The sequence below is a fragment of the Variovorax sp. PvP013 genome, assembly GCF_050435945.1.
Classification (GTDB): Bacteria; Pseudomonadota; Gammaproteobacteria; order Burkholderiales; family Burkholderiaceae_C; genus Variovorax.
In genome coordinates, this window is record NZ_JBNDLF010000002.1 from 111510 (window position 1) to 338282 (window position 226773).

The window sequence follows — 226773 nt, forward strand, 5'->3', positions numbered from 1 at the left end:
TTCTTCATCGCCGTGGGCATGAGCATCGACTTCGGCGTGCTGATGGCGCACCCGGGGCTGATGGCGCTGGTGGTCGTGGGCTTCCTGGTGCTGAAGTTCGTCGTCATCTACGCGCTGGGCAAGGCGATGGGCGTGCCCTACCAGCAGCGCCCGGTGTTCACGCTGCTGCTGGCGCAGGGCGGCGAGTTCGCCTTCGTGGTGTTCCAGGCCGCCGGGCCGGAGGTGCTGCCGCCGGCCACGGCGTCGTTCCTGATCGCGGCGGTGGCGCTGTCGATGCTGGTCTCGCCGCTGCTGCTGGTGGCGATCGACAGGTTCGTGCTGCCGCGCTACAGCCGCGGCGAAGCGACGACGATGGCCGAGATCTCCGAGCCGCAGGAGCCCAAGGTGCTGATCTGCGGCTTCGGGCGCTACGGGCAGATCGTCGGGCGGCTGCTGTTCTCGCAGAGCATCGAGGTGACGGTGCTCGACCACGACCCCGACACCGTCGAGGGCCTGCGCGAGTTCGGCTTCCGCGTGTTCTACGGCGACGCCACCCGGCTCGACCTGCTGCGCACCGCTGGCGCCGGCACCGCGACGGCGATCGTGGTGGCGGTCGACGACATCGAGCAGTCGCTGGAGATCGTCGACCTCGTGCGCGCGCATTTCCCGCAGGCGAGCATCGTGGCGCGGGCGCGCAACGTCGGCCACCTGTTCCAGCTGCAGGACCGGGGGGTCGAGCACATCGAGCGCGAGCTTTTCGAGTCGTCGCTGCGCAGCGCGCGCTCGGTGCTCGAGGTGCTGGGCTGGCCGGCCCACGAGGCACGCGAGTCGACGATGGTGTTCCGGCGCCGCAACCTGAAGCTCATGGCCGAGACCTACCCGCACTACAAGGACCGCGCCAAACTCATCGCGGTGGCCAAGGAGGGCCGCCAGCAGTTCGCGCGGCAGATGGCGCGCGAACGCGAGGAGCGCGAGCGTCTGATCCGCAGCCATTGGGACCATGAGTAGGCTTACCCCCAGGCTTGCGCACTTCGTGTCGCAGCGCCCACCCCCTTCGAGGGGGCGACACCTGCGGCCTGGCAGAGCCAGTTCCGCGGTGTCCTCGGCTCGAGGCTGTGCAGGTCGTAGTGGTTGCGGGCGCGTTCAGCGCGCCATGGGGAAGGCGTCGCCGACCAGCTTGATGCCGGTGAGCGCCATGCCGGCGTAGACGAAGCGGTAGAACCAGACGGGGTCGATGCGCCGCGCGATGCGGATGCCGACCCACACGCCGATCGGGGCGAAGGGCAGCAGCACCAGGGAGGTCGCCATGTTGCGCAGGTCGAGCAGGCCGAGCCAGGCGTAGGGGATCCACTTGCTCAGGTTGATGACGAAGAACAGGTAGGCCATGGTCGCCGTGAAGACGACCGGGCGCAGCTTCAGCGGAATCATGTAGGCGCTCACGGGCGGTCCGCCCGCGTGCGCGACGAAACTGGTGAAGCCGCCGATGGCCGCCAGCACGCCGCCCACCGCGTTCGAGGGCAGTACGGCGTCCGGACGCGGCGGGAAGAGCAGGCGCTGGGCCAGGAACAGCAGCGTGAAGCCGCCCACCAGGCCCGCGACCGTCGCCGGGTTGAGCGTGCGGAACAGCAGCGTGCCCACGACGGTGCCGACCAGGCTGCACGGGATCAGGAACTTCAACAGCCGGGCGTCAAAGTCGCGCCGGAAGGCGGCGATGCCCAGCAGGTCCATCAGCAGCAGGGCCGGCATCAGCATGGCGGCGGCTTGCGGCACGGTGACGGTCAGCGCCATCATCGGCACGGCCAGCGAGCCGAAGCCGGCGCCGAAGCCGCTCTTGCTCACGCCCAGCAGCAGCACGGCGGGAATGGCGACCGCGTAGAAGTGCCAGTCGGTGATGACGGGGAGGACCAAGGCCTTGCCGCGCTCAGTCGACGCTGGCGCCGGACTCCTTCACCACCTTGCCCCACTTGGCGGTCTCGCTGGCGATGAAGGCGGCGAACTGTTCGGGCTTCTCCGGATGCGGCTCGGCGCCCTGCTCGGCCAGCTTGGTCTTCACGTCCGGATCGGCCAAGGCCTTGGCGATGGCGGCGTTGAGCTTGGCGACGACGTCGGCCGGGGTGCCCACCGGCGCCAGCAGCCCGAACCACGACGAGGTGTCGTAGCCCGGCACGCCCGACTCCGCGATCGTCGGCACGTCGGGCAGCGCGGGCGAGCGCTTGGCGGTGGTCACGGCCAGCGCGCGCAATTTGCCGGCCTTCACGTGCGGCATGACCGAGGGCATGTTGTCGAACATGATGGCCGTCTGGCCGCCGATCAGGTCGGCCACCGCCGGCGCGCTGCCCTTGTAGGGGACGTGCTGCATGTCGATCTGCGTCATCTGCTTGAACAACTCGCCCGACAGGTGGATCGACGTGCCGCTACCCGACGAGGCGAAGTTGACCTTGCCCGGATTCGCCTTGGCGTAGGCGATGAGTTCTTTCACGTTCTTGTACGGCTGCGCGGGATTGGCGACCAGCAGGTTGGGCACCATGGCCACGCGCGAGAGCGGCGCGAAATCCTTGATCGGATCGAAGGGGAGCTTCTTGTAGAGGCCCTGGTTGATGGCGTGCGTGCCGACCGTGCCCATCAGCAGCGTGTAGCCATCGGCCGGCGCGCGCGCCACCGCCTGCGTGCCGATGTTGCCGCCCGCGCCGGCGCGGTTGTCGACGATCACCGGCTGGCCGAGCGTCTGCCCGACGTGCAGGCCCACCACGCGCGCCAGGATGTCGGTGGTGCCGCCGGCGGAGAACGGCACGATGATCGTGATCGGCTTGGTCGGATAGGCCGCCTGCGCCCGCGCGTCGGAGGGCGCGATGCCCGTCGTGGCGGCGGCCGCGAAGGCGATGGCGCCCAAGCCGAAGAGGCGGCGGTTCGGTGCGACGGAAGGAGAGCGTGACATGGGAGAAACCTTTCGAGGACGGGCGCGGAGGCGAGGAAGGCGAGACCGGTCACGGGCGTGCCGGATCGCAGCGGGTCGTCACGCATCGTACCCAGCGCACCCGGCCCTCCGGTCTCCGGTGCTACCCTCGAACGCATGTTCAATCCCACCCAGGAAGAAGTGCGGCGCTTCTTCTGCAACGTCTACGCGAAAAGCCGTGCCGGCCTGCCGATGGAAGCCCTGGAAACCATCGCCGCCGGCTGGATCGATGCCCATCCGGAGTACCACGCCGATCTCGTCGACGCTGATGCCGCCGTGGCCCGCGTCTACGACGGCCAGGGCGGCCGCGAGAACCCTTTCCTGCACCTGTCGATGCACCTGTCGATCAGCGAGCAGTGCTCCATCGACCAGCCGCGCGGCATCCGGCAGGCGGTGGAACTGCTCGCCGCGCGCCGGGGGTCGTTGCTCGACGCCCACCACGCCGCCATGGAATGCCTGGGTCGCATGATGTGGGAGAGCCAGCGCGCCGGGCGTCCGCCGGACGGCAATGCGTACGTCGACTGCGTGCAGCGGCACGCGACGAGGGATTGAACTCCTCCGCGGGGGCAACACCGGCGGCCCGGCGAAACAGGCTCCGCGGTGTTTACGAGAGGGAGGCCGACGGTTCGGGCGGCTGCGACGGACCGACCGCTCAGCGGGCGGTCGTCTTGTGGAAGCGTGACTCCGGCACCGTCTTGAGCTCGCCCGGCAGCGAGCCGATGTAGGCGGCGAGTTCCTTCAGTTCGTCGTTGGTGAACTTCTTGGCCTGGCCGCTCATCACGCCGTTGGCGCGGCCGAGCTGGGCACGGTTCTCGACCTTGTACGACTTCAGCGCCACGTAGAGGTAGTCGGGATGCTGGCCGGCCAGCTTGGCGACGGTGCCGTCGTTGGGGGTGTTGAAGTTGGCGCCGTGGCACTTGGTGCAGGCGTTGTCGCGGTCGCGAGAGATCAGGGCCTGGACGCGTTCGCTGGGTGCCTTGGCCGGTGCCGCGGGTGGCGCATCGCCCTGTTGCACGCCGAGCTGGGCGTAGTAGGCCGCGAGGTCGGCCATGTCCTGTTCGCTCAGGGTGTCGGCGATGGCGCGCATCGTCGGATGCTTGCGGTCGCCGGCCTTGTACGCGGCGAGCGCGGCGGTGATGTAGGTGGCGCTCTGGCCCGCGATCTTGGGCACCTTGTGCACCTCGGGGAAGCTCGACTGGTAGCCCACGATGCCGTGGCAGCCGATGCACATCGCCGTCTTCTTCGAACCGTTTTCGACGCTGCCGGTCACCGTCTGTGCCTGGGACGAAAGGGTCACGCAAGCGACAGCGAGGGCAAATACCGTGGTCTTCAACTTGTTCATTTTGCGCGCACAATCTCGTGGAGAAACGGTTTCGAAGCAACGTTCGATTATATGCGGCGGCCTTCCGCGGGCCAGTACCGCGAGGCTCACCGGATCTCCCGTCGCGCAGCGCCCGAGGGCGCCGGTTTCTTCCACCCCAGCACGCCGTCCTCCATGAAATTCGAAGGTTCAGACAACTACGTCGCCACCCGCGACCTGATGCTCGCGGTCAATGCCTCCATCACGCTCTCTCGGCCCCTGCTGGTCAAGGGCGAGCCCGGCACCGGCAAGACCATGCTGGCCGAGGAGGTGGCGCAGTCGCTGGGCCTGCCGCTGCTGCAATGGCACATCAAGTCGACCACCAAGGCGCAGCAGGGTCTCTACGAGTACGACGCGGTCAGCCGCCTGCGCGACTCGCAGCTCGCCGACGTCGACGGCGGCGAGCGCGTGAAGGACATCCACAATTACATCGTCAAGGGCGTGCTGTGGCAGGCCTTCACGGCCGACCGGCCCGTCGCTCTCCTGATCGACGAGATCGACAAGGCCGACATCGAATTCCCGAACGACCTGCTGCGCGAGATCGACCGCATGGAGTTCTACTGCTACGAGACGCGCGAGCTCATCCGCGCCAAGCACCGTCCGGTGGTGTTCATCACCTCCAACAACGAGAAGGAGCTGCCCGACGCCTTCCTGCGCCGCTGCTTCTTCCACTACATCAAGTTCCCGGACGCGGAAACCATGAAGCGCATCGTCGCGGTGCACTTCCCGACGCTCAAACAGGAACTGCTGGCCGCGGCGATGAAGACCTTCTACGACGTGCGCAACCTGCCGGGCCTGAAGAAGAAGCCCTCGACCTCCGAACTGCTCGACTGGCTCAAGCTGCTGGTGGCCGAGGACATGCCGCTGGAAGCCTTGCAGAGCAAGGACGAGAAGGTCGCCGTGCCGCCGCTGGTGGGCGCGCTGTTGAAGAACGAACAGGACGTGACGCTGTTCGAGAAGCTTGTCTTCATGCAGAAGAACAACCGCTAGGCGGGCGCGGCGATGGCTTTCGTCGAACCCGTGACCCTGACGTCGCGCGGCATCGCGCTGGTGCCGCTGTCGCTGGCCCACGAGGACGGGCTGCGCGACGCGGCGGCCGATGGCGAGCTCTGGAAGTTGCGCGTCACGTCGGTGCCGCAGCCGCAGGAGACGCGCGGCTACATCGAAACGGCCCTGGCGATGCGCGAGGCCGGCCATCGGTTCGCCTTCGCCGTCACCGACGAGGCCACGGGCACCGTGCTGGGCAGCACCAGCTACCACGACATCCTGCCGGCCGTGAAGCGCGTGGAGATCGGCTACACCTGGTACGCCCGGCGCTGCCAGCGCACGCACGTCAACACCACCTGCAAGCTGCTGCTGCTCGGGCACGCCTTCGACACGCTGGGCTGCCACGTCGTCGGCTGGCGCACCGACAACTTCAACTTCGCCTCGCAGCGCGCCATCGAGCGGCTGGGAGCGAGGAAGGACGGCGTGATCCGCGGTCATGCGCCGCGCCGCGACGGCACCATTCGCGACACCGTGATGTACAGCCTGCGCGCGGGCGAGTGGCCCGAGTCCCGGGCCCAGCTGCTCGACCTGCTCGCGCGCCGGGAAGCCGCCTGAGCCGCCCGAACCGCTCGCGCCGCGCCCGGGCACGTCCGACATCGAGTCTTCCCTCCCAGGAGTCCACGCCATGCTGATCGATTTCTTCTACACGCTGCGCGCGGCGAAGCTGCCGGTGTCGGTCAAGGAATTCCTGACGCTGCTGGAGGCGCTGCAGGCCGACGTCGTCGGGCCGGGCTCGGACGGCGCCTTCGGCATGGAGGACTTCTATCACCTCAGCCGCACCGCGCTGGTGAAGGACGAGAAGCACTACGACAAGTTCGACCGCGCCTTCGCCGGCTACTTCAAGGGCGTCGAGATGCTGACGGACTTCACCCGCGACGTCCCGCTCGACTGGCTGCGCAAGACGCTCGAGCGCGAGTTCTCGCCCGAGGAGAAGGCGGCGATCGAGAAGATGGGCTGGGACGAACTCATGGAGACGCTGAAGAAGCGCTTCGAGGAGCAGAAAGAACGCCACGAGGGCGGCAGCAAGTGGATCGGCACCGGCGGTACCTCGCCCTTCGGCCACGGCGGCTACAACCCGCAAGGCGTGCGCATCGGCGGCGCCGGCAAGAACCGCAGCGCCGTCAAGGTCTGGGACCAGCGCGCCTACAAGGACTACGACGACGGCCAGGAACTGGGCACGCGCAACATCAAGGTCGCGCTGCGGCGCCTGCGCAAGTTCGCCCGCGAGGGCCACGAGGACGAGCTCGACCTCGACCACACCATCCGCTCGACGGCGGCGAACGCCGGCTGGCTCGACATCAAGATGCGGCCGGAGCGCCACAACAACGTCAAGGTGCTGCTGCTGATGGACGTCGGCGGCACGATGGACGAGCACGTCCAGCGCATCGAGGAGCTGTTCTCGGCCGTCAAGACCGAGTTCAAGCACCTGGAGTTCTACTACTTCCACAACTGCGTCTACGACTTCATGTGGAAGAACAACCGGCGCCGCTTCTCGGAGAAGTTCGCCACCTGGGACATCCTGCGCAAGTACAACCGCGACTACAAGCTGATCTTCGTCGGCGACGCGACCATGAGTCCCTACGAGATCCTGCAGCCCGGCGGCAGCGTCGAATACAACAACGAGGAAGCTGGCGCCGAGTGGCTGCAGCGTCTCACCCACGCCTTCCCGAAATTCGCCTGGATCAATCCCGAGCCGCAGGGCGTCTGGGCCTACCGGCAGAGCATCGGCCTGGTCCAGCAGCTGATGTCCAACCGCATGTACCCGCTGACCCTGAGAGGTCTGGAGGACGCCATGCGGATGCTGTCGAAGTGATCCGGTCACGCGCCGTCGACGGGTCGAGCGACTGAAAGACCATCAATGTGAAAGTCATTTAAGAAAAGAATACTCACTCTTTCTTGAATTAACTTACATTTGGTACTTAAGTCGTCATTTGCGAACGTCGGTTCGTCCCACCCCTCTCCGTGGAAGTCCAGCGCCATGTCCGCCCTGCTCTCTTTTCCTTCGTCGCCTCCCACGCTGCGCGTCGTCGCCGAGCGCTCGGCGGACTTCGTGAGCATCCGCGGGGTGCGCCTGCTCATGGACCAGCTGGTGGACGCCTCCTTCCTCACGCCCGAGGCCACCGCGCGCCTGCACGAGCGCCTCATGGCCGCCACCCCCTTCCCGCACCTGGTCGTCGAGGGCCTGTTCAACCCCGCCCTGCTCGAACTCGTGCGCGAGGAGTTCGACAACCGCCCCGCCGAGGGCTGGAAGGACGTCACCAGCAGCTACGAGTCCACCCGCCGCTCCGAGCTCGGCGCCGCCCTCGGGCCGGCCTCGCAGATCTACTTCGACCTCATCAACTCCGGCTGGTTCACCCGCTGGCTCTCGGCCGTGACCGGCACGCCCTACCTGCTGGGCGACCCCCAGCGCTTCGGCGGCGGCCTCCACGAGAGCCGTGCGGGCGGCGCCTTCGCCATCCACCGCGACTTCAACTACCACCCCCACGTCGGGCTGAAGAACGAGATGGTGTGCATCACCTACCTGAACCACGGCTGGCAGGACGCCTGGGGCGGCGTGCTCGAGCTGTGGGACGCCAAGGACGGACAGTGCCAGGCGCGCGTGAGGCCGGAGTTCGGCCACACGCTGATCCTGCCGCACGGCCCGGCGAGCTTCCACGGCCACCCGGGGCCGCTGTGTCCGCCCGAGGGCGTCCAGCGCCGCTCGGTGGCCGCGTACTTCTACACCAGCCCCAAGGCCGGGCGCCAGGACCCGGAGGAGGCCGTGTCGATCTTCATGCACACGCGTCGTGCCGACCGCGCCAAGAAGGCCCTGCGCCTCATGACGCCCCCGCTGGTGTGGCGGGCGCTGAAGAAATTCAAGCGCAACTGACCTACAGCGTCTGGGGTCGCCCCGCCCGGGACGCCTTTCTGCCTGCTGGCAGAATGAATCGATGTACAGGGTGGCTCACTTCAAGACGCCGGCGTTGGTGCCGGCGTTGCTTTTTTCCAGCGCGCTTTTCCTGCAGGGCTGCAGCCTGCTGCCCAAGAAGGACGCGTCCGAAGACGAATCCGGCGCCCGGCCGGTGGCGGGCGACGGCAGCACGGCGCGCCGTGGCGACGCCTTCACGCTGGAGGTGCGCGGTCCCGACGACATCCGCGACTACCTCGCCCTGCACCTCGAGATCCAGCGCTACCGGCAGATCCCCGACCTGGGCGCGACCGAGCTCTCGCGCCTGATGGTGGCCGCCGAGGCCAACGCGCGCGAATTGCTCGGCACCCTCGGCTACTTCACGCCGACCCTCACGCTCGAACTGCGCGAGACCCCGGCGAGCGGCAAGGCTCCGCGCGAGGTGACGGTCACCGTCGAGCCCGGCGTGCAGACCCGCGTGGCCGCGTTCCAGATCGATTTCGGCGGCGCCATCGCCGACACGACCCCCGACGACCCCGTCGCCCGGGCCCAGCGCGAGGCGATCCGCTCCGCCTGGGGCCTGCGCAACGGCGAGCTCTTCACGCAGCAGGCCTGGGACAACGCCAAGGCCGCCGGCCTGCGCAACCTGACGGCCAGGCGCTACGCCACCGCCGGCATCACCCGCAGCCAGGCCGAGATCGACGCCGACCGCAGCGAAGCGCGCCTGGGCGTGACCTACGACTCCGGCCCGGCCTACCGCTTCGGCCCGCTCGACGTGCGCGGGGCCAAACGCTATTCGGCCGACGGCGCCCGCCGCATCGCCCGCGTGCCCACCGGCACCGACTACGACCAGCAGAAGCTGCTCGACGCCCAGCAACGACTGGCGAGCAGCGGCTACTACGACTCGGTCTTCCTCACGCTGGACACCGACGGCACCGACCCGGCATCGGCCCCCGTCGTCGCCCAGGTGCGGGAAGCGCCCTACCAGAAGGTGGTGGCGGGCGTGGGCTTCACCACCGACAGCGGCGCACGCCTGTCGCTCGACCACGTCCACAACGAGATGCCGTTGCTGGGCTGGCGGGCCGTCTCGCGGCTGACGCTCGACCGCGAGACGCAATCGCTGGGCACCGACTGGAACGCCATCCCCGACGACCGGGGCTGGCGCTGGTTCGGCTCGGGCCTGCTCAAGCGCGAGATCACCGGCAGCTACGACGTCAACAGCGGCCGCGTGCGCGCCGGCCGCGGCAAGACCGGCGACCGCATCGATCGCAGCTACTTCCTCCAGTACGACTACGCGACCTACACCGGCGGCACCGACGCGCCGCCCTCGGCCTCCGCCGTCAGCGCCAACTGGGGCTGGACCGGGCGCTACTTCGACAACGCCGCCTCGCCCACGCGCGGCCAGGGCCTGGCGCTGGAGGTGGGGCTGGGCCAGACGCTCATCGGCGAACGCGCGCCCTTCGTGCGGACCTACGGCCGCTGGCTGGGCTTCGTGCCGATCGGCGAGGTGCGTGCCACGTCGCAGAGCGCCGCGCGCAGCAGCCGCCTGCAGTTCCGCGCCGAGGCCGGCGCCTTCATCGCCCGCGACAACGCCCAGGCACCCGCCACCCTGCTGTTCCTGACCGGCGGCGACACCACCGTGCGCGGCTACAGCTACCGCCAGATCGGCACCGAGCGCGACGACGGCCAGATCGTGGCCGGACGCTACCTCGGCGTCGGCAGCGTCGAGTGGCAGCGTCCGATCGTGTGGAACGGCAAGCTGACCGAGTTCGAGAGCACGCTGTTCGTCGACGCCGGCGCCGTGGCCGACCAGGTCAGCGCCCTCAAGACCAAGGTCGGCGTCGGCTTCGGCACGCGCTGGCGCAGCCCGGTCGGACCGGTGCAGGCCGACCTGGCCTATGGCGTCGACGTGAAGAAGGTGCGCCTGCACCTGCGGCTCGGCTTCACTTTCTAGGACAGGCGAATCCGCACGATGCAGCCCCAGGACCCCATTTCGTCCCCGACCGCGCCCCTGCCGCCGGTTCCCTCCTCCCCGTCCAATCCGCCTCCTCCGACGCCACAGCCGCCGCGTCGCTCGCCGACCCGGCGGATGCTGCGCGCGCTGGCCTGGACCGTCGGCGTGCTGCTGGCCCTGCTGGTCGCCCTCGGCGCCGCGGCGTGGTGGTGGCTCGGCTCCGCCCAGTCGCTGGCGTTCTCGCTCGACCGGGCGGCGCGCTACGTACCGGCCGGACAGACGCTGGAGAGCCGCGATGTGACCGGCTCGCTGCGCCAGGGCGGCCGCATCGGCTTCCTGCGCTGGCAGAGCCCGACGCTCGCCGTCGAGCTGCGCGACGTCACGATCGGCTGGCAGCTCCGGCCGTTGCTCGACCGCCAGGTGCGCCTGGGCGAAGTCCATGTCGCACAGGTGCTGCTGGAGCGTCGCGGCCCGGTCGAGGAAAAGCCGTCGGAGCCGCTCGCGCCCCTGGAGCCGATCGTGCTGCCGGTGGACATCGAATTGCCCTTCCGCGTCGACAGCATCCGCTGGGCCGGGCCACCGGTGGTGGAGGCGAAGAACCTCGCCGGCAGCTATCGCTATGCGCGCGCCACGACGCAGCACGCCCTGGTGGTCGACGGCGTGGACGTGGCCGACGGCCGCTACGCCGCGCGCGTCGGCCTGCAGGGGGCGGCACCGATGGCGCTCGACGCCGCGCTCGACGGCCGCGTGCGCACACCGCTGACCGAGGGCCGCACGCTCGACGTGCTCGCTCAGGCCACCGCCCAGGGTGCCCTCGCCGGCACCGATGCCCGGCTGGCCGTGACGGCCCGGGTGCGCCCGGCCGAGCCGGCCGCCGACGCCGCCATGCAGGCCGACGTGCGCGCCACCCTGGCGCCCTGGCAGAAGCAGCCGGTGATCGACGCCGACGCCACCCTGCGCGACATCGACCTCGCCGTCCTGCTGCCGCAGGCGCCGTCGACGCTGCTGAGCGGCACCGTGCGCGCCGGCCCCGACGCCGCCAACGGCTGGCAGCTCAACGCCGACATCCGCAATGCCCGACCCGCGCCATGGGACCGCGGCGGCCTGCCGCTCGACCGCGTCGAGGCGCGCGCCCTGTTCGACGGCCGGACCTGGACCGTGCCGGCCGCGACGATCCGCACCGGCGGCGGCCGCATCGAGGCGGCGGGCGAATGGCGTCCGGCGCCGGAACCCTGGAAGGTGGACGCCACCGTCGCCGGCGTGCAGCCCGGCGCACTGCACACGCAGCTTGCCGGGGCACCGATCGGCGGTCGCGCCAGCGTCGAGCAGCGCGCCGATGCGGCCCTGCTGTTCGACGTCGCGCTGCAGGCCCAGGGCGCGGCCGGCAGCGCCGCGCTGCAGGGCGTGCGGCTCGATCGCGCGCTGGCGCAGGGACAGTGGAAGGACCAGGTCCTCGACCTGCGCACCCTGCGCATCGAAGCCGCGCAGGCGCGCGTCGAAGGCACGCTGCAGGCGCGCGTCGCCGAACGCGCGGGCAGCGGCGACCTGAAGGTCGAGCTGCCCGGCGGCAACGCACAGGTGCAGGGTCGCATCGCGCCGGCCCAGGGCGGCGGCGAGGTCAAGGCGCGGATCGACGACGCGGCGGCGATGCAGCGCTGGATCGAACGGCTGCCGGGCCTGTCAAAGGTCTTCGCCGGCGCGTCGGCCGATGGCAGCGCGCGCCTGGACGCCCGCTGGCAGGGCGGCTGGGAAGCGGTCCAGCGTCGGTTGCAGAGCGTCACCACGCCGGCGCCGCGCGGCATGGTCGAGCCCACGCTGCAGGCCACGCTGATCGCGCCGCGCCTGGACCTGCGCCTGCCGGCGGCGGCGGCTGTTTCATCGGCTTCGACCACCGCAACGTCCGCACCCGTGCCGGCACCGGCCCCGCAGTCGGTGCAGCTGCGCGACGTGCGCGCCGAAGTCGGCGGCAGCCTGGCGCAAGCCACGCTCGACCTGCGCGGCCAGGCGCGCACCGGCACGCTCGACGTGAAGCTCGACACGCGCGCCAGCGGCGCGCTCGAACGCGCCGGCCACTGGCGCGCCCGGCTGGCCAGCCTGCGGCTGCAGGCGATGGACAGCACCCGGCCCGGCCCCTGGACCGTGACGCTGGGCGCCGCGGCCTCGGCCGACGTGCGCACCACGCCGGGCGGACTCGAGATCGACACCTCGTCCGGCAGCGCCGCCGTGCAGGGCCCAGTGCCCGGCACGCTGCGCTTCGAATGGGAGCCGGTGCGCTTCCGCCAGACCGGCAGCGGCGCGCAGAGCGTCGTGCGCGTGCAGTCGAAGGGCCGCATGGTCGGCCTGCCGATGAGCTGGGCCGAAGCCTTCGACGCCAGCACCTCGCTCGCCAGCCTGGGCATCGGCGGCGACCTGATCTTCGATGGCGAATGGGACATCGACGCCGGTGACGCCCTGCGCGCCAGCGCCCGGCTCGCGCGCCGCAGCGGCGACATCCGCGTGCAGGCCGGCGAGGCCGCGCTCGTGACCCGCATCCGCAGCCACGGCAGCGGCGCGAAGAGCGAGATCGTGATGGATTCGGCCGCCGGCTCCGGCACGGCCGGACCGAGCACGCCCGCCGGGCTGCGCCAGGCCGAACTGCGCCTCGACGCGCAGGGCGAGGACGTGCGCGCCCGCCTGACCTGGGACAGCGAACGCGCCGGCCAAATCAACGCCGAGGCCTCGACCCGAGTGACGAAGCGTGACGGCGGTTGGCAATGGGCGGCCGACGCGCCGCTGGCCGGCAACGTCAAGGCACGGCTGCCGAGCCTGGGCGTCTGGTCGATGCTGGCGCCGCCGGGCTGGCGCATCGCCGGCACGCTCGACGCCGACGCCGCGCTGTCGGGCAACCGCGCCGCGCCGCGCTGGAACGGCACCCTGGGAGCCGACAGCCTCGCGCTGCGCGCGCTCGTCGAGGGCATCGACCTGCGCGACGGGCGCCTGCGCGCGACGCTCTCGGGCGACCGCGTCGACGTCACGGAATTCACGCTCAAGGGCGGTGCCGCCAGCGGCGCGCGCATCGCCGGGCAGAGCGGCAACCTGAGCACGGCGGCCGGCGAGGCGGGCCGCGACGGCGGCACGCTCTCCGGACGCGGCGAACTGCGCTGGGGGACGGCACCGGCCGGCGGCGACGCCTCGGGCATCCGCATGGCGCTGCAGACCGAGCTGCGCAGCCTGCGCCTGCTGGTGCGTTCGGACCGCCAGATCACGGTGTCGGGCGACCTGCAGACGCGCCTGGACAACGGCCAGATCACCGTGCGCGGCAAGCTCGTGACCGACCGCGCCGTGATCATCCTGCCCGACGAGACGGCGCCCAGCCTGGGCAGCGACGTGGTGGTGCGTTCGGCCGCGCGCGCGCGCGAGGCCGACGAGAAGGCGGCCAAGGCCCGCGACGCCGCCGAGCGCACCGAGGCGCGGGTCGTGCAGCCGCAGACGGCGAAACCGCCCGACATCGCCGTGAACTTCGACCTCGGCAAGGATTTCGCGGTCCAGGGACGCGGCATCACGACGCGCCTCGAGGGCAACCTCGACATCCGCAGCAACGCCCTGGGCGCGCCCCCGCGCATCACCGGCGAGGTGCGTACCGTGCGCGGCCAGTACCGCGCCTACGGCCAGCAGCTCGACGTCGAGACCGGCATCGCGCGCTTCAACGGCCCGTACGACAACCCCTCGCTCGACATCCTGGCGATCCGGCCCAACATCGCCTACCGCGCCGGCGTGCAGATCAGCGGCACGGCGCAGGCGCCGCGCGTGCGCCTGTACTCGGAGCCGCAGCTCTCGGACGTCGAGACGCTGTCGTGGGTGGTGCTCGGCCGGGCGTCGGCCACCAGCGGCGGGGAATCGGTGCTGATGCAGCAGGCGGCGCTCGCCTTGCTGGGCGGACTGGGCAAGGGCGGATCGGGCGGCAGCCTGGCGAGCCGGCTGGGCCTGGACGAGATCGGCTTCAAGGGTCCGTCCAGCGGCAGCGATCTGCGTTCGACGGCCGTGACGGTCGGCAAGCGCCTGTCGAAGGATTTCTACGTCACCTACGAGAGCAGCCTGGGCGGCGTGGTCGGCACCCTCTACGTCTTCTACGACCTGACCCAGCGCCTGACCCTGCGCGGACAGGCCGGTCAGAAGAGCGGGCTGGACCTGATCTACACCCTCAAGTACGACTAGGCCCCTCGGGCAACCGGGCCCGGCGAACTGCTAAAGTCGCCGTTCTGGTTGCCCCGCGTCTTCGTAGTTCAATGGATAGAACGGGGTCCTCCTAAGACTCAGATACAGGTTCGATTCCTGTCGAAGGCACCAGACCCCTTCTCCCCCTTGCTTCCCCAGAGCCGCCACCACGGCCGATGCACCGCCGCGTGCCCGGCGACTTCCAGGGCGCCCGCCTGCGAGGGCGTCGGCCCGATGCGGCGGTTGAGTTCCGCTTCCACCTCGTCCACCGCACGGCGCGCCTGCCGGTCGCCCAGCTTCGCCCGTTGCCGCAGCACATAGGCGGTGGCCGCGAGCGCCTCGTCGTCAAGATTCGTGGTGTCCATTGGAAGATGGTGTCCGGAATCTTTCAATGGGACATCCCCCGTTCGGGTGAGACGGCGAACCGGCGGGCGGCGGGTTCCGGAATCGACGGCAGGTCCGGTTCGTCCCATTCCAGAACGGCGTCGAGAAAGTGCGCCGAGTCGCCGAATGCCGACCGCTCTGTAGAATTCGAGCATCCACCCGAAGGCCCCGCGACCCGGGGTCTCATGCCGTTCCGATGCCCGACTCACTCTCCTCCTCCCCGACATCCGCCGCGTTCGCCAAGTTCGTGGTCACGCACCGGACGCAGGATCTGCGTGCTGCCCTGGCGACCTTGCTGAAGCTCACCGACTACCGGTTCATCGGCCTGTGGCGCTTCCAGGACGGCAAGGCCAGCGCCGTCGTGCATTACGACCGCGAAGATCCGACCGCGACCAGCACGCAGGAAGTCCCCGACACCGCCACGTACTGCTGCTTCGTGCGGGAACACAGGGCGCCCTTCAAGACCCCCAACGCGCTGATCGACGAGCGACTCTCGGCGCACACCGCCCGCGAACAGGTCGCCACCTACTGCGGCGTTCCCGTGATGGACAGCAGCGGCAACGTGCTCGCGACCCTGTGCCACTACGACGTGGTCCCGCGGGAGCCGGAACAGGTGAATCTCGAACTGATGCTGCTGGTGGCGGCCTACATCGCCAATAACGGCCACCTGCCGCCCTATCCCTCTTCCGCGTCGAACATCGCCACCGCCTGACGACCATGACCGTCCGGTGCGAGGCCTGCGGCACCGAGAACCGCGACAAGGCGATGTTCTGCCGTGGCTGTGCCGGCAAGCTGCCCGCCTTCGTCGCGAGCCGCACGACGGCTCATGGCAGACCGGACGCGGAAATCCACACCGGTCGGGGACGGGCCGCGCCGACGTCACCGGCCGCGATCCGATCCTCCTCTTCCGCGGCGTCGGGTCGGTTCCGGCTCGGTCTCACGGACGCGCGCATCCTCTGGTCGATGCTGCTGATGGTCGCGATCGGGGTCTCGATCGCATGGTTCGTGCTGACCTCGACCGATACGGAACGTCGGACTCCGGCGCCCGCATCGGATCCCACCGTCGCCGGACGGCTGCCACCCGAAGCGTCCCTGTCGACGGGCGAGACACTGGCAGACGGTCGCGCATCCGACAGTTCGGCGACGCCGCCCGATCTCCCCTCCGCATCCCCGGACGGCGCACGTCCAGCGACGACGGAGGGTGGGTCGACGCCACCCCTGGCGGAAGGCGTTCCCGGAGGAGCCGCGTCGTCCGAGACGACGACGCCCGACACCGAGCCTGCGCCATCTGCCCGCAACACCGGCCGGCGCTCGGCCGCCGTCAATGCCGGCGGTGGACGGGCACCGGATCCTCGCGTCGGCTGCGAACACCTGTTCTTCGCCTTCGCCGCACGCTGCGAGGCCAATCATTGCCAACTGCCCGCCTATGCACGTCACCCTCGGTGCGAGCTGGTCAGGGAACAGCGTCGGAGAGACGACGCACGCCGCAATTCGATGCCGACTTCCTGATCGTGCGACGTTGCTCGAACCCCGCGTCGGGCGCCAGCGTGTCGACTTTCAGGCCCGATTCGAAAGCACGCCCCTTGGAGCGCTCCTACTTGAGCTGACCCAGGACGGCGACCGTGGCTTCGACCCGCTCCGCCAGCACAGAATTGAGTCCCTGCCAGCCCCGGTAGGTCGGCACGATCGTCAGCCAGGCGACGCCGATGACGGAAAAAAGCAGGGCGAACAGGTCGGGATGCATCGGGCCTCCGGTGAAATCAGCACGTTTTGGAATTTTGAACAAAAGTATAGGTCTTGAGACACCCGCCATCGGTCCGCTCAGGTCCTGCGAACGTCGCGACGGCGCTGTTTCGTCGCCTCGGGAATCCGTGCTCTCGGAAAGCTCTGCAGCATGCGCATGCCCATCGGCGTGATGCGCGTGACGACGGCGACGGGACTGGCAGGCGTGAGCGATGGCTCGATCGCCGGAAAGATCGCCTCGATGTGTCCGCTCAGCACCAGCACGCGAACGGCTTCCACCTTCCGGATGCCGTGGACCGACACCGGCAGTTTCTTGCGAGCCAACAGATGGAGGATCTCGAGTGGCATGGAGGCGGAGTCTGGCGTCGCCGGTCCGGGACCCGCCGTGCGGGCCCGGCATCCGTCATTCGCCGTAACCTTCTTCGTGTCGGGTGCGCGGCGGCGGCGTCTTCAGCGAATCCTCGGGATCGGTCTTGCTCGCGTCCGGACCGGCGCCGGATCTTCCCCACAGATCCTTGTCGATCGCGAAGTCGGATTGGGCCTCGCGCGCATCGTCCTTTTCCAAGGCCTCCCGGAATGCAGGCGATGCCTTCTTGGCCTGTTCGCTGTTGTCGATGGTCGACGGATTGGGCCGGGCCGGATCGCCCGGCTCCGGCGGCACGTGGCGTGACTGGGTTCGATGGTCGTTCACGGGAAACTCCTGCAAAAGGGATGAAGGCTCACGATCGACCCCGAAATGCGAGGTCAACGTGCGCCGACGCGGTCTTTGGTGTAGGTGCGCACCGACCCCCTTCGCACGTTTCAGGACTGGAAACGCCCCAGCGCCGCGTCGATGCGCAGGGAAGCGCGAACCGACGCCCAGCACGTGAACCGCTGCAGGGCCAAAAGCCCGACCCGGGCCGGGTTGCGTCGTCGCCGAGCTTCCTGGACTTCGCAGCGACGCTGGACGATCGTTTCGAGAGCGTTCGCGATCCCGATCGATGCCGCGTTGTCCTGGGCCTGCAGGCGCATCGCCTGCGCGATGTCCGACAGGTCGGTATCGCTCAGTCGTGCGAAACGATGGTGATCGCCCACCATCACAGGACCGACACGAAACGCAACGCGACCGGGATCGCCACGAGAATGCCCAATCGCACGAGATTGCGTCGCCAAGCGACGGCATACTGATGCCGCAAGCCGGCCCTGACCGACGACAGGCGCATCTGGCGCTGGTTGTCGTCGAGACTGTCTTTCCACCATTCGTGTGCTTGTTGATTCGAGCGGTTCATGTAATCAATTGTGATTAATGTTCCCGAGCTTGACAAGCTAAATTCAATCATAAAGTTTGCACGCACAGAGAGCTGAGCTCATTTTGTGAATACTTTCGCTTTCTCACTTGGATCACGGTCCGTGTAGGCACCGACCCACGACGTCGACTTGCCTTTTCTTTCACTGCGCAAGCTCATCGCACGGTTAGGGTCAAGCCTCATTCACTCAACCGACGGGACCTTTCGTGAAAAGCATCATTCTTTGGCTCTGCGGGGTCCCGGTGGTCGCCATTATTGCCCTCAAGATTTTCGGCATTCTGTGACGTACCTCTCCTGATTTATTTTTGGGAATCGTCTGAACCAAAATCACAGACGACGCTCCAACAGTTTCCTCCTCGCGACGTCGCAAGACGTTGTTCCAAGCGTCCTTCGGGGCGCTTTTTTTTGGACCGCGCTCGCCGTGGTTGCCGACGGGCACGGATCCAAAGCCGGGGTACCGCGGGACCGGCTCGGCCAGTTCGCCGGTGCCGCCCCTGCCAGGATTGTTGGCGCAGCGACACGAAATGCGCGAAGACCGAGGTCGCTTCTACCTGCCGCGCATCGCGGCCGGATGGCCCTGGAGACCGAACGAGCGCCCGGTGTCGACCAACGTGTCGCCGTCGACGCGCAGGATGCTGATGTCGCGATCGATGAAGTTGCCGACGTAGAGGTACCGGCCGTCGGCGCTGAACACCGCGCCTTCGGGCAGGCCGCGCACCTCGACCTCGTTGCCGCGCGTGACCTTCTTGCCATCGATCTTCAAAGCCACGACCGAGCCGTTGCGCTGATGGAAATAGGCGTTCTTCGCCGCGTTGCTGCCGCGCAGGATGACCGCCACGGCCAGCCTGCCGGTCGGGCTGATGACCAGGCCTTCGGGGCCGTCCCCCACCACGACCTTGTCGACCACGCGCGGCGGCACGGCCTCGAGGTCGATCACGCTGACCGTGTCGACCTGCCCGTCCGAGGCGCCGGCGTTGCCGTTGTCGGCCGTGAGCGCGAGCCGGCCGTCGGGCGTCACGTCGACGTTGTAGGGCCACAGGCCGGCGGCTAGATCGACCTTGTTGTAGCTCACCTTCTCGCCGTCGACGTCGAGCAGCGCGACCTTGTGGCTCGGGAACTTGACCGCCAGCGCGCGTCTGCCGTCGGGCGTGAAGCGCACGTGCGCGACCGACTCGCCCATCGCCACGGTGTCGATCAGCGTGACCTTGCGGCCTTCGATGCGCAGCACGCCGACCGAGTTGTCGGCCCGGTGCGCCACCAGCGCCAGCGTGCCGGCGCGGTTGATGGACAGGCCCGAGGGTTGGCGGCCGACGGCGAGCGTGTCGAGCAGCACCGGCGGCGTGGCCGCGAGGTCGATCACGAAGAGGCGGTTGTCCGGCACCTGCCGGCGCACGCCGCCCTCCTCGACCACGTTGAGCGAGTTGGCGACCAGCGCCAGCGTCTCGTCGGGATGGATGGCCAGGTTGGTCGGCGGACCGGCGATGGTGTTGTCCAGCGCCAGCGAACCGACGAGCCGGGGCACGAGCGGATCGGGGCCGATGTCGAGCACCTGAACGGTGTCGCGCCCGTGCGGGCCCAGGACGACGCCGCCGGCGTCGTTCCACGACTGTTTCTCGTCGTTGGCCACGAGCATGAGCTGGCGCTTGGGCGTGGCGGCGGTCGACGGCGGCAAGCCGGCGCAACCGGCGAGCGCAGCGGCGGCGCAGAGCGCGACCACGATGGCGGTTCCCCGACGCGATGCGTGCGGATGCCGGTACGGAGGAAGGGCGCTGGGGGCGGGACGGAATAACTGCATGGCGTTCGTCTCTCTTCGTGGTCGTGATGGAAAAACCGGTTCGTTCTCGGCGGATGCGTCGTCGCGAGCGTGATCGATCTTCTCTCTCAACGCATTTCTCGACGCATCTCGCGTCGCAGCGCCTGCACGTCGGCATGCAGCGACGCGGCCCATTCGCGGCGTTCCCGGTCCGCGGCGGGCTGCGGCTCGCCGAAGCGCACGATCGCACGCAGGGGCGGCGCGCCGAGCACCCGCCAGAGCGAGGTGAGCAGGTCGTCGTCGTCGATGTAGCGCGCCGCGAGGCTCGGCGCGCCGCTGGCGTTGTCGACGAAGCGCAGCGCCATGGGCTGCACCGGCGCGTCCGCGGAGATCGCGGCCTGGAGCAGATTGGCGTGAAAGGGCAGCACGTCACGGCCGTCGCTGGTCGTGCCCTCCGGGAACACCGCGATGAGGTCGCCGGCGCGCAAGGCTTCGGCCATGTGGTGCGCCACGCGCAGCGCGTCGCGGCGCCGTTCGCGCTCGATGTAGAGCGTGCCGGCGCCATCGGCCAGCATGCCGATCACCGGCCAGCGGCGCACGTCCGACTTGGAGACGAAACGCACATGCCGTGCGGCGTGGATCGCCAGGATGTCGAGCCACGACAGGTGGTTGCACACCAGCAGCACCGGACCGCCGGCGGGTGGGGTGCCCTGCACGTCCAGGCGCACGCCCATCAAGGCCAGCATGCCACGCGCCCAGCGCTCGACCTCGCGCTCGCGCCGGTCCAGCGTCAGATCGGGAAAGCGACGGCGGATGGTCCACCAGCCGCCGAGCATGTGGGCGATGACGCGCAGCAGCCGCCAGCCGGTACGAAGCGATCCGATCACCGGCCGCGTGTCCCGGGCGTCGTCAGCCGACCCGACCCACCGCGTCGGGCGCTGACATCTGCTCGTGCACGATCCGCCCGCCCACCAGGGTGGCCCGGGCCGCGCCGCGCAGGGCGTAGCCGCTGAACGGCGTGCTCTTGCCCTGGCTGCGCAGTGCCTCGGACAGGACCTGCCATTCGAGCGTCGGGTCGATGACGCACAGGTCCGCCCAGCCGCCCTCGACGAGCCGTCCCGCGCCTGCCGCTTCCGGTGCGGTGAGGATGCGCGCGGGCGCGGCCGTGACGGCCTCCAGCGCGCGCGTCAGACCGGCACCGCTCTCCTCGCCCCACTTGAGCGCCAGCGGCAGCAGCAGTTCGAGCCCGGTGGCGCCGGGTTCGCTCTCGGCGAACGGAAGCGTCTTGGCGTCGGCGTCGACCGGGGTGTGGTCGGAGACCAGCGCGTCGATGGTGCCGTCGGCCAGCGCGGCGGAGAGGGCGTCGCGGTCGCGCTGCTGGCGCAGGGGCGGATTCAGGCGCGCGCGCGGGTCGAAGTAGCCGATGTCGGCATCGGTCAGGTGGAGCGAATTGATGCTGACGTCGCAGGTCACCGGCAGGCCCTCGGCCTTGGCCGCGCGCACCAGGGCCACGCCGGCCGCGCTGGAGAGCCGGCACAGGTGGACGCGGGCGCCGGTGCCCTTGACCAGTTCGAAGATGGTGAACAGCGCGATGGTCTCGGCCGCCACCGGCACGCCGGCCAGGCCCAGCCGCGTCGCCAGCGCACCGCTGGCCGCCACGCCCTTGCCGAGGTCGCGGTCCTGCGGCCGCAGCCAGACCGTGTAGCCGAAGGTGCTGGCGTACGACAGCGCGCGCTGCAGCACCTGGGTGCTGCCCAGCGGCACGTCGGCCTGGCTGAAGCCGACGCAGCCGGCCTCGGTGAGCGCGACCATCTCGGTGAGCACTTCGCCCGCGAGTCCGCGCGTGACCGCGCCGAGCGGGAAGAGCCGCGCGCGCCGCAGCTTGCGGGCGCGGTAGTGCAGCATCTCGACCAGGCCCGGCTCGTCGAGCACGGGATCGGTGTCGGGCGGGCAGACCAGGCTGGTCACGCCACCGGCCACCGCCGCGGCGAGTTCGCTCTCCAGCATGCCCTCGTGCTCGTGGCCGGGCTCGCGCAGCCGCGCGGCCAGGTCGACCAGGCCCGGGGCGACGATGCAGCCCGTCGCGTCGAGCCGGCGCTCGGCCTGGAAGCCGGCCGGCGCCGCGCCGATCGACACGATCTTGCCGCCCGCGATGGCGACGTCGGCGGACTGGTCGAAGCCCGAATGCGGGTCGACCACCCGACCGTTGGTGATGAGGATGTTCATGGCGATGCGTCCGTCAGCGCGACCGATGCCACGCAAGGAAGTTTTCTGGGAATGCCACCGAACCGGCTCCGCCGGGCGGCAGGCATTGCCCCCGGGAGGGGGTCGGCGGAGCGACACGAAGTGCGCGAAGACGGGGGGCGAGCCACATTCCTATGCTTCGTTACCCGCCACGATGCTCATGACGGCCATGCGGACCGCGATGCCGAAGGTGACCTGCGGCAGGATCACGCTCTGCGCGCCGTCGACCACGGCCGAGTCGATCTCGACGCCGCGGTTGATCGGTCCCGGGTGCATCACGATGCAGTCGGACTTGGCCAGTTGGAGCTTCTCCGGCGTCAGGCCGTAGGTCTTGAAGAATTCCTGGCTGGAGGGCAGCAGCGCCCCGCTCATGCGCTCGTTCTGCAGGCGCAGCATGATGATCACGTCGCAGTCGCGGATGCCCTCCTCCAGCGTGTGGCACACGCGCACGCCCATGCCGGCCATGTCGCCGGGCACCAGGGTGCGGGGGCCGACCACCCGCACCTCGGCGCAACCGAGCGTGGTGAGCGCGTGGATGTCCGAGCGCGCCACGCGCGAGTGCAGCACGTCGCCGACGATGGCCACCGTCAGGTTCGCGAAATCCTTCTTGTAGTGGCGGATCGTGAACATGTCGAGCAGCCCCTGCGTGGGGTGCGCGTGTCGGCCGTCGCCGGCATTGACCACGTGCACGTGCGGCGCGACGTGCTGCGCGATCAGATAGGGTGCGCCCGACTCGCCGTGGCGCACGACGAAGATGTCGGCCGCCATCGCCGAGAGGTTGGCGATGGTGTCGAGCAGCGACTCGCCCTTGCTCGCCGAGGAGCGCGCGATGTCGAGGTTGAAGACGTCGGCCGACAGGCGCTTGGCGGCGATCTCGAAGGTGGTGCGGGTGCGCGTCGAGTTCTCGAAGAACAGGTTGAAGACGCTCTTGCCGCGCAGCAGCGGCACCTTCTTGACCTCGCGGTCGCTCACGCTGGTGAAGTTGGCGGCGGTGTCGAGGATGTGCGTGAGGATACCCTTGGGCAGGCCCTCGATCGACAGCAGGTGGACCAGCTCGCCGTGCTTGTTGAGCTGCGGATTGCGCTTGTAAAGCATCAGGCGCTGGCCTCCACCTGCAGGCTGAACGAACCCTGGGCGTCGCGCGCCAGGGCCAGCGACTGCGTCCCGGGCAGCGCGAGCCGCGCGGCCGCGAAATCCGCCGCCACGGGCAGCTCGCGCCCGCCCCGGTCGACCAGCACGGCCAGGCGCACGCGCGCCGGCCGGCCGAAGTCGAACAGCTCGTTGAGCACGGCGCGGATGGTGCGGCCGGTGTAGAGCACGTCGTCGAGCAGCAGCACGTCGGCGCCGTTGACGTCGAAGGGCAGCGCGGTCTGGGCGCTGCTGGAGAGGCCGCGGCGCGCGAAGTCGTCGCGGTGCATGGCCGAGGAGATGACGCCGGCCGTGCCGGCCAGGCCGAGGTCGCGCTGCAGTCGCTCGACCAGCCAGACGCCGCCGGAGGCGATGCCCACCAGGCGCGTGTCGGCGCTCACCAGCGCCTGCACGCCGCGCAGCAGGTCGCCATAGAGCGCCTCGGCGTCGGGAACGGGATTCGTTGCACTCAAGAAAGGCTCCTCAAAAATTGCTCCAGGATGATGCAGGCCGAAGCGGCATCGGCATCGCGCGCGCCGGAGGCCAGGGCCTCGGTCGTGCTGTAGCGCTCGTCGACCTCGTGGACCGGCAGGCCGAAGCGCCCGCGCAGCTGGCGCGCGAAGCGACGCGCCCTGGCCGTGTTCTCGTGGCTCGCGCCGTCGGGATGAAACGGCACGCCGATCACCAGCGCGTCGGGCTGCCATTCCTTGATGCGCGCGGCGATCGGGGCGAAGCGCGCGTCGCCCTCGGCGCGGATCGTGGCCTGCGGCGTGGCGGTGCCCAGCAGGCGGTTGCCGATGGCCACGCCGGTGCGCTTCTGACCGTAGTCGAAGGCGAGGAAGGTCTGGCCGTGGACCGCGACGGGCACGGACGTGGCAGGGTCGGCGGTCGTCGTCGGAGGGCTTCCGCCCTCGGCCTCACGCATGGCCGGCATCGGGCGAGAGCGTCCAGGCCTCCAGGCCGAGCAACAGCAACGCGCGGTCGTAGCGCTCGGCGACGGGAGTGTCGAAGATCACGGCCGGATCGGCGCCGACGGTGAGCCAGCTGTTCTCGGCCAGTTCGGATTCGAGCTGGCCCTCGCCCCAGGCCGAATAACCCAGCGAGACCAGCACCCGGCGCGGACCGGCGCCGGTGGCCATGGCCTCGAGCACGTCCTTGGAGGTGGTCATCTCCAGGCCGCCGGGAATCGTCATGGTGGAGGCGTAGACCGACTCCTCGGGCCGGTCGGCGGCGGCGAAGACCGGCTCGTGCAGCACGAAGCCACGTTCGGTCTGCACCGGGCCGCCCTGGAAGACGGGCGCGGCGCCGAGTTCGGGCCGCGCGAGGTGGAGTTCGATCTTGTCGAACAGCGCCTGCAGGTTGATGTCGCTGGGCTTGTTGATCACCAGGCCGAGCGCGCCGCGCTCGCTGTGCTCGCAGAGGTAGACGACGCTGCGGCTGAAGGCCTGATCCTCCATCCCCGGCATCGCGATCAGGAAATGATGCGTGAGGTTCATGCGGGCAGAATCGGAAGCCATATGCCTCCGATTTTACCGGCCGTCGACAAGACCTATCCCAAGGGACTCCTCTGGCTGCGCCGCGACCTGCGCGTGGACGACAACGCCGCGCTCTGGATGGCCCTGCGCCATTGCCGCGAAGTGCTGTGCGTCTTCGTGTTCGATCGCGCCATCCTCGACGACTTGCCGCGCGCCGACCGGCGCGTCGAGTTCATCCGCGAATCGCTCGTCGAGCTTGAGGCCGACCTGCGCGCGCTCGGCGGCGGGCTGATCGTGCGCCACGCCGTCGCCGAGGAGGAGGTTCCGGCCCTGGCCGCCGCCCTGGGCGTGCAGGCGGTCTACGCCAACCGCGACCACGAGCCCGCCGCCATCGCGCGCGACGCCCGGGTGCTCGGCGCGCTCGCCAACGCGGGCATCGCCTTCCACACCGCCAAGGACCAGACGATCTTCGAGCGCGACGAGGTGCGGACCAAGGCCGGCCAGCCCTACGCCGTGTTCACGCCTTACAAGCGCGCCTGGCTGGCCAGGCTCGACGACTATCACCTCAAGGCCTACCCCTCGCGCGGTCATGCCGACGCGCTGGTGCCGCCATCGGAGGCTTACCGGACCCCCGTGCCGTCGCTGGCCGACCTCGGCTTCGAGCCCACCAACCTGCGGGCACTGGAGATCCCCACCGGCACCCAGGGCGGCGCGGCGCTGTTCGAGGACTTCTTCGGCCGCATCGACCACTACGACACCGCGCGCGACTTCCCGGCGGTGCGCGGGCCGAGCTATTTGAGCGTGCATCTGCGCTTCGGCACGGTGTCGATCCGCCAGCTCGCCGGCGTCGCCCACCGGCTCTCGCTGCAGGGCAACGCCGGCGCGGCGGTCTGGCTGAGCGAGCTGATCTGGCGCGACTTCTATTCCCAGGTGCTCGCGCACCATCCCCGCGTCGCCGAGGGCAAGAGCTTCAAGCCCGAGTACGACCGCATCGTCTGGCACCACGGCAAGCAGGCCGACGCCCTGTTCGCCGCCTGGTGCGAGGGCCGCACCGGCTACCCGCTGGTCGACGCGGCGATGGCCCAGATCAACCAGACCGGCTACATGCACAACCGCCTGCGCATGGTGGTGGCCTGCTTCCTGTGCAAGGACCTGGGAATCGACTGGCGGCGCGGCGAGGCGTACTTCGCCCTGCACCTCAACGACTACGAGCTAGCGTCCAACAACGGCGGCTGGCAATGGGCGAGCTCGAGCGGCTGCGACGCCCAGCCCTACTTCCGCATCTTCAATCCCGTCTCGCAGAGCAAGCGTTTCGACCCCGAGGGCAAGTTCATCCGCCGCTACCTGCCGCAGCTCGCGAAGCTCTCCAACGCCATGATCCACGCGCCCTGGGCGGCGAGCCCGGTCGAACTCGAGGCCGCCGGCCTGAAGCTGGGTCAGGACTACCCCCGGCCGGTCGTCGACCACGCCGAAGCGCGCGACCGCACGCTGCAGCGCTACGGCGCCGTGCGCGCGCCGGCCGTCGACGGTCAGGCGAAGAAGCGCTGAAGGACGCGTGGTCGGCTCTCCCGGAGCGTGTGTTAACTTAGATCGGATACCTCCGCCCGGCCGGCAACGGGGTGGGGAAGCGTTCACACGCGCCCGATGCCGCGTTTACAGCCGCGCGGCGATCGACGATGATCGTAACAACTTGTTCGGAATCGAAAGATTCTTCAACTCCTTTTCCCATCGATGGCCACTGCCGAACCTCACGCCAAGGACAGTCCGCCCGTCGCCCTCCCCGGCCTCGCGCGCGCGCTGATCTCGGCGGGCAAACTCGAAGGACGGGCCGCCGAGGACATCTACCGCCGCTCGCTGGCCAGCCGGACGAGCTTCATCGCCGAACTCACGGGCACCGGCGCCGTCTCGGCCTCCGACCTCGCGCACACGCTGTCGAGCGCCTTCGGGGCGCCGCTGCTCGACCTCGACGCCATCGATCCGCAGCGCCTGCCCAAGGACCTGCTCGACGCCAAGCTCTGCCAGGCCTACCGCATCGTCGTCCTGAGCAAGCGCAACAACCGCCTGATCGTCGCCACGGCCGATCCGTCCGACCAGCAGGCCGCGGAGAAGATCAAGTTCGCCTCGCAGATGGGTGTCGACTGGGTCATCGCCGAGTACGACAAGCTCTCCCGCCTCATCGAGGCGACGGCCGCCTCGGCCGCCGAGATGATGGAGACCATCGTCGGTTTCGAATTCGAAGCCGGCGACTTCGGCCTCGACGTGCCGATCGAGGCGCCCGAGCAGAACACCTTCGAGGTCGAGGACGCGCCGGTGGTGCGCTTCCTGCACCGCATGCTGCTCGACGCCTTCGCGATGCGGGCCTCCGACATCCATTTCGAGCCCTACGAGCACCAGTACCGGGTGCGGTTCCGCATCGACGGCGAACTGCGCGAGATCGCCAGCCCGCCCCCGGCCATCAAGGACCGGCTGGCCTCGCGCATCAAGGTCATCTCGCGGCTGGACATCTCCGAGAAGCGCGTCCCGCAGGACGGACGCATGAAGCTCAAGCTCGGCCCCGAGCGCGTGATCGACTTCCGCGTCAGCACGCTGCCCACGCTGTTCGGCGAGAAGATCGTCATCCGGATCCTGGATCCGAACAGCGCGCGCCTGGGCATCGACGCACTGGGCTACGACGCCGACGAGAAGGAGCGCCTGCTCACGGCCATCGGCCGGCCCTACGGCATGGTGCTGGTCACCGGGCCGACGGGCTCGGGTAAGACGGTGTCGCTCTACACCTGCCTGAACCTGCTCAACAAGCCGGGCGTGAACATCGCCACGGCCGAGGACCCGTCGGAAATCAACCTGCCGGGCGTCAACCAGGTCAACGTCAACGAGAAGGCCGGCCTCACCTTCGCGACCGCGCTGCGCGCCTTCCTGCGGCAGGACCCGGACATCATCATGGTCGGCGAGATCCGCGACCTGGAGACCGCCGACATCTCCATCAAGGCGGCCCAGACCGGGCACCTGGTGCTGTCGACCCTGCACACCAACGACGCGCCGACCACGCTCACGCGCATGCGCAACATGGGCATCGCGCCCTTCAACATCGCCTCCAGCGTCATCCTCATCACCGCGCAGCGGCTCGCGCGGCGGCTGTGCATGGTCTGCCGCGAGCCGGTGGACGTGCCGCGCAAGGCGCTGGTGGAGGCGGGCTTCAAGGCCGAGCAGCTCGACGGCGCGTGGAAGCCCTACCGGGCGGTCGGCTGCCCGTCGTGCAACAGCGGCTACAAGGGGCGTGTCGGCATCTACCAGGTCATGCCGATCTCCGAGGAGATCCAGGAGATCATCCTGCGCGACGGCAGCGCGCTCGACATCGCACGCCAGGCCGAGGCCGACGGCGTGCGCTCTTTGCGCCAGTCCGGCCTGCACAAGGTGATGCAGGGCCTGACGTCGCTGGAAGAAGTCCTGGCCGTGACCAACGAGTAGCGCCACCCGCCGGCCCACCCCCGGCCCGTAGCGACGCGACGAACCGAGCATCTCCCCAACGGAAGCGAACCACCCATGGCAACGGCAGCATCCAACCGCACCCCCCACAAGGAATTCATCTTCGAGTGGGAAGGCAAGGACCGCAACGGCAAGCAAGTGCGCGGCGAACTGCGCGCGGCCGGCGCCAACCAGGCCCAGGCCACGCTGCGCCGCCAGGGCGTGCTCGTCGTCAAGATCAAGAAGCGCCGCGCGCGCTCGGGCAAGGCGATCAAGCCCAAGGACATCGCCATCTTCACGCGCCAGCTCGCCACCATGATGAAGGCCGGCGTGCCGCTGCTGCAGGCCTTCGACATCGTGGGCCGCGGCAACGCCAACGCCAGCGTCGCCAAGCTGCTGGGCGACATCCGCGCCGACGTCGAGACCGGCTCCTCGCTCTCGACGGCGTTTCGCAAGTTCCCGCGCTACTTCGACACCCTCTACTGCAACCTGGTCGAGGCCGGCGAGGCCGCGGGCATCCTGGAGGAACTGCTCGACCGCCTGGCGACCTACATGGAGAAGACCGAGGCCATCAAGTCGAAGATCAAGTCGGCCCTGATGTACCCGATCTCGGTGGTCGTCGTGGCCTTCGTCGTCGTCGCGGTCATCATGATCTTCGTGATCCCGGCGTTCAAGGAGGTGTTCACCTCCTTCGGCGCCGACCTGCCCGCGCCGACGCTGATCGTGATGGGCATGAGCGAATACTTCGTCTCCTACTGGTGGCTGATCTTCGGCACGCTGGGCGGCGGCATCTACTTCTTCATGCAGGCCTGGAAGCGCAACGAGCGCTTCCAGAAGGTGATGGACCGGCTGCTGCTGCGCCTGCCGGTGTTCGGCGCGCTGATCGACAAGTCGTGCGTGGCCCGCTGGACGCGCACGCTCGCGACGATGTTCGCCGCCGGCGTGCCGCTGGTCGAGGCGCTCGACTCGGTCGGCGGCGCCTCGGGCAATTCGGTCTATGCCGACGCGACGGTGAAGATCCAGCAGGAGGTCTCCACCGGCACCAGCCTCACGGCGGCCATGACCAACGCCGACGTGTTTCCCTCGATGGTGCTGCAGATGACCGCCATCGGCGAGGAGTCGGGCTCGATCGACCACATGCTGGGCAAGGCCGCCGATTTCTACGAATCCGAGGTCGACGACATGGTGGCCGGGCTCTCCAGCCTGATGGAGCCCATCATCATCGTCTTCCTGGGCGTGCTGATCGGCGGCATCGTGGTGTCGATGTACCTGCCGATCTTCAAGCTCGGCCAGGTCGTCTGAGGCCCGCGCGCCGCGATCGACCGAAGACCCCAGACATAGGACATCGAAGAAGCGACATGGACATGGTTGGATTCGCCGGGCTGTCCCGGGGCGAGATCGCGCTGCTGGCCGGCGTGTTCGGCCTGCTGGTGGGCAGCTTTCTCAATGTGGTGATCCATCGCCTGCCGAAGATGATGGAGCGCCAGTGGGCCGCCGAGTGCGCGGGCCAGGAGGACCACCGCGAGACCGACGGCCCCGCCCCCGGTGCGGCGTCCGCCACCGTCGCGCCCTACAACCTGATGGTGCCGCGCTCGGCCTGCCCGGCCTGCGGCCACGCGATCCGCTGGTACGAGAACCTGCCGGTGGTCAGCTACCTCGCCCTGCGCGGCCGCTGCGCGGGCTGTGGCGCGCGCATCGCCCTGCGCTATCCGCTGGTCGAGATCGCCACCGCCGGGCTCTTCGCCTGGTGCGCCTGGCACGGGCACGCACCGGGCCAGGGACCGTGGGCGACGCTGGCCTGGTGCGGCTTCTCGGCCGCGCTGCTGGCGCTGGCGCTGATCGACTGGGACACCACGCTGCTGCCCGACGACATCACCCTGCCGCTGCTGTGGGCCGGCCTGCTCGCCGCGATCTTCGGCCTGACCGGCGTCGCGCTCGTCGACGCGGTGTGGGGCGCGGTGGCCGGCTACCTCTCGCTGTGGTCGGTGTACTGGCTGTTCAAGCTGGCGACCGGCAAGGAAGGCATGGGCTACGGCGACTTCAAGCTGTTCGCCGCCTTCGGCGCCTGGTTCGGCTGGCAGGCGCTGGTGCCGATCATCCTGATGGCCTCGGTCATCGGCGTGATCGTCGGCGTGGCCCTGAAGCTCAACCACAACCTGCGCGAAGGCGGCTACGTGCCCTTCGGTCCGTTCCTCGCCGGTGCCGGCTTCACCGCGATGGTGGTCGGCCCGGCGCAGATGCTGCGCGCGGTGGGCCTGTGAGCGCGCCGACGCCGAGGGCCCTGCGCATCGGGCTGACCGGCGGCATCGGCAGCGGCAAGAGCACCGTCGCGGGACTGCTGGTCGCGCGCGGCGCGGGTCTCGTCGACACCGATGCCATCGCGCGCGCGCTCACGCTGCCCGGAGGCGCCGCGATGCCGGTCATCGAGGCCGCCTTCGGGCCCTCCGTGATCACACCGGACGGCGCCCTCGACCGCGCGCGCATGCGCGACCTCGTCTTCCACGACGCGGCGGCGAAGCGTCGGCTCGAAGCCATCCTGCATCCCATGATCGGTGCCGAGTGCGAAAGCCGCGCGTGGGCCGTCGCCGGACGTCCGGCCATCGTCTTCGACGTGCCGCTGCTGGTCGAGTCGGGACGCTGGCGCGCGCGCGTCGACCGCGTCCTGGTGGTCGACGCGACCGAGGCCACGCAGCGCCGGCGCGTCGTCGCGCGTTCGGGCTGGGCGCCGGCGGCGGTGGATGCCGTCATCGCGCAGCAGGCCACGCGCGCCGCGCGCCGGCGCGCGGCCGACGCGGTCGTCTTCAACGACGGACTGACGCTCGATGCGCTCGGTCATCAGATCGAGGTCCTTTGGCAGCGCTGGGTGCCGGGCTATGATGGACCGAGAAACTGATACTAAAGCGTGATCCTGTACGAGTACCCCTTCAACGAGCGCATCCGGACCTACCTGCGACTGGAGCACCTGTTCCGCCGCCTGGGCGAATTGGTGCCGGCCGAATCGGCCCTCTCGCACCACTATGCGCTCATGACCATCTTCGAGGTCATGGACGTCGCCGCGCGGGCCGACCTGAAGGCCGACATCCTGCGCGACCTCGAACGCCACAAGAGCGTCTTCAACGCCTACCGAGGCAACCCGGCGATCTCCGAGACGGCGCTCGACCAGATCGTGAACCAGATCGAGCACAACTTCGCCGCCATCCACGCGCTCAACGGACGTGCCGGCCAGGCGCTGACCGAGAACGAATGGCTCATGGGCGTGCGCAGCCGCGCGAGCATTCCCGGTGGCACCTGCGAGTTCGACCTGCCGGCCTATCACGCTTGGCAGCACCGCCCGGCGACCGCACGACGCGCCGACCTCGAGCGCTGGCTGGGCGCGCTGACCCCGTTGATCGAATCGGTGTTCCTGCTGCTCAAGCTGATGCGCGACGCCGACGTGCCCTACAAGGTCATCGCGGCGGGCGGGCAGTTCCAGCAGAACCTGCCGCAGGGCCGTACGTTCCAGCTCCTGCGGTTGCGCATCGATCCTCGCCTGCGCGCCGTGCCCGAGATCAGCGGCAACCGCCTGATCGTGCTGGTGCGCCTGATGCGCCACGGCCCGGACGACCGGCTGCACGCCATCGACGACGACGTTCCCTTCGAACTCACCCTGTGCGCATGATCAGCGGCAAGAAGACGACCCCCGACGGCGAACGCATCGTCCGCTGTCCGGCCTGCGGGCAGGACAGCGTCTATGCGCCGAGCAATCCCTACCGACCGTTCTGCAGCGCGCGCTGCAAGGGCATCGACCTGGGCGCCTGGGCGAGCGAGGAGTTCCGCATGCCCGCGGACGCGCCGCCGGACGACGAGCCTTTCGGCGATCCGCGCCAGCGTCAGATCTGACGGGATCCCCGGCCGGAAGGGTCGGTCCGGACTCAGTCGAGCGTCGTCGACACGCCCGGGCCCAGGATCTCGGTCACGCCGCGCTCCTCGGCCAGCCAGCCCAGGACCGGCAGCGCGCCCGGCAGCACCGGCGTCACGTCCAGCGGCAACTGCTGCCAGCGCATGGCCTGGCCCTCGCGCATCTCGAAATCGCCCTGCCAGCGAGCGACCTTGCACCAGTGCAGCCGCACCAGCGCGTGCGGGTAGTCGTGCTCGGTGACGCGCCAGACCTCGGCCGCGTCGATCGTAATGCCGAGTTCTTCGTGGAGCTCGCGCCGCAGGGCCTGCTCGACCGTCTCGCCGACCTCGATCTTGCCGCCGGGAAACTCCCAGAAGCCGGCGTAGGGCTTGCCCGCCGGCCGCGTCGACAGCAGCAGCGCGTCGTCCCCGGGACGGATCAGGATGCCGACCGCGACCTCGGTGTGCTTGCGCTCCGACGGCGTCGCGGGAAGCCCGGGCGTCGCCGTCGTCATGGCGACGCGGCGTCCGTCCCGCCGGCCGCGCGCCCGGCGAAATCGCGGGCGAACTGGTAGGCCACGCGGCCGCTGCGCGAGCCCCGCTCCAACGCCCACACGAGCGCCCCGGGCCGGGCGGCCTCGATGGCTGCGGGCTCGACGCCGAAGGACGACAACCACTGCGCGACGATCGCGAGGTATTCGTTCTGGCTGAACGGATAGAAGCTGACCCAGAGTCCGAAGCGCTCGGACAGCGAGATCTTCTCCTCGACCACCTCGCCCGGATGGATCTCTCCCTCGTCGGTATGTTTGTAGGTCAGGTTGTCCTTCATGTACTCGGGCAGCAGGTGGCGCCGGTTGCTGGTCGCGTAGATCAGCACGTTGGGCGTCGACGCGGCCACCGAGCCGTCGAGGATCGACTTGAGCGCCTTGTAGCCGGGCTCGCCCTCGTCGAAGCTCAGGTCGTCGCTGAAGACGATGAACTTCTCGGGCCGGTTTGCCACCACCTCCACGATGTCGGGCAGGTCGGTGAGTTCGGCCTTGTCGACCTCGATGAGCCGCAGCCCCTGCGGCGCGTAGGCATGCAGGCAGGCGCGGATGAGCGAGGACTTGCCGGTGCCGCGCGCGCCCGTCAGCAGCACGTTGTTGGCCGGCCGGCCCTCGACGAACTGGCGCGTGTTGCGCTCGATCTTCTCCTTCTGGACGTCGATCTCCTTGAGCGCGTCCAGCGGCATCGGCCCCAGGTGCCGCACCGGTTCCAGCACGCCGTGGCCGGAGCTGCGGCGCCGGTAGCGCCAGGCGATCGCCGCGTTCCAGTCGGCCGGCGCCTGCAGCGGCTGCGGCAGGATCGACTCGATGCGCCCGATGAGCTGCTCGGCCCGTTCGATGAATCGTTCGAACTTGTCGTTCATGACCGGTAGTCGGCGTTGATGGTCACGTAGTCGTGGCTCAGGTCGCAGGTCCAGACGGTGTCGCTGGCCTCGCCGCGGCCGAGGCCGATGCGCACCTCGATCTCGCTCTGCTTCATCACGCGCTGACCGTCCTCCTCGCGGTAGGACGGATTGCGCCCGCCCTGGACGACCACGTGGACGTCGTCCAGGTGCAGGTCGATGCCGGTCTGGTCGAGGTCCTCGATACCGGCGTAGCCGACGGCGGCCAGGATGCGGCCGAGGTTGGGGTCGCTGGCGAAGAAGGCCGTCTTGACCAGCGGCGAATGCGCCACCGCGTAGGCCACCTGGCGGCACTCGGCGGCGTCGCGGCCGCCCTCGACGCGGATGGCGATGAACTTGGTCGCGCCCTCGCCGTCGCGCACGATGGCCTGGGCCAGCAGGCGCGAGACCTCCTGCATCGTTTCCAGCAGCAGGTGGCCGTCGGGCGTGTCGAACGAGTCGATGGGCGCGTGCGCGGCCTTCTGGGTGGCGATGACGACGAAGGAGTCGTTGGTCGAGGTGTCGCCGTCGATGGTCACGCGGTTGAAGGAGGCGTCGGCCAGGGTCCTGGTCAGCGGCTGCACCAGCGCCGGCGCGATGCGGGCGTCGGTGGCGATGAAGCCGAGCATGGTCGCCATGTTCGGGCGGATCATGCCGGCGCCCTTGCTGATGCCGGTGACGGTGACCGTGGCGCCGCCGATCGTCACCTGGCGGCTGAAGGCCTTGGGCACGGTGTCGGTGGTCATGATGCCCTCGGCCGCGCGCGCCCAGTGGTCGGGCGCGGCGTCGGCGATGGCGGCGGGCAGGCCGGCCTCGATGCGGTCGACGGGCAGCGGCTCCATGATCACGCCGGTGGAGAACGGCAGGATCTCCTCGGGCGCGATGTCGAGCTCGCGCGCCAGCGCGACGCAGCTCTGGTGCGTGCGCGCCAGCCCGTCCTCGCCGGTGCCGGCGTTGGCGTTGCCCGTGTTCACCAGCAGCGCCCGAATGCCGTAGTTCTTCGCCAGATGGTTGCGGCAGACCTGCACCGGCGCGGCGCAGAAGCGGTTCTGCGTGAAGACGCCGCCGACGGCCGCGCCCTCGTCGATCAGCACGACGGTCAGGTCCTTGCGGTTCGCCTTGCGCACGCCGGCTTCGGCGACGCCGATGCGCACGCCGGCCACGGGATGGAGTTCGGAGGGAACGGGGGCGGAGAGATGGACGGGCATGGGAGTGATGGAAAAAAGGATGTCGGAAGTATCAGGAACGGCGTGACCGCATCATGTCAGCGATCCATGACACTGCCCACCGCCCTCAGCCACAAAGACCGGCCCGACCGAATGCCAGGGATACCGGGGAACCGGCTCCGCCGGGCCCCTGGTATCGCCCCCTGCAAGGGGGTTGGCGAAGCGACACGCAGTGCGCGAAGACTGGGGGTTTACGTCAATTTTCCGTGGCACTGCTTGAACTTCAGGCCGCTGCCGCACGGACACGGATCGTTGCGGCCCACGCGCGCGAAGGCGCCGGTCGCGGCGGCCGACGCGGCCGCGGCGGTGGCCGTGCGGCGCTGGCTCTCGTCGTCGACGCGCACCTCGACCTCGCCGGTCTCGGTCGGCGCGGTGTAGGTGAGGTTGGCGATCGACTCGGCCTGGCTCTCCATCTGTTCGGCCGCCTGCTCCAGCTGGTCGCCGGACTGCACGCGCACCGTCATGAGCTGGCGCGTGACCTCGTTCTTGACCGAGTCGAGCAGCTGGCCGAAGAGCTCGAAGGCCTCGCGCTTGTACTCCTGCTTGGGCTGCTTCTGCGCATAGCCGCGCAGGTGGATGCCCTGGCGCAGGTAGTCGAGCGAGGCGAGATGCTCGCGCCAGTGGGTGTCGATGCTCTGCAGCAGCACCATGCGCTCGAACTGGGTGAAGTTCTCCTTGCCGATCAATGCCAGCTTGGCGTCGAACTCGGCGTGGGCGGCCTTGACGATGCGCTCCAGCAGGTCCTCGTCGGACATGGCCGTCGCGGACTCGACTTCCTGGCGCAGGGGCAGTTCCAGACCCCATTCGGCGGCCAGCGCCTTCTCCAGGCCGGCCAGGTCCCACTGCTCCTCGACCGACTCGGCCGGCACGTACTGGCGCACCAGGTCGGTGAAGCAGCCTTCGCGCAGGCCCGCGATCTGCGCCGTGAGGTCGGCGGCGTCGAGGATGTCGTTGCGCTGCTGGTAGATCACCTTGCGCTGGTCGTTGGAGACGTCGTCGTACTCGAGCAGTTGCTTGCGCACGTCGAAGTTGCGCGCCTCGACCTTGCGCTGCGCGCTCTCGATGCTGCGGGTGACGATGCCCGCCTCGATGGCCTCGCCGTCGGGCATCTTGAGCCGGTCCATGATCGCCTTGACGCGGTCGCCGGCGAAGATGCGCATCAGCGGATCGTCCAGGCTCAGGTAGAAGCGCGAGGAGCCCGGATCGCCCTGGCGGCCCGAGCGTCCGCGCAGCTGGTTGTCGATGCGCCGCGACTCGTGGCGCTCGGTGGCGATGATGCGCAGGCCGCCCAGCGCCTTGATGGCCTCGTGGTCCTTGGTCCATTCGGCGCGCACGTGCGCGATGTCGGCCTGCTTCGTGGCCTCGTCGCGGCCCTCGTCGTTCTCGATCGCCTCGATCATCTTCTCGATGTTGCCGCCCAGCACGATGTCGGTGCCGCGGCCGGCCATGTTGGTCGCGATGGTGATCATCTTGGCGCGACCGGCCTGCGCCACGATGTCGGCCTCGCGGGCGTGCTGCTTGGCGTTGAGCACCTGGTGCGGCAGGCCGGCCTTCTCGAGCAGCTGGTCGATGATCTCGGAGTTCTCGATCGACGAGGTGCCCACCAGCACCGGCTGGCCGCGCTCGTGGCACTCGCGGATGTCCTGGATGGCGGCCTCGTACTTCTCGCGCGTGGTCTTGTAGACGCGGTCGAGCTGGTCCTCGCGCTTGCTGATGCGGTTGGGCGGGATGATGACCGTCTCCAAGCCGTAGATCTCCTGGAACTCGTAGGCCTCGGTGTCGGCCGTGCCGGTCATGCCGGCGAGCTTGTTGTAGAGGCGGAAGTAGTTCTGGAAGGTGATCGAGGCGAGCGTCTGGTTCTCGGCCTGGATCTCCACGCCTTCCTTGGCCTCCACGGCCTGGTGCAGGCCGTCGCTCCAACGCCGGCCGGTCATGAGGCGGCCGGTGAACTCGTCGACGATGACGACCTCGCCCTGCTGCACCACGTAGTGCTGGTCGCGGTGGTAGAGATGGCGCGCGCGCAGGGCGGCGTTGAGGTGGTGCATCAGCGTGATGTTGGCCGGGTCGTAGAGCGACGCGCCCTCGGGCAGCAGGCCGAACTCGCCCAGAACCCGCTCGGCCTTCTCGTGGCCGTCCTCGGTCAGGAAGACCTGGTGGGTCTTCTCGTCGACCGTGAAGTCGCCCGGCGTCGTGATGCCCTCGCCGGTGCGCGGGTCGGCCTCGCCCTCCTGTTTGACCAGGAGCGGGACGACCTTGTTGATCGCCAGGTACATCTCCGTATGGTCCTCGGCCTGGCCGCTGATGATCAGCGGCGTGCGCGCCTCGTCGATCAGGATCGAGTCCACCTCGTCGACGATCGCGAAGTTCAGCTTGCGCTGCACCCGGTCGTGCGACTCGTAGACCATGTTGTCGCGCAGGTAGTCGAAGCCGTACTCGTTGTTGGTGCCGTAGGTGATGTCGCTGGCGTAGGCCTGCTGCTTCTCCTCGCGCGGCATCTGCGGCAGGTTGATGCCCACCGACAGGCCCAGGAAGTTGTAGAGCCGGCCCATCCAGCGGGCGTCGCGGTTGGCGAGGTAGTCGTTGACCGTGACGACGTGGACGCCCTGGCCCGACAGCGCGTTCAGATAGACCGGCAGCGTGGCCGTCAGCGTCTTGCCCTCGCCCGTGCGCATCTCGGAGATCTTGCCGTTGTGCAGCGCCATGCCGCCGAGCAGCTGGACGTCGAAGTGGCGCATCTTCATGACGCGCTTGGAACCCTCGCGCACCGTGGCGAAGGCCTCGGGCAGCAGGTCGTCGAGCGATTCGCCCTTGGCGGCGCGGTCCTTGAACTCCTGCGTCTTGGCGCGCAGCGCGGCGTCGTCGAGCTTCTCGAACTGCGGCTCCAGGGCGTTGATGCGTTCGATGGTCTTGCGGTACTGCTTGAGAAGCCGGTCGTTGCGACTGCCGAAGAGTTGGGTCAGGAAGTTGGTGGCCATGTGTGGAGGCTCGGCATGCGGCCGGAGGTGCCGGACGTCTGGAGCAGAATCCCTAAGATACGGTGGAAGCAGGTGGGCTCGCTTTGCCGTAAAGCAAGCGGTCCGCGCTGGTGCCGAGCGCCGGCGAACCGGGCATTTTAGCCACCCGACCCCTTCTCCCGATTTCAGTGAATCGCCGCTTCCAACCCTTCACGCTGCAGCAGGCCGCCGACGGCTCCCCCACGCTCGCCGGACTGCTCGCCCGCGCGCGCGATGTCAACGAACGCCTGCGGGCGATCGAGGAGCTGATCCCGGCCGAGATGCGTTCGGCGGTCCAGGCCGGCCCGGCCGAGGGCGACGTCTGGTGCCTGCTGGTGCAGGGCAGCGCCGCCGCCGCCAAGTTGCGCCAGCTCGCGCCGAGGCTGGTGACGCGCCTGCGGTCGAAAGGCTGGGAAGTCGCCAGCATCCGGCTGAAGGTGCAGACGCGGCGCTAGCCCGATGGCCCCGGTGCGTCGCGCCAGCTCGGGGAGAATCGCGACCCCTCCCTCTCAAGACCATCGAAGTTTCCATGACCACACGCATCGACCTGCGCCCCGCCATGTTCGGCGAGCGCGAACGCATCCTGGCGACGGCGCCGGGCTTCGAATGCTCGACCTTCCGCTTCGATTCCGGCGTGGAGGCGCTGCGCATCCGCAACGACCGCGGTCACATCGTGGTGCTGCCGTTCCGCGGCCAGCAGATCTGGCGCGCGACCTTCGACGGCCGCGAACTGGCGATGCGCTCCCTGTTCGACGAGCCGTCGAGAACCACCGACTACCTGCGCACCTACGGCGCCTTCTTCCTGCACTGCGGCGTCACCGGCATGGGCGCGCCGGGCCCGCAGGACACCCATCCGCTGCACGGCGAGCTGCCCAACGCCCCGTTCGACCAGGCCACGATCGTGATCGACGAGGCCGATGCGACGCTGTGCATCGAGAGCGTCTACCGGCACGCCGTGGCCTTCTCGACCGACTACCGCGCGACGGCCCGCACGGCGATGCGTCGCGATTCGGCGCTGCTGGACGTGTCGCTCGAGGTGCACAACCGCAAGCGCGGCGCCATGGACCTGCTCTACCTCGGGCACTCGAACTTCCGGCCGATCGACGACGCGCGGCTGGTCTACAGCGCGCCCTACACGCCGGAAGCGGTGCGCGTGCGCAAGTCCATTCCCAGCCACATCACGCCCCAGCCAGGCTATGCCGAACTGCTGGACGCGCTGGCGGCGCGACCGCAGGAACACCACCGGCTCGAGGCCGGCGTGGCCTACGACCCCGAGGTCGTCTTCGCCATCGACATGGTGGCCGATGCCGAGGGCTGGGCCCACGCGCTGCAGGTGCATCCGGACGGCCGGGCCGACTACGCGGCGCACCGGCCGGAACAGGCGCCGATCGCCTCGCGCTGGCTGTGCCGCACGCCCGAGCAGGACGCCATCGGGCTGTCGATGCCGGCGACCTCGGGCGTGGAAGGCTATCGGGTGGAAAAGGCGCTCGGCCGCGTGGTGGACCTGCCCGGCGGCGCGACCTGGCGCATCGACATGCGTCTGGGTGCGCTCACGGCACCCGAAGCGCAGCAGATGGAACGCCACATCGACCAGTGCCTGGGTCGGGCCTGAGACACGGCGCCGCGAGAAGGAGGACGAGGTGATCGCGGAATCACCTGCGGGTCCCCGGCGGCGGAGCGACGGGTGCCGGGTCGGATCAGATCTGTGAGAGGGGTGGTGCCGCTTGTCGGAATCGAACTGACGACCTTCCGCTTACAAGGCGGGTGCTCTACCAACTGAGCTAAAGCGGCACGGGGCTGGATTCTAGCGGCCAGGCGTCCGGGCCCGGCCGCACCGGCGTCACTTGACGCGCTTGAGCGACGGCTTGGCGCCGCCGGTCGACGGCGGGCGCGGCGGCTCGTCGTCGGGGCCACCGGCGGGCGCATCGGCAACGCCGTTCTCGGACGACGCGTCGGCGCCGACGAGGTGGACGACATTGTTCGCATCGCCTTCGCTGCCACGCGAGGCATCGCGCAACGGCACGCGCGACGTCGGGGCGAGAGCCGGCGATGCGCTCGTCGATGCATCGGAACCGGTGGCCGGGGTCGAGGGCATGGCGGGAAACGCCATGCCCTGACCGTTCTCGCGCGCGTAGATCGCGATGACATTGCCCACGGGCACCATGATCTCGCGTGCCGTGCCCGCGAAGCGGGCCTTGAACTCGATGAAATCGTTGCCGAGCTTGAGCGAGCTGGTCGCGTCGAAGCTGACGTTGAGCACGATCTCGCCGTTCTTGACGTACTCGCGCGGCACCTGGACGCTGTCGTCGACCTGCACGGCGACATACGGCGTGAAGCCGTTGTCGGTGCACCATTCGTACAGCGCCCGGATCAGGTACGGGCGGGTGGAGGACAGTTCGGGCGCGTTGATCATGAGCAGACGCTTACTTGCGCATGACCTTCTCGGAAGGCGTCAGCGCTTCGATGTAGGCCGGGCGCGAGAAGATACGCTCGGCGTACTTCAGGAGCGGCGCGGCGTTCTTGCTCAGGTCAATGCCGTAGTAGTCGAGACGCCAGAGCAGCGGCGCGATGGCGACGTCGAGCATCGAGAAGTTGTCGCCCAGCATGTACTTGTTCTTCAGGAACACCGGCGCGAGCTGCGTCAGGCGGTCGCGGATGTGGGCGCGGGCCTTCTCCAGCGCCTTGTCGTTGCCCTTGGCGCTGCGGTTCTCGAGCGCGGCGACGTGGACGAACAGTTCCTTCTCGAAGTTGAGCAGGAACAGGCGCACGCGGGCTCGATCGACCGGATCGCCGGGCATCAGCTGCGGATGCGGGAAGCGCTCGTCGATGTACTCGTTGATGATGTTCGACTCGTACAGGATCAGGTCGCGCTCGACCAGGATCGGCACCTGGCCGTACGGGTTCATGACGGCGATGTCTTCAGGCTTGTTGTACAGGTCGACGTCGCGGATCTCGAAGTCCATGCCTTTTTCGAACAGGACGAACCGGCAGCGGTGGGAAAAGGGGCAGGTCGTACCTGAATACAGAACCATCATGGCGAAAGACTCCTAAAAATCAAAAAGAGTGGGTCGCGTTGGCAACCCACTCTGCGGGACCGGTCGCGCAGGTGCGCGGAGCCGGTCGATGTCGAACGGCTACTTGACGTCTTTCCAGTAGGAGGCGTTGAGCCGCCAGACGAAGACCAGCGCCATCGCCAGGAACAGCAGCACCCAGACGCCGACGCGCACGCGCGTGTTCTGGGCCGGCTCGGCCATCCATTGGAGGTAGTTCACGAGATCGCCCACGGCCTGGTCGTACTGCAGCGGCGTCATCTTGCCCGGCGTGACCTGTTCCCAGCCCTTGAACACCTCGACCTCGTGGCCGTGCTGCTCGACCTTGGTGTAGACCGGACGGCGATCCCCCTGCAGTTCCCACAGCACGTGCGGCATGCCGACGCTCGGGAACACGAGGTTGTTCCAGCCGGTGGCCTTGGTGTCGTCGCGATAGTAGGTACGCAGGTAGGTGTAGAGGTAGTCGGCGCCGCTGCCGCCGTGGCCGGCGCGCGAGCGCGCGACCAGGGTCAGGTCGGGCGGGTTGGCGCCGAACCATTCCTTGGCCTGGCGCGGGTCGATGTTGGCCTTCATCGTCTCGCCGACCTTGTCGGTCGTGAACAGCAGGTTGTCCTTGACTTGTTGCTCGGAGATGCCGATGTCCTGGAGCCGGTTGTAACGCATGAAGGCCGCCGAATGGCAGTTCAGGCAGTAGTTGACGAACAGCTTGGCGCCGTTCTGCAGGGACGCCAGGTCGTTGGTCCGGTTGGGCGCCTTGTCCCAGGCGATGCCGCCTTCGGCCGCCTGCGCACCGGTGACGATGCCGAGCGCGGCGATCAGCGTGAGGATGAGTTTCTTCATTCTTGTGGGCTCCGGGCTGACGGCTCAGTGCGCGGCGAAGGTCACGCGGTCCGGCACCGGCTTGAACTCGCCCAGACGGCTCCACCACGGCATGAGCAGGAAGAAGCCGAAGTAGAACAGCGTCCCGACCTGCGACACGCGCTCGCCCAGGGGCGACGGCGGCTGCACGCCCAGGTAGGCCAGTACGATGAAGTTGACGACGAAGACGCCGTAGAGGTACTTGTTCCAGCTGGGGCGGTAGCGGATCGAGCGCACCGGGCTGTGGTCCAGCCAAGGCAGGAAGAACAGGATGATGACGGCACCGCCCATCACCACCACGCCCCAGAACTTGGCGTCGATCGACAGCATCAGCGCGCAGACCACCACGGCCGCCACCACGATGGCGCCCTTGAAGATCGACGGCAGCCGCGCCTTCCAGACGCCGAAGACGGCAGCGCCCACGACGCAGGCGATGAGCGCGTACATCATCTCGCTGGTGATGGCGCGCAGCATCGAATAGAACGGCGTGAAGTACCAGACCGGCGCGATGTGGTTGGGCGTCTTGAGCGAATCGGCCGGGATGAAGTTGTTGTATTCGAGGAAGTAGCCGCCCATCTCGGGGGCGAAGAAGATCACGGCCGAGAAGATCGTCAGGAACACCACCACGCCGAAGATGTCGTGCACGGTGTAGTACGGATGCGAGGGGATGCCGTCGACCGGATGACCATCGGGGCCGCGGTTGGCCTTGATCTCGATGCCGTCGGGATTGTTCGAGCCCACCTCGTGCAGCGCGATCAGGTGGGCCACCACCAGGCCGAGCAGCACCAATGGCACGGCGATGACGTGGAAGCTGAAGAAGCGGTTGAGCGTGGCATCGCTCACCACGTAGTCGCCGCGGATCAGCAGCGCCAGGTCGGGGCCGACGAAGGGGATGGCGGCGAACAGGTTGACGATCACCTGGGCGCCCCAGTAGCTCATCTGGCCCCAGGGCAGCAGGTAGCCCATGAAGGCCTCGGCCATGAGGCACAGGAAGATCGCGCAGCCGAAGATCCAGATCAGCTCGCGCGGCTTGCGGTAGCTGCCGTAGATGAGGCCGCGGAACATGTGCAGGTAGACGACGACGAAGAACGCCGAGGCGCCGGTCGAGTGCATGTAGCGGATCAGCCAGCCCCAGGGCACGTCGCGCATGATGTACTCGACCGAGGCGAAGGCCTGGGCCGCATCCGGCTTGTAGTGCATCACCAGGAAGATGCCGGTCACGATCTGGATCACCAGGACCAGCATCGCGAGCGAGCCGAAGATGTACCAGAAGTTGAAGTTCTTCGGCGCGTAGTAGTTGCCCCACTGCTCCTTCCAGAGCTTGGTCAGGGGGAACCGGTTGTCGACCCAGTTCAGCAGCCGCTCGCCGCCGGGGGCGTTGGGGGAGATCTCGTGATAGTCAGCCATGTCGCGGGTCTCCTCAGGCCTTCTTGTCGTCGCCGATGAGCAGGCGGGTGTCGCTCATGTACATGTGCGGCGGCACCGGCAGGTTGTCGGGCGCGGGCTTGTTCTTGAAGACGCGGCCGGCCAAGTCGAAGGTCGAGCCGTGGCAGGGGCACAGGAAGCCGCCCTCCCAGTTGTCCGGCAGGGAGGGCTGCGGGCCGGCCTGCAGGCGGTCGATGGGCGAGCAGCCCAGGTGCGTGCAGATGCCGACGACGACCAGCACCTCGGGCTTGATGGAGCGGCCGGTGTTGCGCGCGTACTCGGGCGTGAATTCGGCCGGATTGCGCTTGGACTCGGGGTCGGCGAGCTGGCCGTCGAGCTTGGGGAGTTCGGCGATCTGCGCCGCCGAGCGCTTGAGGATCCAGACGGGCTTGCCGCGCCATTCGACCGTGAGCTTTTCGCCGACCTGCATGGCGCCGATGTCGACCTCGACCGGCGCGCCGGCCGCCTTGGCCTTTTCCGACGGCTGGAAGGTGCTGACGAAGGGAACGACCGTCGCCGCCCCGCCCACGGCCCCGGCGCAGCCGGAAGCGATCAACCACGTCCTCTTGCTCTTGTCGATCTTGGGGGCGCCGACAGGGATGTCACTCATGGGGGTCCTCAATCTTCTCGCTGGGCCTGGGGTCAACCGAAGATTGTAGCGGAGCGCTACAGCGCGATTCAACGCGTCGGCACCCCGGAGAACCCCCCGGAAAGCGCGTTTTCGAAGGTGTTTCCCGCGACCTCCGATGCGCTCGGCGGATCCGTTCGCGCAGTGCGCGTCAGGCGTCGGCGTTCGCCGCGAGATCCGCCGGCACCAGCGCGCGCGCCATGCGCAACGCCTCGATCAGGCTGGCCGCGTCGGCGCGGCCGGTGCCGGCGATGTCGAACGCGGTGCCGTGGTCGGGGCTGGTGCGCACCAGCGGCAGGCCGAGCGTCACGTTGACGCCCTTGTCGACGCCGAGGTACTTCACCGGGATCAGTCCCTGGTCGTGGTACATCGCGATGACGACGTCGAACTCGCCCGCATGCCCGGGCGCCGAGCGGGCGCGCATGAACACCGTGTCGGGGGCGTGCGGGCCGTTGGCGTCGATGCCCTCGGCGCGCGCCATGGCGATGGCCGGCGCGATGACGTCGCGCTCCTCGGTCCCGAACAGCCCGCCCTCCCCCGCGTGCGGGTTGAGGCCGGCCACGCCGATGCGCGGCGCGCGGCCGAGCGCGGTGCCCAGCGCGCGGTGCGCGATCCGGATCGTCTCCAGCACGCCGCCCACGTCGACCGCGTCGATGGCCCGGCGCAGCGACATGTGGATGCTGACCAGCACGGTGCGCAGCTCGTCGTTGGCCAGCATCATGCGCACCGGCATCGCCTCCAGCGGCACGCCCCGGTGCACCGCGGCCTCGGCCTGCAGCAGCTCGGTGTGTCCAGGGTACCGGTAGCCGGCGGCGGCCAGCGCTTCCTTGTGCAGGGGCGCCGTCACGATCGCGGCGACGTCGCCCGCGAGCGCCGCGCGCGCCGCCCACTCGACGCACCCGCCCGCCGCGCGGCCGGCTTCGGCGCCGATGCGGCCGACGACGACACCCTGCGGCGGCGCGACGACCTGCAGCACCGGCACGCAGTTCGGCGGCACCCCCGCAGCCTCGTCGGGCCGATCGAGCACGGCCACCGGCAGCGCGGGACGCCCCGGCGCCGCCAGCAGCCGCGCCGCCGCGCGCAACGTCGCGACGTCGCCGGCCACGAAGCAGCCGCGCGTCAGCGCCGGCGCGTCGCGAAACGCCTTGACGATGATCTCCGGCCCGATGCCGGCCGGGTCGCCCATGGTGATGGCGATGGGTTTCATGCGGGGTTGTCGATGTCGATGAACTGGTGTTTCACGCCCAGCTGGGCCGCCACGTGGGCGGCGGCGGCAGGCGCCCCGTAGCGCTCGGTCGCATGGTGCCCCGCGGCGATGAAGGCCACGCCCGTCTCGCGCGCGTAGTGCGCCTGCGGCTCGGAGATCTCGCCGGTGACGAAGGCGTCGGCCCCGGCGGCGATGGCGGCCTCGAAATAGCCCTGCGCGCCGCCGCTGCACCAGGCGACGGTGCGGATCGGTCGGCGCCCGCCCTCGACCAGCGTCACGGACCGACCCAGCACCCGCTCCACGTGCGACGCCAGGGCGAGCGCGTCGGCGAAGCTGCCGCCGTCGTCGCGCTGGCCGATGAAGCCCAGGTCCTGCTCGCCGAAACGACCCGACGCGCCCGCGTGCGCCGCCAGCCCCAGCTTCAGGCCGAGCTGCGCGTTGTTGCCCAGGTCGGGATGAGCGTCCAGCGGCAGGTGATAGGCGAAGAGGTTGATGTCGTGGGCCAGCAGCAGGCCCAGCCGCTGGCGCATCCAGCCGGTCACGCGGCCGTCCTGGCCGCGCCAGAACAGGCCGTGGTGGACGAAGATCGCGTCGGCCTCGGCTTCGATGGCGGCCTCGATCAGCGCCCGGCTGGCCGTCACGCCCGACACGATGCGCCGCACCGTCGTGCGGCCCTCCACCTGCAGGCCGTTGGGGCCGTAGTCCTTGAAGCGCGTGGGCGCCAGCAGGAGGTCGAACGCGTGCAGGAGTTCGTGTCGGGTGGTGCTCATCGCGTCATTGTCGCGCCGCGTGCATCGGATGGCCGCGCCCGGCCATGGGCAGCAGGGCCAGCAGCAGGCCGATGACCGCCAGCGCGCTCACGTAGTGCGACGGCGCCATCGGGTCCTTCTGCAGCCAGACGGTCAGGATCACCGGCGTCAGGCCGCCGAAGATGGCGTAGGACATGTTGTAGGCGAACGAGAGCCCGGTGAAGCGCACCGGCGCCGGGAAGGCGCGCACGGCGGCGATCGGCACCGTGGCGATGGTGCCCACGAACAGGCCCACCAGGCCGTAGTGCCAGAACAGCGATTCCGGCGTGCCCGGCAGGCTGCCGTAGAAGAGCCAGGTGGTGACCAGCAGGCCGCCCCAGCCGATCAGCATCGTCGCGCGCGTGCCGATGCGGTCGGTGGCCCAACCCACCACGATGCAGCCGATCGTGAGCATCAGCGTCGCGACGGCGTTGGCCTTGAGCGCCAGCGCGGCCGGCACGTGGTGGACCTTCTGCAGGTAGGTCGGCGTGTAGAGCACGACCACCACGATGGCCGCCGACAGCACCCAGGTCAGCAACCCCACGAACAGGACCGGGCCGCGGTGCTCGCGCAGCACGGTCTTGAGCGGCAGCTCGCGCGCCACGCTGCGGCGGTCGGCCAGCTCCTGGAACACCGGCGTCTCGTGCAGGAAGCGGCGCAGGTACACCGACACCAGGCCGAAGACCCCGCCCAGGACGAACGGCACGCGCCAGGCGAAGCCGGCGACCTCGGCCGGCGTGTAGTGGGTGTTGATGAACACCGCCACCAGCGAGCCCAGCAGGATGCCGCCGGTGATGCCCGAGGTCAGGGTGCCGATGCCGAAGCCGTAGCGCCGCGCCGGCACGTGCTCGGCGACGAACACCCACGCGCCGGGCATCTCGCCGCCGATGGCCGCGCCCTGCAGCGTGCGCATCGCCAGCAGCAGCAGCGGCGCCGCCACGCCGATGCTGGCGTAGGTGGGCAGCAGGCCGATGACCAGCGTGGGCGCGGCCATCAGGAAGATCGACAGCGTGAACATGCGCTTGCGGCCCAGCAGGTCGCCGAAATGCGCGATCACGATGCCGCCGAGCGGCCGCGCCAGGTAGCCCGCCGCGAAGATGCCGAAGGTCTGCAGCTGGCGCAGCCAGTCGGGCATGTCGGCCGGAAAGAACAGCGCGCCCAGCACGGTGGCGAAGAACACGTAGATGACGAAGTCGTAGAACTCGAGCGTGCCGCCCAGCGCGGACAGCGCGAGCGTCTTGTAGTCGCGCGCGTCGAGCGTGCGCGTGGGCGAAGCCGGCGAGGCGGCGATAACGGTGGCGGTCATGGCGTGGAGACCCGGGAGGACGGGACAGCGGAAAGACATCGATCGGACGGCGGCACGGACGGCGAACCAGGGTTCGCGGCGTCGTCGGGCCGGCACTCGGATGCGGGAGCGGGCATCGCTCCGGATGGGAACGCCCCGCACCGGCGCGTCCTGTGGGAGCACCGGCTGCAAGAGGGGCGTGATTCTAGGGTTTTCCCTTGGTCGACAGGCCGGACGGGTCTTGTGGCGAAGCCGGCGAACCCCGCGCCGCGCCGGGGCCTTGAGAGACAATCACCGCCCCGCGCGGCCCGTCCCGGCCATGATCACCGTCCGACCCGGGCACGTCGCCGGCCCGCGTTCCTCCGTCCCTTCCTTCCGATCCTCCTCCATGAAGCGCACCTGGCTGCTGTTCGCCCAAACCGTCACCGTCCTGCTGGCGGCCTACTTCGTCGTCGCTACGCTCCGGCCCGAGTGGCTCAACCGGCGCACCTCGCTCGGCGGGGTGGTGCCGGTCGTCGAGGCGCCAGCCGCCGCGCCGGGCGCCATCGCCGCGGGCAGCCTGAGCGCCGCGGCCAAGAAGGCCGCGCCGGCGGTGGTCAGCATCAACACCAGCAAGGCCGCGCAGCGCAACCCGCGCAGCAACGATCCATGGTTCCGCTTCTTCTTTGGCGACCAAGGCAACGACCAGCCGCAGGTCGGCCTGGGCAGCGGCGTGATCGTCAGTGCCGACGGCTACATCCTGACCAACAACCACGTCGTCGACGGCGCCGACGAGATCGACGTCACGCTCAACGACAGCCGCCACGCGCGCGGCAAGGTGATCGGCACCGACCCCGACACCGACCTGGCGGTGCTCAAGATCGAACTCGACAAGCTGCCGGTGATCGTGCTGGGCAACTCCGACGCGCTGCAGGTGGGCGATCAGGTGCTGGCCATCGGCAACCCGTTCGGCGTCGGCCAGACCGTGACCAGCGGCATCGTCTCGGCGCTGGGACGCAACCAGCTGGGCATCAACATGTTCGAGAACTTCATCCAGACCGACGCGGCCATCAACCCGGGCAATTCGGGCGGCGCGCTGGTCGACGTCAACGGCAACCTCGAGGGCATCAACACCGCCATCTACTCGCGCTCGGGCGGCAGCATGGGCATCGGCTTCGCCATTCCCGTGTCGATGGCCAAGCAGGTGCTCAGCGACATCGTGACCGAGGGCAAGGTCACGCGCGGCTGGATCGGCGTCGAGCCGGGCGACCTGTCGCCCGAACTGGCCGAGACCTTCGGTGTGAAAGCCAACGCGGGCGTGATCATCACCGGCGTGCTGCAGAACGGCCCGGCCGCGCGCGCCGGCATCCGGCCCGGCGACGTCATCACCGGCGTGGGCGACAAGAAGGTCGACAACGTCCAGGAACTGCTGACCGCCGTGGCCGGGCTCAAGCCGGGCATCGAGGCACGCTTCGCGTTGCAGCGCGGCAGCGACCGGATGGAACTCAACGTCAATCCCGGCCTGCGCCCGAAGACGCAGGCACGGCGCAATCCGGCGGAGATCGAATAGGCGACGGACCGGCAACGAGACCGGCGACGGACGGGCCTCAGGGCCGCGTCGTCAGGTCCGTGGCGTCTTCCGGCGCCTTGCTGTGCTTGACGAAGTAGCGCGCCGCGACGATGCCGATCTCGTAGAGCAGGCACATCGGAATGGCCAGCGCGAGCTGCGACACCACGTCCGGCGGCGTCAGCACCGCCGCCACGACGAACGACAGCACGATGAAGTAGCCGCGGAAGCTGCGCAGCTTCTCGACCGTCACCATCTCGAAGCGCACCAGCAGCATCACCACGATGGGCACCTGGAAGGCGCAGCCGAAGGCGATGTAGAGCGACAGAATCGCTTCCACGTACGACGAGATGTCGGGCGTGGCGTTCACCGAGGGTGGCGTGAAGCGCTGGATGAAGCCGAACATCTTGTCCAGCACGAAGAACTGCACGAAGGCGATGCCGATGTAGGCCAGCAGGCTGCCGAAGAAGATCAGCGGCAGCGCGAAGCGCTTCTCGTGGCTGTAGAGGCCCGGCGCCACGAACATCCAGATCTGGTACATGAGCCACGGCAGGGCCACCAGCACCGCCGTCATGCCCAGCACCTTCAGCGGCACGAAGAAGGGCGAGAACACGCCGATGGCGATCAGCTTCGCGCCATCGGGCATGTGGGCGCGGATCGGCATCGCGATCAGGTCGATCAGGCCGGCCGGGCCGGGCCAGAGGGCGAGCAGCGCGGCGGCCACGGCGAGGCCGTAGACGCAATAGAGCAGGCGGTCGCGCAGTTCGACCAGGTGCTGGACGAAGGGCTGCTCCGTGCCGGCGAGCTCGTCTTCTTTGTCTTTGGGAGTGGATTCGGCCATGGGAGAGCGCTGCGGGCGGTGACACCGGCGCCGCGGGTCGCAGCGGCCGGCCCGGCCCGTGGGGTGGCTAGTTGATCTTGTGCGGCCGGAAACGCGCGACGCGCGCGGCCCCGGACAGCGCCTTGGTGCGCACGCCGTTGCGGGCCTTGTACCACTGGGGCGTGGCGCCCTGCTTCAGGCGCCAGTTCTTGCGCGGGTGCCTGTAGACCGGCATGACGGGCGCGTAGGGCACCTCGGGCTCGGCCAGGGCCGACAGGGTCTGGCCACTTTCTGAGAATTGCTTCTCGAAGTCGCTGGCGCCCGAATGGATCGACTGCTCGACGTCGCGCGCGGCCTCGTGCACCGAGTCCTTCATCTTGCGCAGCTCGTCGAGGTCCATCGAGCGATTGACCTCGGCCTTGACGTCGTTGACGTAGCGCTGGGCTTTGCCCAGCAGCATGCCGACGGTGCGCGCCACGCGCGGCAGCTTCTCGGGGCCGATGACGATGAGCGCCACGGCGCCGATCAGCGCCAGCTTGGAAATGCCGAGATCGATCACGTCGTGCGGCGGATCAGGACTTGTGGCGCGCTTCGACGTCGATGGTGGTCGACTTGTCGGCGGCCGCGTGGCCGGTCACGTGCTGCGTCGGCGTCGTCGGCGCGGGCGTGACGACGGGCGAGTCGGTGGTCGAGCCGTCCTTCATGCCGTCCTTGAAGCCCTTGACGGCACCGCCCAGGTCGGAACCCATGTTGCGCAGCTTCTTGGTGCCGAAGATCATGACGACGACGAGCAGCACGATCAGCCAGTGCCAGATAGAAAAAGAACCCATGGATGACTCCTGAAGAATGTGAAGAATTTTAGTCGGCGCCGCGATGGCACCGGGACGACGCGGGAGATCGGCCTTCGATCAGCCCTTGAGCCAGGGCCTCGGTCCGCCCATGACGTGGACGTGCAGGTGGTGGACCTCCTGCCCGCCCTCGGCGCCGGTGTTGACGACGACGCGGAAGCCGCCCTCCGGGTACGGCCGGCAGCCCTGCTCGAGCGCCAGCCGGGGGGCCAGCGTCATGATCCGGCCCATCAGCGCGGCGTCGTCGTCGGTGAGCTGGGCCATCGATGGGATGTGGCGCTTGGGCACGATCAGCAGGTGCACCGGCGCCCAGGGTGCGATGTCGTGGAAGACGAAGACGTCCTCGTCCTCGTAAACCTTCTTCGACGGGATCTGCCCGGCGACGATCTTGCAGAAGACGCAGTTCGGATCAGAGGACATTCGAGGTCTCCATGGCGCGGCCGGCGTTCATGCGGGCCATGCCCTTGACGATGCGGTAGAGGAACCACAGCGAGATCAGGCCCCAGGCGATCCAGCCCGGCAGGATGAAGACCAGCCAGAGCGGCGCGGTCAGCAGGTAGGCCACGCCGGCCCACACCACCGAGCGGATGCGCCAGCTGAAGTGTGAGGCCTGCCAGGTGCCGGTCGCCTCCGGCCGCTTGACGATGTCGATGATCAGCGCGAGCAGCAGCAGCGCGATCGACGCCTGCGCGCCGGGCAGCACGGCGCTCACGGCCACGATCAGGTGCAGGGCGTAGCTGATCCAGCCCCAGGTGCGCAGGGATTTGTGGGGTTCGACGTCGACGATGTCACGGGCCATGGTGATCCTTGTCCTTCATTGCTCGCGGGCTTCGCGGTCCTGCGCCTTGCGCAGGGCCTTCTCCTCGATGCCGCTGGTGCCTTCGCGGCGCTCCAGTTCGGCGACGACCTCGCGCGGCGCCAGGCCGTAGTGCGCGAGGGCGATCATGCTGTGGAACCACAGGTCGGCGACTTCGTTCACTATTTTTTGCCGGTCGCCGCCGTGGTCGGCGTCCTTGGCCGCCATCACGACCTCGGTCGCCTCCTCGCCGATCTTCTTGAGGAAGGCGTCGGGGCCCTTGTGCAGGAGCCGGGCGACATAGCTCGTGTCGGGGTCGCCGCCGCGTGCCGGCAGGCGGCTCTCGATGACGGCCGCCAGGCGCGCCAGGGCGTCGGTGGCGGAGTGGTCGGCGTCGGAGGGGGTCGTCGATGTCATGGGTCTTGCTTCTACTTGTAGATGGACTCGGGGTCCTTGAGAACCGGCTCGACGGCCGTCCACCGACCATTCTCGTAGCGGCTGAAGAAGCAGCTGTGGCGCCCGGTGTGACAGGCGATGCCGGGCTCGTGGCCGAGCTGCGTGACCTTGAGCAGCACGACGTCGTTGTCGCAGTCCAGGCGGATCTCGTGCACGGTCTGCACGTGGCCCGATTCCTCGCCCTTGAACCACAGCTTCGCGCGCGAGCGGCTGAAATACACCGCGCGGCCGAGTTCAGCGGTCTTCTGGAGCGCCTCGCGGTTCATCCAGGCGAACATCAGCACGTCGTTGCTGCCCTGTTCCTGCGCGATCACCGGCACCAGGCCGGCGGTGTCCCATTTCACTTCGTCGAGCCAATTGGTCATCGGACGATTGTCGCAAACCGCTGACAGGGCATCAGGTCCGCACCGGGATGCCGCGCGCGGCCATCAGCGCCTTGGCTTCGCCGACCGTGTGGTCGCCGTAGTGGAAGATGCTCGCGGCCAGCACGGCATCGGCGCCGCCGGCCTGCACGCCGTCGGCCAGGTGGTCGAGGTTGCCGACGCCGCCGGAGGCGATCACCGGCACGCCGACCGCGTCGCTCACCGCGCGCGTGAGCTCGAGGTCGAAGCCGCTCTTGGTGCCGTCGCGGTCCATGCTGGTCAGCAGGATCTCGCCGGCGCCGCGCCGCGCCATCTCGGCGGCCCAGCGCACGACGTCGAGGCCCGTGTTCTTGCGCCCGCCGTGGCTGTAGACGTCCCAGCCGGGACCGCGCTCGGCGGCGTCGGCAGCCGTGCGGCGCTTGGCGTCGATGGCCACCACGATGCATTGGGCGCCGTAGCGGTGCGAGACCTCGTCGATCACCGCCGGGTTGGCGATGGCGGCGGAATTGAAGCTGGTCTTGTCGGCGCCGGCGTTGAGCAGCCGGCGCACGTCCTCGACCGTGCGCACGCCGCCGCCCACCGTCAGCGGGATGAAGACCTGCGAGGCGACGGCCTCGATGATCGGCAGGATCAGGTCGCGACCGTCGCTGGTGGCGGTGATGTCGAGGAAGGTGAGCTCGTCGGCGCCCTGCGCGTTGTAGCGCGCGGCGATCTCGACCGGGTCGCCGGCATCGCGCAGCTCGAGAAAGTTGACGCCCTTGACGACGCGGCCGCCGGTCACGTCGAGACAGGGAATGATGCGTTTGGCGAGCATTGGGCTGGGTTTCGGAGGATCGAAGGTTCGAGGATTCGGGGTTCAGCGCGCGGCGAGCTGCTGCCAGGCCTGCCACGACTCGCCGGGGGCGAGCGCCACGGGCGCGTCGACGGCGGCGGCCTCGACGCAGAGCATGTGCCGGTAACCGTCGTCGGGCAGGTCGGCGAGCCTGGCGGCCAGCACCTCGCCGGGGTTCCAGACGACGGTCTCGGTGCAGCTGGACGACTGCGCGATCTCCAACGTGCCCGAGGGTTGCACGAGCCGCAATGGCGTGGCCGGGGCCGCGTAGACGCTGTCGAACTCGGCGTCGAAGGTCAGGGCGTCGGCGCCCTCCTCCAGGTGGCGGTCGCGCACGGCGTCCCAGCGCTTCGCACCCCGCAGGCCTTCGAGCCGCGCCTGGGCGATGTCGTCGACCCGCAGGTAGCTGTGCAGGGCGCCGGTGAACGACCAGGGCGTGTCGCCGGTGTTGCGGACGTCGAGCGCGATGCGCAGGCGGTCGGTGCCCAGCGTCGCTTCCAGCCGCAGTCCGAAGCCGTGCGGCCAGAGCGCGCGCGTGGCCGTGTCGTCGTCCAGCCGCAACGCGATGCGCGAGGGTGCCGCCGGATCGGCGTCTTCGAGCCGCCAGGCCACGTTGCGCGCGAAACCGTGCTTGGCCAGCGGGCCGCGCTGGTTGAACTGCGGCCAGCAGATCGGCACGCCGCCGCGGATGGCGGCGCGGCCGTCGAAGACGGAATCCGGGCTGAGGTAGAGCCGCTCGACGCCGTCCGGCGTGAGCCACGACAGCAGGTGGCCGCCATGCAGCGCCACGGTGCAGTTCGCCCCGTCGGGCGCGCTCAGGCGGAAGGCGGGCTGGCCGCGGAAGTCGATCGGAGAGACGGAGGGAACAGGCATGCCGGGATTCTAGGGATGGCGCAAGGCTCGCCGGGGCCGGGCCTCGTCGAGCCACACGGCGACTCGCCGCGACAGCACGTCATGCGCGATCCGGCCTCCCGGCGTCGCGATGCGAAAGGTTGCGACCGCGCCAGGAAGGCATCCGAGCCAGGCTTGGCTCAGGCGCCGGTCGCGAGCGCGTCGGCGCGGGTCTGGGCGGCGGCGAAGTCGAGGTCGCCCGAATAGATCGCCCGGCCGCAGATCACGCCCTCGACGCCTTCGGACTCGACCGCGCAGAGCTGCTCGATGTCGGCCATGTTCGACAGGCCGCCCGAGGCGATCACGGGGATCGTCAGCGCCCGGGCGAGCTTGACGGTGGCGTCGATGTTGATGCCCGAGAGCATGCCGTCGCGGCCGATGTCGGTGTAGATGATCGACTCGACGCCGTAGTCCTCGAACTTCTTGCCCAGGTCGGCGACCTCGTGGCCGGTGAGCTTGCTCCAGCCGTCGGTGGCGACCTTGCCGTCCTTGGCGTCGAGGCCGACGATGATGTGGCCGCCGAAGGCGACGCAGGCGTCCTTCAGGAAGCCCGGGTTCTTCACCGCCGCGGTGCCGATGATCACGTAGCGCAGGCCGTCGTCGATGTAGCGCTCGATGGTGTCGAGGTCGCGGATGCCGCCGCCGAGCTGCACCGGGATCTCCTCGCCGACCTCGCGCAGGATCGCCTTGATCGCCGCGTGGTTCTGCGGCTTGCCGGCGAAGGCGCCGTTGAGGTCGACCAGGTGCAGGCGGCGCGCGCCGGCCTCGACCCACTTGCGCGCCATGGCGGCGGGGTCTTCGCTGAAGATGGTGGACTGGTCCATGTCGCCCTGTTTCAGGCGAACGCAGTGACCGTCCTTGAGATCGATGGCGGGAATCAGCAGCATGGGAGAGCGGACCGCGGAGGGTCTCAGGGGTTCCAGTGGAGGAAGTTGCGATAGAGCCGCAGACCGTGGTCGGCGCTCTTCTCGGGGTGGAACTGGGTGGCGAAGAGGTTGTCGCGCGCGATCGCCGCCGCGAAGGGCGCGCCGTAGTCGGCCTCGCCCACGGCGTGGCGCGCATCGGCCGGCCGGGCGTAGAAGCTGTGCACGAAGTAGAAGTAGGCGTCGTCGGGCACGCCGTCCCACATCGCGTGGGGCCGGGCCTGGCGGACCTGGTTCCAGCCCATCTGCGGCACCTTGAAGCGGCTGCCGTCGGGCTGCAGGCGCCCGGCGAGGTCGAACTTGACGACGTCGCCCGGGATCAGCCCGAGCCCGTCGGTGGGGCCTTCCTCGCTGCGCGAGAGCAGCATCTGCATGCCCACGCAGACGCCGAACAGCGGCTTGCTCGCGGCGGCCTCGAGCACCGAGTCCCGCAGGCCCGAGTCGCGCAGCTCGCGCATGCAGTCGGGCATCGCGCCCTGCCCCGGCAGCACGACGCGGGTGGCACGGCGCACGACGTCCGGGTCGGCGGTGACGAAGACCTCGACGCCGGCCTGGTCGGCCGCGTGCCGCACGGCCTGCGACACCGAGCGCAGGTTGCCCATGCCGTAGTCGACGACGGCCACGGAATTGGTGGAGGTCGTCACGGTCAGAGCGTGCCCTTGGTCGAGGGGATGACGCCGGCCGAGCGGGGATCGAGCTCCAGCGCCGCGCGCAGCGCCCGGGCGAAGGCCTTGAACACCGTCTCGCACTGGTGGTGCGCGTTGATGCCCTTGAGGTTGTCGATGTGCAGCGTCACGCCGGCGTGGTTGGCGAAGCCCTGGAAGAACTCGTAGGCGAGCTGGGTGTCGAAGGCGCCGATCATGCCGCTGGTGAACGGGATGTGCAGGTGCAGGCCCGGGCGGCCGGAGAAGTCGATGACGACGCGGCTGAGCGCCTCGTCCAGCGGCACGTAGGCATGGCCGTAGCGGCGGATGCCCCTCTTGTCGCCCACCGCCTTGGCCACGGCCTGGCCGAGGGTGATGCCGACGTCCTCGACGGTGTGGTGGCCGTCGATGTGCAGGTCGCCCTGGCAGTCGATGTCGAGGTCGATCAGCCCGTGGCGGGCGATCTGGTCGAGCATGTGGTCGAAGAAGCCGATGCCGGTGGCGAGCTTGGCGCGGCCGGTGCCGTCGAGGTCGACGCGCACGTCGATGCGGGTCTCGGCCGTGTGGCGGGTGACCGCCGCCGTGCGCGCGCCGACCGGAACGGTGGCGGCGGCGGTGACGACCGCCCCGGGTGCCGTGGGTGTGTTCATAGGGATGCTTCGAGGGCCGCGAGCATGCGCGCGTTCTCGTCGGCCGTTCCGACGGTCAGGCGCAGGCAGTTCGCCAGCAAGGGGTGCATTTTAGAAATGTTCTTGACCAGCACGCCACGCGCCTTCATGCCGTCGAAGGTCCGGGCGGCGTCGGGGACGCGGATGAGGATCATGTTGGCGTCGCTCGGCCACTGGCGCACGCCCGGCAGGCGGTCCAGCGCCTCGACCAGCCGCTCGCGCTGCGCCCGGATGTCGGCCGCCTGGGCCTCGAAGACCGGCGCGTGTTCCAGCGCGAAGCGCGCGCACTCGCAGTTGAGCACGCTGACGTTGTAGGGCGGGCGCACCTTGTCGATCTCGGCGACCAGCGCCGCCGGCCCGATCAGGTAGCCCAGCCGCACGCCGGCCAGGCCGAACTTGCTCAGGGTGCGCATCAGCAGCACGTGGCCGTGGCGCGCGATGCGGTCGATGTAGCTGCGCGAGGCGAAGGGCTGGTAGGCCTCGTCGATGACCACCAGGCCGCCCTGCGCCCCCTGGGCCTCGACGATGCGCTCGATGACGTCGTCGTCCCACAGGTTGGCCGTCGGGTTGTTCGGGTAGGCCAGGTGGACGATGGCCGGCTGCTCGCGCGCGATGGCCGCGAGCATGGCGGGGCCGTCGAGCTCGAAGTCGGTCGTCAGCGGCACGCCGGTGAAGGCCAGGCCCTGGAGCTGCGCGCTGACACCGTACATCACGAAGCCGGGCACCGGCGCCAGCACCGAGGCGCCGGGCCGGTCGCAGGCCATGGTGACGAGCGAGATCAGCTCGTCGGAGCCGTTGCCCAGCATCAGCTCGAAGCCCTCGGGCAGGCGCGCGTGCGCGGCCAGGGCGCGCTTGAGCTCGGCGTTGCCGTGGTTGGCCGGATAGCGGTTGAGCGCCAGCGCGCCCAGGCGGCGGCCGAGTTCGGCCTGCAGGTCCGCCGGCAGCACGTGCGGGTTCTCCATGGCGTCGAGCTTGAGGACGCCGGACGCGGCGTCCTGCACGACATAGGCGTGCATGGCGCGGACGTCCTCGCGGATGCGTTCGAGGGCGCGGCCGGTGCCGGCGGCGATGTCGGTGGCGGTGGCCTCGCCGGCGAGCGTGTCGGTGGGAATGGAAGCGGTCATGGACATCCTCAGCGCGTGCAGCGATAGGTGTTGCGCAGCGCGGCGGCGAGCACGAGCTGGACCGGCATGTCGGCCTCGTAGCTGTCGGCGTTGCGGGTGAGTTCGGTCTGGTAGAGCGGCCGCGCCATCGCGGGTTCCAGGCGGCGGTTCTCGATGCAGAACGGCGGCTTCTGCCCGGCCCGGGCGGCACCCTCCGCGCCTTCGCGCAGGCCCTCGACCACGCCGACCAGGTAGTAACCGGTGTAGGCCTTGCCGTCCTTCTCGCCGGCCTCCAGAGTGCGCAGCTCGCGGATGCTCATGGCCTGCGCGGTCGACGCCGCGACGAGTCCGGCGAGCACGGCGCAGCGGCAGGCCGCGCGCGAGGCCCGGCGGTGTTTCATGGCCGGAGCCGGAGACGCGCCGCCTCGGCGTGCGCGCTCAGGCCCTCCCCCTCGGCCAGGATCACGGCGACGCGGCCGAGCGCCTGCGCCCCCGCCTCGCTCACCTCGATCAGGCTGGAACGCTTCTGGAAGTCGTAGACGCCCAGCGGGCTGGAAAAGCGCGCGGTGCCGCTGGTGGGCAGCACATGGTTCGGGCCGGCGCAGTAGTCGCCCAGGCTCTCGCTGGTGTAGGCGCCCAGGAAGATCGCGCCGGCGTGGCGCAGCAGCGGCTCCCAGCGGTGCGGCTCGCGGCTGCTGACCTCCAGGTGCTCCGGCGCGATGCGGTTGCTCAGGGCGCAGGCTTCCTCCATGTCGCGCGTCTGGATCAGCGCGCCGCGCCCGCTGAGCGAGGCGGCGATGATCTCCGCGCGCGGCATCGTCGGCAGCAGGCGGTCGATGGCGGCCTGCACCTGCGCGATGTAGGCGGCGTCGGGGCACAGCAGGATGCTCTGGGCGAGTTCGTCGTGCTCGGCCTGGCTGAACAGGTCCATCGCCACCCAGTCGGGCGGGGTGCTGCCGTCGGCCAGCACCAGGATCTCGCTCGGGCCGGCGATCATGTCGATGCCGACGGTGCCGAAGACGCGGCGCTTGGCCGCCGCCACGTAGGCGTTGCCCGGGCCGGTGATCTTGTCGACGGCGGGAATCGTCGCGGTGCCGTAGGCCAGCGCGGCGACGGCCTGCGCGCCGCCGATGGTGAAGGCGCGGCTCACGCCCGCCACGTGCGCGGCGGCCAGCACCAGCGCGTTCTTCTCGCCGCCAGGCGTGGGCACGACCATGACGATCTCGCCGACGCCGGCCACGTGCGCCGGAATGGCGTTCATCAGCACGCTCGACGGATAGGCCGCCTTGCCGCCCGGGACGTAGATGCCCACGCGGTCGAGCGGCGTCACCTTCTGGCCGAGCAGCGTGCCTTCCTCGTCGCGGTAGGTCCAGCTCTCGCCGCTGGCGCGCTTCTGCGCCTCGTGGAACTGGCGCACCCGGCGGGCGGCGAACTCGAGCGCCTCGCGCTGCTCGGCCGGCAGCGACTCGAAGGCGGCACGCAATTCGTCGGCCGTGAGTTCCAGCGCCTGCATGTCGGCGGCGTCGAGGCGGTCGAAGCGCGCGGTGTACTCGAGCACGGCGGCATCGCCGCGCCGCTGCACGTCGGCCAGGATGTCGGCCACGCGCGCCTCGATCGCCGCGTCCGCCTCGGCCGACCAGTGCAGCCGCGCCTTGAAGTCGGCTTCGAAGGTGGCCGAGGCGGTGGACAGGCGGACGGGGGCGGCTTTCGGGTTCATGGCGGGGAGGAAGGAAGGAGGAGGGCTCAGTTGGACGGGTTCGGGGGGATGGCCGACGCGAAGGCGTCGAGGATGCGGCGGATCGGCTCGCGCTTGAGCTTGAGCGCGGCCTGGTTGACCACCAGGCGCGCGCTGATGTCCATGATGCGCTCGACCTCGACCAGATGGTTGGCCCTGAGCGTGTTGCCGGTCGACACCAGGTCGACGATGGCATCGGCCAGGCCGGTCAGCGGCGCGAGTTCCATGCTGCCGTAGAGCTTGATCAGATCGACGTGCACGCCCTTGCCGGCGAAGAAGTCGCGCGCCAGGCCGACGTATTTGGTGGCCACCTTCAGGCGCGAGCCCTGCTTCACGGCCGAGGCGTAGTCGTAGTCGGCGCGCACCGCCACGCTCAGGCGGCAGGCGGCGATCCGCAGGTCGAGCGGCTGGTAGAGGCCCTGGTTGCCGTGCTCGAGCAGCACGTCCAGCCCCGTCACGCCCAGGTCGGCACCGCCGTACTGCACGTAGGTCGGCACGTCCGACGCCCGCACCAGCACCACCCGCACGTCGCTGCGCGTGGTCGCCAGGATCAGCTTGCGCGACTTCTCCGGGTCCTCCGTGACCTCGATCCCCGCCGCCGCCAGCAGCGGCATCGTCTCTTCAAAAATCCGCCCCTTGGACAACGCCAAAGTGATCATCAGCACGACTCCAAAACAAGCACGCCCGAAAGGCAAGAAACACCGCGGAACCGGCTCCGCCGGGCCGCCGGTGTCGCCCCCTGGAAGGGGGCTGGCGCAGCGACACGCAGTGCGCGAAGACTGGGGGTCATCGTTAGACCCTTTCGATGTCCGCACCCAGGCCGCGCAGCTTGGCCTCCATGCGGTCGTAGCCCCGGTCGAGGTGGTAGATGCGGTCGACCCGCGTCTCGCCCGCGGCCACCAGCGCGGCGATCACCAGGCTCGCCGAGGCGCGCAGGTCGGTCGCCATCACCGTCGCGCCCGACAGCGCCGCCCCGCCCTCGACCACGGCGACCTTGCCGTCGACGTGGATCGCGGCACCGAGCCTCACCAGCTCGTTGACGTGCATGAAGCGGTTCTCGAAGATCGTCTCGGTCACGGCCGCCGTGCCCTGCGCGACGCAGTTCAGGGCCATGAACTGGGCCTGCATGTCGGTCGGGAAGCCCGGGTATTCGGTGGTGCGGAAGGGCTGCGCCCTGAGCGTCGTGCCGCCGGCCGACGCGATGCGGATGCCGCCCTCGACGCCGCGCACGTCGCAGCCGGCCTCGCGCAGCTTGTCGATGACGGCTTCGAGGTGGTCTGAGCGCGCGTGGCGCAGGAACACCTCGCCACCGGCCGCCGCCACCGCGCACAGGAAGGTGCCGGCCTCGATGCGGTCGGCCACCACGGCATGCTCGCAGCCGTGCAAGGCCTCCACGCCCCGGATGCGGATGTGGCTGGTGCCGTGGCCTTCGATCCTCGCGCCCATGCGGATCAGCATCTCGGCCAGGTCGACGATCTCCGGCTCCTGGGCGGCGTTCTCCAGGATGGTCTCGCCCTCGGCCAGGGTCGCGGCCATGAGGAAGTTCTCGGTGCCGGTGACGGTCACCATGTCGGTCAGGATGCGGGCGCCCTTCAGGCGCGTGCGACCGGCCGGCAGGCGCGCGAGCATGTAGCCGTGTTCCACCGAGATCTCGGCGCCCATCGCCTGCAGGCCCTTGATGTGCTGGTCGACCGGGCGCGAGCCGATGGCACAGCCGCCGGGCAGCGACACCTTGGCGCGACCGAAGCGCGCCAGCAGCGGACCGAGCGCCAGCACCGACGCGCGCATCGTCTTGACCAGGTCGTAGGGCGCCTCCAGGTTGGACAGCGCGGCGGCGTCGATGCGCACGCTGCCGGTATCGTCACCGGCGACATCGTCGCGCTCGGCGCGCACGCCCATGTTGCGGATCAGCCGCAGCATGGTGGAGACGTCCTGCAGGCGCGGCACGTTGTGCAGCACGACGGGCTGCGCGGTCAGGAGCGCGGCGCAGAGTTCGGGCAGCGCGGCGTTCTTGGCGCCGGAGACGAAGACTTCGCCGCCGAGCGTGCGCCCGCCGCGAATGAGGAGTTGGTCCATCGGAAAGTCCAGCGGAAGGTGGAGGCGAATGCCGGTTGTGGCGGCGGCGGGAAACCGGGGCGCACGGCCCCGGACCGACGTCAACGCGGTGCAGCCGCCCATTCGGCCGGCGTGAAGGTCTTCATCGACAGCGCGTGCACCTCGTCGGTGTGCATTTTCGCACCCAGCGTGCGGTAGACCCGCTGGTGCCGCTGGATGGCGCGCAGCCCGTCGAATTCCGACGAGACGATGGTCGCGTACCAATGGCGCCCGTCGCCCTCCAGCGCGATGTGCTCGCAGGCCAGGTCGGCGGAAATGATGTCTCGAAGTTCGTCAGCGGTCATAGGGGAAAACGCAGGTAGCCAGGGGGCTTGTGGATCAGCAAGAAACACCGCGGAACCGGCTCCGCCGGGCCGCCGGTGTCGCCCCCGGAAGGGGGTTGGCGAAGCGACACGCAGTGCGCGAAGACTGGGGATGAGCCATGCTCCTAGCCTCGGATCTTGTAGCCGATGCGCAGCAGATGCACGGCGATGGCGCTCACCACCAGCCAGGCGCTGCCGACGATCGCCAGGCTCACCCACGGCGAGATATCGCTGACGCCGAAGAAGCCGTGGCGGAAGCCGTCGATCATGTAGAAGAACGGGTTGAGGTGGCTCACGCCCTGCCAGAACGGCGGCAGCGAGCCGATCGAATAGAACACGCCCGACAGGAAGGTCATGGGCATGATCAGGAAGTTCTGGAACACCGCCATCTGGTCGAACTTCTCGGCCCACAGGCCGGCGATGAGGCCCAGCGTGCCCAGGATGGCGGCGCCGAGGAAGGCGAACACCAGGATCCACAGCGGCGCGACGAAGTCCGGCACGGCGAAGAACAGCGTCACGACGAAGACGCCCAGGCCCACCGCCAGGCCGCGGATCACCGACGAGCCGACGTAGGCGAGGAACCAGCCCCAGTGCGACAGCGGCGTGATCAGCACGAACACCAGGCTGCCCATGATCTTGCTCTGGATGATCGACGACGAGCTGTTGGCGAACGCGTTCTGCAGCATGCTCATCATGACCAGGCCGGGGATCAGGAAGGCCGTGTAGCTGATCGAGCCGTAGACCTTGACGTGGCCCTCGAGCACGTGGCCGAACACCATCAGGTAGAGCACGGCCGTGAGCACCGGCGCGCCGACGGTCTGGAAGCCGACCTTCCAGAAGCGCAGCGTCTCCTTGTAGAGCAGCGCGTGCCAGCCGGTGGGTTGGAACTTCGTCATCGCGCGACCTCCAGGGGCGTCTGCTCGCCGGCCATCAGGTCGATGAACACGTCCTCCAGGTCGGCCTTGCGCATCTCGACGTCCTCCACGGCGACGCCGGCCTCGCGCAGCGCCACGAGCAACTGCTCGACCTCGTGCGCGTTCTGCGCCGGCAACTGCACGATGCGGCCCGTGATCCGGGCGTGCTGCGCGAGCGCCCAGGGCAGGTCGGCGTCGGTCTTGAAGCGCAGCACGTTGCTCGCGGCCGACTTCAGCAGTTCGCTGGTGCGGTCGAGCGCGATCACGCGGCCCTGCTTGAGCATGGCGATGCGGTGGCAGAGCGCCTCGGCTTCCTCGAGGTAATGGGTGGTGAGCAGCACGGTGCTGCCCTCGCGGTTGAGGCGGGCGACGAACTGCCACAGGGTCTGGCGCAGTTCGACGTCGACGCCGGCGGTGGGCTCGTCCAGCACGATGACCGGCGGCTTGTGCACCAGCGCTTGCGCGACCAGCACGCGGCGCTTCATGCCGCCCGAGAGCTGGCGCAGGTTGGCGTTGGCCTTGTCCGCCAGGCCGAGGTTGTGCAGCAGCTCGTCGATCCAGGCGTCGTTGTTCTTGATGCCGAAGTAGCCCGACTGGATGCGCAGCGACTCGCGCACGTTGAAGAACGGATCGAACACCAGTTCCTGCGGCACGATGCCCAGGTGACGACGGGCCTGGGCGTAGTCGCGCTGGACGTCGAAGCCATGCACGGCGATGGATCCGGTCGTTGGGCGCGCCAGGCCGGCGAGCATGCTGATGAGCGTCGTCTTGCCGGCACCGTTGGGGCCGAGCAGACCGAAGAATTCACCCTCCTCGATCGCGAAGTCGACCTGATCGACCGCCTTCAGGCCGGGCTGGCCCTGGGATTTCTGCTGGCGCGAGGGGGGAAAGGTCTTGGAGACCGATTGGAACGAGATCGCGGACATGGAGCGCCCGCGATTTTACGGGGAGGTGTTCTGTCGAGGGGATGCGGGGATTGGCCGCCGGGGGCGCATTGTCGCCCGAAGCGTCAGGGCGCGCTGGGCAGCAGTCCCGCCACCCCGTAGAGCGTGGCGAGTTCGCGCAGTCGCGGCGACAGGCCCTTGACGGCGAAACCGCGACCCAGCGTGGCGGCTTCGCGCCGGCATTCGAGCAGCACGGCCAGGGCCGAGGAGTCGAACTGCGCCAGCGCGGTGGCGTCGACGATCGCCACGGACTGCTTCTGCTGTGCCGCCAGGCCCTGCTGCAGCATGCGCATGCAGGCCGGCGCCTCCTCGTGGCGCAACGTGGCGGGCAGGACCAGCATGCTCACGTCAGTTGGTTCCGTTGCTCTTGTTGCGCGCGGCCAGGGCGGCGATCAGGCCGTCGATGCCCTTGCTGTTGATCTGCTGCGAGAACTGGGTGCGGTAGGTATCGACCAGCCACACGCCCAGCACGTTCAGGTTGTAGACCTTCCAGCCGCCGCCCTCGCCCGGCGTCTTCTCGAGCCGGTAGTCGAGCTGCACCGGATCGCCGCCGCCGCGGATCTCGGTGCGCACCAGGACCTCCTTGTCGTTGGGCGAGCCGCGGAACGGCCGCACGGTCACGCTCTGGTCGCTCACTTGGTCGAGCGCGCCGGCGTAGGTGCGCACCAGCAGCGTCTTGAATTCGTCCTGAAGGCGCTTCTGCTGCTCCGGCGTCGCCGTGCGCCAGGCCGGACCGACGGCCGAGGCCGTCATGCGCTGGAAATTGACGTTCGGCATGATCTTGCTGTCGACCAGCACCATGATCTTGCCGATGTCGCCGGCCTTGATGGACTTGTCGGCCTTGATGGTGGCGAGCACGTCGCCGGAGATACGCTGGACCAGCGCGTCGGGGGTCTCGTCGGCGGCGCGCGCGGGACTGACGAACACGGCGGCGGCACCGAAGAGCATGGCGCTGGCCAGGACGATGCGCCCCAGGAAACGGCGTTGCACGGTGGCGGTGGTGACGGCGGTGGTTTTCATGGGTCGGAAGCTTTCCTGGGTCGATGATTCGGGGATGACTGGCACATGGGGCGGAATCGGCGTCCTGCAATGCGGGAGGGCCGGCCCTCAAGCGCTTGGAGACGCTTTCGCCGGACCGGTTCCGGAGAACGATCCCTGTCGAGCGACGACCAGCCTATGCGGACTCGCCGCCGTCCGCCGTCAGTCCGCGCCTTTTCCGTCGTCCGGCGGATTCCCGTCGTAGACCTCGCTGCGGCGGCGCTGCAGGTAGGCGTCGCGGGTGAACGAATAGCGGTCGAGCGCCGCGTCGCCGATGAGCTGGCTGGCGCGCAGGTAGTTCGAGCGCAGGTCGACGATGCGCAGCACGTACATCGAGTTGCGTACCGGGATGTCGGAGACCTGCCGGACGAGGTCGCCCTGCACGTTCACCGGCAAGGCGGCGGTGTCGCGCACGGTCGAGGGGCCGAGGAGCGGGAGCACCACGTAGGGGCCGCTGGGAACACCCCAGCGGCCGAGCGTCTGGCCGAAGTCCTCCGGATGGCGGTCGATGCCGAGTTCGGTCGCGACGTCGATCAGGCCGCCGAGTCCGAAGAACGTGTTGACGTTGAGCCGCATGAACGTCTCGGCGCTGTTCTGCGCCTTCAGCTGAAATACGTTGTTGGCGAAATTCCAGACGTCGCCGAGGTTGCCGAAGAAGTTGTTGACCCCCGAGCGCACCGGCGAAGGCAGCACCTTGCGGTAGGCGGTGGCCGCGGGGACCAGCACGTTGTCGTCGACGACGTCGTTGAAGCGCGAGACGCCGCGGTTGAACGGCTCGAACGGATCGGCCGGATTGGGCGCCGTGGCGCGCGGACCGGTCGCGCAGCCGGTCGCGAGGACCAGCATGCCGAGGGCCGCGGCGAGGCGCAGGGGCCGGGCGCGGGCGGACGTGAAGCCGAAGGTGGGGAAGGGTCGCGGGTTCATTTCTTGGGTGCCTTTTCGGGCGTGTCGCTTCCTTCGGCGGCCTTGCTGAAGAGAAACTGGCTGATGAGGTTTTCCAGCACGACCGCCGACTGGGTGGCGGTGATCGTATCGCCGGGTTCGAGGTTCTTCGCGTCGGCCCCGGCCTCGATGCCGATGTACTGCTCGCCGAGCAGGCCGCTGGTCAGGATCTTGAGCGAGCTGTCCTTGGGGAACTGGTAGCTGCTCTGCAGCGCCAGGTCGACGCTGGCCTGGAAGGTCTTGTCGTCGAAGCGGATCGAATCGACGCGCCCAACCACCACGCCGGCGCTGCGGATCGCCGCCTTGGGCTTCAGACCGCCGATGTTGTCGAAGCGCGCCGTGACGGCGTAGGTCTTCTGGAAGTTGAGGTTGAGCAGGTTGGCCGACTGAAGCGCGAGGAACAGCAGGGCCGCTCCACCGATCAGCACGAACAGGCCGACCCAGATGTCGTTGCTGGAACGTTGCATGGGATGTGTTCTCCTAGACGCTGAACATCAGCGCGGTCAACAGGAAGTCGAGGCCGAGCACGGCCAGCGAGGCCACGACGACGGTGCGGGTCGTGGCGCGCGAGACGCCCTCGGGCGTGGGCAGCGCCTCGTAGCCCTGGTGCACCGCCACGAAGGTGACGGTGATGCCGAAGACGATGCTCTTGATCAGGCCGTTGCCGACGTCGCCCCAGACGTCGACGCCGCTCTGCATCTGGCCCCAGTAGGCGCCGGAATCGACGCCCAGCAGCACCACGCCGACGATGTAGCCGCCCAGGATGCCGACCGCGCTGAAGACCGACGCCAGCAGCGGCATGGCGATGACGCCGCCCCAGAAGCGCGGGGCCAGCACGCGCCGCACCGGGTCGACCGCCATCATCTCCATGGCGCTGAGCTGCTCGCCGGCCTTCATGAGACCGATCTCCGCCGTGAGCGCGGTGCCGGCCCGGCCGGCGAACAGGAGCGCCGCGATGACCGGTCCCAGCTCGCGCAGCAGACCGAGCGCCACCACCAGGCCGAGCGCCTCGGCCGAACCGAAGCGCTGCAGCAGGTTGTAGCCCTGCAGGCTGAGCACGAAGCCGACGAACAGGCCGGAGACGGCGATGATCGCGAGCGAATAGTTGCCGAGGAAATGGAGCTGGTCGCGCACCAGGCCGAAACGGCGCAGCGCCGCACCGCCGTGGCGCACCAGCTGCAGTAACAGGCGCGTGCCGCGGCCGATGTCGGCCAGCTTGCCGCGCACGGCGAAACCGAGGTCGGCCGGCTTCCAGAGACTCATGCCTGCTCCTTCGGAACCGCCGGAACCTGATGCACGGGACCGAAATCGTCCTCGACGCTCACGCCCGGATAGTGGAAGCGCACCGGTCCGTCGGGCAGCGCGTGGACGAACTGATGCACCAGCGGATCGGTGCTCCGGCGCACGTCGTCGGGCGTGCCCTGCGCGGCGACACCGCCGTTGGCCAGGATGACGACGTGGTCGGCGATGCGGAAGGTCTCCTCCAGGTCGTGCGAGACGACGACGCTGGTCAGCCCCAGGGTGTCGTTGAGCTGGCGGATCAGCCGCGCGGCGGTGCCCAGCGAGATCGGATCGAGGCCGGCGAAGGGTTCGTCGTACATCACCAGATCGGGGTCGAGCGCGATGGCACGCGCCAGCGCGATGCGCCGCGCCATGCCGCCGGACACCTCGCTGGGCATCAGGTCGCGCGCGCCGCGCAGGCCGACGGCATCGAGCTTCATGAGGACGATGTCGCGCACCAGGGCCTCGGGCAGCTGGGTGTGCTCGCGCAGCGGAAAAGCCACGTTGTCGAGGACGCTCATGTCGGTGAACAAGGCGCCGAACTGGAACAGCAGCCCCATGCGGCGCCGGGCCGCGTAGAGCGCCGCGGCGTCCATGCGGCCGACGTCGGCGCCGTCGAGCAGCACTTCGCCGCTGCGCGCCCGCACCTGGCCGCCGATCAGGCGCAGCACGGTCGTCTTGCCGCCGCCGGAGGCGCCCATCAACGCCGTCACCTTGCCGCGCGGGATGGCGAAGGAGACGCCGTCCAGGATGGCGCGTTCGCCGTAACCGAAGGTCACGTCGCGGAATTCGACAAGGGCGGTGGGTGGGGGGGTGCTGGCGTCCATCGAAAAGAAAAAGCCGGGTGCCCTTTTCAGGGAAATCCCGGCTTGCGGTTGGCCCCATGATAAGGGAGCCGGTGTGGTGACGCCACGACGGTCCGGTCCCGCCGGGCCGTCGGGCTATCGCGGCAGGTCGCTGTAGCCCATCAGGAACTCGTCGACCGCGCGCGCGGCCTGCCGGCCCTCGCGGATCGCCCACACCACCAGCGACTGGCCACGCCGGATGTCGCCGGCCGCGAAGACCTTGGGCACGCTGGTCGCGTAGCCGCCGGTGAACTCCACCGTCGCCTTGGCGTTGCCGCGGCCGTCCTTCTCGATGCCGAAGGCGTCGAGCACGCTCGCCACCGGGCTCACGAAGCCCATCGCCAGCAGGACGAGGTCGGCCTTGAGGACCTTCTCGCTGCCCGGCACCTCGACCATCTTGCCGTCCTTCCACTCGACGCGGACGGTCTTCAATCCGGTGATCTTCTTGCCGTCGCCGATGAATTCCTTGGTCGAGATGGCGAACTCGCGCTCGCAGCCCTCCTCGTGGCTGGAACTGGTGCGCAGCTTGTACGGCCAGTAGGGCCAGGTCATCGGCCGGTTCTCCTCTTCCGGCGGCTGGGGCATCAGCTCGAACTGCGTGACGCTGGCGGCGCCGTGGCGGTTGCTGGTGCCCACGCAGTCGCTGCCGGTGTCGCCGCCACCGATGACGATGACGTGCTTGCCCTCGGCGCGCAGCTGGTTCTTCAGCTTGTCGCCGGCGTTGACCTTGTTCTGCTGCGGCAGGAATTCCATCGCGAAATGGATGCCGTCGAGCTCGCGGCCGGGCGCGGGCAGGTCGCGCGACTGCTCGGCGCCACCGGTCAGCACCACGGCGTCGAACTCCTTGTCGAGCTGCTCGGGCGTGACGGTCTCCTTGGCCCAGTTGGTGACCTTGGAACCCTTGCCCATCGGCTCCTTGGCCGCGCCGACGACGACGCCCAGGCGGAAGGTCACGCCCTCGGCCTTCATCTGCTCGACGCGGCGGTCGATGTGCGTCTTCTCCATCTTGAAGTCGGGGATGCCGTAGCGCAGCAGACCGCCCACGCGGTCGTTCTTCTCGAACAGCGTCACGTCGTGGCCGACGCGGGCGAGCTGCTGGGCCGCGGCCATGCCGGCCGGGCCGGCGCCGATCACGGCGACCTTCTTGCCCGTCCTGTGCTTGGCCACGCGCGGCTTGACCCAGCCCTCGTCCCAGGCGCGGTCGATGATGGCGTGCTCGATCGACTTGATCCCCACCGCGTCGTCGTTCACGTTGAGCACGCAGGCCGCCTCGCAGGGCGCGGGGCAGATGCGGCCGGTGAACTCGGGGAAGTTGTTGGTCGAGTCGAGCACTGCGAAGGCGTTCTGCCAGTCGTCGCGATACACCAGATCGTTGAAGTCCGGAATGATGTTGTTGACCGGGCAGCCGCTGTTGCAGAACGGCGTGCCGCAGTCCATGCAGCGCGCGCTCTGGACCTGGGCCTGCTGGGCGTCGAGGCCGACGACGAATTCCTTGTAATGCTTGAGCCGCTCGGTCGGGGGCTTGTAGCCCTCCTCGATGCGCTCGTACTCCATGAAGCCGGTGATCTTTCCCATCGTGCTGTCCTTGGTTCTTGGTTTCTGCGGGGTCGCCGTCGTCAGACCGCGGCGCTCTTGCGGGCGGCCGTCGCGCCCGGCTGCAGGCCGGCCTGGGCGTCGTTGCCGGTCGAGGTGGCGAGCGTCTTGCGGTAGTGGATCTCGCCGAGGGCGCGCTTGTACTCGTTGGGGAACACCTTGACGAACTTGGTCCGGTTGACGGTCCAGTCGTCGAGCAGCTCGCGCGCGCGCTTGCTGCCGGTCCAGCGGTGGTGGTCCTCCAGCAGCTTCCTGAGCTGGGCCTCGTCGGTCATGCCGTTGTGCCAGATGCCGCGATCGACCGTGGCGGTCTGCTCGGCCTTGGTCAGCACCTTCTCCAGCGACACCATCGACAGGTTGCAGCGCGAGGCGAACTGGCCGTCCTCGTCGTAGACGAAGGCCACGCCGCCGCTCATGCCGGCGGCGAAGTTGCGCCCGGTCTTGCCCAGCACGGCGACCGTGCCGCCGGTCATGTACTCGCAGCCGTGGTCGCCGGTGCCCTCGACGACCGCCGTCGCGCCCGACAGCCGTACCGCGAAGCGCTCGCCGGCGACGCCGCAGAAGTAGGCCTCGCCGGTGGTGGCGCCGTACATCACGGTGTTGCCGACGATGGTGTTGCGCACCGCCTCGCCGCGGAAGTCCAGGCTCGGGCGCACCACGATGCGGCCGCCCGACAGGCCCTTGCCGGTGTAGTCGTTGGCGTCGCCGATCAGGTAGAGCGTGATGCCGCGCGCGAGGAACGCGCCGAACGACTGCCCGCCGGTGCCCTCGAGCTGGATGCGGATCGAGTCGTCCGGCAGGCCCTCGGGATGGACCCGCGTGAGCGCGCCCGACAGCTTGGCGCCGACGGTGCGGTTGACGTTGCGCACCACCTCGATGAACTGCACCTTCTCGCCCTTGTCGATGGCCGCGCGCGACTTCTCGATGAGCTTGGTGTCGAGGTTGTGCTCCAGGCCGTGGTCCTGATCCTCGACGTGGAAGCGGGGCACGTCGTCCGGCACGATGGGCAGCGCGAACAGGCGGCTGAAGTCGAGGCCGCTGGCCTTCCAGTGCGCGATGCCCTTCCTCATGTCGAGCAGGTCGGCACGGCCGATCATGTCGTCGAACTTGCGGATGCCCAGCTGCGCCATGATCTGGCGGACTTCCTCGGCGATGAAGAAGAAGTAGTTGACGACGTGCTCGGGCTTGCCGGAGAACTTCTGGCGCAGCACCGGGTCCTGCGTGGCCACGCCCACCGGGCAGGTGTTGAGGTGGCACTTGCGCATCATGATGCAGCCCTCGACGATCAGCGGCGCCGTCGCGAAGCCGAACTCGTCGGCTCCCAGCAGCGCGCCGATGGCGACGTCGCGGCCGGTCTTCATCTGGCCGTCGGCCTGCACGCGCACGCGGCCGCGCAGGCGGTTGAGCACCAGCGTCTGCTGCGTCTCGGCCAGGCCGATCTCCCACGGGCCGCCGGCGTGCTTGATCGACGACCAGGGCGAGGCGCCGGTGCCGCCGTCGTGGCCGGCGATCACGATGTGGTCGCTCTTGCACTTGGTCACGCCCGCGGCCACGGTACCCACGCCCACCTCGCTGACCAGCTTGGTGCTGATGCTGGCGTGCGGCGCGACGTTCTTCAGGTCGTGGATGAGCTGCGCCAGGTCCTCGATCGAGTAGATGTCGTGGTGCGGCGGCGGGCTGATGAGGCCCACGCCGGGCACCGAGTAGCGCTGCTTGCCGATGTACTCCGTGACCTTGCCGCCGGGCAGCTGGCCTCCCTCGCCGGGCTTGGCGCCCTGGGCCATCTTGATCTGGATCTGGTCGGACGAGCTCAGGTACTCGGCCGTGACGCCGAAGCGCCCCGAGGCCACCTGCTTGATCTTCGAGCGCAGCGAATCGCCCACCTTCAGGTCGAGGTCGACCTCGACGTTGGCCTCGCCGATCACGCTCTTGAGCGTGTCGCCGACCTTGATCGGGATGCCCTTCAACTCGTTGCGGTAGCGGTTCGGGTCCTCGCCGCCCTCGCCGGTGTTGCTCTTGCCGCCGATGCGGTTCATGGCCACGGCCAGCGTCGAATGCGCCTCGGTCGAGATCGAGCCGAGCGACATGGCGCCGGTGGCGAAGCGCTTGACGATGTCGGCGGCCGACTCGACCTCTTCCACGGGAATCGCCTTGGCCGGATCGAGCTTGAACTCGAACAGGCCCCGCAGGGTCATGTGGCGACGGCTCTGGTCGTTGATGATCTGGGCGTATTCCTTGTAGGTGCTCCAGTTGTTGGCACGCGTGCTGTGCTGCAGCTTGGCGATGGCGTCGGGGGTCCACATGTGGTCCTCGCCGCGCGTGCGCCAGGCGTATTCGCCGCCGGCGTCCAGCATGTTGGCCAGCACCGGGTCGTCGCCGAAGGCCGCGCCGTGCATGCGCAGGGCTTCCTCCGCGATCTCGAAGACGCCGATGCCCTCGACGCGGCTGGCCGTGCCGGTGAAGTACTTGTCGGTGGTGACGCTGTTCAGGCCGATGACCTCGAACAGCTGCGCGCCGCAGTAACTCATGTAGGTCGACACGCCCATCTTGGACATGATCTTCGACAGGCCCTTGCCGATCGCCTTGACGTAGTTGTAGATCGCCTTCTCGGCCGAGAGGTCGCCGCTGAGGTCGGCGTGCAGCTGGGCCAGCGTCTCCATCGCGAGGTACGGATGCACCGCCTCGGCGCCGTAGCCGGCCAGGACGCCGAAGTGATGCACCTCGCGCGCGCTGCCGGTCTCCACCACCAGGCCGGTGGTGGTGCGCAGGCCCTCGCGCACCAGGTGCTGGTGGATCGCGCTGGAAGCCAGCAGCGCGGGGATCGCGACCTGCGTGGCGCTGACGCCGCGGTCGCTCACGATCAGGATGTTGCTGCCGCCCTTGATGGCGTCGACGGCCTCGGCGCACAGCGACGCCAGCTTGGCCTCGACGCCCTCGCGGCCCCAGTCGGCCGGGTAGGTGATGTCGAGCGTGGTCGAGCGGAACTTGCCCTGCGTGTGCTGCTCGATGTTGCGCAGCTTGGCCATGTCGGCGAAGTCGAGGATCGGCTGGGCGACCTCGAGGCGCATCGGCGGATTGACTTGGTTGATGTCCAGCAGGTTGGGCTTCGGCCCGATGAAGCTGTTGAGCGACATCACGATGGCTTCGCGGATCGGGTCGATCGGCGGGTTCGTGACCTGCGCGAACATCTGGCGGAAGTAGTTGTAGAGCGGCTTGTTCTTGTTCGAGAGCACGGCCAGCGGGCTGTCGTTGCCCATCGAGCCGATGCCCTCCTCGCCGGCCTGCGCCATGGGGCTCAGCAGGAACTTGATGTCCTCCTGCGTGTAGCCGAAGGCCTGCTGGCGGTCGAGCAGCGAGACGTCGCTCTTGGGCATCCCGGCCGCCGGCGCTTCGACGCTGTCGAGCTTGATGCGCAGGTTCTCGATCCACTGCTTGTACGGCTTGGTGTTGACGACGTAGGCCTTGAGCTCGTCGTCGTCGATCATGCGGCCCTGTTCCAGGTCGATCAGGAACATCTTGCCCGGCTGCAGGCGCCACTTGCGCACGATCTTCTGCTCGGGCACCGGCAGCACGCCGGACTCCGAGGCCATGATGACCAGGTCGTCGTCGGTCACGCAATAGCGGGACGGCCGCAGGCCGTTGCGGTCGAGCGTCGCGCCGATCTGGCGACCGTCGGTGAAGACGATCGAGGCCGGGCCGTCCCACGGCTCCATCATCGCGGCGTGGTACTCGTAGAAGGCGCGGCGGCGCTCGTCCATGGTCGAGTGCTGCTCCCACGGCTCGGGGATCATCATCATCACGGCCTGGCTGATCGGGTAGCCGGCCATGGTCATGAGTTCGAGGCAGTTGTCGAAGGTGGCGGTGTCGGACTGGCCGGCGAAGCTGATCGGGTAGAGCTTCTTCAGGTCGGGGCCGAGCACCGGGGACGACATCACGCCCTCGCGCGCCTTCATCCAGTTGTAGTTGCCGCGCACCGTGTTGATCTCGCCGTTGTGGGCGACGTAGCGGTACGGGTGGGCCAGCGGCCACTTGGGGAAGGTGTTGGTCGAGAAGCGCTGGTGCACCAGGCCGATGGCCGAGACGCAGCGCTCGTCGGACAGGTCGAGGTAGTACACGCCCACCTGGTCGGCCAGCAGCAGGCCCTTGTAGACCACCGTGCGGCTCGACATGCTCGGGACGTAGTACTCCTTGCTGTGCTTGAGCGCGAGGTTCTGGATGTTGGCGCTGGCCGTCTTGCGGATGACGTAGAGCTTGCGCTCCAGGGCGTCCTGCACGATCACGTCGTTGCCGCGGCCGATGAAGACCTGGCGCAGGATCGGCTCGGTCTTCTTGACGGCCGGCGACATCGGCATGTCGCGGTTGACCGGCACGTCGCGCCAGCCGAGCAGCACCTGGCCTTCGGCCTTGATAGCGCGTTCCATCTCCTGCTCGCAGGCCATGCGCGAGGCGTGCTCCTTGGGCAGGAAGATCATGCCGACGCCGTATTCGCCGTAGGGCGGGAGTTCGACGCCCTGCGCGGCCATCTCGGCGCGATAGAGCGCGTCGGGGATCTGGATCAGGATGCCGGCGCCGTCGCCCATCAGCTTGTCGGCGCCGACGGCGCCGCGGTGGTCGATGTTCTCCAGGATCTTGAGCGCCTGCGTCACGATGTCGTGGCGCTTCTCGCCCTTGATGTGAGCCACGAAACCGAGACCGCAGGCGTCGTGTTCGTTGCTGGCGGAATACAGACCGTGCTGTTCCAGGTGTTGGATCTCGGCAGCCGTCGTCATGGGGCGCGTTCCTTCAATTTCTTCGTGGGACTGACGTCACGATTCAAGACTCGTGGGGGAGGAAAGCCTCGCGCGCGGGTCGACCCGGGTCGACGGCGGACAAAACTCTCCACGGACGAGGATAGGACGTTGCACGAACAATGCCAAGTACTTTAATGAGGGTCAGATTCCATTTAATTTCCGAACGATATGTTCAAGTATTAATTGGGGACACATTGAAAACATTCATGAAGGGCCTTTCGACTCGCATCGATCCGCCGTGCGGTCCAGGCTTTATTCGACGTTGCTCTTCGGACGTCGACCCGAGCGCATCTTCTCCACGCGCCGCGGCGTCGCTTCCTGCAACCTGGCCAGGAAGCGCGGGTCGCCCGCCGCCCAGCCCTGGAGCAGCGATTCGGTGATCACCGCCTGATCGGCCGCTCCGATGCCGGCGGCCACCCGCTCGGCATAGGCCGCCTCGCGTGCGAACGGCGTGTTGCCCAATGCCCAATATTGCGGCGGCGGCGAGATCGACCGGTCGCCGCGCACGCCGACATAGTGCGCATGGCTCGACCAGCGGTAAGCCGACGCGTCGGGCACCAGACCGGCGCGCACCGGATTGAGGTCGATCGACACCATGCACGGCAGCAGCCAGCGTTCCGCCTGGACCACCGTCGAGCGATAGCGCCCTTCCCACAGCGTGCCGGTGCGCGCGTGGCGGTCGTTGAACCACCGCACGTAGCTGCGCCCGACCGCCTGCATGAATTTCGGCAGACCGTCGGCGGCCGAGGGCGTGGCCAGCAGATGGAAGTGGTTGTCCATCAGGACGTAGGCATGCAGCGCGATGCCCCAGCGCGGCACGTTCTCCGCCAGCAATGCCAGCATGCGCTCGCGGTCGATGTCGTCGACGAAGATCGGCTGGCGGTTGTTGCCGCGCTGGAGCACGTGGTGCGGCTGGTCGGCCAGCGTGAGGCGGGGCAGTCGAGCCATGCGGCGATGCTTCTCGCTCGGGACGTCAGTCGAGGCGGAAGCGCGTCTCCAGCAGCGACGTCAGGCCGAATTCGGCCAGCAGGCCGCGCAGCCGGTCGGCCGCACCGGCCTTGGGCTGGCCGGTGCGGCGCGCGATGATGAGTTCGTTCTTCATGCTGTGCTCCCAGCCGACCAGCTCGGTCACGGTCACCTGGTAGCCACGGGCCTCCAGATACAGGCAGCGCAGCACGTTGGTCAGCTGGCTGCCGATCTCGCGCGTGTGCAGCGGATGGCGCCACAGTTCCGCAAGGGGCGTGCGCGAGAGCGACAGCGTCTTGGTCTGGCGCAGGCAGGCGGCCACCTCGGCCTGGCAGCACGGCACCAGCACCATGAAGCGCGCCTGCTTCGCCAGGCCGAAGGCGATGGCGTCGTCGGTGGCGGTGTCGCAGGCGTGCAGCGCCGTCACCATGTCGATGCGCGCCGGCAGTTCGGCCGCGTGCGTGGACTCGGCCACCGTCAGGTTCAGGAAGTCCATGCGGTCGAAGCCCAGCCGATCGGCCAGCTCGCGCGAGCGGTCGGTGAGTTCGCGCCGCGTCTCGATGCCGTAGACCCGGCCACCCTGCCCCTGCCCCGCCCCGCCCTGCGCCTTGAAGAACAGGTCGTAGACGATGAAGCCCAGGTACGACTTGCCCGCGCCGTGGTCGGCCAGCGTGGCGTGGGCGCCTTCGTCGGGCAGTTCGCGCAGCAGCTTCTCGATGAACTGGAACAGGTGGTAGACCTGCTTGAGCTTGCGGCGCGAATCCTGGTTGAGCCGGCCCTCGCGCGTGAGGATGTGCAGCTCCTTGAGCAGCTCGATCGACTGCCCGGGGCGCAGCTCCTGCAGCACGTCGGCGGCGGCCTGGTCGGCCTTGCCGAGCTTGATGGCCGGGCCGGGCCGGGCCTGTTGCGTTGTCTTGCGGGCGGTTCTGGCGGTCGGGGTGGTCATGGTCGGATCTCGTGGAGTGGCTGCCCGCGCGGGCGGCGGCGCGCTCATCGCGCCGCGCCGCCGGGGCCGACGTCCAGCGCCGCCCAGCCGTCCGCGCCCAGGGCCTCGAGCGTCTCGATGTTGCGCTCGAAGATCGCCTCGGCCTCCGGGAAGGCCTCGACGGCGCGGTCGATGCTCGCCTCGCGCAGCAGGTGCAGTGTCGGGAACGGCGCGCGGTTGGTGGCGTTGCCGATGTCGTCGGCCTCGGTGCCGGCGAACTGGAAGCGCGGGTGGAAGCTCGCCAGCTGCAGCGTGCCGTCGAATCCGGCGCGCGACAGGCGACGCTCGGCACGCGCGGTGAAGTCGTTGAAATCGAGGAAATCGGCCAGGGCGTGGGGCGCGATCAGCAAGGTGGTGTCGCGCTCGGACGCCGGCAGGGCCGCCAGCGCGTGCGCCTCGGCCAGCAGCCGGTCCATCAGGCCAGCGTCGTCCGCCTCCGCGAGGTGCACGGCATGGTGGATCTGGCCCTTCGCGTGCACCGCCTTGGCGAACGGGCACAGGTTCAGGCCGATCACGGCGCGTTCCAGCCAGCGCCGCGTATCGGCGACGGCGGTCTCGGCCGTCACGGCGATCGCCTGCCCGAGCGCGCCGGACTTGGCCGCGCCGACGCCGGCATCGGTGTCGAGGGCCATGGCGGAGGGACGGTCCGGCGTGCTCATGCCACCCACGTCCGGCCCGTGAGGCGTTCGTGCTCGCGGATGGCGAAGCGGTCGGTCATGCCGGCGATGTAGTCGGCCACGGCGCGCGGCAGGTCGGCGCGCTCGGCGAAGGACGGCGGCATCTCCCGCGGCCGTGCGCGGTAGAGATCGAACAGCTCGCGCACCACCTCCTGTGCCCGGCCGGTGGTCCGCATGACCTGCGGATGCCGGTACAGGTTGGCGAAGAGGAAGCGCTTGAGCGCGGCCGACTGCCTGCGCATCGGTTCGCCGAACAGCACCAGCGGCGGCGACCGGCGGACGGCGTCGGCATCGGCGGGGTCGAGCGCCTCGATCGCCGCGCGCGTGGCGTCGATCACGTCGTAGACCTGGGCGCTGAGCATGCGGCGGATGGTCTCGTAGAGCACGCGCCGCCCGTCCAGCCCCGGATGCTCGGCCAGCGCCTCGCGGCGATGGCGCTCGAACAGCTCGACCTCGGCCAGCTGCTCGATCGCGATCAGGCCGGAGCGCACGCCGTCGTCGATGTCGTGCGCGTTGTAGGCGATCGCATCGGCCAGGTTGCACAGCTGCGCCTCCAGGCTCGGCTGCGTACGGTCGAGGAAGCGCCGGGCGACGCCGCCGGGCTCGGCCGCCTCGATGCGCTCGGCATCGGCGCGCGAGCAGTGCTTGAGGATGCCCTCGCGCGTCTCGAAACTGAGATTGAGCCCGTCGTAGCGCGGATAGCGCTGCTCCAGCGTGTCGACCATGCGCAGGCTCTGGAGGTTGTGCTCGAAGCCGCCGTGGTCCTTCATGCAGAGGTCGAGCGTGTCCTGGCCGGCGTGGCCGAAGGGCGTGTGGCCCAGGTCGTGCGCGAGCGCGATGGCTTCCACCAGGTCCTCGTTGAGCCGCAGCGAACGCGCGATCGAGCGGCCGAGCTGCGCCACCTCGAGCGAGTGCGTCAGCCGCGTGCGGAACAGGTCGCCCTCGTGGTTGAGGAACACCTGCGTCTTGTAGACCAGCCGGCGGAAGGCGGTCGAATGCACGATGCGGTCGCGGTCGCGCTGGAAGTCGTCGCGCGTGGGCGCCGGCGGCTCCGGGTGGCGGCGGCCCCGGGACCGGTCGGCGTGGCTGGCGTAGCGCGCGAGCGTCATGGCGTGGTGGAGGTGGCGCGACCACGAGGCACGGCGCGCATCACGCGCCGCCGGATTCGGCCAGCACCTCACGCACCATGGCGTCCGGCGCGCCGCACACCCGTGCCGAGCCGGGACGATCGATCACCACGAAGCGGATCTCGCCGGCCTCGGACTTCTTGTCGACGCGCATCAGTTCCAGGTAGCGCTCGGCGCCCAGGCGCGGCGCCGTCACCGGCAGGCCGGCGCGTTCGATCAGCCGGGTCAGACGCTGCACGAAAGCGGCGTCGATGCCACCCAGGCGCTGCGACAGCCGCGCCGCCATCACCATGCCGCAGCCGACGGCCTCGCCGTGCAGCCACTCGCCATAGCCCAGGCCGGACTCGATCGCGTGTCCGAAGGTGTGCCCGAAATTGAGGATGGCGCGCAGGCCGGCCTCGCGCTCGTCCTGCCCCACCACCAGCGCCTTGATCTCGCAACTGCGCCGCACCGCATACGCCAGCGCCGCCGGGTCGCGCGCCACCAGCGCGTCGATGTTCGCCTCGATCCAGTCGAGGAACGCCATGTCGTGGATCGGTCCGTACTTGATGACTTCGGCCAGGCCGGCGCTGAGTTCGCGCGCCGGCAGGGTCGCGAGGGTGTCCAGGTCGCACAGCACCAGCCGCGGCTGGTAGAAGGCGCCGATCATGTTCTTGCCCAGCGGGTGGTTGATGGCCGTCTTGCCGCCGACCGACGAATCGACCTGCGCCAGCAATGTCGTGGGCACCTGCACGAAGGGCACGCCCCGCATGTAGCTGGCGGCGGCGAAGCCGGTCATGTCGCCCACCACGCCGCCGCCGAGGGCGAACAGCACGGTTTTGCGGTCGCTGCCGTGCGCCAGCAGGGCGTCGAAGATCAGGTTGAGCGTCGGCCAGTCCTTGTGCGCCTCGCCGTCGGGCAGTTCGATCACGCGCACGTCGCGGAAGCGCGCGGCGAGCACCTTCCGCAGCGTCGCCGCATAGAGCGGCCCGACCGTCGTGTTGGTCACGATCAACGCGCTCGCGGCCTGGGGCACGGCGTCGAAATTCGACGGATCGCCCAGTAGCCCGGCGCCGATCAGGATCAGATAGCTGCGCTCGCCCAAGTCGATGTCGATGCGCTCGACGGCCGTCGGGGCGGAAGATGAGGACACGGCAGAAGAAGGCGGGGACGTGGCGGGCGCGGACATGGCGGCGAGTTTAGGCGCAGCCCGGCCGGCATGCGCCGCATCCGCGATGCGGACTCAATGCGTGCGGGGATGTTGCGGCGACTGCGGCTGCGGTGGTGACGGCGGCTCCGCCGCGGCATCGGCCCGGTCCTGCCGCCGTGCCTCGCCCTGCGTCGCCAGCATGCCCGCGAGTTCGAGCTGCGACGCGATGACATGGACCAGCGACGCCACCGACGGCCGCCCCGTCTCGACGATCGTGTGCGCGGTTTCGCGGTACAGGGGGTCGCGCACCTCGTGCAATTCGCGCAGTCGCCCCAGCGGGTCCTGGACCTGCAGCAAGGGACGCTTCATGTCGTGGCGCAACCGCCGGTACAGGTCCTCCGGCATCGAGTGCAGGTAGATCACGTAGGCCCCGCCCCGCAAGGCCGCACGGTTGGCTTCGCGCAGCACGGCGCCGCCTCCCGTCGCCACCACCGCGCCGCGCGTGCCGGCGAGCTCGGCGATCACCGCCTGCTCGATGTCGCGGAAGCGCGTCTCGCCCTCGCGGGCGAAGTAGTCGCGGATGCTGCAGCCGATGCGCTGCTCGATGACGGTGTCGGAATCGAAGAACGGCAGATCCAGCCGTTGCGCCAAACGGCGCCCCACGCTGGATTTGCCGGAGCCAGGGAGGCCGACGAGAACGATGAGGTGGTTGGGCGGTTCGATCAATTGGGGGTTCTGCAACCTTCACCGTCCGCATCGACGCCGGGGGAAGGTTTTCCGAGGCTGCTTCCGTAGGGCGGTATTTTGAACGCACCGTTGGACGCATCTTCTTCGGCGGCTCGCAGCACGTAGGTGTAGGTCGCTTCGCCTTCGCTGCCCGCCACGCCGGCCGTCACCTTGATCTTCACGCGCAGCCATGTCGCCAGATTCTGCGGATAGCTCAGTTGCATGAGTGCGAGTCCTGACGAATCCGTCTTCGTGACGCCGCCGACGAAGCTCAACGCGACGTCGGATTTTCGGGGCGTGAGCGATCCGTCCTTGTTGGTGTCTTCCCCAGCATCGAGCACGTTGTTGCGGTTGATGTCCTCGTTGATGCACCACTTGCTCACGAGCACCGCATTCGTTCCGCTTCCCGACCAGATGTCGTTCGTCAGCATCGTCGGAGGCGCGGGTGGGGTGGAGCCTTTCCAGTAGCCATCGATGTCCACCACGGCCGACAGGGGCACGTCGGCCTTGGCGTTGCCTGCCGAGTCGACCGCCTGGATCTGGAACTGCTTGATGTACTGGATGCCGCTGGAATTCTTCGTGAGGACGTTGTCCGCGCCGATGGTGAGCGACACCGGGCTCGATGTCACCGTCAGCGTCGTCTGGACACGATTGGGGCAGGCTGTTTCGGCGAAGTCATTGAGGTCGTAGCAGGCCTGGACGACCACGCCGTTGGTGGGACTGCCGGTCGTTGCGGCGACGTAGTTCGTCTTCGCCGCGCCCGTCACGTCGCTGTAGACCACGACGTTGGAGCCGTTCGTGAGGCGCTCGTTCGGCAGCCCGGTGCCCTGGATCGAGAACCGGACACGCATGTTCTGGATGGGAACGTTGTTCGCCGCATAGAAGAGCGCCCTGATCTCCGACTGGTTGGCCGTGGAGCCGCTGGAGTTGGCGGCGACGACGACCGGCGTGGCGATCTCGCTGACGCCCGACAGCGGCCCGATCGCCGGTGCCACCGTGCCGACCGAGGAAGTCTGCACCGGCAGCGGCAACGAACTCGCGATGCCCGAGCCCTCGATGGCGATCGGATACGTGCCCGCGGCAGGCGCCACGAAAACGACGCTGACCACGCCGCTGGCGTCGGCCGTCTGTGCGGGTAGAGCGACGCCGGGAATGCCGCTGACGGCCACTCTCGCGCCCGGGATGCCGGCGCCGGCCGAGTCCTTGGCCACGATCCTCAATGTGACGCTGTCGCCGGGTAGCGGCCTCGCCGGCGTGGTCGAGGCTTCCAACACCGTGCCCGTGACGCTGACGGCACCCGTCTTGGTCAGGGAACCCGACGTCACCCGGTAGTTCACCAGCCGGTTCGACTTGTCGGCACCGATCGCGATCTTGCCCGTGTAGACGCCGTTGGTGCCCGTCGTCGTGCCCGTGCCCGGCGTGAAGGTCGCATTGCTGTCGAGCGCGACCGCGATCGGCACGGAGGCCAGGATGTTGCGCGACGCATCGACCGCAGTCACCGTCAAGGTCGACTGGTCGCTGCCGGAGTTCGTCAAAACGCTCTTGTCCAGGGAAACGATCAGGTCGCTTGCAACCGGCACCGCAGCCGTCGTGCTCGTGCCTGTGCCTGTGCCTGTGCCTGTGGTCGATGTCGCAGAACCCGCCGCCGTCGGCACGCTCGGGCTGCCACCGCCGCCGCAAGCCGCCGCGAGCAAGGTCAAGGCGAGCACGGAAACACCAACTTTCACTCCATTCGCATTCGTCATTCTTTTTCCCAATTCGATCGTCATGAACACAGGCAAGGGCTTCACCGCGCCGCATTGCGGTCGGTGATCATCCGCGGCGTGATGAACACCAGCATCTCGGTCTTGTTGAACGTGCGGCTGCGGGTGCGGAACAGGGCGCCCAGGTAGGGCACCTCGCCGAGCACCGGGATGCGCGACTCGTCGTTCTGCTCCACGAGTTCGAAGATGCCGCCGATGACGACCGTGCCGCCGTTCTCCACCAGCACGTCGGTCTTGACGTGCTTGGTGTTGATCGCGAAGCCGGCCGTCGTGGCCTGGCCGACGGTGTCCTTGTTGACGTCGAGCGCCAGGATGATGTTGCCCTCGGGCGTGATCTGCGGCGTGACCTTCAGCGCCAGGTTGGCCTTGCGGAAGGCGATCGACGTCGCGCCGCTGGAAGTCGCCACCTGGTAGGGCAGCTCGGTCCCCTGCTCGATCAGCGCCTCGGTCTGGTCGGCCGTGACCACGCGCGGGCTGGACACCACCCGGCCCTTGCCGTCGGCCTCGAGCGCCGAGATCTCCAGGTTCAGCAGGCGCGAGAAGCTCGAGTTGAAGAGCGACACCGCGAAGGTGCCCGGCACGTTGCCGTTGCCCGAGACGCCCGCCGACGGCAGGTTGACGAAGTTGGTATTCGTGAAGGTGGTCGTGGCGCTCGGCGTGTTGGCGAAGGCGCCGTTGGTCACCGCGTTGGAGCTCACGGTCGGGATCGCGCCGACCGTGCTGCCCGTGTTGATCACGCCGCCGCCCAGGCGCACGCCCAGCGACTTCCCGAAGGTGTCGGTCGCCTCGACGATGCGCGCTTCGATCATGACCTGCCGCGCGGGCACGTCGAGCTTCTGGATCATCTCGGCGACCTGGGCGAGCCGGGCCGGAATGTCGGAGACGAACAGCTGGTTCGTGCGCGGCTCGGAGATGACGCTGCCGCGCGGACTCAGGATGCGCGCGGCGCCGCCCAGCGCGCCGGCCGACGACACGCCCACGCCGTTCAGTTTCTGCTCGACCAGCGCGGCCTTGGAGTAGTTCAGCTGGAACGACTGCGTGCGCAGCGGCTCGAGGTTCTGGATCGCGGCGCGCGCCTCGTACTCCAGCTTTTCCTTGGCATTGATCTCGTCCTTGGGCGCGATCCACAGCACGCTGCCGTTCTTGCGCAGGCCGAGGTTCTTGGCCTGCATGATGATGTCGAGCGCCTGGTCCCAGGGCACGTCCTTGAGCCGAAGCGTCAATGCGCCGGTCACGGAATCCGAGGTCACGATGTTGAAGTTCGTGAAATCGGCGATGACCTGCAGCAGCGAGCGGATCTCGATGTTCTGGAAGTTCAGCGAGAGCTTCTCGCCGTTGTAGCCCGTGCCCTGCGTGAGCTTGGTCGGATCGACCTTGCGCGGGCGCACCTCGACGACGAACTGGTTCTCGCTCTGGTAGGCGCTGTGCTCCCAGTCGCCCTTGGGCTCGATGACCATGCGCACGCGGTCGCCCGCCTGCTGCGTCGTGATCGTCTGCACCGGCGTGCCGAAGTCGGTCACGTCGAGCCGGCGGCGCAGGCCCTCGGGCAGGGTCGACTTGGTGAACTCGACCACCAGGTTGCCGCCCTGCTGGCGGATGTCGACGCCGACCTGGTTGTTGGCGAGGTCGACGACCACGCGCCCGGTGTTCTCGGTGCCGAGCTTGAAGTCGACGTCGCGCAGGGGCAGCATGTCGCGGTTGCGATTCTCGGCGAAGCTGCTGGTCGTCGAGGTCACCATCGCAGCGCCCGCGGCCGGCTCCAGCGACACCAGCAGCGACTTGCCCTGGATCTCCGTGCGATAGGCCGTGGCCTGCTTGAGGTTGAGCACGAGCCGGGTGCGCTCTCCGGCCTGCACGACGTTGATGGAGCGCAGGTTGCCCTGATTGACCTCGACCGCCGAGCGGCCGATGGCATTGGTGACGCCGGGGAAGTCGAGCGCGATGCGCGCCGGCGCCTGGATCACGAAGCCGGTGGGCACGGCCGCCAGCGGCTGCGTCAGGTCGATCCGGATGACCTCCGAACCCGACTGCATGGAGCTCGTCACCGACTCGATGGCGTTCTGCGCCTGGGCGGCCAGCGCCGCGGCGAGCAGGCCCACGGTGACGCCGGCGCTGCGCAGCCAGGGCATGAAGCGTGATTTTTTCAGTTGATTCATTTCGACTTCTCTTGCAACTCCAGCGCGGCCGGACGTTCGATCCATTCGCCGGAGGCGTCCTGCACGATCTCGCGCAAGGTGAGCTGGTTTTCGCCGACGCGCAGCACGCGTCCGTAGTTCAGGCCCAGGTAGTTGCCCGCCCGCACCTGGTAGATCAGCTTGTCGACGCGCACCAGCGCCACCGGCTGGCCGCTGCCCTGGAGGCTTCCGACCATCTCCATGGCATCGAGCGGGAAGGCTTCGAGCGCCTCCTTGCGGCGCGACAGCTCCGGCGCGATCAATCCGGAGGTGCTGGGCTGGGCCGCGTCGCGCCGCAGCGCCTGGGTGAGCTTGGCGATGTTGAACGGCTCGACGCCCCCGTCCTGCGTGTAGGCCTGGGGCGTGAATTTCTTCGGCGCGACGATCGGCGTGACGGTCGGCTTGACCTGCGCGCGCTGCTCGGCCATCCAGGCCTGCAGGTCGTCCCGGTCGGACCCCGCGCAGCCCCCGAGCACGCCGAGCCCGGCCAGCGCCGCGGCCATCCAAAGGACTTTCGGAACGGCGCTCATTTCCTCGCTCCCGAGGCGGCCGCGCGCCGCTGGAGGTTCTGTTCGGCCTCGTCGAGGTAGCGATAGGTGCGCGCGGTGGCGTCCATCGTCAGGGTGCCGTCCTTCTGCGGCGCGATCGAGAGGTTGTTGAGTGTGACGATGCGCGACAGGTTGGCCACGTCGCCGACGAACGCGCCCATGTCGTGGTAGTTGCCGGTCACGCGGATGGCGATGGGCAGCTCGGCGTAGTAGTCCTTGACGTCGACCTGGCCGGGGCGGAACAGCTCGAACTGCAGGCTGCGCCCCAGGCCGGCCTGGTTGATGTCCGACAACAGGGCGTCCATCTCGGCCTTGCTCGGGAGCTGCTTCTCCAGCAGCGTCACGTACTGGCGGACCTCCTCGCGCTGCTTCTTCAGCAGGTCGAGCCGGGCGGCCTGCGCCACCTTGCTCTGGTAGTCCGTCTTGAGCGTCACCTCCCGGGCGCGCGCGGCGTCGAGCTCGTCGCTGGAATTGACCAGCCAGACGAACCACAGCGCCACCAGCACCATGAGGGTGACCGCGACGTGCAGCACGTTGCGCGGCACGGCCGGCCACATCGAGGGGTCGTTCGGATTGAGGTCGTGGAACTGGTCGCCCAGGCGCCGGGCCGCGGCGGCGAAATCGATGCGCGCCTGCGAAGGGGATGTTTTCTTCGGCATGGTCCTGGACTCCCTCAGCCCTTGGGCGCCGGCACGGCGGCGGGTGTCGCGGTCGCGGGCTTGTCGGCATCGGTCGGCCGGCGCAGGCCGATGCGCATCGTGAAGTTCGCCACGCGCCGCTGGTCGCGCGGGGTCAGGGCGACGGAACCGGCCGTGATCTCGACGAGTTCGGGCTTGGTCAGCCACGGGCTGACGGTGCCCAGGTTGCGCAGCAGCTCCGACACGCGCTCGTTCGATTGCGCCGTGCCCTGCAGCGTCACGACGCGATCGTCCTGCTTCATGCTCGAGAGGTAGACGCCGTCGGGCAGCTGGCTGACCAGCTCGTTGAGCAGGTGCACGGGCAGGTTGCGGTCGCCCTGCAGGTTCTCCACCGCCTGCTGGCGCGCCTTCAGTCCCGCGATCTCGGCCTGCAGCGTCGAGATCTCCTTGATCTCCGCTTCGAGCTTGGTGATCTCGGACTGCAGGTAGTCGTTCTTCTGCTGCTGGCCGGAGATCTGCGCGCCCAGCCACAGGTAGATGGCGCCGGACAGCAGCGCCCCCAGCAGCGCGGCCGCGGCCAGCACGGTGAAGAAATGCTCGCGCCGCCGCTTGCGCGCGGCCTCGCGGTGGGGCAGCAGGTTGATCAGGATCATTGCAGGAACCTTCGCATCGCCAGGCCGCACGAGGTGAGGTAGGACGGCGCTTCGCGCCGCATCTTCTTCTCGCGGATGGCGCCGCTGACGCCCATTCCTTCGAAGGGATTGACCAGCGAGCAGGCGAACGAGGTCTGGCGCGTCACCGCGCTGGTGAGGCCCGGCAGGGCGGCCGATCCGCCCGCGAGCAGCACGTAGTCGACGCGGTTGTGCGGCGTGCTGGTGAAGAAGAACTGCAGCGCCCGCGCGATCTCCTGCGCGATGCTCGCCACGAAGGGCTGCAGCACGGCGGCGCCGTAGTCGTCGGGCAGGTCGCCGCTGCGCTTCTTGACCTCGGCCTCCTCGTTCGAGAAGCCGTACTGGCGCACGACCAGCTGCGTGAGCTGCGCGCCGCCGAAGGCCTGATCGCGGTCGTAGAGCACTTCCTGGTTGCGCAGCACCTGCATGCTGGTGGTGAAGGCGCCGACCTCGAACAGGGCCACCACGGCGTCGGCGCCCTGCTCGGGCAGCTGCTCGATCAGGCGCGAGGTGGCCATGCGCGACGCGTAGGACTCGACGTCGAGGATGACGGCCTTCAGGCCGGCGGCCTCCGCCAGCCCCTGGCGATCCTGGACCTTCTCCTTGCGCGAGGCGGCGATCAGTACTTCCACGTCGCCGGCGGAGCTGGCGCTGTCGCCGATGACGCAGAAATCGAGGCTGACCTCCTCCAGCGAGAAAGGGATGTACTGGTTGGCTTCCGACTCGACCTGCAGTTCGAGTTCCTGCTCGCTCATGCCCCCGGGCAGCACGATCTTCTTGGTGATGACCGCCGAGGGCGGCAGCGCCATGGCCACGTTGCGCGTGCGGGTGCCGCTCTTGCGGACCACGCGGCGCACCGCTTCGGCCACCTCGTCGAACTTCTCGACGTTGCCGTCGTTGATCCAGCCACGTTCCAACGGCTCGATGGCGCAATGCTCGAGCACCAGTCGACCGCTGGCCTCTCGCCCGAGCTCGACCAGCTTGACGCTCGACGAACTGACGTCGAGCCCGATCAGGGCTCCCGGTTGCCGGCGAAGCAGGGATCCAAGGTCAATCAATTGAATTCTCGTCAGTTGTAACGATTAGCAAGATTTGCGTGAGGTTGCATGCTAGCAGCAAGCCCTCACTGCGGCCAAGCACCGAGGGGCCTGTGAATTCGTTCTCGTTGCCAAAACGGGACTCAAATGTAGCGTCGTGCAACTCCGGTGACTTTCAGGGCTTCACCGCATCTTTATGCATACCCGACAGCCGCAGGACGACCGACTTTTTATAATGCGCGGTGACTCAGTCCCGCTCATCCCCCGATTCCCCGCGTTCCGCACGGAATGCCCCGCGCCCGCCTGCGCGCCCCACCTGGCTGAAATGGCTCATGCGCCTCGCCCTGTGGAGCCTGGGTCTGGCCGCCGCCGGCGTGCTCAGCCTGCTGGCCGTGCTGGCGGTCGCCTTGGCCGTCGCCTATCCCAATCTGCCCGACATCTCCGAGCTGGCCGACTACCGGCCCAAGCTGCCGTTGCGGGTGTTCTCCTCCGAAGGCATCCTGATCGGCGAGTTCGGCGAGGAGCGGCGCAACCTGACGCCCATCGCCACCATTCCCAAGGTCATGAAGGACGCCGTGCTGGCGGCCGAGGACGCACGGTTCTACGAACACGGCGGCGTCGACTACAAGGGCATGGTGCGTGCCGGCCTGGCCAACCTGAACCGCGCGCGCAGCCAGGGCGCCTCGACCATCACGATGCAGGTCGCCCGCAACGTCTACCTCAGCTCCGAGAAGACGCTGACGCGCAAGGTCTACGAGGTCCTGCTGACCTTCAAGCTCGAACACCTCCTGAGCAAGGACCAGATCCTGGAGATCTACCTCAACCAGATCTACCTGGGCAACCGTGCCTACGGCTTCGCGGCGGCCTCGGACGCGTACTTCGGCAAACCGCTGCAGGACATCACGATCGCGCAGGCGGCGATGCTCGCCGGCCTGCCCAAGGCGCCGGGCGCCAACAACCCCGTGAACAACCCGACGCGCGCGCGCGGCCGCCAGCTCTACGTCATCGACCGCATGCGCGACGCCGGCTTCATCACCGCCGAGCAGGCGGCCGAGGCCAAGAAGGAGGAACTGCACTTGCGCGATGCCGCCGACCCGAGCCGGCTGCACGCCGAGTACGTGGCCGAGACGGTGCGCCAGCTGATGTACGCGCAGTACGGCGACAGCACCTACACGCGCGGCCTGAAGGTCTACACCTCGCTGGTGGCGGCCGACCAGGCCGCCGCGTACAAGGCCCTGCGCAAGGGCATCATGGACTACGAGCGCCGCCAGATCTACCGCGGCCCGGAGAAGTTCGTCGACCTGCCCAGCGACGCCAAGGAACTCGACGAGGCCGTCGACGACGCGCTGGCCGAGCACCCGGACAACGGCGACCTGATGGCCGCGGTCGTCCTGAAGGCGAGCGCGCGCGAGGTCGTCGCCGTGCGCGGCAACGGCGAGACGCTCCAGATCACTGGCGACGGCCTCAAGCTGCCGCAGTCGGGGCTCTCGGACAAGGCGCCGCCGAACATCAAGATCCGCCGCGGCGCCGTCATCCGCGTCATGCGCACCGGGCCGAAGAACCTGCCGGAGATCACGCAGCTGCCCGAGGTCGAGGGCGCCTTCGTGGCCGTCGATCCGCGCGACGGCGCCGTCAAGGCGATGGTGGGCGGCTTCGATTTCGGCAAGAACAAGTTCAACCACGTGACGCAGGCCTGGCGCCAGCCGGGTTCGAGCTTCAAGCCCTTCATCTACTCGGCGGCGCTGGAAAAGGGCTTCGCGCCCGCCACCGTCATCAACGACGCACCGCTGTTCTTCGACGCCGGCACCACCGGCGGCCAGCCCTGGGAGCCCAAGAACTACGACGGCACCTTCGAGGGTCCGATGTCGATGCGCCGGGCGCTCATGAAGTCGAAGAACATGGTCTCGATCCGCATCCTGCAGTCGATCGGCACGCGCTACGCGCAGGACTGGGTCACCAACTTCGGCTTCGAACGCACCAAGCATCCGGCCTACCTGCCGATGGCGCTCGGCTCGGGTTCGGTGACGCCGATGCAGATGGCGACGGCGTACGCGGTCTTCGCCAACGGCGGCTACCGCGTCAACCCCTACCTGGTCACACGCATCACCGACCATCGCGACAAGGTGCTGGTCGAGACGCAGCCGCCCCTGCTCAACGAGACCATGCGCGCCATCCCGCAGCGCAACGCCTACATCATGGACAGCCTGCTGCAGTCGGTGGCCAGCGGCGGCACGGCGGCCAAGGCGACCTCCATGCTCAAGCGCAACGACGTCTACGGCAAGACCGGCACCACCAACGATTCGCTCGACGCCTGGTTCGCCGGCTTCCAGCCGACCATGACCGCCGTCGCCTGGATGGGCTACGACACCCCGCGCAAGCTGGGCGATCGTGAGACCGGCGGCGGCTTGAGCCTGCCGATCTGGATCAGCTACATGGAGACGGCGCTCAAGGGCGTGCCGGTCGCCGACCTGGGACCGCCGCCCGCGGGCGTCATGAACATCGGCGGCGAGCTGTACTACGACGACTTCGGTCCGGGCCGCGGTGTCGCCAGCCTGGGCGTCGAGCAGGCGCCGCCGCAGCCGGTGGAAGTGATGCCGGGCATGGCGCCGGCCAGCACGCCGCCGCCGCCCGAGGAGCGCAATCGCATCCTCGACATGTTCCGCAATTGAGGCAGACCGATGCCGCCGGGTCTCTCCGGCCCGGCCCGTCGATGCCGGTGTCGCTCAGTCCGGCGTGAATTGCAGAGCGAGGCCCGACTGCCGGCTCGCCTCGCGCGAGAGGTTGGCGAAGAACTCCTCGCCGGTCTTGGTGTCGATCCAGGCGGTGCCGTCGTGGCGGTAGTGGTAGCCACCCGAGCGCGCCGCCAGCCAGATCTCCTGCAGGGGCTTCTGCAGATTGACGATCAACTGGCTGCCACCGGGAAAGCTGATGGTGATCATGCCGCCGACGCGCTGGTTGTCGATGTCGGCCTCCGTCGCGTCGTTGATGCGATCGCATCCTCTTTCGACGGCGCTGAGCACGGCTTCGGCGCGGTCCATGTAGTCGGGGTCGGTCATTACAATTTCGCGATGTTGAAAGTCCGGCAAATTCTAGTGAGCGTCTTCGGCCTCTGCGTCATCGGGGTCGCTCTCGGGGGCTGCGGCCAGAAGGGTCCGCTCTATCTGCCGACCGATCCGGCCGCGGCCAACCGCGCGACGCTGCCGACCGTGCTGAAGGCGCCCTTCTCCCGCACCGACGCATCGACCCGCACCCCGCCGGCACCGGCCTCCGATGACGGAACCCCGTCGACCCCCGTCCCCATTCCCATCCCCGAGTCGTTCACGACCCCGGCGCTGCCCCTTTCCGATTACGAGATGACCCGGTGAACGTCCCGCACTCCCTGCCCGCCACGTCCCCTTCCCTGCCCGGCCACCCGCACATCGCCCGCCACGCGGACGGCGACCTGCGCGTCGAGGCGCTTTCCCTGACCGATCTGGCCCGAGCGCACGGCACGCCGCTGTTCGTCTATTCGAAGCAGTGGATGCTCGATGCGCTGGCCGCCTACCAGCGTGGCTTCCAGGGCCGCGACGCGCTGGTCTGCTATGCGATGAAGGCCAATTCCTCGCTCGGCGTGCTGAAGGTCTTCGCGGAGGCCGGCTGCGGCTTCGACATCGTCTCGGGCGGCGAACTCGCGCGCGTGCTGGCCGCCGGCGGCGACCCGGCCCGCGTGATCTTCTCGGGCGTGGGCAAGACGCGCGACGAGATGCGCCAGGCGCTCGCCGCCGGCATCCTGTGCTTCAACGTCGAGAGCGAGGCGGAGCTCGACGTGCTCAACGCCGTGGCGCTGGAGCAGGCGGGCCGGCGCGCCCGCATCAGCATCCGCATCAATCCCAACGTCGACCCGAAGACCCACCCCTACATCTCCACCGGCCTGAAGGGCAACAAGTTCGGCGTGGCGCACGACCGCGCCGTGCAGGCGTACGAGCACGCGGCATCGCTGCCCGGACTGGAGGTGGTGGGCATCGACTGCCACATCGGCTCGCAGATCACGGAAGTCTCGCCCTACCTCGACGCGGTGGAGCGCATGCTCGACCTGGTCGAGGCCATCGAGCGTGCCGGCATCGCGCTGCACCACCTCGACTTCGGCGGCGGCCTGGGCATCGACTACAACCACGACACCCCGCCGACGGCCGATGCGTTGTGGCGGCAGTTGCTCGCGCGGCTCGACGCGCGCGGCTTCGGCGAGCGCCGCATCGTGGTCGAACCGGGGCGTTCGCTGGTGGGCAACGCCGGCGTGTGCGTGACCGAGGTGCTCTACATGAAGCCGGGCGAGGAGAAGAACTTCTGCATCGTCGACGCGGCGATGAACGACCTGCCCCGGCCGGCGATGTACGAAGCCTTCCACCGGATCGAGCCGGTGCGGAGCCCGGGCGGCGGTGCGGACGGTGCGCGTGTGGCGACGACCTGCGACGTCGTCGGCCCGGTGTGCGAGAGCGGCGACTGGATCGGCCGCGACCGGGAACTGGCCGTGCGGGCCGGCGACCTGGTGGCCGTGCTCTCGGCCGGCGCCTACTGCATGTCGATGGCCAGCAACTACAACACGCGCGGCCGTGCGGCCGAGGTGCTGGTCAGCGGCGACGAGGCCCGGCTGATCCGTCGCCGCGAAACCGCCGACGACCAGCTGCGCGCCGAACTGCAGGCGGCGTCGCTCAGCGACTGAGCGGCCGCGGCGGCACGCCGGCCCGCGCACCCGGCGCGGCACCGTTCCGTGCGTTCGCCGCCTTCACCTTGCGCTTGCGCGCGACGTCCCAGACCCGCCACGCCAGCAACGCGCCGACGATGGCGGCATAGACGAACACCTCGTTGAAGTTGTTCTTGCCCGCGCGCATCCAGAAGAAATGCAGCAGGCCCAGGCCGGCGATCACGTAGACCAGCTTGTGCAGCATCTGCCAGCGCTTGGCGCCCATGGCCTTGATGGCGCGGTTGAACGACGTGGCTGCCAATGGCGTCAGTAGCACGAAGGCCGCGAAGCCGACCAGGATGAAGGGCCGCTTGGCGATGTCGCGCGCGATCTCGCCGAGGTCGAAACCCATGTCGAACCAGCCGTAGCTCAGCAGGTGCACGACGACGTAGAAGTACATGAACAGGCCCAGCATGCGTCGAAAACGTGCGAGGCCGTTGAGCCCGAGCGTCACGCGCACCGGCGTGACGGCCAGCACGATGCACAGGAAACGCAGCGTCCAGTCGCCGGTGGAACGGATCAGATACTCGGCCGGATTCGCGCCCAGCCCGTCGGTGAAGGCGCCGTAGGTCAGCCATGCGAACGGCAGCAGGCACAGCAGGAACACGACCGGCTTGGCCGCCGGGTGGAGCAGGAACTTGTTCACGACGTCGTTCTGCGGTCCGTCAGAAGTTCTTCTTCAGGTCCATGCCGGCGTAGAGCGAAGCGACCTGGGTTTCGTAGCCGTTGTACATCTCGGTCTTCCGCCGCTTGGCGAACAGGCCGCTGCCGTCGCCGATGCGGCGCTCGGTGGCCTGGCTCCAGCGCGGGTGGTCGACGTTCGGGTTGACGTTGGAATAGAAGCCGTACTCGTTGGCGGCCGCCTTGTTCCACGCGGTGCTCGGCTCCTTCTCGACGAAGCGGATCTTGACGATCGACTTGGCCGACTTGAAGCCGTACTTCCACGGCACCACCAGGCGCACCGGCGCGCCGTTCTGGTTGGGCAGCACCTCGCCGTACATGCCGAAGGCCAGCAGCGTGAGCGGGTGCATGGCCTCGTCCATGCGCAGGCCCTCGGTGTAGGGCCAGTCCAGCACGCGGGAGCCGACGAAGGGCATGGTCTTCGGGTCGGCCAGGGTGACGAACTCGACGTACTTGGCATTGCCCTGGGGCTCGACCTTCTTGATGAGTTCGGCCAGCGAATAGCCGACCCACGGGATGACCATCGACCAGCCCTCGACGCAGCGCAGGCGGTAGATGCGCTCTTCCTGCGCGCTCAGCTTGAGCAGGTCCTCGATGTCGTACTTGCCGGGCTTCTTGACCAGGCCCTCGACCTCGACGCTCCACGGCCGCGTCCTGAGCGTGCCGGCGTTCTTGGCCGGGTCGGCCTTGTCGGTGCCGAACTCGTAGTAGTTGTTGTAGGTGGAGGCGTCCTTGTAGTCGGTCGGCTTCTCCATGCTCTGGGCGCCCGCCACGGTCGACTTGACGCTCTTGAGCGCGGCGAGCTTGCCCGACGGCACGGTCTGGGCCAACGCGTCGCGCGCGGCCCAGCCGGCGAGCGCGGTGCCGGCGGCGCCGGTGGCCATCAGGCGCAGCATGTCGCGCCGGCCTTCGTAGACGGCGCGCGGCGTGATGTCGCTGGGCACGGGGTGGATGAAGCCGTCGTCGCGTGAGGGGATCAGCATGGCGAATCTTTCTGGAAACGTCGCGGTCCGGTCGAAACGCCGGGCCTGTCGGATGAGATACGTGGAACGATCCAGTCTGGTTTCACGCCGGTTGCGAAGTTCCGTCGGACCAGACCTCCACTTGCACGGCTACAACTCGCCGTAGCTGTGCAGGCCGCTCAGGAACATGTTGACGCCGAGGAAGGCGAAGGTGGTGACCGCCAGCCCGACCAGCGCCCACCAGGCCGCGACGGTGCCGCGCAGGCCCTTGACCAGCCGCATGTGCAGCCAGGCGGCGTAGTTGAGCCAGACGATCAGCGCCCAGGTCTCCTTCGGGTCCCAGCTCCAGTAGCCGCCCCAGGCATCGGCCGCCCACAGGGCACCGAGCACGGTGGCGATGGTGAAGAAGGCGAAGCCGACGGTGATCGACTTGTACATGACGTCGTCGAGCACCTCGTTGGACGGCAGCCGCGCCGCGATGCGGCGGCGCCCCAGCAGGATGCCCGCGGCGATCAACGCCGACACCGCCGCATAGCCGATCCAGTAGCCGCCGCCGGCCTCCTGCACGCGCTGGCGGAAGGCGATCGGCACGAAGCACAGCGCCGCGCCCAGCAGCCAGATCGGCGTGAGGCGCCACCAGCGCGTCTCCTGGGCCTGTTCCTTGACCAGGTAGGCGAAGGCGACCATGGCGGCCAGCGCGAAGGTGCCGTAGCCGATGAAGTTGGCCGGCACGTGCAGTTTCATCCACCAGCTCTGCAACGCCGGCACCAGCGGCTGGATCTCGTGCGCCTCGCGCACCAGCGTGTACCAGAGCAGGAAGCCGACCGCCGCGCTGACCACCAGCATCACGAAGGCGCCCATGGCGCGCGTGGCGTAGCGTTCCTCGAAATAGAGATAGAACGCCGCCGTCAGCCAGCAGAACAGGACGAAGACCTCGTAGAGGTTGCTCACCGGGATGTGGCCGATGTCCGGGCCGAGCTGATGGCTCTCGTACCAGCGCACCATCGTGCCGACGAGCGCCATGGCGACGGCCGCCCAAGCCAGGCGCGAGCCGATGCCCTCGAGCGCATCGCCCTGGCGTCCGCCGAAGAGGCCCAGCCAGTAGAAGACGGTGCTCATGAAGAACAGCACGCTCATCCACAGGATGGCCGACTGGCTGGAGAGGAAGTACTTGAGCCAGAACACCGTCTCGGCCCGGGCCAGGTCGCCCTGGTAGGACGAGATCGCCAGCAGCGAGGCCGCCGCGACCACGATCGCCAGCACCCGCAGCGGGCGCCAGAACCAGCCCATCCAGACCATCGCCGCCAATGCCGCGAGCAGGATCGGTTTCTCGTAGGCGTCCATGCGGCCGCCGTAGCGCGCGAAGGCGAACAGGCCGCCGGCGGCCACCAGCGCCGCGAACACCCAGTCGAAGGCGTTGCGGCGGGCCAGCCAGTGGTCGTTGAGCGTGAGGGTCGTGGTATTCATGGCGCCGGTTCCTTGGGGAGGGCCTGGAGGCCGAGCAGCTTGGTCTTGAGGTTCTCGAATTCGCGGTCGCCGTCGAGGTTACGCCGGTTGGCCGACAACGCCATCGTGGCGCCGCTGCCGCCGTCGCCCTCGGGCGCCAGCCAGACCCACAGCCGGCGGTCGCGCACGTAGAGCATCGCGAAGATGCCGACGATCAGGAACAGGCATCCCAGGTAGACGACGTTCTTGCCGGGCGCGCGCGCCACCTGGAACACGCTGGCCTGCAGCTGCTGGAAGTCGGTCATCAGCATCGCGACGGGCGCCGGGTAGAAGGTGGCGTCGCTGATCGCCAGCACGGCCTGCGTCAGCCAGGCCTGGGACTTGTCGTCGCCCGGCAGGGCCGCGAGGCCGGCGTCTTCGCGGCCGAGGTTGAGCACGTCGAAGAGCACGTCGTTCAGGACGCGGACCAGCACCGCGCCCGTGCGCTGGCGCTCGGCCTCGGGCACGTTGGCCTCCATGAACTCGGCGATCGCCTGCCAGCCGCCGCGGGCCGCGCCGTCGGATTTCACTCGCTCGGCGCCGGCGAACAGCGCGAGGGCGCGCGTCGCCGAGACCCGCAGTTGCTCGGCGAGTTCGGCGCGCCCCGGCCCGGTCGCGCGCTCGACATAGCGCGCCACGGCGCGCGCGCGCAGCGACTCGTCGGCCAGCGCGGCGCGCATGCGCACGAAGCCGTCCATGGTGCCGTCGTCGTCGGCCGGCACGCGCAGGTAGCGGAACGGCTCCTCGGGCCGCTCGCGCACGCCCAGCAGGAACACCGGCGGGCCGTCGCCGGCATCCACCGGCAGCATGTAGTTCTGGTACTCGCGCGCCTGGCCGGCGGCGTCGCGCAGCTTGTAGCCGATGCTCGGGCCGATGTTGCGCAGCACCTTGGGCCGGTCGACCTTGTTGGCCGCGCCCAGGCGCGATTCGATGCCGTGCTGCAGCAGGTCGACCCGGCGCACGTCGGTGGCGCCCGACAGACCGTTGGTGGCGAAGTTCTCGACGTTGATGACGCGCAGGGCGGCGTACTCGAGCGTCAGGCGCTCGCTGCCGTTGGTGATCTCGGCGCTGGTGCCGATGCGGCCCTCGAGCTCGAACGGCCGCGCCGCCGCGCTCATCGGCACCGCCTTGAGCTTCACGCTGGAGCCGCCGTCGTCGAAGCTCGACTGGTAGATCTCCACGCCCTTGTAGCTCGCCGGGTGGTTGACCTCGATGCGCGCGGGCACCTGGGCGCCGGTCTCGCGGTCGTGCAGCACCACCTCGCTGGCGAACAGCTTGGGCATGCCGGTCGAGTAGTAGTCGACGATGAACTTCTTCAACTCGATGGAGAACGGCAGCTCCTGCAGCAGCACGCCGTCGGACTGGTTGAGGATGGCGACGCTCGCGCGGCCGCCCTCGGGCACCAGGATATTGCCGCGGAAGGTCGGGTTGGCCGGCGAGAGCCGGTGCTCGGGCGCGACGTCGGCGATCATGCCGCCGCCGGTGAACACGCTCTTGCCGTTGAACCAGGTCTGCGCGCGCACCACCAGGTCGCCGTCGAGCAGGCCGCCCAGGCAGATCAGCACGATGGCGCCGTGCGCGGCGATGTAGCCCAGCTTGTGGGCGCCGCCGGCGCGCGCGGCGACCATCCAGCCCTGCCCCTCGCGCTGCTGCAGCCGCACCTTCCAGCCGCCGCCGGCGAGCATGCCGCCGATGCGCCGCGCGGCCGCCTCGGGCGACTCGCCGAGCGAGGCCTCGGCGCGCTGGCCGAACGCCTTCAGGCTCTGGACGCGCAGGTCCTCCTTGAAGGTGCGCAGTTCGCCCAGGATGCGCGGCGTGTTGCGCGTCACGCACAGCGAGGTGCTCACCACCAGGAACAGCAGGATCAGCAGGAACCACCAGGCGCTGTAGATCGAGTCGAGCCGCGCGGCGCGGAAGACCTCGGCCCAGAACGGCCCGAACTGGTTGACGTAGTTGCCCGCCGGTTCGTGCTGCTTGAGCACCGTGCCGATGATCGAGGCGATGCAGATGACCGTCAGCAGCGCGATGGCGAAGCGCATCGACGAGAACAACTCCACCGTCGCGCGGACCGCCTGGGGACCGCGACGAACGCGAAGACCGTGGGTGGAGATGGACATCGGGTGGGCTGGAAGGGAAAAAGGCGGGCGACCCCTTCATGGATCGGCCCGCCCCTACGAGATGATTATCGGCAGTTGGTTCGTCAACTTGACCGCAAGTTCGCAAAGCACCGCGGAACCGGCTCCGCCGGGCCGCCGGTGCTGCCCCCTGCAAGGGGGTTGGCGAAGCGACACGCAGTGCGCGAAGACTGGGGGTGGAGTCAGCGGAGACCGGCGATGTAGTCGGAGACGGCCTTGATCTCGCGGTCGTTGAGCTTGGCCGCCACGCCGGTCATCTGCGGGCTGTTGGTGCGCACTCCGTCGCGGAAGGCCACCAGCTGGGCGGTGGTGTAGTCGGCATGCTGGCCGCCCAGGCGCGGGTACTGGGCCGGGATGCCGGCGCCGTTGGGGCTGTGGCAGCCGGCGCAGGCGGCGATCTGGCGCTCGCCGATGCCGCCGCGATAGATCTTCTCGCCCAGGGCGACCAGGTCCTTCTCCTTGGCGAAGCCGGTCTTCACGGGCTTGGCGCCGACGAACCACGCGATGTCGCGCATGTCCTGATCGGACAGCGCCGAGGCGTAGGGTTTCATGATCGCGCTCTTGCGCTTGCCGGACTTGAACTCCTGCAGCTGCTTGACGATGTACTCGGGGTGCTGCTGCGCCAGCTTGGGATTGGCCGCGACGGCCGAGTTGCCGTCGGCGTTGTGGCAGGACGCGCAGCTCTGGCTGTTGGCCGGCGCCGCGTTGAAGATCGTGTCGCCCCTGGCCGGATCGGGTTTGGCCGGCTTCGCGGGCGTCCCCGCCGCGGCCGGCGCCGGGGCCTCGGACGTCTGGGCGGAACCGGCACTGGAGGCGACACCCAAGAGGGCTGCGAGCAGAAGATGGGCAAACGACTTCATGGCGGCGGGGCTTGGATTTATGGGCGCAAAACCCCGCGATTCTACAATGGCCCCCCGTTCCGAAAGCCTCCCCGATGACCTCCCCCGCGCCCTCACCGGCCCCCGCGACGCCCCGTGCGGCGCCCGCCCCCGACCGGATCCGCGCCGCGCTGGGCTGGATGCACACCGCCCACTTCCTCACCAGCGCCCCGCAGCTGGAACACCTGCCGGCCTTCGACCTGCCCGAGATCGCCTTCGTCGGCCGCTCCAACGCCGGCAAGTCCACCGCCATCAACACCCTCACGCAGCAGACGCGCCTGGCCTTCGCCTCCAAGACGCCCGGGCGCACGCAGCACATCAACCTGTTCGGCCTGGGCAAGCAGAAGATCGACGACGCCGTGCTCGCCGACCTGCCCGGCTACGGCTACGCGGCCGTGCCGCGCGAGGCCAAGCTGCGCTGGCAGCGCGTGATGGGCAACTACCTCATGACGCGCGAGAACCTGCGCGGCGTGGTGCTGATGTGCGACCCGCGCCACGGCCTGACCGAGCTCGACGACATCCTGCTCGACGTCATCCGCCCGCGCGTGGAAGCCGGCCTGAAGTTCCTGGTGCTGCTGACCAAGTCCGACAAGCTCACGCGTTCCGAGGGCGCCAAGGCGCTGTCGATCGCGCGACTGCAGGCCGGTGGCGGCGAGGTCAAACTGTTCTCGGCGCTCAAGCGGCACGGCGTCGACGAGGCGGCCGAGCTGCTGTGGCGCTGGGCGCATCCCGAGGCCGACGCCCCGGCCGCCGGCGCCGCACCCGCGACGACGCCCGAGATCCCCGCGGCCGACGAGGCCGCCGACCCGCCCGCCACCCGGCCCGGGCACTGACGCCGCGATCGCGGCGGTCGCCCCGGATTCGACCCTCGAACTCCAGGAGACCCCGCATGATCGACACCTTCCAACGCACCCTGCCCGGCGGCGTCACGCTGGGCTGCCGCGCCGCCGGCACCCCTGGCCGGCCGCTGATGCTGTTCCTGCACGGCTTTCCCGAGGGCGCCTTCGTCTGGGACGAACTGATGGCGCACTTCGCGCGGCCCGAGCACGGCGGCTACCGCTGCGTGGCGCCGAACCTGCGCGGCTTCGGGCCGTCGAGCGCGCCGGCCGACGTGGCGGCCTACAAGGCCAACCTGCTGGTGCGCGACATCGAGGCGCTGGTCGACACCGAGCGCGCCGACGGCCACGTCGCCGTGCTGGTCGCGCACGACTGGGGCGGTGCCTTCGCCTGGGGCTTCGCCAACGCGTTCCCGCACCGGCTCGGGCACCTGGTCGTCCTCAACTCGCCGCACGCCGGCACCTTCGCGCGCGAGCTGCGCGACAACCCGGCGCAGCGCGCCGCCAGCGCCTACATGCACTTCCTCGCGCGGCCCGATGCCGAGGCGCTGCTGGCGGAGGACGACTACCGGCGGATGTGGGGCTTCTTCACGGCGACGGGCGCCGGCGCCGGCGTCCCCGGCTGGCTCACCGACGACGTGCGCGCCCGGTACCGCGAGGTCTGGGACGCCGGACTGACCGGTGGCTGCAACCTCTACCGCGTGACGCCGCTCAAGCCGCCGCCGGCCGATGCGGCGCCGGGCACCGCGCCCGCGCTGCCGGAGATCCCGCGCGAGCGGCTCACGGTCGACGTGCCGACGCTGGTGATCTGGGCGCTCGGCGACACGGCGCTGCTGCCCGGGCTGCTCGACGGTCTGGAGGATTACGTGCCGCGGCTCGAGGTCGTGCGGGTGCCCGACGCCACGCACTGGATCGTCCACGAGCAGCCGGCGCGCGTCGCGCGGGAGATCGGCGACTTCCTCGGCCGCCGGCCGCCGCCCGCGCCCACGGCGGCCGGGTGATCAGTAGACCGGCGGCTCGCCCTCGGGCCGCGTCTTGAAGCGGCGGTGCACCCAGTAGTACTGCGACGGCATGGCGTCGATGTAGCCCTGCAATCGCGTGTTCATGAGGGCGGTGTCGGCCATCACGTCGTCGCTCGGGAAGTCCCTCCAGGCCGACAGCACCTCGATCTCGTAGCCGTCGGCCACCAGCCGCGCCACCACCGGCACGACCTTGGCCCGGCCCAGCCGCGCGAAGCGAGAGAGCGACGGCACGGTGGAGGCCTGCACGCCGTAGAACGGCACGAACACCGTCTGGTCGCGGCCGAAGTCCATGTCGGGCAGCAGGTAGAGCAGGCCGCCCTTACGCAGGCCCGAGAGGATCGGCTTGATGCCGTCGACGCGGTTGAGCGTCTCGACGTTGCCGAAGCGCTGGCGGCCCTCGCGGATCCAGGCGTCGACCTGCGGGTCGCGCTGGGTCGTGTAGATGGTGGTCGAGGGCCGCGCCGTGTGCATCGTGAGCGCGGTGGCCGCGGCGTCGAGGCCGTAGAAGTGCGGCGCGAACAGGATCATCGGCGCGCTGCCGTGCGCGATCTCCTCGATCTCGGCCGCCGCGCCGACCACCCGCAGCCGCTTCGCCACCACCCGCTCGGGCGCGTGCCACAGCCAGCTGCGGTCGAGCCAGGACTGGGCGACGAAGACGAAGGTCTCGCGCGCGATGCGCCGGCGCTCGGTGTCTGATTTCTCCGGGAAGCACAGCGCGAGGTTGATGTCGACCACGCGGCGGCGCGGCCGCGCGACCACGTACAGCACGCGGCCGAGCACGGCGCCGAAGCCGCGCACCGCCGGCAGCGGCAGGTGCGCCAGCGCGCGCATGAAGGCGATGCCCAGGGACGAGGACAGGCTCATGCGGCGGCTTTCGTCGCGTCGTCCATGGGCGCTTCGCCCTTGGGCTGCTTGTGGCGGGCGTAGTCCCAGACGTACTGCTGCGGCAGGCGGCGGATCAGGCGCTCGATGCCCTCGTTCATGGCGGCGGCGGCGGCCTCGGGCGTGGCCTCGGGGTCGCTCATCGCGGTGCCGTCGAAGGGCTCGCAGCGGATCACGTAGCCCGCGCCGCGCGGCAGCCGCTCGCACACGCCGAGGAACACGCGCGCGCCGGTCTGCTGCGCCAGGCGCGGCAGCAGGGTCATGGTGTAGGCCGGCCGGCCGAAGAACGGCGCCCACACGCCCTGGCCGAACGGCGGCACCTGGTCGGGCAGGATGCCGGTGTAGCCGCCCGCGCGCAGTGCGCGCATCAGGCTGCGCACGCCCTTGACGCTGGTGGGCACCGTCTGCAGGCCGGCGCGCTCGCGCGAGCCCGCCATGAGCCGCGCCATCCAGGCCTTGCGTGGCGGGCGGAACAATGCCGTGAGCGGTCCGTACGTGCCGACCAGGCGTTCGGCCAGGGCCTGCCCGTACATCTCCCAGCTGCCCAGGTGCGGCGTGACGATGATCACGCCGCGCCCTTCGGCCAATGCCGCCTCGAAGGCCTCGATGCCCTCCCAGCGCACCACGCGCGGCAGCACGCTCTCGCCGCGCGGACGCGCCCACAGCCAGGGCAGCTCGGCCGCCATGGCGCCGGCCGCGCCGATGGCCGGCCGGTACTGCGCGGGCGTGAAGCCGGCGGCTTCCGCGTTGGCGACGAAGCGCTGCCGGTAGCGCGGCGAGGTCCACCACACCAGCCAGCCGAAGGCGATGCCCAGGCGCTGCATGACGGGCAGCGGCACGCGGGCGAGCAGGCGGAACAGGGCGACGAGCATCGGACGGAACGGAGCGAAGAGGACGGACGCGGAGAGAACGACGGAACGGTGGGTGACGCGCGGCAAAGACCCTTGACAGGACACCCTGCACGGCTCGAATAGAATCCAAATTGTCGCTGAGTTATGGAACTACTTGCAGGGCGACACGCACAAGCGCCGCGCGATTGTGCCCGGGCCGAAGACGCCCTTCTGCTAAAGCGTTCGCCAGGCTTCATCGCCGTCGGCAACGCGCCGACCCACCCGATTGGAGCCCCATCCCATGGCGAACGACTTTCTCTTCACTTCCGAATCCGTCTCCGAAGGCCACCCCGACAAGGTCGCCGACCAGATCTCCGACGCGATCCTCGACGCGATCTTCGAACAGGACCCGCTGTCCCGCGTCGCCGCCGAGACGCTGACCAACACCGGCCTCGTGGTGCTCGCCGGCGAGATCACCACCAACGCGCACGTCGACTACATCCAGGTCGCGCGCGACACCATCAAGCGCATCGGCTACGACAACACCGACTACGGCATCGACCACAAGGGCTGCGCGGTGATGGTCTGCTACGACAAGCAGTCCAACGACATCGCGCAAGGCGTCGACCACGCCAGCGACGATCACCTCAACACCGGCGCCGGCGACCAGGGCCTGATGTTCGGCTACGCCTGCGACGAGACCCCCGAGCTGATGCCCGCGCCGATCTACTACGCGCACCGCCTGGTCGAGCGCCAGGCGCAGCTGCGCAAGGACGGCCGCCTGCCCTTCCTGCGCCCGGACGCCAAGAGCCAGGTCACGATGCGCTACGTCGACGGCAAGCCGCACAGCATCGACACCGTGGTGCTGTCGACCCAGCACCACCCCGACCAGAGCGAGAGCCCGACGAAGATGAAGGCCAGCTTCGTCGAGGCGGTGATCGAGGAGATCATCAAGCCGGTGCTGCCCAAGGAATGGCTGCAGGAGACCCGCTACCTGATCAACCCGACCGGCCGCTTCGTCATCGGCGGCCCGCAGGGCGACTGCGGCCTGACCGGGCGCAAGATCATCGTCGACACCTACGGCGGCGCCTGCCCGCACGGCGGCGGCGCGTTCTCGGGCAAGGACCCGAGCAAGGTGGACCGCTCGGCCGCCTACGCCGCGCGCTACGTGGCCAAGAACATCGTCGCCGCCGGCATCGCGCGCCAGTGCCAGATCCAGGTCGCCTACGCGATCGGCGTGGCCCAGCCGATGAACATCACGGTCTACACCGAAGGCACCGGCCTGATCCCCGACGACCGCATCGCCGCGCTGGTGCGCGAGCATTTCGACCTGCGCCCCAAGGGCATCATCCAGATGCTCGACCTGCTGCGCCCGATCTACCGCAAGACCGCCGCCTACGGTCACTTCGGCCGCGAGGAGCCCGAGTTCACCTGGGAGTCGACCGGCCAGGCCGCCGCGCTGCGCGCCGCCGCCGGGCTCTGAGGCCCATGAGGCCCACGCGGGGCCGAATGCGGAAAAGCCGGGTTCGCCCGGCTTTTTCACGTCCGCTCAGAACCGGTACGCCGCCCCCGCTCCCACCGTCCAGGTCCGCCCCGGCGCGGGTTCGTAGAAGCGGGCGTTGCCTTCGTTGACGATCACCGAGCCGACGATGTCGCGCGCGAACAGGTTGTCGATGCGGGCGAAGGCGTTCAGTTCCCAGCGCGCGATGCGTTTCACGTACCCCGCCTGCACCGCCGCGACCGCGTAGCCCGGCGCGTTGGCGGTGTTGGCGTCGTTCGCGGCGATGCGGCCGAGCGCGCGCAGCTCGGCGCCGGCGCGCCAGCCCTCGGGCGGCGCGTAGCCGTAGGCGACGAACAGCGCCTGCTTGGCGATGCCGGGAATCCGGCTGCCGGCCGGCACGGCGTTGAAGGCGTCGTCGTAGCGCGCGTCGAGCCACGTCGCGGCGACCTGGGTGCGCCAGTGGCCGGCGGTCTCGTGCAACCAGCCGAGCTCGGCGCCCTCGCGCCGCGTGCGGCCGGCGTTGCGGAAGGTCGCGCGGCCGCCGACGTTGGTGGCGGTGACGATTTCGTCGTCGGTGCGGGTCCGGAACACCGCGCCGGTCAGCAGCCCGCCGGCGACGCGCGCCTTGGCGCCGGCCTCGACGCTGCGGTTGACCGACGGCTGGAGGGCGAAGTTCAGCCCGCCGGTGCCGTCGGGACGGTAGGAAAGCTCGTTGAGCGTCGGCGTCTCGAAGCCGCGGCCGGCCGAGACGTACACGTTGAGGTCGCGGTTCACCGCGTAGCGCAACGCGCCGGCGGGCAGCGTGCGGGCATAGCGCGCGTCGCCGCTGTCGTCGCGGTTGATCCCGCGCACGTAGCGGTCCTGCGAGTCGAAGCGCACGGTGCTGCGGCGCAGGCCGGCCTCCAGGCTCCAGCGCTCGGCGAAGTCCCAGCGCGTCTGCACGTAGGGATCGACGTTGGACACCGTGTTGCGCTCGTCGCGCCGCAGGGCGCCCTGCGAACCCAGCCGGCGCGGCGCGGCGGCCGTGCCGAGGTAGTTCTCGTAGCCGCGCCGGGTCTCGTCGAGCGTGTCGTAGGCCAGGCCGGCGGCGATCTCGAAGGGCCGGCCGGCCAGCTGCGTGCGCGTGGTCCAGCGGGCGTCGAAGCCGGCATAGCGCCGCTCCAGGTCGATCACGCCGCCCGCGCTCAACGGATTGGCCTGGGCCGAGGGCGGGATGGCCTGGAACTGCGTGGTGCGGCGCTCGCCGCCGTAGAGCATCAGGCGCAGGTCGTTGGCCGCGTCGACGCGCTTCTCGTAGCGCAGCCCCAGCTGCGTCTGGTCGACCGTCTTGCGCGTGTCGTACTGCGTCGCCAGCGCGGCGCCGCGGCGGTCGCCCGCCAGCTGCGCCTGCGTCAGGCCCAGCGGGTCCTGCGCGTCGATGCGCACGCTGTTGGCCACCAGCGTGAGCTTCGCGCCGTCGTCCAGCGCGATGCCCAGCTTGCCGTTGGCGATGTCGCGCGTGGCGGCGCTGTGGTCGCGCCAGCCGTCGGTGCGGAAGCGGCTCGCGCCCAGCACGTAGTCGACGCGGCCGCTCTGTCCGCTGGCCGTGGCGCCCACGCGCGAGGTGCCGTCGCTGCCGCCGGCCACCGAGAAGCCGACGCGCGGCGGCGCCTCGCCGTCCTGCGTGAAGACCTGGATCACGCCGCCGGATGAATTGCCATAGAGCGCCGAGAACGGTCCGCGCAGCACCTCCACGCGGTCGGCCGTGCCGATGTCGATGTTCGAACTCTGGCCCTGGCCGTCGGGCAGCGTGGCCGGGATGCCGTCGATGTAGAGCCGCACGCCGCGCAGGCCGAAGGTGGAACGCGCGCCGAAGCCGCGGATGGAGATCTGCAGGTCCTGCGCGTAGTTCTGTCGGTTCTGCACCTGCAGGCCGGGCACGACGCCCAGGCTTTCCGACAGGTTGACCTGCAGCCGGCCGTCGCGCAGTTGCTGGCGGTCGACGAGGTCGATGGAGCCCGGCACGTCGAAGGACGAGACGACGCCGCGCGGCGTCGAGACGGTGACGGCGCCGAGCGTGGGCACGCCATCGGCGGCGTTCGCGGCGGGAAGGGGGTCGGTGGTGGCGCCGACGGCGGCACCGGACTGCGCGTGGAGCGCGGAGACGGAGAGCAAGGCGGTGACGACCGCGGCGAATTTCTTCATCCGCCGGATTCTGCGGGCGCCTCCCCCAGCGCCGCTGCCAGATGGCGCGCCGTCCGGCTCCCGCGCGCGCGGGCGACCTCGCGCGGCGGGCCGGCCGCCACGATGCGCCCGCCCGCCCCGCCCGCGCCCGGCCCGACGTCGATCACCCAGTCGCTCGCAGCCACCACACGCATCTCGTGCTCGACCACCACGACCGTGTTGCCGGCCTCGATCAGGCGGTCGAACTGCGCCATCAGCCGGTCGACGTCGGACGGATGCAGGCCGGTGGTCGGCTCGTCGAGCACGTAGAGGGTGTCGCCGCGCTGCGCGCGCTGCAGCTCGGTGGCGAGCTTGATGCGCTGCGCCTCGCCGCCCGAGAGTTCCGTCGCCGGCTGGCCCAGCCGCAGGTAGCCCAGGCCGATGGCCCGCAGCAGCGCGAGCGGGCGCTGCACGGCCGGCTCGTCGGCGAAGAAGTCGCCGGCCTCGTCCACCGTCATGCGCAGCACCTCGGCGATGTCCCGGCCGCGCCAGCGGACCGCCAGCGTGGCGGCGTTGTAGCGCGCGCCGTGGCAGGCCGGGCACGGCGCGTAGACGCTGGGCATGAACAGCAGCTCGACGCTGACGAAGCCCTCGCCCTCGCAGGTCGGGCAGCGCCCCTTCTCGACGTTGAACGAGAAGCGCCCGGCGTCGAAGCCCCGCGCCTGCGCCTCGGGCGTGGCGGCGAAGCGCTTGCGCACGGCGTCGAACAGGCCGGTGTAGGTCGCGAGGTTGGAGCGCGGCGTGCGGCCGATCGGCTTCTGGTCGACGCGCACCAGCCGCCGGATGCCCTCGGCGCCGCCGGCGATGCGCCCGGCCGTGGCGGTCGCCGGCACGGCCGGCGCGTCGCCCTCGGCGGCGCCGTCGTCGTCGTCGGCCAGCGGTGCCTCCTGGCCCAGGTGCGCCGCCACCAGCTCGACCAGCGCCTGGCTCACCAGGCTCGACTTGCCCGAGCCCGACACGCCCGTCACCGTCGTCAGCACGCCCAGCGGGAAGGCGGCGTCCACGCCGTCGAGGTTGTTGCGCGCGACGCCTTCGAGCCGCAGCCAGCCGGCGGGCTCGCGCGGCGCGCGCGCGGCCGGCGCCCGCTCGTCGAACAGGTAGCGCGCCGTGAGCGAGGCGTCGACCTCGCGCAGGCCGGCGGGCGGGCCGCTGTAGAGCACCTCCCCGCCCCGCTCGCCCGCGCCGGGGCCGACGTCGACGAGCCAGTCGGCGGTGCGCATCACCGCCAGGTCGTGCTCGACGACGAACAGCGAATTGCCCGCGCGCTTCAATTGCGCCAGGGCGTCGAGCAGGGCCTCGGCGTCGGCCGGATGCAGGCCGGCCGAGGGCTCGTCGAGCACGTAGACGACGCCGAAGAGGTTCGAGCGGATCTGCGTCGCCAATCGCAGCCGCTGCAGTTCGCCCGGCGACAGCGTGGGCGTGGCGCGATCGAGCGACAGGTAGCCCAGGCCCAGCGCGCGCAGCGTGTCGACGCGCGCGAGCACCTCCTGCGCGATGCGTTGCGCGGCGATGCGCTTCTCCTCCGACAGGTGCGAGGTGCGCCGCACGTCGGGCGCGGCCGCGTGCGCGGCACCGCCGGCCGCCACGCGGCGCGCGGTGTCGCGGCGGGCGTGCGTGCGGTCGAGCGGAACGGTGGACGCCTCCGTCGGTGTCTCGCCCGCCGCCGCCGGGCCGAGCACCCGCGCCATGTCCTCCAGCGGCAGCCGCGACAGCGCGGCGATGTCCAGGCCGGCGAAGGTCACGCCCAGCGCCTCGCGCTTGAGCCGCCCGCCGCCGCATTCCGGACAGACGCTGCCGGTCATGTAGCGCGCCACGCGCTTCTTCATCAGCGCGCTCTGGGTGGTGGCGAAGGTGTGCCGGACGTACTTGCGCGCGCCGATGAAGGTGCCCTGATAGCTCGGCTCCGCCTTGGCGCGCAGCGCGGTCCGGACTTCGGCGGGCGTGTGGCCGGCGTAGACCGGCACGGTGGGCTGCTCGTCGGTGAACAGGATCCAGTCGCGCGTCTTCCTCGGCAGCTCGCGCCAGGGTCGGTCGACGTCGTGGCCGAGCGTGACTAGGATGTCGCGCAGGTTCTGTCCCTGCCAGGCCGAGGGCCAGGCGGCGACGGCGCGCTCGCGGATGGTCAGCGAGTCGTCCGGCACCATCGAGCGCTCGGTCACCTCGTAGACGTGGCCCAGGCCGTGACAGACTGGGCAGGCGCCCTGCGGCGTGTTGGGCGAGAAGTCCTCGGCGTAGAGCATCGGCTGCCCGTCCGGATAGCGCCCGGCGCGCGAGTACAGCAGGCGCAGCAAGCTCGACAGCGTCGTCAGGCTGCCGACCGACGAGCGCGCGCCGGGCGTGCCGCGCTGCTGCTGCAGCGCCACGGCCGGCGGCAGGCCGTCGATCGAATCCACCGCCGGCACGCCGACCTGGTCGATCAGCCGCCGCGCATAGGGCGCGACCGATTCGAAGTAGCGCCGCTGCGCCTCGGCGTACAGCGTGCCGAAGGCGAGCGAGGACTTGCCCGAACCCGACACGCCGGTGAACACCACCAGCGCGTCGCGCGGGATGTCGACGTCGACGTCCTTCAGGTTGTGCTCGCGCGCGCCGCGCACCCGGACGAAGCCCGTGGGCGCGGCGGCGATGGCGGTGGTGGTGGCGGAAGGACCGGATTCCGGGGAGCTTCTTTTTTTCATGGCGGCATGGAATGGAAAAAGCCGCCCGGAGGCGGCTCGGCGGCAATGGATGCCAATGCATCGGCTCCCCGTCCAGCGGCTCGCGGGCGCGCTGGCGGGAATCCGGCGCGGCGCCGGTCAGCCCCGGGCGCGGGCTGCGTCGCGCAGGGCCTTGATCTCATCGTGGTTGCGCTGGGCGCCGTCGGCCTGCTTCTGCACCACGGCGCGCACGTCGGCCGGCAGCTGGTTCTTCAGTGCCTTGCGGTAGCGCGCCAGCGAGGCGTCCTCGCCGCGCTCGACCTCCTCCAGGATCGACACCTCGCTGTCGGCGCCGACCGCGCCCTTGACCTTGACCCAGCCGCGATGCAGCGCACCGCCGACGGTACCGCCATCGGCGGGCGTGCCGCCGTACTGCGTGACCAGCGGCACGAGTTCGGCCGCGGCCGAGGCGCAGGCGGTGGCACGCTCGCTGAAGAGCTGCTTCAGGCGGGCGGTCTCGACCTGCTCGGCGCTGGCCTTGAAGCCCTCGGCGCCGTCGCGCGAGTTCTCGATCAGGTCGTTGAGGACGTCGACCACCTCGTCGTTGGCCAACGACTCGCCCGCGACGGCGGCCTCGTAGTTGTCGCCGGCACCGAAGGCCGTCGTCGTGGCCGCGCCCAGCGCCGCGCCCGCACCCGCGCCGAGCGTGCCGGTGGTGGTGGGGTCGGTGCCGCTGAAGTAGGTGCGGTCGGCGCGCTCCCAGGCGGCGCGCGTGGCGGGACGGGCCTGCTCCCAGTCGAGGCCCGAGGCGCCGCGGCGGGTCGACCACTCGTCGGCCAGCGAGGGCTCGACGGCGTCGAAGGTGTCGGCGCGCGAGGCGCGGGTCGACCAGCCCATCTCGTAGGCCGGACCGTAGTCGTCGTAGCTGCTGCCCGGCTGCACATAGGTCTCGCGGTTGTAGCTCTCGCGCCAGTAGGCGTCCTCGGCCGTCGGGTTGACGTTCTCGGCGATGGCCTTGCCACCCAGTCCGCCGACGACCGCGCCGGCCACCAGGCCGACCACGGTGCCGACCGGACCGGCGAGCGAGCCCGCCGCCGCGCCGGCCAGTGCGCCGCCGGTGGCGCCGACGCCCGTGCCCACGGGATGGGCGCCGGGTGCGCCGGTGATCGGATCGCGGTTCAGGTCGTCGGCATTGCCGGCGGTAGTACCGCGCGAGAGATCGTTCTGAGTGGCCATGAGTGTCTCCTGACAGGGAAGGTGCAACAGGAAAGGCGGTGCTTCCGGATGCCGCTGCGCCTTGGGAGCGAGCGATGGAAACCGCCGTCGAAAAATCATCCTTGGACTCCGCGAGGCCGATGCGAGTCATCTGCCCCAGACGACGCGTGTAGGGGTTCGCCTGCTCGCCGTCGCGGTCGCGGCCTTGAAATCGCGATGAATGCCCTTATCATTGGCACTCACCGAAGCAGAGTGCTAACAACGCTGCTTTCAGGCGACAGTGTCTCGGGCCACGCGCCCGGGACCCACAAATCCACATCCATTGCACATCCAGGAGATGCTATGAACCTTCGTCCTTTGGCCGATCGCGTGATCGTCAAGCGTGTTGACAGCGAAACCAAGACCGCCTCCGGCATCGTCATCCCCGACGCCGCCGCCGAGAAGCCCGATCAGGGCGAAGTCCTGGCCGTCGGCCCGGGCAAGCGCAACGACAAGGGCGAACTCTCGGCCCTGACCGTCAAGGTCGGCGACCGCGTCCTGTTCGGCAAGTACAGCGGCCAGACCGTCAAGGTCGGCGGCGACGAACTGCTCGTGATGAAGGAAGACGACCTGTTCGCGGTCGTCGAGAAGTGAGCCACCGGCTCCTTCTCCAGCGCTTTCCTTTCCTACCCCCCAATTACTGAATCCGGAGAATCAACATGGCAGCAAAAGACGTCGTTTTCGGCGGCGAAGCCCGCGCACGCATGGTCGAGGGTGTGAACATCCTGGCCAATGCCGTCAAGGTGACCCTGGGCCCCAAGGGCCGCAACGTGGTGCTCGAGCGTTCGTTCGGCGCCCCCACCGTGACCAAGGACGGCGTGTCCGTGGCCAAGGAGATCGAGCTCAAGGACAAGCTGCAGAACATGGGCGCCCAGCTCGTGAAGGAAGTGGCCTCCAAGACCTCCGACAACGCCGGTGACGGCACCACCACCGCGACCGTGCTGGCCCAGGCCATCGTGCGCGAAGGCTTCAAGTACGTGGCCGCCGGCATCAACCCGATGGACCTCAAGCGCGGCATCGACAAGGCCGTCACGGCCCTGGTCGAGGAGCTGAAGAAGGCTTCCAAGCCGACGACCACGTCGAAGGAGATCGCCCAGGTCGGTTCCATCTCGGCCAACAGCGACGAGACCATCGGCAAGCTCATCGCCGACGCGATGGACAAGGTCGGCAAGGAAGGCGTCATCACTGTCGAGGACGGCAAGAGCCTGGACAGCGAGCTCGACGTCGTCGAAGGCATGCAGTTCGACCGCGGCTACCTGTCGCCCTACTTCATCAACAACCCGGAAAAGCAGTCGGCGATCCTGGACAACCCCTTCGTGCTGCTCTACGACAAGAAGATCAGCAACATCCGCGACCTCCTGCCCACGCTGGAACAGGTCGCGAAGTCGGGCCGTCCCCTGCTGATCATCGCGGAAGAAGTCGAAGGCGAAGCCCTGGCGACGCTGGTCGTGAACACGATCCGCGGCATCCTGAAGGTCGTGGCCGTCAAGGCACCGGGCTTCGGCGACCGCCGCAAGGCCATGCTGGAAGACATCGCCATCCTGACGGGCGGCAAGGTCATCGCCGAGGAAGTCGGCCTGACGCTGGAGAAGGTCACCCTGGCCGACCTCGGCTCGGCGCAGCGCATCGAAGTGGGCAAGGAAAACACGATCATCATCGACGGCGCCGGCGCCGCCAACGACATCGAAGCCCGCGTCAAGCAGGTGCGTGTCCAGATCGAGGAAGCCTCGAGCGACTACGACCGCGAGAAGCTGCAGGAACGCGTGGCCAAGCTGGCCGGCGGCGTGGCCGTCATCAAGGTTGGTGCCGCCACCGAAGTCGAGATGAAGGAAAAGAAGGCCCGCGTCGAAGACGCCCTGCACGCCACGCGCGCCGCGGTGGAAGAAGGCGTGGTCGCCGGTGGCGGCGTGGCCCTGCTGCGTGCCAAGCAGGCCGTGGGCGACTCGGTCAAGGGCGACAACGCCGACCAGGACGCCGGCATCAAGCTGGTGATGAAGGCCGTCGAGGCGCCCCTGCGCGAGATCGTCAACAACGCCGGCGGCGAAGCCTCGGTGGTGGTGAACGCGGTCCTGGCCGGCAAGGGCAACTACGGCTTCAACGCCGCCAACGACAGCTACGGCGACATGCTCGAGCTGGGCATCCTGGACCCGACGAAGGTCACCCGCACCGCGCTGCAGAACGCCGCATCGGTCGCTTCCCTGCTGCTGACGACCGAAGCCATGGTCGCCGAGGCACCGAAGGAAGAAGCCGGCGCCGGCGGCGGCATGCCCGACATGGGCGGCATGGGTGGCATGGGCGGCATGGGGATGTAATTTCGCTCGCCCCCAGGCTGCGCGGCACTTCGTGTCCGCTGCGCCTACCCCCTGCCGGGGGCAGCACCTGCGGTCTGGCGGAGCCAGTCCCGCGGTGCTCGCGAACAGAAAAAGCCCTGCAGCTTGCGCTGGCAGGGCTTTTTCTTTGGGTGGTCGCTGTCGGGTGTTCTCAGGCCAGGGGGTCGACGACGAAGGCGGGCATGGGGGTGCCGTCGGCCTGGGCCTTCTGGAAGCGCTCGGCGGTGTCGAGGGCTTCGGCGATGGTGACGTGCATGTCGATGTAGCGGTAGGTGCCCAGGCGGCCGACGAAGGTGACCTTGGGCTCGGTGCGGGCGCGTTCGACGTAGCGCGACAGCAGAGTCTTCTCGGCCACCATGCGGATCGGGTAGTACGGGGTGTCGGCCTCCTCGCAGAAGCGGCTGTACTCCTTGAACACGACCGTCTTCTCGTGCGACTCCCAGGGCGCGAAGTGCTTGTGCTCGGAGATGCGGGTCCAGGGGACCGCGACGTCGCCGTAGTTGATGACGGCGTTGCCCTGGTGGTCGCCTTCGTGGTCCTCGCGCACGAAGTCCAGCGTGCGATAGCCCAGGCGGCCCTCGGTGTGGCCGAACCAGGCGTCGATGGGACCGCTGTAGAACACGTGGTCGTAGTCGCCGGCGCCTTCGCGGTCGAAGCGGGTGCCCAGGTGCAGCCGGATGCCCGGGTGGTCGAGCATCTTCTCGACGATCGCCGTGTAGCCGTCGCGCGGGATGCCCTGCCAGCGGCTGGCGTAGTAGTTGTCGTCGTAGTTGAAACGCACCGGCAGGCGCTTGAGGATGCTCGCGGGCAGCGCGGTGGGCGACATGCCCCACTGCTTGGTGGTGTAGCCCTCGAAGAAGGCCTCGTAGAGTTCGCGGCCCATGAGCGACAGGGCCTGCTCCTCGAAGTTGGCGGGCGCCTCGATGCTGCGCTCGCCGATCCGCTCGAAGAAGGCCGCCGCCTCGGTCGGCGAGAAGGTCTTGCCGAAGAACTGGTTGATCGTCAGCAGGTTCAGCGGCAGCGAGAACACGCGCCCGCCGGTGATGGCCTTGACGCGATTGACGAAGGGCACGAACTCGCCGAAGCGCCGGACGTAGTCCCAGACGCGTTCGTTGCTAGTGTGGAAGATGTGCGGGCCGTAGGTGTGCAGCATCACGCCGGTCGCGGCGTCGCGCTCGGTGTGGCAGTTGCCCGCGACGTGAGGCCGGGTGTCGAAGACGTCGACGCGGCAGCCGGCACGCGCCAGTTCCTGGGCCAGCACGGCACCGGAGAAGCCGGCGCCGGCGATGGCGATGTGGGTCATGGGTGGATCGCTGAAGAAGGGAAGGAAAGCCGAGGCCGCAGGTTCACGCCTGGGCCTCGTCGAGCGCCGTGTCGGATTCCTCGACGCCGGCGGTGGCGGTGGTGGCGCGATCGGCCTTCGGGTCGAAGCGGCCGAGCAGGTCCTGCATGGCGGCGGCGGTGCGGTCCCACGAGGTGCCCGCCACCACCAGCGCGGCGGAGGCGCGGAAGCTCAGGCGCGCGCTGTCGTCCCAGGCCAGGATGCCTTCGCAGGCGGTCACGAACTCGGCCGGCGTCGCCGCGATCGGCACCACGTCGGCGTACTGCTGCGCCACGTCGCGCACCGGGGTGCTGACCACCGGCTTGCCGGCGGCCAGGTACTCGAGCGTCTTGGTCGGGCTGATGAAGCGCGTCGACGCGTTGAGCGCGAAGGGCATCAGGCAGACGTCCCAGCCGGCGAGGAAGGCGGGCAGTTCGTCGTAGCGGCGCTGGCCCATCCAGTGGATGTTGGGGCGCTGCGGCAGACCCGCCGGATCGATCTTCACGACCGGGCCGACCATCACCACCTGCCATTCGGGATGCGCGTCGGCCACGGCGGCCACCAGGCCCATGTCCAGGCGTTCGTCGATGACGCCGTAGTAGCCCAGGCGCGGATGCGCGATGGCGCGCTGGTCGGGATGGTCCGCCATGTCGCGCCGGCCGAAGTGCGCGTGGTCGACGCTGCTCGGGAAGCAGTGCACGTCCGGATGACGCAGGCGCTTGGACTCGTACAGGCTGCGCCCGCCGGTGAAGACCAGGTCGACGGCGTCGAACATGGCGTTCTCGCGCTCGATCAGCGCCGGCGGCGCGAAGTCGAAGGCGGCGAGCTCGTCCATGCAGTCGTAGACCATGCCACGCGGCGCCAAGCCGTCGGCCAGGGGGAAGGCCAGCGGCGTGTAGAACCACAGCAGGTAGTCGTCGATGCCCTGGTCGCGCAGGTGGGCGGAGAGCAGCTCGCCCAGGCCGGCCATGTGCTCGTCGTGGAAGCCGTGCGCGTGGCCCGGCAGGTGCATGCGCAGCACCGTGACGCCAGCGCAGGGACTGTGCCGTTCCAGCCAGGCGTGGTCCGCGCCCGGCATGGGCTCCTCGACGAACACGACCGGATGGCGCGCGGCCAGGCGCGACATCAACTGCTGGGGACGCTGGTAGACGAAATCCCAGCGCAGGTGGGAGAAGACGACGAGGCTTGTCATGGTGGTTCTTTGCCCGTGAAGTTGAAGAGGAGGAAGGGAGGAAAGGGTCTCGACCACGTGCTGCCAGTGGCGCAGGCGATCGGCATAGGGTCGGCACAGCCGGCGGGTGAAGTCGCCGGCGTCCGCGCCGGGCACGTCCCACAGGCCGCTGTGGTGCCAGTGGCCGGCGTCCTGCCAGTCCGGGCGGTCGATCACCGGGTACAGGCACAGCCCGCCGATGGGAATGCCCCGGGCGCGGCACTCGAAGAGCTCGGCGCCCATGTGGTCGAGCCAGGCATCGCGGCCCTGGCCGATGTGGCCGGTCTCCGAGATGCACATCGGCCGGCCGTAGCGCCGCCACAGCCCCCCGGCCAGTTCGGCGAAGGAACGGCGCCGGGCATCGCCCAGGTGCCAGTGCAGGCGCGCGCCGGTGCCGTCCTCCCACTGGTTGTCGTGGTAGTAGTTCAGGCCCAGCACGTCGAGATAGTGCGGCGCGCCGCCGAGCTCGGGCGCCGTGCGGCCGGCGATCATGTCCCAGGCCTCGAACTGGTGGGCGCTCGATCGCAGCGCGGCGGCGCTGTCCGTCGGCCCGGCACCCCGGTGCGGCTCGATGTGGATCACCGGGTCGGTGTGGACGATGCGCGCGCCCGGCTCGACCGCGCGGACGGCGTCGATCGCGCGCAGCACCGCCCGCACCAGCACGCGCTTGAGGCGGTCGCCGTTGCCGGGCGCCGAGGGCACGTGCGGATGGATCAGCCCGGTGCTGGAAGCGGCCCAGGCCAGGAACGAGATCTCGTTGACCGGCTGGTAGGCCGGTCGCGGGCCGTCGACGCCGGCCAGCAGGGCGGCCAGGCGCGCGCAGTGGTCGGCGAAGGCGTCGACGAATTCGTCCGGCCGCTCGAACGGGTCCAGCCCGGCCGGCCAGCCGTAGTGCATCAGGGTCCAGACGATCTGGATGCCGTGGCCGGCGGCGCAGCGCGCCTGGGCCTCGATGGCGCGCCAGCCGGCGTCGCCGCGTTCGTGGATCAGGCGCCAGCCCGCGCTCTCCCGCACGGTGCGGATGCCGCGCGCGGCCAGCGCCGCGTAGTCCTCGTCCAGTCGTGCGTCGTGGCCGTTGCGCGCGTTCGGATCGAGCGGCTGACCGAAGCCGTTGACGTGGTCGGCGCCCTCGAAGCCGCCGATCCAGAAGCTCTCGAACAGGGGAGCGAGCGGGTCGATGCCTGCCGCATCGGACGATGCCGCGTTCCGTTCATTCACGGGCCCGGGAGGATCGGCCCTGCGTGCGACATGGGGAAGAGGAAGGTTGGAAGAATACATGAAACGTGACGGGCGCGAAAAGAAGTCTCCGCACGGGAACCATCGACTACAAAAGTCCTCGTTCCTGTAGTCTCCCGGCCGGCCGGCCGTAGGTTGCCCGCTCGAAAATATCCAGATTCCGAAAGCGCATCGCCATGACCAGCCCCACCCGCCCTTCCTCCACCCTCTCCCACCGCCTGGCCGTGCTGGGTCGACGCCCCCTGCTGGGCCTGTGCGCCGTGGTGGCCGCCGCGTCCGTGTGGCATGCGATGCCCTCCGTCGCGGCGGAAGCGGCGGTGGTCATTCCGCCGCCGGCGGTCGACGTGGCCGCGGCCACGCCGGGCCCGGGCGGCGCCTCGGCGACGGCGGTGTTCGCCGGCGGCTGCTTCTGGGGCGTGCAGGCCGTGTTCCAGCACGTCAAGGGCGTGACCGGCGCCGTCTCGGGCTATGCCGGCGGCAGCGAGAAGACGGCCAAGTACGAGGCCGTGGGCCTGGGCGACACCGGCCATGCCGAGGCGGTGCGCATCACCTACGACCCCCGGCAGGTCAGCTACGGCCAACTGCTGCAGGTCTATTTCTCGGTCGCCCACAACCCGACCGAACTGAACCGCCAGGGGCCCGACACCGGCACGCAATACCGCTCGACCGTGTTCCCCGAGAACGCCGAGCAGCAGCGCGTGGCCAAGGCCTACATCGCGCAGCTCGACGCCGCCAAGGTCTTCGGCCGCCCGATCGCCACCACCGTCGAGACGGGCAAGGCCTTCTACCCGGCCGAGGCCTATCACCAGGACTTCCTGGCGCGCCACCCCGACCATCCCTACATCGCGATCAACGACGTGCCGAAGGTGGAGAACCTGCAACGGGTGTTCCCGGCCGTCTGGCGCGCGAAGCCGGTGCTGGTGAACGCGCCGGCGGGCAAGGGCGCCCCCGGCCTGGGTCTCTGAGGCGGCGGCCGACGGCGGCGCGGGCGCGGACGACGCCCCGCGCCGGCCTCATTGCGCGCGATCCCTACACGCCGCCGAAGTGCGGCCGCAACGCCGCGTAGAGCGTCTTGAAGCGCGCGTGCCGCGCCCGGTGCGCGGGTGCCTCGGCCGCGTCGGGTGCGAAGCGCCGCTGCAGCGGCGGCGTGCGGCAGACCGACGCGGCGTCGCCGCCGTCGGCCAGCCAGGCCAGGCGCGCCGCGCCCAGCGCGCTGCCGGCCTCGCCGCCCTCGGCCAGGGCCAGCGGCACCTCCAGGACGTCCGCCAGCAGCTGTCCCCACCACGCGCTGCGCGCGCCACCGCCGACAAGGAACAATTCGCCCGCCGGCCGCTCCAGCGTGTCGAGCCCGTCGCGCAGGCCGAGGCTCACGCCCTCGACCACGGCGTAGGCGACGTCGGCCGGGCCGTGCGCGTGGGTCAGGCCGAAGAGCACGCCCTGCGCCCGGGCGTCGTTGTGCGGCGAGCGCTCGCCGGCCAGGTAGGGCAGGAACAGCGGCGCGCGTTCGCGCATGGCAGGCGTCGCCGTGGCCGCCGCCGCCAGCAGCGCCGGCTCGTCGGCGAAGCCGAAGCAGCGCGCCGCCCAGCCCACCGCGCTGGCGGCCGACAGCATCACCGACATCTGGTGCCAGCGGCCCGGCAACGCGTGGCAGAAGGCGTGGACGGCCGCCTCCGGCCGGGGCGCGAAACGCGCGCCGGAGACGAAGATCACCCCCGAGGTACCCAGCGAGACGAAGCCCTGCCCCGGCTCGATCAGCCCCATGCCGACCGCGCTGGCCGCGTTGTCGCCGCCGCCGCCGGCCACCGCGATGCCCGGGCGCAGGCCCCAGCGATCGGCCAGCGCCGGCAGCAGGCGCGCCGACACCGCGTCGCCCTCGACCAGGCGCGGCATGTGGGTGCGATCGAGGCCGGTGGCGGCGAGCAGTTCGTCGGACCAGTCGCGCCGGCCGACGTCGAGCCACAGCGTGCCGGAGGCATCGGACATCTCGCCGACGGCCTCGCCGGTGAGCCGCAGGCGCAGCCAGTCCTTGGGCAGCAGCACGCGCCGGGTGCGCGCGAACAGCTCGCGCTCGTGCTCGCGCACCCACATCAGCTTGGGCGCCGTGAAGCCCGGCATCGCCAGGTTGCCGGCGATCTCGCCCAGGCGCGGCACAGCCGCCGCGAGCGCCTCGCACTGCGCGGCGCTGCGCCCGTCGTTCCAGAGGATCGCGGGGCGCAGCACGGCGTCATCGGCGTCGAGCAGCACGGCGCCGTGCATCTGGCCCGACAGGCCGATGGCGCGCACCGCCGCGAGGGCTTCGGGCTGCGACGCGCGCAGCGCCGCCATCACCGTCTCCAGCGCCTCCCACCACTGCGCCGGGTCCTGTTCCGACCACAGCGGTCGCGGCCGGCTCACCGTGAGCGGCGCGCGCGCCACCGCGACGATGCGGTGGTCGTCGGCCAGCAGCAGGGCCTTGAGTTCGGAGGTGCCCAGGTCGAGTCCGAGGTACATGTGCGGGGTGGTCCTTGAGGGATGCGGGAGGTCAGCGGTCGCCGCCGAAGCGGCTGTCGGCCTGGCGCCGGAACTCGCTGGGCGTCATGCCCTTGACCTCCAGGAAGCGCCGGTTGAAGTTGGCGACGTTGTTGAAGCCGACCTGGTAGCAGATGTCGGTGACGAAATGCTCGGTCTGCATCAGCAGGTGGCAGGCGTTGTTGATGCGCACCCGGTTGACGAAGTCGGTGAAGTTGTTGCCGGTCGAGCGCTTGAAGTAGCGGCTGAAGCGGCTCTCGCTCATACCCAGCTCGGCGGCGACGTCGGCCAGCGCGATCGGCTCGGCGACGTGGTCGGTGATGCGGGTGACGATGGCGTTGATGCGGTCGCCCTCGGCATCGCCCTCGGCGCCCCTCATCTGCACGCTCGACAGCAGCCGGTAGTCGTTGCACTCGGCCAGGTCGGCCATGAATTCGCAGAACGCCGCCAGGCGCCGCAGGCCGTGGGCGCCCTTGGTGCGCGTCCAGTGCGCCCGGGCCTGCGCCGAGATGCCGAAGAACTCGATGCCGTGGCGCGCCCGCTCCAGCAGGTGCGTGACGCTGGCGAGTTCGGGGATCTGCGTGGCGGCCTCCATCACCGGTTCGTGGCGGAACTGGATGACCAGGTCGCGCGCCACCACGCCGGCCTCGGGCATGTCCAGCGAGATCCAGTTGTGCGGCAGCCGCGGTCCGCACAGCACCAGGTGGCCGGGCTGGAACGGCCCGATCCAGTCGCCGACGAAGGCCTTGCCGGAGGTCTCGGTGATGAGGTGCAGCTCGTACTCGTCGTGGCAGTGCCAGCGCGACAGCGGACTCGGGAAGCCGTGCGCCAGGCAGCGGATCCAGCCGGCCTCGCCGGAGGTCTCGTAACCCAGCGCGGCCGAGCGCGCGAGGTCGTGCTCGACCTCGGGCTGGCGCTGGCGGGGGGTGGAGCGGGTGCGGACGGTGGCCATGGCGGACGGATTCGAGGGCTCGAACGGAGGGGGTGGACGGTCAGCGCACGACGCTACCACCATCGGCTCCGGCCGTCGGCGCCATGGTCGATCGCGCGGGGCGGCCGGGCTTCGTCGCCATGGTCCGGATTCCCCGGGGCTCAGCGCCCGGCCGCCGCCACGAAGGCGTCGACCCGCGTCCCGGCGCGCCGCACGGCGTCGACCAGCCGGGCGTCGCCGGCCAGCTCGCCCCACAGGCCGGCGTCGGCGCAGAAGGCGGCGACCGGGTCGGGCGCCTCGCACATCGCGTGCGCCACGGCCGGGTCCATGCCCTGGTCCTGGTACGCATAGGGCAGCTCGCCCCGGTGCCAGCGCCGCAGGAAGGCCAGGAACAGCGCCGGCAGCATCGCCACCGCCTCGATGGGCTCGCCGCGCGCCAGCCGCTCGCGGATCGTCGGCGCGATGAAACCGGGAATCTTGGAGAAGCCGTCGGCCGCCACGCGCTGGTTGGTGTCGCGGATCGCCGGGTTGCCGAAGCGGTCGAGCACCACGTCGCGGTAGGCCGGCAGGTCGACCGGGCTGGGCGCGCCGGGCGTGCCCAGCACCGGGATGACGTCGTCGGTGACGTAATCGAAGGCCATCTCGCGGATGGCGGGGGTGTGCGTGCCCTCGTGGATGAACTGCAGCCCGACCAGCGTGCCGGCCCAGGCGATGCAGCTGTGGGTGGCGTTGAGCAGGCGGATCTTGGCTTCCTCGTAGGGCTGGACGGATTCGACCAGTTCCACGCCGACGGTCTCCCAGGCCGGCCGGCCGGCGATGAAGTCGTCCTCGATCACCCACTGGATGAAACGCTCGCCGGTGATCGGCGCGGCGTCGTCCCAGCCGGTGGCGGCGCGCACGCGCTCGCGCAGTTCCGGCGGCGGACGCGGCGTGATGCGGTCGACCATCGCGTTGGGGCTGGTGGTGTTCGCCGCCGCCCAGTCGCGCAGGGCCGGATCGCCCGCGCGCTCGATGAACTCCAGCAGGCCGCCGCGGAAGCGCTCGCCGTTGTGGCGCAGGTTGTCGCAGTTGAGCAGCGTCACGGGGCCGGCGCCGGCGTCGCGGCGCGCGCGCAGGATGGCGCAGACCGCGCCGTAGACGGTCTGGCCGGGCTCGCCGCGGCGGGCGCGCTCGATGTCGGCGGCCAGGTCGGCGAAGCCCAGGTCCAGGCGATGGTCGGCGTCGAGGTAGTAGCCGGCCTCGGTCACGGTGAAGGAGACGATGCGCGTGGCCGGGTCGGCGCCCAGCGCGATCACCGAGGCCAGGTCGGCCTCGTACGGCAGCACCTCGCGGATCGACTCGATGCGCTGGTAGCGCACCTCGCCGGCCGGCGAGATCGTCTCCAGCGTGTAGCGCCCGCCCTGGGCGCGCAGGGCGGCCAGCACCTCGGCCATGTCGGGCCGGATGTTGGCGCCGGCGAGCGACCAGCGCGTGTCGCCGGCGTCGTGCAGCGCCTGCAGGTACACCGCCTGGTGCGCGCGGTGGAAGGAGCCCAGGCCCAGGTGCAGGATGCGCGCCGCGGCGGGGCCGGGCGAGGACGAGGAGGGAGCGGAGGAAGGAGCGTTCACGTCGGGGATTCCGTCGGGGGTCGGGAGGGCCGGAGGCAGCGGGAGTCAGGCGGTGGCGGCGAGCGATCGACCGTCGCGGCCGAACAGGTGCAGCACCGAGGGGTCGAGCTCGACGCCCACGGCGTCGCCGTCCCTGAGCGTGGTGCGTTCGTTCTGGCGCGAGATCAGCGGCACGCCGGCCACGTTGACGTGGATGAGCGTGTCCGCGCCCAGCGCCTCGATCAGCTCGACCGTGCCCGGCACGCCGTGGCCGCTGCCCGGGTGCACGCGCAGGCCCTCGGGCCGCACGCCCAGGAAGCCGTCGACCGGCAGGCGCCCGCCGGTCTGCTGGGAGAAGCTGGGGATCGCCTTGGCCTCGACCATGTTCATCGACGGCATGCCGATGAACTGCGCCACGAACTGGTTGACCGGGCGGTCGTACAGCTCCATGGGCGTGCCCACCTGCTCGATCAGGCCGTCCTTGAGCACCACCACGCGGTCGGCCAGGGTCATGGCCTCGACCTGGTCGTGCGTGACGTAGATGCTGGTGGCGCCGAGCGCGACGTGCAGCTTGTGGATCTCCACCCGGGTGTTGCCGCGCAGGGCCGCGTCCAGGTTGGACAGCGGCTCGTCGAACAGGAACACCTTCGGCGCCCGCACGATCGCGCGGCCGATGGCCACCCGCTGGCGCTGGCCGCCGGAGAGTTCCTTGGGCGTGCGATCGAGGTACTGCGTGAGGTTGAGCTGCTTGGCCGCGTAGTCGACCTTCTTGCGGATCTCGTCCTTGGCCACGCCGGCGAGCTTGAGCGCGAAGGACATGTTGTCCGCCACGCTCATGTGCGGGTAGAGCGCGTAGCTCTGGAACACCATCGCCAGGTCGCGCTTGCCCGAGGGCGTGTTCGTGATGTCGCGCCCGTCGAGCATCAGCTGCCCGCTGGTCGCCGGCTCCAGCCCGGCGATGAGCCGCAGCAGGGTCGACTTGCCGCAGCCCGAGGGGCCGACGAAGACGATGAACTCGCCCTTCTGGATCTCCAGGTCGACGCCGCGGATGATGTGGGCGTCGCCGAAGCTCTTCGTGATGCCCTTGAGTTCGAGGTAGGCCATGGATTGCTCCTGTGTTCGTTTCGTTGATTGACGCTGGATCAGCCTGCGTTGTTTGCCAGGGCTGCCGCGGAACCGGCTTTGCCGGGCCGCCGGCAGCGCCCCCGGCGAGGGGGTGGGCGCAGCGACACGCAGTGCGCGAAGCCTGGGGGTGTACTTACTTGACGGCGCCGAAGGTCAGGCCCTGGACGAGTTGCTTCTGGCTGAACCAGCCGAACACCACGATCGGCGCGATGGCCATGAGCGAGGCGGCCGACAGCTTGGCCCAGAACAGGCCCTCGGGGCTGGAGTAGGAGGCGATCAGCGTGGCGAGCGTGCCGGCCTTGGCCGAGCTGAGGTTGAGCGCCCAGAACGACTCGTTCCAGCTCAGCACCAGGCACAGCAGCCCGCAGGAGGCCAGCCCGCCCACCGACAGCGGCAGCACCACGTGGCGGAACTCGGTCCACAGGCTCGCGCCGTCCATGCGCGCGGCCTCCAGGATCTCGTTGGGGATGTCCTTGTAGCTCGTGTAGAGCATCCACACCATGATCGGCAGGTTCGACAGCGTGAAGACCACCGTCAGCGCCGTGAGCGAGTCCAGCAGGCCGGTGCTCTGCGCGAGCACGTAGATCGGCATCAACGCGCCGACGGCCGGCATCATCTTGGTCGAGAGCATCCACATCAGGATGTCGCGCGTCTTCCTCGTGCGGAAGAAGGCCATCGAGTAGGCCGCCGGCGCGGCGATGAGCAGGCCGATGATGGTCGAGCCCAGGCTGGTGATGAGCGAGTTGCGCGCGTACAGCAGGTAGTCGCTGCGTCGCTGGACCTCGCTGAAGTTGTCCAGCGTGGGCTCGAAGACGAACAGCGGCGGCACGTGGATGGCCTGCAGCTCGGTCTTGAAGGCCGTGAGGAACAGCCAGCCCAGCGGGAAGAACAGCAGCAGCGCCGCGGCCCAGGCGCCGAGGGCGCGCAGGGTGGTGAGGAGGAGATTGCTTTGCATGGTGCGTGCCCTCAGTCCAGGTTCTTGCCGACGATGCGGATGAGGAACACCGCCACGATGTTGGCCAGCACCACCGCGAACAGGGCGCCCGCCGAGGCCACGCCGACGTCGAAGTTCAGCAGCGACTGCTTGAAGATCATGTAGGTGAGGTTGGTGCTCTCGTTGCCCGGGCCGCCGTTGGTGGTGATGGCGATCTCGGCGAACACGCTGAGCAGGAAGATCATCTCGATCATGATCACCACCGCCATGGGCCGGCCCAGGTGCGGGATGGTCAGGTAGAAGAAGCGCTGCGGGGCGGTGGCGCCGTCCATGCGCGCGGCCTCCATCTGCTCGCGGTCGAGCGACTGCAGCGAGGTGATGAAGATCAGGCAGGCGAAGGGCAGCCACTGCCAGGCCACCATGATGATCACGGAGAACAGCGGCACGTCGGTCAGCCAGTCCACCGGCGCGAGGCCGAAGCCGCGCCAGACGTCGGCCAGCACGCCGTAGATTGGGTTCATCATCATGTGCTTCCACAGCAGCGCGTTGACCGCCGGCATGACGAAGAACGGCGAGATCAGCAGCACCCGCACGATGCCCCGTCCCGGGAACGGCTCGTTGACCAGCAGCGCGAGCAGCACGCCCAAGACCACCGTGATGGCGATCACGCTGCCGATGAGCAGCAGCGTGTTGGACACCGCCGGCCAGAAGTCCGGGTCGGTGATGAAGTAGTGGAAGTTGTCCAGGCCGGCGAACGCGTGCTCGCCGGGCTGCATCAGGTTGTAGTTGACGAACGAGAAGTACAGCGTCATGAGCAGCGGCACGATCATCCAGAGGAAGAGCGTCGCCACCGCCGGCGCCATCAGGGCGCGTGGCAGGAGTCGTTTCATGAGGGTTCCTTTGAGGCGGTTGGCCCCCTCTCCCGCCTGCGGGAGAGGGTTGGGGTGAGGGCATGCGCGGTCGGCGGTGGACGCGCTGCCCCCTCACCCTGCCCTCTCCCCGGGGGGAGAGGGAAAGGAGGTCCGGGTTACTTGTAGTACCCGGCCTTCTTCATCTCGCGCTCGGCCGTGGTCTGCGAGGTCTTGAGCGCCTGGTCGACCGTGACCTTGCCCGAGAGGGCCGCGCTCATCTGCTGGCCCACCGCCACGCCGATGGCCTGGAACTCGGGAATGGCCGCGTACTGCACGCCGACGTAGGGCGACTTGGGCAGCGTGCTGTCGTTGGGGTTGGCGCTGTCGATGGCCTTCTTCTCCTCGGCGGCGAACTTGGCAACCTTCTGGAACTCGGGGTTCGCGTAGGTCGACTTGCGCGTGCCGGTGGGCACCTGGGCCCAGCCCTGTTCCTTGGCCACCAGCTGGACGTAGTCCTTGGAGGTCGCCCAGCGGACGAAGGTCTGCGCCGCGGCGGCCTTGGTCGAGCTCGCCGGGATCGCCAGGTTCCACGACCACAGCCAGTTCGCGCCCTTGGGCGTGACGGCGACCGGGGCCTGCGCGAAGGCGACCTTGTCGGCGACCTTCGACTGCTTGGGGTCGGCGATGAACGAGGCCGCGATGGTCGCGTCCACCCACATGCCGCACTTGCCTTCGTTGAACAGCGCCAGGGTCTCGTTGAAGCTGTTGGCCGACACGCCGGGCGGGCCGTAGCTCTTCATCAGGTCGACGTAGAACGTGATCGCGTCCTTCCAGGGCTTGCTGTCGATCTGCGGTTTCCACTGCATGTCGAACCACTGACCGCCGTAGGTGTTGACCAGCGTGGTCAGGAAGGCCATGTTGTCGCCCCAGCCCGGCTTGCCGCGCAGGCAGATGCCGTAGACGCCGGCCTTGGGGTCGTGGATCTTGCCCGCGAGATCCTTGATCTGGGTCCAGGTCGGCTGGTCGGGCATCTTGAAGCCGGCCTTGTCGGCCAGGTCCTTGCGGTACATCAGCATCGAGCTCTCGCCGTAGAACGGCGCGGCGTAGAGCTTGCCCTCGTTCGACAGGCCGCTGCGGATGGCCGGCAGCAGGTCGTCGACGTCGTAGGCGGCGTCGGTCGTGATGGGCGTGAGCCAGCCCTTCTTCGACCAGATCGGCGCCTCGTACAGGCCGATGGTCATGACGTCGAACTGGCCGCCCTTGGTGGCGATGTCGGTCGTCACGCGCTGGCGCAGGGTGCCCTCCTCCAGCGTCACCCACTTGAGCTTGATGTCGGGGTTGGCCTTCTCGAAGAAGGGCGTGAGCTTCTGCATCTCGATCATGTGGCCGTTGTTGACGGTGGCGATGACCAGTTCGGTGGCGGCGTGGGCGAGGCCCATGCCGGCGAGCGCGAGCGCCAGGCCCGTCTTGAGAAAACGCTTCATGAATGTCTCCGTGGTGTTCACACGGCCGCGCCGGCCGTCGCAGCGAATTCTGGCGAGCCGTTACGACATTCTTGGTACGCCAAGAAGGCGCATAGATACTTTTATGCGTCGAACGGGGGGTGGATTCCCTAGATGCGGCAACACAGGATGCTGATGCGCCGCCCGCGTACCGGGCGATCGGCGACGCCCGGACGAAAAAAAAGCCGCTGCGGCGGCTTTTTTCCATCCGGCCGACGCGGCCCAGGTGCTACGGCTTCAGGCGCGCCAGCAGCCCGGCCGTGGACGGGTCGAGCCCCGCCGTGTCGCCCGAGGCGAGGCGTCCCTCGATGTCGCGCGCGAGCACCTTGCCCAGTTCCACGCCCCACTGGTCGAAGCTGTTGATGCCCCACAGCGCGCCGCTGGTGAACACGCGGTGCTCGTACAGCGCCAGGAAGGCGCCGAGCGCCTCGGGCGTGAGCTGCTCGAAGACGAAGAAGCTGCTCGGCCGGTTGCCGGGAAAGTTCCGGTGGCCGCCCGCGTCGGCCTTGCCCGTCATCAGCGCCTGGGCCTGCGCCAGGGCATTGGCCAGCAGCTTGGCGTGATGGCCCTCCAGGTCGTGCGCCGGATCGCGCACGGCGATGAATTCCAGCGGGATCACGTCCGTGCCCTGGTGCAGCATCTGGAAGTAGGCGTGCTGGCCGTTGGTGCCCGGCTCGCCCCACAGCACCGGCGAGGTGCCGAAGGGCAGCGCCGCGCCGCTCGCGTCCACGCGCTTGCCGTTGCTCTCCATCTCCAGCTGCTGCAGGTAGGCCGGCAGCCGGCCCAGCGCGCTGTGGTAGGGCGCGATGCCGCGGCTGGTGAAGCCGTGGAAGTTGCGATACCAGACGTCGAGCAGGCCCAGGCGCACGGGCAGGTTCGCCTCCAGCGGCGCGGTGCGGAAGTGCTCGTCCATCGCGTGCGCGCCGGCGAGCAGCGCGCGGAAGTTGTCGGCGCCGATGGCCAGCGCGATCGGCAGCCCGATCGACGACCACAGCGAATAGCGCCCGCCCACCCAGTCCCAGAAGCCGAAGGTGCGCTCGATGCCGAAGGCGCGCGCGGCCTCGACGTTGGTCGTGAGCGCGGCGAAGTGCCGCGACACGTCGACGCCGCCCGAGCGCGTGAACCAGTCCCTGGCCGAACGGGCGTTGGCCATCGTCTCGGCGGTGGTGAAGGTCTTGGAGGCGATCAGGAACAGCGTGTGCTCGGGCGCCAGGTCCTTCAGCACGCCGGCGAGCTCGTGGCCGTCGACGTTGGAGACGAAGTGGAAGCGCTTGCCCGGCGCGGTGTACGCGTCGAGCGCGCGCACCACCATCTGCGGGCCCAGGTCGGAACCGCCGATGCCGATGTTCACGACGTCGGTGATGGTGTGGTCGGCGCGCACCTCCTCGACATAGGCGAGCATGGCGTCGAGCGTCGCGTGCACGTCGGCCAGCTCGGCGCGGACCGCGGCGGCGACCGGCGCGTCGGCCGGCGCGCGCAGCAGGAAGTGCATCACGGCCCGGTCCTCGGTGGCGTTGATGCGTTCGCCCGCGAACATGGCGTCGCGGTGCGCCTCGAGGCCGGCCTCGCGCGCGAGCGCGAGCAGTTCGTCCTCGGTGGCGGCGTCGATCAGGTTCTTCGACAGGTCGGCGAAGACGTGCGGCGCCGCCTGGCTGAAGCGCTCGAAGCGCCCCGGGTCGGCGGCGAAGGCGTCGCGCGCGTCGAAGTCGCGGCCGGTCCCGTCGAAACGGGCCTGGAGCCGGCCCCAGGCGGCGGTGCGGTCGCAGCGCACGGAGGCGCCGGCGACGGACGACGGGGCATGGGATTGCGGGGGGGCTGGGTCGGTCACACGGTCTCCATGAGTTGTTCGAGCTTGATCGCGTCGGCCGCGAACGCGCGGATGCCTTCGGCCAGTTTCTCCGTCGCCATCGCGTCCTCGTTGAGGGCGTAGCGGAACGCGGGTTCGTCGAGCACGACCGGCGCGATGTCCTCGCGCGCGCGCGCCGCCTCGGCGTCGAGCGCGTGCGTGAGCGGGGCGTCGCTGGCGGCGAGTTCGGCCAGCAGGTCCGGGCTGATGGTGAGGAGGTCGCACCCTGCAAGCGCGGCGATCTGGCCGACGTTGCGGAAGCTCGCGCCCATCACCTCGGTGGCGATGCCGTGGCGCTTGTAGTAGTCGAAGATCTGCCGCACCGACTTCACGCCGGGGTCGGCGTCGCGCGCGTTCGCCGCCTCGTCCCATGCGGCGCCGGCCGACTTCTTGTGCCAGTCGTAGATGCGGCCGACGAAGGGCGAGATCAGCTTGACGCCCGCCGCGCCGCAGGCCACGGCCTGGGCGAAGGAGAACAGCAGGGTCAGGTTGGTGTGGATGCCGCGCGCCTCCAGGATGCGCGCCGCCTCGATGCCTTCCCAGGTCGCGGCGATCTTGATGAGCAGGCGCTTCTCGGTGTCGATGCCCTCGGCGCGGTAGAGCGCGACGATGCGGTCGGCGCGCGCCACGGTGGCGGCGGTGTCGAAGCTCAGGCGCGCGTCGATCTCGGTGGAGACGCGGCCCGGCACCACCGACAGGATCTCGGCGCCGAAACGCACCAGCAGGCGGTCGATGACCTCGTCGATCGGCTTGCCCTGGTGCAGGCCGACGGCCTCGTCGAGCAGCGGCCGGTAGTCGGCCTTCTGGACGGCCTTGAGGATCAGCGACGGGTTGGTCGTCGCGTCCTGCGGCTTGAACCGGGCGAGTTGACGGAAGTCGCCGGTGTCGGCGACCACGGTGGTCCATTGGCGGAGGGCATCGAGTTGGTTCATGCGCACGATTATCTCGTCGGGGAACTACGGTGCGTGTGGTCTGCGACTGACGATGACGTCGCGCGGCCCACGCTTAGAGTGCGGACTCAGCATCGCTCTGGAGCCCATCCCATGACCTCGCGTCAGCACCTCCCCGCTTCTCACCGCACCGGATCGCCTTCCTCGGACGGTTTCGACGACCGCCGTTTCAGCAGTTCCATCGGCACGCTCGCGACGGCGTTCTGCGTCGGCAGCGTGCTGGCCCTGGCGGTGCTGGGCACGGCCCGCGCGGCCCGTGCCCAGGCCCAGGCGCCCGCGGGCCCCGCCGACGGAGCGCCGCTGATGCGCGCGCCCCTGCAGGCGGTGGCTCCCGTCGACCTGCAGCGCTATGCCGGCGTCTGGCACGAACAGGCCCGCCTGCCCAACCGCTTCCAGAAGAAATGCACCGGCGCGGTCACGGCGCAGTACACGCCCCTGCCGGACGGCACGGTGGAGGTGCGCAACGTCTGCGTGGTGGCCGGTGGCGTCGACGAGTCGGTCGGCACGGCGCACGTCGTGCCGGTGGCGGGACAACCGGGCGCGGGCCGCCTGAAGGTGCGTTTCGCACCCGACTGGCTGTCGTGGCTGCCCATGGTCTGGGGCGACTACTGGATCCTCAAGCTCGATCGCGACTACGAGGTGGCGCTGGTCGGCACGCCCGATCGCGACTTCCTGTGGGTGCTCTCGCGGGCGCCGCGGCTCGACGAGGCCCGGCTGGCGGTCGAACTCGACTACGCGCGCACGCTGGGCTTCGATGTCGATCGGGTGATCCGCACGGAGTAAGGCTCACCCCCAGTCTTCGCGCACTGCGTGTCGCTTCGCCAACCCCCTTCCAGGGGGCGACACTGGCGGCCCGGCGGAGCCGGTTCCGCGGTGTCCCAGGCTCACCCCCAGTCTTCGCGCACTTCGTGTCGTTTCGCCAACCTACTTCAGGGGGCGACACCGACGGCCCGGCGGAGTCGGTTCCACGGTGTCCCAGGCCATTACCCCGGCTTGCTCGCTTCGCAGCGCTTGCTGGCCGTGGCGATTCACCTCTGCACTCAGGTCTGGGGCTCGGTCCGACTGCTCGTGCCGAGTGCATCGAGCTGGCGCAGCACATGGGCCGGGAGCGTGGCGGGCGACGTGCAGTGGATGGCGTGCCAGCCCTGGGCGCGGGCGGCTTCGACGTTGGCGGGCATGTCGTCGATGAACAGGGTGCGGGACGGCGCCAGGCCGTGCCGCCAGGCCAGCATCTCGTAGATGTCGCCGTCCGGTTTGATGAGCTTCACGTCGCCGGAGAAGATGCCGCCGTCGAACCACTGGAAGAACGAGAAACGCCGCTCCAGCGCGCGGGCGTAGGGCACGGGCATGTTCGACAGGTAGTAGAGCCGGATGGACTCCCCCGCCGAGCGGCGGTCGCGCAGGGTCGACAGCAGGTCCACGCTGGTGTCGATGGGCATCAGGTGCTCGCCCAGCGGCGCGACGAAATCGTGCAGGCGATCCTGCGGCAACGCCAGGCGCGCGGCCGTGCGCTCGACGACGTCGTCCACGCCGCGGACCCCGCGGTCGAACTCCTGCCAGTCCGGATGATGGAAGAAGGCGCGGGCGAGCACGCGCGCGGCGTCGGGGTCCGGGGCTCGTTCCGGAAAATGGGCCTGCAGCAGTCGGGCGGGCTCCCAGCCGATGACGACGGCGCCCAGGTCGAAGACGATGTTCATGTGCGGCGATTGTTCCACGGGCCGCGCACACGCCTGGTGCGCGCGACGGTATCGACCGTCGATTCCACCGCGCATGCCGATATCGCCCGGCGGCCATCACTGCCTTTAAAGTCACGCCTCGTCAGCATCCACTTCCCCACCCTACGGACCTTGCATTCATGAGCTTCGACCTCGTTCTCTTCGGCGGCACCGGCGACCTCGCTTGGCGCAAACTGATGCCCGCGCTGTTCCAGGCCTTCCGGCATGGCAGCCTGCCCGAAGGCGGACGCATCATCGGCGTGGCGCGCGACGACCTCTCGGACGACGCCTACCGGGACCTCATCCAGTCACGCTTCAACGCCGTCGAAGGCGCCAAGCGCCCGAGCGCGGAGGAGTTCAAGAAGTTCGCGGCGATGCTGCATTTCCTGCGCATGGACCTGTCGAAGCCGGACGACTACGCCCGCCTCTCCGCCCTGCTCGAGGCCCGCAACGCCGACACCGTCGTGATGTACGTGGCGACCGCGCCGGCCCTCTTCACGCAGGTGGTCGAGCAGATCGCCGCGGCCGGTCTCAACACGCCGAAGGTCCGCGTCGTGCTGGAGAAGCCGCTGGGTCACGACCTGGCCTCCAACCGTGCCATCAACGACGCCGTGCGCAAGGTGCTGAGCGAGCGGCAGGTCTTCCGCATCGACCATTACCTGGGCAAGCCGTCGGTGCAAAACCTGTTCGCCATGCGCTTCGGCAATGCGCTGTTCGAGCCGATCTGGCGGCGCGAGCACATCGCCAACATCCAGATCACGATCGCCGAGGACCTGGGCGTGGAGAAGCGCGGCGCCTTCTACGACCAGACCGGCGCCCTGCGCGACATGGTGCAGAACCACGCCCTGCAGCTGGTCTGCGCCATCGCCATGGAGCCGCCGATCAACTCGCACGCCGACGCCTTGCGCGACGAGAAGCTCAAGGTGCTGCGTTCCCTCAAGCCGTGGACGCCCGAGACGCTCGGTCTGCACGCGATCCGCGGTCAGTACACGGCCGGCACCGCCTATGGCGAACGCGTGCAGGGCTATCTCGACGAACCCGGCATCGATCCACAGAGCCGCACCGAAACCTTCGTCGCGCTGCGCGCCGAGATCGCCAACTGGCGCTGGGCCGGCGTGCCCTTCTACATCCGCACCGGCAAGCGCCTGGCCTCGCGCGACGCCCGCATCGAGATCAACTTCCGCTCGACGCCGCACGCCATCTTCCGCGCGCCCGCTGGCGCCGTGAACAAGCTGGTCATCAACCTGCAGCCCAAGGACGGGCTCGAACTGCACCTGCTCGCGCAGGCCCAGAACAACCGCAAGCGTTCCAACGGCGATGCCGCGCCGCCGCTGGCGCCGGTCCAGCTCGACCTGGACTTCGACAAGCGCTTCGGCACCGAGCGTGTCGGCGCCTACGAGCGACTGCTGCTCGACGTCATCGACGGCCGCCTGAACCTGTTCGTCCGCAGCGACGAGCAGGAGGAAGCCTGGCGCTGGGTGGAACCGCTGATCGACAGCTGGAGCACCGACGGCGGACCGCGTCCCTACGCGGCCGGCACCTGGGGGCCCAGCGCGTCGAGCGCGATGATCGCGCGCGACGGGTTCGCCTGGAGCGAGGAGCAGTGAGTAAGTAGCGGGTGAGCGTCGATCGGCCGGTCGCCCCGGTGGGTCGGCAAGCAGGCGTTGCCCGATGCGCACGGACCTGCGCTGCCGTCGAACCATGAGGGCAAACAAAAGAAAAAGCCCCCTGACTCGCGTCAGGGGGGCTTTTTCAGGTTTTCAGACCGAGCTGGCTTGCGCCAGCGTCAGATCAGAAAGCGTGGCGAACGCCGAACTCGTAGCCGGTCACGCTGTTCTTGGCATCGGTGCCAGTGGCCACACCCGTGATGCCTGCGCCGGAACCGCCGCTGGCCAGAGCAAAGCCGTAGCCGTTCTTGCTGGTCTGGCGAGCAACCGTCGTGTACAGCGCAGTGCGCTTCGACAGGTTGTGCACGTAGCCCAGAGCCAGTTTGGCAGCCTTCGGGTCATTGGCGAAAGCTTGCTGGTCGCGCTTGACGGCCGAGTAGGCGATCTTCACGACACCAGCGCCGATCGGGGCTTGAGCGCCGAGCAGGTAGCCGTATTGCTTGTCTTCACGCGAAGCGATCGTGGTGAACGCTTGCTCGAAACGCACGTCGCTCAGTTCACCGAACAGCTTGACGACGCCGAAGTCGTACGAAGCGCCCAGGTTCAGAGTACGGACTTCAGGGTTGCTGAAGGCTGCCGGAGCAACGGTTGCGCCCTTGCTTTCGCCGTAAGCGAGAGCGACGTCGACCGGGCCATTGGCGTAACCGACGCGAGCACCGGCGTACTGACCAGCGCGGCCAGCCAGCTGTTGCGCTGCGGTGGTGTTGCCCGTGGTGTTCTCGGCCAGAGCGTACATGGCTTGACCGTAGAAGCCACCCAGGTTCGACGGCAGGAAGTAGCCGATCGAGTTGCTGGCGCGGATCTGGTTCACGTTGCCGAAAGCAGCGCTGTTGCCGCCGTTCGGGTTGAAGCCTTGAGCGCTGTTCAGAGCGGAGAAGATGATGTTGGAGCCAACACCCACGGTACCGAACGGGCTGAACAGGTCGTCGTTATGGTGCGTCGGGGTCAGGTCGCGACCGAGGCGGACTTCACCGAAGTTGCCCGACAGGCTGACCGTTGCGCGACGACGGAAGTCGAAGCCGCCATTGTTCGTGGTGACCGGGAGGCCGGTGGTGGGGCTGGTTGCGGTGGTGCTAGCGCCGCCGGTGCCGTCATCGTTGCCCACGAAACCTTCGAGCCAGAAGCTGGCTGCGAGGCCGCCGCCGAGGTCTTCCACGCCGCGGAAACCGAGACGGCTGGTGTTCAGGCCCGAGTTACCGAGGTACGTGCGGCTGGCGCCACCGTTGCTGCCGGAGATGTGGCCGATGTTGGCGTCGATCACGCCGAACAGAGTGACCGACGACTGAGCCGAAGCGGCGCCAGCAGCTGCCAGGACGGCCAGGGCGACGAGTGATTTTTTCATTGCGAGTTACTCCAAGGTTAAACATAGGGCTCCGGTGCAGAGGGTTCATCGTGCTCGGCACGTTGTGCTCCCACCGGACCCAGGGCCAACCTCCTTTTGGGAAGTTGTGTCTATTGCACCAGAGCCGCCCGAGCAGAGCAAAAGAATTCACTTGAAATGTCGAACGGGCCACGGCTTGTGTTGCACGACTGCAACATCGCGCCGACCCCCTCGGCGTGCCGTCCGACAAGGAACGCCCGGGCGCCGCAACGGTGATTCGCATGCCGCCAGAATGCATCCATGCCGCATCCCCTGGACCCGATCCTCATCGCCACCGATTCGGTGCTGCGCACCCTGTTCGCCAAGCCGCAGAGCGGCCGCCCCATGCCCCGACCGGTCGGAACGCCGACCGCGCTGAGCCCGGCCGACCGCCGTGCGGCGGGCGCCATGATGCGCGTCAACCACGTCGGCGAGATCTGCGCGCAGGCGCTCTATGTCGCGCAGGCCGCGTCGACGCGCGATCCGTCCCTGCGCGCGCACTTTGAGGAAGCCGCGCACGAGGAGACCGACCACCTGGCCTGGACCCGCCAGCGGCTCGACGATCTGGGCGCGAAGCCCTCGCTGCTCAATCCGCTGTGGTACGCCGGCGCCTTCGGGCTCGGTCTGGTGGCGGGGCGATTGGGCGATCGCGTGAGCCTGGGGTTCGTGGCCGAGACGGAGCGCCAGGTCGAGGCCCATCTGGACGGCCACCTCGGTCGCCTGCCCCACGGCGATTCGGCCTCGCGCGCCGTCATCGTGCAGATGAAGGCCGACGAGGCCCGCCACGCCGCCGAGGCCGTGGACGCCGGGGCCGCCGAACTGCCGGCGCCGGCCAAGGCCCTGATGCGTGTCGCCGCCCGGGTCATGACCACGGTGGCGCACCGCATCTGATCCGCCGACGCGGGACCGCCCTCAGCCTTCGACCAGGTCGAAGCTGGTCGTGATGGTCGCCGTCTTGCCCAGCATGATGCTGGCCGAGCAGTAGGTGTCGTGGCTCAGGGCGATGGCGCGTTCGACGGCCGCGGGCGGAACGCCCTTGCCCGTGACCGTGAAGTGCATGTGGATCGACGTGAACACCTTGGGGTCGGTCTCGGCGCGCTCGCTGGTGAGCTTGACGCTGCAGCCCGTGACCTGGTGGCGGCCGCGCTTGAGGATGAGGACCACGTCGTAGGCCGTGCAGCCGCCGGTGCCGGCGAGCACCGTTTCCATGGGACGCGGCGCGAGGTTCTGGCCGCCGTTGCCCGGCTTGGCCGCATCGGGCGCGCCGTCCATGACCAGGACGTGCCCGCTGCCCGTCTCGGCGACGAACCCCATGGCCGAGCGCGTGCCCGCGTTGCCTGTCCAGCTGACCGTGCATTCCATATCTTGAAAACTCCGAGGTAGCGATGTCGGCAAAAGTCGACGGATCGCCAAATTGTGGATGATTTGAGGCGCTGCTTGTTGCATCGCAACAAAGACTCGATATACTTTATTTCATCGCACATCGATGTCGCTTCGGCAGCATGTGCACCGGTTGTCTCCTCCACCCTCTCAATTGGTGGATTTAGCCCCGAGTCGCAAGACTCGGGGCTTTTTTCTTGGGTCCTCCGCGCATGACGTCCTCCGCTCTCACCCCTGCCGACTATCTGAAGAAGATCCTGACGGCGCGCGTCTACGACGTCGCGGTCGAATCGGCGCTGGAACCCGCGCGCGCATTGAGCGCCCGCCTGGGCAACACCGTGCTGCTCAAGCGCGAGGACCAGCAACCGGTCTTCAGCTTCAAGCTGCGCGGCGCCTACAACAAGATGGTCCACCTGACGCCCGAGCAGCTCGCACGCGGCGTCATCTGCGCCTCGGCCGGCAACCACGCGCAGGGCGTCGCGCTCGGCGCGCGCAAGCTCGGCACGCGGGCCGTGGTCGTCATGCCGGTGACCACGCCGCAGCTCAAGGTCGACGCCGTGCGCGCCCTGGGCGGCGAGGTGCTGCTGCACGGCGACAGCTATTCCGACGCCTACGGCCACGCGCTCGAGCAGCAGAAGCGGCTGGGCCTGACCTTCGTGCATCCCTTCGACGACCCCGACGTCATCGCCGGCCAGGGCACCATCGCGATGGAGATCCTGCGCCAGCACCAGGGACCGCTCGACGCGGTCTTCGTGGCCATCGGCGGCGGCGGGCTGATCGCCGGCGTGGCCAGCTACATCAAGGCCGTGCGGCCCGAGATCAAGGTGATCGGCGTGCAGATGAACGACTCCGACGCCATGATCCGCTCGGTCGGCGCCGAGGAACGCGTGGCGCTCGCCGACGTCGGCCTGTTCTCCGACGGCACCGCCGTCAAGCTGGTGGGCGAGGAGACCTTCCGCATCGCCCGCGAACTGGTCGACGAGTTCGTCACGGTGGACACCGATGCCGTGTGCGCCGGCATCAAGGACGTCTTCATCGACACGCGCAGCATCGTCGAGCCCGCCGGGGCGCTGGCCGTGGCGGCGATCAAGCAGTACGTCGAGGCCCACGGCAAGCGCGGCGAGACCTATGCCGCGATCCTGTGCGGCGCCAACATGAACTTCGATCGCCTGCGCTTCGTCGCCGAGCGCGCCGAGGTCGGCGAGGAGCGGGAAGCCCTGTTCGCCGTCACCGTGCCCGAGGAGCGCGGCAGCTTCCGCCGCTTCTGCGAGGTGGTCGGCCGGCTGCCCGGCGCCTCGCGCAGCGTGACCGAGTTCAACTACCGCATCAGCGACGCGCACGAGGCGCACGTCTTCGTCGGCCTGACGACGACGGCGCGCGGCGAGTCGGCGACCATCGCGGCCACGTTCACCGACCACGGCTTCGCCGCCATCGACCTCACGCACGACGACCTCGCCAAGGAACACGTGCGCTACATGGTGGGCGGCCGCAGCGGGCTGGCGCGGGACGAGCGGCTGCTGCGCTTCGTCTTCCCGGAACGGCCCGGCGCGCTGTTGAAGTTCCTGAGCCTGATGCGGCCGACCTGGAACATCAGCCTCTTCCACTACCGCAACCAGGGCGCCGACTACGGGCGCATCCTCGTCGGCCTGCAGGTACCGCCGGAGGACCACGGCGCCTTCGAGGACTTCCTGCGCACGCTCGACCTCCCGTTCGTGGAGGAGACCGCGAATCCGGCCTACCGGCTGTTCCTGCGGCAGTAGGCCCGCCTCAGCGCTGCGACGGCGGCGCCGGAATCGCCATCGGCGTGGTCGGCAGCTGCAACGTGAAGGCAGACGCCGAGTTGGCCGCGGCGCCGACCGCGGCCGAGCGCGCGCCGACCGACTGCAGCACGTAGCCCTCGGCCACCCGGGCGCCGACGCGGAACGGCCGCGGCGGCTGGCCGTCGACCGCGATCAGGGCGATGCCGCGCTGCAGCGTGTCGGCGACCACGCCCAGCAACGCGAAGCGGCTGGCCGCCTCGGGCGCCGACACCACCGGCGCTTCGCTCGTCACGGCACCGAGCAGCCTGGCGACGATGGTCGGATCGATGAGAGCGGCCTGCGGCGCCGCCACGACCGGCGGCGGCGGCGCATCGGGCGGGGCGGCCAGGCGCAGGCCCCAGAACACCACGACGGCGACGGCGGCGCTCCAGAGGCCGAAGGTGACAACGGCGGAGGGCCAGCGGGCGGTCGGATGGGAGAGCGTCATGGGCGCGGATTATCATGCAGCGACCGACCGCGACGGCCCGCCCGCCGCACCGATCCCATCGACACCGACGCCCTCCCCATGCCCTCTTCCCTCCGTTCTCCGGCGCGCGCCCTGCAGCGCGGCTTCACGCTGATCGAACTGATGGTGGTGCTCGTCATCATCGGCGTGCTCGCCGCCCTGATCGTGCCCAACGTGATCGGCCGCGCCGACGACGCCCGCGCCACGGCGGCGCGCACCGACGTCAACAACATCATGCAGGCGCTCAAGCTCTACCGGCTCGACAACCAGCGCTATCCCACGGGAGAGCAGGGCCTGCAGGCGCTGATCGCGCGTCCGACCGCCACGCCGATCCCGCCGAACTGGAAGCAGTACGTCGAGAAGCTGCCGAACGATCCGTGGGGCCGCCCCTACCAGTACTTCAACCCCGGCATCCGGGGCGAGATCGACGTGCTGTCGCTGGGCGCCGACGGCCAGCCCGGCGGCGAAGGCAACGATGCCGACATCGGCAGCTGGCAATAGCGCCGGCGCCGGAAGCGATCTGCGGGCCGCGACGGCACGACGATCGCCGCAGGCCGGTTTCACGCTGCTGGAACTGATCGTCGTGATCGCCATCATGGCGCTCGCCACCGCTGGGGTCGGCTTCGCGATGCGCGATCCCGGCGACACCGCGCTCGCGCGCGAGGCCGACCGCCTGGTGGCGCTGCTCGAATCGGCGCGCGTGCAGTCGCGCACCAGCGGATCGACGGTCTACTGGCGGGCGACGCCGCGCGGTCCGGGCGACTTCGCCTTCGACGGCCTGCGCCCTGGCGCGCTGCCCACGGCCTGGCTGTCGTCGGAGGGCGTGGGCGCCGTCACGGGCGACGGCCAGGGCCGCCCGACCCCGGGCCTGCAGCTCGGACCGGAACCGATCATCGGCGCGCAGCAGGTCGTGCTGACCTACCCCGGCACGCCCGCGCGCAGCCTGCGCATCGCCACCGACGGCCTGCGGCCGTTCGCCGTCGTCGCGACCGGGCCATGACGCGACGCGGCCGAGACGGCGGGAACGGCGGAAGCGTCCGGCGCGTGCGCGGCTTCACCCTGATCGAGGTGCTGGTCGCGCTGGCCATCGTCGCCATCGCGTTGGCCGCCGGCACCCAGGCCACGTCGGCGCTCACGCGCAACGCGCAGCGCCAGTCCGACACGCTCCTGGCCGGCCTGTGCGCCGAGAACGAGCTGGTGCGCGTGCGCCTGGCGCGCCAGATGCCCAACATCGGCAGCAGCGCGCAGGCCTGCATCCAGGCCGGGGTGGCCTTCGGCGTGACGGTGCAGACCTCGGCGACGCTGAACCCCAACTTCCGCCGCGTCGATGTCCGGGTGCGCGACACGGCCGAGACGCAGATCCTGGAAGTCTCGACGATGGTCGCCCGGTACTGACGACGACGATGGCGACCTCCCCACGACGCGCCGCGCGCGGCTTCACCCTGATCGAGCTGATGGTCGGCATCGCGGTCATGGCGATGCTGGCGCTGATGAGCTGGCAGGGCCTCGACGGGATGATGCGCGTGCAGACCTACAACCGCGAGCGCGGCGACGCGGTCCAGACCCTGCAGACCACCCTGGCGCAATGGGGCGCCGACCTCGACGCGACCGTCGTCATGCCGCAGATCCAGCCGATCGCCTGGAACGGGCAGGTGCTGCGCCTGACGCGGCGCGGCGCCGACGGCACGCAGCCGGTGCTGTACGTGGTCGCCTGGGCCATGAGCGCCGACACCGCCAGCCCCACCGGCCTGCGTTGGCGGCGCTGGCAGTCCGGCGCCGTCGCCACGCGGGCCGACTGGCAGCGTGCCTGGGTGCAGGCCGACGCCTGGGCGCAGGGCAGCAACGAGACCCTGCGCGGCGCCGAGGTCGACCTGATGCCGCTCGTGAACTGGCAGCTCCAGTACTTCCGCGGCGCCGCCTGGACCGACGCGGCCTCGGGCCCGAACGCCGTCGGCGGCCTGGGAACGGGCATGCCCGACGGCGTCCGGCTGGTGCTGAACCTGCCGCCGGGCGCGGGCCTGTCCGGACCGGTCACGCGCGACTGGATCCGCCCGACCGTGGCGGTGCCCAAGACATGAACGCACGCACGGTTCCGCCACGCGAGCCGGGCGTCCGCCAGCGCGGCGTCGCGCTGCTCGCGGCGATGCTCACCGTCACGCTGGTGGCGACGCTGGCCGCATCGGCGCTCTGGCAGCAATGGCGCGCGGTGGAGGTCGAGACGGCGGAGCGCGCGCGCCTGCAGGCGAGCTGGGTGCTGATCGGCGCACTCGACTGGTCGCGCCTGATCCTGCGCGAGGACGGCCGCGCGCCCGGCGCCGACCACCTCGCCGAGCCCTGGGCGATCGCGCTGGAGGAGGCGCGCCTGTCGACCTTCCTGTCGGCCGAGCGCAACGTGCCCGGCGACGCGGTCGACACGCTGCCCGAGGCCTTCCTGTCCGGCCGCATCATGGACGCGCAGTCCAAGCTCAACGTGATCAACCTGGTGGAGGCCGGCAAACCCGTGCCCGAGGCGGTCGCGGCCTTCACGAAGCTGTTCGGCATGCTCGGCCTGCCGGCGCAGGACCTGGCCGTGATGATCGCCAGCCTGCAGCGCGTCTTCCCGGCGCCCAACGCATCGAACCCCACGGCCAACAACGCCTCGGCCACGCCGACGGCGTCGACCGCGGCGGCCGCGGCGGCGACGCCGGCTTCCGGCGCGGCCTCGGGAGCGGCGGCCGGCTCGGCGGCGTCCCTGGACCCGTCGGTCTCGATCGAGCCCGACGCGCCGCTGCTGCCGCAGCGCATGTCGCAGCTGCCCTGGCTGGGCGTGTCGAGCGCGACGGCCCGGGCGCTCGAACCCTACGTCACGGTGCTGCCGGTGCGCACCGCGCTCAACATCAACACCGCCAGCGCCGAGGCGCTCTTCGCCAGCGTGCCGACGCTGGACCTCGCCGGCGCCCAGCGTCTCGTCGCCCAGCGTTCGCGCAGCTTCTTCCGCACGCTGTCCGACGGCAGCGAGGCCCTGGGGACGGCACGGTTCGTCGACGGCCAGCATGGCGTGTCGAGCTCGTTCTTCGAGACCCATGGTCGGCTGCGCATCGACCGGACGTGGGTGGACGAGCATTCGCTGCTGCGGCGCAACGGCGTGGAGGTCGTCATCCTGTGGCGCGAGCGTGGCGCGGGAGCGACATCTCCGGGACCCGCACGGTGATTGAGACGATCTGTCACAGTTCGCTTCGAACATCGCTTTCGGCCAGCACCGACCTGAAATGACAGCTATCGTTTTAATAGCATAAAAGTCAGGCCCGTCCTACAATCGAAGGCTCCCCGGACTTCTTCGAACTTTCGTTTTCGTTTCTTCTTCCTTCTCCATGCCCTTGCTCGTGACGATTCCACTCCCGTCGGCGCCCGCCGGCGGCGAGTACGGCTGGGACCTCTGGTCGGCCGACGGCGGCAAGCTGCGCTCGAGCGGCAGCGCGCTGCCCGCCCTGCTGCCGTCCGGCGACGACCTGGTGGTGGCGGTTCCGGCGGCGGCCCTGTCCTGGCACGAGGTCACGCTGCCACAGGGCAGCATGAACAGCCCGGTGCGGCTGCGCTCCGTGCTCGCCGGCCTGCTCGAGGACCGCCTGCTCGAAGACCCCGAACTGCTGCACTTCGCCCTGGCGCCCGACGCCGCGGCCGGTCGGCCGACCTGGGTCGCCGCGTGCAACCGGGCCTGGCTGCGCGGGATCGTGCAGGGCCTGGAGGCCTCGGGACGCCGCATCGAGCGCATCGTCCCCGAATTCACACCGCGTCCGCGCGCCGCCTCGGTCGCCACGGCGGGCGCGGACGAGCCGCTGCCGGCATCGGGCGCCCTGTTCGCCACCGGCGAGCCGGAGAACGCGCGCATCACGCTGTGCGATGCGCAGGGCGTGCTGGCCCTGCCGCTGGATGCCGCCGGCGTCGCCGCGCTCGGCGAGCTGCCGCCGGACACGCGGGTGCAGGCCGAGCCGGCCGTGGCCGCCCTGGCCGAGGAACTCCTGGGGATGCCGGTGCCGATCGTGCTGCCGGCCGAGCGCTGGCGGCAGGCGGCGGCGTCCGGCTGGGACTTGGCGCAGTTCGACCTCGCCTCCACCGGCCGCGCCCGCGCGGGCAAGAAGTTCGCCGCCGTCGTGCAGGCGCTGTGGCACGCGCCGCGCTGGCGGGCGGCGCGCTGGGGCGCGGCGGTGCTGGTGCTGGCACAGCTGATCGGCGTCAACGCCTGGGCCTGGAAGGAGCGCCGGTCGCTCGAGGCCAAGCGCGCGGCGATCGGCACCATCCTCGCCGAGACCTTTCCGGGCGTGCAGCCCTACGAGCCGGCGCTGCAGATGGTGCGCGAGGTCGCGTCGCTGCAGCAGGCGACCGGCGGCGTGTCCGCCGGCGACGCCGAACCGATGCTCGCCGCGCTCGCGGCCCTCCTGCCGCCCGGCCGCACGCCCAGCGCCATCGACTACGCCGGTGGCCAGTTGCGCCTGCGCGGCCTGGGCCTGAACATGGCCGACGTGAGCCGGATCGCCGCGTCCCTGGCCTCGCGCGGCTACAACGCCCGCAGCGAGGGCGACCTCCTGCTGGTGCAGGCCGCGACGGCGGCGGCTCCGGGAGCAGCGGCCTCGGGAGCGGTGCGATGAGCGCGCTGCAGACCTTCGGGACGCGGGCCCGCACCTGGTGGCGCGGACTGCCCGCGCGCGAGCAGCGGCTGGTGGGCATCGCGGGCGTCGTCATCGCCCTGGCCCTGGTGTGGTGGGTCGGGCTGGCGCCGGCGCTGCGCACGCTCTCGACCGCCCGCCTCGCCCATGCGCAACTCGACGTCCAGCTGCAGCAGATGCTCGCCCTGCAGGCCCAGGCGCGCGCGCTGCAGGCCTTGCCGCGCGCCAACCGCGACGATGCCCTGCGCGCGCTCGAGACCTCCGTCAACGAGGGACTCGGCGGCAGCGTGCGGATGCAGACGGCCGGCGCCAGCGCGACCGAAGGCGTGCTCGTCACGCTGCGCGCCACGCCGGCATCGAACTTCGCGCAGTGGCTGACGCAGGCCCGCGGCAACGCGCGCGCGCTGCCGCGCGAGATCCACGTCACGCGCTCGCAGGCGCCCGCGGGCGGCGTTGCGACGACCCCCGGCGCCGGCGGTCCGGTCGGCTTCTCCGGCCTGCCGCCCGGTGCCGCGGCCGGGCCGGGCTCCCGCACGCCCCCGCCGCCCGGCGGCTCCGTGCCGGCGGCCGGACGCTCCGGGCCCTCTACCGGGAGACCCGTGCCGACGGCCGGCGCGCCCGCGTCCGCGTCCGCGTCCGTCGGCGCCGAGGCCCTCGGCGCGCGCTGGGACGGCACGATCGTCATGAGCCTGCCGGCGCGCTGACGCACCGGCACGGCCCCGCGCTCCTTTCCCCGGCGTCCATGGCGACCCTCACGACCGCATCCCCGGCCCGCTCCTCCGCTTCGCGCGGATGGCGCTGGGCCGTGCCGGGCGCCCTGCTCGGCGGCGCGATCGCGCTGGCGTGCTTCGCGCCGGCGCGCTGGCTGGCCACCGGCATCGCCGGCTGGACCGGCGGCCGGGTGCAGCTCGTCAACGCGCGCGGCACGGTCTGGAACGGCAGCGCCGGGCTGGTCTTCGCGAGCGGCCCGGGCGGCAGCGCCTCGGTGTCGCTGCCGGGCGCGGTCGGCTGGGCGCTGCGGCCCGGCTGGGGCGCGGTCGAGGCCACGCTCGACCTGCCCTGCTGCGCGGCGCAGCCGGTGCGCGTGCGGGTGCATCCCGAAGACGGTGGCCTGCAGCTCGACTGGCGCGACAGCACGTCGCGCTGGCCGGCCGCCCTGCTCGCCGGTTTCGGGGCACCCTGGAACTCGCTCAAGCCCGAGGGCACGCTCGAACTCGCGACGCAGGACTTCACCATGCGGCTGCAGGACGCGAAGCTCGCACTGGCCGGGCGCGCCACGCTCGACGCGACCGACATCTCGTCGAGCCTGTCGACGCTGCGCCCCATGGGCAGCTACCGTTTCGTCGTCGAGGGCGGTCCGGCGCCGACCCTGCTCCTCACCACGCGCGAAGGCAGCCTGCAGCTCAACGGCAGCGGCAGCTGGAGCGGCACCTTCATGCGCTTCAGCGGCGAAGCCAGCGCGGCCCCGGGCCGCGAGGACGCGCTGTCGAACTTGTTGAACATCGTCGGGCGGCGCGAGGGCGCCCGCTCGCTCATCACCCTGGATTGATCCCATGAAGCCCCTGTCTTCACATGGCGTGCGCCTCGGCATCGCCGCGCTCGCCGCGCAACTGCTGATGACCGCCTGCCTGCCGGCCGCCCTGGCCCAGGACGGCGTGCCGCGCCGCGGCGAACCCATCACGCTGAACTTCTCCAACGCCGAGATCGAATCGGTGGCGCGCACCATGGCCGTCATCACCGGCCGCGACGTGGTGGTCGACCCGCGCGTGAAGGGCGTCGTCAACCTGCAGACCGAGCGCGCCATCGCGCCGGCGGCGGCCTTCAACCAGTTCGCCGCCGCGCTGCGGCTGCAGGGCTTCGCCGTGGTGCAGGCCGACGGCCTCTACAAGATCGTGCCGGAGGCCGACGCCAAGCTGCAGAGCAGCGCCGTCACCACCTCCACCGGCGGCATCGCCTCGATGAGCGGCAACCAGATCGTCACCCAGGTCTTCAAGCTGAACTACGAGTCGGCCAACAACCTGCTGCCGGTGCTGCGCCCGCTGATCGCGCCGAACAACACCATCAACGTCAACCCGGGCAACAACTCCCTGGTGATCACCGACTACGCCGAGAACATGCGGCGCCTGGCGCGCATCGTGGCCTCGCTGGACGTGCCCAACGCCTCGGACATCGAGGTGATCCCGCTGAAGCACTCGATCGCCAGCGACATGGCGCCGTTGGTCAACCGGCTGCTCGACGGCGGCCCCGCCACCACCGGCGTCGCCGGCGCGGCCGCGGCCGGCGGCGTGCCCGGCGGCGTGGCCGACAGTTCCTTCCGCACCTCGCTGCTGGCCGACACGCGCAGCAACTCGCTGATCCTGCGCGCGGCCAACCCGGCGCGCGCGCAGCTGGTGCGCTCCCTGGTCGCCAAGCTCGACCGCGCCGCCATCGACAGCCCCAACGGCGAGGCCGGCAACATCTACGTCGTCTACCTGAAGAACGCCGACGCCGTGAAGCTGGCGACCACGCTGCGCGCGGCGATGGCCAGCGACGCGCGCGGCGCCGCGGCCCTGGCCGGCGGCGGCGCGGCGGCCGGCGGCCTGCAGGCCCTGCCGCAACAACAGCAGCAACAGCAGTCGCAGCTGCAGGGCGGCGCGCTCACCAGCGCCGCGGCCACCGCGCCGCTGAACAACGCCAACCCAATCTCCACCGGCGGCCAGATCCAGGCCGACCCGACCACCAACTCGCTCATCATCACGGCCTCCGAGCCGCAGTACCGCCAGCTGCGCGCGGTGATCGACCGGCTCGACGGCCGGCGCGCGCAGGTGATGATCGAGAGCCTGATCATCGAGGTCAACGCGACCAAGGCGGCGGAGTTCGGCGTGCAGTGGCAGAGCGCCCTGGGCGACGGCTCGACGCGCGGCATCGTGGGCACCAACTCCAGCGTCTCGGGCGCCAACAACAACATCATCAGCCTGGCGCTGGGTCTGGCGGCGGGCACCACCACGACGATCCCCTCGGCCGGCCTGAACCTGGGCATCGGGCGGCGCAACAGCGACGGCCAGTACACCCTGGGCGTGCTGGCGCGCTTCCTCGAAGGCAACGGCGCGGGCAACGTGCTGTCGACCCCGCAGCTGCTCACGCTCGACAACGAGGAGGCCAAGATCGTCGTCGGCCAGAACGTCCCGTTTCCGACCGGCCAGTACGCGAGCACCAACGGCTCGACCTCGAGCGTCAACCCGTTCACCACGGTCGAGCGCAAGGACGTCGGCCTGACGCTGCGCGTGCGCCCGCAGATCAACGAGAACGGCACGATCAAGATGCAGATCTTCCAGGAGATCTCCAATGTCGACCAGTCCACGCGCAGCGACGTCAACGGCCCGACGACCAACAAGCGCAGCTTCGAGTCGAGCGTGCTGGTGGAGGACGGCAGCATCGTGATGCTCGGCGGCCTGCTGCAGGACGACTACTCCAACACCAACGAGAAGGTGCCGGGGCTCGGCGACATCCCGGTGGTGGGCAACCTGTTCAGGAACGAGATCCGCCGGCGCACCAAGACCAACCTGATGGTCTTCATCCGCCCGGTGGTGATGCGCGACGGCATCGTGACCGAGGCCTTCGCGGCCGATCGCTACGACACCATCCGCGGCATCCAGCAGGGCACGCAGCCCGAGTACCGGCCGCCCCTGAACAACGTGGGCCAGGCGCCCCTGCTGCCGCCGCTGGTGCTGCCCGACGCCACCGCGCCGGGTGGCGGTCGCCCTCCCGAGCGCATCGAGGGCACGCGCCTGATCCCTCCGCCCTCGGAGGCGACGAGCTCGGGCGTGCGCGCACCGGCCGGCACGACCACCAGCACCCTGCCGCTGATCGGACCGCAGCGCGGCGCCCTGCCGCCCACCTCCGACCCGATGAGCTACCGCGAACCGAACTAGACCCAGGAACCATCCGCCATGGCCGTGCGCTACCCCCTGCCCTACGCCTTCGCGCGAACGCAGCAACTGCTGCTGGAGGAGACCGACGACGGCACCCGCACGCTGTGGATGCCGCGCGTGCCGCCGCGCAGCGCGCTCGGCGAGGTGGCGCGCCGCTTCGCCGTCACCGCCTTCGAGCCGCTCGACGCGGGACTGCTCGCCCAGCGCATCAGCGCCGCCTACGCCCAGGGCGAATCCAACGCCGCGGCGATCGTGAGCGAGGTGCAGGGCGACGCCGACCTCTCGCGCATGATGCAGGAGCTGCCGGCGGTGGAGGACCTGCTGGAATCGGCCGGCGACGCGCCGATCATCCGCATGCTCAACGCGCTGCTCACGCAGGCCGCGCGCGACGGCGCGAGCGACATCCACATCGAGCCCTACGAGCGCACGTCGTCGGTGCGCTTCCGCATCGACGGCACCCTGCGCGAGGTGGTGCAGCCCAACCGCGCGCTGCACGCGGCGCTGATCTCGCGCCTGAAGATCATGGCCGACCTCGACATCGCCGAGAAGCGCCTGCCGCAGGACGGGCGCATCTCGCTGCGCATCGGCACGCGCGCGGTCGATGTGCGCGTCTCCACCCTGCCCAGCGCCCACGGCGAGCGCGCCGTGCTGCGCCTGCTGGACAAGAACGAGAGCAAGCTCACGCTGGAGGCCGTGGGCATGCAGGGCGACACGCTCACGCGCTTCGAGACGCTCATCGGCCAGCCGCACGGGATCATCCTGGTGACCGGGCCGACCGGCTCGGGCAAGACGACCACGCTGTACGCCGCGCTCAGCCGCCTGGACGCCGGGCGCAGCAACATCATGACGGTCGAGGACCCGATCGAGTACGAGCTGCCGGGCGTCGGCCAGACGCAGGTCAACGCCAAGATCGAGCTGACCTTCGCCAAGGCCCTGCGCGCCATCCTGCGCCAGGACCCGGACGTGATCATGATCGGCGAGATCCGCGACTTCGAGACCGCGCAGATCGCCATCCAGGCCTCGCTCACCGGCCACCTGGTGCTGGCCACGCTGCACACCAACGACTCGGTCAGCGCCGTCACGCGCCTGACCGACATGGGCGTGGAGCCCTTCCTGCTGAGCTCGTCGCTGCTGGGCGTGCTGGCGCAGCGGCTGGTGCGCAAGCTCTGCCCGGTGTGCGCCGGACGAGCGGACAACGGCGAGGGCGCCCCGGTGGGCTGCGACGCCTGCGGCCAGACCGGCTACCAGGGCCGCACCGGCATCTTCGAGCTGCTGGTGGCCGACGACGCCGTGCAGTCGCTCATCCACAGCCGCGCGCCGGAGAGCCAGATCTTCACCGCCGCCGAACGCGGCGGCCTGCGCTCGATGCGCGAGGACGGCGAGCGCCTGGTGCGCGCCGGCATCAGCTCGCGCGCCGAGCTCCTGCGCGTGACGCGCGACTGACCCCCCACCAGCCCTCATGCCCGCCTATTCCTTCGACGCCATCGACGAGCAGGGCCAGCCGCGCAAGGGCGTGCTGGAGGCCGACACCGCGCGCGCCGCGCGCGGCATGCTGCGCGCGCAGAAGCTGATCCCGCTGGAGGTCGCGGTGGTCGGCAGCGCCGGCGCCCTGCGCCCGGACGGCAGCACGGGCGGCGGGCGGCGTCTCTTCGGCCGCGCGCGCGCCTTCAGCAACACCGAGCTGACCGTGTGGACGCGGCAGATCGCCGGCCTCGTGTCCTCCGGCCTGCCGCTGGAACGCGCCCTCACCGCGCTGACCGACGAGGCCGAGCGCGAGAACCAGCGCCACCTGCTCGCCTCGCTGCGCGCCGAGGTCAACGCCGGCTCGCCCTTCGCGCGCGCGCTGGCGCAGCATCCGCGCGAGTTCTCGCCGATCTACGTCGCCGTCATCGGCGCCGGCGAGCACAGCGGCAACCTGGGACTGGTGCTCGAACGCCTGGCCGACGACCTGGAGCAGCGCCAGGCGCTGCAGCAGAAGCTCGTCGGCGCGGCGCTCTACCCAGCCATCGTGTCGGTGATCGCCATCGTCATCGTGATCTTCCTGGTGAGCTACGTGGTGCCGCAGGTGGCCAACGTGTTCGCCGGCACCAAGCGCGCGCTGCCGGTGCTGACGGTGGCGATGCTGGCCCTGAGCGACTTCGTGCGCGGCTACGGCTGGACGCTGCTGATCGGCATCGCGGCGCTCGTCGTCGGCATGCGCGTGGCGCTGGCGCGCGACGCCTTCCGCGAACGCTTCGACGCCGCCTGGCTGCGCCTGCCGATCATCGGCAAGCTCGCGCGCGGCTACAACGCCGCGCGCTTCGCCAGCACGCTGGCCATGCTGGCGACCGCCGGCGTGCCGATCCTGCGCGCCCTGCAGGCCGCCGCCGAGACCCTGGGCAACCGCGCCATGCGCACCGACGCGCTCGACGCGCTGGTGCTGGTGCGCGAGGGCGCGCCGCTGGCCTCGGCGCTGGCGCAGAAGAAGCGCTTTCCCGGCATCGTCTCGATGTTCGCGCGCCTGGGCGAGCAGACCGGTACCCTGCCGCTGATGCTGCAGCGCGCGGCCACCCAGCTCGGCGCCGAGGTGCAGCGCCGCGCGATGCACCTGGCCACCATCCTGGAGCCGCTGCTGATCGTGGCGATGGGCGGCGTGGTGATGCTGATCGTGCTGGCGGTGCTGATGCCGATCATCCAGCTCAACCAGTTCGTCAAGTGAACGCCGAGTGAGCGCCCGGTGAAACCGACCCTGGAGGACAAGCTGGTCGTGGCGATCTCGTCGCGGGCGCTGTTCGACTTTGAGGAGGAGAACCGCCTCTTCGACCCGGCCAATCCGCAGGCCTACATGGCGCTGCAGCAGCAGCGCCTGCGGGTGCCGGCGCGGCCGGGCGTGGCCTATCCGCTGGTGCACAAGCTGCTCGCCTTCAACACCGAGGCGGCGCGGCGCGTCGAGGTCGTGGTGCTCTCGCGCAACGACCCGGTCAGCGCGCTGCGCATCTTCCATTCGGCCAAGGACGCCGGCTTGCAGCTCGAGCGCGGCGTCTTCACGCAGGGACGCGATCCGTTCCGCTACCTGCGCCCGCTCGGCGCGCACCTGTTCCTGTCGGCCAACGAGCAGGACGTGAGCGCCGCCCTGGCGCTGGGTTTCCCGGCCGCGCGCGTGCTGACCGAGTCCGTGGCCGCGGGCATGAACTATCCGAGCGAGCTGCGCATCGCCTTCGACGGCGACGCGGTGCTGTTCTCCGACGAGGCCGAGCGCGTCTACCAGGCCGACGGCCTGGCCGCCTTCCAGACGCACGAGACGACCAAGGCCGCCCTGCCGCTGTCGGGCGGGCCGTTCAAGCCCTTGCTGGCGGCGCTGTTCCAGCTGCAGCAGCAGGCCGACGTCTCGGGCATGCGCATCCGCACCGCGCTGGTTACGGCGCGCAGTGCGCCGGCCCACGAGCGCGCCATCAACACCCTCCTGAACTGGGGCCTGGCGGTGGACGAGGCGATGTTCCTCGGCGGCCTGGACAAGGGGCCGTTCCTGCGCGAGTTCGAGCCCGACTTCTTCTTCGACGACCAGACCGGCCACGTCGACGGCGCCGCGCGGCACGTGCCCTCGGGGCACGTGTTCAGCGGCATCGCCAACCCGCCGCGCTGACGGGCCGGCTCCGGCGCGGGCGGCTCCTCAGCCGCCCGCGTAGCGCGCCCAGCCGGCCGCGCGCAGTTCGCAGGCCGGGCAGCCACCGCAGCCGTAGCCCCAGGCGTGGCGATGCACGCGGTCGCCCAGGTAGCAGGTGTGGGTCTCCTCGACGATCAGCTCGACCAGCGCGTCGCCGCCCAGGCGGTGCGCCATCGACCAGGTCTGCGCCTTGTCGATCCACATCAGCGGCGTCTCGATCACCAGCCGGCGCTCCAGTCCCAGCGACAGTGCGACCTGCATCGCCTTCATGGTGTCGTCGCGGCAGTCGGGGTAGCCGGAGTAGTCGGTCTCGCACACGCCGGTGACCAGCACCTGCAGGCCGCGCCGGTAGGCCAGCGCGCCCGCCAGCGCCAGGAACAGCAGGTTGCGCCCGGGCACGAAGCTGTTGGGCAGGCCGTCGGCCTGCATCGAGAAGGCGACCTCCTCGGTCAGCGAGGAGCCGCCGAGCTGGGACAGCGCGTCGACCGTGAGCAGGTGGTCCTCGCCCAGGCGCGGTGCCCAGTCGGGGAAGCGCTCGCGCAGGCGCTCGCGCACGGTGGCGCGCACGTCGAGCTCGATGCGGTGGCGCTGGCCGTAGTCGAAGCCGAGCGTCTCGACGCGCTGGTACTTGGACAGCGCCTCAGCGAGGCAGGTGGTCGAGTCCTGGCCGCCGGAGAAGAGGACGAGGGCGGTGGTGTGCATGCGGCGATTCCGTTCGAAAGCAGGAACAAGGGAAAGAGAAAAAGCGACGGGCGCGACGAGGCGGCCGGACCGGCGATTTTCTCCCGTGCGGCTGCTGGATGCGCCGCCACCGCCACGGCACGTCGCGAACTCGGCGACCGTCGCCCGGCGATCACGCCGGATCGTCGATCGGTCTCGGACCCGCGTCGGGCGACGGGATCAGAGGAAGCGTTCGAGCAGCTTGCGCGAGGCGCGGTCGAGCGCCTTCGGATCGGGCACGCGGAACTGCAGGCCCTGGGCGCTGGCGATGAGCAGCGCGCCGCCCTCGAGCCGGCGGATGTCCTCCTCGGCCTTGAGCACGAAGCGCGTGTCGCCGCGGTCGGTGCTCACGGTCCAGGTGCTGGGCACGCCGAAGCTGGAGACGGCATGCAGTCGCGTCAGCGTCGGCGCGAAGTCGCGCGCGGCGAGGTCGGCGTCGAGCAGCTCGCGCAGGGCCGGCGGCAGCTGGTCGATGCGCTCGATCCAGGCGCGCTCGCGGCCGTCGGCGCCGACCAGCGACAGGCCGCCGTCGGGGCCGGTGAGCGGGAAGGCGCGCACCGGCACGATGCCTTCGTGGCGCACGCCCTGGGCGTCGATGAGGGCGATGCGCCCGAAGGCGTCGCGTTCGAGTCGGAAGTTCATACGTCTCCGGAGGGGTGCGCCGCGTGCGTGCCGAGCGCCACCGCCACGGCCACGCGCTCCTCGGTGGCGCGGTCGGTGCGTTTCTCGCTCTCGGCCTGGCGCAGCTGGGCCTGGTAGAGCCGCCAGTAGGCGCCCTTCTTTTCCATCAGCGCGTCGTGCGGGCCGACCTCCACGACCTCGCCGCGGTCCATCACCACCAGCCGGTCGGCCTTGCGCAGCGTGGACAGGCGGTGCGCGATGGCGATGGTCGTGCGGCCCTGCACCAGGTTGTCGAGCGCCTTCTGGATCTCGTGCTCGGTCTCGGTGTCGACCGCCGAGGTGGCCTCGTCGAGGATCAGGATGCGCGGGTCGATGAGCAGCGCGCGCGCGATGCTGATGCGCTGGCGCTCGCCGCCCGAGAGGCCCTGGCCGCGTTCGCCCACGAGCGAGTCGTAGCCGTGCGGCAGGCGCAGGATGAAGTCGTGCGCGTGGGCCGCGCGCGCGGCCGCGACGATCTCCTCGCGCGTCGCCTCGGGCCGGCCGTAGGCGATGTTCTGGGCGATGGTGCCGAAGAACAGGAACGGCTCCTGCAGCACCAGCCCGACGTGACGCCGGTAGTCGGCCACGGCGAAGCGCCGGATGTCGGTGCCGTCGACCTGCAGCGCGCCGTCGGTGACGTCGTAGAAGCGGCAGATCAGGTTGACCAACGTGCTCTTGCCCGAGCCGCTGTGGCCGACCAGGCCGATCATCTCGCCCGGCTCGATGGTCAGGTCGAGGTTGCGGATCACCGAGCGCGAGCCGTAGCGGAAGCCCATGCCCTTCATCTGGATGCGTCCGCGCACCTTCTGCAGCGGCACCGGATTGGCGGGCTCGGGCACGTTGCTCACGTGGTCGAGGATGTCGAAGATGCGCTTGGCGCCGGCCGCGGCCTTCTGCGTGACCGAGACGATGCGGCTCATCGAGTCGAGCCGCGTGTAGAAGCGCCCGATGTAGGCGATGAATGCCGTGAGCACGCCCACCGTGATGCTGCCGCGCGCCACCTGCCAGATGCCGAAGCCCCAGACCACCAGCAGCCCGATCTCGGTGAGCAGCGACACGCTGGGCGTGAACAGCGACCACATCCGGTTGAGCCGGTCGTTGACCTGCAGGTTGTAGCGATTGGCCTCGCGGAAGCGGTCGGCCTCGCGCTTCTCCTGCGCGAAGGCCTTGACCACGCGGATGCCGGGGATGGTGTCGGCCAGCACGTTGGTGACCTCGCTCCAGACGCGGTCGATCTTCTCGAAGCCGGTGCGCAGGCGGTCGCGCACGAAATGGATCATCCAGCCGATGAAGGGCAGCGGCACCAGCGTGACGACCGCCAGCAGCGGATTGATCGACACCAGGATGGCGGCGGTCATGACGATCATCAGCACGTCGGTCAGGAAGTCGAGCGCATGCAGCGACAGGAAGACGTTGATGCGGTCGGTCTCCGAGCCGATGCGCGCCATCAGGTCGCCGGTGCGCTTGCCGCCGAAGTAGTCCAGCGGCAGGGTCAGCAGGTGCTCGTAGGTGGTGGTGCGCAGGTCGGCGCCGATGCGCTCGGACACCAGCGCCAGCAGGTAGGTGCGCGCCCAGCCCAATGCCCAGCCCGCCAGCGCCGAGGCGAACAGCGCAGAGAGGAACAGCGCCACCTTCTCGAAGGCGATCTGCTGCCCGTTCTGGAACGGGATCAGGATGTCGTCCATCAGCGGGATGGTCAGGTAGGGCGGCACCAGCGTCGCGGCGGTCGAGGCCAGCGTGAGCAGGAAGCCCCCGATGAGCTGCTTGCGATAGGGTTTGGCGAAGCGTCCGAGCCGCAGCAGCACCCAGGTCGAGGGCGGCGTCGGGGCCTTGCGCGAGGCCGGCAGCGCGTCGTCGTCCTCGGCCGCCGCCGTGGCCGACGCGCCGGCGATGCGGCGCTCGAACTGCTTGAGCAGGGCCAGCGCCTCGGCCTGGTGCGCGAGCGTGTAGCGCCAGCGGCCGAGCCGGCCCCGGGCGTCGGTCAGGTCGAAGGTGCCGATGCCGGCGTGGTCGCTCAGCTGCAGCGCGAGGCCTTCGCGACTGAGTTCCCAATCGCGCCACGTGCCGTCGGATTCGCGCGCCAGCAGGCGATGATCGGTAAGCGCGAGCAGACCGTCGGTGAAATGCAGCCGGGCATCGAGGTCAACCGTCAGACGCGCCAAGACGTTTTCCACCATCGTGAGCTGGGCTTCCAGCCCATCTGGCGCCACTTCTGCCCTGCCCTCCCGGGATTCGACTGGATCGTGATGTTGCATTGTGTTTCTGTCTCTCTGACCCCGGGCAAACCGCCCACCGGCCCGCGCCGGGCTTCGATTCTGAGCCATTCCCATGGCCGCCACTGAATCCGCCCGCGTGCTCGGTCCAGGCACATCGAACGTTTCCATGACCCGTTTCGACGACATCGGCCTGACGCGCATCCGCTACCTGCGCGGCCCCAACCTCTGGACCTACCGGTCCGTGCTCGAAGTCTGGCTCGACCTGGGCCGCCTGGAAGACTTCCCCTCCAACCTCATCGACGGCCTGAGCGAGCGCCTGACGACCCTGCTGCCGGCGCTCGTCGAGCACCACTGCGGCGTCGGCGAGCGCGGCGGCTTCATCCAGCGGCTCAACGAGGGCACCTGGGCCGGCCACGTGCTCGAGCACGTCGTCATCGAGCTGCTCAACCTCGCAGGCATGCCCACCGGCTTCGGCCAGACCCGCAGCACCTCTCGCCACGGCGTCTACCGGATGGTGTTCCGCGCCCGCGACGAGCAGGTCGCCCGCGCCGCCCTGGCCGAGGGCCACCGTCTGCTGATGGCGGCGATCAACGACACCCCCTTCACGGCGGCGGACGTGCAGGCCGCGGTCGACGCGGTACGCGGCAAGCTGGAGGACTGCTACCTCGGCCCCAGCACGGCGGCCATCGTCGCGGCCGCCACCGACCGCGGCATCCCGCACATGCGCCTGAACGACGGCAACTTGGTGCAGCTGGGCTACGGCGCGATGCAGCAGCGCATCTGGACGGCCGAGACCGACCACACCAGCGCCATCGGCGAATCGATCGCCAGCGACAAGGAACTGACCAAGTCGCTGCTGCAGAGTTGCGGCGTGCCGGTGCCCGAGGGCCGCGTGGTGGCCGACGCCGAGGAGGCCTGGGAAGCGGCCGAGGACATCGGCCTGCCGGTGGTCGTCAAGCCCTCGGACGCCAACCACGGGCGCGGCGTGTCGCTCGAACTCACCACCCGCGAGGAGGTGATCGCCGCCTTCGCCGTGGCCGAGCCCGAGGGCAGCGACGTGATGGTCGAGCGCTTCGTGCGCGGTCACGAGCACCGCCTGCTGGTGGTCGGCGGCCAAGTGGTGGCGGCGGCGCGCGGCGCCTTCGTCACCGTCACGGGCGACGGCAGCGCCAGCGTCGCGCAGCTCATCGACGACCAGCTCAACAGCGATCCGCGGCGCGGCGCGCTGGAAGAATTCCCGCTCGACTTCATCGATCTGGCGACCGACGCCAAGCTGCAGCTGGAACTCCGGCGCCAAGCGCTCGACGGCGACGCCGTGCCGGACGCCGGCCGGATCGTCACCATCCAGCGCAACGGCAACCTCGGCGTCGACTGCACCGACCTGGTCCACCCCGAGGTCGCCCACGCCGCCGTGCTGGCCGCGCGCGTCATCGGTCTGGACATCGCCGGCATCGACCTGGTGGCCGAGGACATCGGCCGGCCGCTCGCGGCCCAGCGCGGCGCCATCGTCGAGGTCAATGCCGGGCCGGGCCTGCTGATGCACCTGAAGCCGGCCGTCGGCTCGCCGCGTCCGGTGGGCCGCGCGATCTGCGACCACCTGTTCCCCGAGACCGGCGACGACGCCGCGGCCGGTCGCATCCCCGTCGTCGGCGTGGCCGGCTCGCGCGAGACGGCGGTGCTGGCGCGGCTGGTGGCCTGGCTGGTCGGCCTGAGCGGACGCCACACCGGCTTGGCCTGCCGCGACGGCCTGTTCCTGGACCGCCGCCGCGTCGACGCGCGCGACAGCGCCCACTGGGACGCCGGCCACCGCCTGCTGGTCAACCGCGCCGTGCAGGCGGTGGTGATCGAGAACGGCGCGCAGACCATCCTGCGCGACGGCCTGGCCTACGACCGCTGCCAGGTCGGCATCGTCAACGACCTCGACGGCTTCGCCGGCCTGGAGGAGTTCGACATCACCGGGAGCGACCAGCTGGTGCGCGTGCTGCGCACCCAGGTCGACGTCGTGCTGCCCGAGGGCACGGCCGTGCTCAACGCGGCCGATCCGCGCGTCGCCGCGCTGGCGCCGCTGTGCGACGGCGACGTGATCCTGTACGCCGAAGACGAGCGCGCCACCGCGCTGGCCGCGCACCGCGAGGCCGGCGGCCGCTCAGTGCTGATCCGCCAGGACCGCGTGGTGCTGGCCACCGGCGGCGGCGAGTCGTTCCTGCCCGGCCTCGGACGCCTGACCGTCTGGCGCGCGACGCACATCGGCGTGACGCTGGAGAGCCTGCTCGCGGCGGTCGCCGCCGGCTGGGCGCTGGGCATTCCGCTGAACCTGATCGGCGCCGGCGCCGAGGCCTTCGAATCCGACCTGCAGGCGGCGCTGGCCTCGCTGCAGCTGTCGCAGACCGTGCCGTCGGCGGAGTCGCCGGTGCTGCAGGTGGCCTGAGGACGGGGTCGTCGCCGCGGTGGGTCGCCCGTCGTCCTGCCGCCGCGGTCCCGCTCCCGGGTGCCGTTTCCGCCAGGCCCCTCCCGTCATCGCCGGCCGCTCCGTCCGCCTTTCTCCCTTCCTTCCTCCTTCTCAACCTCCAACGCCCACGCCATGGAAGTCACCCGCACCCGCGCCCTGCGCGGCCCCAATCTCTGGAGCCGCCACACGTCCATCGAGGCGGTCGTCGCCTGCCATGGCGACGAGAACACGGTCGGCCGCCTGGCCGGCTTCGAGCGGCGCCTGCGGGCGCTCTTCCCGACCATCGGCGAACTGCATCCGACCGTGCTGGGCCAGCCGCTCTCGCTCGCCCACGTGCTGGAGAACGCCGCGCTGGCGCTGCAGTCGCAGTCGGGCAGCGCCGTGATGTTCGGCAACACCACGCGCACGCTCGAGGACGGCGTCTACCAGGTGGTGGTGCAGTACGCCGAGGAGGCCGTGGGCCGCCGCGCGGTGGCGCTGGCCGCCGAGCTGATCGCGGCCGCGTCGCGCGAGGACGGCCACTTCGACACCCGCGCCGCCCTCGCCGAGCTGCGCGACCTCGACGAGTCCGAACGCCTGGGCCCGAGCACCGGCTCGATCGTCGACGCCGCCACGGCGCGCGGCATCCCGCACCGGCGGCTCACGCGCGGCAGTCTGGTGCAGTTCGGCTGGGGCGTGCGCCAGCGCCGCATCCAGGCCGCCGAGGTCGACAGCACCAGCGGCGTGGCCGAGGCCATCGCTCAGGACAAGGAACTCACCAAGCAGCTGCTCGACGCCGCCGGCGTGCCGGTGCCGCGCGGCCGGCCGGTGAGCGACGCCGCCGACGGCTGGGCGGCGGCCCAGGAGATCGGCCTGCCGGTGGTGGTCAAGCCGCAGGACGGCAACCAGGGCAAGGGCGTGACCGTCAACATCGTCACGCGCGAACAGCTCGACGCCGCCTTCGCCTCGGCGGCGGTGTACGGCGAGGTGATGGTCGAGAAATTCCTGCCCGGCTTCGACTACCGCCTGCTGGTGGTCGGCGACCGGCTGGTGGCGGCGGCCCGGCGCGACCCGCCGCAGGTGATCGGCGACGGCACGTCCACCGTGCGCCAGCTGGTCGATGCCGTCAACCTCGACCCGCGGCGCGGCGAGGGCCACGCCACGTCGCTGACCAAGATCCGGCTCGACGACATCGCCATCGGCCGCCTGGAGGACCAGGGCCTCGCGCCGGAGAGCGTGCCCGCGCTCGGCCAGCGCGTGGTGCTGCGCAACAACGCCAACCTGTCCACCGGCGGCACCGCCACCGACGTGACCGACACCGTGCATCCCGAGGTCGCCGCGCGCGCGATCGACGCCGCGCAGATGGTGGGCCTGGACATCTGCGGCGTCGACATGGTGTGCGAGAACGTGCTGCGTCCGCTGGAGGAACAGCACGGCGGCGTGGTCGAGGTCAACGCCGCGCCGGGCCTGCGCATGCACATCTCGCCGTCCTTCGGCCGCGGCCGCGCGGTCGGCGAGGCGGTCATGGACACGCTGTTCGCGCCCGGCGACGACGGCCGCATCCCGGTGGTGGCCGTCACCGGCACCAACGGCAAGACGACCACGGCGCGCCTGATCAACCACCTGCTGGCGGCCGGCGGCCTGGTCACCGGCATGACCAACACCGACGGCGTCTGGGTCGACGGCCGGCAGACCGACAGCGGCGACTGCAGCGGCCCGAAGAGCGCGCGCAACGTGCTGCTGCACCCCGACGTCGAGGCGGCCGTGTTCGAGGTCGCGCGCGGCGGCGTGCTGCGCGAGGGGCTCGGCTTCGACCGCTGCGAGGTCGCCGTCGTCACCAACATCGGCAGCGGCGACCACCTGGGCCTGAACTACATCACCACCGTCGAGGACCTGGCGGTGCTCAAGCGCGTGATCGTGCGCAACGTCGCCGAGCGCGGCTTCGCCGTGCTCAACGCCGCCGACCCCAACGTCGCGGCGATGGCGCCCTCGTGCCCCGGCGGCATCGTCTTCTTCACCGCCGACCGCCAGCATCCGGTCATGGCCACGCACCGCGCGCAGGGCAAGCGCACCGTGTACGTCGACCGCGACACGCTGGTGGCCGCCGAGGGCTCGTGGCGCGAGCGCGTCGCGCTGCGCGACGTGCCCATCACCCGCAACGGCACGCTGCCGTTCCAGGTCGAGAACGTGATGGCCGCCATGGCGGCGGCCTGGGCGCTGGGACTCGACTGGGACATCATCCGCAGCGGCCTGGCGAGCTTCAAGAACGACGCGGCCGGCGTGCCGGGCCGCTTCAACCTGATGGCGTACCGGGGCGCCACCGTGATCGCCGACTACGGCCACAACACCGACGCCATGAAGGCCCTGGTGGCGGCCGTCGACACGCTGCCGGCGAAGCACCGCTCGGTGGTCATCAGCGGCGCGGGCGACCGGCGCGACTGCGACATCCGCGACCAGACCGCCATCCTCGGCGAGGCCTTCGACGACGTCGTCCTCTACCAGGACGCGGCGCAGCGCGGCCGTGCCGACGGCGAGGTGATGGCGCTGCTGCGTCAGGGCCTGGCGGGCGCAGGACGCACGCGGCGCATCGACGAGATCCGCGGCGAGTTCACGGCCATCGACACCGCCCTGGAACGCTTGCGTCCGGGCGACCTGGCGCTGATCCTGGTGGACCAGGTGGAAGAGGCCCTGGCGCACCTGGCGATGCGCATCGCACAGGCCGAACCGGCCATGGCCGCTGTCGACCCTGTCGCGGCCACGGCGCCGGCCGCCTGAGGGGCGGTCCGGAAGGAAGGCGTTCCGTCCGGCACGAACGGTCGTGCGGCCGGCCTACGGTCGGCACCTCCGTTCACGAACAGAAAGCCGGTGCATCTTCATGTCTCTCGCTCCCGAATGGCTGGACGCGATCCAGTGGCCAGCGATGCTCGCCTCGATCGCGGCCGCATGGCTCGTGGCCTCCAACGCGCAGCAGCGCCGCAACGTCGGCTTCTGGGTCTTCCTGGGCAGCAACGCGCTGTGGATCGTCTGGGGCGTTCACACCGGAGGCTGGGCGCTGGTCACGCTGCAGATCGCGCTGGCGGTCATGAACGTCCGCGGCCTGAAGAAGACCACCACGGCAGTGCGGAACCGAGTGCCGTCGACCATGCCGGACGAGTCCCACATCGGTTGGCGTCGTGCACGACCGACGATCCCGGCTTCGTCCGGTAGCGACATTCGGGTGCAACGTCCAGTTTCCAATGCGCACCACTCGCTCGATCCGCGTGCAAAAACGACGATACAGGTGCGAAATCGTATCCGGATGCAACGATTCCCCGACTCGTCCCTTACCAATCTTCTTGAATCGACACCATGAAAACCATCCTTCGGTCATCGGCCCTCGCATGCGTCGCCGTCGGCGTCTTGATGGCGGGTTCGCCATCGTGGTCCCAGGGTGATCGCATGACCTGCGACGGCAAACAGCAGGATCGCGCCGCCTGCCTGCGGGAAGCCGGCGCCGCCCGGCAGGAGGCCCAAAGAGGGGGTTTGAGCAACGCCGGTCCGGGCGTCGAGAACCAGAACGCCCTGTCCCGGTGCAAACTCCAGCCCCCGGCCGACCGTGCCGACTGCGAGGCACGGGTCAAGGGAACGGGTCAGACGTCGACGGAGGGCAGCGTGATGGGCGGCGGCGTGATCCGCGAGACCGTCACGCCCGTGCCGGCGACGGGCCGCTGAAGGAAACAATCGCTCGGCGGCACGGCATGCCGCCGATGGAGATCAGATCCGGGAATCGATCACCGCATGGGCGATGGCCACGACCGCCGTCGTCATGGCACGCGCCCGGGGAGCCCACATCTCGGCGACGAACTGCGCCGGATCGCCTTGCGAGGAAGGCACACTGCCCGCACGACCACCGGTGGCGATGAAGTCGAGCATGTCTGCGTAGTCGTCGCTGTCCAGGTGGAGTGTTTGCATTCGTCGATCGTAGTGCGCAGAGGCGCTCATCCAGCCACCAAGGGATGAGTCAGATAGACGGACGGTCGCAATTGTTCACGAATTGTCAATCGAATGTCAACCATCTCCCTGACGCCTTCATGTCACTCCACCGTGACACTCTTGGCGAGGTTGCGCGGCTTGTCGACGTCCGTGCCACGGGCGCACGCCGTGTGATAGGCCAGCAGCTGCAGGGGAACCACGTGCAGCAGAGGTGACAGGGCGCCGTAGTGGCCCGGCATGCGGATCACGTGCAATCCCTCGTCGCTGCCGATGTGCGTGTCGCTGTCTGCCAACACGTACAGCACGCCGCCCCGGGCGCGCACTTCCTGCAGGTTGCTCTTGAGCTTCTCCAGCAGGGCGTCGTTGGGTGCCACGGCGACCACCGGCATCTCGCTCGTCACCAGGGCCAGCGGCCCGTGCTTGAGTTCGCCGGCGGCATAGGCCTCGGCGTGGATGTAGGTCACCTCCTTGAGCTTGAGCGCGCCTTCCAGGGCGATCGGGTAGTGCAGTCCGCGCCCCAGGAACAGTGCGTTCTCCTTGCGGGCGAAATCCTCCGACCAGCCGATGATCTGCGGCTCCAGCGCCAGCACCGCCTGCAGGGCGACCGGCAGGTGACGCATCTGCTTGAGGTAGGCCGCTTCCTCGGCCTCGTCGAGCCGTCCCTTGGCCTGCGCCAGGGCGAGCGTCAGCAGGAACAGGCCGGCGAGCTGCGTGGTGAACGCCTTCGTGGACGCCACGCCGATCTCCACGCCGGCGCGGGTGATGTAGGCCAGCTTGCATTCGCGCACCATGGCGCTGGTGATCACGTTGCAGATCGTCAGCGTCTGCTCCATGCCCAGGCTGCGCGCATGCCGGAGGGCTGCCAGGGTGTCGGCAGTCTCGCCCGACTGCGAGATGGTCACGACCAGCGTGCGCGCGTCGGGCACCGAGTCGCGGTAGCGGTATTCGCTCGCGATCTCGACCTGCGTCGGGATCCTCGCGATGCTCTCGAGCCAGTACTTGGCGGTGCAGCCGCTGTAGTAGCTGGTGCCGCAGGCCAGGATCAGTACCCGGTCGATCTCCTTGAAGACGCGATGCGCGCTGGCGCCCGTCGCGCCGTCCTGGCCGATGCCGTCGAACAGTTCCGGCACGATGCCCTCGACGCCTTCGAGCGTGTCGGCGATGGCGCGCGGCTGCTCGAAGATCTCCTTCTGCATGTAGTGGCGGTAGGGGCCGAGTTCGGCCGCGCCGCTGTGCGCTCGCACCGTGCGCACGGGGCGCCGCTGGTCGTCGAGCGGCTTGTGCGAGCGGTCGACGATCCAGTACTTGCCCGGCTGCAGGTCGACGACGTCGCCCTCCTCCAGGTAGACGATCCGGTCGGTCACCCCCGCCAGCGCCATCGCGTCGCTGGCGAGGAAGTTCTCGCCGCCATCGGTGCCCACGCCCAGGATCAGCGGCGAGCCGGCGCGCGCGCCGATCACGCGGTGCGGCTCGTCGCGGCAGATCACCGCGATGGCGTAGGCGCCGCGCAACTGGAGCACGGCCGCCTTGACGGCCTCGAACAGGTCGCCGTCGTAGAGGCTGTCGACCAGGTGGGCGATGACCTCGGTGTCGGTCTGGCTCGTGAAGACGTAGCCGCGCGCCTCCAGGGCGGCGCGCAGGGTCTCGTGGTTCTCGATGATGCCGTTGTGTACCAGTCCCACGCGGGCCTGGCGGACCGTGCCGGTGTCGTCGCCGGCCGCGACGCCGGGGCCCAGGCTGAAGTGCGGGTGCGCGTTGTGCACGGCGGGCGCGCCGTGCGTGGCCCAGCGGGTGTGGGCGATGCCGGTCAGGCCTTCGACGTGGTCCTCGCGCACCTGGGTGACGAGATCGGCCACCCGTGAGGTCGTGCGCGTGCGCGTCAGGCCCCCGGCGTGCACGGCCACGCCGCAGGAATCGTAGCCCCGGTATTCGAGCCGCTGCAGCCCCTGCACCAGGACCGGGACGATGTTGCGATGGGAAGCCGCGCCGACGATGCCGCACATGGAAGACCTGCCTTGAGAACGTTGAAGTGGTCGAATGGTAGGACCGATGGAGCGACAGTTAATTTCTCGATTTGCTCATCGAAGAAATATTATTTTGATGGCTGCTTGAAATGGAATTTAATTCCATTCATCATCTTTCGATGGAACATTTGTCTCTCGATGCCATCGACCTGCGCCTGCTCGATGGGCTGCAGCGCGACGCCTCCAGGACCAATCAGCAACTCGCCGCGGACCTGCACATCTCGCCCCCGACCTGCCTGCGCCGCGTGCAGCGCCTGCGCGGCGCCGGATTGATCGAGCGCGAGGTCGCCTTGCTGTCGCCCGAGCGTCTGGCACAGGTGATCGGACATGGACTGCAGGCCGTGATCGAGGTGTCGCTCGACCGCCAGGATGCCGACGCCCTCGACGCCTTCGAGGCCAGGACGGTGGCCGACGACGCCGTGCAGCAATGCTGGCGTGTCTCGCCGGGACCGGACTTCGTGCTGATCGTCGCCGTGCGCGACATGCCGGGCTACCAGGCGCTGGCACAGCGCCTGTTCACCACCGATGCCAACGTGCGCAACGTGAAGGCCTTCTTCGGCCTCAAGCGGGCGAAGTTCGAACCCCGCCTGCCCCTGTGAAACGCGGATTCGGCCGGTTCAGCGCTTGACGGGCCGTTTCCAGTTCGGAAAGCTCACCTGACGCGCGCGCGAGACCGTCAGGCTGCCGGGCTCGGTGCTCTTGTTGACGGTCGAGCCGCCGCCCACCGTGCCGCCCGCGCCGATCTCCACCGGCGCCACCAGCACGCAGTTGCTGCCGACGTGCACGTCGTCGCCGATGACGGTGCGGTGCTTGTTGGCGCCGTCATAGTTGGCCGTGATGCTGCCGGCGCCGTAGTTCACCCGTTCGCCGACCGTGGCGTCGCCCAGGTAGGCCAGGTGATTGGCCTTGGCGCCCGCGGCCAGCGTCGAATTCTTCACCTCGACGAAATTCCCGATGTGCACGTCGGCGCCCAGATGCGCGCCCGGTCGCAGCCGGGCGAACGGCCCGACGCGCGCCCCGGCGCCGACCGTGACGCCGGCGCGCTCGCCGTCGATGTGGGTGAACGGATGGATGACCGCGCCGGCCTCGATGCGTGCGTCGGCGATCACGCAGTTGGCGCCGATGCGCACGCCCTCGCCCAGCGACACCGCACCCTCGAAGATGCAGTTGACGTCGATCTCCACGTCCGCCGCGCAATCCAGCGTGCCGCGCAGGTCGAAGCGGGCCGGATCGGCCAGCCGCACGCCCTGCGCCATCAATGCCTCGGCCTGGCGCCCCTGCCAAGCGCGTTCGAGCGCCGCGAGCTGCGACGGGCTGTTGACGCCGGCGACCTGCGCCGCGTCGTCGATGCGGTGCGCCACCACCGGCACGCCGTCGGCCGTGGCGAAGCCGACGACGTCGGTCAGGTAGTACTCGCCCTGGGCGTTGTCGTTCCCCAGGCGCGCCAGCCAGTCGCGCAGCAGCCGGGCCGGCGCGGCCATGACGCCGCTGTAGACCTCGCGGATGGCGCGCTGTCCCTCGTTCGCGTCCTTGTGCTCGACGATCGACAGCACCCGGCCCTCGGCGCCGTCGGCACCGGCCGGCGCACGCACGACGCGGCCGTAGCCGGCGGGATCGTCGAAGGCGATCGTCAGCAGCGCCAGCCGCTCGCCGCCGCTGGCCGCGACCAGCGCGCGCAGGGCGGGCTCGCCGATCAAGGGCACGTCGCCCGACAGCACCAGCACCGTGCCGTCGTCGGGAAGGTGCGGCATCGCCTGCTGGACCGCATGGCCGGTGCCCAGTTGGGGCATCTGACGCGCGAAGTGGACTTTTTCGCCGTCGGGCGAGGCCGACAGCGCCGCCTCGACCTCCTCGGCGCCATGCCCCGTCACGACGACGACATGCCGGGTCCCCAGGCTCGCGGCGGTGTCCATCACGCGCTCGAGCAAGGCGCGACCGCCCAGGCGGTGCAGGACCTTCGGCAGGCGACTCTTCATGCGCGTGCCCTTGCCGGCGGCCATGACGACGACGTCCAGGTCGCCATGACCGGCACTGCCGTCGACCGGGGAAGATGAAACGGGATTCATGAGGAACTCCTGATGCGTCACAACGACTTATTAATTAACAATTTGTCACGAAAATAGCTGCACTGTCTCTCGGAATGCGAGGGAGCTAACACTTTTATCTAAACTCCCGTCTTTCAACCGTGACCCCGCCCATGAACATCTCGCTCTGTACGCTCTTCGAAGGAAACTACCATTTCGGGGTCGCCGCATTGGCCAATTCGCTGGTGGCGTCCGGCTATGCGGGAACGCTGTGGGTGGGCTACCGGGGCGCGCTGCCGAGCTGGATCGAAGGCTCCCCCGATTTTGACAAGGCGACGAAGCGGCTGCAGGTCACGCCGTCCTTCAGGCTGCAGATGCTTCTCATCGAGACGGACCTGCACTTCACCTATTACAAGCCGACGTTCCTGCGCGACATGCTGACGAAGCACGAGCCGCAGGCCGATGCCGTCGCCTACATCGACCCCGACATCGTCGTGAAGTGCGACTGGAGCGCGTTCAGCGGCTGGTTCAGCGAGGACAGCATCGGCCTGGTGGAGGACGTCGGCTCCGTCTTCCCGGCCCGTCATCCCAAGCGCTTGCAGTGGGCCGCCTACTTCGCCACGCAGGGCGTGCGGCAGGTCCGTCCGCTCGACCGCTACTACAACGCCGGCTTCATGGCCATCTCGCGCGCCAACCTCGATTTCCTCGATCTCTGGGCCCGGCTGTGCCTGATGGTGGTGGCCTATAACAAGAGCGCCAAGCAGCTCAAGTCGGGCGGCGCCAGCGCCCTGTTCCATTCCACCGACCAGGACGCGATGAACTTCGCGCTGACGGCGTCGGAGGCACCGTTGATCACCTCCGGGCCGGAAGCCATGGACTTCGCGTACGGCGGCTTCTACCTCTCGCACGCCATCGGCACGGCCAAGCCGTGGCACGGCCGGCACATCCAGCGCGCCCTGGGCGGCGTGCCGCCGTCGCCCTCCTTCAAGGCCTACTTCCAGTTCGCCGGTGGCCCGATCCAGGCGCATTCGCCGCGCAACCTGGCGTGGCAGCGCCTGTGCCTGCGCGTCGCCGCCGCCTTCGGCCGCGTCTACCGGCGCGCCTGAGCCTCCCGGGTCAGATCAACGGCACCCGGCGCAGGGGCCGTTCGAAATAGTCGCCCAGCGTCTGGAGCGCGTGCGGCTCCAGGATGTGCAGCACGCCGTCCTCGATGCGATGCAGTCCCAGGCCCTGGAGCCGGCGCAGCGTCCGGTTGGTATGCACGAGCGACAGGCCGAGCGCATCGGCGATGTGCTGCTGGTTGAAGGGGAACGGCACGCCGCCGTCCCGGACCATCCCGATGCGCTCGGCCCGGCGGTAGAGGTGCATCAGCAGCATGGCGACGCGCTCCGTCGCGTTGCGCCGTCCGGCCGTCACGAGGTTGTCGTCGAGCATCTTCTCCTCGCGCGCCGCCAGCCAGGTGATGTCGTAGCCGAGCCTGGGCTGGGCGCGGAACAGTTCCCAGAGCCGGTCGCGCTCGAAGACGCACAGCGTGGCGTCGGTCGCGGCCTCGACACCGTGGGTCTGGCCCTCCGCGAACTCGTCCTGCAGGCCGATGAAATCGCCCGGCAGCAGGAAGAACAGGATCTGGCGCCGGCCGTCGCTCAACGTCTTGTAGCGGAACGCCCAGCCGCTGTAGAGCGTGAAGACCCAGGGACTGCGCTTGTATTCCTCGATGACCGACTCGCCGGCACGCGCCGTGCGGGTGCCGTGACGGAACGCATGGATCGTCCCGAGTTCCTCGGCCGCCATGCCCAGGAAGGCCGGATTGGCGCGCAACTCGCAGGTGGGGCAGGCATGGGGACAGGGCGGTGGCTCCGGATGCATAAAGTCGTCGTCTTTCTCGTCCGACTATAGGACGGGCGCTCATGTCTTTTGACATTTCCGAGCCGGCGACGACTGCCTACACTCGCGCACCGCCACCACCGAGCGCCATGTCCGCCGTACACGAAATCCTCTATTGCAGCGTCCTGTCGCCCGACCAGTCGGCCAACATCGTCGGGCGCATCGTCTCGCAGGCCCGGGCACGCAACGCGCAGGATCGCATCACGGGACTGCTCGTCTTCGACGGCATCCGGTTCTGCCAGCACGTCGAGGGCTCGCGCGACGACGTCATGGAACTGATGGGGCGCATCGCACGCGACCCCCGCCACCGGGACGTGCGCGTGGTGTACGAGGGCTCGCGTGCGCAGCGCCGCTACCAGCGCTTCGACCTGGGCTTCGCGCAGAGCGAGGACGCCGACGACATGGCGGGCATCCACGACCTCGAAGGCCGGGAAGCGCTGGAGCGCTTCCTGCTGCTGCGATCGGGTTTCGACATCAGCGGCTGAGCGCCGCGTCCCAGGCGTAGGCGGCGCCCCGGGCGTCCCACGGCTCCATCACGATGCGCTCGCCGGCGGCCAGCGCCAGGGTGTCGCCCGGCGCCAGTACCAAGTCTTCCGTGGCGCGCTGGCGCGTGGCGTCGCGCGTCACCCAGAGCCGGCCCCGGGTCACCCGCAGCACACCGGCGGCTTCGGCCCGCAGGCTCGCGGCCCGGCCGGACGCCAACTGTCGCGCCTCGCCGCACCCGGACGCGGCGATGGCCGCCGGCACGGGCGGCACGGAACGCGGCATCGATGGAGCGGACGAGGAAGGGGCGAGGACGGCGCTGGACATGGAAGACTCCTGACGGGGTGAGGCGCGCCGCATCGGCGCGCTTCGGGAATGAATGATCGATCCGACACCCTGGGCGGTCCAATGAATTGGACGTACGCTACTGATTCGATTCCCGCATCAATCCACCATGCAGTTCTCCCAGACCCACCTGCGCACGCGCCCGATCGCCGCCGGCCAGCTGCGCGCCTTCGAGGCCGTGGCGCGGCACCTCAACTTCCGCGCCGCCGCCGAGGAGATGGCCCTCACGCAATCGGCCGTCAGCCGGCAGATCCAGGCGATCGAGGAGGACGTCGGCGTCGCCCTGTTCCTGCGCCACACGCGGGCGGTGGAACTCACGTCCGCCGGCGCGCAGCTCCTGCTGGCGGTGCAGCAGGCCCTGCCGCGCATCGACGGCGCGGTGCGGCAGATCCGCCAGAGCGCGGGCCGCCAGAGCGTCTCGCTCACCACCTTCGCCTCGTTCGCCTCGATGTGGCTGATCCCGCGGCTGGAGGCTTTCCAGCGCGACCAGCCCGGCATCGACATCCGCATCGACGCCAGCGACGTCGCCGTCGACCTCGAGGTGGCCGACGTCGACATCGCGCTGCGCTACGGTCCGCGCGAGAACATGCCCCCCGGCGCGCTGCGCCTGTTCGGCGAGACGCTCACGCCGCTGGCGAGTCCGTGGCTGCTCAAGAGCAGCCCGCCCATCCGGGAGCCGGCCGACCTGGCGGCCTTCACGCTGATCGAGGCCGGCGACGCGCACCGCACGCACCTCGAATGGCTGACGTGGCGGCGCTGGTTCGAGAGCCACGGCGTGACGCGTGCCCAGCCGAAGCGCTGGCTCTACTTCAACTACGCCTACCAGATGGTCCAGGCGGCCCTGACCGGCCAGGGCCTGGTGCTGGCGCGCAGTTCGCTCATCGCCGAGAGCCTGGCCAACGGCGATCTGGTCGAGGTGCTGCCCCGCCACCGCATGGACTCGCCGATGGCCTACTGGCTGCTCGTCGGCCCGCGCAACGCCCTGCGCCCGGAGATCAAGGCCTTCTGCGAATGGCTCCAGGAACAGGCCCGCATCACCCGCGAGACCATCGGTGAGGTGCCCGACCCCGACACCATCGACCACCTCGACTGAAGTCCGTCGAGCCGAACCCGGTCTTCCACGGCACGACGCCCGTTGAAACGGCACCGCCCCATGTCAGAACACCGCGGAACCGGCTTCGCCGGGCCGCCGGTGTCGTCCCCTCGAGGGGGTGGGCGCTGCCACAGAAGTGGGCAAGCCTGGGGGTGGGTCAACCGATCGGCCAAACCACGCCGTTGTCGTTCAGGATGGCGTCGAGCGGCACGTCGTGCGCCTCGGGCTCGTACTCGTCGAGAAAACCGTGGGTGAAGCCCAGGCCGACCGTGAAGGGTCGTGGCGACAGCGCCGCCAGCGTGCGGTCGTAGAAGCCGCCGCCGTAACCCAGCCGGTAGCCGCCCGCGCTGTAGCCCAGGCAGGGCACGAACAGCAGGGTCGGCACGATGAGCTCGGTGTCCTTGGGCTTGGGGATGTCGTAAGCGTCGTTCTCCATCGGGCAGCCGGGGTACCACGAATGGAAGGTCAGCGTCTTGCTCTCGCGGTCGACCACCGGCAGGCCGATGCGGCGGCGGTGCGGCTCGTCGAGCAGCTCGCCGTCCTCCTTCCAGCGGTGCAGCGCCGGCAGCGGATCGAACTCGCCCTTGATCGGCCAGTAGGCGCCGATCACGGTGTCGGGCCGTCCGACCAGCCAGATGCGCATCACGCGCTGCAGCAGGTCCGAGCGCCTCTCGCGGTCGGGCAACCCCAGGCGCTGCTCGATCAGGGCCGCGCGCAGCTGCGACTTGAGGAAGGCGGCGGTCTGTGCGCGGCCCTCGTGTGCGTTTCCATCGTGTGCCTTGTCCATAATCCCCCGATGCAGTTCCCAAGCATTCTGGCATCCCGGCGTCACCGTCCCGTCATCGTCGTCGGCGCCCTCCTCTTCTCCCTGGCCGCACTGCTCCAGCCGGCCTGCGCCCAGAGCGCTTCCGACGACACGATCCTCCAGATGCGCCAGGCCTTCCAGCGCGGCGACAAGGCACGCCTGTCGGCCCTGCTGCCGCAGGCGCGCGGCCATGCGCTCGAACCCTGGGCCGCCTACTGGGAACTCAAGGCGCGGCTGCAGGAAGCCGATCCGGCCGAGGTGCAGGACTTCCTCGCCCGCTACGCCGGCACCTACCAGGAGGACCGGCTGCGCAACGACTGGCTGCTGCTGCTCGGCCAGCGCCGCGACTGGGACGGCTTCGCTGGCGCGCACCCGCTCTACCGCATGCGCGACGACAGTCAGGTGCGCTGCTACGCGATCCTGGTGGACATGCTCAAGGCCGGGGTCGGCACCCGCGCCCAGGCCGACGAGGTGCGCGACCTGTGGCTGCGCCAGCGCGAGGCCGAGGACGGCTGCCTGACCGCCGCCGACCGCCTGTTCGCCGCCCGCATGCTCGGCGCCGACGACGTCTGGAAGAAGGCCCGCCTGGCCATCGAGGCCAACCGGCCGCAGGCCGCGCGCGACGCCATCGCGCTGGTCGCGCCCGAGGCCCTGCCGACCTTCGCGCAGGTCAACGCCAACGCCGGCAAGTTCCTCGCCGGCGCCATCATGGCCGCCTCGACCGAGCGCAAGGAGATGGTGGTGCTGGCGCTCGTCAAGGTCGCCATCGCCGATGCCGACACGGCCGCCGGACTGCTCGACGGCAAATGGAGCCTGATGCTCAAGCCGGAGGAGCGCAACTGGGTCTGGGGCGCCATCGGGCGTCAGGCCGCGACCAAGCTGTCGCCGCTGGCCAACACGTACTTCGCCAACGTCACCAAGAACGCCGACCTGTCCGACGACATGCTCGGCTGGAAGGTGCGCGCCGCCCTGCGCGCCGGCCAGTGGAAGGACGTGCAGGCCGCCGTCGCGGCCATGAGCGAGGCGGGCCGCCAGGACCCGACCTGGGTCTACTGGCACGCCCGCGCGCTCGACGCCATCGGCGGCGACGAGCGGCGCGCCCAGGCCCGCGCCCTGCTCGAAGGCATCGCCGGCTCGCGCGGCTTCTACGAGATGCTGGCGCAGGAGGATCTGGGACGGCCGATCGTCGCGGCGCCGCGCCCGGCGCCGCTGACGGCCGAGGAGCGCCGGACCGCGCGCGCCAACCCGTCGCTCGCGCGCGGGCTCTACGCCATCGCCATCGGCCTGCGCCCGGACGGCGTGCGCGAGTGGAACTACGCCACCAGCCTGCACGACCCGGGCGGCCTGGGCGACCGCGAACTGCTCGCCGCCGCCGACCTGGCCTGCCAGCGCGAGGTGTGGGACCGCTGCATCAACACCAGCGAGCGCACCAAGGACGTGATCGACGCCCAGCAGCGCTTTCCGATGCCCTTCCACGACACCGTGCTGCGCAAGAGCCGCGACATCGGCCTGGACCCGGCCTACGTCTACGGCCTGATCCGCCAGGAAAGCCGCTTCATCATGGACGCCCGCTCGGGCGTCGGCGCCTCCGGCCTGATGCAGGTGATGCCGGCGACGGCGCGCTGGACGGCCAACAAGATCGGCCTGTCGGGCTTCACGCCGGGCCAGATCAACGACCGCGAGACCAACATCACGATCGGCACCAACTACCTCAAGCTGGCGCTGGACGACTTCGACGGCTCGATGGCGCTCGCCGCCGCGGCCTACAACGCCGGTCCGGGCCGGCCGCGCGCCTGGCGCAACGGCCCGGTGATGGACGCCGCCGTCTGGGCCGAGAACGTGCCCTTCTCCGAGACCCGCGACTACGTGAAGAAGGTGCTGGCCAACACCACCAACTACGCCGCGATCATCACCGGCCAGCCGCAGTCGCTGCGCGCACGGCTCGGTCGCGTCGGTCCGCGCGACGCGCGCGAACCCGAACCCAACCGCGACCTGCCCTGACGATGGGCTGGCTCGACGAGGTCGGCGCCACCGTCGCGGCCGAGTTCGCCGACTTCGGCGACGTGGCCCAGATCACCCGCATCGTGGTGCGCCTCGGGCTCGCCGCCCTGCTGGGCTTCGCGCTGGGCTTCGAGCGCGAGCAGCGGGGCAAGGCCGCCGGCATCCGCACGCACATGCTGGTGGCCATCGGCTCGGCGCTGTTCGTGCTGGTGCCGCAGAGCAGCGGCATCGTCGCGGCCGACATGAGCCGGGTGATCCAGGGCCTGATCGCCGGCGTCGGTTTCCTGTGCGCCGGCACCATCCTCAAGAGCGGACGCGACGATCAGCAGGTGCAGGGCCTGACCAGCGCAGCCGGCCTGTGGATGACCGCCGCGATCGGGCTGGCCTGCGGACTGGGCCGCGAGATGATGGCCGTGCTCAGCACGCTGCTGGCGCTGGCCGTGCTCTCGCTGATGCCGCGCCTGGTCGGGCTGGTCGAACGCGCGCTGGGCGAACCCCACGACCGGGAGACGACGCCGCCGGAGCGCTGAACGCGCCGGCGCGCATCGGTCATCAATCGGCCCCGGCTTCGGCATCAATCGATCCGGGCCGCCTCGCTAGCATTCCGGTGACCGCGCCGATCGATGCCGATCGGTGTTCCACCATCCCCCATCGCGAGGACCGACCGCCATGCGCCAGCTCTACATCGGCAACAAGAACTACTCCTCCTGGTCGATGCGTCCCTGGGTGCTGATGAAACAGGCCGGCATCGCGTTCGAGGAGGTGATGGTGCGCTTCGACTCCTTCGCGCCCGGCTCGGCCTTCCGCCGCGTGATCGACCCGCTCAACCCGGCGGGCACCGTGCCCGTGCTGGTCGACGACGGCATCGTCGTCGCCGACACCCTGGCGATCTGCGAGTACCTCGCCGAGACGAACCCCGGCCTCGCCCTGTGGCCGGCCGATCGGGCCGACCGCGCCCAGGCCCGCTCGCTGTGCGCGGAAATGCATGCGGGCTTTCGCGCGCTGCGCACGCACTGCGGCATGAACATCGAGGCCGACCTGTCGCATCAGGGCCGGCTGATCATGCGCGACCAGCCCGGCGTGCGCGCCGACCTGGCGCGCATCGTCGACATGTGGTGCGGCCTGTTCGGCGCGCACGAGGGTCCGATGCTGTTCGGCGAATTCAGCATCGTCGATGCCTACTACGCGCCGGTCGCCATGCGCATCAAGACCTATGCCCTGCCCGTGACGACGGACGTGGCGGCCTACGTGGAACGGGTGCTGGCCCTGCCGGGCGTGCGCGCCTGGATCGACGACGCCCTGGCCGAGCACGACTTCGTCGACTTCGACGAGCCCTATCGGCTGGCGCCCTGAGGCGCCGTCACCGGCGGCGGCCCGGCGCTCCCGGTCCCGCTCAGAAGCGGTAGGTCACCGCGGCGTAGGTGACGATCGGATCGAGCTTGAGGCGCGCCTCGCTGGTGCCGATGGTCGCGCCGTTGGGCGCGCGCGTGGTCAGCGTCGCCGTCGTCTTCAACGGAATGTAGGACACCGACAGCGACACGCCCCAGTGGCGGTCGAACTGCCAGGAGACGCCGGCGTTGAGCACCGGCGCGAAGGACTTGTCGAGCTTGGCCGTCGTGCTCGACGTGCCCACGGGCCGGCGCAGCTGGCCGCCCACGGCGTTCTGCAGGCCGTCGGAGAGACTGACGTCGCTGTACCAGACGTAGGTGGCGCCCAGTCCCAGGGAGAAGCGGATGGGGTCGTTGCCGTTGCCGAAGTAGTACTTGCCCAGCACGGTCGGGCTCCACTGCTTGGCCTGGCCGATCTCGCCCAGGCGGGCCAGCGTGCCCTCGCCCTGGAGCTTGAACTTCGGCGGCACGCCCAGCACGCCCTCGACCGCCCAGTTGCTGTCGGCGAAATAGATGGCGCTCAGACCCAGGGTGCTGGTGCTGTCGACCCCGGAGCCCGAGCCCGGCACCTCGGCCTGCACGGGCGAGGTGAAGGTCAGCGGCTTGCTCGAATCCTGCGGCGCGAAATGCAGCCAGCCGGCGCCGACGACCCAGTCGCCGGCCTGCTGGGCCATGGCGCCGGAAGCGCCGAGGGTGGAGGCCGCCAGGATGGCCAGGGTGCGGAGTGATTGCTTCATGATGGAAGTTGGATGGAGTGACAGCAAGGAAGGAACTTCGGAAGGATTTCGTGCGGTGGTCGACCACCGGCAGCGGGATTTTCGAACGATCGTTCTTTTTCGCTGCTCGGGACTATCCCTACACTCGTCCCTACACTCGGCCGCATGAAGACCTTCCTCGTCGGCGGCGCGATCCGCGATGCCCTGCTCGGCCGCCCCGGCGGCGATCGCGACTGGGTCGTGGTGGGCGCCACGCCCGAGCGCATGGCCGAGGCGGGCTTCCTGCCCGTCGGCCGCGATTTCCCCGTGTTCCTGCACCCCGCCACGCGCGAGGAGCACGCCCTCGCGCGCACCGAGCGCAAGAGCGCGCCGGGCTACCGCGGCTTCGTCGTCCATGCCGCGCCGGACGTGACGCTCGAGGAAGACCTGGCGCGGCGCGACCTCACGGTCAACGCCATCGCCCTGCCGGCCGATCGGGTGCCCGCCACCGGCGAGGCGGCCGATGCCTTCCGGATCGATCCGGCCCTGCTCGTCGACCCCTACGACGGCCAGCGCGACCTGCGCGCGCGCGTGCTGCGCCACGTCACCGACGCCTTCCGCGAGGACCCGGTGCGCATCCTGCGCGTGGCCCGCTTCGCCGCCCGCTTCGACGACTTCGACGTCGCGCCCGAGACGCTGGCGCTGATGCGCGGGATGGTGGCCGCCGGCGAGGCCGACGCGCTGGTCGCCGAGCGGGTCTGGCAGGAGCTCGCGCGCGGCCTGATGGAACGCCGGCCGTCGCGCATGTTCGAGGTGCTGCGCGCATGCGGCGCCCTGGCGGTGCTGCTGCCCGAGGTCGACCGGCTGTGGGGCGTGCCGCAGACCGCGCTGCATCACCCCGAGGTCGACACCGGCGTCCACCTGATGATGGTGCTCGACATGGCCGCGCGGCTGGAAGCGCCCCTGGGCGTGCGCTTCGCCTGCCTGACGCACGACCTGGGCAAGGGCACGACGCCGGCCGACGTGCTGCCGCGCCACATCGGCCACGAGCAGCGCAGCGCCCGGCTGCTGCGCGCGGTGTGCGAGCGCTGGCGCGTCCCCGTCGAGCTGCGCGAGCTGGCCGACGTGGTGGCGCGCGAGCACGGCAACATCCACCGCAGCATGGAACTGGGCGCGGCCGCGCTGGTGCGGCTGTTCGAGCGCTGCGACGCCCTGCGCAAGCCCCGGCGCTTCGACGAGGTGCTGCTGGCCTGCGAGTGCGACGCGCGCGGACGGCTCGGCTTCGACGACAGCCCGTACCCGCAGCGCGAGCGGCTGGCGGGGCTGCTGGCGGCGGCGCTGGCCGTCGACACGCGGCCGGTGGCCGAGCAGGCGGCGGCGCGCGGCGCCCGGGGGCCGAAGATCGGCGAGGCCGTGACGCGCGCGCGCGTGGCGGCCGTGGCGGCGGCGCTGGGCACGGCGGCGCCGGACTGAGTCCGACGCCGCCGTCGGTCGGCTCCGTCGCGGCCCGGTGCATCCCGGGCGCGTCGGGTGGTTTAGGCGCGTCGGCTCGGGGCGGCCCGCTCCGGTGCGTCCCGGCGGGCTGCGGACCGTCCGGCTCGCGGCATCGGCCGACTTCCTTCCGACCCCCGCTCTGCTAAGTTCTCCGGCGATGCAGAACCCTCCCCGCCTCACTCCCGACGCCGCCCTCTTTCTCGACTTCGACGGCACGCTGGTCGCCCTGGCGGAGACGCCCGAAGCCATCGAGGTGCCGCCCGCCCTGGTGGCCCTGCTGACCGACCTGCACGGGCTGCTCGGCGGCGCGCTGGCGATCGTCACCGGCCGGCAGATCGACGCCATCGACCGCTTCCTCGCGCCCCTGCGCCTGCCCGCGGCCGGCGAGCACGGCGTGCAGCGTCGCGATGCCGAAGGCCGCATGCAGGAGCGGCCCACGCCCGACCTGCACGGCGTGCTCGACGCCGCCAACCGGATCGCGGGCGAGCACCCCGGGCTGCTGGTCGAGCGCAAGCACGCGGCCATCGCCCTGCACTATCGCCAGGCACCGGATTGCGAGGCCGTCTGCCGCACCGCGATGGCCGCCGCGATCGAGGGCCAGCCGCAGTTCGAGCTGCTGCACGGCAAGTTCGTCTTCGAGGTCAAGCCCTCGGGCGTGAACAAGGGCGTCGCCATCGACGCCTTCATGCGGGAGGCGCCGTTCGCCGGCCGCGTGCCCGTGTTCGCGGGCGACGACACCACCGACGAGACCGGCTTCGCCGTCGTGCAGCCGCGCGGCGGCATCGCCGTCAAGGTGGGCCCCGGGCCGACGCAGGCGGCCCACCGGCTGGATTCGACGCGCTCGGTCTTCGAGTGGCTGGTGAACGCGCGCGACCTGCTCCGGCAGCCGGGCGCGCAGGGCGCCTCGACGTCGCCGGGCGGCTCCGGCGCCGAGCACGAGGCGGGCCACGACGGCACGGACGGTGGTGCCGACGGCGCCGGCGCGGGAGACGGCGAGTGAGCCGCCTCGTCGTCGTCTCCAACCGCGTGGCCGACCCGCGCAAGCCCGCCGCCGGCGGCCTGGCCGTGGCGCTGGGCGAGTCGCTGCAGCAGACCGGCGGCCTGTGGTTCGGCTGGAGCGGCAACATCGTCGAGGGCGGCCCCACCGGCGAGGGCGAACTGCACCGCCAGCAGGCCGGCAAGGTCACGCTCGCCACCATCGACCTCAGCCGCGACGACCACGACAGCTACTACGCCGGCTACAGCAACGACGTGCTCTGGCCGGTGTTCCACAACCGGCTCGACCTGGCGAACTTCGACGCCGGCTTCATCGGCGGCTACCGGCGCGTCAACCAGCTGTTCGCGCGCAAGCTGCTGCCGCTGCTCAAGGACGACGACGTCATCTGGGTCCACGACTACCACCTGATCCCGCTGGCGGCCGAGCTGCGCGCCATGGGCTGCCGCCAGCGCATCGGCTTCTTCCTGCACATCCCGCTGCCGCCGCAGATCATCCTGGCGGCGATCCCGCAGCACGAGTGGCTCGCGCGCTCGCTGTTCTCCTACGACCTGATCGGTCTGCAGGCGCAGCAGGACGTGCAGCACTTCGAGCGCTACGTCGCCAACGAGGCCCACGGCGAGGCCCTCGGCGGCGACATGTTCCGCGCCTACGGCCAGACCGTGCGCTGCAGCGCCTTCCCGATCGGCATCGACGTCGACGAGTTCGTCACGCTCACGCAGGCCAAGGAGGCGCGCGACATGTACGAGACCATGAAGCGCGAGTACTCGACGCGGCGCCTGCTGCTGGGCATCGACCGGCTCGACTACTCCAAGGGTATCCCGCACCGGGTGCGCGCCTTCCGCGAACTGCTGGCGAACTACCCGGAGAACCGTCGCAGCGCGACGCTCATCCAGATCGCCTCGCCCACGCGCGAGAGCGTCGACGCCTATGCCGACATCCGGCGCGAGCTCGAATCCCTGTGCGGCGCCATCAACGGCGACTACGGCGAGCTCGACTGGATGCCGGTGCGCTACATCCACCGCATGGTGGCGCGCAAGCGCGTGCCGGGCCTGTGCCGCGCGGCGGCGGTCGGCCTGGTGACGCCGCTGCGCGACGGCATGAACCTGGTGGCCAAGGAGTACATCGCCGCGCAGGACCCGGCCGATCCGGGCGTGCTGGTGCTCTCCCGCTTCGCCGGCGCCGCCGAGGAGCTGAAGGAAGCGCTGCTGGTCAATCCCTACGACACCCACGGCACCGCCGAGACCATCCAGCAGGCCCTGCAGATGCCGCTGGAGGAGCGCCGCACGCGGCACGCCAGGCTGCTCGAACGCATCCGCGAGCACGACATCCACTGGTGGCGCCGCACCTTCCTCGAAGCGTTGCGCGCGATGCCGCAGGCGGACTGACGCCCCGGCACGGCCCTGCCGCCAGGCACCTGCCGCGCGGCGATGCATGGCGACCGGGCGGCCGGACTCACCGGACCGACGCGGACCGTCCGCGCCAAGCGCGCACCATGTGCTGCAGCCGGATCCTCATCGACGCCGACATCGGTGACGGCGCGGGATCGATCCGGCGCAGCCAGCCACCCGTCGCGTCCAGGGCGCCGACCTCCACCCATCCGGCGCCGTCCACGGCATGGGCCTGTCCCTCGGCCAGGTCCTGGCCCACCACCACCATCCGCTCCCCCAGCCAGCGCGGCGGCTCCTGGACGCGCAGGCGGCCGGCGCGAGCCACCAGCACGGTACCGGCCGCCACCGGCAGGCGCAGCGTCCGCCCGGCGTCGAGCCGGACATCGGAAGCACCGGCGCCACCGGGGAAAGGGGAAACATCGCATCGCGGGTCCATGGCCATCTCCTGACGGGCTGAAGAACAGGGCTCCAGCGTAGGCCGGACCTCGCCCGGAAAACAGGCACACGCCGGGCCTTCGCGGACCGGAACAGCCAGGCCCGTCGAGGCGCTGTTATGGTCGTCCGGACCCGCAACTGCATCTGTTGCGATCGCGCCGCCGGGCGCACCATCGCGCCATGGACATGCCCACCCTCCCCCGCTACCGCCGGTTGTCGCAGCACTACCTGCAGGCCATCCGGGCCGGCGCGCTGCAACCGGGCGACCGCCTGCCCTCGCTGCGCGCGCTGATGCGGCTGCACGACGTGAGCCTGTCGACCGCCTTGCAGGTCTGTCGCACGCTGGAGAGCGAGGGCTGGGCCGAGGCCCGCGCCCGCTCGGGCTACTTCGTGCGCCAGCCGCGCCGCCTGGCGATGGCGCCGATGGACGAGCCCGCCGCCGACCGCGCGCCCGACCCGGCCCAGTTCGTCGGCATCCACGAGAAGGTGTCGGACTTCGTCACCCGCCGCCGCTACGGCGAGGTGCGGCTGGACCTCTCGACCGCCCGCGGCGCGCCCGAGCTCTACCCGGGCGATGCCCTGCGCGCGGCCATGACGCGCTGCCTGCGCCAGCACCCGCAATTGCTGACGCGGGCCTCGCCCTCGCGCGGGCGCACGCCCTTCCGGGAGGCGGTGGCGCGCCGCGCGCTGCGCGCGGGCATGCGCCTCGCGCCGGAGGACGTGCTGCCCACCAACGGCTGCATCGAGGCGCTCAACCTGGCCCTGCGCGCCGTGGCCCGGCCGGGCGACACCGTGGCGGTCGAGTCGCCCGCCTTCTACGGCCTGCTGCAGGTGCTGGAGAGCCTGGGCATGCGCGCCCTGGAGATCCCCACCAGCCCGCAGACCGGCCTGTCGATCGAGGCGCTGGAACTGGCCCTGGACGCCTACGAGCGCATCCGCGCGGTGGTGGTGGTGCCGCACCTGCAGAACCCGCTGGGCAGCGTGATGCCCGATGCCCACAAGGCCCGCCTGGTGCGCCTGTGCCGCGACCACGGCGTCGCATTGATCGAGGACGACACCTACACCGAGCTGCTCGACGCCGAGGGCACGCCGCGCGCCCTGCAGTCCTTCGACGAGGACGGCGGCGTGATCCACTGCGCCTCGCTGCACAAGGTGCTGGCGCCCGGTCTGCGGCTGGGCTGGATCCACGCGGGGCGCTGGCACGCGCGCGTCGAGATGCTCAAGTACGCCCACAGCCGCAGCAACGAGGAGCTGTCGCAGTGGGCCGCCGGCGGGTTCATGGCCACCGGCGCCTACGACCGCCACCTGCGCCGGCTGCGCGAGGCCCTGCGGGTGCAGCGCGAACGCACGGCCGACGCCATCGCGACGCACTTCCCGCCCGGCACGCGGCTGAACCTGCCCCCGGGCGGACTGCAGCTGTGGGTGGAACTGCCGCCGGGCGGATCGGCCCAGACCCTGTTCGGCGCCGCGCTGGCCGAGCACATCCTGGTCGCCCCGGGCACGCTGTTCTCCAACACGGCGCGCTGCGACGGCTTCCTGCGCGTCAACTGCGGCATCCCCTGGTCGCCGGTCCTGGCCGACGGCCTGCGCCGGCTCGGCGAGCTCGCCGGGCAGACCGCGGCGCGGCGGCCGCCGCCGGTTCAGTCGTCGGCCAGCAGCGCCAGCGCGGCATAGTCGCCGAGCCGGGTGCCCAGGCCGGCCGGCACCACGCGCACGCCGCGCGTGAGCGCCTCCAGCTTGCCGTCGACCTCGGCCTGCAGGCGTGGCACCAGGAAGTCGCGGTGGTGCCAGAACACGCTGCCGCCCAGGCTGATGCGCTGCAGGTCGAGCGTGGCGACGAGGTTGTAGAGCAGGCGGCCCATCACGCGGCACAGCGCCTCGGCGGTGGCCAGCGCCTGCGCGTCGCCCTGCGCGGCGGCGGTGAACAGGTCCTCGGCCGAGCGGCCGAAGCGGCGGTCGATCGAATTGCCGGCGATCAGCGCCTCGACGTCGCCGTGGTTGCCGCAGCCGCACAGCGCCCGGGCGTCGTCGTCGGAGACGAAGGTGTGGCCGGCGTGGCCGGCGTTGCCGTTCTTGCCGCGCAGCGCGCGCCCGTCGACGCACAGCCCGACGCCGACGCCGGTGCTCCAGGTGACGAAGGCGCAGTGGTCGAGCCCCTGCAACGCGCCCCAGCGGCGCTCGGCCTCCAGCGCGGCGACGGCGTCGTTCTCGACCCGGACGTGGGCGAAGCGGCGCGCCAGCGGCGCCTCCAGCGGCGCCGTCGTCCAGTCGTTGGGCAGGCCGCGCGCCGGGCCGGCGATGCCGCCGCAGATGTTGGGCGAGGCGCACTCGATGCGGCCGTCGACGATCACGAACGGCCCGGTCGACGACACGCCGACGCGATCGACCGAGGCCGGATCGACGCCCTGCCCGGCGCAGACCTCGTCGATCAGCCGCAGGATCTGCGACGCCAGTGCATGGTCGTCGCCGCGCGTGGCGGTCGGCTCGCTCCTGCGGCCCAGGAGCGGGGCGGCGCTGTCGCGCGAAAGGCTCACGGCGACCTTGGTGCCGCCGATGTCGACGCAGGCTCTCATGACGGGCTCGGTCCTTCTTGGAAAGGGGTGGGATCGGGGATGGAAAGGGATCGGGGATTCAGATCAGCCGGGCGATCAGCGCCGCCAGCATGCTCAGCACCAGCGTGCTGGCCAGTGGCACCTGCCACTCGCGGCCGAAGGCGCGGAAGGCGAAGTCGCCCGGCAGCCGGCCGAAGCCGAAGCGCCGCAGCCATTCGGTCAGCCCGCTCATGAGCACCAGGGCGAGGACGGTGACGAGCAGCCAGCGGATCATGGAGACAGTCTAGGCAGCCAGGGCGTCGAGCGCCTGCCGGTGGAGTTCGGGCGTGGCCGCCGCCACGACGCGGCCGTCGGAATGCAGGCCCAGCGGCTTGCCGGCCCAGTCAGTGACGATGCCGCCCGCGGCCTCGATCAGCCCGGTGGGGCCGAGGTAGTCGTAGGGCTGCAGGCCGGTCTCCACCACCAGGTCGATGGTGCCGCCGGCGAGCTGCGCGTAGCCGTAGCAGTCGCCGCCGAAGCGCCGCATCGCGCAGCGCCGGCTCAGGGCGTCGAAGGCGCGCCAATCGTCGGCACCGAAGATGTCGGGCGAGGTGGTGACGATGCGCGCCTCGGCCAGCCGCGTGCAGCCGCTCGCGCGCACCGGCGTGCCGTCGCGCTCGGCGCCCCGGCCGGCACGGCCGGTCCAGCGCTCGCGCAGCACCGGCATGTCGACCATGCCCAGCACCACGCGATCGCCCTCGAGCACGCCGATGAGCGTGCCCCACAACGGCGAGCCGGTGATGAAGCTGCGCGTGCCGTCGATGGGGTCGAGCACCCAGACACGCCACGCGTCCAGGCGCTCGGCACCGTGCTCCTCGCCGTAGATGCCGTCGTCCGGCCGCGTCGCGCCGAGGATCTCGCGCATCGCTGTCTCGGCGGCACGGTCGGCCAAGGTGACCGGGCTCTCGTCGGCCTTGGTCAGGACGTCCAGGGGAGTGCGGAAGTGGGCCATCGACCGCGCGGCGGCGGCATCGGCGAGGGCGTGGGCGGTGCGCAGCAGCGCGTCGGCATCGGCGGTGTCAGGGCTCATGGCGTTGGATTAGACCCGAGCCGGGATGCCGCTCCGCCCTTTCACAGCGTGTGACTGCGGTCGCCCTGCGCGAAGCCCATCGGCTCCCACGGCTCGCCCGCCCCCAGGGCGACGACCTTGAAGAGCTCGCCCATCTCGTGCTCGTGGATCAGGTGGGCGGCGCGGGCGCGCTCGGCCACGCCGGCCGGCTCGGCCAGCGCCGGCAGGCCGCAGTTGATGAGGAAGCGGCCCTGGCTGGCGTAGCCCAGCACGTTCAGTCCGGCGTCCTGCGCGGCCAGGGCGATGCCGGTGAAGTCGACGTGGGCGGTGATGTCCTTGCGGCCGACGTCGGCCAGCGGATCGCCGTCGGCGCGGTGGGCCTGGTGGCACATCACGGTGCCCATGTGGCGCTGCGGGTGGTAGTACTCGGCGGCCGGGAAGCCGTAGTCGATCAGGAAGGCCGCGCCGCGCACCAGCCGGTCGGCCAGGGTGGCGACGAAGGCCTCGGCCTGCGGGTGGATCTCGGTGAGGTAGTCGTGGTCGCTCTCGATCGCCACCGGCGGACGGGCGTCGGTCGGCCGGTCGGCCCAGCCCAGGCCGGACGGCGCGGCCGCGTCGGCGACCACGCCGCGCTCGAACCAGCGCCCGCCCACCCGCGCGAGGAGCCGCACCGGCATGGCGTCGAGCACCTCGTTGCCGACGATCACGCCGGCCATGGTCTCGGGCAGCGCGTCGAGCCACTCGACGCGGTCGAGGTGCGGTGCCAGGGTCTCGCGCTGGCGCTGGCGCAATGTGGCCGAGAGGTCGACGATGCGGTAGCGCGCGATCGGCCGGCCCAGCGCGTCGAGCGCCTCGATCAGCTGCCGCGCCAGCGCGCCCGAACCGGCGCCGAACTCCCAGACCTCGTCGGTGCCGGTGCGCTCGAGGGCCTCGGCGACCTGCGCCGCCAGCGCGCGGCCGAACAGCGGCGTGAGTTCCGGCGCGGTCACGAAGTCGCTGCCCGAGCCCGGCAGGTGGCCGAACTTGCGGCTCGCGTTGGCGTAGTAGCCCAGGCCCGGCGCGTAGAGCGCGAGCGCCATGAAGCGGTCGAACGGCAGCCAGCCGCCCGCGCGCACGAGCGAGGCATCGATAATCCGGGCCAGCGCGCCGCCGCCCCGCGAGGCGCCGTCCGCCCCGCCCGGCCCGCCGCCGCTCCCGTTCACGCGGCCGCCGCCGCTTCCGTTCCTGCCGTTGTCCGCATCCTTGTTCATCCCGGGAAATCTATCAGCATGACCGGTCCGATCCCGCATCGCTCCTCCGCATCGACCGCCACGTCGCCCATGCCCGCGCCGTCGCGCGGCGTGCTCGTGACCGGCGGCGGCCGGCGCCTGGGCGCGGCCGTGTGCCAAGCCTTCGCGCGCGCCGGCTGGCGGGTGTGGTGCCAGTACCGCGGCTCGCGCGAGGCCGCCCACGCGCTGTGCGAGCGGCTGCGCGCCGAAGGCGGCGCCGCCGAGGCGATCGAGGCCGACATCGCCGGGACGACCGGCCGCGCCGCCCTCATGGCCGCGATCGCCGCGGCCGGCGGCAGGCTCGACTGCGTGGTCAACAACGCCTCGGCCTTCGAGCCCGACACGGGGCTCGACTTCGAGGCCGACGCGGCCCTGCGCCAGCTGGGCGTGAACCTGATCGCGCCGCTGGACTTCGCGCGGCTGCTGGCGCGGCAGGCCGCCGAGGCCGGTGGCGACGGCGCCGACCGCTCGGCGATCCACGTGCTCGACCAGAAGGTCTACAACCTCAACCCCGACTACTTTTCCTACACCGTCTCCAAGCTCGCGCTCGAACGCGCCGTGGCGCTGCAGGCCCAGTCGCTCGCGCCCGCCGTGCGGGTGTGCGGCGTGGCGCCGGGCCTGATGTTCGAGAGCGGTCCGCAGGACACGGAGAATTTCCGCCGCGCCGCGCGCGCCAACCTGCTGCGCCGGCCGATCGATCCGGCCGACGTGGCGCGCGCCTGCGTCTTCCTGGCCGGCACGCCGAGCGCGACCGGCACCACCCTGTGCGTCGACAACGGCCAGCACCTGGTGCCGCTCGAACGCGACATCATGTTCGTCGTCGACGAGCTGCTCCATCCCGACAACGAGAAGAAAGCCCCCCCGCCATGACCACCGCAGCCCTCGACCCCCTGCTGCTGTCCTGCCGCCGCGTGTTCCTGAAGAACTACGAGGTCTGGATCAACATCGGCGTGCACGAGTTCGAGAAGCGCGCCGAGCAGCGCGTGATCATCAACGTCGACCTCTACGTGCCGCTGGAACTTTCCACGCCGCGCGCGGACGAACTCGACGAGGTGGTCGACTACGACTTCATCCGCCGCACCGTCGCCGCGCGCCTGAGCCAGGGCCACATCCACCTGCAGGAGACGCTGTGCGACGACCTGCTCACGCAGGTGCTGGCCCACCCCAAGGTGCGGGCCGCGCGCGTGTCGACCGCCAAACCCGACGTCTACCCCGACTGCGAAGCCGTCGGCGTCGAAGTCTTCAGGAGCAAATGAATGAGTGCCATCTGGATCGAGGACGAGGCGGCCGAGGCCGCGGCGGCGGGCGCGGCGGCGAGCGGATTGAAGATCCAGCGCGAGACGCACAAGCTGGAGAAGCGGCTGTGCCGCCAGGTCGGCCAGGCGATCGTCGACTACGACATGATCGAGGCCGGCGACAAGGTCATGGTCTGCGTCTCGGGCGGCAAGGACAGCTACGCGCTGCTCGACATCCTGCTCAAGCTGCGCGCGCGGGCGCCGATCCACTTCGACATCGTCGCGGTCAACCTCGACCAGAAGCAGCCGGGCTTCCCGGAGGACGTGCTGCCGGCCTACCTCACCGCCCTGGGCGTGCCCTTCCACATTGAGGAGCAGGACACCTACAGCATCGTCAAGCGCGTGATCCCCGAGGGCCGCACCACCTGCGGCCTGTGCAGCCGGCTGCGCCGGGGCATCCTCTACCGCGTGGCCGACGAGCTCGGCGCCACCAAGGTCGCGCTGGGGCACCACCGCGACGACATGCTGCAGACCTTCTTCCTCAACATGTTCTTCGCCGCCAAGCTCAAGTCGATGCCGCCCAAGCTGGTGAGCGACGACGGCCGCCACGTCGTGATCCGCCCGCTGGCCTACGTGGCCGAGAAGGACACGGTGCGCTGGGCGCAGCACCGCCAGTTCCCGATCATCCCGTGCACCCTGTGCGGCAGCCAGGAGAACCTGCAGCGCAAGCAGGTCGCGCAGATGCTGCAGGAGTGGGAGCGCAAGCATCCCGGGCGCATCGAGAACATGTTCGGCGCGCTGCAGAGCGTGGCGCCCTCGCACCTGCTCGACCGCGACCTGTTCGATTTCCGCGGCCTGCGGGCGACCGGCGTGGCCGACCCCGAGGGCGACAAGGCCTTCGACGCGCCGGAGTTCGCGGCGCCCTCGGCGCTGCGTATCGTCCAGCTCTGACCCTTCCGCCGCACAGGAGACTCCGTCCATGGCCCAGCGCGTTTCGACCGTCCTCGTCCTCGCCTGCACGCTCGCGCTCGGCGGTTGCGCCACCCGCTGGGTGGTCGACAGCCAGGTGCGCAGCTTCTCCGAACTGCCCGCCGACGCCGCCGCGCGCACGCCTGTCGCCTACCGCTTCGAGCGCCTGCCGCTGCAGCAGCAGGGTCCGGAGGCGGCGCGCCAGACCGATGCGCTCGAAGCCTTCGCCATGCCCGCGCTCGACGCCGTCGGGCTGCGCCGCGACGACGCCGCCGCGCGTTACAGCGTGCAGATCGGGGCGCGCGTGACGCGCGTGGTCTCGCCCTGGGACGACCCCTGGCTCAACGGCGGCTGGGGCGGCTGGGGTGGTTTCGGCTACGGCCGCCCCTATTACGGCGGCTATGGCGGTCATGGCGGCTGGGGCCGGCGCGGCGGCTGGGGCGGCGTCGGTTTCGGCGGCTTCCCGCCGATGGCCAATCCCTGGTACGCCCGCGAGGTCAGCGTCGTGATGCGCGACCTGGGCACCCAGCGCGTGGTCTACGAGACGCACGCGCGCAACGACGGGCCCTATTCGGGCGACGCCGCGGTGCTGCCGGCGATGTTCCAGGCCGCGCTGCGCGGCTTCCCGACGCCGCCGCAGGGCGTGCGCCGCGTCGACGTCGAGGTCCAGCGGGCCGGCGCGAGCGCCGCGCGATGACCCGGACCGCAGCGCGCGCCACGACGGCGGGAAGCATCGCGTCTTGAACGCCACCCGCCTCATCGTCGTGCGCCATGGCGAGACCGCCTGGAACGTCGACACCCGCATCCAGGGCCAGCTCGACATCGACCTGAACGACACCGGCCGGCAGCAGGCGCGGCAGCTCGCCGGCGCGCTGGCCGACCAGTCGATCGACGCCCTCTACGCCAGCGACCTCGCGCGCGCCTGGCACACCGCCGATGCCGTCGCGCGGGCGACCGGCGTGGCGGCGACCCCCGAGCCGCGACTGCGCGAGCGCGCCTTCGGCCATTTCGAGGGCCGCACCTTCGCCGAGATCGAAGCCGAGCTGCCGGAGGAGGCCCGGCGCTGGCGCACCCGCGATCCGGCCTTCGCGCCGCCGGCGGGCGGCGAATCGCTCCTGACCTTCCGCGAGCGCGTGACCGGCGTGGCGGCGGCGTTGGCCGCGCGCCACGTCGGCGGCCTGGTGGTGCTGGTCGCCCACGGCGGCGTGATGGACGTGCTCTACCGCGCCGCCACCGGTCAGGACCTGCAGGCACCCCGAACGTGGCATCTGGGCAACGCGGCCATCAACCGCCTGCTGTGGACGCCCCAGGGCTTCAGTCTCGTCGGCTGGGGCGACGTGGCCCACCTGACGCAGGACGCGCGCGACGAATCCCTGATCCCCAGGCATTGAGCGGCGGCCGGTGCCCGCCGGGCCCGGCCCCGCGACCTCGCCAGGGCGTCGATGCTCCGTCGCGCCCGACGCGGAACCTCCGACGCCCGCCACGGCAGGGACCGGATCGGTGTCGCTCTTCACGTGCGGAGTGGTTACCGTTTTTGACATGTTGGCCGACAGGCCCTCAAAATCAGATGCGGCTTTTTGCTCTAAGTGAGCGAATTTTCACTTACTACACTAGCTAATAGTATTCATAGGACGTGACGACAGGTGCACAATATTCCTATCGCGTCTCCTGAGTTGCAAATCCTGTCAAGAAGTGATTAGCAACGAATTGCGACCGAAAACCTTTGTCTTCGATGTCGAGGGCGACGAACCGCCTGTCAATCCGGGAGTCCCCCGGCAGAAAACCAGACCATGAAAGTCCAGAACTCCGATCTTCCCGTCGCCTCGGCGACCGACGGCCCGGCAGGCGTCCGGGACACCGGCTGGCTGGAGCTGCCGACCGACGTCGCCCGCCCGACCGGTGCGGCCGCGGCATCCGCCGTCGACGTCGTCAGGTTCGCGCTGGAGGCCCCCGTGGCCGGGGCGATCCGCGAACTGGCGCGGGCGAGCGGCTGCGGCGTCCGGCCGGTCCTCGGCCTCGCCTGGATGCTGGTGCTCTCGCGCCTGGGTGGACAGGACCACTTCACGATCACCGTCCGCGACGGCGGCCCGGCGTCGCCCGCGCGAGCCCTGCGCGCGGACCTGCGCGGCGATCCGTCCCGCGACGACTTGCTGGCGCGTTTCGATGCCGTGCTGCGCACCGCCGATGCCGGTGGCGCCCCGGACACGGGCGATGCCGTCCCGCCGGCGGGCCTCGGATTCGACGGCGCCCGGCCGTCGGAGCGCGACGGCGAGCTGTTCCTCTCGTTCGACGCGCCGGACGCGCAGGACGGCCGCATTGACGCCACCCTGCACTTCTCGACCGCCCTGTTCGCCCGCGCCACCGCCGAGCGCTGGGCCGGCTACGTGCGGACCGTGCTGGCGGCCCTGCCGGCGCACGGCGCGCAGCCGCTGGACGCGCTGCCGATGATCGGCGCGGCCGAGCAACGTCTGATCGACGGCTTCAACGCCACGGCACCGGCCACGGCCGACGCGGCTGTCGACGCCACCGCCGCCTCCCCCGCCGGCGACCTGATCCACGCGATGGTCGAGGCGCAGGCCGAGCGCACGCCCGACGCCGTGGCCGTGACCCTGGGCGACGACGCGCTGCGCTATGGCGAACTCGACGCGCGCGCCGACCGGCTCGCGGCCCGCCTGCGCGCCCTGGGCGTCGGCGCGGACGTGCCGGTGGCGCTCTACGTCGAGCGCAGCCTGGCGATGGTGGTGGGCCTGCTGGCGGTGCTCAAGGCCGGCGGCGCCTACGTGCCGCTCGACCCCAGCCATCCCCGCGACCGCACCGCCGCCGTGCTGGCCGGCGCCCGGCCCGCCGTGATCCTCACGCAGGCCTCGCTGCGCGACGTGCTGCCGGCCGAGGGCGACGCCGCCGTCGTGCTGCTGGACGCCGACTTCGCCGCCTTCGACCCCGCCGCGCCGGCCGCCGCCGAGCCCGCCCCGGCCACGGCCGTGGCGCCGCACCACCTCGCCTACGTCATCTTCACCTCCGGCTCGACCGGCGCGCCCAAGGGCGTGGCGATGCACCACGGCGCCTTGGCCAACCTGCTGCGCTGGCAGGCCGCCCACCCGCGCGTGGCCGCGCCGCAGCGCACCCTGCAGTTCGCCGCGCTGGGCTTCGACGTCGCCTTCCAGGAGATCTTCGCCACGCTGGCCGTCGGCGGCACGCTGGTGCTGATCGACGAGGCGGTGCGCCGCGACCCGCAGGCGCTGGCCGCCGTGATGCGCGCGCAGCGCGTGCAGCGGCTCTACCTGCCCTTCATCGCATTGCAGAACATCGCCGAGTACATGGTCGCCGCCGACGAGGCGCTGCCCGACCTGCAGGACGTGATGACCGCCGGCGAGCAGCTCCACGCCAGCCCGGCGGTGCGCGCCTTCTTCGCGCGCCTCCCCGGCTGCCGCCTGCACAACCAGTACGGCCCGACCGAGAGCCACGTCGTGACGGCGCTGGAACTGCCAACCGATCCGTCGACCTGGGCCGCGCTGCCCTCCATCGGCCGGCCGATCGACCATTGCCGCATCCACGTGCTCGACGCCCAGGGCCGCACCGCGCCGCTGGGCGTGGCCGGCGAGATCCACATCGGCGGCGCCGGCGTGGCGCGCGGCTACCTGCACCGCCCCGAACTCACGGCCGAGCGCTTCGTCGCCGACCCCTTCTCCACCGACCCGGCCGCGCGCCTCTACAGGACCGGCGACATCGGCCGCTGGCGCGCCGACGGCGAGATCGACTGCCTCGGGCGCAACGACAGCCAGGTGAAGGTGCGCGGCCACCGCGTCGAGCTCGGCGAGATCGAGGGCGCCTTGCTGACCCACCCGGCCGTGAGCGAGGCCGCCGTGCTGGCGCGCCACGACGGCGGCGGCGACGCGCGCCTGGTGGCCTACGTCACGGCGCAGCCGGGCGCGTCGGCCGACGACGCGAGCCTGCGCGCGCACCTGGCCGCGCTGCTGCCGCCCTACATGGTGCCGGCGGTGTTCGTCGCCCTGGCCACGCTGCCGCGCTCGCCCAACGGCAAGATCGACCGCCGCGCCCTGCCCGCGCCGCTGGCCACCCGCCCCGACCTGGGCGAGCCTTTCGAGGAAGGCCGCAGCGACACCGAGCGCCTGGTCTGCGCCGCCTTCGCCCGCGTGCTGGGCCTCGACCGCGCCGGGCGCGCCGACAACTTCTTCGACCTGGGCGGCGATTCGCTGCGCGTGCTCAAGGTGCTGGCCGAGCTGCAGGCCGCCAGCCCGCGCCGCCTGTCGACCAACCTGTTCTTCCAGGACCCGACGCCGGCGGCCATCGCCCGCTCGATCGACGGCGAGGCCGCGCCGGCGGCGCCGATGATCGACCGCTCGCGCTTCGACGCCGAGGCCGCCGCGCAGGAACCGATCGCCCTGGTCGGCATGGCCGGGCGCTTCCCCGGCGCGGACGACGTCGAGGCCTTCTGGGCCAACCTGCGCGACGGCCGCGAGACGATCCGCTTCTTCGACGACGCCGAACTCGACGCCGGCGTGAGCGCCGCCCTGCGCGCCGACCCCGACTACGTGCGCGCCCGCGGCGTGATCGACGGCGCCGACCGCTTCGACGCCGCCTTCTTCGGCATCAACCCGAAGGAAGCGACGCTGATGGACCCGCAGCAGCGCGTCTTCCTGGAGATCTGCTGGGAGTGCCTGGAGCGCGCCGGCCACGCGCCGGACCGCCAGCAGCGCCCGGTGGGCGTCTTCGCCGGCATGCACAACGCGACCTACTTCCAGCGCCACGTCGCCCCGCGCCCCGACCTGATCGACGCCGTGGGCGACTTCACGGTCATGCTGGGCAACGAGAAGGACTACGTCGCCACCCGCGTGGCGCACCGCCTGAACCTGACCGGCCCGGCGATCAGCCTGAACACCGCCTGCTCGACCTCGCTGGTGGCGATGGCGCAGGCCTTCGCCGCGCTGCGCTCGGGCCAGTGCGACATGGCGCTGGCCGGCGGCGTCGCCATCACCTGCCCGCCCAACAGCGGCTACCTGCACCAGGAGGGCGCGATGCTCTCGCCCGACGGCCACACGCGCAGCTTCGACGCGCGGGCCCAGGGCACGGTGTTCGGCGACGGCGCCGGCGTGGTGCTGATGAAGCGCCTGTCGGACGCCCTGGCCGACGGCGACACGGTCTACGCCGTGCTGCGCGGCGTCGGCGTGAACAACGACGGCGGCACCAAGGCCAGCTTCACCGCGCCGAGCATCGACGGCCAGGCCGCCGTGGTGTCGATGGCGCTGGCCTCCGCCGGCGTCGACGCGCGCAGCATCTCCTACGTCGAGGCGCACGGCACCGCCACGCCGATGGGCGACCCGGTCGAGGTCGCCGCCCTGGCGCGCGCCTACGCCCGCCACACGGCCGACAGCGGCTTCTGCGCCATCGGCTCGGTCAAGAGCAACGTCGGCCACCTGCTGATGGCCGCCGGCGCGGCCGGTGTCATCAAGACGGCGCTGGCGCTGCACGAGGAGCGCCTGCCCGCGACGCTGCACTACGAGGCCGCCAACCCGGCGATCGACTTCGAAGGCACGCCGTTCCACGTCAACGCCCACCTGGCCGACTGGCCGCGCCGCGACGGGGCACCGCGCCGAGCGGGCGTCAGCTCCTTCGGCGTCGGCGGCACCAACGCCCACGTGATCCTGGAGGAGGCGCCGCCGGCCGTGCCGACCGAGCCGGTCGCCGGTCCGCGCCTGCTGACCCTGTCGGCCCGCACGCCCGAGGCGCTCGCCGCCATGCGCACCCGGCTGGCCGACCACCTGGCCGCGAACCCCGACGCCAACCTCGGCGACGTCGCGCACACCCTGCGCGTCGGGCGCAAGGCCTTCGCGCACCGCCTGGCGCTGGTGGCCGACGGCGTGGCCGAAACGATCGATTTCCTGCGCGACGCCAGGTCGCCCTACGCCGTCGTCGGCGCCACGGCCTCCCGGGTGCACGACCCGGTGCTGATGTTCCCGGGCCAGGGCGCGCAGTACGCCGGCATGGGCCGCACGCTGTACGTGCACGACGAGACCTTCCGCGCCGCGCTCGACGAGGCCTGCGACGCCTTCGCGGGCGCGCTGTCCTTCGACCTGCGCGAGGCCCTGTTCTCGGACGACGCCGCCGCGCTGGCGCCGACCTCCGCCACGCAGCCGGCCACCTTCGCGCTCGAGTACGCCCTGGCCCGCCGCGCCCTCCACCTGGGCCTGCGCCCGGCGGCCATGATCGGCCACAGCGTGGGCGAGTTCGCCGCCGCCGTGATCGCCGGCGTGATGTCGCTGGCCGACGCGGCGCGCCTGGTCGCGAAGCGTGGCGCGCTGATGCAGGCGCTGCCGGCCGGCCGCATGCTGACCGTGCGCCTCTCGGCCGAGAAGCTCGCGCCCTACCTCGCCGACGTCGCCGCCGAGGGCGTGTCGCTCGCGGCCGAGAACGGCCCGTCGGCCTGCGTCGCCGCCGGTCCGGCCGCCGACATCGAGATGCTGCAGGCCCGGCTGGAGGCCGACGGCGTCGCCGCCCGGCCGCTGCAGACCTCGCACGCCTTCCACTCGGCCATGATGGACGCCGCCGTCGCGCCCTTCGAGGCCCTGGTGCGCGAGGTGACGCTGAGCGCGCCGAACCGCACCATCGTCTCGACGCTGACCGGCCGCGTCCTGACCGCCGCCGAGGCCACCGACCCGGCCTACTGGGCACGCCACCTGCGCGAGGCGGTGCGCTTCTCCGGCGCGGTCCGCACGGTGCAGGCCGAGTTCGCGCAGCCGCTGTTCATCGAGCTGGGCCCGCGCGCCACGCTCGCGACCCTGGCGCGCCAGCACGTCGTCGCCGGCAAGCCGCCCGTCGCCGTGTCGCTGCTGGCCGACGCGCCGGCCACCGAGCTGGTGGCCTTCGAGCTGGCGCTGGGCCGGCTCTGGACGCTCGGCCTGGAACTGGACCTCGACAGCCTCGACACCCGCGAGCGCAAGGCCCGCCTGCGCCTGCCGACCTATCCGTTCGAGCGCAAGCGCCACTGGGTCGACATCGTCGCGCCGACCGCCGCCATCGCACCCGCCACGCCGGCGACGCCGGCCGTGAACGCCGCCACGCTTTCGCACTCCCACGGCACGGCTCCGGCCGCGCCCGCCCCTTCCCTCCCATCCGCCGCCGCCCCTTCCTTCGATTCGACTCCGGAGCCCTCCATGCCCACCGCCCACGCCACCGCCTCCACCCGCCGCACCGCGCTCCACACCAAGGTGCGCGAACTGTTCGAGGACATCTCCGGCACGCCGATGGCCGACGCCGACGGCGCCGCCTCCTTCATCGACCAGGGCCTCGACTCGCTGGTGCTGACGCAGGCCGCGCTGCAGGTGAAGAAGCACTTCCGCATCAACATCACCTTCCGCCAGCTGATGGAAGGCTGCCGCAGCTTCGACCTGCTGGTCGACCACCTCGACCAGGCGCTGCCGCCGGAGCCCGTGGCGGCACCGGTCGCCGCGCCGGTCGCGGCCGCGACCCCCGCCGTGGCGGCCGTCGCGGCACCGGTGGCGATCGCGGCGGCCCCGGCCGCGCCGATGGCCGCACCGATGGCTGTGGCGACGGCCGCCTTCGCGCCGATGGCCCCGCGCGCCGACGCGCCGATGCTCCAGCAGCTCATCGGCCAGCAGATGCAGCTGATGCAGCAGCAGCTCGCGCTGCTCTCGGGCGCCCCGGCGGCCGTCGCCGCGCCGGCCGCGCCGGTCGCCGCCGAGCCCGTGGCGGCGCAGGCCGCCGTCGTCGCCGTCCCGGCTCCCGCCGCCGCGGCGCCGGCCGAGGTCAGCGGCGGCGTCAGCTACGACGTCAAGAAGGCCTTCGGCGCCATCGCCCGCATCCACACCACGCCCAACCGCGAGATCACCGCCCGCCAGCAGACCCGCCTGGACGCCTTCGTGCGCCGCTACGTCGAGCGCACGTCCAAGAGCAAGGCCTTCACCGCCGAGCACCGCGGCCGGATGGCCGACCCGCGCGTGGTCAACGGCTTCCGCCCGGCGACCAAGGAGATCACCTACCAGCTGGTGGTCGACCGCTCCAAGGGCTCGCGCGTCTGGGACATCGACGGCAACGAGTACGTCGACGTGCTCAACGGCTTCGGCATGAACATGTTCGGCTGGCAGCCCGACTTCATCAACGAGGCGCTGCACCGCCAGCTCGACCGCGGCTACGAGATCGGCCCGCAGCACCCGCTGGCCGCCGAGGTCACCGCGCGCATCTGCGAACTCACCGGCTTCGACCGCGCCGCGCTGTGCAACACCGGCTCCGAGGCCGTGATGGCCGCCATGCGCATCGCCCGCACCCACACCGGGCGCAGCACCATCGTGCTGTTCGCCGGCTCCTACCACGGCACCTTCGACGAGGTGCTGGTGCGCGCCGGGCGCGGCGCGCGCGGCATCCCGGCGACGCCGGGCGTGATGAGCGGCGTCTTCGGCGACGTGCGCGTGCTGGACTACGGCACGCCCGAATCGCTGGAATTCATCCGCGAGAACGCCGACGAACTCGCCGCCGTGCTGGTCGAGCCGGTGCAGAGCCGCCGCCCCGACTTCCAGCCGCGCGAGTTCCTGCAGGAAGTGCGCGCCATCACCGAGAAGAGCGGCGCCTGCCTGATCTTCGACGAGGTCATCACCGGCTTCCGCGCCCACCCGGGCGGCGCGCAGGCGATGTTCGGCATCCGCGCCGACCTCTCCACCTACGGCAAGGTCATCGGCGGGGGCATGCCCATCGGCGCGGTGGCCGGCAAGCGCGACTTCATGGACGCCCTGGACGGCGGCGCCTGGAACTACGGCGACGACTCGATCCCGACCGTGGGCGTGACCTACTTCGCCGGCACCTTCGTGCGCCACCCGCTCACGCTGGCCGCGGCCAAGGCCTCGCTCGACCACATGGCCGCCGCCGGCGGCGCGCTGCAGGCGCAGCTCAACCTGCACACCGCGGCCATGGCCGACGAGCTGACGGCGTTCTGCCGCGAGGTCGGCGCGCCGCTGGAGATCCGCCACTTCGCCTCGCTGTGGCGCGTGAGCTGGCTGGAGGACCACCCGCTGCAGGACCTGCTGTTCGCCATGATGCGCAGCCGCGGCGTGCACATCCTGGACAACTTCCCCTGCTTCATGACGACCGCGCACACCCGCGACGACATCGCCACCATCAAGTCGGCCTTCAAGGAGTCGGTCGCCGAGATGCAGCAGGCCGAGTTCCTGCCCGGACGCGCCATCGCGCCGCGCGGCTTCGACGCCGCCAACCCGCCGGTGCCCGACGCCCGCCTGGGCCGCGACAAGGACGGCCAGCCCGCCTGGTTCGTGCCCGATCCGGCCGCCCACGGCAAGTACGTGAAGCTGCAGGCCTGAGCCGACAGCCCGATCCCTCGACGCGCCCGATCCGGACCATGCACTCCTCCACGCCCTTCCCCGCCGCCGAAGCCACCGCAGCCACCATGAACACGACCTGCGAAGAGGACGACTTCGACCCGTTCGCCGCCGGCGCCATCGAGCAGACCGCGCCCGCCACCGAGGCCCAGCGCGAGGTCTGGCTGGCCGACCGGCTCGGCGAGCAGGCCTCGCTGGCCTACAACGAGTCGCTCACGCTGCGCCTGCGCGGCGCGCTCGACACCTCGGCCCTGGTCACCGCCTTCGACGCCCTGGTCGCGCGACACCCGGCGCTGCGCGCCACCTTCTCCAGCGACGGCAGCCAGCTGCTGATCGGCGAGCCCGCGCCGCTGCAGCTGGCCGAGCACGACCTGCGCGCGCTGGCCCCGGCGGCGCAGAAGCGCGCGCTGGAGGCCGAGTGCGCGGCCATCGTGCGCGAGCGCTTCGACCTCGCGACCGGCCCGCTCTTCCGCGCCGCGCTCTACCACCTCGCGCCGCAGGAACACCTGCTGGCGATGAGCGCGCACCACGCGGTGTGCGACGGCTGGTCGTGGGGCGTGATCGCCGACGACCTCGGGCGGCTCTACGCCGAGCGCATCGGCGCCGGCCCGGCGCTCGACCCCGCGCCCGGCTACCCCGAGTACGCCGCCTGGGAGGCCGCCGAGGCCGAGAGTCCCGACATGCAGGCCCACGTCGACTACTGGCTGGGCAAGTACGACGGCGCCAGCCTGCCGGTGCTCGAGCTGCCGCTGGACCGCGCCCGCCCGGCCGTTCGCACCTTCGCCTCGCAGCGCATCGACCACGCGCTCGAGCGTCCCCTGATCGACGCCCTGCGCCGCACCGGCGCGGCCGCCGGCGCCAGCCTCTACGCCGTGCTCTTCAGCGGCTTCGCGGCACTGTTGCACCGCCTCACGGCGCAGGACGACATCGTCATCGGCATCGCCGCGGCCGGCCAGATGGCGGCCAACATGCCGCGCCTGGTGGGCCACTGCGTGAACCTGCTGCCGCTGCGCGTGGCGGTGGACGACACGCTGGCCTTCGACGCGCTGATGCGCAGCTCGGGCACCCAGCTGCTCGACGCCTTCGAGCACCAGGGCCTGACCTACGGCTCGCTGCTGCGGCGCCTGCCCATGACGCGCGACCCGAGCCGCCTGCCGCTGGTGAGCGTGCTGTTCAACGTCGACCGCGACGCCGCCCCCGGCGCCGGCAGCTTCCCCGGCATCGAGGCCGAGCAGGGCAGCCTGCCGCGCGCCTGCGAGAACTTCGAGCTGTTCGTGAACATCGCGCCGACGGCCGCGGGCATGCAGATCGAGCTGCAATACAACAGCGACCTGTTCGACCACGCGACCATCGCGCGCTGGCTCGACGCCTACGAGTGCCTGCTGCGCAGCGCCGTGGCCGACCCGGCGCGCACCGTCGGGCGCCTTGACCTGCTCGACGCCGCCGGCCTGGGCGCGCTGCGCGCGCTGCAGCCGGCTCCCTGGACGCCGCTGGACGCCGACCTGCAGACCATGCACGCCGCCTTCGCCGCCCAGGCGCAGGCCGAGCCGGCGCGCCACGCGCTGCGCTTCGAGGGCCTGTCGCTGAGCTACGGCGAACTCGACGCGCAGTCCAACCGCCTGGCGCGCGCCCTGCGCGCGCGCGGCATCGGCCGCGGCGCGCTCGTCGGGCTGTGCCTGCCGCGCGACGCCGGCATGGTGATGGCGCTGCTGGCGGTGCTCAAGACCGGCGCCGCCTACGTGCCGCTGGACCCCGACTTCCCGCAGGCGCGCCTGGACTACTACGCCGAGGACGCCGGCCTGGCGCTGCTGCTGACGCTGTCGGACGTGGCCACCGCGCCGCGCGGCTGGCACCCCGAGGCCGCCGTGCGCACCCTGGCGCTGGACACCCAGCGCGCCTGGCTCGACGAGTCCGACGCCGCGCTGCCGCCCGGCGCGCTCGACGCCCGCCCGGCCGACGCGGCCTACGTGATCTACACCTCCGGCTCGACCGGCAAGCCCAAGGGCGTGGCCGTGCCGCACGGCGCGGTGGCGAACTTCCTGCGCAGCATGCGCCACGAGCCGGGCATCGACCGCAACGACCGGCTGGTGGCCGTGACGACGCTGTCCTTCGACATCGCCGTGCTCGAGCTGATGCTGCCGCTGTCGGTGGGCGCAGAGGTGATCATCGCGACGCGCGAGGTCGCCATGAACGGCACCGCCCTGGGCGAGCTGATCCACGCCAGCGGCGCGACCATGCTGCAGGCCACCCCGGGCATGTGGCGCCTGCTGCTGGAAGCCGGCTGGCAGCGCCGCGTGCCGTTCAAGGCGCTGGTGGGCGGCGAGAGCCTGCCGGGCGACCTGGCGCACCAGCTGCTGCACGCGGCCGGCGAGGTCTGGAACATGTACGGCCCGACCGAGACCACCATCTGGTCGACGCTCTGGCGCGTCGATCCGGCGCTGGTCGGGCGCACCGGCGTGTCGATCGGCCGGCCGATCGCCAACACCACCGTCTGGATCCTCGACGATCACCTGCAGCCGCTGCCCCCGGGCGTGCCCGGCGAGATCTGCATCGGCGGCGACGGCCTGGCCATCGGCTACCTGCACCGCCCCGAGCTCACGGCCGACCGCTTCGTGACGGTCGACCTCGGCGACGGCCGGCCGACGCGCATCTACCGCACCGGCGACCGCGGCCGCTGGCGCAACGACGGCCTGCTCGCGCACCTGGGGCGCAACGACTTCCAGGTCAAGGTGCGCGGCTACCGCATCGAGCTCGGCGAGATCGAGTCGCGCTGCAACGAGCTGCCCGGCGTGACCAGCAGCGTCGTGCTGGCGCGCGAGGACAAGCCCGGCGACGTACGCCTGGTGGCCTACCTCGCCACCGCCGCGGGCGCCGCCATCGACCGCGGCGCGCTGGGCGAGCACCTGCGCAAGAGCCTGCCGCAGTACATGCTGCCCCAGCACGTGGTGACCCTGCCGGCGCTGCCGCTGCTGCCCAACGGCAAGGTCGACCGCAAGGCGCTGCCGGCGCCCTCGGCTACGCCCCACTCGGCCGCCGCCGCGCCGGCGCGCATCGCGCCGCGCAACGAGCGCGAGCGCACCGTGCTGGCGATCATGGAGGAGGTGCTGCACACCCCGGGCCTGAGCGTGGTCGACGACTTCTTCGCGCAGGGCGGCCATTCCCTGCTGGCCGCGCGCCTGGCGGTGCGCATCGGCACCGCCTTCGGCCTGCAGCTGCCGCTAGGCAAGGTGTTCGAGGCCCCGACGGCCGAGCGCATGGCCGCCGAGATCGCCCGCATCCAGGCCAGCGGCACGCAGCTGCAGATCGCCATCCCGCGCCGGGCCGACCGCCACGCCGCGCCGCTCACGCTGGAGCAGCAGCGCATGCGCTTCGCCGAGGAGCTGCATCCGGGCACGACGGCGTTCAACACGCCCTCGGTGCACCGCCTCACCGGACCGATGAACCGGGCGCTGTTCGAGCGCGCGCTGCGCCACGTGGTGCATCGCCAGGACGCCCTGCGCACGGCCATCGTGCCGGCCATCAACGCCGAGGGCTGGCGCCAGCGCGTCGACGACACGGTCGACTTCGACCTGCCCTTCGAGGACCTGAGCGCCCTGCCCGCCGCCGAGCGCGAGGCCGAGATGCGCCGCCGCGCGCAGGCCGCGATCGACCTCCCGATTGCCACCGACAAGGCGCCGCTGTTCCGTTGCGCGCTCTACCGCCTGGGCGAGCAAGAACACGTCTTCCTGTTCATGGCGCACCACCTGGTGTGGGACGGCTATTCGTTCGACGTGCTCTACCGCGAGATGGCCGCGCTCTACGCCGCCCTGGTCGCCGGCCAGGACGCCGAGGCCGCGCTGCCTCCGACGACGGTGAGCTATGGCGACTTCGCCGCCTGGCAGGCCCGCTGGCTCGAAGGCGCCGACGCCGAACGCCAGCGCACTCACTGGCGAACGCGCCTGGCCGCCGCGCCGGTGCTGTCGATGCTGCCGCCCGACACCCCGGTGCGCCCCGGCACCCCCGGCGAAGGCCGCAGCGAGCATCTGAGCGTGCCGGCCGAGCTCTCCGAAGCCCTGCGCGACATGGCCCGGCGCCACAACCTGACGCTCAACATGGTGCTGATGGCCGCCTACGGCACCGCCCTGTCCAACGCCATCGGCCAGCCGGCCGTGGGCATCGGCATGCCGGTGCGCGGACGCGTCGTGCCCGAGCTGGAAGACGTCATGGGCTTCTTCGTCGGCCTGGTGCCGGTGCTGCTGGAGGCGCGGCCGACGCTGTCGTTCACCGACTTCGCCGCCGCCCTGCGCGCCGACGTGACCGGCGCGCTGGCCCACCAGGACCTGCCGTTCCAGCACCTGACCCAGCAGGCGAGCACGGCGCAGCGCCGCGCCGGCCTCTACCAGGCCGTGTTCTCGTTCCAGGACACGCGCGACCGCCAGCGCCACTGGGGCCCGCTCGCCCACGACATGGTGATGCTGTTCCAGAAGGGCCTGACCGACGACCTCGGCCTCTGGCTGCTCGACCGGCCGACCGGCCTGGAAGGCTTCTTCGTCTACAACGCCAGCCTCTATTCGGAGGCCACGGCGGCGGCGTTCCGGCAGAACTTCCTCGACATCCTGGCCGCCGTCGCGGCGAGTCCGGCGACGCGCCTGGGCGACCTGGCGCGTCCGGCCACCGTCCTGGCGCAGGCCGTCGCGGCCCGCGCCGCGACGCCCGCGGCCAGCGCCCCGGCGCTGCTGCAGCCCGAGCAGGCGCGCCTGGCGCAACTGTGGGCCAGCGCGCTGGACATCGACGTCAACGAGATCCGCCCGGACGACAACTTCTTCGACCTCGGCGGCGACTCGCTCATGGCGATGCGCGTGGTGCAGAACTCGCAGGAGGTGCTGGGCCATCGCGTGGAGCCGCGGCGCTACGTGTTCGAGAGCCTGGCGCAGCTCGCGGCCAAGCCCGCCGCGCCGACGACCGTGCCCGGTGCCCTGGGCCCGGCCGACGCGCCGGCGCCGGCGCGCGTGGGCCTGCTCGGGCGCATGTTCCAGGGCTGGGGCCGCAAGGGCTGAGCACCGCGCCATGCCGACGACGCGCCCGACATCCCTGCAGCTGCCCGGCATCGCCCCGGCGCATTGCGCCGTCTGGTGCGTCGACCTCGACCTGCCGATGAACGATCTGCTGCGCGCGCTGCTGTCGCCGGCCGAGCGCGCGCGCAAGCAGCGCTTCATCTTCGCCCGTGACCGCAACCGCTTCGGCATCGCGCACGCGGCGCTGCGCGAACTGCTGGCGCGCCACACCGGCCGGCACGGCGTCCTGCTGGAGATGACCGAGAGCCTCTACGGCAAGCCGATGCTGGCCGGCCCGGCGCCCCGGGGCCCGGCCGCGCCGTACTTCAACCTGAGCCACAGCCAGGGCCTCGGCCTGGTCGCGCTGTCGGACACGCACGAGGTCGGCATCGACGTCGAGGTGCTGCGGCCGATGCCCGACCGCGCGGCCATGGCGATGACCTACTTCACGCCGGCCGAGCAGGCGGCGCTGGAGGACCTCGAGGCGGCCGACCCCCGTCGGGCCGAGCGCGCGTTCTTCGTCTGCTGGACGCGCAAGGAGGCCTGCCTGAAGGCGCTCGGCCTCGGCCTGCAGCTGGCCACCGACGGCTTCGAGGTCGGCGTCGACGCCCTCGCCGGCGAGCCGCGCGAACTCGACATCGAGACCCTCGAAGGCGTCGAGCGGCTGCGGCTGCAGTCCTTCACCTGCGGACCCGACGGCGTGGGCGCGCTCGCGCTGCGCCTGCCCCGGGACCCGTCCCTTTCCGATTCCGCGTGCGACGACGGCGCGCACGCACCGAAGAACGACCTCGCATGACCCCCCTGATGTTCGGCCCGGCCTCGCGTCGGCTTTTCGGCCTCTACCATCCCGCCGAGGAAGGCCGCCCCACGCGCGGCGCGGTGCTGGTGTGCCCGCCCTTCGGCCAGGAGGCGCTGCGCTCGCACCGCTTCTTCAAGGTGCTGGCCGACCGGCTCGCGCGCGCCGGCTTCTCGGTGCTGCGCTTCGACTGCCACGGCACGGGCGACTCGCCCGGCGACGACGCCGACGGCGACCTCGAGGGCTGGTCGCACGACGTCGTCGCCGCCCACGAGGAACTGCGCCGGCTGTCGACGACCCCCGCGGGCACGCCGCCGCTGAACTGGCTGGGCGCGCGCCTGGGCGGCACGCTGGCCCTGCTGGCGGCCCGCCAGGCACGCCCGGCGCTCGACCGCCTGGTGCTGTGGGAACCGGTCATGGACGGCCCGGCCTATGCGCGGATGCTGCGCGAGTGGCACGTCCATTCGCTGGAGATCTCCTACTGCATCCCGGAATCCTCGCTGCGCCGCCAGCTCGCGAACGACGAGAATGCCTTCGTCGACGAGGCCTCGGGCTTCGGCGTGTCTCCACGCCTGCGCGCGCAACTCCTGCGGCTGCAGCCCGACGGCCTGCGCTGCGAGGCGACCGGCCGTACCACCGTGATCGCCCGCCCCGGCGACAAGGCCGTCGCGCAATGGGCGCGGTCGCACCCCGCGGCGCGCGTGCTCGACTTCGACCATCCGCTCGACTGGAATTCCGATCCCGGCAGCAGCAACGCCCTGGTGCCCGCCGACGCGCTGAAACAACTACTCGCAACGATGAATGAGTGACATGGACATCGAGCAAATCCCCATCCTCTTCGGTCCGGAACGCAACCTGGTGGGCGTCATCACGACGCCGGCGAGCAGCACCGGCGCCCCCATCGCGTGCCTGATGCTCAACATGGGCGCCAACCACCGGGGCGGCCCGCACCGGATCAACGTGAAGCTGGCCCACCGGCTCGCCACGATGGGCATCACCAGCCTGCGCATGGACCTCTCCGGCCTGGGCGACAGCGGCCCGGCGCGCACCGATCTCGGCTACTACGCCCAGTGCGTGCTCGACCTGCAGGCCGGCATGGACCTGCTGCGCACCACGCACGGCATCCAGCGCTTCGTGGTGGTGGGGCTGTGCTCGGGCGCGGCGCACGCGCTCAATCTCTCGGTCGCCGATCCGCGCGTGACCGGCATCCTGCTGTTCGACGGCTACAGCTTCGCCGGCCGCCGCTGGCACTGGGAGCGCTCGCTGCGCCGCGCGCTCGCCGCGCCGACCAACCCGGCCGTCGTCGGCAAGACGCTGCGCTGGCTGCGCCGCACCTTCACCAACGCCGCGCCGGTGGCGGGCGACGCGCCGGCGGTCAACATCTTCACGCTCGAGAAGGAGACGCCGGCCGAGGTGCGCGCGACCTTCAGCCGCTCGATGGCGACGCTGGTCGAGCGCGGCGTGTCGGTCTACCTGCTGTATTCGGGCACCCAGCACGTGCGCGACGTCGACCGCGACCACCTCGGAACGCTGGTGCGCGAGCCCTTCGCCGACAAGCTGCGCTACGAGTTCTCGCGCGACATCGACCACACCATGACCTCGCTCGCGGCGCAGAGCGCGTTCCTGACCTGCGCCTCCAACTGGGCGCTGGGCGTGGCGCTGCCGGGTGCGGCCGCGGGCGCGACGTCCGCCTCCGGCGCCGGCCCCGCCGCGGCGCCCGAGGAAGAGACCCCCAGCGCCTGGGGCGCGCTGGCCCCCGCCAAGCCCGGCGGCTCGCGCCGCAGCCGGCGGGAGAACAACGGCTTCATCGAGACGGTCTACTAGGGCGAAGCCGGGACAAAGGCCGGGGGACGGGCGCGCGACGGTTCGATCACGCAAAATCCGGGGTTTCCCCAGCCTCTGGATGAACCCCATGAACCGCTGCCCTCCCCGCCCGCGGCGCCCGGCCCCGACCGCGTCGCCGCCCGGGCCGCTGCTGGCCGCCGCGCTGCTGGCCGCATCGGCGCTGGCGGCACCGGCCGCGCGGGCCCAGGCGCCGGTCGACGCGTCGTTCGAGACCTCCGGCATCTCCAGCGAGGCCGCGTTCGGAGGTCGCAACTTCCCCGTCGACGCGCTGCGCGGCCGGCTGCGGGTGCTCGACGCCCCGACCATCCTCCTGGACGGCCGCGAGGACCGCTTCTCGCCCGGCGTGCGCATCCGCGACGCGCGCAACCTGCTGGTGGTGGCCGGCACCGTCGCGGGCCAGGACCTGCCGGTCAACTACACGCGCGACGCCGCCGGCCTGGTGCGCGAGGTGTGGGTCCTGACCCCCGACGAGGCCCGCGCCCCGCGCCCGGTCGCCGCGCGGCCGCTGCTCGACTTCTGGCCCTTCACCGCCGCCCCCGCCCCGCGCGACGACGGCCGCACGCCCTTCGCCGACCTGCCCCGCTACGGGCAATGACCTTCCCGCCTTCCAAGCCCCCACGACCCATGTCCAAGAAAGTCTTCATCAAAACCTTCGGCTGCCAGATGAACGAGTACGACTCGGACAAGATGGCCGACGTGCTCAACGCCGCCCAGGGCTACGAGCCCACGCAGGACGTCGAGGAGGCCGACCTGATCCTCTTCAACACCTGCTCCGTGCGCGAGAAGGCGCAGGAGAAGGTCTTCAGCGACCTCGGCCGCGTCAAGCACCTCAAGGCGCGCGGCGTGCGGATCGGCGTCGGCGGCTGCGTGGCCAGCCAGGAGGGCGCGGCCATCATCGAGCGCGCGCCCTACGTCGACGTGGTGTTCGGCCCGCAGACCCTGCACCGCCTGCCCGAGATGCTGGCGCAGCGCGAGCGCCAGGACCGCCCGCAGGTCGACATCAGCTTCCCCGAGATCGAGAAGTTCGACCACCTGCCGCCCGCGCGCGTGGACGGCGTGACGGCCTTCGTCTCGATCATGGAGGGCTGCTCCAAGTACTGCAGCTACTGCGTGGTGCCCTACACCCGCGGCGAGGAGGTCAGCCGGCCGTTCGACGACGTGCTCGCCGAGGTCGCCGGACTGGCCGCGCAGGGCGTGCGCGAGGTCACGCTGCTCGGCCAGAACGTGAACGCCTACCGCGGCGCCATGGGCGGCACCGCCGAGATCGCCGACTTCGCGCTGCTGCTGGAGTACGTCGCCGAGATCCCCGGCATCGAGCGCATCCGCTACACCACCAGCCACCCCAACGAGTTCACACCGCGCCTGATCGAGGCCTACGGCCGCATCCCGCAGCTGGTCTCGCACCTGCACCTGCCGGTCCAGCACGGCAGCGACCGCGTCCTGATGGCCATGAAGCGCGGCTACACGGCCATGGAATACAAGAGCACGGTGCGCCGGCTGCGCGCCCTGCGCCCGGGGCTGGCGCTGTCGAGCGACTTCATCGTCGGCTTCCCCGGCGAGACCGAGGACGACTTCGGCAAGATGATGAAGCTCATCGACGACATGGAGTTCGACGCCAGCTTCAGCTTCATCTTCAGCCCGCGCCCCGGCACGCCGGCCGCCGCGCTGCACGACGACACGCCGCACGAGGTCAAGCTCGCGCGGCTGCACCGGCTGCAGGCGGCCATCGACGCCAACGTCAAGCGCTTCGGCCAGGCGCTGGTGGGCGGCACGCAGCGCGTGCTGGTCGAGGGCGCCTCGCGCAAGGACGCGAACGAGCTCATGGGCCGCACCGACTGCAATCGCGTCGTCAACTTCGCGGGCGACGCGCGGCTGGTCGGTCGGATGGTCGACCTGCGCATCACGCGTTCGCTGGCCTACACGCTGCGCGGCGAGGTGCCGGTGCGCGCGTCGGGCGCCATGGACGCCACCGCCGCGCCGCTCGCCGTCTGATGGCGCACTTCAAGGCCGTGCGCGGCTCCTTCCAGCAGCTGCTGCTGTGCGCCTTCCTGCTCATCACCGCGCTGCTGGTGGGCGTGGCGCTGCGCGCGGTGTTCCAGTACGACGCCCTCATGACGCAGAGCCGCGACGCCGCCGCGCGCGCGCTGGCGCTGTCGGGCGCGGCGCAGTCGCTGGCCGAGCGCAGCGCCGCGATGGAGCGCGCCGGGCGCCAGTCGCTGGTGCTCAACGACGCCGTGCTGCGCCGCCGCTTCGACGACGCCGCGCGCGACGCCCGCGCCATCGTCGAGCGGCTGGAGGACAACGGCGTGCCCACGGCCTCCGTCGAGCCCTGGCGCGGCCAGCTCGCCGCCCTGCAGACGCTGCTGGCCGGCCCGGCCGAGACCGCGCTCGCGCGCGAGTCGACCATGGCGATGCAGTTCCGCGACCTCGACACCGCCAACACCGCCATCGCCCAGCAGGCCCAGGCCCAGATCGAGGCGCAGAACAAGGCGCTCGAGCAGCGCATCGAGAGCGCGCGCGTGCGCCTGATGCGCCAGGTGCTGGCCGCCAGCGCGCTGGCGGTGGCGCTGGCGCTGGCCTTCGGCGTCTGGCTGGCGCGACCCTTCAAGCGGCTGCAGCGCGCCATCGTCGGCCTGGGCGAGAACCGGCTGGACGAGCCGATCGACATCCGCGGCCCGGCCGACGTGCGGCGCGTGTCGCAGCAGCTCGAATGGCTGCGCCTGCGCCTGACCGAGCTCGACGCCGACAAGGCACGCTTCCTGCGCCACGTCTCGCATGAACTCAAGACGCCGCTGGCCGCGCTGCGCGAGGGCATCTCGCTGCTGGAGGACGGCGTGACCGGCGCGCTCAATCCGGCCCAGCACGAGGTGGCGCAGATCCTGCAGCAGAACGCGATCTCGCTGCAGGGCCAGATCGAGGCATTGCTGCGCTTCAACGCCGCCGCCTTCGAGGCGCGCGAGCTGCACCGCGAGCGCACGCCCCTGCTGCCGCTGATCGAGGAGCAGGTCGAGGCCCAGCGCCTGCAGTGGCACGCCTACGGCCTGCGCGTGGAGGTCGGCGGCGAGCCGCTGTCGGCGGTGGTCGACCGGACCAAGCTGGGCACGGCCATCGCCAACCTGCTGTCCAACGCGATCCGTTTCTCGGCGCGCGGCGGCACCGTCCGCATCGAGGTCTCCGGCACGAGCGAGGCGACCTGCATCGACATCGCCGACGCCGGCCCCGGCATCGCCGAGGGCGACCGCGAGCGCATCTTCGAGCCCTTCTACCGCGGCGCCCGCCAGCCGGAGCACGCGCTCAAGGGCACGGGCATCGGCCTGTCGATCGTGCAGGAGTACATTGCGGCCCACGGGGGCCGCGTCGTGCTGCTGGACGACCAGCCGGGCGCGCGCTTCCGCATCGAACTGCCGCCGACGGCCTGAACGGTCCCACGCAACCGCCGCGCCGCCGACGTCCGAACCGTCCTTTCCCGCCTCCGCCGCCGACCCCCGACTCCGACCACGTCACTCCGCTTCCCGTGCCGCTTCGAACCATGCCTTCTCCGCTCGTCCACCGGCTGCTTCCTCTCGGAGGGCTCGTCGCCGCGCTGTCGCTGGCCGCGTGCGTCGCGCCGCCGCGCCAGCCGGACGCGACGGCGCCCGCGTCCACCGCGGCGTCGGCGACCGCCGCCGAGTCGTCGACCGCCCGACCGGCGCGCCCGGCCGCCTCCGCCACGCTGCCGCCGATGCGCGTGATGCCGGTCGAGGCCGAACCCGTCGCGCCGGCCACGCAGGCCGCGCTGGCCTACGTGCCGCGCGGCTTCGGCCCGCTCGACGCCACGCTGCTCTACGCCGACAGGCTGCGTCCGCTCGCCGCCTCCGAGCTGGCCGCCGAACTCTCGCGCCTGGGCGATCCGGGCGACTCGCCGACGGTGCAGATGCAGGTGGCCCTGGTGCTGGCGCAGACCCGCGCTTCGGCCGACCTGCAGCGCGCGCTCGGACTGCTGCAGCGCGTCGTCGCGAGCACCGCGCCCGAGGCCCAGCCGCTGCAGCCGCTCGCGCGCCTGCTGGCCGCGCGCTTCCTCGACCAGCGCCGCGTCGAGGACGACCGCGACCGGCAGGTGCAGCAGCTGCGCGAGAGCCAGAAGCGCATCGAGCAGCTCAACGAGCGCATCGAGGCGCTGCGCGCCATCGAGCGCAGCTTCGCGCGGCCCAGCGGCGGCGGCGGCCACACCGCGCCGTCGTCCAACGGCGGCGGCACCCGGCCGGCCACCAGTCCCTGAGCGCTCCTGCCGACACCGCGTCCGTCCCAGCCGTCCCCGTCCCTCAGACCTTCCCAGGAACCCCGCCATGACCGACACCGCGTCCGCCACGAAGCACTCCGGAGCCCGGCTGCTGGTCGTGGACGACGATCCGGACATGCTGCGCCTGCTGTCGCTGCGCCTGAACGCGGCCGGCTACCAGGTCAAGGCCGTGACTTCGGCCGAGTCGGCGCTCAACCAGCTGGAGATCGAGCATCCCCAGCTCGTGCTGAGCGACGTGCGCCTGCCCGGGCGCGACGGACTGGCGCTGTTCGACGAGATCCGCAAGCACCACCCGACGCTTCCGGTCATCCTGCTGACGGCGCACGGCACCATCCCCGACGCGGTCGAGGCCACCGCCCGCGGCGTCTTCACCTACCTCACCAAGCCCTACGACGCGCGCGAGCTGCTCGACAAGATCAGCCAGGCGCTGGCCCTGGGCGCACCCACCACCACGCCCGGCGGCGCCGGCGGCGACGACAGCTGGCGCTCCGAGATCGTCAGCCGCAGCAGCCGCATGGCCGAGCTGCTGGCCGAGGCCCACATGGTGGCCAAGTCCGACGCCAGCGTGCTGCTGCGCGGCGACAGCGGCGCCGGCAAGGAACTCCTCGCGCGCGCCATCCACAAGGCCAGCTCGCGCGCGGCGCGGCCGTTCGTGGCGGTCAACTGCGGCGCCATCCCGGAGGCGCTGCTCGAGTCCGAGCTCTTCGGCCACATGAAGGGCGCCTTCACCGACGCCGTGGCCAACCACAAGGGCCTGTTCCAGCAGGCCGACGGCGGCACGCTGCTGCTCGACGAGATCGGCGACATGCCGCCGGCGCTGCAGGTCAAGCTGCTGCGCGTGCTGCAGGAGCGCGCGGTGCGGCCGGTGGGCGCGGCGCAGTCGATCGCGGTCGACGTGCGCATCGTCTCGGCCACGCACCGCGACCTCGACGCGGCGATGGAGGCCAGCCAGTTCCGCGAGGACCTCTACTACCGCCTCAACGTCGTCACGCTGACGCTGCCGCCGCTGTCGGCACGGCGCGAGGACATCCCGCTGCTGGCCAACCACTTCCTGCAACGGCTGTCGACCAAGTACGGCAAGCGGCTCTCGGGCTTCGCGCCGGAGGCCATGAAGGCGCTCACCACCGCCTCCTGGCCGGGCAACGTGCGCCAGCTCTTCAACGTCGTCGAGCAGGTCTGCGCGCTGTCGGGCTCGCCCCTGATCCCGCTGGCGCTGGTGCAGCGCGCGCTGCGCGTGCCGAGCGTCGAGGTGCAGACCTACGCCGACGCCAAGCAGCGCTTCGAGCGCGACTACCTGGTCGGCCTGCTCAAGATCACCGACGGCAACGTCGCCGACGCCGCGCGCCTGGCCGACCGCAACCGCACCGAGTTCTACCGGCTGCTGCAGAAGCACGAACTCACCCCGGGCCACTTCAAGGCCGACACCCCCGCGTCGCCTTCCGGCGAGGCTGTCGCCGACGAGCGACAGAGATAAGTCCTTGATTTCATTGGATTCCCGGGTCGGGGGTCCAATGCTTGTCGGGCTCAGGCGACAGATTCGGGGGGTCCGAGGGCCTCCCGGGGCGCCAAGCCAGGGGAAAACCCTGAAAATCAGCGCCAAGTCGTTGATTTAAAAGGATTTTTAAAGGTTGGCACAGGGCTTGCCATAAGAGTGGCATGACCGCCCATTCCAGCCCCTCTTTCGCGATGCGCCAGCAGCGCGACGGCCTGCGCTCCAAGCAGGCCTTCCTCTCGAAGCCCCGCGTGCCGGGCCACCTCGGGGCCGGGTTCGAAGCCGGCGGCGCCGCCGCCCTGGACTGCGTCGCCAAGCGCTTTCCGGCAATCGGCGACACGCCCGCCCTCACTCTCAAGCAACGTTGGTAAGCCGCCATGAAACCCACTGATTTCTCGCAGATGCGCGTACTGACCGACGACGACTTCGCGCGCACGGTGCTGCCGCGCGAAGAGCGTCACCCCAATTCCGTGACGGCACCCCCGGTGCATCGCGGCTCGATGGCCCCCCGTCCCTGGCGCGGCTTCTGGAACAGCATCGGCACCGCCATGCTGGTGAAGCTGGGCGCCGGCGGCAAGGAAGCGCGCGAGGCGTTCCCGACCGTCGACGGCGCCGAGCAGCCGTGGCAGCGCGCCGCCAAGCAGCGCCGCCTGGCCTTCATGGTGCTGGCGATCGTCAGCACGGCCATCGCCTCGACGCTGTTCGCCGGCGTCCAGCCCGACTACGACAACGCTTGGCTCCAGTACGGCCAGATCGGTCTCTACGGCCTGCTCTCGGGCTGGGTCGTGACCGGGTTCGTGACCGCCCTGATGGGCTTCTACGTCTCGGTGCGCGGCGACAAGCATTCGCTGTCGGTCAAGCAGGTCGCCGGCCACGCCATGAACCCCGAGGCGCGCACGGCGATCATCATGCCGATCTGCAACGAGGACGTGGCCACCGTGTTCGCCGGCCTGCGCGCCACCTGCGAATCGGTCGCCTCCACCGGCCATGCGAAACACTTCGACGTCTTCGTGCTGTCCGACAGCTACAACCCCGAGACCGCCGCCGCCGAGCGCGCCGCCTGGGAAGACCTGCGCGCCGCCCTGGCCACCAGCCCGAACCAGCCGCAGGTCGAGGTCTACTACCGCCTGCGCAAGCGCCGCACGCACCGCAAGGCCGGCAACGTGGCCGACTTCTGCCGCCGCTGGGGCAAGGACTACCGCTACATGGTCGTGCTCGACGCCGACTCCGTTATGAGCGGCGACTGCCTGACCTCGATGGTCAAGCTGATGGAAGCCAACCCGAGCGCCGGCATCATCCAGACCGCGACGCAGGCCATCGGCCACGTCACGCTGCACGCCCGCGCCCAGCAGTTCGCCTCGCGCGTGACGGGCCGCCTGTTCACCCTGGGCATGCAGTTCTGGCAGCTCGGCGAGTCCCACTACTGGGGCCACAACGCCATCATCCGCGTGCAGCCCTTCATGGACCACTGCGCCTTGGCGCCCATCGAAGGCACCGGCGGCATGTCGGGCGGCATCATGTCGCACGACTTCGTCGAGGCCGCGCTGATGCGCCGCGCCGGCTACCACGTGTGGCTGTGCGCCGACCTGGTCGGCAGCTACGAGCAGCAACCGCCGGACCTGCTGTCCGAGCTGCAGCGCGACCGCCGCTGGTGCCAGGGCAACTTGCAGAACGCCCGCCTGATGGCCGAGCCCGGCATCCACCGCGTGCACCGCGCCATGTTCGTGACCGGCACGATGGCCTACGTCTCCGCGCCCCTGTGGCTGGCCTTCCTGACGCTGGGCACCGCCCTGTGGCTGTCGGGTTCGAGCCTGGTGTCGAGCTGGAACGTGCTGCCGATGGAACTCGCCGGCCTGTGGCTGTGGACCCTGTGCCTGCTGTTCCTGCCGCGCGTGATGGGCATCGCCGCCGTGCTGATGCGCGGCGAGCAGCGCCAGTACGGCGGCCTGTGGGGCCTGGTCAAGAGCTCCGCGCTCGAGAGCGCCCTGGCGATCGTGCAGGCCCCCGTGCGCATGCTGGCCCACTCGCTGTTCGTCGTGGTCGCCCTCACCGGCATCAAGCTCGACTGGAAGTCGCCCCCGCGCGAAGCCGCCGCCGTGCCGTGGAAGATCGCCCTGTCGCAGCTCGCGCCGATGACCTTCGTGGTCGCCGCGCTGGCCGTGGGCATCGCCCTGATCGACGCCAGCGCCCTGGTGTGGCTGGCACCGGTGGGCCTGCCGCTGCTGCTGGCCATCCCGCTGACCGTGCTGACCAGCCAGATCGCCCTGGGCACCGCCCTGCGCGAACGCGGCTTCCTGCTGATCCCCGAGGAATCGCGTTCGCCGGCCGTGCTGCGCCGCGCCTGGATGCACGCCGTGCGCCTGGCCCGCCCGGTGCTCGCCGCGGCCTGATCCCGACGCGTCACCGGGCCCTCGCGGGCCCCGGACGGCGACCCCGGTGCGAACCGGGGCCGCCGTTTTCCATGGGAGCGTCGAAAGCTCCGGAAGGCAGAATCCGGCCGATGAAGAAATGGTGGTCGTCCGTCGGCGCGTGGTGCCTGTCCTGGCTGATGCTCTCGGCCGCCGGCGCGCTGTGGCTGGCGCATGCCGAGCTGGAGCGGCTGCGGCAGGACTTCGAGACCGACGCGCGCATCGCCCACCGGCTCATGAGCCAGCAGGTGGTGCAGTACGACGCCATCCTCGCGACCCTGGCGCTGCTCGAATCCGATGCCGACGCCGTCCGCCTGGGCCGCGGCCTGTCGTCCGTCTACGCCTCCATCCTCGACGTCCAGCGGCGCCACGTCGACGGCGTCTGGCCCGACGGTCCCCGGGCCTCGGCCCTGGCGGCGGCCGAGGCGACGTCGCGCGACCTGCAGCGGCCCGCGCTCGCCGCGATCGACCTCGCGCGCGGCCGCTACTGGCTCGTGATCGGCGCCACCCCGACCAGCTACGCGCTCGACATCGACCTCGCCGGCAGCGTGCCGTGGCGCGACTGGCCGATGGACCCGCAGGCCAGCGCGACGCGCGTGGTCATCGCGCACGAGGGCCGGCAGTGGGTGATCCAGCCGGGCCGGACGGCCGACGGCGGCTGGCGCTTCGACTTCCGCAAGGAACTCGCCTCCGCCAGCCAAGCCTTCGACGTCGTCGCCACGCGCGAGGTCGGCCGCGCCGAGCTGCCGTGGCGCCGCATGGCCGGCTGGGCGGCGGCGGTGGCGGTGGTGCTTGCCGTGCTGCGCGGCCTGCAGCGCCAGCGCGTCGCCCGCCGGCGCGCCGAGGACCTGCTGCGCGTCGGCCGCGTGGCGCGGCTCGATTCGCTCGGCGAGCTGTCCGCCGGCCTCGCGCACGAACTCAACCAGCCCCTGACCGCCGTGCTCGCCAACACCCAGGCGGCGCGGCGCCTGCTCGACGACGAGCCGCCCGATCTCGACACCGCCCGCGTCGCCATGGGCCGGGCCGCCGAGCAGGCGCGCCGGGCCGCCGACGTGCTCGGCCGCCTGCGCGGGCTGATCGAACAGCGGCCCGAAGCGCCGGGCGGCGGCGCGACGCGCCCCGTCGTGCTGCAGGAGGTGGCGGCCCAGGCGCTGCACCTGCTGGAGCCCGAGTTCGCGCAGCGCGACGTCGCCCTGCACTTCGACGCCCGGGCGCAGCCGCCGGTGCGCGTGCGCGCCGACCCGGTGGCGCTGGAGCAGATCGTCCACAACCTGATCCTCAACGCCCTGCAGGCGCTGGAGCGCGGGGCCGCAGACGGACGCCGGCTCGCCATCGTGGTCGGCGGCAACGGCACCGAGGGCGTGCTGGCCGTGAGCGACAACGGTCCCGGCATCGAGGCGCAGGCCCTGCCGCGCCTGTTCGAACCCTTCTTCAGCACCCGCGAGGGTGGTCTGGGCCTGGGGCTGAGCCTGAGCGAGACCCTGGCCGCCGGCATGGGCGGCAGCCTGGGCGCGGCCAACCTGGCGCCCCACGGCGCCTGCTTCACGCTGCTGCTGCCGCTGGCGGGGTCCGACGACGGCCACGCCGCGCCCGTGCCGTCCCCGTCGGCCTCCGCGCCCGCCTCGCACGCCGCGTCCACCGCCGCCGTCGATCCCGCGACCACCCGCGCCCTGATCCCCCGCGTCCCATGACACCGTCCACGCCTGCTCCGCCATCCGCTCCGCCGCTCTCCCCGCTGATCCACCTGATCGACGACGACCTCGCCGTGCGCGAGAGCCTGGCGCTGCTCATCGGCACCGTCGGGCTGCGGGTGCAGGACTGGGCCGATCCGCAGGCCTTCCTCGACGGCTTCGACCGCGGCGGCATCGGCGCCATCGTGCTGGACGTGCGCATGCCGGGCATCGGCGGGCTGACGGTGCTCGACCGCCTCAAGGCGCAGGGCGTCGACCAGCCGGTGGTGATGCTGACCGGCCACGGCACCGTCGAGCTGTGCCGGCGCGCCTTCAAGGCCGGCGCGGCCGAGTTCCTGGAGAAGCCGGTGGACGACGAGCAGCTGCTGGAGGCGCTGCAGCACGCGGTGCGGGCGCACGTGCGCTCGCGCGAACGCGCGCAGGCCGACCAGTCGGCGCGCGAGCGTTTCGCGCAGCTGTCGGAACGCGAACGCGAGGTGCTCGGCTTCATCACTGCCGGGCTGACCAACAAGGAGATCGCGCGCGTGCTCGCGCTGTCGCCGCGCACGGTCGAGACGCACCGCGCCCACCTGTTCGCCAAGCTCGAATGCGAGTCGCTGGCGCAGCTGATCCGGCGCTACGCGGTGCTGGTGGACGACGCGGCGGACTGACGCGCCGGCGCGTCCGTGCATCCGTAGTTCTACGGAGCCCGGCGCGTGCGCGTACGAATGGCGGCGGACGGATGCTTTTTCTACATTGGACGGGTCCCGAAACACAGACCCCTCCGGAGATTCCAGCCATGCATTGCACCCCTCGCCTCGCCGCTCTCGGCCTCCTCGGCGCCCTGCTCGCCGCCCCGTTCGCCCAGGCCCAGACGGCCCCCGCCGCCATGCCCGCGGGCACCGCTCCCGCCGCCCCCGCGCCTCTGGTGCGCGTCGAACGCAACCTCTCGCTCGCCCTGGCCAGCCAGATCGCCGCCGAGAGCGTCGCGGCCTGCGCCGCCAACGGCTACGGCGTCTCGGCCACGGTGGTCGACCGCGCCGGCACGGTGCGCGCGGTGCAGCGCGCCGACGGCGCCGGCCCGCACACGCTGGCCTCGAGCGAGCGCAAGGCCTGGACCGCCGCGTCGTGGAAGAGCCCGACGCAGGCACTGATGGAAGGCGCGCAGAAGAACCCGGCCGCCGCCAACCTGGTGTACCTGCCCGGCGCCCTGCTGCTGGGCGGCGGCGTGCCGATCCGGGCCGCCGGCGAAGTCATCGGCGCCGTCGGCGTCGGCGGCGCGCCGGGCGGCCACCTCGACGAGCAGTGCGCCAACGCGGCGCTGGAGAAGGTCAAGGGGCTGCTGGGATGACGACGACGGCGCGCCTGCCCGTGCCGTCGCTGCCCGGACGGCCGCCGACGCCACGACCCGTGGCGACGCGAGGCTCGCGGCCGTGCCTCGCGGCGTCGCTGCTGCTGGCGGCCGTGCTGGCCGGCTTCGCCGCGCCCCGCGCGTCGGCCCAGGTGGCGCCCTCGGCCGCCGAGCTGCGCGCCTACGACGGCTGGCTGGGCGCCGCGGCGGCGGGCGACGTGCCGCGCCTGCAGGCGCTGATCGCGGCCGGCGCGCCCCTGGAAGCCCGCGACGCGCGCGGCCGCACCGCCTTCCACGTCGCCACCCACGCCGGCCGGCGCGAGGCGATCCGCGTGCTGGCCCGGGCCGGCGCCTCGCTCGACGCCCTGGAGGCCGACCGCTACGACGCCGTCACCATCGCCGCGGTGGCCGACGACGTGCCGACGCTGGCGCTGCTGCTGTCGCTGGGCGCGAAGCCCGGCCAGACCACCAGCCGCTGGGACGGCACCGCGCTGATCGCCGCCGCGCACCTCGGCCACGACGAGGTCGTGCGCCGGCTCATCGCCGCCGGCGCGCCGCTGGACCATGTCAACAACCTGCACTGGACCGCCGCCATCGAGGCCGTCGTGCTGGGCGACGGCGGCCCGCGCCACCAGCGCACGCTGGCCGCGCTGATCGCCGCCGGCGCGAACCTGTCGCTCGCCGACCGCCAGGGTCGCACGCCGCTGAAACTGGCGCGCGAGCACGGCCATGCGGCGATGGTCGCGATGCTGGAAGCGGCCGGAGCGCCCTGACCGCGCCGCGAACGCGCGTCAACCGCGTCTCGCGGCGGGCGGCATCAGAAGCGCGGCAGACCTCCGCCACCGCCCATGCCGCCCATCCCCTTCATCCCGCCCATCTTCTTCATCATCTTCATCAGCCCGCCGCCCTTCATCTTCTTCATCATGGTCTGCATCTGCTCGAACTCGTTGAGCAGGCGGTTGACCTCCTGGACCTGGACGCCGGCGCCGGCGGCGATGCGGCGCTTGCGGGTCGCCTTGAGCAGGTCGGGCTTGCGGCGCTCCAGCGGGGTCATGCTGTTGATGATCCCTTCCTTGCGGCGGATGTCGCGCTCGGCGCGGGTCATGTCGGCCTCGGTGGCCTTGGCGGCCATCTGCGCGGGCAGCTTGTCCATCAGGCTGGAGAGCCCGCCCATCTGCTTCATCTGCTGGAGCTGGCCGAGGAAGTCGTTGAGGTCGAAGCCCGCGCCGCTCTTGACCTTGGCCGCGAGCTTCTGCGCCGCGGCGACGTCGACGCCGGCGGTGACCTGCTCGACCAGCGCCACGATGTCGCCCATGCCCAGGATGCGCCCGGCGTGGCGCTCGGCGTCGAACACCTCCAGGCCGTCGATCTTCTCGCTGGTGCCGGCGAACTTGATCGGCACGCCGGTCACGTGGCGCACCGACAGCGCCGCGCCGCCGCGCGAGTCGCCGTCGGTCTTGGTCAGCACGATGCCCGTCAGCGGCAGCGCGTCGCTGAAGGCGCGCGCGGTGTTGACCGCGTCCTGACCCTGCATGGCGTCGACGACGAACAGGGTCTCCACGGGGCGCAGCGCCGCGTGCAGTTCCTTGATCTCGGTCATCAGCACCTCGTCGATGGCGAGACGGCCGGCGGTGTCGACGATCAGCACGTCGAAGAAGTGGCGCCGGGCGTGGTCGAGCGCGGCGCGGGCGATGTCCAGCGGCTTCTGGTCGGGCGTGCTGGGGAACCACTCGGCGCCGGCCTGCTTCGTCACGGTCTTGAGCTGCTCGATGGCGGCGGGCCGGTAGACGTCGCCCGAGACGGTCAGCACCTTCTTGCGGCGCTTGTCGATCAGGTGCCTGGCCAGCTTGGCGACCGTGGTGGTCTTGCCCGCGCCCTGCAGGCCGGCCATGAGGATGATCGCCGGCGGCTGCGCCACCAGGTTGATGTCGGAGACGCCCTCGCCCATCGTGGCGGCGAGTTCGCGGTTGACGATGCCCACCAGCGCCTGGCCGGGCTTGAGCGAGCTCAGCACCTCCTGGCCCAGGGCCTTGTCCTTCACGCGGGCGACGAAGTCGCGCACCACCGGCAGCGCCACGTCGGCCTCCAGCAGCGCCATGCGCACCTCGCGCAGCATGTCCTGCACGTTGGCCTCGGTGATGCGGGCCTGCCCGCTCACCTGCTTGACGAGACGGGAGAACTTGTCGGAAAGGGCGGTTGCCATGGGAGATGCCTGGTTGCCGGCGCCGCGCGGGCCGGAGGAGCGATGGGAAGGGAAGGGAAAAGGGGTCCGGTTCGCCGGCGGCGCCCATGGTGTGGCGGGAGCGGGGGCCGGGATCGAGCCATTAGACTCGACGGATGATTTTAGCGATCCCCTCCCCGCTCGGCGTGGCGCTGGGCATCGCCGCCGCCGCGGCCTACGCCGCCACCGCGGCGCTCTCGTCCCGGCTCGAACGTCCCGCCACGCAGGGCCTGCTCGGCCTGGCCTGGCTGCTGCACGCCCTGACGCTCGGCGGGAGCCTGGTGGGCGACGTGCCGCGCTTCGGCTTCGCGCCGGCGCTGTCGATCACGGCCTGGCTGGTGCTGACCGTCTACGCCGTCGAGAGCCGCCTCTACCCGCAATTGCGGGTGCGCCGCGTGCTGGCGGCCCTGGGCGCGCTGGCGGTGCTGCTGGCGCTGCTGTTCCCGGGGTCGCCGCTGCACGTCTCGGCCTCGCCCTGGCTGCCGCTGCACCTGGCGCTGGGCATCGCGTCGTACGGCCTGTTCGCCGCGGCGGTGGTGCATGCCTGGCTGATCTCGCGCGCCGAGAAGCAGATCCGCGGGGCCGCGCCCGAGTCCCAGGGCAGCGGCGTGCCGCTCCTCACGCTGGAGAAGCTCACCTTCCGCTTCGTCACCGCCGGCTTCGTGCTGCTGTCGGCCACGCTGCTGGCCGGCCTGTTCTTCAGCGAGACGCTCTACGGCGCCGCCGACCGCGCCGCCAAGTGGAACCACAAGACGCTGTTCTCGGTGCTGGCCTGGCTCACCTTCGCGATCCTGCTGACCGGGCGCGTGCGCTTCGGCTGGCGCGGACGCAAGGCGCGCCGCGTGCTCTACGCCGGCTCGGCGCTGCTGCTGCTGGCCTACGTCGGCTCGCGCTTCGTGCTCGAGGTGGTGCTGCGGCGCCCCCTGCCCTGAGAGGTTCGCCTTGAAATACTTCCTCGTCCTGGTGGTCGTGACGGTCGGCATCTGGCTCTGGCGCCAGGGCCGGCGCGACGCGATGCGCGAACGCGCGGCCGCCGCCGTGCCGCCCCGGCCGGCCCCTCCGCCCGCCGTGGCGCCGCCCCAGGCGATGGTGCGCTGCGCCCATTGCGGACTGCACCTGCCGGCGGTCGACGCCGTCGCCGGACGCGACGGCGCGTCGTACTGCAGCCCCGCCCACCGGCAGGTCGTCGAGCGCTGAAGGCCGGCGCGGCGATGGGCGCGACCGGCTGGTCGACGGGCGAGTCCCCCTCCACCGACTGGGCGGCGCTCGACGCGCACGGCAGCGAGAGTTCCGCCCTGCTGCGCCTGCGCCGGGGTTTCCTGCTGGCGCGCTGCTGCGTGGGCACGGTGGTGGTGCTGCTGCAGCTGGTCACCTTCGCGCTCGGCCAGCCGGGCCAGTGGATCGCCAGCGCCGTCGCCGTCGCCTACCTGGGCGTGGCATTGGCGGGCGTGCGCTGGGCGCCGGTGCAGCTGCCCATGCGGGCGCTGGGCCCGGCCTGGATCGTCACGATCGGCGTCGACCTGGCGACCTTCGCGACGCTGCACGTCCTGCAGGCCGGCAGCATCGACTACACGCCGCTGTTCGCGATGCCGGTGCTCATGGGCGCGGTGCTGGGCACGGTGTCGGTCGGCCTGGGCACCACGGCGGCCGTCAGCCTGCTGCTGCTGGCCGACGCCGGCTGGCGCTGGCTCGCGGCGCAGCCCTCGGACTCGCCCACGCGCTTCCTGCAGGCCGCGCTCACCAGCACCGGATTGTTCCTGGTCGTGCTGCTGGCCCACGAGCTCTCGCGCCGCCTGGCGCGCGAGGAGGCCCGCGCGCAGCGCAGCCGCAGCACGGCGCAGGTGCAGGCGCGGGTCAACGACCTCGTGATCGAGACGCTGAGCGAGGGCGTGCTGGTGATCGACGCCGAGGGGCGGGTGCACGCCGCCAACCCGGCGGCCGACGCCATCCTCGGCCAGGGCCTCGCGAGGCTGGCGCTGCCGTTCGCGCTCGGCGCCCATCCCGCCTGGGGGACCCTGGCCGAGGTCGCCGGACAGACCTTCGCGCGCCAGGCGCCGCAGACGCACGAGATCCCGGTGGCGCAGCCGCGCGGCGCGGCGCGCGAGGTGCGGGTGCGCACGCGCCTGACGCCCGTCAGCGACCTGTCGGGCAACAGCCTGTGCGTGATGTTCCTGCAGGACCTGCGCGAGCTCGAGGCGCGCATCCGCACCGAGAAGCTGGCCGCCATGGGACGCATGTCGGCCGCCGTCGCGCACGAGATCCGCAACCCGCTCGCGGCCATTACCCAGGCCGCCGCGCTGCTCGACGAGGACCTGAGCGACCCGGCGCAGCGCCGGCTGCTCGCTCTGGTGGCGCAGAACGCGCGGCGCCTCTCGCGCACCGTCGACGACGTGCTCGACGTCGCCCGCGTGCGCGAGCAGCGCGTTGCGCTGCCCGGGGAGCGCATCCCGCTGGACGCCACCGTGCACGCGCTGGCCGGCGAATGGATGCGCCAGGCGCAATGCGCCGGCGTGCGGCTGTCGCTCCAGGCGGCCGGGCGCCACGTGGCCTTCGACGCCGAGCACCTGCGCCGCATCCTGGTCAACCTGCTCGACAACGCGGCGCGCTATGCCAGCGACCGCGCGGGCTCGATCGAGGTCGCCACCCGCAGCGGCGCGCGCGGCGAGGCCAGCCTGCACGTGTGGAGCGACGGCGCGCCGCTGGAGCCGGCCGTGCAGCGCCACCTGTTCGAGCCCTTCTTCTCGTCGGAGAGCCGCTCCAGCGGCCTCGGACTGTTCCTGTGCCGCGAGCTGTGCGCGCGCCACGGCGCGACCATCGGCTACGAACGGCGCGCGCTCGCGGCCGACGGCCCCGAGGGCAACGAGTTCCTCGTCGGCTTCGCCGACGGCGCGCGATCCGCGCCGGGCGGCTGACACAATCGTGCCCGTGAGCATCCCCACCTCCCCGGCGTCGCGCGCCGCCCGCATCCTGGTCGTCGACGACGAGCCCGACCTGCGCATCCTGTACGAGCTCACGCTGCTGCGCGAGGGCCACCGGGTCGAGGCCGCCGGCAGCGTGGCCGAGGCGATGCGCCACCTGGCGGCCGGCCGCTTCGACGCCGTCATCACCGACATGCGCCTGCCCGACGGCCTGGGCATGGAGATCCTGCAGCACCTCCAGCGCGACCACCGCCCCGAACGCTGCATCGTCATGACCGCCTACGGCTCGGCCGAGAACGCGGTCGAGGCGCTCAAGGCCGGGGCCTTCGACTATCTGACCAAGCCGGTCGACCTGAAGCAGTACCGCACCGTCGTGGCCTCGGCCGTGCTGGCGCCGACGACGCCCCCGGCGGCGGCGCCGCCGGGCACCACCGCCATGGAAGCACCGCCGCCCGACCTGATGTCACCACCGCCCGCGCCGGTCGCCGCGCTCGCGCCCGCCGCCCACGCGGCGCTCGAACGGCTGGTGGGCGAATCCGAACCGATGCGCCTGGTCAAGTCGCGCATCGTGCGCGTCGCGCGCGGCATGGCGCCGGTGCTGGTGCGGGGCGAATCGGGCACCGGCAAGGAACTCGTGGCGCGCGCCGTGCACGCCTGCAGCCAGCGCTGCGACGGCCCCTTCGTCGCCGTCAACTGCGGCGCCATCCCCGAGAACCTGCTGGAGGCCGAGTTCTTCGGCGCCCGCAAGGGCTCCTACACCGGCGCCGTGCAGGACCGCGACGGCTACTTCCAGGCCGCGCGCGGCGGCACGCTGTTCCTCGACGAGATCGGCGACCTGCCGCTGGCGATGCAGTCCAAGCTGCTGCGCGCGATCCAGGAGCGCAGCGTGCGCGCCATCGGCTCGACGCAGGAGGAGGCCGTCGACGTGCGCATCGTGAGCGCCACGCACAAGGACCTGCAGGCCGACGTGCAGGCCGGGCGCTTCCGCCAGGACCTGTTCTACCGCCTCAACGTGATCGAGATCGCCATGCCGGCGCTGCGCGACCGGCGCGAGGACCTGCCGGCCCTGTGCGCCGCGCTGCTCGCGCGCATCGCCCACGACGCGCACATGCCGGTGCCGGTGCTCTCGCCCGGCGTGATCGAGCGACTGGCCGCGCATTCGCTGCACGGCAACGTGCGCGAGCTGGAGAACCTGCTGCACCGCGCCGTCGCGCTCAACGACGGCGACGAGCTGCACATCGATGTCGGGCCCGGCGGGGCCGTGCCGGTACCGGCGTCCGCGGCCCCGTCGTCGGCGCCGCAGGCCGTCCCGGTGGCCGGCGCGCCGGCGGCACCGCCGGAGGTGCCGGCCGACCTGCAGACCTACCTCGACCGGCAGGAACGCGAGATCCTGGTGCACGCCCTGCGCGAGAGCGGCTTCAACCGCACCGCCGCCGCCGCGCGCCTCGGGCTGAGCCTGCGCCAGATCCGCTACCGCATCGCCCGCCTGGGCATCGTCGCGCCCGGCGACGCCACGCCCGGACCGGGTGCCGGCGAGTGACCCGCGAACGCGACCCCTGGGACGCCGGCTGGTACCGCCCGGCCCGGCACCTGCCCTCGCCCAACGTCGGCCCGCGCCCGGCCGGCACGCTCGTCGACCTGATCGTCGTGCACTCGATCAGCCTGCCGCCGGGCCGCTACGGCGGCGACGAGGTGCAGCGCCTGTTCACCAACCGGCTCGACTGGGACGCCCACCCCTACTTCCAGCGGATCCGCGGCCTGGAGGTCTCGGCGCATTTCTACGTGCGGCGCACGGGCGAACTCTGGCAGTTCGCGAGCTGCGACGACCGGGCCTGGCACGCCGGCGCCTCGAGCTGGCGAGGACGCGCGAACTGCAACGACTTCTCGGTCGGCATCGAGCTCGAAGGGCTGGAGGGCGACACCTTCGAGGCCGCGCAGTACGCAATGCTCGCCGGCCTCTGCGCCGACCTGGCGCGACGCTATCCGGTGACCGGCATCGCGGGCCACGAGCACGTCGCGCCCGGCCGCAAGATCGATCCCGGGCCGGGATTCGACTGGCCGGGCCTGCGCGCGCGGCTGGACTGGAAGAACGAGCTCTTTCCTATTACAACGACTGTGGCCACGTCTGAAAAAGGTTTCGCACCCGGCACCGATCGTCCGGAAACATGAAATTTTTGTCACCGTCCGCCCGAACGACAAGCCGGACCTTGACACCCCGATGCACCCAGTCGCCATGCGCCCTGCGACGTGAAAACTGCCCGGAAGCCACGGCCGGCGCGGCTTCCGGGGCGACGATGCAGAAACGATGGGGCATGGCGTCACACGGTCGTCACCGGTCGGGGCATCGATCAGGCAGTGCCTGGGCGAAATCGATGCCAAAACACTACAGGTAGTGGTTAGTTGCTCTCGACACACCAGATATAGTGTCTTCTTGCCCGACGCATCCCGTCCGGCAGTCCTGGCCGGCGCCTTGCCGGCGCCGTTGCAGCCTCGCCCCGCGTCAGGCTGCCGCCCCTTCAGAATTTCTTTCAGAGGACCTCATGCAATCTGCCCTGAACACCCCCTCCACGTCCCGCGCCGGCGCGCCCAAGACCGTGGTCGCACCCGCGCGCGACACGGCCGGCGCCCCCTCCGCCGAGACCCTGTCGCACTACCAGATCATCCGCCGCAACGGCGCCGTGGTGCCCTTCGAGCCCAGCAAGATCGCCGTGGCGATGATGAAGGCCTTCCTGGCCGTGCACGGCACGCAGGGCGCGGCCTCGGCCAGCGTGCGCGAGACCGTCGACACGCTGACGCAGGCGGTCGTGCGCGGCCTGGTGCGCTCGCGCCCGGGCGGCGGCACCTTCCACATCGAGGACGTGCAGGACCAGGTCGAGCTGGGCCTGATGCGCGGCGGCCACCACGAGATCGCCCGTGCCTACGTGCTCTACCGCGAGCGCCGAACGCAGGAGCGCGCCCGCCAGGTCGCGCAGGAGACCCCGGCCGCGCCGGCCCTGCACGTGATGGACGGCGGCCAGCGCGTCGCGCTCGACATGAACGAGCTCAAGGGCCTGATCGAGTCGGCCTGCGAGAACCTCGGCGAGAGCATCACGGCCGCGCCCATCGTCGCCGAGACGATGCGCAACCTCTACGACGGCGTGCCGCTCGACGAGGTCTACAAGGCCTCGATCCTGGCGGCCCGCACGCTGATCGAGAAGGACCCCGACTACACCTTCGCCACCGCACGCCTGCTGCTGCACACGATCTTCAAGGAGATCGTCGGCCGCGAGGTGATGCCCGCTGAGCGCACGCAGGCCTACGTCGACTACTTCCCGCAGTTCATCAGGAAGGGCGTGGACAACGAACTGCTCGACGAGAAGCTGCTGCAGTTCGACCTGCCGCGCCTGGCCGCCGCGCTCAAGGCCGAGCGCGACCTGCAGTTCGACTACCTCGGCCTGCAGACGCTCTACGACCGCTACTTCCTGCACGTGCGCAAGACGCGCATCGAACTGCCGCAGGCCTTCTTCATGCGCGTGGCGATGGGCCTGTCGCTCGGCGAAGTGGACCGCGAGGCGCGCGCCATCGAGTTCTACGAGGTGCTGTCGTCGTTCGACTTCATGTCGAGCACGCCCACGCTGTTCAACGCCGGCACGCTGCGCTCGCAGCTGTCGTCGTGCTACCTGACCACCGTCCCCGACGACCTCGACGGCATCTACGAATCGATCAAGGAGAACGCGCTGCTGTCGAAGTTCGCCGGCGGCCTGGGCAACGACTGGACCCGCGTGCGCGCGCTGGGCAGCCACATCAAGGGCACCAACGGCGAATCGCAGGGCGTGGTGCCGTTCCTGAAGGTCGTCAACGACACGGCCGTGGCCGTCAACCAGGGCGGCAAGCGCAAGGGCGCGGTCTGCACCTACCTGGAGACCTGGCACCTCGACATCGAGGAGTTCCTGGAGCTGCGCAAGAACACCGGCGACGACCGCCGCCGCACGCACGACATGAACACCGCCAACTGGATTCCCGACCTCTTCATGCGCCGCGTGATGGAGAAGGGCCAGTGGACGCTGTTCTCGCCCAACGACGTGCCCGACCTGCACGACCTGTTCGGCAGCGCCTTCGAGACCGCCTACGTCGCCTACGAGGCCAAGGCCGCGCGTGGCGAGATCTCGCCCTCGCGCACCGTGCCGGCGAGCGACCTGTGGCGCAAGATGCTCACGATGCTGTTCGAGACCGGGCATCCCTGGATCACGTTCAAGGACGCCTGCAACGTGCGCTCGCCGCAGCAGCACGCGGGCGTCGTGCACTCGTCGAACCTGTGCACCGAGATCACCCTCAACACCAGCGACACCGAGACCGCCGTGTGCAACCTGGGCTCGGTCAACCTGCTGCAGCACCTGAAGGACGGCCAGGTCGACCAGGAGAAGCTCAAGAAGACGATCTCCACGGCGATGCGCATGCTCGACAACGTGATCGACATCAACTACTACGCCGTCAAGAAGGCGCGCGATTCCAACCTGCGCCACCGCCCGGTCGGCCTGGGCCTGATGGGCTTCCAGGATTCGCTCTACGCGCTGCGCATCCCCTACGCCTCGCAGGAAGCGGTGGAGTTCGCCGACCGCTCGATGGAAGCCATCTGCTACCACGCCTACTGGGCCTCGACCGAGCTGGCCAAGGAACGCGGCAAGTACTCCAGCTACAAGGGTTCGCTGTGGGACCAGGGCGTGCTGCCGATCGACACGCTCGACATGCTGGAGCAGGCCCGTGGCGGCTATGTCGAGGTCGACCGCTCGGCCACGCTCGATTGGGACGCGCTGCGCCGCAAGATCAAGGCCGACGGCATGCGCAACTCCAACTGCGTGGCCATCGCCCCGACCGCGACGATCTCCAACATCATCGGCGTCGACGCCTCGATCGAGCCGTGCTTCGGCAACCTGTCGGTCAAGTCGAACCTCTCGGGCGAGTTCACCGTCATCAATCACTACCTGGTGCGCGACCTCAAGCGCCTGGGCCTGTGGGACGACGTGATGGTCATGGACCTCAAGCACTTCGACGGTTCGCTGCGCCCCATCGACCGCGTGCCGCAGGACGTCAAGGCGCTCTACGGCACCGCGTTCGAGGTCGAGACGAAGTGGCTGGTCGAGGCCGCCGCGCGGCGCCAGAAGTGGATCGACCAGGCGCAGTCGCTCAACATCTACATGGCCGGCGCATCGGGCAAGAAGCTCGACGAGACCTACAAGCTCGCCTGGCTGCGCGGTCTGAAGACCACCTACTACCTCCGCACCCAGAGCGCCACGCACGCCGAGAAATCCACCGTGCAGTCGGGCCGGCTCAACGCCGTCGCGTCGGGCGGCGGCAACGCCTCGTCGCTGTCCTCGGGCGCCGCGGCACCGAGCGCGCTGGAAGCCGCCGCGGCGGCCGCGCAGGCCCAGCTCGCCGCCATGCCGGCCACCGACATCGCGTTCTGCGGCGTCGACGATCCGACCTGCGAAGCCTGCCAGTGACGTCGGCCTGAATCGAGGCGCGTTCGCGGCATCGCCTGACAAGATCGCGATGCCCGCGAACGGGTTTCGCACGAGATAATCAGGGCACGGTGCGAGTCAAACACTTTGCAACTCGCATCGTTGCTCACATAATTTGAGCACTGGATTTTTCTATGTTGACCTGGGACGAAGAAGTCAAGCCATCCTCATCGAAGGACATGCAACAGGGGTTGCATCATTCATCGCCCAACGGCGCGCCGGCCGCGCGTTCGTCGGCCCCGCCGACTTCGCCGATCACCCCTCCGGCAGGCCGCGCAGACAGCGTCGCCGCTCCCGTTTCCTCCCCCGCGTCTCCCCTCGCTTCCGCCCCGTCCGTGCCCGCCGTCGCGCGTCGCGTCAACGCGGCCGACAAGCGCATCATCAACGGCCAGACCGACGTCAACCAGCTGGTGCCCTTCAAGTACAAGTGGGCCTGGGAGAAGTACCTCGCCACCTGCGCCAACCACTGGATGCCGCAGGAAGTGAACATGACGCGCGACATCGCGTTGTGGAAGGACCCCAACGGCCTGACCGAGGACGAGCGCCGCATCGTCAAGCGCAACCTCGGCTTCTTCGTCACCGCCGACTCGCTGGCCGCCAACAACATCGTGCTGGGCACCTACCGCCACATCACGGCGCCCGAATGCCGCCAGTTCCTGCTGCGCCAGGCCTTCGAGGAAGCGATCCACACGCACGCCTACCAGTACATCGTCGAATCGCTGGGCCTCGACGAGAGCGAGATCTTCAACGCCTACAACGAGGTGCCGTCGATCCGCAACAAGGACGAGTTCCTGATCCCCTTCATCGAGGCGATCAGCGACCCGAACTTCAAGACCGGCACGCACGAGACCGACCAGACCCTGCTCAAGTCGCTCATCGTGTTCGCCTGCCTCATGGAAGGCCTGTTCTTCTATGTCGGCTTCACGCAGATCCTGGCGCTGGGCCGCCAGAACAAGATGACCGGCGCCGCCGAGCAGTACCAGTACATCCTGCGCGACGAGTCGATGCACTGCAACTTCGGCATCGACCTGATCAACCAGCTCAAGCTGGAGAACCCCCAGCTCTGGACCGCCGAATTCAAGGCCGAGATCAAGGATCTCTTCATGAAGGCCGTCGAGCTCGAATACCAGTACGCCGAGGACACCATGCCGCGTGGCGTGCTCGGCATGAACGCCTCGATGTTCAAGGGCTACCTGCGCTACATCGCCAACCGGCGCGCGCAGCAGATCGGCCTGGAGACGCTGTTCCCGAACGAGGAGAACCCGTTTCCCTGGATGAGCGAGATGATCGATCTGAAGAAGGAACGCAATTTCTTCGAGACCCGCGTCATCGAATACCAGTCGGGCGGCGCGCTCTCCTGGGATTGAATCTTTCGAAGAACCGACAAGTGCATTCAGTAATTGCCCCAGCGTCGAACAGCGCCACAGAGCGCGGCGATGACTGGGCGCGGATGTCCACGACGCCGGAGACCGATCTCCGGCGTCGTGCATCGCTTCGTTCACGACAGCGCGGACGGAGTGCGTTCAGAGGTTGATGTCTCAACTTGATCAAGGAGAAAAAAATGGCAACTGCAAAGAAGGCAACGGCTGCGAAGACCGACGCCAAGAAGACTCCGGAAAAGAAGACCCCGGAGAAGAAGACGGAAACGAAGAATTCGACGGCCACGGCCGCGAAGAAGGCCTCGGCCACGGCGTCGACGAAGGCCACACCGGCCAAGAAGGCACCGGCGACCAAGGTGGCCACCACCACGGCCCCGAAGGCCGCGGCCAAAAAGGCACCGGCGGCCAAGAAGGCGGCACCGGCGAAGAAGGCGGCTCCCGCCAAGACCGCCGCCGGCAAGACGGCGACCGCCGCCAAGAAGGCGACGTCGACGGTGGCCACCGCGGCGAAGAAGGCGACCGCGACGGCCGTCGGCACGGCGAAGAAGGTCGCATCGGCCGTGACGTCGACGGCCAAGAAGGCCGCGTCCACGACGGCCACCAAGACGGCGTCGACGGCGAAGAAGGCATCGACCGCCAAGCCGGCGACCGCATCGAAGACCGCGTCCACCAAGACGGCGTCCGCGACCAAGACGGCGACGTCGAAGACCCCGGCCAAGTCGACCGACAAGACCGCGACCACGGCCAAGGCAGGCGCGAAGACGACGGCCACCAAGACCGCCGCGAAGCCGGCTGCCAAAGCCGCCGAGAAGACGTCCACGGCAGCGAAGTCCGCGCCCAAGAAGGCCAAGGCCGCCGCCGCTCCGGCGTCGGCACCCGCAGCGCAGACGACGCTGAACCCGCAAGCCGCGTGGCCCTTTCCGACGGCCGGCAAGCCCTGACGATCGCGACGCCCTCCGGGCGTCGACGGCTGGCGGCCGCCACCGGCCGCCGCATCGAAGAAAAGCCCGTCGCTCCTTGCCAGGAGCGCCGGGCTTTTTGTCGTTCAGGCGTTCAGAGGCCCAGCGTCGTGCGATCGACCGCGTAGTTCTGCGGACCGCGCTGCGCGATCTTCAGGGCGCCCATCCGGTTGCCGAGTTCGGCGCAGCGCACCAGCGGCCAGTCCTTTTCCAGCCCGAACAGCAGCGCGGCGCGCCAGGCGTCGCCGCAGCCGGTGGGATCGACGATGGCGGTCGGCGCCACGGCCGGCACCTGGGTGCATTGGCCGTCGACCCAGACCTCGCACCCCAGGGCGCCCAGCGTGACGATCAGACCGCGCACGCGGCGCGAGATCTCGGAGCTGCTCAGACCCGTGCGGTCGCACAGCATCTTGCCCTCGTAGTCGTTGACGGTGACCCAGTCGGCCTGGTCGACGAAGCGTGCAAGTTCGTCGCCGCTGAACATCGGCAGGCCCTGACCCGGATCGAAGACGAAGGGAATGCCGGCGGCCTTGAACTGCTCGGCGTGCTGCAGCATGGCCTCGCGCCCGTCGGGCGAGACGATGCCCAGGCGGATGTCCTCGCGCGCCTCGACGCGCGTGAGGTGCGCCTGCTGCATCGCGCCGGGATGGAAGGCGGTGATCTGGTTGTTGTCGCGATCGGTGGTGATGAAGCACTGGGCCGTGTAGGTGTCGTCGAGCGAACGCACGAACTCGGTGCCGATCCCCAGTTCACGCAACCGCGCGACATAGTCGGCGCCGTCGCTGCCGACGGTGGCCATCGGCAGCGCGTGCCCGCCCAGGGCGTTGAGCCCGTAGGCGATGTTGCCGGCGCAGCCGCCGTAGTCGCGCCGCAGGGACGGCACCAGGAACGAGACGTTCAGGATGTGCAGCTGGCCGGGCAGGATCTGGTCGGCGAACCGGCCGTCGAAATTCATGATGGTGTCGAACGCGAGGGAACCGCAAATCACTGCTGCCATGGATGAGCCTGTGGAGATGGAAGGTGGAAAGGTCGTCGGCGCAGCGCTGGCACCGCCGGATCGGAGAACGGGATTCGGAGCTCAGGGATAGAAGGCGACCATGGCGTAGCCCGCGACGCGCGGCAGCGGCTCGGGACCGGTCCCGGTCGTCTCGTCCAGCACGAAGGACACGGCGCCCGCACGTTCGGCCAGCGCCGGCAGCGTCGCCTCGGTGGCGCCGAACTCCGCCGGCATCAGGACGCGCCGCACCACCGGTCGCTGCTGCGCGTCGAGCAGCGACAGCTCGATCGCCGGCATCGCGAGCGGCACGTCGGCCTGGTTGCGCAGGGCGAAGGCCATCCGGTAGCGGTCGCTGTCCTGCACATGGGTGAAGGTCGCGCCTTCGATGGCGATGGCGCCCGGCCGGCGCAGCGCAGCGATCGTGCAGCCCGCGAATCCGCACAGCCGAGCGAGCGCCGGACGCAGCGCCGGATGGCGGGCGGCGACGGCATCGCGCTGGCGATACAGGACCTGCGCCAGCAAGGCGAGCAGCAGCACGATCGCCAACAAGAGCATTGCCAGTCGCCATGACCGGCGACCCGCGCCGCGCGGTTTGCGCACGCCGGCGCCATCGTCGTTCACCGGCTCGCTGGCGGCGTGGATCACGCCGGACGGCGCGACCGATTCGGCGCGTGCCGACGGCCGGACGCCGGACGGTCCGGACGCGGGTCCGGCCGATCCGGAGGGCGGCACCGTCCACAACGGGGCGGGCGTTGTCGCCGGCGCTTCCGACGGCATCGGTGGTTCCACGGTCATCGGTTCCGATGGCGGCGTCGTGGACACGTCGCTCCCTGGCGCCTCGGTGGCGACCGGAGAAGGCACCGGTGCCGGCGCGGCGACGTCCGGCCCCAGCCCGAGCGACGGCAGCTCGCGCCAGGGATCGAAGGCCGGCGTCGGAGGCGCGGAAGGCGACAGGGAGTCGGTCGGGGTCGACAATCCGGACGACGCAGCGTCCGCCTCCCCGCCATCGTCGGACGGCTCGAGTGCGTCGTCGGACTGGGATCGCGAGGTCGACGGCGGCGGCAGGTCGACGCTGAAGCTCGCGAGCGCCGCACCGAAGGCATCGGCGGCGTTCGGGGTGGACGACGCCTGCGCGGGAAACGGGTTCGACGCCTCTCCCGGTGGCGACATCGCGTTCGTCGATGCCGAGGTCGCGTCGTCCGCAAGCTCGGGACGCTGCTGCGCCGCCGCGTCGAAGACCGTGCTGCAGCGACCGCAGCGTGCCCAGCCGTCGGCCAGCGCGAGTTGTTCCGGCTCGATCCGGAAGGTCGTGCCGCAGGCGGGGCAGCGGGTGGCGAGGCTCATGGCACGTGGGTTCTCGGAGATCGCCGGAAGCCGGCGTCCGCGTCGGCGGGCGGGGTCAGAAACGCGCCGTCATCAGGATCCAGCCTTCTTCGCTGTCGCTGACTTCGAGCGCGGCATGGGGCGCGTAGGCGCTCTTGAGTTCGTCGGCCTGCCGCTCGAGGATGCCCGCGAGCACCAGCGCGCCGCCCGGCTTCACATGGGCGCACAGCAACGGTGCCAGCACCTTCAGGGGCGTGGCCAGGATGTTGGCCAGCACGACGTCGTAGGCGCCCCGGGCGGCATCGGGCAGACCGGCCTTCAGCGCGACGCCGTTGGCCTCGGCGTTGAGCCGCGTGGCCTCCACCGCCGCTGGGTCGATGTCGACGGCGTCGAGATCGACGGCGCCGAACTTCGCCGCGCCGATGGCCAGGATGCCGCTGCCGCAGCCGTAGTCGAGCACGCGGCCGGCCAGACCGTCCGCGCGCGTCGCGATCCAGCGCAGGCACATGCGCGTGGTGGGATGGGTGCCGGTGCCGAAGGCGAGGCCGGGGTCCAGGCGGATGACCTGGCGGGCCTGCGCGGGCGGCTCGTGCCAGGTCGGCACGATCCAGAATTCGGGCGTGATCTCGACCGGCGCGAACTGCGACTGCGTCAGGCGCACCCAGTCCTGCTCGGGCACGTGGGCCACGCCCAGGACCCGGCAGCCGTCGAAGAAGTCCTGCGCGGCCAGCACGTCGGCGGCCTCGCGCGCGGCGGCCTCGTCGGCGAACAGCGCGATCACGCGCGAGCGCTGCCAGCCGTCCTTGGGCGGCGGCATGCCGGGCTCGCCGAAGAGGGCCTGCTCGGCATCGGTCTGGGCATCGGCGTCCTCGACCGACACGCTCAGCGCGTCGAGGGCGTCGAGCGCATCACTCACGTCCTCGACACGGTCCTCGGGCGCGAGGAGGCGCAGTTCGAACATGGCGTTCAACGGGCCCGCGCCGCGAGCCACTCCTCGAGGTAGTGGATGTTGGTGCCGCCGGCCATGAACTTGGCGTCCACCATCAGCTCGCGATGCAGCGGGATGTTGGTCTGGATGCCTTCGACCACGGTCTCGTTGAGCGCCGTGCGCATGCGCGCGAGGGCCTGCTCGCGCGTGTCGCCGTGGACGATGATCTTGCCGATCATCGAGTCGTAGTTCGGCGGCACGAAGTAGTTCGTGTAGACGTGCGAGTCGACCCGCACGCCCGGCCCGCCCGGCGCGTGCCACATCGTGATGCGGCCCGGCGATGGCGTGAACTTGTAGGCGTCCTCGGCGTTGATGCGGCACTCGATGGAGTGACCGCGCATCTCGATCTGGCGCTGCGTGAACGGCAGCTTCTCGCCGGCGGCGACCATGATCTGCGTCTTCACGATGTCGATGCCGGTGGTGAACTCGGTCACCGGGTGCTCGACCTGCACGCGCGTGTTCATCTCGATGAAGTAGAACTCGCCGTTCTCGTAGAGGAACTCGAAGGTGCCGGCGCCGCGGTAGCCGATGCGCTTGCAGGCGGCGGCGCAGCGCTCGCCGATCTTCTCGATCAGCTTGCGCGGGATGCCGGGCGCGGGCGACTCCTCGATCACCTTCTGGTGGCGGCGCTGCATCGAGCAGTCGCGTTCGCCCAGGTAGACGGCGTTCTTGTGCTTGTCGGCGAGGATCTGGATCTCGACGTGGCGCGGGTTCTGGAGGAACTTCTCCATGTACACGGCCGGATTGTTGAAGGCCGCGCCGGCCTCCGCCTTGGTCATCTGGATGGCGTTGACCAGGGCCGCTTCGGTGTGCACCACGCGCATGCCGCGTCCGCCGCCACCGCCCGCGGCCTTGATGATGACCGGGTAGCCGATGGCGCGCGCGATGCGCTTGTTGGTCGCCGCGTCGTCGGACAGTTCGCCTTCCGAGCCCGGCACGCAGGGCACGCCGGCCTTGATCATCGCCTGCTTGGCCGAGACCTTGTCGCCCATCGTGCGGATGTTCTCGGGCGTCGGCCCGATGAACTGGAAGCCGCTCTGCTCGACGCGCTCGGCGAAGTTGGCGTTCTCGCTCAGGAAACCGTAGCCCGGGTGGATCGCCTCGGCATCGGTCACTTCGGCCGCCGAGATGATGGCGGGCATGTTGAGGTAGCTGTGCACCGAGGGGGCTGGGCCGATGCACACGGCCTCCTGCGCCAGCTTGACGTACTTGGCTTCGCGATCGGCTTCCGAATAGACCATCACGGCCTTGATGCCGAGTTCGCTGCAGGCCCGCTGGATTCTCAGTGCGATCTCGCCGCGATTGGCGACCAGGATCTTCTTGAACATGGTCACTCGATGACGAAGAGCGGTTGGCCGTATTCGACGGCCTGGCCGTTGTCGCCCATGATCTGCGTGATGGTGCCGGACTTGTCGGCCTCGATCTCGTTGAGGATCTTCATCGCCTCGATGATGCAGACGGTGTCGCCCTCCTTCACCTGGCTGCCGATCTCCACGAACGCCGCGGCGCCCGGGCTCGACGAGCGGTAGAAGGTGCCCACCATCGGCGACTTGACCACGTGGCCCGTGGCCGCGGGCGTCACGGCGGCGGCCGGCTCGGCGGCGACGGCCGGGCCGGCGATCGGCGCGGCGGCGGCAGCGGGTGCCGCCATGGTCTGCACGTACTGCACCGGCGCCGCGACGCCGCCCTTGACGATGCGGACCTTGCCCTCGGTCTCGGTGATCTCCAGTTCGGAAATATTCGATTCAGACA

The 226773-nt window shown here is 70.5% G+C and carries 205 protein-coding genes and 2 tRNA genes (2 of these 207 running past the window's edge); 90 read left to right on the forward strand and 117 right to left on the reverse strand.

What is annotated here, in order from left to right:
* Positions 1 to 987, forward strand: the 3' portion of a protein-coding gene (kefC, locus tag ABID77_RS08370) for a glutathione-regulated potassium-efflux system protein KefC (protein ID WP_429593666.1). Its footprint begins 843 nt before the window's first position; the window shows 987 of its 1830 coding nt (coding positions 844-1830); the start codon falls outside the window, past its left edge; it ends in the stop codon at positions 985 to 987.
* 135 nt (positions 988 to 1122) lie between these two features.
* Here kefC and ABID77_RS08375 read toward each other — a convergent pair whose 3' ends face one another.
* Together ABID77_RS08375 and ABID77_RS08380 are read right to left on the reverse strand one after the other, a co-directional pair.
* Complete coding sequence (locus tag ABID77_RS08375; RefSeq protein WP_429593669.1) at positions 1123 to 1887, reverse strand: sulfite exporter TauE/SafE family protein; 765 nt, start codon at positions 1885 to 1887, stop codon at positions 1123 to 1125.
* 13 nt (positions 1888 to 1900) lie between these two features.
* Positions 1901 to 2914 (reverse strand): Bug family tripartite tricarboxylate transporter substrate binding protein, encoded by a 1014-nt coding sequence (locus tag ABID77_RS08380; RefSeq protein WP_429593672.1) that lies wholly within the window; start codon positions 2912 to 2914, stop codon positions 1901 to 1903.
* A gap of 135 nt (positions 2915 to 3049) precedes the next feature.
* Here ABID77_RS08380 and ABID77_RS08385 point away from each other — a divergent pair, with 135 nt between their 5' ends.
* On the forward strand, positions 3050 to 3484 hold the full coding sequence (locus ABID77_RS08385; RefSeq protein ID WP_429593675.1) for a DUF1841 family protein: 435 nt from the start codon (positions 3050 to 3052) through the stop codon (positions 3482 to 3484).
* Positions 3485 to 3584: 100 nt separating this feature from the next.
* On the opposite strand, the gene ABID77_RS08390 is transcribed toward ABID77_RS08385, so the two are convergent.
* Positions 3585 to 4274 (reverse strand): c-type cytochrome, encoded by a 690-nt coding sequence (locus ABID77_RS08390; RefSeq protein WP_429593677.1) that lies wholly within the window; start codon positions 4272 to 4274, stop codon positions 3585 to 3587.
* 153 nt (positions 4275 to 4427) lie between these two features.
* Between ABID77_RS08390 and ABID77_RS08395 the strand changes: the two genes are divergently transcribed.
* The 7 genes from ABID77_RS08395 (at position 4428) to ABID77_RS08425 (ending at position 14506) form a co-directional block, all read left to right on the forward strand.
* Positions 4428 to 5282: an AAA family ATPase gene (locus ABID77_RS08395; protein WP_429593680.1), complete on the forward strand. Its 855-nt coding sequence runs from the start codon at positions 4428 to 4430 to the stop codon at positions 5280 to 5282.
* 12 nt (positions 5283 to 5294) lie between these two features.
* Positions 5295 to 5894, forward strand: coding sequence for a GNAT family N-acetyltransferase (locus ABID77_RS08400; RefSeq protein ID WP_429593683.1), 600 nt, complete (start codon positions 5295 to 5297; stop codon positions 5892 to 5894).
* 70 nt (positions 5895 to 5964) lie between these two features.
* Positions 5965 to 7152 carry a vWA domain-containing protein gene (locus ABID77_RS08405; RefSeq protein WP_429593686.1) on the forward strand — a complete coding sequence of 396 codons (1188 nt, stop codon included), beginning with the start codon at positions 5965 to 5967 and terminating at the stop codon, positions 7150 to 7152.
* Between the two features lie 165 nt (positions 7153 to 7317).
* Positions 7318 to 8208, forward strand: coding sequence for a 2OG-Fe(II) oxygenase (locus tag ABID77_RS08410; RefSeq protein ID WP_429593689.1), 891 nt, complete (start codon positions 7318 to 7320; stop codon positions 8206 to 8208).
* 61 nt (positions 8209 to 8269) lie between these two features.
* The gene (locus tag ABID77_RS08415; protein ID WP_429593691.1) at positions 8270 to 10180 is read left to right on the forward strand and encodes an autotransporter assembly complex protein TamA; all 1911 of its coding nucleotides are present in this window, start codon (positions 8270 to 8272) and stop codon (positions 10178 to 10180) included.
* Positions 10181 to 10315: 135 nt separating this feature from the next.
* A complete protein-coding gene (locus tag ABID77_RS08420) occupies positions 10316 to 14374 on the forward strand; it encodes a translocation/assembly module TamB domain-containing protein (protein ID WP_429593693.1) in 4059 nt (1352 codons plus the stop codon).
* A 57-nt stretch (positions 14375 to 14431) separates the two neighbouring features.
* Positions 14432 to 14506 (forward strand) — tRNA-Arg (locus ABID77_RS08425).
* Here ABID77_RS08425 and ABID77_RS08430 read toward each other — a convergent pair.
* Complete coding sequence (locus tag ABID77_RS08430; RefSeq protein ID WP_429593696.1) at positions 14473 to 14739, reverse strand: hypothetical protein; 267 nt, start codon at positions 14737 to 14739, stop codon at positions 14473 to 14475. The two genes, ABID77_RS08425 and ABID77_RS08430, sit on opposite strands and share 34 nt — an antisense overlap.
* Before the next feature lie 215 nt (positions 14740 to 14954).
* Here ABID77_RS08430 and ABID77_RS08435 point away from each other — a divergent pair, with 215 nt between their 5' ends.
* Both ABID77_RS08435 and ABID77_RS08440 read left to right on the forward strand, forming a co-directional pair.
* Positions 14955 to 15470: a GAF domain-containing protein gene (locus ABID77_RS08435; protein ID WP_429593698.1), complete on the forward strand. Its 516-nt coding sequence runs from the start codon at positions 14955 to 14957 to the stop codon at positions 15468 to 15470.
* Positions 15471 to 15475: 5 nt separating this feature from the next.
* A complete protein-coding gene (locus ABID77_RS08440) occupies positions 15476 to 16267 on the forward strand; it encodes a DUF7577 domain-containing protein (RefSeq protein WP_429593702.1) in 792 nt (263 codons plus the stop codon).
* An 85-nt stretch (positions 16268 to 16352) separates the two neighbouring features.
* Here the strand turns inward: ABID77_RS08440 and ABID77_RS08445 are convergent, their stop codons facing one another.
* The 12 genes from ABID77_RS08445 to ABID77_RS08500 all read right to left on the reverse strand — a co-directional run bounded on the left by ABID77_RS08445 (position 16353) and on the right by ABID77_RS08500 (position 24429).
* Positions 16353 to 16502, reverse strand: a complete 150-nt coding sequence (locus ABID77_RS08445) for a hypothetical protein (protein WP_429593705.1) — start codon at positions 16500 to 16502, stop codon at positions 16353 to 16355.
* Positions 16503 to 16579: 77 nt separating this feature from the next.
* The gene (locus tag ABID77_RS08450; protein WP_429593708.1) at positions 16580 to 16849 is read right to left on the reverse strand and encodes a hypothetical protein; all 270 of its coding nucleotides are present in this window, start codon (positions 16847 to 16849) and stop codon (positions 16580 to 16582) included.
* Between the two features lie 55 nt (positions 16850 to 16904).
* Complete coding sequence (locus ABID77_RS08455) at positions 16905 to 17192, reverse strand: hypothetical protein (protein WP_429593711.1); 288 nt, start codon at positions 17190 to 17192, stop codon at positions 16905 to 16907.
* Positions 17193 to 17302: 110 nt separating this feature from the next.
* Entirely contained in the window at positions 17303 to 17578 is a 276-nt protein-coding gene (locus ABID77_RS08460) for a hypothetical protein (protein WP_429593714.1), read from the reverse strand.
* Complete coding sequence (locus tag ABID77_RS08465) at positions 17578 to 17769, reverse strand: hypothetical protein (protein WP_429593716.1); 192 nt, start codon at positions 17767 to 17769, stop codon at positions 17578 to 17580. The genes ABID77_RS08460 and ABID77_RS08465 overlap by 1 nt, the downstream gene beginning before the upstream one ends.
* Before the next feature lie 565 nt (positions 17770 to 18334).
* Positions 18335 to 19582, reverse strand: coding sequence for a YncE family protein (locus tag ABID77_RS08470; RefSeq protein ID WP_429593719.1), 1248 nt, complete (start codon positions 19580 to 19582; stop codon positions 18335 to 18337).
* Positions 19583 to 19668: 86 nt separating this feature from the next.
* Positions 19669 to 20424 (reverse strand): lysophospholipid acyltransferase family protein, encoded by a 756-nt coding sequence (locus ABID77_RS08475; RefSeq protein ID WP_429594743.1) that lies wholly within the window; start codon positions 20422 to 20424, stop codon positions 19669 to 19671.
* A 25-nt stretch (positions 20425 to 20449) separates the two neighbouring features.
* Positions 20450 to 21766, reverse strand: coding sequence for a dihydroorotase (locus ABID77_RS08480; RefSeq protein ID WP_429593722.1), 1317 nt, complete (start codon positions 21764 to 21766; stop codon positions 20450 to 20452).
* Positions 21767 to 21916: 150 nt separating this feature from the next.
* Positions 21917 to 22879 carry an aspartate carbamoyltransferase catalytic subunit gene (locus ABID77_RS08485; protein ID WP_429593725.1) on the reverse strand — a complete coding sequence of 321 codons (963 nt, stop codon included), beginning with the start codon at positions 22877 to 22879 and terminating at the stop codon, positions 21917 to 21919.
* On the reverse strand, positions 22879 to 23385 hold the full coding sequence (gene pyrR, locus ABID77_RS08490; RefSeq protein ID WP_429593728.1) for a bifunctional pyr operon transcriptional regulator/uracil phosphoribosyltransferase PyrR: 507 nt from the start codon (positions 23383 to 23385) through the stop codon (positions 22879 to 22881). Before pyrR ends, ABID77_RS08485 begins: the two co-directional genes overlap by 1 nt.
* Positions 23382 to 23837: a Holliday junction resolvase RuvX gene (ruvX, locus tag ABID77_RS08495; RefSeq protein ID WP_429594746.1), complete on the reverse strand. Its 456-nt coding sequence runs from the start codon at positions 23835 to 23837 to the stop codon at positions 23382 to 23384. The genes pyrR and ruvX overlap by 4 nt, the downstream gene beginning before the upstream one ends.
* A complete protein-coding gene (locus tag ABID77_RS08500) occupies positions 23830 to 24429 on the reverse strand; it encodes a YqgE/AlgH family protein (protein WP_429593731.1) in 600 nt (199 codons plus the stop codon). Before ABID77_RS08500 ends, ruvX begins: the two co-directional genes overlap by 8 nt.
* Here ABID77_RS08500 and ABID77_RS08505 point away from each other — a divergent pair, their 5' ends adjacent.
* From ABID77_RS08505 to ABID77_RS08535, 7 genes are all read left to right on the forward strand, one after another.
* Positions 24430 to 25935, forward strand: a complete 1506-nt coding sequence (locus tag ABID77_RS08505; protein WP_429593734.1) for a cryptochrome/photolyase family protein — start codon at positions 24430 to 24432, stop codon at positions 25933 to 25935.
* A gap of 183 nt (positions 25936 to 26118) precedes the next feature.
* Complete coding sequence (gene pilB, locus ABID77_RS08510; RefSeq protein WP_429593737.1) at positions 26119 to 27852, forward strand: type IV-A pilus assembly ATPase PilB; 1734 nt, start codon at positions 26119 to 26121, stop codon at positions 27850 to 27852.
* A 75-nt stretch (positions 27853 to 27927) separates the two neighbouring features.
* Positions 27928 to 29151, forward strand: a complete 1224-nt coding sequence (locus tag ABID77_RS08515) for a type II secretion system F family protein (RefSeq protein ID WP_429593740.1) — start codon at positions 27928 to 27930, stop codon at positions 29149 to 29151.
* Between the two features lie 56 nt (positions 29152 to 29207).
* On the forward strand, positions 29208 to 30110 hold the full coding sequence (locus ABID77_RS08520; RefSeq protein WP_429593743.1) for a prepilin peptidase: 903 nt from the start codon (positions 29208 to 29210) through the stop codon (positions 30108 to 30110).
* Positions 30107 to 30742, forward strand: coding sequence for a dephospho-CoA kinase (coaE, locus tag ABID77_RS08525; protein WP_429593746.1), 636 nt, complete (start codon positions 30107 to 30109; stop codon positions 30740 to 30742). The genes ABID77_RS08520 and coaE overlap by 4 nt, the downstream gene beginning before the upstream one ends.
* A gap of 9 nt (positions 30743 to 30751) precedes the next feature.
* Complete coding sequence (zapD, locus tag ABID77_RS08530; RefSeq protein ID WP_429593748.1) at positions 30752 to 31507, forward strand: cell division protein ZapD; 756 nt, start codon at positions 30752 to 30754, stop codon at positions 31505 to 31507.
* Entirely contained in the window at positions 31504 to 31728 is a 225-nt protein-coding gene (locus ABID77_RS08535; protein WP_429593751.1) for a DNA gyrase inhibitor YacG, read from the forward strand. Before zapD ends, ABID77_RS08535 begins: the two co-directional genes overlap by 4 nt.
* 32 nt (positions 31729 to 31760) lie before the next feature.
* Here the strand turns inward: ABID77_RS08535 and ABID77_RS08540 are convergent, their stop codons facing one another.
* From ABID77_RS08540 to secA, 4 genes are all read right to left on the reverse strand, one after another.
* A complete protein-coding gene (locus ABID77_RS08540; RefSeq protein ID WP_429593754.1) occupies positions 31761 to 32240 on the reverse strand; it encodes an NUDIX domain-containing protein in 480 nt (159 codons plus the stop codon).
* Complete coding sequence (locus ABID77_RS08545) at positions 32237 to 33133, reverse strand: ATP-binding protein (RefSeq protein WP_429593757.1); 897 nt, start codon at positions 33131 to 33133, stop codon at positions 32237 to 32239. The genes ABID77_RS08540 and ABID77_RS08545 overlap by 4 nt, the downstream gene beginning before the upstream one ends.
* Positions 33130 to 34359: a bifunctional glutamate N-acetyltransferase/amino-acid acetyltransferase ArgJ gene (gene argJ, locus ABID77_RS08550; protein ID WP_429593760.1), complete on the reverse strand. Its 1230-nt coding sequence runs from the start codon at positions 34357 to 34359 to the stop codon at positions 33130 to 33132. The genes ABID77_RS08545 and argJ overlap by 4 nt, the downstream gene beginning before the upstream one ends.
* 209 nt (positions 34360 to 34568) lie before the next feature.
* Entirely contained in the window at positions 34569 to 37352 is a 2784-nt protein-coding gene (gene secA / locus ABID77_RS08555; RefSeq protein WP_429593763.1) for a preprotein translocase subunit SecA, read from the reverse strand.
* Positions 37353 to 37519: 167 nt separating this feature from the next.
* Here secA and ABID77_RS08560 point away from each other — a divergent pair, with 167 nt between their 5' ends.
* Both ABID77_RS08560 and ABID77_RS08565 read left to right on the forward strand, forming a co-directional pair.
* Positions 37520 to 37825 carry a DciA family protein gene (locus tag ABID77_RS08560; protein ID WP_429593766.1) on the forward strand — a complete coding sequence of 102 codons (306 nt, stop codon included), beginning with the start codon at positions 37520 to 37522 and terminating at the stop codon, positions 37823 to 37825.
* A 74-nt stretch (positions 37826 to 37899) separates the two neighbouring features.
* Positions 37900 to 38982, forward strand: coding sequence for a DUF4432 family protein (locus ABID77_RS08565; protein ID WP_429593768.1), 1083 nt, complete (start codon positions 37900 to 37902; stop codon positions 38980 to 38982).
* Between the two features lie 103 nt (positions 38983 to 39085).
* On the opposite strand, the gene ABID77_RS08570 is transcribed toward ABID77_RS08565, so the two are convergent.
* From ABID77_RS08570 to ABID77_RS08610, 9 genes are all read right to left on the reverse strand, one after another.
* A tRNA-Thr gene (locus tag ABID77_RS08570) sits at positions 39086 to 39161 on the reverse strand.
* A 49-nt stretch (positions 39162 to 39210) separates the two neighbouring features.
* Positions 39211 to 39783 (reverse strand): ClpXP protease specificity-enhancing factor, encoded by a 573-nt coding sequence (locus ABID77_RS08575; RefSeq protein ID WP_429593771.1) that lies wholly within the window; start codon positions 39781 to 39783, stop codon positions 39211 to 39213.
* A 10-nt stretch (positions 39784 to 39793) separates the two neighbouring features.
* Positions 39794 to 40405 (reverse strand): glutathione S-transferase N-terminal domain-containing protein, encoded by a 612-nt coding sequence (locus tag ABID77_RS08580; protein WP_429593774.1) that lies wholly within the window; start codon positions 40403 to 40405, stop codon positions 39794 to 39796.
* Between the two features lie 99 nt (positions 40406 to 40504).
* Entirely contained in the window at positions 40505 to 41260 is a 756-nt protein-coding gene (locus ABID77_RS08585; RefSeq protein ID WP_429593777.1) for a cytochrome c1, read from the reverse strand.
* Between the two features lie 24 nt (positions 41261 to 41284).
* Positions 41285 to 42685, reverse strand: coding sequence for a cytochrome b (locus ABID77_RS08590; protein ID WP_429593780.1), 1401 nt, complete (start codon positions 42683 to 42685; stop codon positions 41285 to 41287).
* A 13-nt stretch (positions 42686 to 42698) separates the two neighbouring features.
* Positions 42699 to 43313, reverse strand: coding sequence for a ubiquinol-cytochrome c reductase iron-sulfur subunit (gene petA, locus ABID77_RS08595; protein WP_429593783.1), 615 nt, complete (start codon positions 43311 to 43313; stop codon positions 42699 to 42701).
* A gap of 169 nt (positions 43314 to 43482) precedes the next feature.
* Positions 43483 to 44538: a 4-hydroxythreonine-4-phosphate dehydrogenase PdxA gene (gene pdxA / locus ABID77_RS08600; protein ID WP_429593786.1), complete on the reverse strand. Its 1056-nt coding sequence runs from the start codon at positions 44536 to 44538 to the stop codon at positions 43483 to 43485.
* Positions 44535 to 45308: a Nif3-like dinuclear metal center hexameric protein gene (locus ABID77_RS08605; RefSeq protein WP_429593789.1), complete on the reverse strand. Its 774-nt coding sequence runs from the start codon at positions 45306 to 45308 to the stop codon at positions 44535 to 44537. The genes pdxA and ABID77_RS08605 overlap by 4 nt, the downstream gene beginning before the upstream one ends.
* A gap of 4 nt (positions 45309 to 45312) precedes the next feature.
* Complete coding sequence (locus ABID77_RS08610; RefSeq protein ID WP_429593791.1) at positions 45313 to 46632, reverse strand: MFS transporter; 1320 nt, start codon at positions 46630 to 46632, stop codon at positions 45313 to 45315.
* Positions 46633 to 46999: 367 nt separating this feature from the next.
* Between ABID77_RS08610 and ABID77_RS08615 the strand changes: the two genes are divergently transcribed.
* On the forward strand, positions 47000 to 48160 hold the full coding sequence (locus ABID77_RS08615; protein ID WP_429593794.1) for a trypsin-like peptidase domain-containing protein: 1161 nt from the start codon (positions 47000 to 47002) through the stop codon (positions 48158 to 48160).
* 37 nt (positions 48161 to 48197) lie between these two features.
* On the opposite strand, the gene tatC is transcribed toward ABID77_RS08615, so the two are convergent.
* From tatC to ABID77_RS08790, 35 genes are all read right to left on the reverse strand, one after another.
* Positions 48198 to 48998 (reverse strand): twin-arginine translocase subunit TatC, encoded by an 801-nt coding sequence (gene tatC, locus ABID77_RS08620; protein ID WP_429593797.1) that lies wholly within the window; start codon positions 48996 to 48998, stop codon positions 48198 to 48200.
* A gap of 67 nt (positions 48999 to 49065) precedes the next feature.
* Positions 49066 to 49536, reverse strand: coding sequence for a Sec-independent protein translocase protein TatB (tatB, locus tag ABID77_RS08625; RefSeq protein ID WP_429593800.1), 471 nt, complete (start codon positions 49534 to 49536; stop codon positions 49066 to 49068).
* Between the two features lie 13 nt (positions 49537 to 49549).
* On the reverse strand, positions 49550 to 49807 hold the full coding sequence (gene tatA / locus ABID77_RS08630) for a Sec-independent protein translocase subunit TatA (protein WP_429593802.1): 258 nt from the start codon (positions 49805 to 49807) through the stop codon (positions 49550 to 49552).
* Positions 49808 to 49885: 78 nt separating this feature from the next.
* The gene (locus ABID77_RS08635; protein ID WP_429593805.1) at positions 49886 to 50245 is read right to left on the reverse strand and encodes a histidine triad nucleotide-binding protein; all 360 of its coding nucleotides are present in this window, start codon (positions 50243 to 50245) and stop codon (positions 49886 to 49888) included.
* Positions 50235 to 50624 (reverse strand): DUF4870 family protein, encoded by a 390-nt coding sequence (locus ABID77_RS08640; protein WP_429593807.1) that lies wholly within the window; start codon positions 50622 to 50624, stop codon positions 50235 to 50237. The genes ABID77_RS08635 and ABID77_RS08640 overlap by 11 nt, the downstream gene beginning before the upstream one ends.
* A gap of 15 nt (positions 50625 to 50639) precedes the next feature.
* Complete coding sequence (locus ABID77_RS08645; RefSeq protein WP_429593810.1) at positions 50640 to 51038, reverse strand: phosphoribosyl-ATP diphosphatase; 399 nt, start codon at positions 51036 to 51038, stop codon at positions 50640 to 50642.
* A gap of 11 nt (positions 51039 to 51049) precedes the next feature.
* A complete protein-coding gene (hisI, locus tag ABID77_RS08650; RefSeq protein WP_429593813.1) occupies positions 51050 to 51442 on the reverse strand; it encodes a phosphoribosyl-AMP cyclohydrolase in 393 nt (130 codons plus the stop codon).
* Between the two features lie 31 nt (positions 51443 to 51473).
* On the reverse strand, positions 51474 to 52253 hold the full coding sequence (gene hisF / locus ABID77_RS08655) for an imidazole glycerol phosphate synthase subunit HisF (RefSeq protein WP_429593816.1): 780 nt from the start codon (positions 52251 to 52253) through the stop codon (positions 51474 to 51476).
* Positions 52254 to 52295: 42 nt separating this feature from the next.
* Entirely contained in the window at positions 52296 to 53144 is an 849-nt protein-coding gene (locus tag ABID77_RS08660; RefSeq protein ID WP_429593819.1) for a D-hexose-6-phosphate mutarotase, read from the reverse strand.
* Between the two features lie 158 nt (positions 53145 to 53302).
* Positions 53303 to 54049, reverse strand: coding sequence for a 1-(5-phosphoribosyl)-5-[(5-phosphoribosylamino)methylideneamino]imidazole-4-carboxamide isomerase (gene hisA, locus ABID77_RS08665; RefSeq protein WP_429593822.1), 747 nt, complete (start codon positions 54047 to 54049; stop codon positions 53303 to 53305).
* A 23-nt stretch (positions 54050 to 54072) separates the two neighbouring features.
* Positions 54073 to 54729, reverse strand: a complete 657-nt coding sequence (gene hisH, locus ABID77_RS08670) for an imidazole glycerol phosphate synthase subunit HisH (protein ID WP_429593825.1) — start codon at positions 54727 to 54729, stop codon at positions 54073 to 54075.
* Positions 54730 to 54731: 2 nt separating this feature from the next.
* A complete protein-coding gene (gene hisB, locus ABID77_RS08675) occupies positions 54732 to 55379 on the reverse strand; it encodes an imidazoleglycerol-phosphate dehydratase HisB (RefSeq protein ID WP_429593827.1) in 648 nt (215 codons plus the stop codon).
* On the reverse strand, positions 55376 to 56521 hold the full coding sequence (gene hisC / locus ABID77_RS08680) for a histidinol-phosphate transaminase (RefSeq protein WP_429593830.1): 1146 nt from the start codon (positions 56519 to 56521) through the stop codon (positions 55376 to 55378). The genes hisB and hisC overlap by 4 nt, the downstream gene beginning before the upstream one ends.
* Before the next feature lie 8 nt (positions 56522 to 56529).
* Positions 56530 to 56901 (reverse strand): hypothetical protein, encoded by a 372-nt coding sequence (locus tag ABID77_RS08685; protein WP_429593832.1) that lies wholly within the window; start codon positions 56899 to 56901, stop codon positions 56530 to 56532.
* Entirely contained in the window at positions 56898 to 58217 is a 1320-nt protein-coding gene (hisD, locus tag ABID77_RS08690; protein WP_429593835.1) for a histidinol dehydrogenase, read from the reverse strand. The genes ABID77_RS08685 and hisD overlap by 4 nt, the downstream gene beginning before the upstream one ends.
* Before the next feature lie 26 nt (positions 58218 to 58243).
* Positions 58244 to 58894, reverse strand: a complete 651-nt coding sequence (gene hisG / locus ABID77_RS08695) for an ATP phosphoribosyltransferase (protein WP_429593838.1) — start codon at positions 58892 to 58894, stop codon at positions 58244 to 58246.
* A 133-nt stretch (positions 58895 to 59027) separates the two neighbouring features.
* Entirely contained in the window at positions 59028 to 60311 is a 1284-nt protein-coding gene (gene murA / locus ABID77_RS08700) for a UDP-N-acetylglucosamine 1-carboxyvinyltransferase (RefSeq protein WP_429593841.1), read from the reverse strand.
* An 80-nt stretch (positions 60312 to 60391) separates the two neighbouring features.
* Entirely contained in the window at positions 60392 to 60634 is a 243-nt protein-coding gene (locus ABID77_RS08705) for a BolA family protein (protein ID WP_429593845.1), read from the reverse strand.
* A 143-nt stretch (positions 60635 to 60777) separates the two neighbouring features.
* Positions 60778 to 61548, reverse strand: coding sequence for an ABC transporter permease (locus ABID77_RS08710; RefSeq protein ID WP_429593848.1), 771 nt, complete (start codon positions 61546 to 61548; stop codon positions 60778 to 60780).
* On the reverse strand, positions 61545 to 62492 hold the full coding sequence (locus ABID77_RS08715; protein ID WP_429593850.1) for an ABC transporter ATP-binding protein: 948 nt from the start codon (positions 62490 to 62492) through the stop codon (positions 61545 to 61547). The genes ABID77_RS08710 and ABID77_RS08715 overlap by 4 nt, the downstream gene beginning before the upstream one ends.
* A gap of 83 nt (positions 62493 to 62575) precedes the next feature.
* Positions 62576 to 62851 carry an STAS domain-containing protein gene (locus ABID77_RS08720; RefSeq protein WP_429594748.1) on the reverse strand — a complete coding sequence of 92 codons (276 nt, stop codon included), beginning with the start codon at positions 62849 to 62851 and terminating at the stop codon, positions 62576 to 62578.
* A 7-nt stretch (positions 62852 to 62858) separates the two neighbouring features.
* Positions 62859 to 63530 (reverse strand): MlaC/ttg2D family ABC transporter substrate-binding protein, encoded by a 672-nt coding sequence (locus ABID77_RS08725; protein ID WP_429593853.1) that lies wholly within the window; start codon positions 63528 to 63530, stop codon positions 62859 to 62861.
* A gap of 180 nt (positions 63531 to 63710) precedes the next feature.
* Positions 63711 to 64394 (reverse strand): MlaA family lipoprotein, encoded by a 684-nt coding sequence (locus ABID77_RS08730; RefSeq protein WP_429594751.1) that lies wholly within the window; start codon positions 64392 to 64394, stop codon positions 63711 to 63713.
* Positions 64395 to 64468: 74 nt separating this feature from the next.
* A complete protein-coding gene (gene mlaD / locus ABID77_RS08735) occupies positions 64469 to 64957 on the reverse strand; it encodes an outer membrane lipid asymmetry maintenance protein MlaD (protein WP_429593856.1) in 489 nt (162 codons plus the stop codon).
* Positions 64958 to 64970: 13 nt separating this feature from the next.
* Positions 64971 to 65753: a lipid asymmetry maintenance ABC transporter permease subunit MlaE gene (gene mlaE / locus ABID77_RS08740; RefSeq protein WP_429593859.1), complete on the reverse strand. Its 783-nt coding sequence runs from the start codon at positions 65751 to 65753 to the stop codon at positions 64971 to 64973.
* Positions 65750 to 66598, reverse strand: a complete 849-nt coding sequence (locus ABID77_RS08745; RefSeq protein ID WP_429593862.1) for an ABC transporter ATP-binding protein — start codon at positions 66596 to 66598, stop codon at positions 65750 to 65752. The genes mlaE and ABID77_RS08745 overlap by 4 nt, the downstream gene beginning before the upstream one ends.
* 114 nt (positions 66599 to 66712) lie before the next feature.
* A complete protein-coding gene (locus ABID77_RS08750; protein ID WP_429593866.1) occupies positions 66713 to 68191 on the reverse strand; it encodes a glutamate synthase subunit beta in 1479 nt (492 codons plus the stop codon).
* A 41-nt stretch (positions 68192 to 68232) separates the two neighbouring features.
* Positions 68233 to 72978, reverse strand: coding sequence for a glutamate synthase-related protein (locus ABID77_RS08755; RefSeq protein ID WP_429593869.1), 4746 nt, complete (start codon positions 72976 to 72978; stop codon positions 68233 to 68235).
* Between the two features lie 273 nt (positions 72979 to 73251).
* On the reverse strand, positions 73252 to 73947 hold the full coding sequence (locus tag ABID77_RS08760) for a transposase (protein WP_429593872.1): 696 nt from the start codon (positions 73945 to 73947) through the stop codon (positions 73252 to 73254).
* 25 nt (positions 73948 to 73972) lie between these two features.
* The gene (locus ABID77_RS08765) at positions 73973 to 74911 is read right to left on the reverse strand and encodes a class I SAM-dependent methyltransferase (RefSeq protein ID WP_429593875.1); all 939 of its coding nucleotides are present in this window, start codon (positions 74909 to 74911) and stop codon (positions 73973 to 73975) included.
* Positions 74912 to 74955: 44 nt separating this feature from the next.
* Complete coding sequence (locus tag ABID77_RS08770; protein ID WP_429593878.1) at positions 74956 to 75609, reverse strand: DUF1415 domain-containing protein; 654 nt, start codon at positions 75607 to 75609, stop codon at positions 74956 to 74958.
* Positions 75606 to 76736, reverse strand: coding sequence for a deoxyguanosinetriphosphate triphosphohydrolase (locus ABID77_RS08775; RefSeq protein ID WP_429593881.1), 1131 nt, complete (start codon positions 76734 to 76736; stop codon positions 75606 to 75608). Before ABID77_RS08775 ends, ABID77_RS08770 begins: the two co-directional genes overlap by 4 nt.
* 40 nt (positions 76737 to 76776) lie before the next feature.
* On the reverse strand, positions 76777 to 77922 hold the full coding sequence (gene aroB, locus ABID77_RS08780; protein WP_429593884.1) for a 3-dehydroquinate synthase: 1146 nt from the start codon (positions 77920 to 77922) through the stop codon (positions 76777 to 76779).
* 54 nt (positions 77923 to 77976) lie between these two features.
* A complete protein-coding gene (locus ABID77_RS08785) occupies positions 77977 to 78606 on the reverse strand; it encodes a shikimate kinase (RefSeq protein ID WP_429594754.1) in 630 nt (209 codons plus the stop codon).
* A complete protein-coding gene (locus ABID77_RS08790; protein ID WP_429593887.1) occupies positions 78606 to 80069 on the reverse strand; it encodes a hypothetical protein in 1464 nt (487 codons plus the stop codon). The genes ABID77_RS08785 and ABID77_RS08790 overlap by 1 nt, the downstream gene beginning before the upstream one ends.
* Before the next feature lie 10 nt (positions 80070 to 80079).
* Here ABID77_RS08790 and ABID77_RS08795 point away from each other — a divergent pair, with 10 nt between their 5' ends.
* Positions 80080 to 80421, forward strand: coding sequence for a hypothetical protein (locus ABID77_RS08795; protein ID WP_429593890.1), 342 nt, complete (start codon positions 80080 to 80082; stop codon positions 80419 to 80421).
* Here the strand turns inward: ABID77_RS08795 and pilQ are convergent.
* From pilQ to ABID77_RS08820, 5 genes are read right to left on the reverse strand one after another with little or no spacing between them, the layout of a single operon-like run.
* Positions 80396 to 82528 carry a type IV pilus secretin PilQ gene (gene pilQ, locus ABID77_RS08800; RefSeq protein WP_429593894.1) on the reverse strand — a complete coding sequence of 711 codons (2133 nt, stop codon included), beginning with the start codon at positions 82526 to 82528 and terminating at the stop codon, positions 80396 to 80398. The two genes, ABID77_RS08795 and pilQ, sit on opposite strands and share 26 nt — an antisense overlap.
* Positions 82525 to 83076, reverse strand: a complete 552-nt coding sequence (locus ABID77_RS08805; protein WP_429593897.1) for a pilus assembly protein PilP — start codon at positions 83074 to 83076, stop codon at positions 82525 to 82527. Before ABID77_RS08805 ends, pilQ begins: the two co-directional genes overlap by 4 nt.
* Positions 83073 to 83753 carry a type 4a pilus biogenesis protein PilO gene (locus ABID77_RS08810; protein ID WP_429593900.1) on the reverse strand — a complete coding sequence of 227 codons (681 nt, stop codon included), beginning with the start codon at positions 83751 to 83753 and terminating at the stop codon, positions 83073 to 83075. Before ABID77_RS08810 ends, ABID77_RS08805 begins: the two co-directional genes overlap by 4 nt.
* Positions 83754 to 83767: 14 nt before the next feature.
* Positions 83768 to 84385 (reverse strand): PilN domain-containing protein, encoded by a 618-nt coding sequence (locus ABID77_RS08815; RefSeq protein ID WP_429593903.1) that lies wholly within the window; start codon positions 84383 to 84385, stop codon positions 83768 to 83770.
* Positions 84382 to 85461 carry a pilus assembly protein PilM gene (locus tag ABID77_RS08820; protein ID WP_429593906.1) on the reverse strand — a complete coding sequence of 360 codons (1080 nt, stop codon included), beginning with the start codon at positions 85459 to 85461 and terminating at the stop codon, positions 84382 to 84384. The genes ABID77_RS08815 and ABID77_RS08820 overlap by 4 nt, the downstream gene beginning before the upstream one ends.
* A 311-nt stretch (positions 85462 to 85772) precedes the next feature.
* Here ABID77_RS08820 and ABID77_RS08825 point away from each other — a divergent pair, with 311 nt between their 5' ends.
* Positions 85773 to 88109 carry a penicillin-binding protein 1A gene (locus ABID77_RS08825; RefSeq protein ID WP_429593909.1) on the forward strand — a complete coding sequence of 779 codons (2337 nt, stop codon included), beginning with the start codon at positions 85773 to 85775 and terminating at the stop codon, positions 88107 to 88109.
* Positions 88110 to 88163: 54 nt separating this feature from the next.
* Here the strand turns inward: ABID77_RS08825 and cyaY are convergent, their stop codons facing one another.
* Positions 88164 to 88496: an iron donor protein CyaY gene (cyaY, locus tag ABID77_RS08830; protein ID WP_429593912.1), complete on the reverse strand. Its 333-nt coding sequence runs from the start codon at positions 88494 to 88496 to the stop codon at positions 88164 to 88166.
* 12 nt (positions 88497 to 88508) lie between these two features.
* On the opposite strand from cyaY, the gene lptM reads away from it, so the two are divergent.
* Both lptM and lysA read left to right on the forward strand, forming a co-directional pair.
* The gene (gene lptM / locus ABID77_RS08835; RefSeq protein WP_429593915.1) at positions 88509 to 88805 is read left to right on the forward strand and encodes an LPS translocon maturation chaperone LptM; all 297 of its coding nucleotides are present in this window, start codon (positions 88509 to 88511) and stop codon (positions 88803 to 88805) included.
* Positions 88802 to 90139 (forward strand): diaminopimelate decarboxylase, encoded by a 1338-nt coding sequence (gene lysA, locus ABID77_RS08840; RefSeq protein WP_429593918.1) that lies wholly within the window; start codon positions 88802 to 88804, stop codon positions 90137 to 90139. The genes lptM and lysA overlap by 4 nt, the downstream gene beginning before the upstream one ends.
* On the opposite strand, the gene ABID77_RS08845 is transcribed toward lysA, so the two are convergent.
* From ABID77_RS08845 to ABID77_RS08865, 5 genes are all read right to left on the reverse strand, one after another.
* The gene (locus tag ABID77_RS08845) at positions 90129 to 90806 is read right to left on the reverse strand and encodes a sulfite oxidase heme-binding subunit YedZ (RefSeq protein ID WP_429593920.1); all 678 of its coding nucleotides are present in this window, start codon (positions 90804 to 90806) and stop codon (positions 90129 to 90131) included. The two genes, lysA and ABID77_RS08845, sit on opposite strands and share 11 nt — an antisense overlap.
* A gap of 19 nt (positions 90807 to 90825) precedes the next feature.
* The gene (msrP, locus tag ABID77_RS08850) at positions 90826 to 91824 is read right to left on the reverse strand and encodes a protein-methionine-sulfoxide reductase catalytic subunit MsrP (RefSeq protein WP_429593923.1); all 999 of its coding nucleotides are present in this window, start codon (positions 91822 to 91824) and stop codon (positions 90826 to 90828) included.
* Positions 91825 to 91953: 129 nt separating this feature from the next.
* Positions 91954 to 93270: a c-type cytochrome biogenesis protein CcsB gene (gene ccsB, locus ABID77_RS08855; RefSeq protein WP_429593926.1), complete on the reverse strand. Its 1317-nt coding sequence runs from the start codon at positions 93268 to 93270 to the stop codon at positions 91954 to 91956.
* Positions 93267 to 95405, reverse strand: a complete 2139-nt coding sequence (locus ABID77_RS08860; protein WP_429593929.1) for a cytochrome c biogenesis protein ResB — start codon at positions 95403 to 95405, stop codon at positions 93267 to 93269. Before ABID77_RS08860 ends, ccsB begins: the two co-directional genes overlap by 4 nt.
* A gap of 200 nt (positions 95406 to 95605) precedes the next feature.
* Positions 95606 to 96283, reverse strand: a complete 678-nt coding sequence (locus ABID77_RS08865; RefSeq protein ID WP_429593932.1) for a c-type cytochrome — start codon at positions 96281 to 96283, stop codon at positions 95606 to 95608.
* Between the two features lie 74 nt (positions 96284 to 96357).
* Between ABID77_RS08865 and yihA the strand changes: the two genes are divergently transcribed.
* Both yihA and ABID77_RS08875 read left to right on the forward strand, forming a co-directional pair.
* Entirely contained in the window at positions 96358 to 97134 is a 777-nt protein-coding gene (gene yihA / locus ABID77_RS08870) for a ribosome biogenesis GTP-binding protein YihA/YsxC (RefSeq protein WP_429593935.1), read from the forward strand.
* Positions 97135 to 97190: 56 nt separating this feature from the next.
* Positions 97191 to 98138 (forward strand): alpha/beta fold hydrolase, encoded by a 948-nt coding sequence (locus ABID77_RS08875; RefSeq protein ID WP_429593938.1) that lies wholly within the window; start codon positions 97191 to 97193, stop codon positions 98136 to 98138.
* On the opposite strand, the gene ABID77_RS08880 is transcribed toward ABID77_RS08875, so the two are convergent.
* Both ABID77_RS08880 and ABID77_RS08885 read right to left on the reverse strand, forming a co-directional pair.
* Positions 98139 to 99023 carry a lipid A biosynthesis acyltransferase gene (locus ABID77_RS08880; protein ID WP_429593941.1) on the reverse strand — a complete coding sequence of 295 codons (885 nt, stop codon included), beginning with the start codon at positions 99021 to 99023 and terminating at the stop codon, positions 98139 to 98141.
* Positions 99020 to 99913, reverse strand: coding sequence for a lysophospholipid acyltransferase family protein (locus ABID77_RS08885; RefSeq protein ID WP_429593944.1), 894 nt, complete (start codon positions 99911 to 99913; stop codon positions 99020 to 99022). Before ABID77_RS08885 ends, ABID77_RS08880 begins: the two co-directional genes overlap by 4 nt.
* Before the next feature lie 259 nt (positions 99914 to 100172).
* Here ABID77_RS08885 and metK point away from each other — a divergent pair, with 259 nt between their 5' ends.
* Positions 100173 to 101354 carry a methionine adenosyltransferase gene (metK, locus tag ABID77_RS08890; protein ID WP_429593947.1) on the forward strand — a complete coding sequence of 394 codons (1182 nt, stop codon included), beginning with the start codon at positions 100173 to 100175 and terminating at the stop codon, positions 101352 to 101354.
* A 66-nt stretch (positions 101355 to 101420) separates the two neighbouring features.
* On the opposite strand, the gene ABID77_RS08895 is transcribed toward metK, so the two are convergent.
* The 3 genes from ABID77_RS08895 to ABID77_RS08905 form a co-directional block, all read right to left on the reverse strand.
* Positions 101421 to 103556, reverse strand: coding sequence for a TonB-dependent receptor family protein (locus ABID77_RS08895; protein ID WP_429593950.1), 2136 nt, complete (start codon positions 103554 to 103556; stop codon positions 101421 to 101423).
* On the reverse strand, positions 103553 to 106249 hold the full coding sequence (locus tag ABID77_RS08900; protein ID WP_429593953.1) for an excinuclease ABC subunit A: 2697 nt from the start codon (positions 106247 to 106249) through the stop codon (positions 103553 to 103555). The genes ABID77_RS08895 and ABID77_RS08900 overlap by 4 nt, the downstream gene beginning before the upstream one ends.
* Positions 106250 to 106366: 117 nt before the next feature.
* A complete protein-coding gene (locus ABID77_RS08905; protein WP_429593956.1) occupies positions 106367 to 107443 on the reverse strand; it encodes a PA2169 family four-helix-bundle protein in 1077 nt (358 codons plus the stop codon).
* 321 nt (positions 107444 to 107764) lie between these two features.
* Between ABID77_RS08905 and ABID77_RS08910 the strand changes: the two genes are divergently transcribed.
* Together ABID77_RS08910 and groL are read left to right on the forward strand one after the other, a co-directional pair.
* The gene (locus tag ABID77_RS08910; protein WP_429593959.1) at positions 107765 to 108055 is read left to right on the forward strand and encodes a co-chaperone GroES; all 291 of its coding nucleotides are present in this window, start codon (positions 107765 to 107767) and stop codon (positions 108053 to 108055) included.
* Between the two features lie 65 nt (positions 108056 to 108120).
* A complete protein-coding gene (groL, locus tag ABID77_RS08915) occupies positions 108121 to 109773 on the forward strand; it encodes a chaperonin GroEL (protein WP_429593962.1) in 1653 nt (550 codons plus the stop codon).
* A 169-nt stretch (positions 109774 to 109942) separates the two neighbouring features.
* Here groL and glf read toward each other — a convergent pair whose 3' ends face one another.
* Both glf and ABID77_RS08925 read right to left on the reverse strand, forming a co-directional pair.
* Entirely contained in the window at positions 109943 to 111094 is a 1152-nt protein-coding gene (gene glf, locus ABID77_RS08920) for a UDP-galactopyranose mutase (RefSeq protein WP_429593965.1), read from the reverse strand.
* A 43-nt stretch (positions 111095 to 111137) separates the two neighbouring features.
* Positions 111138 to 113540 carry a glycosyltransferase gene (locus tag ABID77_RS08925; protein WP_429593968.1) on the reverse strand — a complete coding sequence of 801 codons (2403 nt, stop codon included), beginning with the start codon at positions 113538 to 113540 and terminating at the stop codon, positions 111138 to 111140.
* Positions 113541 to 113734: 194 nt separating this feature from the next.
* Between ABID77_RS08925 and msrA the strand changes: the two genes are divergently transcribed.
* A complete protein-coding gene (msrA, locus tag ABID77_RS08930; RefSeq protein WP_429593971.1) occupies positions 113735 to 114523 on the forward strand; it encodes a peptide-methionine (S)-S-oxide reductase MsrA in 789 nt (262 codons plus the stop codon).
* Positions 114524 to 114587: 64 nt separating this feature from the next.
* Here the strand turns inward: msrA and xylB are convergent, their stop codons facing one another.
* From xylB to tal, 9 genes are all read right to left on the reverse strand, one after another.
* Positions 114588 to 116048, reverse strand: coding sequence for a xylulokinase (gene xylB, locus ABID77_RS08935; RefSeq protein WP_429593974.1), 1461 nt, complete (start codon positions 116046 to 116048; stop codon positions 114588 to 114590).
* A gap of 31 nt (positions 116049 to 116079) precedes the next feature.
* Positions 116080 to 117018, reverse strand: a complete 939-nt coding sequence (locus ABID77_RS08940; protein ID WP_429593977.1) for an AraC family transcriptional regulator — start codon at positions 117016 to 117018, stop codon at positions 116080 to 116082.
* Between the two features lie 140 nt (positions 117019 to 117158).
* Positions 117159 to 118547: a D-arabinitol 4-dehydrogenase gene (gene dalD / locus ABID77_RS08945; protein ID WP_429594758.1), complete on the reverse strand. Its 1389-nt coding sequence runs from the start codon at positions 118545 to 118547 to the stop codon at positions 117159 to 117161.
* Positions 118548 to 118649: 102 nt separating this feature from the next.
* Positions 118650 to 119687: an ABC transporter ATP-binding protein gene (locus tag ABID77_RS08950; protein WP_429593980.1), complete on the reverse strand. Its 1038-nt coding sequence runs from the start codon at positions 119685 to 119687 to the stop codon at positions 118650 to 118652.
* Between the two features lie 154 nt (positions 119688 to 119841).
* Positions 119842 to 120663 (reverse strand): carbohydrate ABC transporter permease, encoded by an 822-nt coding sequence (locus tag ABID77_RS08955; protein WP_429593983.1) that lies wholly within the window; start codon positions 120661 to 120663, stop codon positions 119842 to 119844.
* 11 nt (positions 120664 to 120674) lie between these two features.
* On the reverse strand, positions 120675 to 121532 hold the full coding sequence (locus ABID77_RS08960) for a carbohydrate ABC transporter permease (RefSeq protein ID WP_429593986.1): 858 nt from the start codon (positions 121530 to 121532) through the stop codon (positions 120675 to 120677).
* A 137-nt stretch (positions 121533 to 121669) separates the two neighbouring features.
* Positions 121670 to 122977 carry an ABC transporter substrate-binding protein gene (locus ABID77_RS08965; protein WP_429593989.1) on the reverse strand — a complete coding sequence of 436 codons (1308 nt, stop codon included), beginning with the start codon at positions 122975 to 122977 and terminating at the stop codon, positions 121670 to 121672.
* 247 nt (positions 122978 to 123224) lie between these two features.
* Positions 123225 to 124823 carry a glucose-6-phosphate isomerase gene (gene pgi, locus ABID77_RS08970; RefSeq protein ID WP_429593992.1) on the reverse strand — a complete coding sequence of 533 codons (1599 nt, stop codon included), beginning with the start codon at positions 124821 to 124823 and terminating at the stop codon, positions 123225 to 123227.
* Positions 124820 to 125773 (reverse strand): transaldolase, encoded by a 954-nt coding sequence (gene tal / locus ABID77_RS08975; protein ID WP_429593994.1) that lies wholly within the window; start codon positions 125771 to 125773, stop codon positions 124820 to 124822. The genes pgi and tal overlap by 4 nt, the downstream gene beginning before the upstream one ends.
* Positions 125774 to 125884: 111 nt before the next feature.
* Here tal and ABID77_RS08980 point away from each other — a divergent pair, with 111 nt between their 5' ends.
* Positions 125885 to 126574: a lipocalin family protein gene (locus tag ABID77_RS08980; RefSeq protein ID WP_429593996.1), complete on the forward strand. Its 690-nt coding sequence runs from the start codon at positions 125885 to 125887 to the stop codon at positions 126572 to 126574.
* Positions 126575 to 126831: 257 nt separating this feature from the next.
* Here ABID77_RS08980 and ABID77_RS08985 read toward each other — a convergent pair whose 3' ends face one another.
* Positions 126832 to 127488, reverse strand: a complete 657-nt coding sequence (locus tag ABID77_RS08985) for an HAD family hydrolase (RefSeq protein ID WP_429593999.1) — start codon at positions 127486 to 127488, stop codon at positions 126832 to 126834.
* A gap of 158 nt (positions 127489 to 127646) precedes the next feature.
* Here ABID77_RS08985 and zwf point away from each other — a divergent pair, with 158 nt between their 5' ends.
* Entirely contained in the window at positions 127647 to 129113 is a 1467-nt protein-coding gene (gene zwf / locus ABID77_RS08990; RefSeq protein ID WP_429594002.1) for a glucose-6-phosphate dehydrogenase, read from the forward strand.
* A 184-nt stretch (positions 129114 to 129297) separates the two neighbouring features.
* On the opposite strand, the gene ABID77_RS08995 is transcribed toward zwf, so the two are convergent.
* Complete coding sequence (locus ABID77_RS08995) at positions 129298 to 130515, reverse strand: porin (RefSeq protein WP_429594005.1); 1218 nt, start codon at positions 130513 to 130515, stop codon at positions 129298 to 129300.
* Positions 130516 to 130794: 279 nt separating this feature from the next.
* Between ABID77_RS08995 and coq7 the strand changes: the two genes are divergently transcribed.
* On the forward strand, positions 130795 to 131424 hold the full coding sequence (gene coq7 / locus ABID77_RS09000; protein ID WP_429594008.1) for a 2-polyprenyl-3-methyl-6-methoxy-1,4-benzoquinone monooxygenase: 630 nt from the start codon (positions 130795 to 130797) through the stop codon (positions 131422 to 131424).
* 21 nt (positions 131425 to 131445) lie between these two features.
* Here the strand turns inward: coq7 and ABID77_RS09005 are convergent, their stop codons facing one another.
* A complete protein-coding gene (locus ABID77_RS09005) occupies positions 131446 to 131895 on the reverse strand; it encodes an OsmC family protein (protein ID WP_429594010.1) in 450 nt (149 codons plus the stop codon).
* Between the two features lie 230 nt (positions 131896 to 132125).
* On the opposite strand from ABID77_RS09005, the gene ilvA reads away from it, so the two are divergent.
* The gene (gene ilvA / locus ABID77_RS09010) at positions 132126 to 133673 is read left to right on the forward strand and encodes a threonine ammonia-lyase, biosynthetic (protein ID WP_429594012.1); all 1548 of its coding nucleotides are present in this window, start codon (positions 132126 to 132128) and stop codon (positions 133671 to 133673) included.
* Positions 133674 to 133680: 7 nt separating this feature from the next.
* On the opposite strand, the gene ABID77_RS09015 is transcribed toward ilvA, so the two are convergent.
* The gene (locus ABID77_RS09015; protein ID WP_429594015.1) at positions 133681 to 134160 is read right to left on the reverse strand and encodes a type II secretion system protein N; all 480 of its coding nucleotides are present in this window, start codon (positions 134158 to 134160) and stop codon (positions 133681 to 133683) included.
* Between the two features lie 78 nt (positions 134161 to 134238).
* On the opposite strand from ABID77_RS09015, the gene gspG reads away from it, so the two are divergent.
* From gspG to ABID77_RS09075, 12 genes are all read left to right on the forward strand, one after another.
* Entirely contained in the window at positions 134239 to 134679 is a 441-nt protein-coding gene (gene gspG, locus ABID77_RS09020; protein WP_429594018.1) for a type II secretion system major pseudopilin GspG, read from the forward strand.
* The gene (locus tag ABID77_RS09025) at positions 134654 to 135178 is read left to right on the forward strand and encodes a pilus assembly FimT family protein (protein ID WP_429594021.1); all 525 of its coding nucleotides are present in this window, start codon (positions 134654 to 134656) and stop codon (positions 135176 to 135178) included. Before gspG ends, ABID77_RS09025 begins: the two co-directional genes overlap by 26 nt.
* Positions 135175 to 135573 (forward strand): type II secretion system minor pseudopilin GspI, encoded by a 399-nt coding sequence (gene gspI, locus ABID77_RS09030; protein ID WP_429594024.1) that lies wholly within the window; start codon positions 135175 to 135177, stop codon positions 135571 to 135573. Before ABID77_RS09025 ends, gspI begins: the two co-directional genes overlap by 4 nt.
* 8 nt (positions 135574 to 135581) lie before the next feature.
* Positions 135582 to 136256, forward strand: a complete 675-nt coding sequence (locus tag ABID77_RS09035; RefSeq protein WP_429594026.1) for a PulJ/GspJ family protein — start codon at positions 135582 to 135584, stop codon at positions 136254 to 136256.
* Positions 136253 to 137368, forward strand: a complete 1116-nt coding sequence (gene gspK, locus ABID77_RS09040) for a type II secretion system minor pseudopilin GspK (RefSeq protein WP_429594029.1) — start codon at positions 136253 to 136255, stop codon at positions 137366 to 137368. The genes ABID77_RS09035 and gspK overlap by 4 nt, the downstream gene beginning before the upstream one ends.
* Before the next feature lie 172 nt (positions 137369 to 137540).
* On the forward strand, positions 137541 to 138803 hold the full coding sequence (gene gspL, locus ABID77_RS09045; RefSeq protein WP_429594032.1) for a type II secretion system protein GspL: 1263 nt from the start codon (positions 137541 to 137543) through the stop codon (positions 138801 to 138803).
* Positions 138800 to 139525, forward strand: a complete 726-nt coding sequence (gspM, locus tag ABID77_RS09050) for a type II secretion system protein GspM (protein ID WP_429594035.1) — start codon at positions 138800 to 138802, stop codon at positions 139523 to 139525. The genes gspL and gspM overlap by 4 nt, the downstream gene beginning before the upstream one ends.
* A gap of 38 nt (positions 139526 to 139563) precedes the next feature.
* Positions 139564 to 140370, forward strand: coding sequence for a type II secretion system protein N (gene gspN / locus ABID77_RS09055; RefSeq protein ID WP_429594037.1), 807 nt, complete (start codon positions 139564 to 139566; stop codon positions 140368 to 140370).
* A gap of 4 nt (positions 140371 to 140374) precedes the next feature.
* Positions 140375 to 142732, forward strand: coding sequence for a type II secretion system secretin GspD (gspD, locus tag ABID77_RS09060; protein ID WP_429594040.1), 2358 nt, complete (start codon positions 140375 to 140377; stop codon positions 142730 to 142732).
* Between the two features lie 24 nt (positions 142733 to 142756).
* Complete coding sequence (gene gspE / locus ABID77_RS09065) at positions 142757 to 144175, forward strand: type II secretion system ATPase GspE (RefSeq protein WP_429594761.1); 1419 nt, start codon at positions 142757 to 142759, stop codon at positions 144173 to 144175.
* 16 nt (positions 144176 to 144191) lie between these two features.
* A complete protein-coding gene (gene gspF / locus ABID77_RS09070) occupies positions 144192 to 145430 on the forward strand; it encodes a type II secretion system inner membrane protein GspF (protein WP_429594042.1) in 1239 nt (412 codons plus the stop codon).
* Positions 145431 to 145448: 18 nt separating this feature from the next.
* Complete coding sequence (locus ABID77_RS09075; protein ID WP_429594045.1) at positions 145449 to 146354, forward strand: 5'-nucleotidase; 906 nt, start codon at positions 145449 to 145451, stop codon at positions 146352 to 146354.
* Between the two features lie 27 nt (positions 146355 to 146381).
* On the opposite strand, the gene queC is transcribed toward ABID77_RS09075, so the two are convergent.
* The 3 genes from queC to ABID77_RS09090 all read right to left on the reverse strand — a co-directional run bounded on the left by queC (position 146382) and on the right by ABID77_RS09090 (position 150010).
* Positions 146382 to 147077 (reverse strand): 7-cyano-7-deazaguanine synthase QueC, encoded by a 696-nt coding sequence (gene queC, locus ABID77_RS09080; protein WP_429594047.1) that lies wholly within the window; start codon positions 147075 to 147077, stop codon positions 146382 to 146384.
* A 198-nt stretch (positions 147078 to 147275) separates the two neighbouring features.
* A complete protein-coding gene (locus ABID77_RS09085; protein ID WP_429594049.1) occupies positions 147276 to 147737 on the reverse strand; it encodes a DUF1854 domain-containing protein in 462 nt (153 codons plus the stop codon).
* Positions 147734 to 150010: an ABC transporter ATP-binding protein gene (locus tag ABID77_RS09090; protein WP_429594051.1), complete on the reverse strand. Its 2277-nt coding sequence runs from the start codon at positions 150008 to 150010 to the stop codon at positions 147734 to 147736. The genes ABID77_RS09085 and ABID77_RS09090 overlap by 4 nt, the downstream gene beginning before the upstream one ends.
* A 127-nt stretch (positions 150011 to 150137) precedes the next feature.
* On the opposite strand from ABID77_RS09090, the gene cphA (ABID77_RS09095) reads away from it, so the two are divergent.
* From cphA (ABID77_RS09095) to ABID77_RS09110, 4 genes are all read left to right on the forward strand, one after another.
* The gene (gene cphA, locus ABID77_RS09095; protein WP_429594053.1) at positions 150138 to 152399 is read left to right on the forward strand and encodes a cyanophycin synthetase; all 2262 of its coding nucleotides are present in this window, start codon (positions 150138 to 150140) and stop codon (positions 152397 to 152399) included.
* A 153-nt stretch (positions 152400 to 152552) separates the two neighbouring features.
* On the forward strand, positions 152553 to 155174 hold the full coding sequence (cphA, locus tag ABID77_RS09100; protein WP_429594055.1) for a cyanophycin synthetase: 2622 nt from the start codon (positions 152553 to 152555) through the stop codon (positions 155172 to 155174).
* 100 nt (positions 155175 to 155274) lie between these two features.
* Positions 155275 to 155751: a hypothetical protein gene (locus tag ABID77_RS09105; RefSeq protein ID WP_429594057.1), complete on the forward strand. Its 477-nt coding sequence runs from the start codon at positions 155275 to 155277 to the stop codon at positions 155749 to 155751.
* Positions 155748 to 156110, forward strand: a complete 363-nt coding sequence (locus tag ABID77_RS09110) for a hypothetical protein (RefSeq protein WP_429594059.1) — start codon at positions 155748 to 155750, stop codon at positions 156108 to 156110. Before ABID77_RS09105 ends, ABID77_RS09110 begins: the two co-directional genes overlap by 4 nt.
* Before the next feature lie 42 nt (positions 156111 to 156152).
* Here ABID77_RS09110 and ABID77_RS09115 read toward each other — a convergent pair whose 3' ends face one another.
* Positions 156153 to 156350 carry a hypothetical protein gene (locus ABID77_RS09115; RefSeq protein WP_429594062.1) on the reverse strand — a complete coding sequence of 66 codons (198 nt, stop codon included), beginning with the start codon at positions 156348 to 156350 and terminating at the stop codon, positions 156153 to 156155.
* Between the two features lie 122 nt (positions 156351 to 156472).
* On the reverse strand, positions 156473 to 158374 hold the full coding sequence (gene glmS, locus ABID77_RS09120) for a glutamine--fructose-6-phosphate transaminase (isomerizing) (protein ID WP_429594065.1): 1902 nt from the start codon (positions 158372 to 158374) through the stop codon (positions 156473 to 156475).
* A 140-nt stretch (positions 158375 to 158514) separates the two neighbouring features.
* Between glmS and ABID77_RS09125 the strand changes: the two genes are divergently transcribed.
* Positions 158515 to 158994 carry an Lrp/AsnC family transcriptional regulator gene (locus ABID77_RS09125; protein WP_429594068.1) on the forward strand — a complete coding sequence of 160 codons (480 nt, stop codon included), beginning with the start codon at positions 158515 to 158517 and terminating at the stop codon, positions 158992 to 158994.
* Between the two features lie 18 nt (positions 158995 to 159012).
* On the opposite strand, the gene glmU is transcribed toward ABID77_RS09125, so the two are convergent.
* Positions 159013 to 160461, reverse strand: coding sequence for a bifunctional UDP-N-acetylglucosamine diphosphorylase/glucosamine-1-phosphate N-acetyltransferase GlmU (glmU, locus tag ABID77_RS09130; protein ID WP_429594070.1), 1449 nt, complete (start codon positions 160459 to 160461; stop codon positions 159013 to 159015).
* Positions 160462 to 160592: 131 nt separating this feature from the next.
* On the opposite strand from glmU, the gene ABID77_RS09135 reads away from it, so the two are divergent.
* Positions 160593 to 161525: a hypothetical protein gene (locus ABID77_RS09135; protein ID WP_429594073.1), complete on the forward strand. Its 933-nt coding sequence runs from the start codon at positions 160593 to 160595 to the stop codon at positions 161523 to 161525.
* Between the two features lie 10 nt (positions 161526 to 161535).
* On the opposite strand, the gene ABID77_RS09140 is transcribed toward ABID77_RS09135, so the two are convergent.
* Positions 161536 to 162285, reverse strand: a complete 750-nt coding sequence (locus ABID77_RS09140; protein WP_429594076.1) for a Crp/Fnr family transcriptional regulator — start codon at positions 162283 to 162285, stop codon at positions 161536 to 161538.
* Positions 162286 to 162392: 107 nt separating this feature from the next.
* Between ABID77_RS09140 and ABID77_RS09145 the strand changes: the two genes are divergently transcribed.
* A complete protein-coding gene (locus ABID77_RS09145) occupies positions 162393 to 162788 on the forward strand; it encodes a BLUF domain-containing protein (protein WP_429594079.1) in 396 nt (131 codons plus the stop codon).
* Here the strand turns inward: ABID77_RS09145 and ABID77_RS09150 are convergent.
* The gene (locus ABID77_RS09150) at positions 162778 to 163113 is read right to left on the reverse strand and encodes a DUF2917 domain-containing protein (RefSeq protein ID WP_429594082.1); all 336 of its coding nucleotides are present in this window, start codon (positions 163111 to 163113) and stop codon (positions 162778 to 162780) included. The genes ABID77_RS09145 and ABID77_RS09150 overlap by 11 nt on opposite strands.
* A 127-nt stretch (positions 163114 to 163240) precedes the next feature.
* On the opposite strand from ABID77_RS09150, the gene ABID77_RS09155 reads away from it, so the two are divergent.
* Positions 163241 to 164224, forward strand: coding sequence for a LysR substrate-binding domain-containing protein (locus ABID77_RS09155; RefSeq protein ID WP_429594085.1), 984 nt, complete (start codon positions 163241 to 163243; stop codon positions 164222 to 164224).
* A gap of 157 nt (positions 164225 to 164381) precedes the next feature.
* Here ABID77_RS09155 and ABID77_RS09160 read toward each other — a convergent pair whose 3' ends face one another.
* Entirely contained in the window at positions 164382 to 165011 is a 630-nt protein-coding gene (locus ABID77_RS09160; protein ID WP_429594088.1) for a 5-formyltetrahydrofolate cyclo-ligase, read from the reverse strand.
* Between the two features lie 9 nt (positions 165012 to 165020).
* Between ABID77_RS09160 and ABID77_RS09165 the strand changes: the two genes are divergently transcribed.
* From ABID77_RS09165 to ABID77_RS09175, 3 genes are all read left to right on the forward strand, one after another.
* Positions 165021 to 167030, forward strand: coding sequence for a transglycosylase SLT domain-containing protein (locus ABID77_RS09165; protein WP_429594091.1), 2010 nt, complete (start codon positions 165021 to 165023; stop codon positions 167028 to 167030).
* Between the two features lie 2 nt (positions 167031 to 167032).
* On the forward strand, positions 167033 to 167560 hold the full coding sequence (locus ABID77_RS09170; RefSeq protein ID WP_429594094.1) for an MgtC/SapB family protein: 528 nt from the start codon (positions 167033 to 167035) through the stop codon (positions 167558 to 167560).
* A 139-nt stretch (positions 167561 to 167699) separates the two neighbouring features.
* Positions 167700 to 168383: a glutathione S-transferase family protein gene (locus tag ABID77_RS09175; RefSeq protein ID WP_429594097.1), complete on the forward strand. Its 684-nt coding sequence runs from the start codon at positions 167700 to 167702 to the stop codon at positions 168381 to 168383.
* A 40-nt stretch (positions 168384 to 168423) separates the two neighbouring features.
* On the opposite strand, the gene ABID77_RS09180 is transcribed toward ABID77_RS09175, so the two are convergent.
* Complete coding sequence (locus ABID77_RS09180; RefSeq protein ID WP_429594100.1) at positions 168424 to 169155, reverse strand: OmpW/AlkL family protein; 732 nt, start codon at positions 169153 to 169155, stop codon at positions 168424 to 168426.
* A gap of 144 nt (positions 169156 to 169299) precedes the next feature.
* Between ABID77_RS09180 and ABID77_RS09185 the strand changes: the two genes are divergently transcribed.
* The 3 genes from ABID77_RS09185 (at position 169300) to otsA (ending at position 172989) form a co-directional block, all read left to right on the forward strand.
* A complete protein-coding gene (locus tag ABID77_RS09185) occupies positions 169300 to 170586 on the forward strand; it encodes a multifunctional CCA addition/repair protein (RefSeq protein ID WP_429594103.1) in 1287 nt (428 codons plus the stop codon).
* Between the two features lie 178 nt (positions 170587 to 170764).
* Positions 170765 to 171607 carry a trehalose-phosphatase gene (otsB, locus tag ABID77_RS09190; protein ID WP_429594105.1) on the forward strand — a complete coding sequence of 281 codons (843 nt, stop codon included), beginning with the start codon at positions 170765 to 170767 and terminating at the stop codon, positions 171605 to 171607.
* Positions 171604 to 172989, forward strand: coding sequence for an alpha,alpha-trehalose-phosphate synthase (UDP-forming) (gene otsA, locus ABID77_RS09195; protein WP_429594108.1), 1386 nt, complete (start codon positions 171604 to 171606; stop codon positions 172987 to 172989). The genes otsB and otsA overlap by 4 nt, the downstream gene beginning before the upstream one ends.
* A gap of 67 nt (positions 172990 to 173056) precedes the next feature.
* On the opposite strand, the gene ABID77_RS09200 is transcribed toward otsA, so the two are convergent.
* Positions 173057 to 173428: a hypothetical protein gene (locus ABID77_RS09200; protein WP_429594111.1), complete on the reverse strand. Its 372-nt coding sequence runs from the start codon at positions 173426 to 173428 to the stop codon at positions 173057 to 173059.
* Positions 173429 to 173613: 185 nt separating this feature from the next.
* Here ABID77_RS09200 and ABID77_RS09205 point away from each other — a divergent pair, with 185 nt between their 5' ends.
* Positions 173614 to 175101, forward strand: coding sequence for a PLP-dependent aminotransferase family protein (locus ABID77_RS09205; RefSeq protein ID WP_429594114.1), 1488 nt, complete (start codon positions 173614 to 173616; stop codon positions 175099 to 175101).
* On the opposite strand, the gene ABID77_RS09210 is transcribed toward ABID77_RS09205, so the two are convergent.
* Genes ABID77_RS09210 through ABID77_RS09225 form a run of 4 tightly spaced genes read right to left on the reverse strand, consistent with a single transcriptional unit; the run spans position 175068 to position 178277 of the window.
* On the reverse strand, positions 175068 to 176000 hold the full coding sequence (locus ABID77_RS09210) for an ROK family protein (protein ID WP_429594117.1): 933 nt from the start codon (positions 175998 to 176000) through the stop codon (positions 175068 to 175070). The genes ABID77_RS09205 and ABID77_RS09210 overlap by 34 nt on opposite strands.
* A gap of 58 nt (positions 176001 to 176058) precedes the next feature.
* Entirely contained in the window at positions 176059 to 176253 is a 195-nt protein-coding gene (locus ABID77_RS09215; RefSeq protein ID WP_429594120.1) for a DUF2905 domain-containing protein, read from the reverse strand.
* A 9-nt stretch (positions 176254 to 176262) separates the two neighbouring features.
* A complete protein-coding gene (gene hisN, locus ABID77_RS09220; protein ID WP_429594123.1) occupies positions 176263 to 177048 on the reverse strand; it encodes a histidinol-phosphatase in 786 nt (261 codons plus the stop codon).
* 41 nt (positions 177049 to 177089) lie between these two features.
* Positions 177090 to 178277 (reverse strand): class I SAM-dependent methyltransferase, encoded by a 1188-nt coding sequence (locus tag ABID77_RS09225; RefSeq protein ID WP_429594126.1) that lies wholly within the window; start codon positions 178275 to 178277, stop codon positions 177090 to 177092.
* Between the two features lie 18 nt (positions 178278 to 178295).
* On the opposite strand from ABID77_RS09225, the gene ABID77_RS09230 reads away from it, so the two are divergent.
* The 21 genes from ABID77_RS09230 (at position 178296) to ABID77_RS09330 (ending at position 209511) form a co-directional block, all read left to right on the forward strand.
* Positions 178296 to 179165 (forward strand): SDR family oxidoreductase, encoded by an 870-nt coding sequence (locus ABID77_RS09230; RefSeq protein ID WP_429594129.1) that lies wholly within the window; start codon positions 178296 to 178298, stop codon positions 179163 to 179165.
* Entirely contained in the window at positions 179162 to 179551 is a 390-nt protein-coding gene (locus ABID77_RS09235) for a dihydroneopterin aldolase (RefSeq protein ID WP_429594132.1), read from the forward strand. Before ABID77_RS09230 ends, ABID77_RS09235 begins: the two co-directional genes overlap by 4 nt.
* Positions 179552 to 180481, forward strand: a complete 930-nt coding sequence (ttcA, locus tag ABID77_RS09240) for a tRNA 2-thiocytidine(32) synthetase TtcA (protein WP_429594135.1) — start codon at positions 179552 to 179554, stop codon at positions 180479 to 180481.
* A 28-nt stretch (positions 180482 to 180509) separates the two neighbouring features.
* A complete protein-coding gene (locus ABID77_RS09245; protein ID WP_429594137.1) occupies positions 180510 to 181196 on the forward strand; it encodes a DUF4136 domain-containing protein in 687 nt (228 codons plus the stop codon).
* 43 nt (positions 181197 to 181239) lie between these two features.
* Positions 181240 to 181890, forward strand: a complete 651-nt coding sequence (locus ABID77_RS09250; RefSeq protein WP_429594140.1) for a histidine phosphatase family protein — start codon at positions 181240 to 181242, stop codon at positions 181888 to 181890.
* A gap of 399 nt (positions 181891 to 182289) precedes the next feature.
* Positions 182290 to 189846 (forward strand): amino acid adenylation domain-containing protein, encoded by a 7557-nt coding sequence (locus tag ABID77_RS09255; protein WP_429594143.1) that lies wholly within the window; start codon positions 182290 to 182292, stop codon positions 189844 to 189846.
* Between the two features lie 38 nt (positions 189847 to 189884).
* Entirely contained in the window at positions 189885 to 194900 is a 5016-nt protein-coding gene (locus tag ABID77_RS09260) for an amino acid adenylation domain-containing protein (protein WP_429594146.1), read from the forward strand.
* 10 nt (positions 194901 to 194910) lie between these two features.
* Positions 194911 to 195693, forward strand: coding sequence for a 4'-phosphopantetheinyl transferase family protein (locus ABID77_RS09265; protein ID WP_429594149.1), 783 nt, complete (start codon positions 194911 to 194913; stop codon positions 195691 to 195693).
* A complete protein-coding gene (locus ABID77_RS09270; protein ID WP_429594153.1) occupies positions 195690 to 196502 on the forward strand; it encodes a serine aminopeptidase domain-containing protein in 813 nt (270 codons plus the stop codon). The genes ABID77_RS09265 and ABID77_RS09270 overlap by 4 nt, the downstream gene beginning before the upstream one ends.
* 1 nt (position 196503) lies before the next feature.
* Positions 196504 to 197517, forward strand: a complete 1014-nt coding sequence (locus ABID77_RS09275) for a serine aminopeptidase domain-containing protein (RefSeq protein WP_429594155.1) — start codon at positions 196504 to 196506, stop codon at positions 197515 to 197517.
* 88 nt (positions 197518 to 197605) lie between these two features.
* Positions 197606 to 198133: a hypothetical protein gene (locus tag ABID77_RS09280; RefSeq protein ID WP_429594158.1), complete on the forward strand. Its 528-nt coding sequence runs from the start codon at positions 197606 to 197608 to the stop codon at positions 198131 to 198133.
* Positions 198134 to 198162: 29 nt separating this feature from the next.
* Positions 198163 to 199530, forward strand: coding sequence for a tRNA (N6-isopentenyl adenosine(37)-C2)-methylthiotransferase MiaB (gene miaB / locus ABID77_RS09285; protein WP_429594161.1), 1368 nt, complete (start codon positions 198163 to 198165; stop codon positions 199528 to 199530).
* Positions 199530 to 200957, forward strand: a complete 1428-nt coding sequence (locus ABID77_RS09290; protein ID WP_429594163.1) for a sensor histidine kinase — start codon at positions 199530 to 199532, stop codon at positions 200955 to 200957. The genes miaB and ABID77_RS09290 overlap by 1 nt, the downstream gene beginning before the upstream one ends.
* Positions 200958 to 201067: 110 nt before the next feature.
* Positions 201068 to 201796 carry a hypothetical protein gene (locus ABID77_RS09295; protein WP_429594166.1) on the forward strand — a complete coding sequence of 243 codons (729 nt, stop codon included), beginning with the start codon at positions 201068 to 201070 and terminating at the stop codon, positions 201794 to 201796.
* Between the two features lie 67 nt (positions 201797 to 201863).
* Positions 201864 to 203291: a sigma 54-interacting transcriptional regulator gene (locus tag ABID77_RS09300; protein ID WP_429594169.1), complete on the forward strand. Its 1428-nt coding sequence runs from the start codon at positions 201864 to 201866 to the stop codon at positions 203289 to 203291.
* A gap of 182 nt (positions 203292 to 203473) precedes the next feature.
* Complete coding sequence (locus ABID77_RS09305) at positions 203474 to 203680, forward strand: hypothetical protein (protein ID WP_429594172.1); 207 nt, start codon at positions 203474 to 203476, stop codon at positions 203678 to 203680.
* Between the two features lie 6 nt (positions 203681 to 203686).
* Positions 203687 to 205699 (forward strand): glucans biosynthesis glucosyltransferase MdoH, encoded by a 2013-nt coding sequence (gene mdoH, locus ABID77_RS09310; RefSeq protein ID WP_429594174.1) that lies wholly within the window; start codon positions 203687 to 203689, stop codon positions 205697 to 205699.
* A 110-nt stretch (positions 205700 to 205809) separates the two neighbouring features.
* A complete protein-coding gene (locus ABID77_RS09315; protein WP_429594177.1) occupies positions 205810 to 207408 on the forward strand; it encodes a sensor histidine kinase in 1599 nt (532 codons plus the stop codon).
* Positions 207405 to 208058: a response regulator transcription factor gene (locus ABID77_RS09320; RefSeq protein WP_429594180.1), complete on the forward strand. Its 654-nt coding sequence runs from the start codon at positions 207405 to 207407 to the stop codon at positions 208056 to 208058. The genes ABID77_RS09315 and ABID77_RS09320 overlap by 4 nt, the downstream gene beginning before the upstream one ends.
* A gap of 128 nt (positions 208059 to 208186) precedes the next feature.
* Positions 208187 to 208738 (forward strand): GlcG/HbpS family heme-binding protein, encoded by a 552-nt coding sequence (locus ABID77_RS09325; protein ID WP_429594183.1) that lies wholly within the window; start codon positions 208187 to 208189, stop codon positions 208736 to 208738.
* Complete coding sequence (locus ABID77_RS09330) at positions 208735 to 209511, forward strand: ankyrin repeat domain-containing protein (RefSeq protein ID WP_429594186.1); 777 nt, start codon at positions 208735 to 208737, stop codon at positions 209509 to 209511. Before ABID77_RS09325 ends, ABID77_RS09330 begins: the two co-directional genes overlap by 4 nt.
* Positions 209512 to 209555: 44 nt before the next feature.
* Here the strand turns inward: ABID77_RS09330 and ffh are convergent, their stop codons facing one another.
* Positions 209556 to 210941: a signal recognition particle protein gene (gene ffh / locus ABID77_RS09335; protein ID WP_429594189.1), complete on the reverse strand. Its 1386-nt coding sequence runs from the start codon at positions 210939 to 210941 to the stop codon at positions 209556 to 209558.
* 134 nt (positions 210942 to 211075) lie between these two features.
* Here ffh and ABID77_RS09340 point away from each other — a divergent pair, with 134 nt between their 5' ends.
* The 7 genes from ABID77_RS09340 (at position 211076) to ABID77_RS09370 (ending at position 220742) form a co-directional block, all read left to right on the forward strand.
* Positions 211076 to 211891: a cytochrome C assembly family protein gene (locus ABID77_RS09340; protein WP_429594192.1), complete on the forward strand. Its 816-nt coding sequence runs from the start codon at positions 211076 to 211078 to the stop codon at positions 211889 to 211891.
* 10 nt (positions 211892 to 211901) lie between these two features.
* The gene (locus ABID77_RS09345) at positions 211902 to 212156 is read left to right on the forward strand and encodes a PP0621 family protein (protein ID WP_429594196.1); all 255 of its coding nucleotides are present in this window, start codon (positions 211902 to 211904) and stop codon (positions 212154 to 212156) included.
* A gap of 14 nt (positions 212157 to 212170) precedes the next feature.
* Complete coding sequence (locus ABID77_RS09350; protein WP_429594199.1) at positions 212171 to 213871, forward strand: two-component system sensor histidine kinase NtrB; 1701 nt, start codon at positions 212171 to 212173, stop codon at positions 213869 to 213871.
* A gap of 13 nt (positions 213872 to 213884) precedes the next feature.
* Positions 213885 to 215417 (forward strand): sigma-54-dependent transcriptional regulator, encoded by a 1533-nt coding sequence (locus ABID77_RS09355; protein ID WP_429594202.1) that lies wholly within the window; start codon positions 213885 to 213887, stop codon positions 215415 to 215417.
* Complete coding sequence (gene ampD, locus ABID77_RS09360) at positions 215414 to 216046, forward strand: 1,6-anhydro-N-acetylmuramyl-L-alanine amidase AmpD (RefSeq protein WP_429594205.1); 633 nt, start codon at positions 215414 to 215416, stop codon at positions 216044 to 216046. Before ABID77_RS09355 ends, ampD begins: the two co-directional genes overlap by 4 nt.
* A 371-nt stretch (positions 216047 to 216417) precedes the next feature.
* Positions 216418 to 219357 carry a ribonucleoside-diphosphate reductase subunit alpha gene (locus ABID77_RS09365; RefSeq protein WP_429594208.1) on the forward strand — a complete coding sequence of 980 codons (2940 nt, stop codon included), beginning with the start codon at positions 216418 to 216420 and terminating at the stop codon, positions 219355 to 219357.
* Between the two features lie 152 nt (positions 219358 to 219509).
* Positions 219510 to 220742, forward strand: a complete 1233-nt coding sequence (locus tag ABID77_RS09370; RefSeq protein WP_429594210.1) for a ribonucleotide-diphosphate reductase subunit beta — start codon at positions 219510 to 219512, stop codon at positions 220740 to 220742.
* Here ABID77_RS09370 and ABID77_RS09375 read toward each other — a convergent pair.
* From ABID77_RS09375 to accB, 6 genes are all read right to left on the reverse strand, one after another.
* Positions 220702 to 221688, reverse strand: coding sequence for a hypothetical protein (locus ABID77_RS09375; RefSeq protein WP_429594213.1), 987 nt, complete (start codon positions 221686 to 221688; stop codon positions 220702 to 220704). The genes ABID77_RS09370 and ABID77_RS09375 overlap by 41 nt on opposite strands.
* A 119-nt stretch (positions 221689 to 221807) precedes the next feature.
* Positions 221808 to 222710: a carbohydrate kinase family protein gene (locus ABID77_RS09380; protein ID WP_429594216.1), complete on the reverse strand. Its 903-nt coding sequence runs from the start codon at positions 222708 to 222710 to the stop codon at positions 221808 to 221810.
* A gap of 81 nt (positions 222711 to 222791) precedes the next feature.
* Positions 222792 to 224054, reverse strand: a complete 1263-nt coding sequence (locus ABID77_RS09385; protein WP_429594219.1) for a DUF3426 domain-containing protein — start codon at positions 224052 to 224054, stop codon at positions 222792 to 222794.
* A gap of 55 nt (positions 224055 to 224109) precedes the next feature.
* Positions 224110 to 224994: a 50S ribosomal protein L11 methyltransferase gene (gene prmA / locus ABID77_RS09390; RefSeq protein ID WP_429594222.1), complete on the reverse strand. Its 885-nt coding sequence runs from the start codon at positions 224992 to 224994 to the stop codon at positions 224110 to 224112.
* Between the two features lie 5 nt (positions 224995 to 224999).
* Positions 225000 to 226349 carry an acetyl-CoA carboxylase biotin carboxylase subunit gene (gene accC / locus ABID77_RS09395; protein WP_429594225.1) on the reverse strand — a complete coding sequence of 450 codons (1350 nt, stop codon included), beginning with the start codon at positions 226347 to 226349 and terminating at the stop codon, positions 225000 to 225002.
* A 2-nt stretch (positions 226350 to 226351) separates the two neighbouring features.
* Positions 226352 to 226773 carry the 3' portion of an acetyl-CoA carboxylase biotin carboxyl carrier protein gene (accB, locus tag ABID77_RS09400; protein WP_429594227.1) on the reverse strand. It continues 37 nt past the right edge of the window, so only the last 422 of its 459 coding nucleotides appear in the window; its start codon lies off the right edge, out of view; it ends in the stop codon at positions 226352 to 226354.

Bases quoted from the DNA above. Each gene is read 5' to 3' on its own strand.
- ABID77_RS08505 (WP_429593734.1), top strand. From the start codon at position 24,430: ATGCCTCCGATTTTACCGGCCGTCGACAAGACCTATCCCAAGGGACTC.
- ABID77_RS09295 (WP_429594166.1), top strand. From the start codon at position 201,068: ATGCCTTCTCCGCTCGTCCACCGGCTGCTTCCTCTCGGAGGGCTCGTC.
- ABID77_RS09210 (WP_429594117.1), bottom strand. From the start codon at position 176,000: ATGAGAGCCTGCGTCGACATCGGCGGCACCAAGGTCGCCGTGAGCCTT.
- ABID77_RS08500 (WP_429593731.1), bottom strand. From the start codon at position 24,429: ATGGCTTCCGATTCTGCCCGCATGAACCTCACGCATCATTTCCTGATC.
- ABID77_RS09200 (WP_429594111.1), bottom strand. From the start codon at position 173,428: ATGGACCCGCGATGCGATGTTTCCCCTTTCCCCGGTGGCGCCGGTGCT.
- gspD (WP_429594040.1), top strand. From the start codon at position 140,375: ATGAAGCCCCTGTCTTCACATGGCGTGCGCCTCGGCATCGCCGCGCTC.
- ABID77_RS09170 (WP_429594094.1), top strand. From the start codon at position 167,033: ATGGGCTGGCTCGACGAGGTCGGCGCCACCGTCGCGGCCGAGTTCGCC.
- yihA (WP_429593935.1), top strand. From the start codon at position 96,358: ATGACCTCCCCCGCGCCCTCACCGGCCCCCGCGACGCCCCGTGCGGCG.
- ABID77_RS08750 (WP_429593866.1), bottom strand. From the start codon at position 68,191: ATGGGAAAGATCACCGGCTTCATGGAGTACGAGCGCATCGAGGAGGGC.
- ABID77_RS08435 (WP_429593698.1), top strand. From the start codon at position 14,955: ATGCCCGACTCACTCTCCTCCTCCCCGACATCCGCCGCGTTCGCCAAG.
- ABID77_RS08715 (WP_429593850.1), bottom strand. From the start codon at position 62,492: ATGTCCGCGATCTCGTTCCAATCGGTCTCCAAGACCTTTCCCCCCTCG.
- ABID77_RS09265 (WP_429594149.1), top strand. From the start codon at position 194,911: ATGCCGACGACGCGCCCGACATCCCTGCAGCTGCCCGGCATCGCCCCG.
- murA (WP_429593841.1), bottom strand. From the start codon at position 60,311: ATGGACCAACTCCTCATTCGCGGCGGGCGCACGCTCGGCGGCGAAGTC.
- ABID77_RS09385 (WP_429594219.1), bottom strand. From the start codon at position 224,054: ATGAGCCTCGCCACCCGCTGCCCCGCCTGCGGCACGACCTTCCGGATC.
- ABID77_RS08810 (WP_429593900.1), bottom strand. From the start codon at position 83,753: ATGCCGAAGAAAACATCCCCTTCGCAGGCGCGCATCGATTTCGCCGCC.
- ABID77_RS08995 (WP_429594005.1), bottom strand. From the start codon at position 130,515: ATGAAAAAATCACTCGTCGCCCTGGCCGTCCTGGCAGCTGCTGGCGCC.
- hisD (WP_429593835.1), bottom strand. From the start codon at position 58,217: ATGAACCCGAAAGCCGCCCCCGTCCGCCTGTCCACCGCCTCGGCCACC.
- ABID77_RS09185 (WP_429594103.1), top strand. From the start codon at position 169,300: ATGAAGACCTTCCTCGTCGGCGGCGCGATCCGCGATGCCCTGCTCGGC.
- gspI (WP_429594024.1), top strand. From the start codon at position 135,175: ATGACGCGACGCGGCCGAGACGGCGGGAACGGCGGAAGCGTCCGGCGC.
- miaB (WP_429594161.1), top strand. From the start codon at position 198,163: ATGTCCAAGAAAGTCTTCATCAAAACCTTCGGCTGCCAGATGAACGAG.
- ABID77_RS09325 (WP_429594183.1), top strand. From the start codon at position 208,187: ATGCATTGCACCCCTCGCCTCGCCGCTCTCGGCCTCCTCGGCGCCCTG.
- ffh (WP_429594189.1), bottom strand. From the start codon at position 210,941: ATGGCAACCGCCCTTTCCGACAAGTTCTCCCGTCTCGTCAAGCAGGTG.
- ABID77_RS08485 (WP_429593725.1), bottom strand. From the start codon at position 22,879: ATGCTTTACAAGCGCAATCCGCAGCTCAACAAGCACGGCGAGCTGGTC.
- ABID77_RS09165 (WP_429594091.1), top strand. From the start codon at position 165,021: ATGCAGTTCCCAAGCATTCTGGCATCCCGGCGTCACCGTCCCGTCATC.
- ABID77_RS09155 (WP_429594085.1), top strand. From the start codon at position 163,241: ATGCAGTTCTCCCAGACCCACCTGCGCACGCGCCCGATCGCCGCCGGC.
- cphA (WP_429594055.1), top strand. From the start codon at position 152,553: ATGGAAGTCACCCGCACCCGCGCCCTGCGCGGCCCCAATCTCTGGAGC.
- ABID77_RS08940 (WP_429593977.1), bottom strand. From the start codon at position 117,018: ATGGCCACCGTCCGCACCCGCTCCACCCCCCGCCAGCGCCAGCCCGAG.
- hisI (WP_429593813.1), bottom strand. From the start codon at position 51,442: ATGACCAATTGGCTCGACGAAGTGAAATGGGACACCGCCGGCCTGGTG.
- ABID77_RS09235 (WP_429594132.1), top strand. From the start codon at position 179,162: ATGACCACCGCAGCCCTCGACCCCCTGCTGCTGTCCTGCCGCCGCGTG.
- ABID77_RS08885 (WP_429593944.1), bottom strand. From the start codon at position 99,913: ATGCTCGTCGCCCTGTTCCGCCTGCTCGCCCGCGTGCCGCTGCCCGTC.
- ABID77_RS09290 (WP_429594163.1), top strand. From the start codon at position 199,530: ATGGCGCACTTCAAGGCCGTGCGCGGCTCCTTCCAGCAGCTGCTGCTG.
- hisB (WP_429593827.1), bottom strand. From the start codon at position 55,379: ATGAACACACCCACGGCACCCGGGGCGGTCGTCACCGCCGCCGCCACC.
- ABID77_RS08445 (WP_429593705.1), bottom strand. From the start codon at position 16,502: ATGCATCCCGACCTGTTCGCCCTGCTTTTTTCCGTCATCGGCGTCGCC.
- ABID77_RS08395 (WP_429593680.1), top strand. From the start codon at position 4,428: ATGAAATTCGAAGGTTCAGACAACTACGTCGCCACCCGCGACCTGATG.
- gspN (WP_429594037.1), top strand. From the start codon at position 139,564: ATGGCGACCCTCACGACCGCATCCCCGGCCCGCTCCTCCGCTTCGCGC.
- ABID77_RS09160 (WP_429594088.1), bottom strand. From the start codon at position 165,011: ATGGACAAGGCACACGATGGAAACGCACACGAGGGCCGCGCACAGACC.
- ABID77_RS08480 (WP_429593722.1), bottom strand. From the start codon at position 21,766: ATGAACATCCTCATCACCAACGGTCGGGTGGTCGACCCGCATTCGGGC.
- ABID77_RS08585 (WP_429593777.1), bottom strand. From the start codon at position 41,260: ATGAAGAAACTCATCCTCACGCTGATCGCCGCGCTCGGCATCGTCACC.
- ABID77_RS09230 (WP_429594129.1), top strand. From the start codon at position 178,296: ATGACCGGTCCGATCCCGCATCGCTCCTCCGCATCGACCGCCACGTCG.
- ABID77_RS09180 (WP_429594100.1), bottom strand. From the start codon at position 169,155: ATGAAGCAATCACTCCGCACCCTGGCCATCCTGGCGGCCTCCACCCTC.
- ABID77_RS08470 (WP_429593719.1), bottom strand. From the start codon at position 19,582: ATGCAGTTATTCCGTCCCGCCCCCAGCGCCCTTCCTCCGTACCGGCAT.
- ABID77_RS08900 (WP_429593953.1), bottom strand. From the start codon at position 106,249: ATGAAAAAAAGAAGCTCCCCGGAATCCGGTCCTTCCGCCACCACCACC.
- cyaY (WP_429593912.1), bottom strand. From the start codon at position 88,496: ATGACCGACCCCGACTACATGGACCGCGCCGAAGCCGTGCTCAGCGCC.
- hisG (WP_429593838.1), bottom strand. From the start codon at position 58,894: ATGATCACTTTGGCGTTGTCCAAGGGGCGGATTTTTGAAGAGACGATG.
- ABID77_RS09270 (WP_429594153.1), top strand. From the start codon at position 195,690: ATGACCCCCCTGATGTTCGGCCCGGCCTCGCGTCGGCTTTTCGGCCTC.
- ABID77_RS09125 (WP_429594068.1), top strand. From the start codon at position 158,515: ATGGAACATTTGTCTCTCGATGCCATCGACCTGCGCCTGCTCGATGGG.
- ABID77_RS09255 (WP_429594143.1), top strand. From the start codon at position 182,290: ATGAAAGTCCAGAACTCCGATCTTCCCGTCGCCTCGGCGACCGACGGC.
- secA (WP_429593763.1), bottom strand. From the start codon at position 37,352: ATGGCCACCAACTTCCTGACCCAACTCTTCGGCAGTCGCAACGACCGG.
- ABID77_RS09115 (WP_429594062.1), bottom strand. From the start codon at position 156,350: ATGCAAACACTCCACCTGGACAGCGACGACTACGCAGACATGCTCGAC.
- zwf (WP_429594002.1), top strand. From the start codon at position 127,647: ATGAGCTTCGACCTCGTTCTCTTCGGCGGCACCGGCGACCTCGCTTGG.
- ABID77_RS09300 (WP_429594169.1), top strand. From the start codon at position 201,864: ATGACCGACACCGCGTCCGCCACGAAGCACTCCGGAGCCCGGCTGCTG.
- ABID77_RS09140 (WP_429594076.1), bottom strand. From the start codon at position 162,285: ATGCATCCGGAGCCACCGCCCTGTCCCCATGCCTGCCCCACCTGCGAG.
- ABID77_RS09090 (WP_429594051.1), bottom strand. From the start codon at position 150,010: ATGCAACATCACGATCCAGTCGAATCCCGGGAGGGCAGGGCAGAAGTG.
- ABID77_RS08430 (WP_429593696.1), bottom strand. From the start codon at position 14,739: ATGGACACCACGAATCTTGACGACGAGGCGCTCGCGGCCACCGCCTAT.
- ruvX (WP_429594746.1), bottom strand. From the start codon at position 23,837: ATGCGTGAGGCCGAGGGCGGAAGCCCTCCGACGACGACCGCCGACCCT.
- ABID77_RS08960 (WP_429593986.1), bottom strand. From the start codon at position 121,532: ATGAAACGACTCCTGCCACGCGCCCTGATGGCGCCGGCGGTGGCGACG.
- ABID77_RS08910 (WP_429593959.1), top strand. From the start codon at position 107,765: ATGAACCTTCGTCCTTTGGCCGATCGCGTGATCGTCAAGCGTGTTGAC.
- ABID77_RS08465 (WP_429593716.1), bottom strand. From the start codon at position 17,769: ATGAACCGCTCGAATCAACAAGCACACGAATGGTGGAAAGACAGTCTC.
- metK (WP_429593947.1), top strand. From the start codon at position 100,173: ATGGCGAACGACTTTCTCTTCACTTCCGAATCCGTCTCCGAAGGCCAC.
- ilvA (WP_429594012.1), top strand. From the start codon at position 132,126: ATGACGTCCTCCGCTCTCACCCCTGCCGACTATCTGAAGAAGATCCTG.
- tal (WP_429593994.1), bottom strand. From the start codon at position 125,773: ATGAACCAACTCGATGCCCTCCGCCAATGGACCACCGTGGTCGCCGAC.
- ABID77_RS08580 (WP_429593774.1), bottom strand. From the start codon at position 40,405: ATGATGGTTCTGTATTCAGGTACGACCTGCCCCTTTTCCCACCGCTGC.
- ttcA (WP_429594135.1), top strand. From the start codon at position 179,552: ATGAGTGCCATCTGGATCGAGGACGAGGCGGCCGAGGCCGCGGCGGCG.
- ABID77_RS09225 (WP_429594126.1), bottom strand. From the start codon at position 178,277: ATGAACAAGGATGCGGACAACGGCAGGAACGGAAGCGGCGGCGGCCGC.
- ABID77_RS09350 (WP_429594199.1), top strand. From the start codon at position 212,171: ATGGGCGCGACCGGCTGGTCGACGGGCGAGTCCCCCTCCACCGACTGG.
- ABID77_RS08635 (WP_429593805.1), bottom strand. From the start codon at position 50,245: ATGTCCTCTGATCCGAACTGCGTCTTCTGCAAGATCGTCGCCGGGCAG.
- ABID77_RS09370 (WP_429594210.1), top strand. From the start codon at position 219,510: ATGTTGACCTGGGACGAAGAAGTCAAGCCATCCTCATCGAAGGACATG.
- ABID77_RS08615 (WP_429593794.1), top strand. From the start codon at position 47,000: ATGAAGCGCACCTGGCTGCTGTTCGCCCAAACCGTCACCGTCCTGCTG.
- ABID77_RS08385 (WP_429593675.1), top strand. From the start codon at position 3,050: ATGTTCAATCCCACCCAGGAAGAAGTGCGGCGCTTCTTCTGCAACGTC.
- accC (WP_429594225.1), bottom strand. From the start codon at position 226,349: ATGTTCAAGAAGATCCTGGTCGCCAATCGCGGCGAGATCGCACTGAGA.
- ABID77_RS09135 (WP_429594073.1), top strand. From the start codon at position 160,593: ATGAACATCTCGCTCTGTACGCTCTTCGAAGGAAACTACCATTTCGGG.
- ABID77_RS08985 (WP_429593999.1), bottom strand. From the start codon at position 127,488: ATGAACATCGTCTTCGACCTGGGCGCCGTCGTCATCGGCTGGGAGCCC.
- ABID77_RS08980 (WP_429593996.1), top strand. From the start codon at position 125,885: ATGACCTCGCGTCAGCACCTCCCCGCTTCTCACCGCACCGGATCGCCT.
- ABID77_RS08905 (WP_429593956.1), bottom strand. From the start codon at position 107,443: ATGGCCACTCAGAACGATCTCTCGCGCGGTACTACCGCCGGCAATGCC.
- ABID77_RS09245 (WP_429594137.1), top strand. From the start codon at position 180,510: ATGGCCCAGCGCGTTTCGACCGTCCTCGTCCTCGCCTGCACGCTCGCG.
- ABID77_RS08590 (WP_429593780.1), bottom strand. From the start codon at position 42,685: ATGGCTGACTATCACGAGATCTCCCCCAACGCCCCCGGCGGCGAGCGG.
- ABID77_RS09205 (WP_429594114.1), top strand. From the start codon at position 173,614: ATGCCCACCCTCCCCCGCTACCGCCGGTTGTCGCAGCACTACCTGCAG.
- mlaD (WP_429593856.1), bottom strand. From the start codon at position 64,957: ATGCAACGTTCCAGCAACGACATCTGGGTCGGCCTGTTCGTGCTGATC.
- ABID77_RS09215 (WP_429594120.1), bottom strand. From the start codon at position 176,253: ATGATCCGCTGGCTGCTCGTCACCGTCCTCGCCCTGGTGCTCATGAGC.
- ABID77_RS09320 (WP_429594180.1), top strand. From the start codon at position 207,405: ATGACACCGTCCACGCCTGCTCCGCCATCCGCTCCGCCGCTCTCCCCG.
- tatC (WP_429593797.1), bottom strand. From the start codon at position 48,998: ATGGCCGAATCCACTCCCAAAGACAAAGAAGACGAGCTCGCCGGCACG.
- ABID77_RS08725 (WP_429593853.1), bottom strand. From the start codon at position 63,530: ATGAAAACCACCGCCGTCACCACCGCCACCGTGCAACGCCGTTTCCTG.
- ABID77_RS08575 (WP_429593771.1), bottom strand. From the start codon at position 39,783: ATGATCAACGCGCCCGAACTGTCCTCCACCCGCCCGTACCTGATCCGG.
- cphA (WP_429594053.1), top strand. From the start codon at position 150,138: ATGACCCGTTTCGACGACATCGGCCTGACGCGCATCCGCTACCTGCGC.
- tatA (WP_429593802.1), bottom strand. From the start codon at position 49,807: ATGGGTTCTTTTTCTATCTGGCACTGGCTGATCGTGCTGCTCGTCGTC.
- ABID77_RS09145 (WP_429594079.1), top strand. From the start codon at position 162,393: ATGTCCGCCGTACACGAAATCCTCTATTGCAGCGTCCTGTCGCCCGAC.
- ABID77_RS08380 (WP_429593672.1), bottom strand. From the start codon at position 2,914: ATGTCACGCTCTCCTTCCGTCGCACCGAACCGCCGCCTCTTCGGCTTG.
- ABID77_RS08610 (WP_429593791.1), bottom strand. From the start codon at position 46,632: ATGACCGCCACCGTTATCGCCGCCTCGCCGGCTTCGCCCACGCGCACG.
- ABID77_RS08955 (WP_429593983.1), bottom strand. From the start codon at position 120,663: ATGCAAAGCAATCTCCTCCTCACCACCCTGCGCGCCCTCGGCGCCTGG.
- msrP (WP_429593923.1), bottom strand. From the start codon at position 91,824: ATGCTGATCCCCTCACGCGACGACGGCTTCATCCACCCCGTGCCCAGC.
- ABID77_RS08705 (WP_429593845.1), bottom strand. From the start codon at position 60,634: ATGACCGCTGACGAACTTCGAGACATCATTTCCGCCGACCTGGCCTGC.
- ABID77_RS08760 (WP_429593872.1), bottom strand. From the start codon at position 73,947: ATGGCTCGACTGCCCCGCCTCACGCTGGCCGACCAGCCGCACCACGTG.
- ABID77_RS09275 (WP_429594155.1), top strand. From the start codon at position 196,504: ATGGACATCGAGCAAATCCCCATCCTCTTCGGTCCGGAACGCAACCTG.
- ABID77_RS09005 (WP_429594010.1), bottom strand. From the start codon at position 131,895: ATGGAATGCACGGTCAGCTGGACAGGCAACGCGGGCACGCGCTCGGCC.
- pilB (WP_429593737.1), top strand. From the start codon at position 26,119: ATGGCCACTGCCGAACCTCACGCCAAGGACAGTCCGCCCGTCGCCCTC.
- ABID77_RS08950 (WP_429593980.1), bottom strand. From the start codon at position 119,687: ATGGCCTACCTCGAACTCAAGGGCATCACGAAGAGCTTCGGCGACGCC.
- ABID77_RS08865 (WP_429593932.1), bottom strand. From the start codon at position 96,283: ATGAAGTCGTTTGCCCATCTTCTGCTCGCAGCCCTCTTGGGTGTCGCC.
- msrA (WP_429593971.1), top strand. From the start codon at position 113,735: ATGACCAGCCCCACCCGCCCTTCCTCCACCCTCTCCCACCGCCTGGCC.
- ABID77_RS08745 (WP_429593862.1), bottom strand. From the start codon at position 66,598: ATGGACGCCAGCACCCCCCCACCCACCGCCCTTGTCGAATTCCGCGAC.
- ABID77_RS09365 (WP_429594208.1), top strand. From the start codon at position 216,418: ATGCAATCTGCCCTGAACACCCCCTCCACGTCCCGCGCCGGCGCGCCC.
- ABID77_RS08685 (WP_429593832.1), bottom strand. From the start codon at position 56,901: ATGAAACACCGCCGGGCCTCGCGCGCGGCCTGCCGCTGCGCCGTGCTC.
- ABID77_RS08460 (WP_429593714.1), bottom strand. From the start codon at position 17,578: ATGGTGGGCGATCACCATCGTTTCGCACGACTGAGCGATACCGACCTG.
- ABID77_RS08795 (WP_429593890.1), top strand. From the start codon at position 80,080: ATGTTGCGCGACGCATCGACCGCAGTCACCGTCAAGGTCGACTGGTCG.
- lptM (WP_429593915.1), top strand. From the start codon at position 88,509: ATGTTGAAAGTCCGGCAAATTCTAGTGAGCGTCTTCGGCCTCTGCGTC.
- glf (WP_429593965.1), bottom strand. From the start codon at position 111,094: ATGACCCACATCGCCATCGCCGGCGCCGGCTTCTCCGGTGCCGTGCTG.
- ABID77_RS09175 (WP_429594097.1), top strand. From the start codon at position 167,700: ATGCGCCAGCTCTACATCGGCAACAAGAACTACTCCTCCTGGTCGATG.
- ABID77_RS09110 (WP_429594059.1), top strand. From the start codon at position 155,748: ATGAAAACCATCCTTCGGTCATCGGCCCTCGCATGCGTCGCCGTCGGC.
- ABID77_RS08640 (WP_429593807.1), bottom strand. From the start codon at position 50,624: ATGGCCCGTGACATCGTCGACGTCGAACCCCACAAATCCCTGCGCACC.
- ABID77_RS08720 (WP_429594748.1), bottom strand. From the start codon at position 62,851: ATGCTGGTCCTGCCCGCCACGTTGCGCCACGAGGAGGCGCCGGCCTGC.
- ccsB (WP_429593926.1), bottom strand. From the start codon at position 93,270: ATGAATACCACGACCCTCACGCTCAACGACCACTGGCTGGCCCGCCGC.
- ABID77_RS08540 (WP_429593754.1), bottom strand. From the start codon at position 32,240: ATGACGACGGCGACGCCCGGGCTTCCCGCGACGCCGTCGGAGCGCAAG.
- ABID77_RS08420 (WP_429593693.1), top strand. From the start codon at position 10,316: ATGCTGCGCGCGCTGGCCTGGACCGTCGGCGTGCTGCTGGCCCTGCTG.
- pilQ (WP_429593894.1), bottom strand. From the start codon at position 82,528: ATGAATCAACTGAAAAAATCACGCTTCATGCCCTGGCTGCGCAGCGCC.
- ABID77_RS08770 (WP_429593878.1), bottom strand. From the start codon at position 75,609: ATGAGCACGCCGGACCGTCCCTCCGCCATGGCCCTCGACACCGATGCC.
- ABID77_RS08825 (WP_429593909.1), top strand. From the start codon at position 85,773: ATGCGCCTCGCCCTGTGGAGCCTGGGTCTGGCCGCCGCCGGCGTGCTC.
- ABID77_RS08565 (WP_429593768.1), top strand. From the start codon at position 37,900: ATGACCACACGCATCGACCTGCGCCCCGCCATGTTCGGCGAGCGCGAA.
- ABID77_RS08880 (WP_429593941.1), bottom strand. From the start codon at position 99,023: ATGAGCCTGTCCTCGTCCCTGGGCATCGCCTTCATGCGCGCGCTGGCG.
- ABID77_RS09330 (WP_429594186.1), top strand. From the start codon at position 208,735: ATGACGACGACGGCGCGCCTGCCCGTGCCGTCGCTGCCCGGACGGCCG.
- ABID77_RS09380 (WP_429594216.1), bottom strand. From the start codon at position 222,710: ATGGCAGCAGTGATTTGCGGTTCCCTCGCGTTCGACACCATCATGAAT.
- ABID77_RS08410 (WP_429593689.1), top strand. From the start codon at position 7,318: ATGTCCGCCCTGCTCTCTTTTCCTTCGTCGCCTCCCACGCTGCGCGTC.
- ABID77_RS08775 (WP_429593881.1), bottom strand. From the start codon at position 76,736: ATGACGCTCGCGCGCTACGCCAGCCACGCCGACCGGTCCCGGGGCCGC.
- ABID77_RS08440 (WP_429593702.1), top strand. From the start codon at position 15,476: ATGACCGTCCGGTGCGAGGCCTGCGGCACCGAGAACCGCGACAAGGCG.
- ABID77_RS09035 (WP_429594026.1), top strand. From the start codon at position 135,582: ATGGCGACCTCCCCACGACGCGCCGCGCGCGGCTTCACCCTGATCGAG.
- ABID77_RS08400 (WP_429593683.1), top strand. From the start codon at position 5,295: ATGGCTTTCGTCGAACCCGTGACCCTGACGTCGCGCGGCATCGCGCTG.
- ABID77_RS08815 (WP_429593903.1), bottom strand. From the start codon at position 84,385: ATGATCCTGATCAACCTGCTGCCCCACCGCGAGGCCGCGCGCAAGCGG.
- ABID77_RS09260 (WP_429594146.1), top strand. From the start codon at position 189,885: ATGCACTCCTCCACGCCCTTCCCCGCCGCCGAAGCCACCGCAGCCACC.
- mdoH (WP_429594174.1), top strand. From the start codon at position 203,687: ATGAAACCCACTGATTTCTCGCAGATGCGCGTACTGACCGACGACGAC.
- ABID77_RS09025 (WP_429594021.1), top strand. From the start codon at position 134,654: ATGCCGACATCGGCAGCTGGCAATAGCGCCGGCGCCGGAAGCGATCTG.
- gspK (WP_429594029.1), top strand. From the start codon at position 136,253: ATGAACGCACGCACGGTTCCGCCACGCGAGCCGGGCGTCCGCCAGCGC.
- ABID77_RS08860 (WP_429593929.1), bottom strand. From the start codon at position 95,405: ATGTCCATCTCCACCCACGGTCTTCGCGTTCGTCGCGGTCCCCAGGCG.
- aroB (WP_429593884.1), bottom strand. From the start codon at position 77,922: ATGTCCGCGCCCGCCACGTCCCCGCCTTCTTCTGCCGTGTCCTCATCT.
- ABID77_RS09305 (WP_429594172.1), top strand. From the start codon at position 203,474: ATGACCGCCCATTCCAGCCCCTCTTTCGCGATGCGCCAGCAGCGCGAC.
- pdxA (WP_429593786.1), bottom strand. From the start codon at position 44,538: ATGAAACCCATCGCCATCACCATGGGCGACCCGGCCGGCATCGGGCCG.
- xylB (WP_429593974.1), bottom strand. From the start codon at position 116,048: ATGTACCTCGGACTCGACCTGGGCACCTCCGAACTCAAGGCCCTGCTG.
- hisN (WP_429594123.1), bottom strand. From the start codon at position 177,048: ATGAGCCCTGACACCGCCGATGCCGACGCGCTGCTGCGCACCGCCCAC.
- gspG (WP_429594018.1), top strand. From the start codon at position 134,239: ATGCCCTCTTCCCTCCGTTCTCCGGCGCGCGCCCTGCAGCGCGGCTTC.
- gspF (WP_429594042.1), top strand. From the start codon at position 144,192: ATGCCCGCCTATTCCTTCGACGCCATCGACGAGCAGGGCCAGCCGCGC.
- prmA (WP_429594222.1), bottom strand. From the start codon at position 224,994: ATGTTCGAACTGCGCCTCCTCGCGCCCGAGGACCGTGTCGAGGACGTG.
- otsB (WP_429594105.1), top strand. From the start codon at position 170,765: ATGCAGAACCCTCCCCGCCTCACTCCCGACGCCGCCCTCTTTCTCGAC.
- ABID77_RS08730 (WP_429594751.1), bottom strand. From the start codon at position 64,394: ATGCTGGTCCTCGCGACCGGCTGCGCGACCGGTCCGCGCGCCACGGCG.
- ABID77_RS08515 (WP_429593740.1), top strand. From the start codon at position 27,928: ATGGCAACGGCAGCATCCAACCGCACCCCCCACAAGGAATTCATCTTC.
- hisF (WP_429593816.1), bottom strand. From the start codon at position 52,253: ATGCTCGCCAAACGCATCATTCCCTGTCTCGACGTGACCGGCGGCCGC.
- ABID77_RS08895 (WP_429593950.1), bottom strand. From the start codon at position 103,556: ATGAAGAAATTCGCCGCGGTCGTCACCGCCTTGCTCTCCGTCTCCGCG.
- hisA (WP_429593822.1), bottom strand. From the start codon at position 54,049: ATGCTGCTGATTCCCGCCATCGATCTCAAGGACGGTCACTGCGTTCGC.
- ABID77_RS08545 (WP_429593757.1), bottom strand. From the start codon at position 33,133: ATGAACGACAAGTTCGAACGATTCATCGAACGGGCCGAGCAGCTCATC.
- groL (WP_429593962.1), top strand. From the start codon at position 108,121: ATGGCAGCAAAAGACGTCGTTTTCGGCGGCGAAGCCCGCGCACGCATG.
- queC (WP_429594047.1), bottom strand. From the start codon at position 147,077: ATGCACACCACCGCCCTCGTCCTCTTCTCCGGCGGCCAGGACTCGACC.
- ABID77_RS08520 (WP_429593743.1), top strand. From the start codon at position 29,208: ATGGACATGGTTGGATTCGCCGGGCTGTCCCGGGGCGAGATCGCGCTG.
- ABID77_RS09315 (WP_429594177.1), top strand. From the start codon at position 205,810: ATGAAGAAATGGTGGTCGTCCGTCGGCGCGTGGTGCCTGTCCTGGCTG.
- ABID77_RS09150 (WP_429594082.1), bottom strand. From the start codon at position 163,113: ATGTCCAGCGCCGTCCTCGCCCCTTCCTCGTCCGCTCCATCGATGCCG.
- ABID77_RS08805 (WP_429593897.1), bottom strand. From the start codon at position 83,076: ATGAGCGCCGTTCCGAAAGTCCTTTGGATGGCCGCGGCGCTGGCCGGG.
- ABID77_RS08755 (WP_429593869.1), bottom strand. From the start codon at position 72,978: ATGACGACGGCTGCCGAGATCCAACACCTGGAACAGCACGGTCTGTAT.
- glmU (WP_429594070.1), bottom strand. From the start codon at position 160,461: ATGAATCCCGTTTCATCTTCCCCGGTCGACGGCAGTGCCGGTCATGGC.
- ABID77_RS09280 (WP_429594158.1), top strand. From the start codon at position 197,606: ATGAACCGCTGCCCTCCCCGCCCGCGGCGCCCGGCCCCGACCGCGTCG.
- ABID77_RS08605 (WP_429593789.1), bottom strand. From the start codon at position 45,308: ATGAGCACCACCCGACACGAACTCCTGCACGCGTTCGACCTCCTGCTG.
- petA (WP_429593783.1), bottom strand. From the start codon at position 43,313: ATGAGTGACATCCCTGTCGGCGCCCCCAAGATCGACAAGAGCAAGAGG.
- ABID77_RS08710 (WP_429593848.1), bottom strand. From the start codon at position 61,548: ATGACGAAGTTCCAACCCACCGGCTGGCACGCGCTGCTCTACAAGGAG.
- ABID77_RS08965 (WP_429593989.1), bottom strand. From the start codon at position 122,977: ATGAAGCGTTTTCTCAAGACGGGCCTGGCGCTCGCGCTCGCCGGCATG.
- gspM (WP_429594035.1), top strand. From the start codon at position 138,800: ATGAGCGCGCTGCAGACCTTCGGGACGCGGGCCCGCACCTGGTGGCGC.
- ABID77_RS08390 (WP_429593677.1), bottom strand. From the start codon at position 4,274: ATGAACAAGTTGAAGACCACGGTATTTGCCCTCGCTGTCGCTTGCGTG.
- coq7 (WP_429594008.1), top strand. From the start codon at position 130,795: ATGCCGCATCCCCTGGACCCGATCCTCATCGCCACCGATTCGGTGCTG.
- ABID77_RS08405 (WP_429593686.1), top strand. From the start codon at position 5,965: ATGCTGATCGATTTCTTCTACACGCTGCGCGCGGCGAAGCTGCCGGTG.
- ABID77_RS08535 (WP_429593751.1), top strand. From the start codon at position 31,504: ATGATCAGCGGCAAGAAGACGACCCCCGACGGCGAACGCATCGTCCGC.
- glmS (WP_429594065.1), bottom strand. From the start codon at position 158,374: ATGTGCGGCATCGTCGGCGCGGCTTCCCATCGCAACATCGTCCCGGTC.
- ABID77_RS08450 (WP_429593708.1), bottom strand. From the start codon at position 16,849: ATGCCACTCGAGATCCTCCATCTGTTGGCTCGCAAGAAACTGCCGGTG.
- ABID77_RS08645 (WP_429593810.1), bottom strand. From the start codon at position 51,038: ATGACATCGACGACCCCCTCCGACGCCGACCACTCCGCCACCGACGCC.
- ABID77_RS08415 (WP_429593691.1), top strand. From the start codon at position 8,270: ATGTACAGGGTGGCTCACTTCAAGACGCCGGCGTTGGTGCCGGCGTTG.
- ABID77_RS09085 (WP_429594049.1), bottom strand. From the start codon at position 147,737: ATGAACTTCCGACTCGAACGCGACGCCTTCGGGCGCATCGCCCTCATC.
- mlaE (WP_429593859.1), bottom strand. From the start codon at position 65,753: ATGAGTCTCTGGAAGCCGGCCGACCTCGGTTTCGCCGTGCGCGGCAAG.
- ABID77_RS08765 (WP_429593875.1), bottom strand. From the start codon at position 74,911: ATGACCACCCCGACCGCCAGAACCGCCCGCAAGACAACGCAACAGGCC.
- ABID77_RS09105 (WP_429594057.1), top strand. From the start codon at position 155,275: ATGTCTCTCGCTCCCGAATGGCTGGACGCGATCCAGTGGCCAGCGATG.
- ABID77_RS08875 (WP_429593938.1), top strand. From the start codon at position 97,191: ATGATCGACACCTTCCAACGCACCCTGCCCGGCGGCGTCACGCTGGGC.
- ABID77_RS09340 (WP_429594192.1), top strand. From the start codon at position 211,076: ATGATTTTAGCGATCCCCTCCCCGCTCGGCGTGGCGCTGGGCATCGCC.
- argJ (WP_429593760.1), bottom strand. From the start codon at position 34,359: ATGCCCGTCCATCTCTCCGCCCCCGTTCCCTCCGAACTCCATCCCGTG.
- ABID77_RS09015 (WP_429594015.1), bottom strand. From the start codon at position 134,160: ATGACGCTCTCCCATCCGACCGCCCGCTGGCCCTCCGCCGTTGTCACC.
- hisC (WP_429593830.1), bottom strand. From the start codon at position 56,521: ATGACCGCTTCCATTCCCACCGACACGCTCGCCGGCGAGGCCACCGCC.
- ABID77_RS08660 (WP_429593819.1), bottom strand. From the start codon at position 53,144: ATGCCTGTTCCCTCCGTCTCTCCGATCGACTTCCGCGGCCAGCCCGCC.